Genomic DNA, 230,686 nt, shown 5'->3' with positions numbered 1-230,686 from the left:
GGCACCTTGGGCGCATCCACCGGCCACCACACGACGACCGGCGCGTCCGGCAGCAGCAGCGGCAGCACGACGGAGTCGGCGTGGTCGGACACCTCGCCGTAGGTCCGCAGGACGACCGTCTCGCCGGTTCCGGCGTCCGCGCCCACCCGGACCTCGGCGTCGAGGCGGGACTGGGTGCGGTCCCGGGGGGTGCGGGCGTGCCGCTTGATGACGACCAGGGTGCGCGAGGGGTGCTCGTGCGAGGCCTCCTCGGCCGCCTTGATCGCGTCGTAGGCGTTCTCCTCGTCCGTGACGATGACCATCGTCAGGACCATGCCCACAGCGGGCGTACCGATGGCGCGGCGGCCTTGCACCAGCGCCTTGTTGATCTTGCTTGCCGTGGTGTCGGTCAGGTCGATCTTCATGGCCTGCGCCAGCTCCGTCCGTCTCGTGCGAGCATCTCGTCGGCTTCCTCGGGGCCCCAGCTGCCCGACGTGTACTGCGCCGGCCTGCCGTGCGTCGCCCAGTACTCCTCGATCGGGTCGAGGATCCTCCAGGACTCTTCCACTTCCTGATGACGGGGGAACAAGTTGGCATCTCCCAGGAGGACATCCAGGATGAGCCGCTCGTACGCCTCGGGGCTGGACTCCGTGAACGACTCGCCGTAGGCGAAGTCCATCGTCACGTCCCGGATCTCCATCGACGTGCCCGGCACCTTCGAACCGAACCGGACCGTCATGCCCTCGTCCGGCTGAACCCGGATGACGATGGCGTTCTGGCCCAGCTCCTCGGTGGCCGTGGAGTCGAAGGGGGAGTGCGGGGCGCGCTGGAAGACGACCGCGATCTCCGTCACGCGGCGGCCGAGCCGCTTGCCGGTGCGCAGGTAGAACGGGACGCCCGCCCAGCGGCGGTTGTCGACGTTCAGCTTGATCGCGGCGTACGTGTCGGTCATGGAGGCCGGGTCGATACCGTCCTCCTCGAGGTAGCCGCGCACCTTCTCGCCGCCCTGCCAGGCGGCCGCGTACTGGGCGCGCACGGTGTGCTTGCCGAGGTCCCCCGGCAGCTTCACCGCCTTCAGCACCTTCAGCTTCTCCATGAGCAGCGAGGCGGCGTCGAAGGAGGCGGGCTCCTCCATCGCGGTGAGCGCCATCAGCTGAAGCAGGTGGTTCTGGATGACGTCACGGGCCGAGCCGATGCCGTCGTAGTAGCCGGCCCGGCCGCCGATGCCGATGTCCTCGGCCATCGTGATCTGCACATGGTCGACGTAACTGCGGTTCCAGATCGGCTCGAACATCTGGTTGGCGAAGCGGAGCGCCAGAATGTTCTGGACTGTCTCCTTGCCGAGGTAGTGGTCGATACGGAACACCTGGTCCGGCTCGAACACGTCGTGCACGATCCTGTTCAGCTCCTCGGCCGACCTCAGGTCGTGGCCGAACGGCTTCTCGATGACCGCGCGGCGCCAGGAGCCCTCGGGCGCGCCCGCCAGCCCGTGCTTCTTCAGCTGCTGAACGACCTTCGGGAAGAACTTCGGCGGCACGGAGAGGTAGAAGGCGTAGTTGCCACTGGTGCCCCGGGAGGCATCCAACTCCTCGATGGAGCTGCGCAGTTGCTTGAACGCGTCGTCGTCGTCGAAGTCGCCCGGGACGAACCGCATGCCCTCGGCCAGCTGCTGCCAGACCTCCTCACGGAACTCCGTACGGGCGTACTCGCGCACCGCGTCGTGCACCACCTGCGCGAAGTCCTGGTCCTCCCAGTCCCGGCGGGCGAACCCGACGAGCGAGAAGCCCGGCGGCAGGAGGCCGCGGTTCGCCAGGTCGTAGACGGCCGGCATCAGCTTCTTGCGGGACAGATCGCCGGTGACGCCGAAGATGACGAGGCCGGACGGGCCGGCGATCCGGGGGAGGCGGCGGTCCCGGGGGTCGCGGAGGGGGTTCGACCAGTCGGAGGAGGGGGCGATGATCCCCTGAGGGGACGCCTCGGGCTCCTGAGGCTCGGTCACCTCGGTCACCTCGTTCTCCGCAGCCGACGTTTCGGAAAGCTTCTCGGTCATTCCCCGTCAACCCCCTTGCCGGTCAGTGACTTCGTGACGGCGTCCAGCAGGTCCTGCCAGGCCACCTCGAACTTGGCGACGCCCTCGTCCTCCAGCTGCTGGACGACCTCGTCGTAGGAGATGCCGAGCCGCTCGACGGCGGCGAGGTCGGCGCGGGCCTGCGCGTAGCCGCCGGTCACCGTGTCGCCGTTGATGTTCCCGTGGTCGGCGGTGGCGTTCAGCGTGGCTTCCGGCATCGTGTTGACCGTGCCGGGGGCGACCAGGTCCTCGACGTACAGGGTGTCCTTGTACGCGGGGTCCTTCACGCCGGTCGAGGCCCACAGCGGGCGCTGCTTGTTGGCGCGGGAGCCGGTCAGGGCGAGCCAGCGCTCACCGGCGAACACCTCCTCGTACGCCTCGTAGGCCAGCCGCGCGTTGGCGAGCGCCGCCCGGCCCTTGAGCGCGAGGGCCTCGTCCGTGCCCAGCAGCGTCAGGCGCTTGTCGATCTCGCTGTCGACCCGGGAGACGAAGAAGGACGCCACGGAGTGGATGGCGGACAGGTCCAGGCCCGCCGCCTGCGCCTTCTCCAGGCCGGCCAGGTAGGCGTCCATGACCTCGCGGTACCGCTCCAGCGAGAAGATCAGCGTGACGTTGACGCTGATGCCGGCGCCGATGACCTCGGTGATCGCCGGGAGGCCCGCCTTGGTCGCCGGGATCTTGATCATGACGTTGGGCCGGTCGACCAGCCAGGCGAGCTGGCGGGCCTCGGCGATGGTGGCCGCCGTGTTGTGGGCGAGGCGCGGGTCGACCTCGATGGAGACCCGGCCGTCCCGGCCGCCGGTCGCGTCGTACACCGGGCGCAGGATGTCGGCGGCGGCGCGGACGTCGGCGGTGGTCATCATGCGGACGGCCTCGTCGACGGTGACGCCGCGCACGGCGAGGTCGGTGAGCTGTTCCTCGTAGCCCTCACCGGAGCCGATGGCGGCCTGGAAGATGGACGGGTTGGTGGTGACGCCCACGACGTGCTTGGTGTCGATGAGTTCGGCGAGGTTGCCGGACGTGATGCGCTTGCGCGACAGGTCGTCCAGCCAGATCGACACGCCCTCGTCGGAGAGGCGCTTGAGGGCTCCCGCGGTGGCGGATGCTTCGGGCACAGTGATCATCTTCTTTCTGGCGATCGGATCAACCACGCGCGGCAGCCAGCGATTCCCTGGCGGCTGCGGCGACGTTCTCGGCGGTGAAGCCGAACTCGGTGAACAGGGTCTTCGCGTCGGCGGAGGCGCCGAAGTGTTCGAGGGAGACGATGCGTCCTGCGTCACCCACGAAGCGGTACCACGTCAGACCCACCCCCGCCTCGACAGTGACACGCGCCTTCACGGACGGCGGAAGGACGCTCTCGCGGTACTCGCGGGGCTGCTCCTCGAACCACTCCACGGACGGCATCGACACCACCCGCGCGCCGATCCCCTCGGCCTCCAACTGCTCCCGCGCGGCAACGGCGAGCTGCACCTCGGAGCCGGTGGCGATCAGGATCACGTCCGGAGTCCCGGTCGAGGACTCGAAGAGCACGTAACCGCCGCGCGCCGCGTCCTCGTTCGGCTCGTACGTCGGTACGCCCTGCCGGGTGAGCGCGAGGCCGTGCGGAGCGGGGTGGGTGGCGTGCCGCTTGAGGATCTCGGCCCAGGCGATCGCCGTCTCGTTGGCGTCCGCCGGGCGCACGATGTTCAGGCCAGGCATGGCGCGCAGGGCGGCCAGGTGCTCGACGGGCTGGTGGGTGGGGCCGTCCTCGCCGAGGCCGATGGAGTCGTGCGTCCAGACGTACGTCACCGGAAGCTGCATCAGCGCGGACATGCGCACCGCGTTGCGCATGTAGTCGGAGAACACCAGGAACGTGCCGCCGTAGATACGGGTGTTGCCGTGCAGGGCGATGCCGTTCATCTCGGCGGCCATCGAGAACTCGCGGATGCCGAAGTGGATCGTACGGCCGTACGGGTCGGCCTCCGGCAGCGGATTGCCCTTCGGCAGGAAGGACGAGGTCTTGTCGATGGTGGTGTTGTTCGAGCCGGCCAGGTCGGCGGAGCCGCCCCACAGCTCGGGGATCACGGCGCCGAGCGCCTGGAGCACCTTGCCGGACGCGGCACGGGTGGCGACCGCCTTGCCCGCCTCGAAGACCGGGACCTTCTCCTCCCAGCCGGTGGGCAGCTCGCCCTTGCTGATCCGGTCGAACTCGGCGGCGCGCTCAGGGTTGGCGTCCCGCCACGTGGCGATCCGCTTGTCCCAGGCGGCGTGGGTGTCGGCGCCCCGGTCGAGCGCCTGACGCGTGTGGGCGAGGACCTCGTCGGTGACCTCGAAGGTCTTCGCCGGGTCGAAGCCCAGCACGCGCTTGGTGGCCGCGACCTCGTCCTCGCCGAGGGCGGAGCCGTGCGAGGCCTCGGTGTTCTGCGCGTTCGGCGCCGGCCAGGCGATGATCGTGCGCATCGCGATGATGGAGGGGCGCTCGGTCTCGGCCTGCGCCGTCCTGAGCGCCGCGTACAGCGCGGCCACGTCGATGTCGCCGCTCTCGGCGGGCTCCACGCGCTGCGTGTGCCAGCCGTAGGCCTCGTACCGCTTCAGCACGTCCTCGGAGAACGCGGTGGCGGTGTCGCCCTCGATCGAGATGTGGTTGTCGTCGTAGAGGAAGACGAGGTTGCCGAGCTTCTGGTGGCCGGCCAGGGAGGAGGCCTCGGCGGAGACACCCTCCTCCAGGTCGCCGTCGGAGACGATGGCCCAGATGGTGTGGTCGAACGGGGACTCGCCGGCCGGCGCGTCGGGGTCGAACAGGCCGCGCTCGTAGCGGGCGGCCATCGCCATGCCGACGGCGTTCGCGACGCCCTGGCCGAGCGGGCCGGTGGTCGTCTCCACGCCCGCGGTGTGACCGTACTCGGGGTGACCGGGGGTCTTCGATCCGTGCGTGCGGAACGCCTTCAGGTCGTCGAGCTCCAGCTCGTACCCGGCGAGGAAGAGCTGCGTGTAGAGGGTGAGCGAGGTGTGGCCGGGGGAGAGGACGAAGCGGTCACGGCCCGCCCACTCCGGGTCGGCGGGGTCGTGTCGCATCACCTTCTGAAAGATCGTGTACGCCGCCGGGGCGAGGCTCATCGCGGTGCCGGGATGGCCGTTCCCGACCTGCTGTACGGCATCCGCCGCCAGCAGACGGGCGGTGTCGACGGCACGCCGGTCGAGGTCGGTCCACTCGAAACTGTCGGGTGTCTGCGTGCTCATCTGTAGGCAGTCCTCTTCAAAAGGTTATCGGAACCAGCGTTTCAGCTGGTCGGACGCGTACGACTTTAAAAGTCTGACTTTTCCGCAGGAAGGTTCGGGTGTGCCAGCCTGTGGTGAAAGTGGGACACGGAGACCGGTACAGCGCGAGACCAAGGCGGCGCGAGCAGGACATGGCGGGCATAACCATCCAAGACGGAGACGACGGCGGGATCAGAACGTTCCCCTTCCCGGTGGAGCGGAGCGTCTCCGGTGTGGGCGTACAGGTCGGCCCGATGGGCGAGGGTCGTACCTGGCACGCCGAGGCGCCGCTGGAGCGCATCCACCGCATCGACTTCCACATCGTGATGATCTTCAGCGACGGACCCGTACGCCACATGATCGACTTCGCCGAGTACGAGGCGACGGCCGGCGACGTGCTGTGGATCCGCCCGGGACAGGTGCACCGCTTCACGGACATGAGCGAGTACCGCGGAATCGTCCTGGCCATGCAGCCCGGCTTCCTGCCGCGCGCCACCGTCGAGGCCACCGGCCTGTACCGCTACGACCTGCCGCCCCTGCTGCACCCCGACGAGGCCCAGCTCGCCGCCCTGCGCGCGGCCCTCGCCCAGCTGCAACGCGAGTACGAGGACACCGAGACCCTCCCGCTCAGCCTGCACACCGCCGTCCTGCGCCACACCCTGACCGCGTTCCTGCTGCGCCTCGCGCACCTCGCGGCCAGCTCCGCGGAGGCGGCCCGGCAGCAGGCGGACACCACCTTCATCCTCTTCCGCGACGCGGTCGAGCAGGGCTTCGCCACCAACCACAGTGTCAGCGCCTACGCCGACGCCCTCGGCTACTCCCGCCGCACCCTCGTCCGCGCGGTCCGCGCCGCCACCGGCGAGACACCGAAGGCCTTCATCGACAAGCGGGTGATCCTGGAGGCCAAGCGCCTCCTCGCCCACACCGACCTGCCCATCGGCCGTGTCGGCGCGGCGGTCGGCTTCCCCGACGCGGCGAACTTCTCCAAGTTCTTCCACCAGCACACCGATGTGACGCCGGCGGTGTTCCGGGCGGAGCTGCGGTGACGCTGAAAGGGGGCTCCACGCGCGCGTGGAGCCCCCTTTCATGGAGGGGCGGCTCAGTGCCCGAAGTTGAACCAGTTCACGTTCACGAAGTCCGCCGGCTGACCGCTGGTGAAGGTCAGATACACGTCGTGCGTGCCCGTGACGGAGCTGATGTTCGCCGGGACCGTACGCCATGACTGCCAGCCGCCGGTGTTGCCGACGGCGAAGCTCCCGACGGGCGCGCTGCTGCGGCTGTCCAGGCGCACCTCGACCAGACCGCTCACGCCGGAGCCCGCACCGCTCGCGACCCGGGCGTTGAACTGCGTGGCCGCCGAGGAGCCGAAGTTGACGCCTCGGTAGAGGGCCCAGTCGCCGTTGGCCAGCGCGCCGATGTTCTGGCCGCCGCCCGTGTCGGAGGTCCTCTCGGTCATCGTGCCGGACTGGCCGTCGTAGGACTCGGCCTGGATGGCGCTGTAGGCGTCCCGGTTGCCGGTCGGGGGCGGCGTGGTACCGCTCCCACCGGCCGACAGCACCTGGACGTAGTCGACGACCATCGAGTGGCCCGGCACCGTCGCGGCGTCCGGCCCGCCGCCGAAGGCGTCCACGAAGCCGCCGCCCATCGCCACGTTCAGGATGATGAAGAAGCCGTGCTCCGTGGCGTTCGCCCACGTCGTCGCGTCGACCTGGTTCTCGCGCACGGTGTGGTAGTTGGTGCCGTCGACGTAGAAGCGGATCTCCTCGACGCTCGTCGAGCGGTCCCACTCCATGCGATATGTGTGGAAGCCGGACTGGCAGCTGGCGCCGGGGCAGGTGGTGGAACCGCCGATGCCGGTGGTCTCGTTGCAGGGGCCGCCGGGTGAGGTGCCGCAGTGCATCGTCGCCCAGACGGTGTTGAGGCCCTGGACGTTCTCTATGATGTCCAGCTCGCCGACGCCCGGCCAGTTCCAGTAGTTGCCGCGGAAGGGTGCGCCCAGCATCCAGAAGGCGGGCCAGTAGCCGCGGGCGGCGGCGCCGGTGACGTTGGGCATCTGGATCCGGGCCTCGACCCGGAGTCTGCCGCCGGCCGGGGGCTGGAAGTCGGTGCGGTTGGTCTCGATACGGCCGGAGGTCCAGTTGCCGGCGGCGTCGCGGCGCGGTGTGATGCGGAGGTTGCCGCTGCCGTCGAGGGCGACGTTGTCGGTGCTAGAGGTCATCGTCTCGATCTCGCCGGTGCCCCAGTTGGCGGGGCCGCCCGGGTAGCCCTTCCCGGTCGCGTACTGCCAGTTGGCCGTGTTGACGCCGGTGCCCGCGGCGCCTTCGAAGTCGTCGACGAAGACCTGCGTCCAGCCCGACGGGGGCGGCGGTGCGGCAGCGGTCGCGGACGGCGTCACGGCCGTGGCGACCAGCGCCGCGAGGCCCAGCGTGCTCAGGCCGGCGACCAGGGCCCGTCGGAAGGTCCGGCGTCTGCCGGGTGTGCCGGAGGTTTCGCTCATGGGGTGCCTCTCGGTACGGGAGTGGGGGTGTGCGGGTGCCTGTCCGGGAGCGCCCGAGGGGAGTTCTGAGAGCGCTCTCAGACAATGGCTGCGCGGACAATGTCCTCTCGGGTACTCCAGTCGTCAAGAGGTGCAGCCGAGAAAGTCCTTGCGGGGCAAGGGAGTTCAAGTGCTGAAGGGGAGGCGTTCGGCACGTTCCCGGTCGGTTCGGATCCCGGCCCACGCAGGACAGGCCCCTATCGTGACCGGCATGACGTCCGAGGGCGCGGCAACGGACCGCGAGGCGCTGGCCGGCGGCATGGTGAACGCGGGCGCGGTCGTCCGCCGCGGTGCGGTGGTGGAACGCCCGGCACCGCGCACCGCAGGCGCCCTCCACGCCCACCTCCGAGCGCTGAAGGAGCACGGGTTCGACGCGGCTCCGACCCCCGTCCACCTCGGCACGGACGGCCGCGAGCAGCTGACCTTCATTCCCGGCGAGGTGGCCCTGCCGCCGTTTCCCGGCTGGTCGATGACATCGACCGCACTGAGATCGGTGGGAGTCCTGCTGCGGCGCCTGCACGAGGCCGCCGCGGCCGTCCCGTTCGACACCTCGGTCGAGTGGCCGCGGGACTTGGCGGACCCGCAGGGCGGAACGATGTTGTGCCACAACGACGTCTGTCCCGAGAACGTCGTCTTCCGCGACGGCCGTGCTGCTGCACTGATCGACTTCGACCTGGCTGCACCCGGCCGCCCCCTGTGGGACGTTGCCATGACAGCCCGCTACCGAGATTCATTCGCAGTGCTCCGGCTTTCAGGCCGGGGGCGAAGCGAATCTCGTGGTGGCGGCGCGGGGTGCCGCAGCGTCTGATCCGGCGGAGCCGGACCGAGCTCGCTGTGACCGTTTCTGCTGCTCGATGTGCTGCCTGGCCACGGACAGGGGGGTGCCGTCACAGGTGAGCGCGTGGCGCCGGATCGTGGTCACGGACGCGCCTGGAGCGTTGATCGCGAACGTGCAGGAGTGATCACTTCCGGTGATCTCCACATGGGTGCCGGGCCAGGTTCCTAGCGTGGCCGGCATGCAGCTTCGGTACGGCTTCCGCCTGTACCCGGAGCCTGGCCCACGCACGGCGCTGTCCCGGGCGTTCGGGTGCGCCCGCGTCGTCTACAACGACGCCGTGCGCGCCCGCGAGCACGCCCACGCCAACCACCTGCCCTACCCGGGCGTGGCCTGGCTGTCGAAGACGCTGATCACCGAGGCCAAGTGGCGCCCCGAGCGGGCCTGGCTGGCCGAGGTCTCGTCGGTGGTGCTCCAGCAGTCCCTGCGCGATGCTGAGACCGCTTACAAGAACTTCTTCGCCTCTCTGAAGGGCGACCGCAAGGGCCCGAAGATCGAGAAACCGCGGATGAAGTCCCGTAAGGACCACCGGCAGGCCATCCGGTTCACCGCCAACGCCCGCTGGTCCATCACAACGGACGGGAAGCTGAACCTCCCGAAGATCGGGGCGGTGCGGGTCGCCTGGTCCCGGCAGTTGCCCGCCGTACCTTCCAGCGTCACCGTGATCAAGGACAGTGCGGGCCGGTACTTCGCCTCCTTCGTCATCGACACCTGCCCGGCCGCGGATGCGGCCCGCATGCCCGAGACCGATCAGACCATCGGGATCGACCTGGGTCGTGCGCACTTCGCGGTCCTGTCCGACGGCACGAAGATCGCCTCCCCGCGGTTCCTGCGCCGGGCGGAGAAGAAACTGAAGAAGGCCCAGCGCGACCTGGACCGCAAGCAGAAGGGATCCGACAACCGGGAGAAGGCCCGCCTGAAGGTCGCCCGCGCCCACGCAGCCGTGGCCGACGCCCGCAAGGAGTTTCACCACCAGCTCTCCACCAGGCTGATCCGCGAGAACCAAGCGATCGCCGTGGAAGAGCTGAACGTGATGGCTCTGGGGCGCACCCGACTGGCCAAGTCCGTTCAGGACGCGGGCTGGTCGGCCTTCATCGGCATGCTGGAGTACAAGGCGGCCCGGTACGGGCGCATCCTGGTCAAGATCGGCCGGTTCGAGCCGACCAGCCAGGTCTGCTGCGCCTGCGGGTGGAAGGACGGGCCCAAGCCTCTGTACGTGCGGGGGGGTGCCCCTATCTGTTTCGTCAACCCCGGTGGGGTCGGCTTGTAGGGGTTGATCGTGGTTTTCGGGAACGTCCCGCGGATCGGGGTGTTCCCGGCGGATCGGGTGGCTGATGGGCAGCCCGGTGGCCGGCAGGGCCGGATTGGCCGTGCCGGTACGCGGGCGTGATGGGGCCTGGAGGGTAGGGCGGTGGAGTCGTCAGGCGGCGAGGTCGACGTCGCCCGGGGTGCGTGCTTCGTAGAGGGCCCCGGTGCGGATCATCGCGTGGATGACGTTCACGCGCTGGCGGGCCAGGCGGAGGATCGCCTGGGTGTGGGTCTTGCCGCGTGCGCGTTGCCGGTCGTAGTAGATCCGGGAGGACAGGTCGGCTTTGCAGCCGATCGCGGCGAACGCGGCCTGGAACAGGGCGCGTTTGAGGAGCCGGTTGCCGCGGTGGGGTGCGTGCTCGCCGCGGATGGAGGTGCCCGAGGACTTCGTGGCGGGCGCGAGTCCGGCATAGGAGGCGAGGTGCCCGGCGGTGGGGAAGCCGGTGCCGTCACCGATCGCGACGATCACGGCCGCCGTGGTCCTGACGCCCAGGCCGGGCAGGGACGTCAAGAGGTGGAAAAGAGGGAGGGCCTCCAGCAGGGCGGCGATCTCCTGCTCGGCCTGGCGGCGCTGGGTGTGGGCGGCGGCGAGCTGGGCGGCAAGTCCTGGCACGATCAGCGCGCTGGCCTCGGTGCCCGGAACGACCAGGGTCTGCTCGGCGAGCGCGTCGAAGATCTCTGCGGTCAGGTGGTGGGCCTTGCGCGAACCGTGCACCTTGAGCAGGGCCTCGCAGCGGGCCCGGCCCAGTTTCCTCAGTCTCGCCGGGGAGCCGTGGCGCTGAAGGAGGGCCTGGACATAGGGGTAGGCCAGGCGCGGGCCGAGCACACGCTCGAGAGAGGGGTGGATCTGGGAGAGCAGGCCGCGCAGCCGGTTGGTGGCGCGGTTGACCTCGCCGGCCAGGTCGTTGTCGTAGCCGGTGAGCATGGTCAGCTCGGCCAGCACCTCGTCGTCGCGGTCCACCGCGCGCAGTGTGTGCGGCATGGTGCGGGCGGTCTCGGCGATCACGAACGCGTCGCGGGCGTCGGTCTTGGCCTCGCCCGGGTGCAGATCGGCGGCCCGCCGCATCGACAGCCCGGGCAGGTAGGCCACCCGGCAGCCGGCCGCGCGGGCCACCGTCAACGGCAGCGCGCCGATGTTGGCGACCTGGTCCACGATCACCAGAACGGTGCCGAACTTCGCCACCAGCTTGGTGAACAGCTCCAGCAGTCTCGGCTCGGTGTTGGGCAGCCGCTTGTCGTGCACGGTTCTGCCGTCCGCGGTCCGGCCGTGGGCGTGGTGGAACTCCTTGCCCAGGTCCAGGCCGAGGAAGAGATCTATCGCGGTCGTGTCGACCATGTGCGCGTGCCCCTCGCCACTCGTCTCCTCAGCTCCCGGCCGTCCCTGCGGCACCACACGCCGGCAACCACGTTACGCAGACATGCCGCCCGTGAAGCGGCCCGGCATTGCGCCGGACCAGGCGGTCGTCAGGCCCCTCATCAGCGGTCAAGCGGTGCCCCGAAGCCCGGCGGCAACACCCCCCAGGTCATCCGTACGACAGGGGGCACACAGCCATACCGGACCCGGGGGCCAGGCGCCCCATTGCGGGGCCACGAAAAAGGTAACGGGGCCTGTAGCGGCTGCGGCACCGTCCACGACCGGGACGTGAACGCCGCCACCAACGTCAAGACGGCCGCCGGACTGGCGGTGACAGCCTGTGGAGCGCCGGTAAGACCACAACGACTCGTTGTGGCGCAGCGCGACGAAGCAGGAAGCCACGGAATCCCCACCGGGCACCGTGCCGCGTAGCGGCACAGCACCCGGCAGGGACGGCCAGAATCCCCGCCCTTCAGAGCGGGGAGCATGTCAATGGGTCCCCATGCTCGATCCCGCGTCTGCTGCCGCCCGCTACCCCGCCGGTTTGGACGCCCCCGCACGGCTGCGCATCCTCGCCGACGGCTACGGCCTCCCGCCCCGGGAACGCGCCGAGCTGCCCGCGGTCATCGAACAAGGCCACCGAGACCTGCCGCGCCTTCGTCGCCGACGGCGACCCGGTGTACGTAGATGCACTGGCCGAGCGCGGTGGCTGGGAACGCTGGGATCGCATACAGGCATGGCTGGTGGCTTACCGCGACACGTTCACGGTCGCGTTGACGTAGTACGACGGCACAGCGCGCTGCCCGCCTTCCACTCCTCCGACGACAGTTTCCACCCAATGAGGCCGTTGACCGGATCGACGGTCTGCTCGCTGGTCCGGCCGTCGAGGAAGATCTGGCTACAACGACCAGCTGGTCGACGCCTAGGGAGCGCGGGGCCGGGGCGCACCGACGCGCCCTGGCCCCCTCGGTGCCTCAGACCGGTTCCGTCACCCGGATCCGCTGCGGTGCCTCCTCCTGCAGTCCGAACCGGTCGTGCGCCTTGCGCAGGGGCTTCGGCGCCCACCATGCGTGCCGTCCAAGCAGCGCCATCGTCGCCGGGACGAGCAGCATCCGGACGACCGTCGCGTCGATCAGCACGGCGAGGGTGAGGCCCAGGCCGATCTGCAGGATGGGCGAGAAGCCGCCGGTCATGAAGGCGCCGAAGACCACCGCGAGGAGCAGCGCGGCGCAGGTCACCACGCGGCCGGAGCGGCGCAGCCCCGTCACTACGGCCTCCTGGTCGGCTTCGCCGAGCCGCCGGGCCTCGCGCATCCGGGCGAGGATGAACAGCTCGTAGTCCATGGCGAGTCCGAAGGCGATCGCGATGATCAGCGGTGGCGCGGTCAGGCTCAGCGCGCCCAGGCCCTCGGCGCCCAGCAGCCCGGCCATATGCCCGTCCTGGAACACCCACACCACCACGCCGAGCGCAGCGGCCAAGCTGAGCAGCGTGGTCGCGATGGTGCGCACCGGGATCAGCACCGAGCCGGTGAACGCGAACAGCAGCGCGAAGATGCCAACGAGGACGGTCGCCGCAGCCCAGGGCGCCCGGTCGGCGAGCATCTCGCGGAAGTCGACCAGCCGGGCCGCGACGCCGGTCACCTCGACGGGTTCGTCCCCGCGGACCTCCCGCACCTCGCGGACCAGCTCGGTCGCCGCGCCGCCGTCCACACTGCCCGACGGCGGCAGTTCGACGACGGTCGTGCCGCCGGGCAGTTCACGGGACTGGGCGCCCGGGGCCAGGGCGCGGATCCGCTCGGCGATCGCCGCGTCCGTCCCCGGCCTCAGGACCACGGTGACCGGATCGACCCCGGCGCCCGGCGGGAAGTGCGCCTCCACGGTGTCGTACAACTGCCGTGCCTCGGTGTCCGTCGGCAGTTGCCGGGCGTCTCCGATGCTGATCCGCATGCCGGTGACCGGCAACGCCAGGACCAGCAGGGCCGGGACGACCACGGCGAGGACGGCTACGCGGTTGCGTGCCGAGAAGCGGGCCAGGCGTGCGAAGACACGGCCCTCCTCGCCCTTCTGCCGGGTCTTCGCCGGGGCGATCTTCCCGCCGAACCGGGTGAGCAGCGCGGGCAGCAGGGTGAGCGCGGCCAGCATGTCGATCATCACCACCGCGGCCACGGCGAGGCCCATGCTGCGCAGGAACACGCTCGGGAAGACCAGTAGTCCGGTCAGGCTGACCGCCACGGTGAGCCCGGAGAAGAGCACCGTCCGCCCGGCCGCCGCGACCGTCCGGTGCACGGCCACGACGACGTCGTCGGTGTGCCGCCGCTCCTCGCGGAAGCGGACCAGCATCAGCAGGGCGTAGTCCACCGCGAGCCCGAGCCCGAGCATGGTGGTGACCTGGACCGCGTACACCGAGATGTCCGTGACCTGGCTGAACCCGAACAGCGCCAGGAACGCTCCTGCGATCCCGCCGACCGCGACGAGCAGCGGCAGCCCCGCCGCGCGCAGCCCACCGAAGATCACCACCAGCAGGACGAGGACGACCGGCAGGGAGATCAGCTCGGCGTTCGCCACGTCCTCCTGGGCGCGTTCGCCGAGTTGCTGTCCGAGCAGCGGGCCGCCGCTCACATGGACGTCCGGCGCGTCGATCTGGTGGATGCGGGCGGAGGCGTCGTCCACCGCCCGCTCCTCGGCGTCGTCGTCGAGTCCGCCCTCAAGGGTGACGGGGATGAGCAGGGCGCGCCCGTCCTCGGAGACCAGGCCCGGGGTGGTGAAGGGGTCGGGCACGGCGGCGACACCGGGCACATCGCGCACCTCGGCGACGGCCCGGTCGACCTCGTCGCGCAGCGCGGGGTCAAAGACCGCCGGGCCTTCGACGACGGCGGTGATCGACTCGCCGGTCGGGTCGGCACGGTCGATATACTGCGCGGCCCGCTCCGACTCGGTGCCCGGAACGTTCGGCACCTCGTCGGACAGCCGTGCGAAGAAGCCCGTCCCCAGCCCGAAGCCGAGCAGCAGGAAGAGCACCCACAGAAGGATGACGGTCAGCGGGCGGCGGGTCGCCGCCCGGGCGAGCGTGGAGAGCACGGTCCCTCCCGGCGAGTCGTAGGCTTCGAACGCCCTCAGACTCCTGCCGAGGGGGATGCCACCGGATCGCCGACGGGAGCGGTTTCGAGGTCTCCGCCGTACGGGGGAGACCTGGCCGAGGCTCCCTCGCTAGGGGGAGCCGGGGGTCACCAGTCCGGTCTCGTACGCGCAGATCACTGCCTGTACCCGGTCCCTGAGACCCAGCTTGCTCAGTACGTTGCTGACGTGGGTCTTGACGGTGTGTTCGCTGACGAACAGGGTCGTGGCGATCTCCGCGTTGGACAGTCCGCGGGCGAGCATCCGCAGGGTCTCCACCTCACGCGCCGTCAGCAGGTCCAGCTGTTGCGGCGTCATCTCGGCGGCGGCCTCCTCCCGGCGGCGCCGCACGATGTCCGCGACCAGCCGCCGGGTGACCGTCGGCGCGAGCAGCGAGTCGCCGGCCGCGACCACCCGCACCGCGTGCACGAGGTCGTCCCGGCGCACGTCTTTCAACAGGAACCCGCTGGCGCCGGCGTACAGCGCCTCGTACACGTACTCGTCCAGGTCGAAGGTGGTCAGCATGACGACCTTGCAGCCGGACTGCGCGCACACCTGCCGGGCCGCCTCCAGGCCGTCCATGACCGGCATACGGATGTCGAGGAGCAGCACGTCCGGCGTGTACCGCCGCACCGCGTCGACCGCCTCGACGCCGTCGCCGGCCTCGGCGACCACCTCGATGTCCGGCTGCGCCTCGAGGATCATGCTGAAGCCGCTGCGGACCAGCTCCTGGTCGTCGGCGACGACCACACGGATGCTCACCCCAGGGCCGCCTGTCGTTCGTCGTCCGGCAGTCGTACGACGACCCGGAATCCGCCGTGCGGACCGCGCCCGGCCTCGGCGCTGCCCCCGCAGGCGGCGGCCCGCTCCCGGATGCCGATCAGCCCGTGCCCGCCGCCCGGGGCCGTGGGCCCGTGTCCGTCGTCCGTGACCGCCAGTGTCAACGCGTCCTCCGTCCAGTCCAGTTCGACTGTCGCGGAGGAAGCGTACGCGTGCTTCACGGTGTTGGTGAGCGCCTCCTGGACCACGCGGTACGCGGCGACCTCGGTGTCCGGGGGCAGCGGGCGGGGTTCGCCGGAGGTCCGCAGCTCCACCCGAAGGCCGGTGGATTCCCCGACCTGGCGGACCAGCTCCACAAGCGCCGAGACGCCGGGCTGCGGCAGCCGCCGCGAAGCAATCCCGGCCTCCTCGTCCTTCAGGACACCCAGGATGCGGCGCAGTTGGGCCATGGCGTCCCGCCCGCTCGTGGCGATCGCGTCGAACGCGGCCTCGGCGCGGGCCGGATCACTGCGGACGACGACCGGACCGGCTTCGGCCTGCACCACCATCAGGCTGACCGCGTGGGCGAGAATGTCGTGCATGTCCCGGGCGATCCGGGCGCGCTCCTGCGTCCGGGCCCGCTCGGTGTCGGCGGCGCGTTCCCGTTCCAGCCGCCGGGCCCGGTCCTCCAACTCCGCGGTGTAGGCGCGCTGGACGCGGGCGACCAACCCGAGAGCGTAGGCGCAGACGACACTCATCAGGTGGAAGGCGTACTCGAAGGGCTCGGTCTTGTCCGTGTGGATCATGGTGAGCGTGACCCCGGCCAGCCAGCCCACCAGCATCACCCGCCGCTGCCAGGGCGGACACAGGGCTGCGACGGTGTACAGGACGACGAGGCCGCCGTAGGCGATATCCGGCGGCGGTGCGTGGTACACCGCCATCGCGGGTGTCGCGACCGACACAGCGCACGCCGTCCCGAACGGCGCCCGCCTGCGCCACACCAACGGCACCGCGGTTGCCGCCCCGAGCAGGTAGCCCTGCCAGGACAGCGGCTCGTCCTTCCCACTGGGGAAGATCCACTGCAGGGAGGTCGCGAACAGCACCAGGGCGGCGAGCGCCGCGTCGACGACGTACGGATGCGTCGTCCGCAGTCGGGCGACGGCAGGAGTGATCCAGGACCGAGCGGACATGGCGGCTCCTCGGGGCAAGGGCCGTTCCAGTATCCCGAGATGGCCGGGGGCGGGCCTCACCGGTGAGAGGGATATCGGCACGAGGTGATCTCATGGCCGGGCGTCCCCCGGATGGGCGAGGTCGTACGGGCGGGGATACGGCGTCGGGCGATAGGTCACGTACCGGGGCTCGGGCGTCGGCTCCTCCTGGCGCGCGCGGTTGTTGAGGGCGTCGGCGGAGGTGTCCCAGCGGCCCGTGGCCAGACGGTGCTCCAGGGTGTGCAGGGCGGCGAGGATCTCGCCCGGGGTGAAGGTGCAGTGGCCGGGGCCGTCGACGTAGGCCTGGGCGAGGAGTCGGCCGGTGCCGGCCGCGGCGGCGGCCCGCCGGTAGGCGCTCTCGGCCTGGACGGGGATCAGCGCGTCGCCGGTCGTGTGGATGTTGAGCTGGGGGTCGGTCAGCCGGCCCTTGAACACGCTGGTGTCGCGCATCCACCGTACGGCCGCCGGGTCGGCGGATATCCGGGGCGCCCGGTTCAGGGCCGTGAGGTCGGCCCGCAGTGACAGGCCCGCCTTCTTGTAGAGCTCGGTGACCTCCTTGTACACGGGCGAGCGGTGCAGCAGCGCCGTGTAGTCGACGCCGGTGTTCCACGACGGGTTCCCGCCGGCCCTCCGCTCGGCCTCCTGCCGCCAGCTGAAGGCGGGCAGCTGGAGCAGCCCGGTGACGGCCGCGTACTGGTTGGCCTGCTGGGCGTCCCAGTCGGTCGGCCCGGGTTTCGATTGCGCGGCGTCGTTGTACCCGGGGATGTTGTGCAGGGCGGCGGCGAGGGCGATGCGGGCCCGTCCCTCGTCGGTCTGCTGGGCGGCAGTGACCTTCGCGGTGAGCGCGCTCGCGGCGCTCTGCGCGGCCGCCTGGTCGGCGAACCCGGTGAGCGGGATGCTGTCCCCGGGAGCGAGCAGCGCCTTCAGCGCGAACACCGGATCGAGCGTGCTGTTCCAGTTGGCGACGCCGCCCTGCACCAGCCCGCACATGGCCAGCGAGCCGTCGAAGCGGTCCGTGTGCCGCTCGGCCAGGGTGGTCGTGACGAGCCCGCCGTAGGAGGTGCCCCAGGCGAGTGTTCGCCGGGCGGTGCCGAACCGCGTCGTGAACAGGTCCAGGGTGGCGAGCTGGTCGGGGACGGCGTCGGTGACGGCCCAGCCGTTCGTGGCGTACGAGGAGCCGATCAGCGCGTAGCCGTCGGCGAGGAGTTCGTCCCGGGTCTGTGAACTGGGCGCGTTCTGCGCGGGGTTGGGCCAGCCCGCGGCACGGTAGCCGTGGCTGTAGAGCAGGACGGTGCCGTTCCAGGCGGCGGGGACGTCCATCAAGTAGGTGGCGCCGGAGGGAAGTCGGCCCTCGATGTGCGAGTCGGTGGCGGCCTGCGCCGGCAGCGCGGTCACGGCGCACAGGGTCACGGCCGGCAGTGCGATACGGGCTCTCAACGGGGCGTCCCTTCCGGGGTGGGGGCGGCGGCTCGGGCCGCGGGGGATTCCAGGGCGTCGGTGTGCGTCTCGCGCACCCGCCACACTGTGAGCGCGGTGATCACCGCGCCGCCGCACAGCAGCAGGGAGACGGGGGCGCTGCCACCGCCGGACGAGGCGAGCAGACTGCTCGCGATCAGTGGGGAGAACCCGGCGCCCACCAGGGTCGCGGCCTGGTATCCGAGGGAGGCGCCGGTGTAGCGCACGCGAGTGCCGAACATCTCGGTGAGCAGGGCGCCCAGCGGGCCGTACATCGTGGACTGGGCGACACCGTGACCGAGCGCCAGGGCGAGGATCAGCAGACCGGGGGAGCCGGAGTTCACCAAGGCGAGCACCGGGAAGGCGAGCGCGGCCGAGGCGACGGCGCCGGCCAGCACGACCGGGCGGCGGCCGATCCGGTCGGACAACGCGGAGGCGGCGGGCAGCACCAGCAGAGCCACGCAGGAGGCGACGGTCACCGCGGTGAGCACCTGCGGTCGGCTGTAGCCCTGCTGGACGGCGTACGAGATCATGAACCCGGTCAGCAGCGACTGGGCCGTGAACGCGCCGATACCGACGCCCGCCGCGAGCAGCACCGGCTTCGGGTGGCGCAGTACCTCCACGACCGGCGGCTTGTCCACCGGTGCGCGCTTGGCCTCGGCGAACAGCGGACTCTCCGCGACCTTCAGCCGGACGAACAAGCCGACGGCCAGCAGCGCGATGCTGAGCAGGAACGGCACCCGCCAGCCCCAGGAGCGGAACTGCTCGTCGGGGAGTGCGGAGACCAGGGTGACCACTCCCGCGGAGAGCACGGAGCCGAGCGGGGCGCCGAGCATGGTGAAGCTGGACCACAAGCCGCGCCGGGACCCGTGGGCGCGCTCGGCGTGCTCGACGACCATCAGGGTCGCGCCGCCCCACTCGCCGCCGATCGCGATGCCCTGCACGATCCGCAGGGTGACCAGCAGGATGGGCGCCCACACGCCGATCGCGTCGTAGGTCGGCAGCACGCCGATGAGGAAGCTGCCGCAGCCCATCAGGACCATGGTCAGCAGCATCATCGACTTGCGGCCGACCCGGTCGCCGAAGTGGCCGAAGACGATGCCGCCCAGCGGGCGAGCCACATAGCCCGCGGCGAAGGTGCCGAAGGCCGCGATGGTGCCGACCGCGGGGTCGGCGTCGGGGAAGAACAGATCGCCGAAGACGAGCGCGGCGACGGTGCCGTACACGAGGAAGTCGTAGAACTCCACTGCCGTGCCGAGCAGTCCGGACAGTGCGACGCGGCGCAACTGCCGTGTCTCCGGGGACGATTGACGGGCGGATGAGCGGGATGGCTGCACGGTGAGCTCCCTGGGCCGATGCCGTGGAAGTGCACCGGCGGGGGACCGCGCCGATGCCCGGCTGAAGTTAGGCAGACATCGTGCGGCCGTCAATCATTTGCACAACATCACCTCCGGGAGTCGGGCTGCGCGATCCGCAGCAGCAGCGCGTGCAGGGTCTCCCGCTCGGCCGGGGCGAGCGGCTCCAGCAGGTCGTTCGTGACGTGCAGACCCGCCTCGTCGGTGTCGCGCAGAAACGCGCGGCCGGCCTCGGTGAGGACGACGATTCGGCTGCGGCGGTCCTCGGGCGCGGGCCGGCGCTCGGCGAAGCCCAGCTTCTCCAGGTCGTCGACGAGTCCGACGATCGCGCTCGGGTCGTAGCCCAGCCGGTCGCTCAGCTCGCGCTGGAGGGCGCCCTGAGAGGTGGCGAGGAAGCGCAGCACCGCGTAGTGGCGCAGGCGCAGGCCCGACTCCTGGAGGAACGCGTTGAACAACTGCCCGGAGCGCAGGCCCAGTCGGTACAGGAGATAGCCGGTGTCCGCGTGCAGCGCGCGCATCCACGGTTCGTGCGCGTCGATCGGGGCGGCGTTCGGGGTGTGCTGCTGGCGGGCGATGGCGGGCTCCCTGGTCGCGGCCCCCGGGTGGGGGCGGTTTTCTGCGGATCGGCCCCAGTCTCCCGCACCTGCCGGTCGGCAACAACTATTGACGACAACAATTATTGCTCCTAGCTTCGACTCGTCGCCGCATCACACGCATCACTTTGCGAAGGGACTCGCCCGTGCCCAGCATCGATCTCACCGGCCAGGCCGCCGTCGTCACCGGCAGTGGCCGGGGCCTCGGCCTCGCCTACGCCCACGCCCTCGCCGTCCATGGCGCGTCCGTGGTGGTCAACGACGTCGACGAGGCCGTGGCCGAGCAGGCCGTCAAGTCCATCACCGAGGCGGGCGGCACCGCCGTGGCCGAGGTGGTCGCGGTCGGCACCACCGAGGCCGCCGACCGGCTGGTGCGGCGCGCGGTCGAGGAGTTCGGCCGGCTCGACGTCCTGGTCACCAACGCGGGCATTCTGCGCGACAAGGTGCTGTGGAAGATGACCGACGACGACTTCGACGCGGTGATCACCACCCACCTCAAGGGCACCTTCACCTGCGCCCGCGCCGCCGCCGTCCGCATGCGCGAGCAGGGGCAGGGCGGCTCCCTGATCCTGGTCGGCTCCCCGGCCGGGCAGCGCGGCAACTTCGGGCAGACCAACTACGCCGCAGCCAAGGCCGGCATCGCAGCCATGGCCCGCACCTGGTCCATGGAGCTGGGCCGCGCGAACATCACCGTCAACGCGATCGTGCCGGTGGCCGCCACCGCGATGACCGAGACCATCCCCGCCTTCGCCCCGTACATCGAGGCCATGAAGAACGGCGAGCCGCTGCCCGACTTCCTGCGCAAGGGCGAGGGCTTCGGCACCCCCGAGGACTGCGCGGCCCTCGTCCCGTTCCTCGCCTCGGAGGCCGCGCGCGGCATCACCGGGCAGGCCATCGGCATCGGCGGCGACAAGGTGGCACTCTGGTCCCATCCGCAGGAGCTCAGGGCGGCGTACGCCGATGGCGGCTGGACCCCCGAGACCCTGGTCGACGCCTGGCCCACCTCGGTCGGCGCCGAACTCCAGTCGGTGGGCATCCCCGCGCCCAAGCTGCCGGAGGCGTGATGGACATCAGCGAACTCGTCGCCATCGACGTCCACACCCACGCGGAGGTCTCCTCCAAGGGCCACTCCTCCCTGGACGACGACCTGCACGACGCCTCCTCCGCCTATTTCAAGGTCGAGGGCAAGCGGAAGCCGACCCTGGAGGAGACGGCCGCGTACTACCGCGAGCGGAAGATGGCTGCCGTGATCTTCACGGTGGACGCCGAATCCGCGACCGGCACCGCGCCTGTCCCGAACGAGGAGGTCGCCGAGGCCGCCGCCGCCCACCCGGACGTGCTGATCCCGTTCGCCTCCGTCGACCCGTTCCGGGGCAGGGCGGGGGTCAGGCAGGCCCGCCGTCTGGTGGAGGAGTACGGGGTGAAGGGCTTCAAGTTCCACCCCAGCATCCAGGGCTTCTTCCCCAACGACCGGGCGGTGGCGTACGACCTGTACGAGGTGATCGAGGAGACCGGCACCATCGCGCTGTTCCACACGGGCCAGACCGGGATCGGCGCGGGTGTTCCGGGCGGCGGTGGCATCCGCCTCAAGTACTCCAACCCGCTGCACGTCGACGACGTGGCCGCCGACTTCCCGCATCTGAAGATCATCCTGGCCCACCCGTCCTTCCCCTGGCAGGACGAGGCCCTTGCGGTCGCCACCCACAAACCGGGTGTGCACATCGACCTGTCCGGCTGGTCGCCCAAGTACTTCCCGCCGCAGCTGGTGCAGTACGCCAACACGCTGCTGAAGGACAAGGTCCTGTTCGGCTCCGACTACCCCGTCCTCACCCCGGACCGCTGGCTCGCCGACTTCGAGAAGCTGACGATCAAGGACGAGGTAAAGCCGAAGATCCTCAAGGAGAACGCCGCCCGCCTGCTCGGGCTGACCACACCGTAAGGGGCGCAACGATGCGCAACGAGGGACTGGGGTCATGGCCCGCACGCCGGGCCCGCAAGACTCCGCACCGCACCGCCCTGATCCACGGCGAGAAGACGTTCACGTACGCGGACCTGTACGCGCGCACCACCCACCTCGCCCACGCCCTGCGCGCCCGGGGCGTGCGCCGCGGCGACCGGATCGCCTACCTCGGCCCCAACCACCCCTCCTACCTGGAGACCCTGTTCGCGGCGGGCACGCTCGGGGCGGTCTTCGTCCCGCTCAACACCCGCCTCGCCGGGCCGGAGATCGCCTACCAGCTCGCCGACTCGGGCGCCAAGGCCCTCGTCTACGGCCCCTCGCACGCCGGGCTCGTGGCCGGGCTGCCGGGCAGCACGGATGTGCGTACGTACGTCGAAGTCGGCGCCGAATACGAGGAAGCAGTGGCCGCCGCCGCGTACGAGCCCATCGACGAACCGGTCGGCGCCGACGACACCAGCATCATCATGTACACCTCGGGGACCACCGGCCGCCCCAAGGGCGCGATGCTCACGCACGGCAACCTGACCTGGAACGCGGTCAACGTCCTCGTCGACACCGACCTGATCGCCGACGAACGTGCCCTGGTGTCCGCCCCGTTGTTCCACACGGCCGGCCTGAACATGCTCACCCTGCCGGTGCTGCTCAAGGGCGGCACCTGTGTCCTGGTCGAGGCCTTCGACCCGGACGCCACCTTCGACCTGGTCGAACAGCACCGGATCACCTTCATGTTCGGGGTGCCGACGATGTTCGACCAGATCGCCCGGCATCCGCGCTGGCCGGACGCCGACCTGTCCTCGCTGCGGCTCCTGACCTGCGGCGGCTCGTCGGTGCCGACTCCACTGATCGGCGCCTATCAGGAGCGCGGGCTCACCTTCCTCCAGGGCTACGGCATGACGGAGGCCGCGCCGGGGACGCTGTTCCTGGACGCCGAGCACGCGGTCAGCAAGGCCGGTTCGGCAGGGGTGCCGCACTTCTTCAGCGACGCACGGGTGGTTCGGCCGGACCTCGCGCCGGTCGACGTCGGCGAGACCGGCGAGGTCGTGGTGCGCGGGCCGCATGTGATGCCCGGCTACTGGGGGCTGCCCGAGGAGACGGCCGCGTCCTTCGTGGACGGCTGGTTCCGTAGCGGGGATGCCGCCCGGGTCGACGAGGACGGCTATGTCTTCATCGTCGACCGCATCAAGGACATGATCATTTCGGGTGGGGAGAACATCTACCCCGCCGAGATCGAGGACCTCCTCCTCGCCCACCCCGACATCGTCGAGTGCGCGGTCATCGGCGTCCCGGACGACAAGTGGGGCGAGGTGCCGCGTGCGGTCGTGGTTCCGCGTCAGGGCGCCGACCTCGACCCGGACGAGGTGCTCGCCTCGCTGTCCGGCCGCCTCGCCAAGTACAAGATTCCGAAGTCGGTGGTGCTCGCGGACGAACTCCCGCGCACCGCCTCCGGGAAGCTCCTCAAGGCCCGGGTGCGCAAGTGCTTCGGCTCCAACTCCTGAGTAGGGAACGCGATATGAGTCTTACCGTGAACGGCCTCGACGAACTCAAGAAGCTCGCGGGCAGCGACCTGGGCACCAGCGAGTGGATCGAGATCACGCAGGAGCGGATCAACACGTTCGCCGACGCCACGGGCGACCACCAGTGGATCCACGTGGATCCGCACCGGGCCGCGGAGGGTCCGTTCGGTGCCCCGATCGCCCACGGCTATCTCACCCTGTCGCTCTTCATCCCCTTGTTCACCGAGCTGCTCGACGTCCAGGGCGTCACCACGAAGGTCAACTACGGCCTGAACAAGGTGCGTTTCCCCGCGCCGGTGAAGGTCGGGTCGAGGATCCGGCTGGTCGGGAACCTCGCGGAGGTCGAGGACGTGCCGGGCGGGGTGCAGATCACCGTCGACGGCACGATCGAGATCGAGGGTGGAGCCAAGCCCGCGGCCGTCCTGCAGAGCCTGTCGAGGTTCTACGCCTGACCGTCGCGTACGGGTACCAGGTTGAGAAGGCGTTCCGACGCGTCCAGCGCAAGCGGGCTGAACCGCTCGTGCACCCGCCGGAACGTCTTCTCGGCCTGCTCGGCCGGCCAGTCGTCGGGCAGGTGCCTGACCGGCAGGCGCGGATCGCGGCGGATGATCCGCAGCCACTCGGCCTGCAACAGCAGCCGCAGCCCGAGCGCATCGTCGGCGTCCGGCAGCTCCGTCTCCCACGGCTGCCAGCGGCGTACGAACGCCTGGTAGCGCGCCGCCAGCTCGGTCAGCTCCCAGGTCTCCTCGATCATCGCGCCGATGTCCATGCCGGCATCGGCGTGTGCGCGGAAGACCTTCACATGGGCGGCGAGTCCCAGCTCAGCCACCAGCTCCGACACATCGACCTCGCCGGGTGCGATCCACAGGCCGTTGAACAGCGGGCCGAAGCCGCTCCAGGTGAGCTTCGAGCGCAGGTCGTGCCGCTGCCGCTGCCAGGACTCGGGCAGTGAGAAGCCGAGCAGGGTCCAGGTGCCGTCCCACTGCCGGTTGACCGCGCCGGTCTGCCAGATGCGCCGCTCGCCGTCGCGCAGCACTGCGGCCGAGTGCTCGGTCAGGCCGAAGTACATCCGGCGGCCCTCGCGCTGGCGGCGCAGCAGGCCCCGGTGCACCATGCGGGTCAGTGTCGAGCGGGTAGCCGGCTCGCCGACGCCCACGCGGGCGAGGACGTCGATGATGCTGCCCGAGTACACGCAGACGTCCCGCCCGAGGACCTGGTCGCCCAGGAACGTCAGCATCAGGGACTGGGGCCGCAGCGACTCTTCCGTGGTCACGCGGCCCACCGTACGCCCAGGTCGATCAGGGCGTCAGCCCGTGACCTGCTGGTACGCGTAGACGCTCGTCGACAGTGCGCAGACGCCGGGCTGGATCACCAGGGCGGCCGGATCCGCGGGAACAGTGTGCCCGTGGCGTCGTTCGAGGCGCACATCAGACGGCCTGCCCGCCGCCCAGCGTGTCGGTGTGCGTCGCATCAGGCTCCTGCCACGTCGACGAAGATGGGGTTGGAATAGAACCACGTGTCCGCCCACGGGTCACCGTCTCCGGGCGCGTGCGGGATCGGCCCGTGCGGGTCGACCGAGGCGCCGAGGTAGCCCGTGCCGTGGCGGTTGCCGTCGCTGCCGCGCAGGCGGACGTAGAAGGACTCGCTTCCGGCGGTCAGCGGGATCCGCAAGGTGTACGTCCCCTTGCGGCCGGATACGTCCTTCGTCGTCACGACCCGGGTGTCGGGCGCCTGCCACGTGTCGCGGTCGGTAACCGGGCCGCGCACCGCGCCCCGGATGACGTCCACGTGCGCCAACTCCGGGACGATTCCCTGGGTGTTGGGCCGGGAGGCGGTCGTCACCGTCACGTACAGGGTGATCCGCTCGCCCTTGCGGACGCGCAGGCGGCCGCCCAGCGTGACGCCCCTGCCGTGGTCGCAGTCCCGCTTCAGGCGCACGTCGAGGCCGTCCAGCAGATGGCCGTGGTCCAGCCAGACCCGGCCCGCGCGCAGGCCCGCCATCACGGCGCGGTAGCCGTAGCGGGTCACGCCGACGTGGGTGCGGCTGAACTGGCCGGGCCAGAAGTCGCTGCCCGGCTGCGGGGTGTCGGTGTTCACCGGGTCGGGCAGCCTGCCGGTGTTGTCGAAGTTCTGGCCGGCCGGCCAGTCGCCGTTCTTCCAGGTGTCGAAGACGATGCGGTGGGCGTCGGAGTTCGTGGTGATCGAGAACAGGCGGCCCTCCGCCAGCATCGAGTCCCACAGGCCGCCGACCGTCGCGGTCGCCCAGTCGAAGCCGCCGTACGTCAGATACGCCTCCGCCGGGTAGCCCGGCCAGGACTGCGCCGACGGCTTGTTCTCGTACTCGCCGCGCATCGAGGTCGCACCGCGCCAGCCCGGGATGGCCGCGCCCTGGGCGCCGGGTGCGCCCTCCATGCCGATCATGATCTCGGGAGCCGCGTCCCGCCAGTTGCGCATCTCGTGCGGGGAGTCGATGCCGAGGCGCATCGGGTGGTTGGCGAGGACGAGGACGTCGTCGACGTAGCCCCGGCGGCGCTGCTCGGCCAGCCACTTGATGGCCTTGACCGCGTGGGCCTCGTTGTGGGCGGTGTCCGCCGCCCCTGCGGCGCCCTCGGTGTAACCGAGCAACTTTCCGTCGTAGGCCGTCTCGAACCCGGTGAGCAGGTCGACCTCGCGCGGGCCGGGCGCCGCGAAGACAGTGCAGTGCTCGGCGGCCGGGATGTACCACTCCAGGCCCTGGAAGATCAGCTGGCGGGGGTTCTCGGCGCGGGCCCTGAGGATCTCCTGGTGCTCCAGCGAGGCCCCGTACTGGGCGTGCCCGAAGTTGGAGTGCTCGGTGAACACCATCCAGTCCAGGCCGTACGTGGCGCCCGCCGCGGCCAGTTGGGAGAAGGTGTACTTCGCGTCGTGGCTGTAGACGGTGTGGATGTGGTGGTCGCCGACGAGGTAGGCGAGGCGGGGGTCGTCGCCACCAAGACGCCGGTCGGCGGCCACAGCTGTCGCGGGCACGGCCGCGCCGCCCAGCGCGAAGGCGGCGCCGAACAGGCCCGCGCGGCGCAGGAGTCCGCGTCGGGAGACGCCCTGGGGGTCGAGGTCGGCGGGGGAGACGGACGGGTCTGCCCAGGTGGGTAGCTGCTGCTCGGTCATGGTGATCCTCGGCATGGGTCAGTGAGTCATGAAGGAGGTGACGGGCAGCGCCCGTTCGACGACACGGACGTCGCCGAGGCGGCCGTACAGGATCTGGTCGATCCTGCCGCCGTACTCGTAGCCGCCGAGCAGCCACGGCAGCCCGAGCGAGGTGAGGCCGATCGCGGTGGCGTGCGGGTTGCGGGCCACCGGGCAGCCCTGGACGGACATCGTGGTGCGCCTGCCGTCGTTGACGACGGCGAGGTGCCACCACTTCTCCCGCGCGGTCTCGTCGCCCCAGTTGGTGGCGATGCCCTCCTGGTTGAGCGGCCGGACCGCCCACTGCGGGCCGGGCCCGTCGGAGAGGGAGAGCGTGGCGAGCGGTTCGTCGGGGTCGCCCTCCGACTTGCCGGCGGCGCCGCCGGTGCCGGTACGGCTGATCAGGCCGGCCCAGGCGTTGTGCGAGGCGTCCCAGTCCGCGGGGAGGCGGTAGAAGGCCTCGATGGTGTAACCGTTCCTGAATGTGGCCGAGTTGAGCGGGGCGCCGTCGACCGTGCGCAGGTACGCACCCCTCAGCGGGGACTTGTAGCCCTGGAACTCCAGGCTGCCGTGGCCGGGCTGGTCGGGGTGGTGGTCCGCCGACCAGCCGAGGGTGCCGCCGCCCACGGAGACCACGGTCAGGTCGTTGCCGCGGCCGGACAGGTCGCGGACGGTGCCGGAAACGGGCGAGTCGAAGCGCCAGTAGGCGGCCGTGCCCCGGATCAGCATCTGCGACGCGGGCCGCGCGGGGCGGGCGGGCACCGGGTCGAAGCCGGAGAAGCGGTCCGCGAAGTCGATGTCGACCGAGAACCGGTCGGCGTCGCCGCTGAGTTCGATCTCCTGCCGCTCCAGCTCGTTCAGACCCTTCGCGGCCCGGCCCAGGATCCACGGGGAGACCGTCTCGACGTCGATGACGTTCCGGTCGAGGTCGAAGTGGTAGAGGCGGATCATCGCCGCGCCGCCGAAGTAGCGGTTCTGGTAGTTCGTCAGGTGCAGGTGGACCTCGTTGCCCGCCGTGTTCTTGCGGGTGGCCCGGCCGGCGGGCCAGTAGTGCCCGTTGAGGGTCAGGAAGATCTGGTCGTGGTCCTTGATCAGCCCGTCCCACAGCTGCCGGCCGTACGACGACAACGTGTCGTCGTCGACGACCAGTTCGTGCGTGGTGAGGATGACCGGCGTCCTCGGGTGCCGGGCGAGGACGTCCTTCGCCCAGGCGTAGCCCTTCGCCGACAGCCGCCAGTCCAGCGCGAGCACCATCCACTCGCGGCCGGCCGCCGTGAACAGGTGGTAGGTGTTGTAGCCGTCCGAAGAGGCGCCTCCGAAGGTGGACTTGCCCTGGAAGCGCTGCGGTCCGAACGTGTCCAGGTACGGCGTCGAGCCGCGCTGGTCGTCCGTGGACGACTTCACGTCGTGGTTGCCGGCCAGGACGCTGTAGCCGACGCCTCGCCGGTCGAGCAGCTCGAACGCCTCGCCGATCGCGGCGCATTCGGCCTTCGCGCCGTTCTCGGTGAGGTCGCCGAGGTGGGACAGGAAGACGATGTTCTCCTCCCGGCCGTGCTCCAGGAGGTAGCGCAGGGACGCCTCGACGGGCGCGGGGTTGATGCTCGGCCCGTCGAAGAGGTACTGGGTGTCGGGCATCACGGCCAGCGTGAAGCGTCGGCTGTCGGCATCGGGACGCCAACCGGCCGCCGTGGCGGCTTCGGCCACGGTCGGCAGGGCCACCCCGACCCCCGCCGTGGCCGCGGCGCCGAGCAGCGCCGTGGCGCGCAGGAATCCGCGTCTTCCGGCACCGGCCTGCGCGGCCTCGCCCTGTTCCTGGTCATGCGAAGTACACACGTGTGCTCCGTAAGGAAGATCCGTGAGAAAAGGTGACGGTGAAGGGCGTGGGGGGTTCAGAGAACGCGCAGGGTCCAGCTCCAGCGATGGATGCCCGGTGCGACGAGATACGACGGTGAGGTGTCGGGCCCGCAGGAGGCGGTGCCCAGGCCGCGGTGCGCGGCGTCGATGTGCACCACGCAGCCGGGCCGCGCGACCAGCTCGTCGTGGTGGTCGGCGGAGGTGAGGTCCTCGGCCCGGTAGCGGGTCACCGAGACCTGGCGGGGCTCGTCCAACGTGACGGACAGCCCGGTGGCGTCCGGCGCCGACAGCGTGAACCGCCGTACACCGTGCCGGCCGCCGCTCTCCTGCGGCCGCAGATACGGGGTGAACAACTCGTCGACCGGTACGGCGTGATGGCCGACGGGCGCGCCCGCGCTGCGGTCGGGATACGACTCCCACGGACCCTGCCCGAACCACTCCAGCAGGTCGAGCCCCGTGACCGTCTCGAAGACCGTGCCGACCCGCGCCACGTCGTCGAACGCCTCCGGCAGCTCGGCCTCCTCGTCGACCCGCACGCCGCCCTCGACGGGCGTCAGCACCTGCCGGTGCCGTACGACACCGGTCGTGCCCGCGTATTCGGCCTCCACGGTCACACGTCCGGAGTCCTCGCGCACCGACACGACCTTGCGCACCAGCGCGTCGAGCCCCCAGCTCCGCCAGCGCTGTGCCATGCCGCCGAGCTCGTCGTTGTCGGTGGGCGCCCGCCACAGCGAGAGCGCCGGAGGGTCCGTCAGCAGCGGGTGGACGAGGAGACCCTCGCCGTCCACCTCGACCTGCCGGTCCACGGGAGAGACCTCGACCGGGGCCGGTCCGCGCAGCCGGATCTGGGGCGCGCACACCTCGGTGCCGCGCGGCGCCCACGGCTGGTCCTCGGCCACGGTCACCCGCAGCGTCAGCCAGGCCTCGCCGCCGTCCTGCGGTACCGCGAAGGGCAGCGGTACGGCGGCCGTCTCCCCGGGGCACAGGTTCGGCAGCCGCGCCGGGCCGGTCAGCGTCGTACCGTCGGCCAGGTCCAGCCGCCACTCGCCCGCCAGCCATTCCAGGCCGCGGAAGTGCTGGTGGTTGCCGAGCACGATGCCCTCGTGCTTGTAGCACTCGATCCGCACGGGCGCCGCGATCTCCCGGTGCTCGTACATCGCGGGCTTGGGCGTGCGGTCGGGGAAGACCATGCCGTCGGCGATGAAGGCGCCGTCGTGGATCGTCTCCCCGAAGTCGCCGCCGTACGCCCAGCGGTACCCGGGCGCGGCGACACCGTTGTCGTAGAGCCCGGCGCCCGCGCGCCCGGCAGGTCTGCCATCGCTCACGCGTTGCAGAATTCCGTGGTCCCAGAACTCCCAGATGAACCCGCCCTGAAGACCCGGGGTGGCCTCGATGGCAGCCCAGTGGTCGGCCAGCGTGCCGTTGCTGTTGCCCATGGCGTGCGAGTACTCGCACTGGATGAGGGGCCTCGTCTGCCGGCCCGACAGCGCGTGGGCGACGCAGTCCTCGATCGGCGCGTACATCGGGCAGGCGATGTCGGAGGCGTCGTCCGTCGCCGCCCAGTCGAGCTTGGCGGCGCCCTCGTACTGGATCGGCCGCGTCGGATCGTGCCGGCGCACCCAGCCAGCCGCCGCGTAGTGGTTGGCGCCGTAGTCGGACTCGTTGCCGAGTGACCAGATGATGACGGACGGATGGTTCTTGTCGCGCAGCACCATGCGCGAGACGCGGTCCACGAAGGCGTTCAGATAGCGCGGGTCGTCGGCGATCTCGTGCGCGTGGTCGTGGCTCTCGATGTCCGCCTCGTCGACCACGTAGAAGCCGAGCTCGTCGGCGAGGTCGTACAGCGCCGGGTCGCCCGGGTAGTGGGCGGTGCGGATCGCGTTGAAGCCGAAGCGCTTGAGCAGGGTCAGATCGGCGCGCATGTCGTCGTACGACACCGTTCGCCCGGTCAGTGGGTGGAAGTCGTGCCGGTTGACGCCCCGGATGAAGACCCGCTCCCCGTTGACGAGCAGGTCCCGGCCGACGATCTCGACGTCCCGGAAGCCGATCCGGTGCCTGGAGGCGTCGGCGACTGTGCCGTCGGCGCGGTGCAGGCGGACGGTCAGGCCGTACAGCTCGGGCGTCTCCGCGTTCCAGGTGCGTACGTCCTCGACCGTCGTCCGCATCCGCGCCTCGCCGAGGAAGTCGGAGACGCGTTCGTCCTCGACGTTGGCGCGGTCGAACTCGGTGTCCTGCGCGAGCGGTTGACCGTCCAGGTCGCCGGTGAGGTACCACCCGTCGGGCAGGGCACCGCCCGCGCTCCGTACCCGGCAGTCGACGCGCAGCTCGCCGCTGTACCGCGCCCGCACGGTCACGTCCGCGAGATGCAGCGGGTCCGTCGCGTACAGCAGCACCGAGCGGGTGATCCCGCCGTGCCACCACTGGTCCTGGTCCTCGAGGTGGGAGGCGTCGGACCACTTCACCACGGTCAGCCGTACGGTGGCCCGCCCACCGGGACGGGCAACTCCCGTCAGGTCGAACTCGGCGGCCAGGTGCGAGTCCTTGGAGATGCCGACGGGCCGCCCGTCCACCTGCACCAGCAGCACGCTCTCGGCGGCCCCGACCTGGAGCACGATCCGGCGTCCGGCCCACTCGGCGGGGACGTCCACCTCACGTTCGTACACGCCCGTCGGGTTGGCGGCGGGGGAGTGGGGCGGGAAGTCGGGGAACGGCATCCGCACGTTGGTGTACTGCGGCAGGTCGTCCGTGCCCTGCAGGGTCCAGACGCCGGGGACGTACGACGACGACCAGGCACCGCCGACCGGCGCGTCCGGAACCGGCAGCAACTGGAAACGCCAATCGCCGTCGAGGGGGAGTGCTCCGGAGCGCCGGTCGACGGCGTTCATGGGGAGCCGCCCCCAGGAGGTCACCTCGGGTGCCTCCCAGGGGCGGAGCACCAGCAGCGGGTTCATCCGCGGACGGCCCCCTTCGCGAGGTCGCCGATGATCTGCCGGGCGCCGATCGCGAAGACGATCAGCAGCGGGATGAGGGCGAGCAGGGCGCCGGTCATCACGATGCCGTAGTCGGTGGTGCCGTGGGTGCCGTTGAGCTGGGAGAGCGCGACCTGAAGGGTCACGTTGTCCGGGTTGGTGAGGGCGATCAGGGGCCAGGCGAAGTCGTTCCACTGGCCCATGAAGGTGAAGATACCGAGGAAGGCGAGGCCGGGGCGGACCACCGGCAGCGCCACGTGCCAGTACTGGCGCAGGAAGTTCGCGCCATCGAGCTTGGAGGCGTCGAGCAGTTCGTCGTGGATGGCCGTCTTCATGTACTGGCGCATCCAGAAGATGCCGAAGGCGTTGGCCGCGGCCGGCACGATCAGCGCGGTCATGGAGCCGATCCAGCCGATCTTCGCCATGAGGACGAACTGCGGGATGACCGACAGCTGTGCCGGCACCATGAAGATGACCATGAGCAGCCCGAACAGCAGCCCCTTGCCGGGGAACTCGAACTTGGCGAAGACGAAGGCGGCGAGGGAGTCGAAGAGCAGGACCAGGAAGGTCACCGACACCGCGACCAGCAGCGAGTTCCACATCGACCCGAAGAAGTCGACGGCGTCGAAGAGGTTGCGGACGTTCTCCAGGAAGTGCGTGCCCGGCAGCAGTTTCGGCGGGTACGAGAAGATCTCCGACGAGCTGTGCGTCGACATGATCACGGCCCAGTAGAACGGGAAGGCCGAGAGCAGCGTGCCGATGATCAGCGGGAGGTGCAACGCGATCCCTCTGCGGCGGGATCCCTTGATGGAAGCCATGGTGCGCCCTTCTTACTCGCCCCGGCGCTGCACGAGGCGCCAGTTGATGATCGAGAAGAGCACGACGACGAGGAAGATGCCCCAGGCCACCGCGGCTCCGTACCCGAAGTCGTTGTTGTCGAAGGTCTGCTGGAAGAAGTAGAGGACCATCGTCTGGCCCGAGTGGCCCGGACCGCCCGCGAACGTCGAGTCGTTGGACGAGGTCTGGAGCAGGACCTGCGGTTCGGCGAAGCTCTGCAGGCCGGTGACCGTGGAGACCACGAGCACGAACAGCAGCGTGGGCCGCAGCAGCGGGAGCGTGATCCGGAAGAAGGTCTGGATGGGCCCGGCGCCGTCCACGCGCGCCGCCTCGTACAGGTCGCTCGGGATGGTCTGGAGCCCGGCGAGAAAGATGATGGCGTTGTAGCCGGTCCACTGCCAGGTCATCAGGGCGGCGATGGTGACCTTGATGCCCCACGGCGTGTTCAGCCAGGCCACCTGGTCGAGCCCCACTCCCTCCAGGACGGCGTTCACCATGCCGTTGTTGGTGGCGAAGATGGAGCCGAAGACGATGGCGATCGCGACGACCGACGTGACGTTCGGCAGGAAGTACGCGACCCGGTACAGGCCCTTGAACCGGACCGCGGAGTTGAGCATCACGGCCGTGACCATCGCCAGGAAGATCATGGGGAAGGTGGCCAGCGCCCAGATGATGATCGTGTTGCCGATCGAGTTCCAGAAGTCGCTGTCGCTCAGCAGGTACTGGTACTGCGAGAGCCCGGCCCACTCCATCGAGCCGAGGCCGTCCCAGCGGTGGAAGGACAGGTAGAGCGAGAAGCCGACCGGGAACAGGCCGAAGCCGAGGAAGATCAAGTAGAAGGGGGAGATGGCGGCGTAGAGGTGCCAGTACTTGCGGAAGCCCTTCTTGGGCTGCGTCGGGGAGGGCTGTGCCACAGCGGGCGGGGTCTGCTCGAGGACGGCCATCAGTAGCTCACCCCCAGGTGCTTCGCGATGCGACGGCACTTGCTCATGGCGTCACTCCAGGCCTTCTTCGGGTCCTTGCCGAGGACGTCGACGTTCTTGATCTCATCCTTGATGGGCTGCCCGAGGGCGACGTCGTACGGGCTGTTGTAGGCCACCACGATCTTCTCCGCGGCGGGCCCGAAGACGTCGGTCGTGACCTGGCCGCCGAAGAAGGGGTCGGGTTCCCGCATCTGCTTCAGGCCGTAGGCGGCGGGCGTGGAGGGGAAGAGGCCCGCGTCGACGTAACCCTGCGCCTGGTTGGCCGCGTTGAGCATCCAGGTGATGATCTCGAAGGCCTGCTCGGGCTCCCGGCACGCCTTGGTGATCGACAGGAACGAGCCGCCGCTGTTGGAGGGCCGCACGGGCATCTGCGCCACACGCCACTTGCCCTTGGTCTTCGGCACGCCGTTCTTGATGTCGAAGCTGGCCCAGGAGGCGTTCAGCTGGCTCGGCAGCTTGCCGTTCTGGATGGCCGACAACTGGTCCGGGGTGCCGCTGACCAGGTTCGATACGATCTTCCGCTGCTTGGCCTCCACAGCCAGCGCCCAGGCTCGGCGCACATGCTCCTGGTCGCCGATGAAGTGGCGGTCCTTGTCGACGTACCGCTGCGCGCCCTGCTCCACGACGTTCCCGAAGACGGAGAGGATGTCGGTGAGCAGCTTGGCCCCCGGGACGCGCTTGCCGAGCTGCACGCCCGCGTCGAAGAACTTCTCCCATGTGTTCAGTTCGTTCGACACGTCGTCGGGTTCGTACGGCAGCCCCGCCCGGCGGAAGACCTCGTACTGGTAGTAGTGCGCGACCGGCCCGCAGTCGATCGGGAAGCCGACCATCGTGCCGTCGTCGGCGATGCCCTGGTCCCACTTCCAGGACAGGTACTGGCTCTTGTACTTCTCGGCTCCCAGCGTCCGCAGATCGATGAACTGGTCCGCGTTCGGCAGGTAGGCGGCCATGTCCTCGCCCTTGAGCCCCGCGATGTCGGGGATGTGGGCCCGGCCGGTGATGGTGGTGATGAGCTTCGAGCGGTACTGGCCACCGATCTGGATGGCGTCGAGGTCCACGGAGCGGTCGTAACGCGCCTTGGCGTTCTTGACGACCGCGTCGCTCAGGCCGCCGCTCCAGTACCACAGGACCATGTTCCGGCCGGTCGAACCGGTCGGGACGGCGCAGCCGGATGCGAGGCCGCCGAGCGCCGTGGCGGCCGTACCGGCCAGGCCCGCGCGCAGCAGGCCTCTTCGTGAGAGCCGCACAGCTCCCACCGCCTTTCGGTATGTGACGTGTGCGAAGGGGTCAGGAGGGACTGTCAGTTGGAGGTGCCGCTGTTCGGCGGGGTGACGGGGGCGTACCGGACGGGCGGGCCCGGGTCCGCCGGGATGCGGTCGTCGAGGAAGCCGTACGCGCCCCTGAGTTCGGGGTCGTTCAGCGCGCGCCACCATCGGTCGATGCCGTACCAGCCGGGTGCGGCCAGCGCCCCACCGTGGTGCCGGACGGACAGCCCGGCCGCCAGCACCGCGAACCGCAGCCGTTCCTCCAACGGCCAGCCGCCCAGCGAGGCGGCGACGAAGCTCGCGCCGAACACGTCCCCGGCGCCCGTCGCGTCCAGCACGTCGAGGTCGAGGGCGGGTACGTCCGCGTACTCGCCGGTGATCTGGTCGACGGCGACCGCGCCGTCGCCGCCGCGGGTGACCACGGCCACCGGCACCAGCTCACTGAGTGTGCCGAGCGCCGCGACCGCGCTGTCCGTGCGGGTGTACGCCATCGCCTCGACCTCGTTGGGCAGGAACGCGTGGCACAGGGAGAGCTGTTCGAGGAGGTCGGTGGACCACTGCTGGGTGGGGTCCCAGCCCACGTCGGCGTAGATCTGCGTGCCGTTCGCGGCCGCCTTGGCGAGCCACGCGTGGGGTTCGGCCTCGATGTGCACGAGGGCGGTGCGCGCCTCGGGCGGGTCACCCATGAGCGCGTCCTGCGAGTACGGGGGCTCCTGGCCGTGGGTGACGAGGGCCCGGTCAGAGCCGTGCGCGATCGAGACGGTGACCGGGGTGTGCCAACCGTCCGCCGTGCGGGAGAGGGACAGGTCGACGCCCTCCTGGCCGGCGAGGACGTCCCGGCAGTACGTGCCGTAGAAGTCGTCGCCGAAGACCGTCGCCAGGGACGTCTTCAGGCCGAACCGAGATGCGGCGACCGCGAGGTTGGCGATGCCGCCGGGACTGCTGCCCATGCCGGCCGTCCAGATCTCCTCGCCCGGCCTCGGGAGCCTGCCCAGACCCGTGAGGACGAGGTCGTAGAAGAGCAGCCCGGTCAGCAGCACATCGGGCCGGTCGTCGTCCACGCGGACATCCTCTCCGTCAAAGCTCTTCATTTCAGTGACCGGAATCGTGCGCCGCTCCGGGAGATTGGTCAATACCCGAGCAGAAGTGAGCATGGAAATGATTGAAGATGACGAGTAGTGTTCACGGCGTGCTGGCAGAACGACGACACCAACTCATCCTGCGGGCCCTGCGCTCGGGCGGCCCCGCGGCCGTGACCGATCTCTCCGAGCAGCTGGGGGTGAGCCCCGCCACGATCCGGCGTGACCTGGTCAAACTCGAGGAGGACGGGCTGCTCACCCGGGTGCACGGCGGCGCCGTCGTCGAGGAGGGCGACCAGCCCTTCGCCGAGGTCGCCGAGGTGCGCGTGCCCCAGAAGGACGCGATAGCCGCGCGGGCGGCGGCGATGATCGCGGACGGTCAGTCGGTGCTGCTCGACATCGGCACCACCGCCTACCGGCTGGCCCGGCAGCTGCACGGCCGCCGGCTCACCGTGATCACCAGCAACCTGGTGGTGTACGAGGAACTCGCCGACGACGAGGGCATCGAACTGGTGCTGCTCGGCGGCATGGTCCGCCGCGAGTACCGCTCCCTGGTCGGCTTCCTCACCGAGGACAACCTGCGCCAGCTGCACGCCGACTGGCTCTTCCTCGGCACCAGTGGAGTGCGGCCCGGCGGGCAGGTGATGGACACGACGGTCGTCGAGGTGCCGGTCAAACGGGCCATGATCAAGGCCAGTGGCCGGGTCGTGCTGCTCGCCGACTCGGCGAAGTTCCCGGGTACGGGTATGGCGAAGGTCTGCGGCCCCGAGGAGCTGGACGTGGTGGTGACGGACGCGCCGGTCGACACGGCGACGCGGGCCTCTTTGCAGGAGGCCCGCGTCGAGGTCATCGTGGCGGGAAGGGTGCAGGCTTGAACCCTCCCCCAGCTGAAGCGGGGGGATTCCTGGCTCAGGTCGCCTCACCGCTCAGCGAACAGCGAGGTCTTACACCCTCAACACCAGCCGGGTTGGAACCAGCCCGGGTTCTTGAAGCAAGTTCAAGGAGATGGCACGTGCTTGGCTCTCGCAACGCGCTGCGGGCAGTTTACCCGATCGGAGGTACCCGGTGAAGCTGACGATTCTGGGCGGCGGCGGATTCCGGGTGCCGCTCGTGTACGGGGCGCTCCTCGGGGACCACGCCGAGGGCCGGGTCACCCAGGTCGTGCTGCACGACCTGGACGCCCAGAGGCTCTCCGCGGTGACCCGGGTCCTCGCCGAGCAGGCGGCCGACGTGCCCGACGCGCCCGAGGTGACCGCCACGACGGACCTCGACGAGGCCCTGCGCGGTGCCGACTTCGTGTTCTCCGCGATCCGCGTCGGCGGGCTGGAGGGACGGGCGAACGACGAGCGGGTGGCGCTCGCGGAGGGCGTCCTCGGCCAGGAGACGGTCGGCGCGGGCGGCATCGCGTACGGCCTGCGGACCGTGCCCGTCGCCGTCGACGTCGCCCGACGCGTCGCCCGGCTCGCCCCCGACGCCTGGGTCATCAACTTCACCAACCCGGCCGGCCTCGTCACCGAGGCCATGTCCCGCCACCTCGGCGACCGCGTCATCGGCATCTGCGACTCGCCGGTCGGACTCGGCCGCCGTATCGCCCGCGTGCTCGGCGTGCAGAACCCGGCCGAGGCATGGATCGACTACGTCGGCCTGAACCACCTCGGCTGGGTGCGCGGCCTGCGCGTCGCGGGCCGCGACGAACTCCCGCGGCTGCTCGACGACCCCGGCCTGCTCGGCTCCTTCGAGGAGGGCAAGCTCTTCGGCGTCGACTGGCTCCGGTCGCTGGGGGCGATCCCCAACGAGTACCTGCACTACTACTACTTCAACCGGGAAGCCGTACGCGCCTACCAGGAGGCCGAGCAGACCCGCGGCGCCTTCCTGCGCGACCAACAGGCCCGTTTCTACGCCGAGATGAGGAACCCGGACGCCTCGGCGCTGAAGGCCTGGGACGCCACCCGCGCCGAGCGCGAGGCCACCTACATGGCCGAGAACCGCGAGACCGCCGGCGCCGGTGAGCGCGACGCCGACGACCTGTCCGGCGGCTACGAGAAGGTGGCGCTGGCGTTGATGCGGGCCATCGCCCGCGACGAACGCACGACCCTGATCCTCAACGTCCGCAACCGCAGCACGCTCTCGGTGCTGGACTCCGAGGCGGTGATCGAGGTCCCGTGCCTGGTCGACGCGAACGGCGCGCACCCGGTCGCCGTCGACCCGCTGCCCGACCACGCCACCGGCCTGGTCTGCGCGGTGAAGGCGGTCGAGCGCGAGGTGCTCGCCGCCGCCGACTCCGGCTCCCGTACGACGGCCGTGAAGGCCTTCGCCCTGCACCCGCTTGTCGACTCGGTCAACGTGGCCCGGCGGCTCGTCGACGGCTACACGGCCGTCCACCCCGGCCTCTCGTACCTCAAGTAGAGCCCTGAGGAGAGCTGTCCCATGCACGACGAACGCCGCCGGATCGAGGAGCGCGTCGAGCGCGTCCACAACCAGCGCATCAAGCCCGCGGTGTACGCGGCCACCGTCCCCCTTCAGGTGGCGGCCTGGCAGGCGCCGGGGGAGCCGGTCCCGTTCGCGGAGGCCGCCGCGGCCTCGTACGAGCCCTTCGCGATGGACACGCCGTGGGGCCCGCCCTGGGGCACCACCTGGTTCCGCATGCAAGGTCAGGTGCCCGCCGACTGGGCCGGCCGGCGCGTCGAGGCGGTCATCGACCTCGGCTTCGTCGGCGACTGGCCGGGCAACCAGGCCGAGGCCCTGGTCCACCTGCCCGACGGCACCCCGTTGAAGGCGGTCAACCCGCAGAACCAGTACGTGCCGATCGCCCGGTCGGCGCTGGGCGGAGAGGCGGTCGACTACCTGGTCGAGGCGGCCTCCAACCCCGACATCCTGGCAGGTGACTTCGCCGCCCCTACCCCGCTCGGCGACGTCCTGACCGCCGGCGACAAGCCCCTCTACACCTTCCGCCGCGCCGACCTCGCGATCCTCGACGAGGAGGTCTGGCACCTCTCGCTCGACGTCCAGGTGCTGCGCGAGCTGATGCTGGAGCTCGGCGAGCACGAGCCGCGCCGCCACGAGATCGCGCACGCCCTGGACCGCTCCCTCGACGCCCTCGACCTGGACGACATCTCGGGCACGGCGGCCGACGCCCGCGCCGTCCTCCAGCCGGTCCTCGCCAAGCCCGCGCACGCGAGCGCGCACACCCTCTCCGCCGTCGGCCACGCGCACATCGACTCCGCGTGGCTGTGGCCGATCCGCGAGACCAAGCGCAAGACCTCCCGCACCTTCTCCAACGTCACCGCACTCGCCGAGGAGTACGAGGAGTTCGTCTTCGCCTGCTCGCAGGCCCAGCAGTACGAGTGGGTGCGCGACAACTACCCGAAGGTGTGGGAGCGCATCAAGAAGGCGGTCGCCGACGGCAGTTGGGCGCCGGTCGGCGGCATGTGGGTGGAGGCCGACGGCAACCTGCCCGGCGGCGAGGCGATGGCCCGGCAGCTGATCCACGGCAAGCGCTTCTTCATGGAGCACTTCGGCATCGAGACCAAGGGCGTATGGCTGCCCGACTCCTTCGGGTACACCGCGGCCTACCCGCAGCTCGCCAAGCTCGCAGGCAACGACTGGTTCCTGACCCAGAAGATCTCCTGGAACCAGACCAACAAGTTCCCGCACCACACCTTCTGGTGGGAGGGCATCGACGGCACCCGCATCTTCACCCACTTCCCGCCCGTCGACACCTACAACGCCGAGTTCTCCGGCCAGGAGATGGCCCACGCCGTCCGCAACTACCAGGACAAGGGCCGCGGTACGACGTCCCTGGCGCCCTTCGGTCACGGCGACGGCGGCGGTGGCCCCACCCGCGAGATGCTGGAGCGGGCCCGGCGCCTCGCCGACCTGGAGGGCTCGGCCAAGGTCCGGATCGAGCACCCGGACGCCTTCTTCGCCGCCGCCCGCGAGGAGTACCCGGACGCGCCGGTGTGGGCGGGCGAGCTCTACCTGGAGCTGCACCGCGCCACCTACACCACCCAGGCCCGCACCAAGCAGGGCAACCGGCGCTCCGAACACCGCCTGCGCGAGGCGGAGTTGTGGGCGACGACGGCCGCGCTGCACGCGCCGGACTACTCCTACCCGTACGAGAAGCTCGACCGCCTGTGGAAGACGGTCCTGCTCCACCAGTTCCACGACATCCTGCCGGGGTCGTCGATCGCTTGGGTACATCGGGAGGCTGAGGCGGAGTATGCGCGGGTGGCGGAGGAGTTGGAGGCGCTGACGCGGGAGGCCGTCGCGGCGCTGGGCACGGGCGAGGCCCGGGCCTTCAACACCGGTCCGTTCGACCGGGCCGAGGTGGTGCGGACGGCCGAGGGCGAGTCCACGTACGTGAGGGTTCCGGCGAACGGCAGTGCGCCGCTGGGCAACACCCGCCCCGACCACAGCGTGGTGGTGACCGACCGCACCCTCGACAACGGCCTCGTCCGCGTCGAGCTGGCCGACGACGGAACCCTCGCCTCCGTCCACGACCTGCGGGCCGACCGCGAAGTCCTCGCCGACAAGGGCAACCTCCTCCGCCTGCACAGCGACCTGCCCAACTACTGGGACGCCTGGGACATCGACAAGCACTACAAGAACCGCTACACGGACCTCCTGGACGCCGAGTCGATCACGATCGTGGAGCAGGACCCCCTGCTCGGCGCGATCCGCGTGGAGCGATCGTTCGGCAAGGGCTCGAAGATCACCCAGACGATCACCCTCCGCGCCGACAGCCCCCGCATCGACATCGAGACCGAGATCGACTGGCACGAGGCCGAGAAGATCCTCAAGGCGGGCTTCCCGGTCGACATCCGCGCCCCGCACTCCTCCGCGGAGATCCAGTTCGGACACGTCCAGCGCCCCACCCACACCAACACCAGCTGGGAGGCGGCCCGCTTCGAGGTCTCCGGCCACCGCTGGGTGCACATCGGCGAACCCGGTTACGGCGTCGCGGTGATCAACGACTCGACGTACGGCCACGACGTCTCCCGTACGGTCCGCGAGGACGGAGGTACGACCACCACGGTCAGCCTCAGTCTGGTCCGCGCCCCGCGCGTACCGGACCCCGAGGCCGACCAGGGACGGCACCATTTCACGTACTCGCTGCTGCCCGGCGCGAGCATCGAGGACGCGATCGCCGAGGGCTACGCCCTCAACCTGCCGCTGCGCGTCGCCGACGCGGCGGGCACGCCGGAGCCGGTCGTGTCCGTGGACGGCGAGGGCGTGACCGTCGAGGCGGTGAAGCTCGCGGACGACCGGTCCGGCGACGTCGTGGTCCGCCTCTACGAGTCCCGTGGCGGCCGGGCCCAGGGCGTGTTGCGCACCGGCTTCCCGCTCGCCGGAGCCGAGGTGACCGACCTCCTGGAACGACCGCTCGAGGACGCGGACGTCACCGGCGACGGCGGGGTCTTTGTCGCTCTGCGGCCCTTCCAGGTGCTGACGCTACGGCTGAAGAGGAGCTGACGCGTGCCCGTACAACCCTGGTTCACCGACGCCAAGCTGGGGATCTTCGTCCACTGGGGCATCTACGCCGTCGACGGCGTCCAGGAATCCTGGTCGTTCTACGACGACATCGTGCCGCACGACCAGTACATGTCCCAGCTCGACCGTTTCACCGCGTCCCGGTACGACCCGCGGGAGTGGGCGAAGCTCTTCGCCCGCGCCGGCGCCCGGTACGCCGTGCTCACCAGCCGCCACCACGACGGCGTCGCCCTGTGGGACACCGCCCACGGTGACCTGAACGTGGGCCGCGACCTGATAGCCGGCTACGCCGACGCCCTGCGCGAGCAGGGCCTCAAGGTCGGCCTGTACTACTCGCACTCCGACTGGAACCACCCCGACTACGCCTCCACGCGCAAGCCGGGCCGCCCGCCGGAACTGGAGGACAACCGCTACTCCGAGGTCGCGGCCGAGGACGAGGACCTGGCGGCCTGGGAGCGGTTCATCGCCTACCGCGACGGTCAGATCCGCGAACTCACCAGCTGCTACAAGCCCGACCTGATGTGGTTCGACGGCGAGTGGGACCGCAGCGAGGAACAGTGGCGCATCCCGGAACTCGCCGCGCTCATCCGTTCCCAGGTGCCGGACGTCGTCTTCAACGCCCGCATGCTCAGCGAGGGCGACTACGCGACCCCCGAACAGGGCGCACCCGTCGTACCGCCCGAGGGCCCCTGGGAACTCTGCCTGACCATCAACGACTCCTGGGGCCACCAGCACCACGACCACAAGTCGGTCGACCAGCTGATCCGCTACTTCACCGAGACCATCGGAGGCGGCGGCAATCTGCTGCTCAGCGTCGGCCCACGGGAGGACGGCACCATCCCCGCCGAGCACGCCGAACGGCTCGAGGGCCTCGGCGCCTGGATCGCCCGACACGCGGAGGCCGTGTACGGGACCGTGCGCGGCCTGCCCGCCGGCCATCACTACGGCCCCAGCACCCTCTCGAAGGACCGCCGCACGCTCTATCTGACTCTCTTCGACGCCCCGCGCGCCGAGATCGGCGTACGCGGACTGCTCAGCTCCGTACGCCGGGTCACCGTGCTCGGCAGCGGGACCGAACTGGCCCACCGGGTCATCGGCGGTCTGCACGAAGCACCGGGCGTGCTCTGGATCCAGCCGCCGGCCGCGGCGGACCTCGACCCGCACGCCACGGTGCTCGCGGTCGAACTGGACGGCGAGCTGGAGCTGTACCGGGGCTCGGGCCGGTTCTGAGGGCGAGTCGCCGCTGTTCCCATGAAGAATTAAGAAAGTAGTAAATCACCTGGTCATGGCGGCTTCTACGGCCGCCGTGAACCGGACTCGTTGCCTCCTGGACATCTGAAGTTTGCCTGGCACCCCTGGGATGCCGGAGCAAGGAGTAGAGAAAGGTGGCACCGTGCGAGACCCGCGTATGTCCGCGATCGGGAAAGGGCTGAAGCGCCGCGGTCGGCTGATGGTCCAGGCGGTGAGCCCGCCGCGCCGCCGGCTGAACGCCATGCCGGCCCAGCGGGGGCCCCGTGAGTCGTCCTACGTCGCCCCGCGCGCCCCCCGGCTCGTGGACTCGCCGGTGTTCGTGCTCTCCTCGGTACGCTCCGGCTCGACCCTGCTGCGGGTGCTGCTGAACAGCCACAGCCGCATCCGGGCCCCGCACGAGATGCATCTGCGCACCGTCCACGTCCAGCTGACCCGCAGCTTCAGCGCGGAGGCCATGAAGGCGCTGGAACTCGACAAGACCGAGCTGGAGCATCTGCTGTGGGACCGGGTGCTGCACCTGGAGCTCACCCGCAGCGGCAAGGACGTCATAGTCGACAAGACGCCGCCGAACACCCTCATCTGGCCCCGGCTGCACCGATATTGGCCGAACGCCCGCTACATCCTCCTGTTGCGTCACCCGGGCGCGGTCATCGCGTCCCTCACCGAGCGCCGCCGGGATCCCGACCTTCAATCCATCCACGCCGAGGTCCTCGGGTACGCCGAGAAGCTGGAGGAGGCGCGCCGGAGCCTCGACACGCACGTGATCACGTACGAGGAGCTCACCGCCGAGCCGGAGCAGACGATGCGCGGCCTGTGCGAGTACCTCGGCGTCGAGTGGGAGAGCGGCATGCTCGACTACGGCAGCCGGGACCACGGCACGTTCCGCCCCCAGCTCGGCGACTGGAGCAGCACCATCAAGTCGGGCCGTATCCAGCCCGCCAGGCCGGCCGACCCTTCCACTGAACTCCCGCCTCGACTGGCGGAGTTGGCGAAGGCGTGGGGGTACCCGGTCTAAAGCGGCAGTGCCTGAACCGCACTACCGACGGAGTCACCCGGCGTGGGAGAGGGAACCGCCGGCAGCGTCTCCGGCGCCTCCCGCTGCTGCGGAACCGCCACCGGCCTGAGCGGCCGCGGAGCGGACACCACCGTGTAGTCCTGCCCGAGGAACGGCGGCACGATCTCCCCGGGATCATCCCCGAGAGCCAACCGCACAGCCGCCCAGGGCGCGTTGACCCCGCACAGCGACAGCTGGTGCAACCCACCCGCCGGACGCGCGTTGACATCCATCAGCACCGGCTGCTCGCCGAACATCCGGAACTGGACGTTGGACAGATAGTGCAGCCCGAAACCCTCCGCGAGCCGCCGCGCCGGCTCCAGCCACTGCTCGTGCAGCGTGAAACCCCGCCGGCGCCCGTTCTTCGTCCGTCCGACGATCAGCCGCACCTGGTTGTCCGTGCCGGTGAGGCAGTCCACGGACACCTCCGGCTGCTCCAGCCGCGGCATCACCAGCCAGTCGACGGGCTCGTCGGCCTGCCGCACCGCCTCGAGCACCAGGTCGAGCGGCATGTAGGGGCTCGGGAACCCGCTGAGGTGCAGAAGCGAGAAAGGGGCGCGTGTGATCACACGGAAGCCCACCCCGCCCGCCCCGGACGCCGGCTTGAAGCACGCCCTGTGCCCGGCTGCCTCCAACTCCTCGACGGCCGCGACCAGTTCGTCGGCGCTGCGCACCCGCCACCACGGCGGCACGGGCACGCCGATCGCCTGGACGGCCTCGTAGGCGATCACCTTGTCCTGGAAGACGGCCACGGCCTCCGGCGGCGGCGCCAGCAGCGCCGTACCCACCGCCTCGAACTCGGCGCGGTGCGCCACGATCGCCGCCTGGTGCAGCCGAGGCACGAACACGTCGATGCCGCGCCTGGCGCACTGGTCCAGGGCGAACTCGACGTACGCGGCCGGGGACAGGCCCTCCGGCTCCAGCTCGGCCGTGTCGGCGGCGGCCAGTACGGGCGAGTCGGGATCGCCGTGCGTGGCGTGGATCTCGACGGCCCGGTCGCTGGGATTTCTCCGCAGCTGATCCATGAAGAACACGTTCTCCGCGTACGTGCGGTTGAGCCAGACGCGTACGCGAGAGACCATGCAGGCCGCCTTTCACGGTTCGCGGGCACGGCGGAGCGAGGCCGGCCCGGCCTGGGGTGGTTGGAGGGACACCGAACCGCCCCTGGTGAAGGGAGTTTCGTGGCGGTGGTGTTGGGGCGATCATACGGCTTCGCGGACCCGCTGCGTGCAACGTGCGTGTTACGGATTTTCCGGTCGTGCCCACCCGCAGCGCGGGTTCCTGCTATCCCGCCCGTACGGTCGGGTCGCCTTGCCCGACGAGCCGCGCCTGTGTTCTCGTGGTCCCGTCCGTGTGATCGTAAGGGGGCGACAGGTGACATCGACGGCCGGTGGTGCCGGGCAGCTGCTGGCCATCAGCGACCTGCACATCGGGTATCCCGAGAACCGCGATCTGGTCAAGGAGATGCGGCCCGACTCCGACGACGACTGGCTGCTCGTGGCCGGTGACGTCGCCGAAACCGTGGCCGACATCCGCTGGGCGCTGGAAACCCTCGCGGGCCGCTTCCGCAAGGTGATCTGGGCGCCCGGCAACCACGAACTGTGGACCCACCCGTCGGACCCCGTCACCCTGCGCGGAGTCGCCCGCTACGAGCACCTGGTCGAAGTGTGCCGTGAGCTGGGCGTGACGACACCCGAGGACCCGTACCCGGTCTGGGACGGCCCCGGCGGCCCGGTGGCCGTGGCGCCGCTGTTCCTGCTGTACGACTACAGCTTCCTGCCCTCCGGCTGCACGACCAAGGACGAGGGCCTGGCGTACGCGCACTCGACCGGCATCGTCTGCAACGACGAGTACCTGCTGCACCCCGACCCCTATCCCACGCGTGAGGACTGGTGCCGGGCCCGGGTCGCGGAGAGCGAGCGCCGGCTCGCCGAGCTCCCCGAGGAGCTGCCGACCGTCCTGGTCAACCACTATCCGCTGGACCGGCACCCGACGGAGGTCCTCTGGTACCCCGAGTTCGCCATGTGGTGCGGCACCCGGCTGACCGCGGACTGGCATCGCCGGTTCCGGGTGGAGACCATGGTCTACGGGCACCTGCACATCCCGCGGACCACCTGGCACGAGGGCGTCCGCTTCGAAGAGGTGTCCGTGGGCTACCCGCGCGAATGGCGCAAGCGCCCGCAGCCACCCGGCCGGCTGCGCCGCATCCTGCCGAGAGAGGAAGCGACCCGGTGATCGAGGAGCTGCTGCCCGACTCCGTGGTGGCCGTCGAGGCGCACGGCGACGACGGGACCGAGCCGGCGCCGCTGTACCCGGAGGAGGCGGCGGTGGTCGCGCGGGCCGTCGCCAAGCGCCGGCGTGAGTTCGCCGTCGTACGCGGCTGCGCCCGCCGCGCCATGGAGAAGCTCGGCGTGCCGCCGCAGGCCGTCCTGCCCGGGGAACGCGGCGCCCCGCGCTGGCCGGACGGCCTGATCGGCAGCATGACCCACTGCGACGGCTACGGCGCCGCCGCCCTGGTCCGTGCCACCGACCTGGCCTCCCTCGGTATCGACGCCGAACCCCACGCACCGCTCCCGGAGGGCGTCCTGGAGTCCGTCGCCCTGCCGGGCGAGCAGGACCGGCTGCGCCGCCTGGCCGCGGAGCACCCCGCGGTCCCGTGGGACCGGCTCCTGTTCAGCGCCAAGGAGTCGGTCTACAAGGCGTGGTTCCCGCTCACCCGGAAGTGGCTGGACTTCTCGGAGGCCGACATCGACCTCGTCATGGACCCGCACGGGCGGATGCACGGCCGTTTCCGCGCCGCACTGCTCGTACCGGGCCCCGTCGTCGGCGGCGAACGCCTCGGCGGCTTCGAGGGGCGCTGGACCGTCCAACGGGGTCTGGTGGCGACGGCGGTGGCGGTGCCGCACATCTGACGGCGGTCGGAACCGTCAGGGCTTTGGGCACCAGCTCTGCAGCAGGCGGAAGAACTCCTCCTCGTTGCCGGTCAGGCCCGCGGCTGCCAGCGCCTGTTCCGCCTCGGCGAGGACGGCGGGCGGACGACGGGTGGCATACGGGCGTCCGGTGGGCCGGCCGCGGTGTCGAACGCCGCCCGTACCGTGTGCAGCAGTCGAAGGTAGGCCTGCACGGCCATGCGCTCGCGGTCGGTCAGTACGGCTGTGGGCATCGGTCGGCTCTCCCCGCCTCGTCGTGGCCTCACGCGCCCGGAGGGCACGTACGCCCCGCTCACCGGTGGCGCCCCTCCAGCTTGCCGTCCAGCACTGACAATCCGGCTCTGCCGCCCCTCGGTTCGCCCGCTCAGCGGAGGCGGAACCTTGTCCGAACCCCCTGTAGAACAGCTGCCCTACGCTGGAAAACGGGCGCGGTGGGGCGGGGTGTCGGCCTCAGCCCTGCGGGCCCAGATACCCCAGCGACGCCTCGATCCGCCCGGCGAGATGATCCCGCTGCACCGGACCGCGCAGCGCCGAACCGGCAAGCCACGTACGGCACTTGCTGGCGAGCAGCAGCCCGAAGCTCTCCGCCTCCTTCTCGTCGGCGAGGTCGAACCGGGTGCGCGCGGCGACCTTGAGGACCGTCGCCTGGAGATCGGCGTTGTCGTCGAGTAAACGGGCCGCGACCGCGGCGCCCTCGACGTGATGGCTGCAGTGCCCCCGCTTCATGTGCCACAACTCGTGCCCGAGGATCACCAACTGGTGGTCGGGCGCGGTGCGTTCCTCGATGACCACGAGGTCCTGGTCGGCCATGTCGAGCCACAGCCCGCTGGCCGTGCCGGGCGGGAAGGCGGCCGTACGGAAGTGGACGGGGCGGCCGCGGCGTCTGCTCATCGCGTCGCAGAGGGCGGCGTACAGGTCGGCGGGCCTGGCCGGCGCGGGCAGTGTGAGCTCCGCGACCAGCTCGCCGCACAGTCGGCGCATTTCCCTACCGATGCCCACAGGTAACCCCCGGATCACGACTCGGGCCGCTGCACGCTCTCCAGGAGCATGTCCAGCCACTCGGCGACCTTGTCACGGTGCTGGTCGGTGGGCAGTTGGGCGGCCCGCCAGGCGATGCCGCGGACGCCGTGGTCCTGCAGCAGCCGCTCCAGCGGGTCGTCGGCGGCAGCGGCCGCCTCCCGCTCCCGGTCGGCGAGCTTCTGCAGCAGTTCCTGCTCGGTGCGCTGGAGCGTGCCCGCGAGCGCCTCCGGGTCCTCGGCCGTGAGGAATCCGGCGTGCACCCGGAAGAAGCGCTGGATGGCGTCGCAGTGCTCCATGGTCGGCCGCCGGTCGCCGTTGATGAGGGCGCCGGCCTGCTGCCGCGACATGCCCGCGCCGTCGGCGATCTCCTGCTGGGTGTACCTGCGCCCGTTGGGTTTCAGCCGGGTGCGGCGCAGCAGGTCCAGGCGCTGCAGGAACCGGGCCTGCACATCGGGCTCGCCTGCCGGGCGCCCGCTCAGCAGGTCCTTGACGACGGGCTCGGGGACACCGGAGGCCACGGACAGCCGGGCCGTGTCGAAGACCTCCGCGTGCGGTACGCCGAGTCGGCCGGCGAGCGCGGTGACGCGGGCGATCACGGCCGGCAGCGTGGCCGTCGCCGTGGCGCCCGGAACCTCGTAGCCATCCGTCACCGACAGGTCTCCTACGTCTCTCACAGGCTTGTGGTCAGTGGTTGCCGTGAACTTCCCGGAGATTAGCGGGTGCTTCGAACTCACATCCAGGTCTCGCCACAACTGTGGCCAATTTCAGCCGTCAACGGGCATGAAATGCCACGATAGTTGACATCGCAAGCGTCGGGGCAGCAGGATCGGGACGCCGCGTGAAGGCGGCATAGGCAAGAGGGGTGACCTCCCGATGGCACATCAGGCAGGAGGGCAGCGGTCCGCGCTGCGGTCCGTCCCCGAGCGTTCCGAGGTACGGTCGTATCTCCAGGACTATGCCACGTTGCTCGAGGCCGTCCCGTTTCCGTCCGTCGTCGTCGACCACTGCTGGGACGTCGTCCTGGCCAACAGCGCGTTCCAGAGCCTCTTCCGCGAGATCGGTCCGCATCCGACGGCGATGCCGGGCGACAACTTCCTCAGGTTCGTACTGTTCCACCCCGAAGCGCCCGCCGTCCTCGGCGAGCACGAGTCCCGCTGGTTCCTGCCGATGCTGGCCCACTTCGCGGCCGCCGTGGAGCGGCACGGGCACGACCACGGACTGCAGGCGATCCGCCGGGAGATCGCACAGGATCCGATCATGGAGGCCGCCTACCGGCAGGGCCTGCCGCACTGGATCCGGTCCGTCGGTGAGGCCGCCGTCGAGCACGACGGGGCGGTCCGCCCGCTGCTGCACCCCGACCCGCGCTGGGGCGCCACCGAGTGCCGCATCGTCGGCGAGACCCCCAGGACCCTGCAGGACATGGGATACATCCGGCTGACCATGGTGCTGCGCGAAGTGCGCCGGCCGGCTCCCGCGCCGCGCCGCCGGCCGCGCGACCGCCGCACGGCGAGCCACCTCAGCGTGGTGCCCGCCCCCGAGGCCTGACCGGGCACCGTCGGCGTTCAGGTCGCCGGCGGCGCCACGGTCGGGATTTCCCTGCATCCGCCCTGCGCGCGGTGTTCCGCCGACCTGTGCTGTGTGACATATTACTGCTGTGGGCAACCAACTCACCTGCGACGTCGTGGTCGTCGGGGCCGGAATGGTGGGCGCCGCGTGCGCCCTGTACGCGGCCCGGGCGGGCCTCGACGTCGTCGTGGTCGACCGCGGTCCGGTGGCCGGCGGCACGACCGGCGCCGGCGAGGGCAATGTCCTCGTCTCCGACAAGGAGCCGGGCCCCGAGCTGGGCCTCGCGCTGTTGTCGAGCCGGTTGTGGGCCGACCTCGCGCAGGAGTTCGGGAAGCCCGTCGAGTACGAGGCCAAGGGCGGCGTCGTGGTGGCGTCGACCCCCGACGGGCTCACCGCACTGGAGCGCTTCGCCGCCGGGCAGCGCGCCGCAGGAGTCACCGCACAGCCGGTTGCGGCCGACACGCTGTACGACCTCGAACCCCACCTCGCGCCGGGCCTTCCGGGCGGCGTGCACTACCCCCAGGACTCCCAGGTCATGCCCGCCCTGGCCGCCGCCGAGCTGCTGCGGGCCTCCGGCGCCCGCCTCTTCACCGGCCGGAACGTGACGGACGTACTGCGCACCCCGGACGGCGCCGTCCGCGGAGTCCGTACCGACCGGGGCGATGTGCACGCCCCGGCGGTGGTCAACGCGGCCGGCACCTGGGGCGCCGAACTCGCCGCGCTCGCGGGCACGTTCCTGCCCGTCCTCCCGCGCCGCGGCTTCGTCCTCGTCACCGAACCGCTCCCGCGCCTGGTCCGTCACAAGGTGTACGCCGCCGACTACGTGGCCGACGTGGCCAGTGACTCGGCGCAGCTCCAGACCTCGCCGGTCGTGGAGGGCACCGCCGCCGGGCCGGTACTGATCGGCGCCAGCCGCGAACGCGTCGGCTTCGACCGGACCTTCTCCCTGCCCGTCGTCCGGGCCCTGGCGGCGGGCGCGACCCGGCTGTTCCCGTTCCTGGAACGGGTCCGCGCCCTGCGCGCCTACCTCGGCTTCCGCCCGTATCTGCCCGACCACTTGCCCGCCATCGGCCCCGACGCGCGGGTCCCCGGCCTGCTCCACGCCTGCGGCCACGAGGGCGCGGGCATCGGGCTCGCCACCGGCACCGGTCACCTGATCGCGCAGGTGCTCACCGCGCAGACCCCCGATCTCGACCTGACGCCGCTGCGCCCCGACCGCTTTCCCGCACCCGAGGAGGGCCCGTGAACCCGCTGGAGCTGGCGCGCGCGCAACCGGGACCGGCCTTCACGGTCACCCTGGACGGCCGCGCGATCGAGGCACTGCCCGGCCAGACGGTCGCCGCCGCGCTCTGGTCGGCAGGCGTCACCTCGTGGCGCGCCACCCGGGGCGCGGGCCGGCCACGCGGGATCTTCTGTGGGATCGGCGTCTGCTTCGACTGTCTGGTGACCGTCAACGACCGCCCGAACCAGCGGGCCTGTCTGGTGCCGGTGCGGCCGGGCGATGCGATCCGTACGCAGGAGGGGACGGGCCACGATGACTGAGCGCGCGACGACCGGGCGACCGCACCTTGCGGTGATCGGCGCGGGTCCGGCGGGGCTCGCCGCCACCGTCGCCGCGGCGGCGCGCGGGGTCCGGGTCACGCTGGTGGACGCGGCGACCGAGGCGGGCGGGCAGTTCTACCGGCAGCCCGCCGCCGGGCTCGGCGCCCGCCGCGCGCAGGCCCTGCACCATCACTGGCGGACCTGGCAGCGGCTTCGGAACGCTCTCGCCGGGCACGTCGAGGCGGGCCGCGTCACGCACCTGACGGACCATCATGTGTGGTTCGTGGAGCGCGGACCGTCCGGCGGGTGCACCGTGCACGCGCTGCTCGGCCCCGAGCAGGAGGAACCCGCCACCGTCCGGTCCGACGCCGTCCTCCTCGCCACCGGTGGATACGAGAGGGTCCTGCCCTTTCCCGGCTGGACCCTGCCCGGCGTCGTCACCGCCGGCGGGGCCCAGGCCATGCTCAAGGGCACCCTCGCCGTGCCCGGACGCACCGCCGTGGTCGCCGGAACCGGCCCGTTGCTGCTCCCGGTGGCGACCGGCCTCGCCGCGGCCGGGGTCGAGGTGGCCGCGCTCGTCGAGTCCGCCGGCCCCGCGGCGTTCCTGCGGCAGGCCCGGGCGCTGGCGGCACAGCCGGAGAAGGTCGCCGAAGGGGTCGGATTCGCGGCCCGGTTGCTCCGGCACCGGGTACGCACTCTCGTCCGGCACACCGTCGTCGAGGCCCACGGCACCGACCGGCTGGCGGCGGTCACCGTCGCCGCCCTGGACGCCGACGGCCGGATCCGGCCGGGCAGTGAACGCCGTATCCCCTGCGACACCCTCGCCGTCGGCCACGGCATGCTGCCGCACACCGACCTCGCCGAGACCCTCGGCTGCCGCCTCGACGGGGCCGGCGTGCACGTCGACGACGAACAGCGCACCGACGTCCCCGGCGTCTGGGCGGCCGGCGAGACCACCGGCATCGGCGGCTCGGCGCTCGCCCTCGCCGAGGGCCACATCGCCGGCTGCTCCGCCGCCGCCCGCCTGCACGGCACCGCACCCGACCCGCGCATCTGGGCCGCGGCGGCGAGGTCCCGTACCCGCCTGCGGGCGTTCTTCGCCGCCCTCGACACCGGGTACGCGCCGCCCGCGCACTGGGCCGAACAGGTCACCGACGACACCGTCGTGTGCCGGTGCGAGGAGGTCACCGCGCAGGCGGTCCGCGTGGCCGTGCGGGAGCTGGGCGCCGGTGACCTGCGGACCGTGAAGCTGCTGACACGGGCCGGGATGGGCTGGTGCCAGGGCCGGATGTGCGGGCCCGCGGTCGCCGGGCTCGCCGGGTGCCCTCAGACGGCGGGGCGCAGGCCGTTCGCCCGTCCGGTGCCGCTGGGCGTGCTGGCACACGCGGGCGAACCGGACGACGACTGATCGGGCCCCATGGCCGCCGACAGTGAAATGTCACACCGTATGGAGAGGGACCACACCGCAGATGACCGTCACCGAGAACCGACCCTGGCGCGGCGTCCTCGTCGCCACCGCACTCCCGCTGACCGACGACCTCTCCGTCGACCACGACGCATACGCCGAGCACTGCGCCTGGCTGATCGAGAACGGCTGCGACGGCGTCGTCCCCAACGGCTCGCTCGGCGAGTACCAGGTGCTCACGCCCGAGGAACGCGCCAAGGTCGTGGAGACGGCCGTGGCCGCGATCGGCGGCGCCCGGGTGATGCCCGGGGTCGCCGCGTACGGCTCGGCGGAGGCCCGGCGCTGGGCCGAGCAGGCGCGCGAGGCGGGCTGTGCCGCTGTGATGTTGCTGCCGCCCAACGCCTACCGCGCCGACGAGCGGTCCGTCGTGGCGCACTACGCCGAGGTGGCGAAGGCCGGCCTGCCGGTCGTGGCGTACAACAACCCGATCGACACCAAGGTCGACCTCGTACCCGAACTCCTCGCACGGCTGCACGGCGAGGGGCACATCCACGCCGTCAAGGAGTTCTCCGGCGATGTGCGCCGCGCCTACCGGATCGCCGAACTCGCCCCGGATCTGGACCTGTTGATCGGCGCCGACGACGTCCTGCTGGAGCTCGCGATCGCAGGCGCGAAGGGCTGGGTGGCCGGCTACCCGAACGCGCTGCCGAGGTCGACCGTCGAGCTGTACCGCGCCGCCGTGAGCGGGGACCTCGCGACGGCCAAGTCGCTCTACGCGCAGCTGCACCCGCTGCTGCGTTGGGACTCCAGGGTCGAGTTCGTGCAGGCGATCAAGCTGTCCATGGATGTGGTGGGCCGCCACGGCGGCCGCTGCCGTCCGCCCCGTGTCCCGCTGCTGCCCGAGCAGGAAGCCGTCGTCCGCGCCGCCACGGAGAAGGCCGTGGCGGCCGGGCTCGCCTGAAGGAGCCCGTCCCATGCGCAGCACACTCGTCCTGCACGCCGTCGACTCGCACACCGAGGGCATGCCCACCCGGGTGATCACCGGCGGGATCGGCGCGATCCCCGGCGCCACGATGAACGAGCGTCGGCTGTACTTCCGCGAACACCGCGACGACATCAAGCAGTTGCTGATGAACGAGCCGCGCGGCCACTCCGCGATGAGCGGTGCGATCCTCCAGCCGCCGACCCGCCCGGACTGCGACTGGGGCGTGGTCTACATCGAGGTCTCCGGCTATCTGCCGATGTGCGGGCACGGCACGATCGGCGTGGCCACCGTCCTCGTCGAGACCGGCATGGTCGAGGTCGTCGAGCCCGTCACCACCATCCGCCTGGACACCCCCGCGGGGCTCGTCGTCGCCGAGGTCGCGGTCAAGGACGGCGCCGCGCAGGCGGTGACCCTCACCAACGTCCCGTCCTTCAGCGTCGGCCTCGACCGCAAGGCCACGCTCGCCGACGGGCGGACGGTGACGTACGACCTCGCCTACGGCGGCAACTTCTACGCCATCCTCCCGCTGGAGCAGTTCGGCCTGCCCTTCGACCGCTCCCGCAAGGACGACATCCTCAAAGCGGGCCTCGCCCTCATGGCGGCCGTCAACGCCGAGGCGGAACCGGTACACCCCGAGGACCCGTCCATCCACGGCTGCCACCACGTCCACCTGTACGCCCCCGGTGCCACCGCCAGCCACTCACGGCACGCGATGGTGATCCACCCCGGCTGGTTCGACCGTTCGCCCTGCGGTACGGGCACCAGCGCGCGCATGGCACAGTTGCACGCGCGCGGGGAACTGCCCCTGCACACCGAGTTCGTGAACGAGTCCTTCATCGGAACGCGATTCACCGGACGGCTGCTCGGCACGACCGAGGTGGCCGGTGTCCCCGCCGTCCTGCCGAGCTTCACCGGCCGCGCCTGGATCACCGGCACCGCGCAGTACCTGCTCGACCCCGCCGACCCCTTCCCGGCCGGCTTCGTCCTCTAGACCGTCCGGGCCCGTCCACCCGACACACCTGCCCACACAAGGAGACGCCCCCATGCCCGCCCGGCGCACCAGCACCCCCTCCGCCGCTGCCCCCGCCCTGCCGGCACTCGGCGGCAGGAAGAGCAGCTACCGGGAGCGGGTCGCCGACGCGCTCCGGGCCGCGCTGATCGCCGGGGAACTGCGCCCCGGCGAGGTGTACTCCGCCCCGGCACTGGCCGCCCGCTTCGGCGTCTCCGCGACCCCCGTGCGCGAGGCGCTGCTGGACCTGGCCAAGGAGGGCCTCGTCGACACCGTCCCCAACAAGGGCTTCCGGGTCACCGCGGTCTCCGAGAAACAGCTCGACGAGTACACCCACATCCGCCGGCTCATCGAGATCCCCACGGTCGTGGACCTGGCCAGGACCGCGGACCCGGTCTCGCTCGAGGCGCTGCGCCCGGCCGCACAGGAGATCGTCACCGCCGCCGCGGCCGGGGACCTCATCGCCTACGTCGAGGCCGACACCCGGTTCCATCTGGGCCTGCTCGCCCTCGCGGGCAACGCCCACCTCGTCGAGGTCGTCGGCGACCTGCGGGGGCGCTCCCGGCTGTACGGCCTCACCGCCCTCGTGGCGGCGGGACGCCTGCTCGCCTCCGCCGAGGAGCACCTCGAACTCCTCGACGCCCTGCTGGCGCGCGACGAGCCGGCCGTCCGCGAGGTGATGACCCGGCACCTCGGTCATGTGCGGGGTCAGTGGGCGGCGCCGGGGAGCTGACCGGCCGCACCGGAACGGTACGCAAGCCGCTTGCGGTTCTTGCGCTATTCTTGCGCACATGACGCGACGACTTGCGGAAGTGGCGAAGAAGGTCGGGGTCAGCGAGGCCACGGTCAGCCGGGTGCTCAACGGAAAGCCCGGAGTCTCCGAAGCCACCCGGCAGGCGGTGCTGTCCGCCCTGGACGTCCTCGGCTACGAACGGCCCACCCAGCTGCGCGGTGAGCGCGCCCGGCTCGTCGGCCTGGTCCTGCCCGAGCTGCAGAACCCGATCTTCCCGGCGTTCGCCGAGGTGATCGGCGGGGCGCTCGCCCAGCTGGGCCTGACGCCCGTGCTGTGCACCCAGACCAAGGGCGGCGTCTCCGAGGCCGACTATGTCGCGCTGCTGCTGCAACAGCAGGTCTCCGGGGTCGTCTTCGCCGGCGGCCTGTACGCCCAGGCCGACGCCCCGCACGACCACTACCGGTTGCTCGCCGACCGCAACATCCCGGTCGTCCTCGTCAACGCGGCCATCGCGCACCTCGGCTTCCCGGGCGTCTCCTGCGACGACGCGGTCGCCGTCGAACAGGCCTGGCGGCATCTGGCCTCCCTCGGCCACGAGCGGATCGGGCTGGTCCTCGGACCCGGGGACCATGTGCCGTCGGCGCGCAAGCTGGCCGCCGCGCGCGCCGTCGCCGGGGATCTGCCGGACGAGCGCGTGGCACGGGCCATCTTCTCCATCGAGGGTGGTCACGCGGCGGCCTCCCGGCTGATCGACCGCGGGGTCACCGGGTTCATCTGCGCCAGCGACCCGCTCGCGCTCGGTGTCGTACGGGCCGCCCGGCGCAGGGGACTTGACGTCCCGTCACAGATCTCGGTCGTCGGCTACGACGACTCCGCGCTGATGAACTGCACGGAACCACCGCTGACCACCGTCCGCCAGCCCATCGAGTCGATGGGCAGGGCGGTCGTCGAACTGCTCAACGCACAGATCGGCGGCAGCTCCGTGGCGGCCGAAGAGCTGCTGTTCGAACCGGAACTGGTGGTGCGGGGTTCCACGGCACAAGCCCCTCGCGACTGAGATCCGCGGACATTCCACGGGCTGTTCAATAATTTCAGATTCTGCGCGACATCTTGCGTGACGATGTCGGCGGTGCTTGAGTGTGCGACGCCCACCGCTCCTGCCCAAAGGGGTCCACCGATGAGTAGCACCGGGTTCCGCCGTACCCTCCTCGCGCTCATAGCCTGTTCCTCCCTGGCCCTGACCGCCTGCGGGGCCGGCGACGAGGACGACTCGGCAAGCGGGAAGACCCGCATCACGGTCAACTGCATGCCGCCCAAGAGCGCCAAGGTCGACCGGCGGTTCTTCGAGGAGGACATCGCCTCCTTCGAGAAGCAGAACCCGGACATCGACGTCGTCCCGCACGACGCGTTCCCCTGCCAGGACCCCAAGACGTTCGACGCCAAGCTCGCCGGCGGCCAGATGGAGGACGTCTTCTACACGTACTTCACCGATGCCAGGCATGTCGTCGACATCAACCAGGCGGCCGACCTCACCCCGTACGTCAAGGAGCTGAAGAGCTACGAGACCATCCAGCAGCAGCTGCGCGACATCTACACCGTCGACGGAAAGATCTACGGCATCCCGCGCACCGGCTACTCGATGGGCCTGATCTACAACCGCGCACTCTTCGAGAAGGCCGGCCTCGACCCCGACCAGCCCCCTGCGACCTGGGACGAGGTGCGGGAAGCCGCCAGGAAGATCGCCGTCCTCGGCGACGGCACCGTCGGCTACGCCGACTACAGCGCCCAGAACCAGGGCGGCTGGCACTTCACCGCCGAGCTGTACTCCCAGGGCGGCGACGTCGTCAGCGCCGACGGCAAGAAGGCCACCGTCGACACCCCCGAGGGCCGGGCGGTCCTGCAGACCCTGCACGACATGCGCTGGACGGACGAGTCGATGGGCAGCAAGCAGCTGCTCGTCATCAACGACGTCCAGCAGATGATGGGGTCCGGCAAGCTCGGCATGTACCTCGCCGCCCCCGACAACGTCCCGATCCTGGTCAAGGAGAAGGGCGCCGACTACGAGGACATCGCCATCGCCCCGATGCCGGGCGGCGAGGCCACCCTCGTCGGCGGCGACGGCTACATGTTCAACAAGAAGGCCACGCCCGAGCAGATCCGGGCCGGCCTCAAGTGGCTCGACCACATGTTCCTCACTCCCGGCGACGGATTCCTCGGCGACTACGCCCGCGCGAAGAAGAACGACGCACCCGTGGGCCTGCCCGAGCCGCGGCTGTTCACCGGCGCCGCCGACGAGAAGGACCAGCAGGTCAAGCAGGCCAACGCCAATGTGCCCGTGGAGAACTACCAGGCCTTCCTCGCCGGCAACCAGGACCTCGAGATGAAGATCGAGCCGCCGAACGCCCAGCAGATCTACTCCGTCCTCGACGGTGTCGTCTCCGCTGTCCTGACCAAGGAGGACGCCGACATCGACCAGCTCCTCGAGGACGCCTCCGGCAAGATCGACGGCATCCTGGCCCGGGGCTGACGGACGATGACCAGGACGGCTCAGCGGCGGACCGTCGAGAAGGTCGCGGTCCGCCCGGTCCAGGCGCCGCTCCCGGCAGGGGACCGGGGGCGGCGCCGCCTGGCCGATCAGACCCGCGCGTACGCCTTCCTGCTCGGCGGCCTCCTCTGCTTCGCCCTGTTCTCCTGGTACCCGGCGATCCGCGCAGCGGTGATCGCCTTCCAGAAGTACACGCCGGGCGCACCGGCCGAATGGGTCGGCACCGACAACTTCACCCGCGTCTTCGACGACCCGGAGTTCGCGGCCGCCTGGCGCAACACCTTCACCTTCACCCTGCTCGCCCTGCTGATCGGCTTCGCGATCCCCTTCGTACTGGCCCTCGTCCTCAACGAACTCCGGCACGCCAAGGCGTTCTTCAGGGTCGTGGTCTATCTGCCGGTGATGATCCCACCGGTGGTCAGCGCCCTGCTGTGGAAGTGGTTCTACGACCCCGGGACGGGCCTCGCCAACGAGGTGCTGCGCTTCCTCGACCTGCCCACCTCGAACTGGTCCAACGGCGCCGACACCGCCCTCGTCTCCCTCGTCCTCGTCGCCACCTGGGCCAACATGGGCGGCACCGTTCTGATCTACCTGGCCGCCCTCCAGTCCATCCCCGGCGAGCTGTACGAGGCGGCCGAACTGGACGGCGCGAACCTGCTGCAGCGCATCCGGCACGTGACGATCCCGCAGACCAGGTTCGTCATCCTGATGCTGATGCTCCTTCAGATCATCGCCACGATGCAGGTCTTCACCGAACCGTTCGTCATCACCGGCGGCGGCCCGGAGAACGCGACGGTCACCGTCCTGTACCTGATCTACAAGTACGCCTTCCTCTACAACGACTTCGGCGGCGCCTGCGCGCTCAGCGTCCTGCTCCTGCTGTTCCTGGGCGCCTTCTCCGCCGTGTACCTGCGGCTCACCCGCTCCGAAGGGGAGGACGCATGAGCAGTGCCCGCACCCTCGTCTCCCCGGCCTCCCTGGCTCGCCCGCGCGGCAGGGCGGTCTACTGGACCGTCTTCACCGGCGTCGTCGTCCTCTTCGTACTCGCCTTCCTCTTCCCGGTCTACTGGATGGTGACCGGCGCGCTGAAGTCACCGGACGAGGTGGCGCGCACCCCGCCCACCCTGGTGCCCGAGCAGTGGGACCTCAGCGGCTACACCGACGCCTGGGACCTGATGCAGCTGCCGACCCACCTGTGGAACACGGTCGTCCAGGCGGCCGGCGCCTGGCTGTTCCAACTGGTGTTCTGCACGGCCGCCGCATACGCCCTGTCGAAACTCAGACCCCTCTTCGGCAAGATGATCCTCGGGGGCATCCTCGCCACGCTCATGGTCCCGGCCCAGGCTCTGGTCGTACCGAAGTACCTCACGATCGCCGACCTGGGCCTGCTCAACGACCCCCTGGCCATCTGGCTGCCGGCTGTCGCCAACGCCTTCAACCTCTATCTGCTCAAGCGGTTCTTCGACCAGATCCCACGTGATGTGCTGGAGGCCGCCGAGATCGACGGCGCCGGAAAGCTGCGCATCCTGTGGTCGATCGTGCTGCCCATGTCACGGCCGGTGCTCGGCGTCGTGTCGATCTTCGCGCTGGTCGCCGTCTGGCAGGACTTCCTGTGGCCGCTGATGGTCTTCTCCGACACCGACAAGCAGCCGATCAGCGTGGCGCTGGTGCAGCTGTCGCAGAACATCCAGCTGACCGTGCTCATCGCCGCGATGGTCATCGCCAGCATCCCGATGGTCGCCATGTTCCTGATCTTCCAGCGGCACATCATCGCCGGAATCAGCGCGGGCAGCACCAAGGGCTGACACCGCACCCCTCACACAGAAAGGCAGGCACAGTGGGACAGCCCACGCATGCCCTCACGCAGGCCGACTGGTGGCGCTCCGCCGTCATCTACCAGGTGTACGTCCGCAGCTTCGCGGACGGCGACGGCGACGGCACCGGCGACCTCGCGGGCGTCCGCGCCCGACTGCCGTACCTGGCCGAACTCGGTGTGAACGCCCTGTGGTTCAACCCCTGGTATCCCTCGCCGATGAAGGACGGCGGCTACGACGTCGCCGACTACCGTGCCATCGACCCGGCCTTCGGCACCCTCGCTGAGGCCGAGAAGCTCATCGCCGAGGCCCGCGAGCTGGGCATCCGCACGATCGTCGACATCGTGCCGAACCATGTCTCGGACCAGCACCCGTGGTTCCGGGCGGCGCTCGAGGGCGGCCCGGAACGGGACCTGTTCCACTTTCGCGCCGGGCGCGGTGAACTGCCGCCGAACGACTGGCGGTCCCAGTTCGGTGGACCCGCCTGGACCCGGCTCCCCGACGGCGACTGGTACCTCCACCTGTTCGCCCCCGAGCAGCCCGACCTCAACTGGGCGCACCCGGCGGTCCGCCAGGAACACGAGGACATCCTGCGCTTCTGGCTCGAGCGCGGGGTCGCCGGCGTCCGTATCGACTCGGCCGCCCTCCTCGTCAAGGACCCTCGTTTGCCGGACTTCGTCGAGGGCCGCGACCCGCACCCCTACGTGGACCGCGACGAACTCCACGACATCTACCGTTCCTGGCGTCGGATCGCCGACGAGCACGGCGGCGTCTTCGTCGGCGAGGTCTGGCTCCCCGACACCGAACGCTTCGCCCGCTATCTGCGCCCCGACGAACTCCACACCGCCTTCAACTTCTCCTTCCTGTCATGCCCGTGGGACCCCGACCGCCTCCGTACGTCGATCGACGAGACACTCGCCGAGCACGCTCCGGTCGGTGCGCCCGCCACCTGGGTGCTGTGCAACCACGACGTGACCCGTACCGTCACCCGCTACGGCCGCGAGGACACCGCCTTCGCCTTCGCCACCAAGGCCTTCGGCACCCCCACCGACCTCGAACTCGGCACCCGCCGCGCCCGCGCCGCCGCCCTGCTCTCCCTGGCACTGCCCGGCGCTGTCTACCTCTACCAGGGCGAAGAGCTCGGCCTGCCCGAGGCGGACATCCCCCGGGACCGCATCGAGGACCCGATGCACTTCCGCTCCGGCGGCACCGACCCGGGCCGCGACGGCTGCCGCGTGCCGCTGCCGTGGGTTGCCGAGGCTCCTCATGCGGGGTTCGGCGGCGAGCCCTGGCTGCCGCAGCCCGCCGACTGGCCCGCGTACGCCGCCGACCGTCAGGCGCAGGACCCGGGCTCGATGCTCAGCCTCTACCGCCGGGCGATCCGCATCCGCCCGGTCTTCGGCGACGGCCCCCTCACCTGGCTGTCCGTCCCCGAGGGGGTCCTCGCCTTCACCCGCGCGGAGGGCGTGACCTGCGTGGTGAACCTCGCCGACCGGGCCACCGACCTACCTGCGCACACAGAACTCCTGCTCGGCAGCGGCCCGTTGGACGACCGGGGCCGACTGCCGAAGGACACCGCGGTGTGGCTGCGTTCCTGACACCGCGACGCGCTATCCCGAACACCCCCACCACGAAGGGATCAGCACATGCACAGGCACAGCCTCAGATCGCCGGCCATCGGTGTCACGGTCGCCCTGGCCGCCGGCATGCTCGTCACCCTGAGCGCACCCACCGCCCAGGCCGCCGCGGGCGCCATCCTGCCCTTCACCTCCGTCGAGGCCGAGTCGGCGACCACCACCGGCTCGAAGATCGGCCCCGACTACACCCAGGGCACCCTCGCCTCCGAGGCCTCGGGCCGGCAGGCCGTCCGTCTCGCCGCGGGGCAGCGTGTCGAGTTCACCGTGCCCCGCGCGGCCAACGCCGTGAACGTCGCCTACAGCGTCCCCGACGGCCAGTCCGGCACGCTCGACGTGTACGTCAACGGAACCAAGCTCGCGAAGACGCTCGCCGTCACCTCCAAGTACTCGTACGTCGACACCGGCTGGATCCCCGGCGCGAAGACCCACCACTTCTACGACAACGCCCGGCTGTTGCTCGGTCAGAACGTGCAGCCGGGCGACAAGGTCGCCTTCCAGGCGACGAACACCCAGGTCACCGTCGACGTGGCCGACTTCGAGCAGGCCGCCCCGCCCGCCACACAGCCCGCCGGCTCGGTGTCCGTCACCTCCAAGGGCGCCGACCCCAGCGGCCAGGACGACTCCACGCAGGCGTTCCGGGACGCCATCGCCGCGGCGCAGGGCGGGGTGGTGTGGATCCCGCCGGGCGAGTACCGCCTGACGTCGTCCCTGAGCGGCGTACAGAACGTCACCCTCCAGGGCGCCGGTCACTGGCACTCCGTCGTGCGCACCTCCCGCTTCATCGACCAGTCCAGCTCGTCCGGCAACGTCCACGTCAAGGACTTCGCGGTCATCGGCGAGGTCACCGAGCGGGTCGACTCCAACCCCGACAACTTCGTCAACGGGTCCCTCGGCCCGGGGAGCTCCGTCTCCGGCATGTGGCTCCAGCACCTCAAGGTCGGCCTGTGGCTGATGGGCACCAATGACAACCTCGTCGTCGAGAACAACCGCTTCCTCGACATGACGGCCGACGGCCTCAACCTCAACGGCAACGCCCGCGGCGTCAAGGTCCGGGGCAACTTCCTGCGCAACCAGGGCGACGACGCGCTCGCCATGTGGTCGCTGTACGCACCGAACCAGGGCAGCAGCTTCGAGAACAACACGATCACCCAGCCGAACCTCGCCAACGGCATCGCGATCTACGGCGGCACCGACATCACCGTCAAGGACAACCTGGTCTCCGACACCAACGCCCTCGGCAGCGGCATCGCGATCTCCAACCAGAAGTTCCTCGACCCGTTCCACCCGCTGGCCGGCACGATCACGGTCGACGGCAACACCCTCGTCCGTACGGGCGCGATGAACCCCAACTGGAACCACCCGATGGGCGCGCTGCGCGTCGACTCCTACGACAGCGCCATCGAGGCCCAGGTGCGGATCACCAACACGACGATTTCCGACAGCCCGTACAGCGCCTTCGAGCTCGTCTCCGGCAGCGGGCGCGGGTACGCGGCGAAGAACGTCACCGTCGACGGTGCGACCGTCCGCAACACGGGCACGGTCGTCGTCCAGGCCGAGACCCAGGGCGCCGCCACCTTCCGCAACGTCACCGCCACCGGCGTCGGCGCCGCCGGCGTCTACAACTGCCCCTACCCGACCGGCTCGGGCACCTTCACGCTCACCGACGGCGGCGGCAACTCCGGCTGGAGCAGCACCTGGTCGGACTGCTCGACCTGGCCGCAGCCGGACCAGGGCAACCCCGACCCCGACCCCACCCGCAACCTCGCCAAGGGCCGCCCGGCCACCGCAACCGGCTCCCAGGACATCTACACGCCCGGCAAGGCGGTCGACGGCGACGCGAACAGCTACTGGGAGTCCACCAATCACGCCTTCCCGCAGTCCCTGACGGTGGACCTCGGCTCGACCGAGGCCGTCCGCCGGCTGGTGCTCAAGCTGCCGCCGTCCTCGGCGTGGCAGGCCCGCACCCAGACGTTCTCCGTGCAGGGCAGCACCGACGGCTCGACGTACTCCACGGTGGTCGCCTCGCAGGGCCACCGCTTCGACCCGGCGACCGGCAACACGGTCACCGTCTCCCTGCCGAGCGGTACGAACCTGCGCTACCTGAGGCTGCACGTCACCGCCAACACCGGCTGGCCCGCCGGCCAGTTCAGCGAGGTGGAGGCGTATCTGACTTCATGACCGGACTCCCGCGCTTCGCCGCCTGGATCTGCTCGTACACATGGGTCCGCAGCTCGGCGAAGCGCGGGGCCACCCGGGTGTGCAACTGGTCGCGTTCCGCGGGCAGATCGACCTTCAGCTGCTCCTGTACGACGGTGGGGGAGGCCGACAGCACGACCACCCGTTCCCCGAGGTACACGGCCTCGTCGATGTCGTGGGTGACGAACAGGACCGTGATCCCGCGCTCCCGCCACAGCCGCCGTACGAGATCCTCCAGGTCGGCCCGCGTCTGCGCGTCCACTGCCGCGAACGGTTCGTCCATCAGCAGCACCTCCGGCTCGTACGCCAGCGCGCGGGCGATGGCCACCCGCTGCTGCATACCGCCGGACAGCTGCCAGGGATACGCCCCGGCAACGTCCGCGAGCCCGACCGAGGCGAGGGCGTCCGTGACCAGTTCCCGGCGTCGCGTCTTGCTCAGGTCCTTCTGTTTCAAGGGAAGTTCGACGTTCTCGCCGACCCGCATCCAGGGGAACAGGCTCCGCCCGTACTCCTGGAACACGAACGCCATCCCGGGCGGCGGCCCGTTCACCGGCCGCCCGGCCAGCCGTACCTCGCCCGCCGTCGGAGCGAGGAGCCCTCCTACGCACTTCAGCAGGGTCGTCTTGCCGCAGCCGGACGGGCCGACGAGACAGACCAGTTCCCCCGCATCGACGGTGAACGTCAGGTCGCGCAGCGCCTCGCCCCGCCGCCCCGAACCCTCGTACACCTTCTTCAGGCCGCGTACGTCCAGCATGGACCGCCCTTTCCCGAGGTTCACGGCGATCGCCTCGTGGCGGCGCGCAGCCCGTGGTACCAGCCGAGCGCCCGCCGCTCGACCAGCTGGAAGACGACCGACAGCACAAAGCCGAGCAGACCCAGCAGCAGGGTCCCGGTCCACATGTCGGGAATCGCGAAACCGCGCTGGAACTGGACGATGGTGAACCCCAGTCCGTTGCTCGCGGCGAACATCTCGCTGATGACCATGAGGATGATGCCGATGGACAGCGCCTGGCGCAGCCCCGCGAAGATCTGCGGGCTCGCCGACCGCAGGACGACACTGCGCAGGCGGGCCACGCCCGTGATGCCGTAGGAACGGGCCGTCTCCGCCATCACCGGGTCCACCGCCCTGACACCCTCGACGGTGTTGAGGAGGATCGGCCACACGCAGCCGCTCGCGATCACGGTCACCTTCATCGTGTCGCCGATGCCGGCGAACAGCATGATGACCGGGACGAGCACGGGTGGCGGCACGGCCCGCAGAAACTCCAGGACCGGCTCGCACACCGCCCGCACCCGGCGGTAGGAGCCGATGACCGTGCCGAGCGCCACGCCCACCACGGCGGCCGCCGCACAGCCGCCCGCCAGCCGCAGCACACTGGGCAGTACGTCCGTCCGCAGCCGCTCGCCGGTCCACACCTCGGGGAACGTCTCCAGGATCGTGCGCAGGGGCGGCCAGTACACGTTCGTACTGCCGTCGGACGCCACCCACCACACCACGACCAGCACCGTGGGCAGGGCGAGCACCGACACGAGCCGCAACAGTACGTGTCTCACACCGCCACCTCCCCGCGCACCGACTGGTGCCAGGCCAGCGTCCGCCGCTCCACTGTCCGCGCGCCCACGTTGATCAACAGCCCCAGCACTCCGGTGACCACGATCAGCGCGTACATCTCGGGCACCGCCTGCGAGGTCTGCGCGACCGCGATACGGGCGCCCAGCCCAGGCGCGCCGATGACGAGTTCGGCGGTCACGGCGAGGATCAGCGCGACGGCCGCCGCCAGCCGCACGCCGGTCATGACGTACGGCAGCGCGGTCGGCCACAGCACATGGCGGATCCGCGCCCAGGTGCCCAGGCCGTACGACCGTGCCGTCTCGTCGGCGACCGGGTCCACGTCCTGGACGCCGTACAGAACCTGGATCAGCACCTGCCAGAACGCCGCGTACACGACCAGCAGGAGCACCGAACGAAGTTCCGTTCCGTACAGCAGCACGGCCAGGGGGATCAGCGCGACGGACGGGATGGGGCGCAGGAACTCGATCGTCGACGCCGTCGCCTCGCGCAGGTACGGCACGACCGACACGACCAGCCCGACCGCGACTCCCGCGCCGACCGCGATCGCCAGGCCCAGCGCCCAGCCGGTGAGGGTGTCGCCGAGCGCCGTCCAGAAGGCGCCGTCCGTGACCTCCCGGCCGAGGGCGTCGGCGATACGGGTGGTGGGCGGGAAGTGGTCGTCCTTGACCAGGCCGAGACGCGGCACCGCCTCGCCCAGGGCGAGGAAGGCCGCGAGCCCGGCCGCACCGAGTGCGAGGTTCACGCCCCTCACGGCAGCAGCTGGTCCAGATCCGGCGGCGAGTCGAACAGGCCGTCCTCTTCCTCGAGCTTCTGCAACGCCTCGATGGAGGAGCGGTTCGCCTCGGCCGGCCACTTCGGCAGGGTCACCTGCTCCAGCACCGGTGCGGGGATCTTCGTGTACGTGGTGATGATCTCGCGGACCTCGTCCGGGTGGGAGTCGGCGTAGGCGAGGGACTCCGCCATGGCCTCCTGGAACTTCTTCACCACGTCCGGGTTCTGCTGCGCGTACTGCGTGGAGGTGAAGTACATGGCGACGGTGAGGTCCGGGGCGACATCGACCATGGGCGAGGCGATCTCCCGGCCGCCCTGGCTCTTGACGGTGGCGAGCGCGGGCTCGACCACCATGGCGGCGTCGATCCGCCCGCCGTCGAGAGCGGCGGGCATCTGGTCGAAGGCGAGCTCGACGAACTCCACCTCGTCGGGGTCGCCGCCCGCCTTGCGCACCGACGCGCGCACCGCGGTCTCGTTGATGTTCTTCAGCGTGTTGATGGCGACCTTCTTGCCCTGAAGGTCTTTCGGGGACTTGATCGGGCTGTCCTCCTTGACCGTGATCGCCCAGGCGTCCTTGCCCGGCTCGCCGGTTGACGCGTTGCCGTTGGCGACGGCCTTGACGGGCACGTTGGTGGACTGGGCGATCAGTAGCGAGGTCACGTTGGAGAAGCCGAACTGGAACTGTCCGCTGACCACACCCGGCACGATCGCCGCGCCGCCCTGCGCGGTGGTCATCTCCAGTTTCAGGCCGTGCTTGTCGAAGACGCCCTTCTCCTGACCGAGGTAGAGAGGGGCGACGTCGACGATGGGGATGAGCCCCACCTTGACGGTGGTCGTGCCGCCGGACGACGTGCCCTTGCCCGACTCACCGGAGCCGTCGGACGAGCCACAGGCCGCCGTGACGAGCAACAGAGCACCGATGGCCAGACCGGCGAGTGGACGACGCATGGCTCCTCCTGTACAGACAACGGTGTTCCGACAGGTGTGCGCACAGCGCACAGTGGTGCTCATTTCGTGCTCAGCGGGAAAGTAGAACTGCCCGACCGCCGGGTCAACACTCTTGACCGGCAGGGTTGTTGACGGCCGTTGACTGGAGGCGAAGATGCCCGCCGATGTTCGCGCCCCGCACTTCGTGAGGTCCTTCGAGCGTGGCCTCGCGGTCATCCGTTCCTTCGACGCCGAGCACCCCGCGCGCACCCTCAGCGAGGTGGCCCGTGCCTGCGGACTCACCCGTGCCGCCGCCCGCCGGCTGCTGCTCACCCTCGTCGACCTCGGCTACGTCCGCTTCGACGGCCGACTGTTCTGCCTCACCCCGCGTGTGCTGGAACTCGGCTACGCCTACCTCGCCGGTTTCACGCTGCCGCAGATCGCCACGCCTCACCTGGAGCAACTCGTCGCGGAACTGCGGGAGTCGTCCTCGCTGTGCGTGCTCGACGGCGACGACGTGGTGTATGTGGCGCGGGTGCCGGCCCGCCGGATCATGTCCGAGACGATCACCGTCGGGACCCGCTTCCCGGCGCTCGTCACCTCGGTGGGCCGGGCGATCGTCGCGCACCTGCCGGACGAGCAGATCGACGCCCGGCTCACCCGCGCCGAACTGCGCCCCCTGACCGGTCGCACGATCACCTCACCCGACGCCCTGCGCGTCGAACTCGGCCGGGTACGGCGGCAGGGCTACGCGCTCGTCGACCAGGAACTGGAAGAGGGGCTCCGCTCGGTCGCGGCGCCGGTGCGCGACCGGCACGGCGCGGTCGTAGCCGCCGTCAACCTCGCCGTCCACGCAGGCCGTGCCTCCGTCGCCTCTGTCCGCCGCGAACTGCTCCCGCACCTGCTCGCGACCGTGGCGCGGATCGAGGCGGACCTGCGCGGCACCGAGGCGGCACGAGCCGTTTCGTCCGGTACCGCGCCGAGTGGCTGAGGAGCACCCCGTGTACGCGCGACTTTCACAGCAGCGCCACCGGACCCTTCCCTGACGTTCGGTGCTCTTGGAACACTCCTTCCGCGCGCATTCCGTCACACCCCGGCCGGTCGAACTCCGTCAGGACGAGAGGTCCCTCACCCATGCCCGAAGTCAACCGGCGCAGATTCCTCCAGATAGCGGGAGCCACCACGGCCTTCACCGCCCTGGCCAGCAGCATCGAGCGTGCCGCCGCGCTCCCGGCCAACCACCGTTCGGGGACGATCGAGGATGTCGAGCACATCGTCGTCCTGATGCAGGAGAACCGTTCTTTCGACCACTACTTCGGCAAGCTGAGGGGTGTCCGCGGCTTCGGCGACCCGCACCCGGTGACGCTGGACAACGGCAGGTCGGTGTGGCACCAGGCCCAGGACGGCAGGGAAGTGCTGCCCTTCCACCCGACCGCCGACGACCTCGGAATGCAGTTCCTCGAGGGCCTGCCGCACGGCTGGACGGACGGCCAGCAGGCCTACAACGCAGGCAAGTACGACCAGTGGCTGCCCGCGAAGGGCACCACGACCATGGCCTACCTGACCCGCGAGGACATCCCCTTCCACTACGCCCTTGCCGACACCTTCACGGTGTGCGACGCCTACCACTGCTCGTTCATCGGCTCCACCGACCCGAACCGCTACTACATGTGGTCGGGTCACACGGGCAACGACGGCCGGGGCGGTGGCCCGGTCCTGGGCAACGACGAACTCGGCTACGACTGGACGACGTATCCCGAACGCCTGGAGCAGGCCGGGATCTCCTGGAAGATCTACCAGGACATCGGCGACGGCCTCGACGCGGCCGGCTCCTGGGGCTGGATCGAGGACGCCTACCGAGGCAACTACGGCGACAACTCGCTGCTGTACTTCAACAAGTACCAGAACGCCCAGCCCGGTTCGCCCTGGTACGACAAGGCCCGCACCGGCACCGACGTCAAGAACGGCGACGGCTACTTCGACCGGCTGCGCGCCGACGTCCAGGCCGGCAAGCTGCCGCAGATCTCCTGGATCGCCGCCCCCGAGGCCTTCTCCGAGCACTCCAACTGGCCCTCGAACTACGGCGCCTGGTACATCGCCCAGGTCCTGGACGCGCTCACCTCCAACCCGGCGGTCTGGGCGAAGACGGCCCTGTTCATCACCTACGATGAGAACGACGGCTTCTTCGACCACCTGGTGCCGCCGCTCCCGCCGAAGTCCGCCGCGCAGGGCAAGTCCACGGTCGACGTCTCCCTCGACCTCTACCCGGGCGACAGCAAGCGCCCGGCCGGCCCGTACGGCCTCGGCCCGCGCGTGCCGATGCTGGTCGTCTCCCCGTGGAGCAAGGGCGGCTACGTCTGCTCCGAGACCCTCGACCACACCTCGATCGTCCGGTTCATGGAGCGCCGCTTCGGGGTCGAGGAGCCGAACATCTCGCCGTGGCGGCGCGCGATCTGCGGCGACCTGACGTCGGCGTTCGACTTCTCCCGCAAGGACACCAGGCCGGCCGCGCTGCCCGACACCGACGGCTACGAGCCGCCGGACCGCGAGCGGCACCCCGACTACCGGCCGACACCGCCGGCCGACCCGGACATGCCCCGGCAGGAGCGGGGCCTGCGGCCGGCCCGCCCCCTGAAGTACGCCCCGCTGGTGGACGGTTCCGCGGACGTGGCCGCCGGGACGTTCACGCTCACCTTCGCCTCCGGCGCGAAGGCCGGCGCCGCCTTCCTCGTCACCTCCGGCAACCGCACCGACGGGCCGTGGACGTACACCACCGAGGCCGGCAAGAGCATCTCCGACACCTGGAACTCGGCGTACTCCGGCGGCTCGTACGACCTGACCGTGCACGGCCCCAACGGCTTCCTGCGCGTCTTCAAGGGCCCGAACAAGGTGGCCGGCCCGGAGGTCACCGCCCGGCACAGGGGCGACGACATCGAGCTGACCTTCACCAACAGGGGGTCCGGCACGGTGCAGCTGAAGGTGGCCGACGGCTACCGCGGGCGGACCCGGACCGTGCGTGTGCGCGGCGGCGCGACGGTACGGCAGACCGTCGACCTGGCGGTGAGCCGGCGGTGGTACGACCTCACCGTCACCTCCGATGCCGACCCGGCCTTCGTGCGGCGCTTCGCCGGGCATGTCGAGAACGGGCGGCCCGGTGTGAGCGATCCGGCGATCGTCACGGAGTAGGTGCTCGGCTCAGAGTGGGGTGAGGTGCCCCGGGCCGGTGTGCGGGTTCCGGGGTGCCAGCGCGGCGCCGAGGCCGGGCGCAAGGAGAGCGGTCAGCAGGGGGTCCGGGAGGTCCGGCTGGTGCGCGGCTTCCTGGGCGGCGACCGGCGTCGTCGCTGGGGGGTGGGTCGCGCTGCCCGGCGCCGGCGGGGTGCCTCCCCCAGAGGGGGGACCCCCAGCGCCCACCCGTGCCGCCCTGGGGGTCTCTCCAGGCCGTTCAGGCACTGGGGGAGGCACGACTGCCCGCGGCTTGACGGGTCCGCCGTGCCCCTGCGCGACTACCCGGCCCCCCGCGTCTCCGGCCCGGTGCGCCGCCCTCGTCAGCAGCATCACGCCCCGCGCTGCCAGGGCCGCGCCCGTCGCCGCGGTGAGGATGCCCGCTGGGCCGCCCCGTAGTCGTTCACCCAGCAGGGAGAGGCCGATGAGTGCGGCGGCCACCGGGTTGGACAGGGTCACCACGGCGAGCGGGGCGCCCAGGCCCGCCCGGTAGGCGATCTGTGACAGGAGCAGGCCGCCCACCGCGAAGGCGGCGACCAGTACGGCCACCCCGATGACCTGCGCGCTGAGCAGGGGGCCGGAGTCGTCGGTCGCGGCCACCGTGACGGTCTGGGTGAGCGCCGAGCCGACGCCGGAGGCGACGCCGGACGCGGTCGCGTGCCGCAGGCCGCTCCGGCCGCCCGGCCGGGCCAGCGCGCCGACCAGCACCGCCGCCGTACCGGCCACCGCGAGCGCCTCGGGCACACTGAGCGTGTCGTCGGGCGTCGGCCCGGACGCCGTGACGAGCAGCGCGGCCAGCCCGACGAGGGTGAACGCGGTGCCCCGCCACTCGACCGGGCTGACCTTCCGTCCCGCCAGCCGGGCGCCCATCGGCACCGCCGCGACCAGGGTGAGCGCGCCCAGCGGCTGCACCACGGTCAGCGGACCGTAGGTGAGGGCGACGATGTGCAGCAGTGCGCCGGAGGAGTTCAGCCCCACCGACAGCCACCACGCCCCGCTGCCGAGCAGCCGCAGCAGACCCGAGCCGGAGCTCCGGGCGGCCAGCCGTTCCTGGGCGACGGCGGCGGCCGCGTAGGCGACGGCGGAGAAAAGGGAAAGGACGACGGCGACCACGGTGGCGCTCATCGGCCCGCCGCCACGAGCACCGGCTCTTTGGTGGGTACGCGGTCGTTCGCGGCAGGCCGGACCGTGACGGTCGTCCGGAGCGGCGGACGGATCACCGCGAGCGCACCGCCCAGCAGCACGGCCGCCGCGATCGCGTCGAGCCAGTAGTGGTTCGCCGTCCCGACGATCACCAGCAGGGTCAGCAGCGGGTGCAGCAGCCACAGCCACCGCCATCGCGACCAGGTGGCGACGATCAGGCCGATCGCCAGCATCAGCGCCCAGCCGAAGTGCAGCGAGGGCATCGCCGCGAACTGGTTCGACAACTGGTCGGTCTCCGGGGAGCCGTACACCGACGGCCCGTACACCTGCCCCGTGTCCACGAGCCCCGCCTCCGCGAGCATCCGCGGCGGCGCGAGCGGGAACGTCAGATGCAGCACCAGCGCGGCGGCGGTGACCGCGGCGAGCGCTCGGCGCGCCCAGACGTAGTGCCTCGGGCGCCGCACGTACAGCCAGACCAGGAAGGCCGCGGTGGCCGGGAAGTGGACCGTCGCGTAGTAGGTGTTCGCGAGGTGCACCAGGGTGTCACCGTGCAGCAGCGCGGACTGCACCGCGCCCTCCCCGGGCAGCCGGACGGCTCGTTCCAGGTCCCAGACGTGGTCCGCGTTGCGGAAGGCCTCGCCGGTGTGGCCCGTCGCCAGCAGCCGGCCCGACTTGTAGATGGCGAAGAGCCCTGCGACGAGCAGCAGCTCACGGACGATCGGCGGTCGCGCTATCGCGTCGGTCTCCGCTTCGGCAGGCTCGGTGCGGGCATTCATCCCCCGGCCCTTTCACTGACGGTGGTGCATGTGTGGTTCGGGTGGTACGACGAAGCCATCGATACGATGCCGTACCGATACGCCAGTGTACCGATACGACTGAGTACCGGTACACTGGCGTATCGATAACGTGCGACACACTGGAGAGCGGGCCCCGTTGGGCCGCCGGACGCGAGCGAGGAGACCAACCGATGACGTCGCAGGCCGCGGACCGACCGGAGACGGTCGGCGCCTCGCGCCGCTCCAAGCTGACGCGGGAGCGTGAGCAGGAGTTCTTCCACGCCGTGCTCGAGCAGATCCGCGAGTGCGGCTACGACGCCGTCACCATGGACGGCGTCGCCGCCAGCACCCGGTGCAGCAAGTCCACGCTGTACCGGCAGTGGAAGACCAAACCCCAGTTCGTAGCGGCGGCCCTGCGCTCGAACGCCTGCCCGTGCTTCGCCGGTATCGACACCGGCTCGCTGGCCGAGGACCTGCGCCAGGCCGCGCGGGCCGCGGGCGAGAGGTCGGGCAAGGACAGCCGGCTGATGCAGGCACTCGGTCACGCCGTGGTGGAGGACCGGGAACTCCAGCAGGCGCTGCGTGAGGCGCTGGTCGAGCCGGAGATCGCCGCGATCAGGGAGATGCTGCAGCGTGGGGTGGAGCGCGGGGAAGTTCCCGCCGACCATCCGGCGCTGGAGTACGTACCGGCGCAGATGTTCGGCGTCCTGCGCGTCCGGCCGGTCCTGGACGGCGAGGACGCCGACGGGGACTATCTGCTCCGGTTCCTGGAGGCCGCCGTGCTGCCCGCACTCGGCCTCACCTGAGACCCGGGCCGCCGTCCACGGGATGACTGGACGACCGGCCTGCCTGCGCCGCACCGTGGGGACGGGGGCGGCGCGCACCCCCCGGCCGGGTGGGGTTCCTCTTGAGCGGAGAGGCGCCCCACCCGGCCGATCGGTGTCGTGCCCCGGTGGGCGGGCGCGTCAGACGTTCTGCCCGTTGCCGCCGCCCGCCGACTCCTCGATGCCCTCGGTGATCTCGTCGATGACGGACACCTTCTGGTCGGCGTCCACCCCGAACCGGACCACGACCAGCTGACCGGAGTCGGCGGGTGAGGGGAAGGCGAGCGACTCGACGTAGCCGTCGGCGCCCTTGCTGGTGATGGCCTTCCAGCGGACCAGGTAGCCCTTCTGCCCGGCCACGGTCACCGCCTTGGACGCCAGCACCTCGTGCGAGGTGATCTCGCCGTACGTGGTGCCGCCGTAGGACTCCTCGGCGTTCGCGGCGATGTCCGCCTTCGCGACCTCCTCCGGCGTGCTGCCCTCGGTGCCCAGCACCTCGGCGGGCGCCGAGTACGCACCGCCCTTCGTGCAGGACTTGGACGTGTCGCCCGGGCACTCGTAGGTGTCGTCGGAGGTCAGCTGCGCGCCCACGCTGAAGGCCTGGCCGGTCCAGCCCTCCGGCACCGGGAGGCTGATCCCGTTGACCGCGTCGGACACCGTGCCGCCCCCCTCGACCTCCGGCGCCCGGGACTCATCCGGCCCGGGCGACTGACCGTCGCCGAAGGGCCCGCCGCTCGGGCCGTCGGACGGACCGGAACCGCCCGGCCCCTGCTGCGAGTCGGCGCGGTTCGCGCCGCCGCCGTCGTCCTTCGTCAGCGCGTACACGCCGACGCCTATGCTCGCCAGGACCACGGCGGCGACCGTGACCGCTATGCCCGTGCGCAGACCGCGCCGCGGGGCGGCGGGCGGCTGGGCGGGATACCCCGGGTACCCGGGATATCCCGGATATCCGGGTTGCGTCGGGTACGCACCGGCGGTGGGCGGCCCCGCCGGGGGACCCCAGGCGGCGGCGGACCCCGCGGGACGGGTCCGGTCCGTCCATGCCCTGCCGTCCCACCAGCGCTCGGTGGCGGGACCGTCACTTGTCTGCCCGGGGTCGGGATACCACCCGGGGGGAGTCTCCTGCGTCATGCCCCCACCGTATGAGGCGTCGGTGAAAGGCGGATGAGAGGGATCGCCTCCCCATGTCACACGGGCTGCCCCCGGATCATTCCAGCGCCAGCCGCACCGGCCCCTTCCCGGCCGCCGCCGGCGGCAGCCGTAGCCCGTCCCGTCCCGGCGTCACCGACCCCAGCACGCTCGGATGCCGGGCACCCGTGCTCGCCGGCACCGTGCCGGGCAGACCGTGCGCCGTCAGGAACCCCAGCACCGCGAACGCGTACGCCTCCTTGGCGTCCGAGGGCAGCCCGAGTTCGTCGGAGGCGCGCACCGGCACGCCCGGCAGCTGATCGCCGAGCATGCCCATCAGCACCGGGTTCCGGGTTCCGCCGCCGGACGCGATCACCTCCGTGGCCTCCACCGCGCGCACGGCGTCGGCGACCGTTCGGGCGGTGAGCTCGGTGAGCGTCGCGATCACGTCCTCGGCGGGCAGCGTTCCGACGCCGGCCAGGGCCGTGTGCAGATAGCCGACGTGGAACAGCTCCTTGCCGGTCGTCTTGGGCGCGGGCAGCGCGTAGTACGGCTCGGCCAGCAGCCGGTCGAGCAGCACCGGACGGACCCGGCCGCGGGCGGCCAGGGCACCGTCCACGTCGTACGCCAGCCGCCCGCCGCTGAACCCTCCCCCAGACTCCGTCCGGGGGGACCCCCATCTCGCTTCGCTCGCCGCCGCGTCGATCAGCGCACACCCCGGCCCCGTGTCGAAGGCGGTGCCGTCGGGCGCGGTGAGGTTGGCGATCCCGCCGAGGTTCAGGGCGACCGGCGTGCCCGGCCGGCCGCGCAGCCACAGCAGGTCGACCAGGCTGACCAGCGGTGCCCCTTGGCCGCCGGCGGCGATGTCCCGGGGCCGGAAGTCGGCGACCACGGGCAGGCCGGTGGCCTCGGCGATCCACGCGGGCTGCCCGAGCTGCAACGTGCCGTGCACCCGGCCCTCGTCCACCCAGTGGAAGACGGTCTGCCCGTGCGAGGCGACCAACTCGGCCCGCCCGTCGCACAGTTCACGGTCGGCCCGGACGGCCGCCGCCGCGAAGGCCTGCCCGATCCGTGTGTCGAGTCGGCACACCTCGGCCATCGAGACGGACCCCGGCGGCAGCGCCGCCGCGAGCGCCGCCCGCAGCTCGTCGTCGTACGCCTCGCTCACCATGCCGAGCGGCTTCAGTACCAGGCTGTCACCGACGAGGCTCAGCTCGGCCGCCGCCGCGTCGATGGCGTCGTACGACGTGCCGGACATCAGCCCGATCACCCGCATCCGGTCAACTCGCTTTCCCAGTAACGCCCTTCACCGGAACCGTGGCGAGGGCCAGCACGCTCACCGCGCAGGTGGCCGCCGCGTAGTACGCGGGGATGTCCACGTTTCCGGTCCGTTCGATCGTCTCCGTGATGATGAGTCCGGCACAGCCCGAGAACACGGCATTGGACAGGGCGTAGGCGAGTCCCAGGCCGGTGTAGCGCACGGTCGTCGGGAACATCTCCGACAGCATCGCCGGCCCGGGACCCGCCATCAGTCCCACGACCGCACCCGCACCGAACACGGCCGCGCCCTTCACCGCGTTCGACCCACCGGGGTCCTGAAGAAGGTTCAGCAGCGGAACCGCGAGGAACACCACGAGCAGCGCACCCGTCAGCATCACGGCCCGCCGCCCCACCCGGTCGCTGAGCAGCCCCGCCGGGACGATCGTCACCGCGAAGCCGAGATTGGCCAGCACCGTGGCGATCAGCGCCTGCTGGAAACTCGCGTCGAGCGTGCTCTGCAGGTAGGCCGGCAGCACGACCAGGAACGTGTACCCGGCCGCCGCCCAGCCCATGATCCGCCCCGCACCGAGCGCGATCGCCCGCACGACCTCACGCACGGGCGGACTCTCCGGCGCCACCTCGCGCTCGTGGCGGAAGGCCGGCGTCTCGTCCAGCCGGAGCCTGAGCCACAGCGCGCCCAGCCCCAGCGGCAGCGTCAGCAGAAACGGCAGCCGCCAGCCCCAGTCGCCCAGCTGATCCTCCGTCAGCACGGTGGCCAGCAGCGCCGCCGCCCCCGCACCACCCAGCAGCCCCAGTGCCACCGTGAACGACTGCCAGGACCCGTACAGCCCTCGCCGCCCCGGCGGAGCGAACTCCGTCATCACCGCCACCGCCCCACCGAACTCCCCGCCCGCGGAGAGCCCCTGAAGCACCCTCAGGAAGGTGAGCAGCCAGGGCGCCAGAGCGCCGACCGTCTCATACGTCGGCAGCACGCCGATCAGTGTCGTCGCGCCCGTCATCAGCCCGATCACCAGGATCAGCACCGGGCGGCGGCCGATCCGGTCACCCAACCGCCCGAACAGCGCCGCGCCGACGGGCCGGAAGAAGAACGCCAGCGCGAACGATGCGTACGTCTTCACCAGCGCCTCGACCTCGCTGCCGCCCTCGGGGGTGAAGAAGCGCGCCGCGATGATCGTGGCGAAGTAGCCGTAGACGCCGAACTCGTACCACTCGATGAAGTTGCCCACCGATCCCGCGACCAGGGCCCGTCGGGACCGAACCGTGCCCTGATCCTGGAAAGTCGCCTTCATTCCCAAGAGTATTGACGGTCGGTGACGCACAGGGGAGCCGGACACGGAACCTTCGCGTCGACCGTCCGGGCCGGCGGCACTCGGTGTCACCCGACACGGAAACAGGTCGCCGGACAGGCCACCGCTCGGGCAACGGGGCGGCTACGCTCGGGCCCGTACGTCGTTCGGGCGACTTGGGGAGGTAGCGGGATGACGGAGGTAGGGCCGACGGCGGCCGCCTCGGGATCCCTGTGGGAGCGCGACGACGAAGTCGCCGCCGTCGCCCGGGCGGTCGACACGCTGTGCGCCGACCGCTCGTCCTCGGGCGGCCTGCTGATGTTCCGGGGCGAGGCCGGACTCGGCAAGACCGCGCTGCTCGCCGAGACCCGCCGCATCGCCGAGGAACGCGGCTGCACGGTGTGGTCGGCCCGCGGCGGCGAGACCCTCCGGTCCGTCCCCTTCAACGTCGTCCGCCAACTGCTCCAGCCCGCCCTTGTGTCGCTGCTGCCCGAGGAGGCCCGCGAGTACCTCGGCGACTGGTACGACATCGCCGGCCCCGCCCTCGGCATAGCGGACCCCGGCGGGCGGCAGGCCGACCCGCAGGGCGTGTGCGACGGACTGGTCGCCGCCGTGCGCCGGCTGGCCAAGCGGGAGTGGCCGCTGGTGCTGCTGATCGACGACGCCCACTGGGCCGACCAGGAGACCCTGCAGTGGCTGGCCGCGTTCGCCGAGCGGCTGCACGACCTGTCCGTGCTGGTCGTGGTGGCCCGCCGGCCGGGCGAGGTGAGCGGTGAGAGCGCCCGCCACCTGGACGCGGTGGCCGCCGCCGCGGGCCGTCCCGAGACCACGCTGAGCGCCCTGACCCCGGACGCCACCGCCGGACTCACCCGCGCCACCGTCGGCGAGCACGCCGACGCCCCGTTCTGCCGCGAGGTCTGGGCCGTCACCGGCGGCAACCCCTACGAGACCGTCGAACTCCTCGCCAAGGTGCAGGACAGCGAGCTGGAGCCGACCGAGCCCTCGGCCGGCGAACTGCGCGCCCTGAACCGCTCGGCCCGCGGCGGCGGCTTGGTCGCCCGCCTGGAGGGGCTCGGCATCGACGCCACCCGGTTCGCCTGGGCGGCCGCCATCCTCGGCACCGGCATCTCCGTCGACCTGGTCGCCCAACTCGCCACCATGGGCCACGACGACGCGGTGCGCTGCGCCGAACTGCTGCGCAGCGCCCGTATCCTCACCGCCCCCGACCCGGCCAACACCCGGCCCGGCGGCGACCTGGAATTCGTCCATCCACTGATCGCCACCGCCGTCTACAACTCCATCCCGGACGCCCTGCGCACCGCCATGCACGGCATCGCCGCCCAGATCGTCACCGACTCCGGACTCGGCGCCGCGGCCGCCTCCCGCCACCTCCTCCAGGTCCACCCGGACGACGACGCCGAACTCGTCGAGCAACTGCGCGAGGCCGCCCGCGAGCACCTCGCCGTCGGCGCCCCCGACGCGGCCCGCCGCTGCCTCGAACGCGCCCTCAAGGAGCCGCCCCGGCCCGAGGTCCACGCGCGCGTGCTCTACGAACTGGGCTGCGCCGGCCTGCTGACCGCGCCCGCCACCACCATCGGCCACCTCCGGACCGCGCTCGCCATGCCCGGCCTCGACGGTCCCGCCCGCGTCGACGCCGTCTTCCGCCTCTCCCAGGCCCTTCTCCACAACGACCAGCTGGAACAGGCCGTGCGCACCGTCGAGGCCGAGGCCGCCCGGCACGAGGAGGGACCCGCCCGGATGCGGCTGCGGGCCGTGCAGTACATGTGGGAGGGCATCTACGCGGGCGAGGCCGCCACCCCCGGCCGCTCCCAGCGCCTCGCCGACCTGGCCCGCACCTGCACCGGCCGGGACAACTCCGAACGCGCCCTGCTCATCCTGCGCGGTTTCGACGCCATGACCCACGGCGAGAACGCCGAGGAGGTCGTCGAGCTGTGCGACCGGGCCCTCATCAACGGCCGCCTCGCACCCGGCCTCGGCTGGACCGACACCCAGTGGGGCGTCGAACTGCTGATGATGCTGGGCAGTTCCTACGCCTACGCCGACCGGCTCGACCGCGCCGAGAACCTCTTCGCCGAGGCCCTGCGCACCTACACCACGGCCGGCTGGAGCGGCGGCCACCTCGCCCTGGCCAACGCCTTCCTCGGCCTCGCCTTCCGCCGCCAGGGCCGCCTGAAGGACGCCGAGGCCGTGCTGCGCGAGTCGCTGCGGCTGGCCGAACGGGTCGGGCGCGGACTGCCCCTGTACTGGTCGGCGACCTGCGGACTCGTCGACACCCTGCTGGCCCGCGGCCATGTCGAGGAGGCCTGGACGACGGCCGAGACGTACGGCTTCGCCCCGCCCTACCCGTCGACCATCGTGCTGCCCGACACCCGCTCCGTGCGCGGCCGGCTGCTGCTCGCCGTGGGCCGCACCGAGGACGGCGTCAACGAACTGGAGGCGGCCGAGAAGGCGGCGGCCTCCCGCGGCGGCCACAACCCGGTGCTGGCCCCCTGGACCGTCGACCTCGCCCTCGCCACCGAGGACCCGGCCCGCGCCGGGCGACTCGCCGCCGACGCCCGCCGCCAGGCCGAGCGGTTCGGCACCGACACCGCCATCGGCGAGGCCCTGCGCTGCGCCGCCGCCCTGGAGACCGGCCAGCGCAAGGTACGGCTCGCCGCACAGGCCGTCACCTACCTGGAGGCCTCGCCCTGCCAGTACGAACACGCCGCCGCCCGCATCGAGTACGGCCTCGCCGCCCGCTCCACGTCCGAGCTCAACCGGGGTCTGACGCTGGCCCGCTCGTGCGGGGCGGACGGCCTGGCGATGCAGGCGCGGCAGGGGCTGGCGGCGCTGGAGGGGTAGTAACTGCTCGACGGGCAGTGTGCACGAGGCCGAGATAACTCGATCGTGTGATGGTCCGCTCGCGCGCTTGCGGCGCACTGGTACGACTGGGTTAACGTGATCGTGCGATCTGGGACGCCGGGTACGGCGCCAGCGTGCGGAGCCCCCGCTCCACCAGCGTGATGGTTCGGGGCCTCTCCGTCGCCTCTGGCCGTAGCCAACTGGCCAGGTCGCACAGGGAACTGGCCTCCCGGGCCCGGACCACGCACAGGATGCGTGTCGCCGCCCCGGGGTCGAGTACGCCGGGGACCAGTGCGCCCAAGACCGTTCGGGGCGTGCGGCTGAGCGGGCTCACTCCTGCTCAGTCTTCAGGAACGGTAGCGACGGCGCTGGAAGGGTGACGACGGCGCGCTCGTCACATCAGCCTGGTGTGCCGTCCTCCTCAAAAGGGGTCTGCCGTGCCTGCGCCCGGTCGACGTGGGCGTCGCCGAGCACCTCCCGGCGGACCTCCATGCCGCGCCGGGCGGCACCGTCGAAGTGCGCCCGCAGGGCGGTCAGAACCGCCTCGGGGCATTGCGCGGGCGCCAGATGCGAGGCCCCCGGGATCTCCACGAGTGCGGCTCCCGGCACGGCGTCCGCGATCTCCCGCAGATGCGCGGGCGGCGTCGCCGGATCGTCCCGCCCGGCGATCAGCAGCGTGGGCGCGGAGATCTGCGCGAGCCGGTCCCGCAGGTCGAATGCGGCGAGCGCGTCACAGCAGGCCGAGTACGCCGCCGGGTCGGCGTCCCGGTGGTCCTGGACCAGCCGGGGCACGGTGAACCCCGGTGTGAACCAGCGGGCGTCCGCGTTCTCGGCGAGCGAGGCCAGTCCCTCGCGGCGCACCAGCGCGGCCCGCTCCTCCCACGGCTGCGCACCGTTGAAGTGGGCCGACGAGCAGATCACGGCCAGGGACGACACCCGCTCCGGGTGATGCACCGCCAGCTGCAGGCCCACCGCACCGCCCAGCGACACACCGGCGTACGCGAACCGTTCGACACCGAGCGAGTCGGCGAGCGCGAGCACCAGGTCGGCGAGGTCACCGACGGTGGCGCCGGGCCCGATCAGTTCCGCCGCCGAACCTCCGTGTCCCGGCAGGTCCCAGCGGACCACCCGGTGGGTGACGGACAGCTCGGGCGCGACCCTGTCCCACAGGGCGTGGGAGGTGCCCAGCGACGGCCCGAGCAGCAGTGGGGGAGCCGAAGCGGGGCCCTCGACCCGGTGGTTGAGGAGTTTCCCGGTCAACGTCGCTCCAGAGAAAGGTCGGTGAGGGCGCCGGCAGAGCCGGTGTAGTGGGTGGGGTCGGTGAGCTCGCGCAGGTCGACGTCCTTCAGTTCCGGCTCTTCTGCGAGGAGTTCGGCGAGCGAGCGTCCTTCGGGGTAGGTGCGTCCGGCGAGCCGCGTGAGCAGCTCCTTCGCTCGGGCCCGCCCCAGCAGCGGAGCCAGTTCGGCGGACAGCCGCTCCGAAACGATCAGTCCGTGCGTGAGGTCCAGATGCTCCCGCATGACGTCCGGGTGGACCCGCAGCCCCTCGGCCAGTTCGGCGGCGTCGCGTGCGGCCCCGCCGGTCAGTCGCAGCAGATCCCGCAGCGCCTCCCACTCCGCGTGCCAGGCCCCGGCCGGTCGCTCGTCCTCGGCGGCCAGCGCCCCGTAGAGCGTGGCTGCGAGCTGCGGTGCGCGCCGCGCTGCGGCGGCGATCAGGGTGGACCGTACGGGATTGGCCTTGTGCGGCATCGCCGACGAACCCCCGCCACTGCTCTCCGTGACCTCGGCGATCTCGGTGCGGGACAGGGTGAGCACATCCACGGCGATCTTGCCGAGCGCCCCGGCCGCGAAGGCCAGACATCCGGCGAGGTCGGCGATCGGCGTGCGCAGCGTGTGCCAGGGCAGGACCGGTGGCCGCAGGCCGAGTTCACGGGCGAACGCCGCAGGCAGGGCGGTCGGCTCGCTCACCCCGTACGCGCCGAACGCCGCCAACGTCCCGGCCGCCCCGCCGAGTTGAGCGGGCAGCCCGTCCCGTACGGCCGCCACCCGGTCCCGTGCGTCCAGTACCAGCGACCGCCAGCCGGCCGCCTTCAGCCCGAACGTCGTCGGGACGGCGTGCTGGGTGAGGGTGCGGCCGGGCATCGCGGTGTCGCGGTGCCCGGCGGCCAGCCGGGCCAGCGCCCGCTCCACGCGGGCGAGATCGGCCAGGACGAGGCCCAGGGCGCGCGTCGCGACCAGCATCGTCGCCGTGTCCATGATGTCCTGGCTGGTCGCACCCCGATGGACATACGGCCCGTACTCCGCACCGACCGCCTTCGTCAGGTCGGCGACCAGCGGGATGACCGGGTTGCCACCTCCGCGGGCGCGCTCCGCCAGCGACCGTACGTCGAAACGGTCGGCGTGGGCCGCCTCGGTCACGGCCGTGGCGGCCTCGGCCGGGGCCAGTCCCCGCGAGGCCTGTGCGCGGGTCAGGGCGGCCTCCGCGTCGAGCAGCGCCTGGAGGTAGGCGGTGTCGCTCGTCGCGGACGCGGCAGGGGAGCCTGCCCACCCGGGGGCGAGCAGGCCGGGTTCGGGAACGGCAGCTGTCACCGGAACTCCAGGAAGACCGTCTCGCCTTCGCCCTGAAGGCGGATGTCGAAACGGTAGGCGCCGTCGCCGTCCGCGCGGGCGATCAGCGTGTCGCGGCGCGCCTCGGCCAGCTGGGACAGCAGCGGGTCCCCGGCGAGCGCGGCCTCGTCGCCCGGCAGGTAGATCCGGGTGAACAGGTGAACGAGCAGCCCGCGCGCGAAGACACACACGCTGAGGTACGGCGCGCTCTGCCCGCGTGCCCCGGGCCGGAGCGTGCGCGCGGTCCAGTGGCCGTTGACGTCGGTCTGGATGCGGCCCCAGCCCGTGAACTCCACCCCGTTGCGGCCCAGGAAGCCGCCGCCGGCCGGGTCGCGCCGCATCGATCCGTCGACCTGCGGCAGGTTGCCGTCCGGGTCGGGACCCCACAGCTCCACGAACGCGTCCGGCAGCGGCTTGCCCTCGCCGTCGAGCACGTAACCCTGCAGGGCGATGGTGTCCGGGTGGCCGACCGGGGCGATGTCGCCGCCGCCGGGGAAGGGCAGGGCGTGGCCGTAGAAGGGGCCCACCGTGTGCGACGGAGTGGGGAGCACGGTCTCCGGGCGGCTCGTGTCGATCTTCGTCATGGCAGGTCAGCGCCCTTCTTCGAGCCAGGTGGCGTTCGGCCCGTCGAGCACGATGTCCCAGTGGTAGCCCATCGAGAACTCCGGGACCGACAGGCTGTGGTCGTACGTCGCGACCAGCCGCTGCCGGGCCGCGTCGTCCGTCACCGACTGGATGATCGGGTCGTAAGGGAACAGCGGGTCGTTCGGGAAATACATCTGCGTCACGAGCCGCTGGGTGAACGCCGTACCGAACAGCGAGAAGTGGATGTGGGCCGGCCGCCAGGCGTTGAGGTGCTGGCGCCACGGGTAAGGGCCAGGCTGGACGGTGGTGAACTTGTAGAAGCCGCTGTCGTCGGTCAGCGTGCGGCCGACACCCGTGAAGTTCGGGTCCAGCGGGGCGTCGTGCTGCTCGCGTTGGTGGGCGTACCGGCCTGCGGAGTTGGCCTGCCAGATCTCGATCAGCTGGCCCCGGATCGGGCGACCGTCCCGGTCCAGCAGCCGGCCGGAGACGGTGATGCGCTCGCCGATCGGCTCGCCGGTGTGCTGCCGTGTCAGGTCGTTGTCGATCTCGGTGATGTCCCGCTCGCCGAAGGCGGGGGAGGCCAGCTCCACCAGCTCCGGATCCCTGGCCACGTCGATCGCGACCAGCGGCTGCTTGGGATGCCGCAGCAGCGAGGAGCGGTACGGGGCGTAGTCGCGGCGCGGATGGTGCTCGACGGGACCGCCGTCGGCGACCCGCTTCTCGTACGCGGCGTGCTCGGCCGCGATCTCCTGGTCGATGTCGTGCTGGGTGAGAGCCATGAGGTTCCTACTGTTCGAGCTTCGCAGCGGTCCTGACGGTGATCGACAAGCCCCATCTCTTCCGATCCCAATTACTCAGGACACTGAGCAATTCAGTGAACTTTCCTTCACGTTGTCACTCGTGTACGCCGACGTCAAGACCTCAGGCGACGCTCCGTTCGATGGCCGGCCTGCCAAAGACACGCGCACACGGTGCGATACCGTCAGTGCACTGACCGAATCGACCACTGGGAGCGGACATGGCTGCGGTGGACCTCGCCCACCACCCCGGGCACCTGGCCCGGCGGCTGCAGCAGGCGCACCACCTGCTGTGGAACACGATGGTCTCCGAGGAGATCACCTCGCCGCAGTTCGCCGTCCTCAACGCCCTCGTCGACGAGCCGGGCCTGGACCAGCGCACGGTGGGGGAGCGGGTGGGGCTCGACCGGTCCACCATCGCCGAGGTGATCAGCCGGCTCGGCCGCCGGGGGCTGCTGGACAAGGTCCGCGACCCGCAGGACGGCCGCCGCTTCCTGCTGCGCCTGACCGACGACGGCCTGCGCACCCATCGCAAGCTGTCGGTGCGCACGGCCCGGATGAACCAGGTCTTCCTGGCTCCGCTCTCCGCCGCCGAGCAGACCCAGTTCCTCGATCTCCTCCGCCGGGTCTCGGACGCGGCCGAGGGGCTCCGCAACCCCGTGGAACCCCTCGTCGCCCAGCCCTGATCAGGCCTTCGCCAGCACCATCCACACCTGGCCCGTGGCGAAGTTCACCGGCGCGCCCCGCTCGGTCGTGAACCGGGTGTCGTCGTCGGCTGACGCGCGCTTCCAGTGCACGTCGTACGCCCTCCCGTCGCGCAGCACCGTCGCTTTCCCCGAGCCGACGGTCTCGGTGTACGGAGTGTTGTTGCCCCGGGAGTCGAAGTACTCGGACGGGCGCAGCCGCACGTACTGCACGACGACCGTCGCGGGAGCCACCCGCGCGCCGTCGGTCGTCACCATGGCCGTCCCGTCCATCGCGACCAGATAGCGGTCGTGGTTCTCGGACCAGGTGAAGGTGAAGCGGGCCGCCGGGTAGCGCACCGTCCGGGTCGTCTCCGCCGTGCCGCCGGCCGGCGGGGCGCCGTAGGTGAAGCCGGGGGTGAGAGCGTCCGGACCCGGAGCCGAGGGCAGCAGTCGCAGCGGGCGCAGATACAGGTTGTGCGGGGCGGGCCTTTCCTTGGCGCGGTAGTAGGCGCCGGGCGTGCGGTCGGGCGGCTCGGCGCGCAGCGGCGCCCGGTCGATCAGCGGCAGCAGCTTGCGCTGTGCGCCGGAGAAGGCGAGCGTGGGCCGGTCGAACTGGCGCAGCAGTTCCAGATCGCTCTCGCGGGCGCTGCGCACCGGCCCGACGGTTTCCGGCAGCCTGGTCGCGTACACCGCCAGCAGCCGGCTCAGCCCGCCCTCGACCTGCTCGACGTACACGATGTCCGCTTCGCCCAGGCCGGTGTGCGGCCGCGCCCTGCGCGCGTTGTCGATCTTCACAGCGAGCACCGAACCGACATCGCCGATGCCACTGTCCTCCGGGCTCGGCGTCGGCTTCGGCACGGGCGGCGGCCGGTCGTCGGGCGGTGGTCCGCCGCCGTTCGTGCAGCCTGCTGTCAGGACGGCCGTCATCGCCGCGGCCAGCAGCACCGCCGTCGTGGCGGCACGCCGCACCCGCGCCCTGCGTTCCATGCCCACCGTCGCCACCCACCCACTCCCGCGTCCCTGATTGTGCGCTTATCGGCTCATCGCTCGCCATACCTGAGCAGATCCGGTCACTCGGTGGCGCGAGATGCGCCAACGGCTCGCGGTGAGTACACCGATCGGCCCAGGCGGGGCCGCGCGGTTCGACACGGGAGGCCCGGGTACCCGGGCGGCACCCAGGGCGGGCAACCGTGGAGGCGACGGAGGGAGCGCGGGGCGATGAGGGCTGTGACATGGCAGGGCAAGCGGGACGTCCGGGTGGAGAACGTGCCCGATCCGCGGATCGAGGAGCCGACCGACGCCGTCATCCGCGTCACCTCGACCGGGCTGTGCGGCTCCGACCTGCATCTGTACGAGGTGCTCACACCGTTCATGACGCCGGGTGACATCCTCGGCCACGAGCCCATGGGCATCGTCGAGGAGGTCGGGCCCGGCGTACCGGACCTGGCGGCGGGCGACCGGGTCGTCGTGCCGTTCCAGATCGCCTGCGGCAGTTGCTGGATGTGCCTCAACTCGCTGCCCACCCAGTGCGAGACCACCCAGGTGTCCGGCGAGGGCATGGGCGCCGCTCTGTTCGGCTACACCCGTCTGTACGGTGCGGTACCGGGCGGCCAGGCCGAGTACCTGCGGGTCCCGCAGGCCCAGTACGGTCCGATCAAGGTGCCGGAAGGCCCGCCCGACGACCGGTTCGTGTACCTCTCCGACGTCCTGCCCACCGCCTGGCAGGCGGTCTCCTACGCGGACCTGTCCCAGGGCGGCAGCATTGCCGTGCTCGGGCTCGGCCCGATCGGGGACATGGCCTGCCGGGTCGCCCAGGTCCGTGGCGCCGGGCGGGTGTTCGGGGTGGACCTGGTCAGCGACCGGCTGCGGCGGGCGCGGGCGCACGGCGTGGAGACGTACGACCTCAGGGTCTTCGACAGCGAGAAGGAACTCGTCGCCGCGATCCGCGACGAGACCGACGGCCGCGGCCCCGACGCCGTGATCGACGCGGTCGGCACCGAGGCGCACGGCAGCCTCGCCGCCCGGCTCGCCCAGCAGGCCTCCACGATGCTGCCCCGGAAACTGAGCGGTCCGCTCGCCGAACGCTTCAGCGTCGACCGGCTCGCCGCCCTGCACACCGCCATCGAGCTGGTGCGCCGCGGCGGCACCCTGTCCCTCGTCGGCGTGTACGGCGGCACCGCCGACCCGCTGCCGATGCTCACCATGTTCGACAAGCAGCTCCAGATCCGGATGGGCCAGGCCAACGTACGCCGCTGGAGCGACGAGATCTTTCCCTATCTGACCGACGAGGACCCGCTCGGTGTCGACGACTTCGCCACCCACCGGCTGCCGCTCGACGAGGCGCCGCGGGCGTACGAGATGTTCCAGCACAAGCGGGACGGTGCCGTGAAGGTGCTGATGAGGCCCTGACTCAGGCCTGGGGCGGCTCAGGCCTGGGGGGCGAAGATCTCCGCGAGGTCGTAGCGCACCGGCTCCTCCAGCTGGGCGTAGGTGCAGCTCTCCGGCGTCCGGTCCGGGCGCCAGCGGCGGAAGCGGGCCGTGTGCCGGAAACGCACCCCGTTCTCCAAGTGGTCGTACGCCACCTCGCACACCCGCTCCGGCCTGAGCGGCGCCCAGGACAGGTCCTTCTTGCCCGACCAGCGGCTCGGCGCGCCCGGCAGCCGCGCCGACTCGTGCGCCGCCTCCTCCGCCCAGGCCGCCCACGGATGACCCGAGACGTCGTCCATGCGCAGCGGCTCCAGCTCCTCCACCAGTTCGGCGCGCCGCTCCATGGAGAACGCGGCGGACACACCCACGTGCTGGAGCGTGTCCCGGTCGTCGTACAGACCGAGCAGCAGGGAGCCGACGACCGGGCCGCTCTTGTGCAGGCGGTACCCGGCGACGACGACGTCCGCCGTCCGCTCGTGCTTGACCTTGTACATGGCCCGCTCGTCCTGGAGATAGCGCAGCGTGAGCGGCTTGGCGACCACTCCGTCCAGGCCCGCCCCCTCGTACTGCTGGAACCAGTGCCGCGCCATCTCGATGTCGGTGGTCGCCGGCGCCACGTGCACCGGGGCCCTCACCCCGGACAGCGCCATGACCAGCAGCGCACGCCGGTCACCCAGGGGCACCTCGAGGAGCGACTCGTCGGCCAGTGCCAGCAGGTCGAAGGCGACGAAAGAGGCCGGTGTATTCTCCGCCAGCATCCGCACCCGGGAGTCGGCCGGGTGGATGCGCTCGGTGAGCGCGTCGAAGTCGAGCCGCCCCTCCCGCGCGATCACGATCTCCCCGTCCAGCACACAGCGTTCCGGCAACCGCTCCTTCAACGCGGCCACCAGCTCCGGGAAATACCTGGTCAACGGCTTGGTGGTACGGCTGCCGAGCTCCACCTCGTCCCCGTCGCGGAACACGATCGTCCGGAACCCGTCCCACTTGGCCTCATAGTGCATGCCCGGAGGGATCTTCGCCACGGACTTGGCGAGCATCGGCTTGACGGGCGGCATCACCGGCAGATCCATGGTTAGATTTTGCGCCACGCGGGCGTCGTGCGCCCGGTGTGCGCGGGACCCGGGCTGGGCCTACCGTGGCTCGCATGGGCGAAGCGGTGGAACTCCGGGCGGGCGGCCGGACCGTACGGCTGTCCAGTCCCGACAAGGTCTTCTTCCCGGAGCGCGGCTTCACCAAGCTGGACCTCGCCCGCTACTACCAGGCCGTCGCCCCCGGCATCCTGCGCGCCCTGCGCAACCGCCCCACCACCCTGGAGCGCTACCCGGACGGCGTCACCGGCGAGTCCTTCTTCCAGAAGCGGGCGCCCAAGAACATGCCCGACTGGATTCCCACCGCCCACATCACGTTCCCCAGCGGCCGCAGCGCCGACGAGATGTGCCCCACCGAGGAGGCCGCCGTCCTGTGGGCCGCCCAGTTCGGCACCCTCACCTTTCATCCGTGGCCGGTGCGCCGCGACGACGTCGACAGCCCCGACGAACTCCGCATCGACCTCGACCCGCAGCCCGGCACCGACTACGACGACGCCGTCCGCGCCGCCCATGAACTGCACGCCGTTCTCGCCGAGTTCGGCGGTCTGCAGGGCTTCCCCAAGACCTCCGGCGGCCGCGGCCTGCATGTGTTCGTCCCCATTGAGCCGCGCTGGACCTTCACCCAGGTCCGCCGGGCCGCCATCGCGGTCGGCCGGGAGATGGAACGCCGCATGCCGGAGTACGTCACGGTCAAGTGGTGGAAGGAGGAGCGGGGCGAGAAGATCTTCATCGACTACAACCAGACCGCGCGGGACCGCACGATCGCCTCCGCCTACTCCGTACGCCCCCGCCCGCACGCCCCCGTCTCGGCGCCCCTGCGCTGGGAGGAGGTCGGCGACGCCCACCCCCGGGACTTCGACCTCGCGACCATGCCCGCGCGCTTCGCCGAACTCGGCGATGTGCACGCGGACATGGACGACCACCGTTTCTCGCTGGAGGCGCTGTTGGAGCTCGCCAACAGGGACGAGCGCGATCACGGGCTCGGCGATCTGCCGTACCCGCCCGATTACCCCAAGATGCCGGGGGAGCCCAAGCGGGTACAGCCGAGCAGAGCCCGCAGAGCGGGACCTACAACTCCTTGATCCGGATGTCCCGGTACGAGATCACATCCGTCGTGCCGTGCACCTGGAGCCCGATGTAGCCGGAGGCGAACCGCCGCCCGTCCGTGCCGGGGTCGTCGGCGCGGGGCGGGACGAAGTCCTGGCCGCCGATGTTGTCGAACTCGTTGATCAGCACGCCGTTGCGGTAGACCGAGTAGTGCTGGTCGACCACCCGGATCTCGTAGTCGTTCCAGGTGCCCTTCTGCGTCACGCCCGCGCCGGCCAGGCCCACGCGGTCGAAGCCGTAGACGGACCCCGTCTTGTACATGTCGCCGTCGGGCCGGTCGAGCACCTGCACCTCGTGCCCGTACTTGATGGCGACCCACTCCGGCCGTGACTCCTCCGGGTGGTCATGGACGTACGGGAAGCGCACGAACACACCGGAGTTGGCGTTGCCCGTGCCGGGAGCGTCGTCCCGCCACTGGAGCCGGAGCGAGAAGTCGCCGTACTTGCGCTGCGGGAACCACAGCATGCCGAGGCCCGCCTTCGTGGTGCCGCTGGTGATCGACCCGTCGGCGTTCGGCGCGAAGGAACCGCCGCCCACGTGCTGCCACTTGGCGAAGGAGTCCGCGGTGCCGTCGAGGATCGTGCGGTAGCCCTCGGTCTGGCCGGGCCTGCCGATGCCGGACTGCCGGGCCGCCTTGGTGATGGCGTTGTACTCGCGCTGGTCGACGACGCCTTCCTTGAGGAGCTTGTCCAGGACCGTCTTCACATGCTTGAGGAACAGCGCGTGGGACGTCCACTCCTTCTCGTCCTCGATCAGCTCGTTGATCCGGCACCGGTTGTTCGTGACCCGGTTGGGCACACCCGAGTCGACCGTGCCGACGATGACGGTCAGCCGTTCGTCGTACTCGGGGCAGGGCGGCGCGGGCACCCCGCCCGCCACGACCGTGAAGCTGACGGTCCGGGCGTCGGAGGTGTTGCCCGCCTTGTCGCTCGCCCGGTACGCCACGGTGTGCGGGCCCACGCGGTCGACGACCAGGGGCGCCGTGTACGCGAGATAGGGCCCGCCGTCGAGCGAGTACTCGACGCTCGCGACACCCGAACCCGCCCCGTCCGTCGCACTGATGGTGACCTTGGCGTTCGCCACGTACGCCCCGTCGGAGTTCCGGGTGCCCTCCACGGTCGCGCCCGTCACCGGCGGGGTGGTGTCCTCCTCGGGCGCGGCGACCACCGTGAACTCCACGCTCTTCTCGGCCGCCGCGTTGCCCGCCTTGTCGGTGGCGCGGTAGCGGACGGTGTGCGCACCGGTCTGATGCACCATCACCGGGCCGGTGTACGGCTGCCAGGCGCCGGACGTGCCGATCGCGTACTCGATGGTGTTGACCCCGGAGCCGGTGTCGGAGGCGGTGACGGTGACCGTGGCCATGTCGACGTACGTGCCGTCGGGGTTCTGCTCGCCGCTCACCGTCGCCGAGGTCTCAGGCGGTGTCGTGTCGTCCGTCTGCGGGGCGACGACCGTGAACTCGACGCTCTTCTCGGCGGACACGTTGCCCGCCTTGTCGAACGCCCGGTACCGGACCTTGTGGCTGCCCACCTGGTCGACGACGACCGGGGCGGTGTACGGCTGCCAGGCGCCGGTCTCGCCGGTCGCGTACTCGATCCGGTCGACGCCGGATCCGCCGGTGTTGTCGGTCGCCTCGACCGTCACACTCGCCGAACCGACGTACTCACCCTGCGCGTTCTGTACCCCACTGACCTGGGCCGACGCCTCTGGCGCCGTGGTGTCCTCGCCGCTGCCCTCGGTCACCACGAGGATGCCCTGCATCTGGCCGTGGCCGGGGATCGTGCAGTGGTAGAAGTAGCGGCCCGGGGTGAGCGTGACCTCGGCGGTGTGGCGGCCGCCCTGGTCGTCGTTGGGGTTGGCCAGGATGTTCAGCTGGACGTCGCTGTTGAACTCGGGGTCGGAGGTGACGAACGTCAGCGTGTGCGGCATTCCGGTGGTGTTGCCGGTGGCCACGCTGTTCTCGAAGACGATCGTCGCCGGGCCGGCCACCGCCGTCGCGGGCGCCGACGTGTATTTGTCGATGTCGTTGCCCGCGGTCCAGGTGAGAACTTGCGCGGCGGCCTGTTCGGGCTGTTGGGCCGCCGTCGTGGACTGCAGCCCCAGCATCATCAGTACGGCGGCCAGCAAGGCCGTCCAGATTCTTCGTTGGCGTCTCACTGCGTCCCCCTCGCCAGCTGGTCGGCGGCCGGCGTGGGCCCGCCGCCCTGGTACGTCACGCGCCACAGCGCCGACTTGGCGTCCGAGGTGAAGAAGCCGCGCCCGTAGTCGAGGACGTAGAGCGCTCCGTCCGGACCGAACTTCCAGTCCATGAGGTTCTTGATGCCGTCGTTGCCGACCGGCACGATCTTCTTCAGCGACTCGGAGTGCACCGGCAGCCCGCCGTCGCCCTGCGTCCTCGGATCCATCAGCACCGCGTTGCGCGGCTGGTCGGCGTCGTAGAAGTCGCCGACGAACCACTTGCCGTCCCAGTAGGCCGGCCACTTGACGTCACTGGTGGCCGAGACGTCGGCGGACCGGTAGACGGGCCCGTTCATCGCGGCCTGCCCGCCGCCCTTGAGCCACGGCAGCCGGTACGTCGACTCCTCCTGCTTGTACGAGGGGACCCCGTTCGCGTCACGCGGGAAGTCCGGGCCGCCGCCCTGGGGCGAGTACCAGATGTTGTTGCCGGTGACCGGCGGAAGGTTGACGAGGCCGTCGTTGTTCGGGGACTCGTTCTTCGGACGGTCGCAGTCGTACCAGCCGAGCGGCTGCGACGGATCGGGCAGGTTGCGGTCGCGGTACGGCTGCTTGTTGCCCATGCAGTACGGCCAGCCCCGGTTGCTCGCCTTGGTGATGACGGCGAACGTGTCGTACTTGGCGGGGCCCCACACCGGCGACGGCGCAGAGGCGTCCGGGCCGACCCAGCCCGCGTACAGGATGTCCGTCGACTTGTCGACGAAGATGCGCGCCGGGTTGCGGACGCCCATCACATAGATCTCCCCGCGGGTCTTGCCGCCGCCCTCGTCGGTCTCCCGGCCGGTGAAGAGGTTGCCCTCGGGGAGCGTGTACGTCCCGTCGGGTTCCGGGTGGATGCGCAGGATCTTGCCGTTGAGGTTGTTGGTGTTGCCGGCGGTGCGGCGTGCGTCGGCGAAGGACACGCCCTTGAAGTTCGGCTCCGGGTTGTTGCCGGAGTAACCGTCGCTGAAGCGGCTGGAGTTGTTGTCGCCGGTCGCGATGTAGAGGTTGCCCTTGGAGTCCCAGGCCATCCCGCCGCCCGCATGACAGCAACTGTGGATCTGCACCGGCCACTTGAGCAGCACCTTCTCGCTGCTCAGGTCGAGCTTGTTGGTGGCGAGGTCGAGCGTGAAGCGGGAGACGCGCCGCTCGGCCATCCGCGTGTCGCGGTTGATCCGCGCGTGCGGGGTGTAGTGCAGATACACCCAGCCGTTCTGCTCGAAGCGCGGGTCCAGCTCGATACCGAGCAGGCCCTCCTCGACCTTGACCAGCTCGTCGCCGCCACCCTTGTTGCCGAAGACCGTCAACGCGCCCGCCAGGGTGACCTGCCCGGTCTTCGGGTCGTAGACATGGATCTCGCCCTTGCCCTTGCCGATGTCGGGGTTGTTCCAGTCGGTGATCACGGGCTGCGAGCTGTCGGCGCCGCCGCGCCCGATGTACAGGACGCGGCCGTCGGGGGCGGTGACCAGTCCGTGCGGCTCGCCGACCTGGTCGTTCTGGCCGGGCTGGTTGGGCTTGGTCAGCCGCTCCGCCTTGTAGTTGCCGTTGATCGTCGCCTTGCAGTCGGCCTGCACGAGGCGGGTGGTCCACAGCAGTGCACCGCGCAGGTGGTTGCGGAAGTCGGTCTCGTCGTACGACGACACCGTGCCGCCCATGCCGGTGTAGAAGGAGCGTCCGCCGTCGTAGTCGCGGCACCAGCTGATCGGGTGGTCCCACCCGTTGGCGCTCGCGCCGGGCTGGTACGTCGACTCGCGCACGCGTGCCACCGTGTGCACCTCGCCCGAGGGGTTCTTCACCCAGTTCGGCCACTGGTCGGGGCGCTTCCAGGTCACCGGGAGATCCTTGGTGGCCGGGTGCTGCCGGTCGCCGACCTCAACTGTCGCCCGTTGTGCCGAGGTTGGGCTGGAGGAGGCCGGGCGGGCGCCGACCAGACCGGTGAACCAGTCGGAGTACGGTTCCGCGCGGGCCGCGTCATGGATGCCGACGAACCCGCCGCCCGCCTCCATGTAGGTCTCCAGGCCGGCCTCCTGCTCCGCGTCCAGGACGTCTCCGCCGCCGGTGAGGAACACGATCGCGTTGTAACGGCCCAGCCTGGTCCCGTTGGTGAAGACCGAGGCGTCGTCCGTGGCCTCCACCTTGAAGCGCTGGCCGGCGGGACCGGACAGACCGATCCGCTCGATCGCCTCGATACCGGCGTTCACGACCGGAGACTCGTCGCCGGGGGCCGCGGACCCGTAGAAGATCAGCACACGCACGTTCGCGCCGCCGGGCGGCGACTTGACGGACATCGTTGTCAGGGACGGATCCGGCGCCGGGAGCGCCCCCGCGGAAGAGCCGGACAGCAGGCCCGCGGTGACGAATCCGGCCGTCAGGGCGGCCGTCCAGGCGCGCCTTCCGGCCCTTTTTCTGCTCAGCTCTCTTAAATCCATGGGTCTGTGGTGCGATGTGGACCGCATGTGGTCACCCACCCCTCGTCGGTCACAGCAACAGCGCCTAGGAAGCTAGACCTCTTTGCGCGGCTCGCCAATAGGTATGACCGGAACGGAACGAACTTTGTCCTGGGTGTGGATAAACGCCGTGAGTCCCGCTACCGTCTCGAACTCCGTACCGGAATTGGGGAGTTCGGCATGGACAGACGTAGCTTCAACCGGCGGGTCCTCCTGGGTGGCGCGGCCGTCGCGACATCGTTGTCCGTGGCCTCGGAGGCGACTCCGGCCACCGAACCGGCCCGGAAGGCGCCGGCGGGCGGCGAGGTGAGGCATCTCAAGGTCTACGCGGAGAAGCTCGCCGACGGACAGCTGGGTTACGGCTTCGAGAAGGGCAAGGCAACCATCCCGGGGCCGCTGATCGAGCTCAACGAGGGCGACACGGTGCACATCGAGTTCGAGAACACGACGGATGTGACGGCGAGCCTGCACGTACACGGCCTGGACTACGAGATATCCAGCGACGGCACGAAACTGAGCAGGAGTCATGTCGAGCCGGGCGGCACCCGCACCTACACCTGGCGCACCCATGCTCCCGGCCGCCGGCCGGACGGCACCTGGCGGGCGGGCAGCGCGGGCTACTGGCACTACCACGACCACGTGGTGGGCACGGAGCACGGGACGGGCGGCATCCGGAAGGGGCTGTACGGACCGGTGATCGTCCGCAGGAAGGGCGACATCCTTCCGGACCGCACCTACACGATCGTCTTCAACGACATGACGATCAACAACCTGCCCACCGGCCCCGACTTCGAGGCCACGGTGGGCGACCGCATCGAGTTCGTGATGATCACGCACGGCGAGTACTACCACACCTTCCACATGCACGGTCACCGCTGGGCCGACAACCGCACCGGCATGCTGACCGGCCCCGACGACCCGAGTCAGGTGATCGACAACAAGATCGTGGGCCCTGCGGACTCCTTCGGCTTCCAGGTGGTCGCGGGGGAGGGGGTGGGCGCCGGCGCGTGGATGTACCACTGCCACGTGCAGAGCCACTCCGACATGGGAATGGTCGGCCTCTTCCTGGTGAAGAAGCCGGACGGCACGATCCCGGGCCATACGGCACACGCACCGGACCACTCCTCGCACGGGCACTGACGGTTGCCGAGAGCGCTCTCACCTCCCCGTCGGCCTGCGGTTATCCTGATCCGCAGTCGCCGGTGAGGAGTCCCGAAGTGACCGAGGCAGTGACGCGCCCCACGCTGGAGGCAGTGGCCGCACGCGCCGGGGTGTCCCGGGCCACCGTCTCGCGGGTGGTCAACGGCGGGGACGGGGTCCGCGAACCCCTCGTCGAACGCGTCCGGCGGGCGGTCGAGGAACTCGGCTACGTCCCCAACCAGGCGGCCCGCAGCCTCGTGACCAGACGCCATGACGCCGTCGCCGTCGTCATCGCGGAACCGGAGACGCGCGTCTTCGCCGACCCCTTCTTCGCGCTGCAACTCCGGGGAATCAGCAAGGAGCTGACGGCCCACGACAACCAGCTCGTGCTGCTGCTCACGGAGGGCCGCGACGACCATGCCCGCGTCGGCCGCTATCTCGCCGGCGGGCACGTCGACGGGGCGCTGGTGTTCTCCCTGCACCTCGACGACGCGCTGCCCGGTCTGATCCGGGGCGCCGGGGTCCCGACCGTGTTCGGCGGGCGGTCCGGCTGGAGCGACGGCACGCCCCGGGCCGTGTACGTCGACAGCGACAACCGGGGCGGTGCCCGCGCGGCCGTACGCCATCTCGTCGGCCTGGGCCGTACGCGCATCGCGCACATCACCGGCGCCCTCGACCAGACGTCCGCGGTGGACCGGCTCGACGGGTTCCGGGACGTCATGGCCGAGGCCGACCCGCGGCTCGTCGTCGAGGGCGACTTCACCCCGGCCGGGGGCGAGCGGGCGATGCGCGAACTCCTCGACCGCTGCCCCGACCTGGACGCCGTGTTCGCCGCCAACGATCTCACCGCCGCGGGCGCCCTGCGGGTGCTGCGCGAGCGCGGCCGACGCGTGCCGGACGACGTCGCCGTGATCGGCTTCGACGACATGCTGCCCGTCGCCGAGCAGACCGACCCGCCGCTCACCACGATCCGTCAGGACATCGAGGAGACGGGCCGCCTGATGGCCCGCCTCCTGCTGCGCCGTCTGGACCCCCGCAACGCCGACGACACCGACGCGGCCCCCTCGCCCGGCGTGGTCCTGCCGACCACTCTGGTACGCCGGGCCTCCGCGTAGCCGGCTTGCCCGGGGTGGTCAGCTCTGCTGTGGGGCGGCGCTCCTGATCACCGCGAAGCGGGCGCCGTACGGGTCGGTGAGCTTGGCGATGCGGCCGACGTCGGGCACGTCCGTCGCGGGCATCCGGACACTGCCGCCCAGCTCCTGGGCCCTGGCGACCGTGGCGTCCGTGTCGGTGACCTCCAGGTACGGCAGCCAGTAGGGGTCCGACCCCGCCTCCGTGGGATCGTCGGCCAGTGCGACGAGGCCGCCGAACATGGCATCCTCCCCCTCGCGGGCGGGGTTCACGCACGTGTACGAGCCGCCGGGGAAGCTGACGGACGAGGTCTCCCAGCCGAGCACCGCGTTGTAGAACCCGGCGGCGGCCGGGAGGTCCGGCGTGTAGAGCTCCAGCCAGCACAGCGAGCCGGGTTCGTTGAGTACGTCCACGCCCTTGAGCTGCCCCGGCTGCCAGATGCCGAACGGCACCCCTTTCGAGTCCGCGAGGATCGCCATGTGGCCCTGGCCCATCACGTCCATGGGCTCCACGAGCACGCTGCCGTGCGCCTGCTCGGCGGCCTTGGCCGTGGCCGCGGCGTCCGCGCTCTGGAAGTACACGGTCCAGGACGGCGGGCTCTCCTCCGCGGGGTTCTGCATCCCGCCGGCGACCGTCCTGCCGTCCAGCTGGAAGAAGCCGTAGCCGCCGGCCTCGGGGCCCGCCGACTGGAACTGCCAGCCGAAGAGACCGCCGTAGAAGGAAGTGGCGCCCTCGATGTCGGTCGTGCCGAGGTCGATCCAGTTGGGAGCGCCGTTGACATAACGGGTGGTGAGCATCCTCGCCCTCCTCATGAAAGGGGACCCGTTGCGTGCAGTGCCGAGTCTTGCACCGCCCACTGACAATCGCCGCGGGAACCACGCCGTGCCGTCACCACGGCGACGCAGGGCGGCCGCCTCGTTTCCGCACCCTCCGCGCGCCGCCGTGCGCCGGCTTGTCCGCACGGCCACCATCGAGGCGGCCGGAGGCCCTCGGACGCGGCGTTGATCGCGCGTTGATCGAACGTTTTTCGCCGCACGGAATGCTCGGGACCATGCACTTCCAGACGATCACCCCGGCCGACACCGCCTGGCAGGCCCAGGCCCTGTGCGCACAGACCGGGGCCGAGTTCTTCTTTCCCGAGCCGGGCAGCTCGGTGCGTGAGGCGAAGCGCATCTGCGGCATGTGCGAGATGCGCTCCGCCTGTCTCGAGTACGCCCTCGCGAACGACGAGCGCTTCGGCGTGTGGGGCGGACTGTCCGAGAAGGAACGGCTCCAGCTCCGGCGTACCCCGCACTGAGCAGCGGGTGATCCGGCCGGGCTCCGCCGGGTGTGCGGGGATCAGCCCCCGGCCCGGACCGCCATCCGTGCCTTGCGTGCCGCCAGCTTCTCGTCGAACTTCAGGGCTTCCGCGTCCAGGCCGTTCATGAACAGGCCGAGCTCCTCCTGGGCCTTCAGGCCCTCGGGGCCGAGGCCGTCGATCTCCAGGACCTTCAGGAAGCGCAGCACTGGCTGGAGAACGTCGTCGTGGTGGATGCGCAGGTTGTAGACCTCGCCGATGGCCATCTGCGCGGCGGCCCGCTCGAAACCGGGGATGCCGTGGCCGGGCATGCGGAAGTTCACGACGACGTCCCGCACCGCCTGCATGGTCAGGTCGGGGGCGAGTTCGAAGGCCGCCTTGAGCAGGTTGCGGTAGAAGACCATGTGCAGGTTCTCGTCGGTCGCGATGCGCGCCAGCATGCGGTCGCAGACCGGGTCGCCGGACTGGTGGCCGGTGTTGCGGTGCGAGATACGGGTCGCGAGCTCCTGGAAGGCGACGTAGGCGATCGAGTGGAGCATCGAGTGCCGGTTGTCCGACTCGAAGCCCTCGCTCATGTGGGACATGCGGAACTGCTCCAGCTTGTCCGGGTCCACCGCGCGCGAGGTGAGCAGGTAGTCGCGCATCACGATGCCGTGCCGGCCCTCCTCGGCGGTCCAGCGGTGCACCCAGGTGCCCCAGGCCCCGTCACGGCCGAAGAGCGTGGCGATCTCGTGGTGGTAGCTGGGCAGGTTGTCCTCGGTCAGCAGGTTCACCACGAGGGCGATACGGCCGATCTCGGTGACCTTGGACTGCTCCTTGTCCCAGGCCTCGCCGTCCTCGAAGAAGCCGGGGAAGTTGCGGCCGTCGGTCCACGGCACGTACTCGTGCGGCATCCAGTCCTTGGCGACCTTCAGATGCCGGTTGAGCTCCTTCTCGACCACTTCCTCCAGGGCGTGCAGCAGTCGGGCATCGGTCCAGACGGAGGGGCTGCCGAGGTGGGAAGAGGTGATCGTCACGGGTACTCCAGGGGGACGTGGAACCAAAACCGGTGGAACCGGCGAGCGACGCCGGGAACCTACGCGATCGTAGGCTACGAATCCGTAGGTTACGAAGCCGTAGGTTAAGTGTGCCGTAAAGACCGCTGTTCAGAGGGGCTTCCCCAGGGCTCCTGAGCAGCAGAAAGTCCCGGGACCCGCTGGTCCCGGGACTGCACCGTCCGGGCGTCACACGGTCAGGCGTACAGCTCCCGCAGCCGCACCGAGAGGCATGTCACACAGCCCTCGAGCTTCTCGAACTCGCTGATGTCCACGACGACCGGCGTGTACCCGAGGTCCTTGAACAGCTCGGCCGTCTTCGGGGCGCTGGCCGCCATGAGCAGCTTGTCGCCGCCGAGCAGCACCACATGGGAGCCGGACGCCTCCGGCACGTGCAGGAAGCGCCCGAACAGCGACGGCGTGTCCATCAGCGGGATGTGCCCGATGACCGTGCCGTCGGGGAGCGCGGTGACCGCCGACTTCAGATGCAGCACCTTGCTCACGGGCACGGCGACCACCCGTGCCCCCAGCGGTTCGAAGGCGGCACGCAGCTGCTGGACGCCGACGGCGTTGGTACGGCCGCCGCGGCCCACGTAGACCGTGTCGCCGATCTTCAGCACGTCGCCGCCCTCAAGGGTGCCCGGCTCCCAGACCCAGTTCACCGAGCAGCCCAGGCGCGCCACGACCTCCTCGACGCCCGCGGTCTCGTCCCGGCGGGACTCGGCGCCGGGGCGCGCGATCAGGGCGACGTTCTTGTACATCACGGCCGTGTCCTCGACGAACACGGAGTCGGGGCAGTCGTCGGCCGGGTCCACCTCGATGATCTCCCAGCCGTGCGTGCGCAACGCCTCCACGTACGCCTCCCACTGCTGCCTCGCCCGGTCGACGTCCACGTCCATGCGTTCGACGTGGGTGACGAGTCCTTCGGCCAGGCGGGGGCTGGGGCGGCGGACGAGGGCCTTCTTGCTGGGCACGAGGAGGTCTCCGTATCGGGTGGAACGTTGTGGACTTGCGTGGCCGAACCCCGTCGGGTGTCGGCGCCCATGATGCAGGGCCCATTCTGGGCGACGACAGCCCTCCGGCGAGGGGGCGGGGGCGTACTGAGCGCCGTGAGGGGCGCGGGGCTGTATCGATGTGCGGCTCCGCCGTGGGCGCGACCAGCCCCCACCGGCCCGCAGCTTCATCACCGCACTTCCAGCGGAGCGCTCAGGCGGGCAACCCGACAGCTTCTGGCGTGGTTTCCGTGAGTTCTCCGTCGAGCAGCAGCCACCGCGTGATGCCGATCGACTCCAGGAACGGCAGGTCGTGACTGGCCACGATCAGCGCCCCCTCGTACGACTCCAGGGCCGTGGTGAGCTGTCGTACGCTCGCCATGTCCAGGTTGTTCGTCGGCTCGTCCAGCATCAGCAGCTGCGGTGCCGGTTCCGCCAGCATCAGCGCGGCCAACGTCGCCCGAAAGCGCTCGCCGCCGGACAGTGTCGCCGCCTGCTGGTCGGCACGGGCACCCCGGAACAGGAAGCGGGCCAGCCGCGCCCGGATCCGGTTGTTGGTGGCGCCCGGCGCGAACCGGGCCACGTTCTCGGCGACGGTCAGCCCGCCGTCGAGGATGTCGAGGCGCTGCGGCAGGAACCGCAGCGGCACGTGCGCCGTCGCCTCACCGGAAACCGGCTCCAGCTCCCCGGCGATGGTGCGCAGCAGCGTCGTCTTGCCCGCGCCGTTGCGCCCGATCAGCGCGATCCGCTCGGGGCCGTGCAGGTCGAAGCCGCTCCCGACGCGGGCGCCGTGGACGAGCTCCAGGTCCCGCACGGTGAGCACGGTCCGGCCCGCCGGCACCGCCGTGTACGGCAGGTCGACGCGGATCTCGTCGTCCTCCCGTATGGCCTCCACCGCCTCGTCGAGCCGTTCTCTGGCCTCGGCGAGCTTCTCCTCGTGCATGATGCGGTACTTGCCGGCCGACTCCTGGGCCGTGCGTTTGCGCATTCTCATGACCGCCCGAGGCTCGCGCGTGTTGTCGAACATCTTCTGCCCGTACCGCTTGCGGCGTGCCAGTACGACCTGGGCGTCGGCCAGTTCACGTTTCTGCTTCCTGAAGTCGGCCTCGGCGACCCGCACCATGCGCTCGGCCGCCTCCTGCTCGGTGGCGAGTGCCTGCTCGTACGCCGAGAAGTTGCCGCCGTACCAGGTGATCTCCCCGGAGCGCAGATCGGCGATCTGGTCGACCAGTTCGAGGAGTTCACGATCGTGGCTGACCACGACCATCACCCCCGGCCAGGCCGCGACGGCCGCGTACAGCCGTTTGCGCGCGTACAGATCAAGGTTGTTGGTGGGCTCGTCCAGCAGCAGTACGTCCGGTCGGCGCAGCAGCAGCGCGGCCAGCCGCAGCAGGACGGACTCGCCGCCGGAGACCTCTCCGATGGTGCGGTCCAACGCGATGTGCCCGAGGCCGAGTTCGCCGAGGGTGGCGAGGGTGCGCTCCTCGATGTCCCAGTCATCGCCGACCGTCTCGAAGTGCTCCTCGGCCACATCACCCGCCTCGATGGCGTGCAGCGCGGCCCGCACGTCGGCGATGCCGAGCGCCTCGTCGACCCGCAGCGCGGTGTCGAACGTGACGTTCTGCGGGAGGTAGCCGACCTCGCCGGCGACGAGTACGGCGCCGTCGGCCGGGGTGAGCTCTCCGGCGATCAGCTTCAACAGGGTTGATTTTCCTGATCCGTTGACACCGACGAGCCCGGTCCGGCCGGGGCCGAAGGAGACGTCGAGGCCCTCGAAGACGGAGGTGCCGTCGGACCAGGCGAAGGAGAGGGAGGTGCAGGTGATGGAAGTATGCATACGGGCCTCGCGGTTGCTTGATGTGGTCAGGGCAACGCGTATCGAGACACCGGAAGGCGGCGACCATCGCGGGGGCCGTGGAGAGCCCAAGGGAAGGGGGGCATGAGAAAGGCCCTGCTCCGCAAGGACGGCTCGAACGCCGAGGTCGCACGCAGCGCACACACCTGTGGTGTGTGACGTGGTGTCTCAGGACCTCAGACGAGCAACGTCCTTCTCCAATCGACGGCAACAGAACCGCTGTAGACCGTACGAGGAGGGCTCGCGGCTGTCAACGGAATAACGCGTGGGCCAAGGTGCCCCGGCTTGATGTCGGATTCCTGCCAGCCCAGATCCCGGTCCACTGGTTGAGTGGGCCGCATGACCAACGAGAACCCGCTCCGCGACCGCGCCCTGACCTTCCGCTCCCTGCACGTCCCGGGCCGTCCGCTCGTCCTGCCGAACGCCTGGGACACCGCCAGCGCCCGCATCGTCGAGGACGCCGGCGCCGCCGCGGTGGCCACCACGAGCGCCGGGCTCGCCTGGGCCCTCGGCGCGCCGGACGGCGACCGGCTGGAGCGCGACCGGGCGCTCGCCGCCGTCGCCGGGATCGCCGCGGCGGTCGGCGTGCCGGTGACCGCGGACATCGAGAGCGGCTACGCGCCGGATGCCGAGGGCGTCGCCGACACCGTCCGGGCGGTGCTCGCGGCCGGAGCGGTCGGGATCAACATCGAGGATGCGCTGTACGAGGCGGAGGCAGGGCCGCTGCGGCCGGTGGCCGAGCAGGCTGAGCGGATCGGCGCCGCGCGCGAGGCCGCGGACGGGGCGGGCGTGCCGTTGTTCGTGAACGCCCGGGTCGACACGTTCCTCAGGGGGGCCGGGGGAGTGGAACACACCCTGGAGCGGGCCGCCGCCTACCTCGCCGCGGGCGCGGACGGCATCTTCGTCCCCGGGGCCGTCGATCCGGGGACCGTGAAGCTGCTCGCGGACGGTGTCGACGGTCCGCTGAACGTGATGGCCGGTCCCGGCGCACCGCCGGTGACCGAACTGGCCGCGCTCGGGGTCGCGCGCGTGAGCGTGGGGGCCGGCCTGGCCCAGGCCGCGCACGCCGTCGTCCGCCGCGCCGCGCGGGAGCTGCTGGACGCGGGGACGTACGAGTCGCTGGCCGGTGGGCTGGACTACGGCGAGCTCAACTCGCTGCTCGGCCGCAGCCGTTAGCCGGACTGTTCAGCAGGCGTCCCGCATCAGCTCCGCGAGGTCGTGGTCCAGGTCCAGGTACGCGTGCTCCAGGCCCTCGGGCACCAGAACGCGCGTCGCCTGCAGGAACCGGCGCAGCTCGCCCGAGCGGACGTGGACGACGGCGATGCCCTCGGCGGCGTGGAACTCCAGCACGGTGCGGTCGTAGCCGTACGGCCGCACGCGTACGTCGCCCTGGCCCTCGGGGTCGTGGAGGCCGGCCGAGAGCAGCTCGCGGGAGAAGGTCCAGCAGACCTCCTCGCCCTCCAGCGTGGCCTGGGCCGGGAAGGTCATACGGATGGCGAACGGATCGCTCGTGTCGTAGCACAGTGTCGCGGGGATGCTCGGCATCCGCGGCGCGGCGGCGACGAGGCGGGCCTCGACGGCCTGCTCGATGACGGTGGACAACGCCTTGCTCCCTTGTGACGGCGGAACGGACTTCCGGGGATGAGGCCGGGCACTGGGTGAGACGACGGAATCGGCGCCTCCGTGCACACCGGTACGGAGTGACGTCCGTCACCGTGCCCCATCGCGTGCGGGGCGACGGGGCCGGTTCCCGGCCCTCTGGACGGCGCCGGGGCAGTGGACTAGCTTCGCCCGCCATGAGGCGCTTGGGGAGCACGCGGCGAACGGCACGGGGGACACGGGCGGGACGTACGGGCCGGGCGGTGGTCGCGGGCCTGGCGTGCGGGGCGGCGCTGGCCGCCCTGACGGCCGTACCGGCACAGGCGCACGAGCCGGAACACCGGGCGCCACACTGGGAACTCAAGGACAGCGGAACCCCGGACGTGCGTTTCCGGGGCCTGGCGGCCGTCAGCCGGAAGGTCGCCTGGGTGTCCGGAACCGGCGGGACCGTCCTGCGCACGACGGACGGCGGGGCGAGCTGGCGGAACGTCTCGCCGGACGGCGCCGGCGATCTGCAGTTCCGGGACATCGAGGCGTTCGACGCGCGGCGGGCCGTGGTGCTGGCCATCGGTGAGGGCGAGGCCTCCCGCGTGTACCGCACCGACGACGGAGGGCTGACCTGGACGGAGTCCTTCCGCAACACCGACGCGCGGGCCTTCTACGACTGCATGACCTTCTTCGACAGCCGCCACGGCCTCGCGATGAGCGACCCCGTGGACGGCAGGTTCCGGATCCTGTCCACGAGTGACGGCGGACGCTCCTGGACGGTGCTGCCCGATGCAGGGATGCCGCCCGCCCTGACGGGTGAGGCGGGGTTCGCCGCGAGCGGGCAGTGTCTGGTCTCCGCAGGGTCGCGGGACGTCTGGCTGGCCACCGGAGGGGGTGCACGCGCGCGCGTGCTGCACTCCGTCGACCGCGGGCTGACCTGGACGGCCACCGACATGCCGCTCCCGGCGGGCGACCCGGCCCGCGGGGTCTTCGCGCTCGCCTTCCGGGACCGTACGCACGGCCTGGCGGTGGGCGGCGACTACCGTCCCGACCAGACGTCTCCGCAGGCCGCGGCACACTCCTCCGACGGCGGCCGCACCTGGCGCTCCGCCGCTGCACCCCCGCCCGCCTACCGCTCCGGCGTCGCGTGGCTCCCGTACAGCCGCACGGCCGCCCTCGCGGTCGGCCCGACGGGGACGGACCTGACCACGGACGGCGGCCGCACCTGGCGCACGGTCGACCCGGGCTCGTACGACACCGTGGACTGCACGGCCGACCTGGGCTGCTGGGCCGCCGGGGAGCGGGGCCGCGTCGCCCGTCTGGAGAGCTGACCGCGCCGCGGATGCCGCATGCGCCCGGGATGGGGGTACTCGTTTCGCACGACGCGAGGGGAGTGAGCGGACATGCCACGCGGTTCGAGCTCCAAGCGGGAACGCCAGTACGAGCACATCAAGGAGAGCGCGCAGGACCGGGGAGAGAGCACGGAACGCGCCAAGGAGATCGCGGCGCGGACGGTGAGCAAGGAACGTGCCCGGTCCGGCGAGTCGAAGACCGCGAGCCGCACCTCGACCCAGGACATGTCGTCCGGCAAGCGGGGCGGTCAGCGGTCCGGCAAGGGGTCTGAGGGCCCCACCTACGACCAGCTGTACGAGGAGGCCAAGCAGCGCAACATCCATGGCCGTTCGGACATGAACAAGCAGCAGCTGAAGCGCGCCCTCGGCAGGTGACCGGCCCGGTATCCGGTCGTCGGCAGCCTGCCCCGTACTCTCGTCCCCACCATGACGACCGTACGCATTCCGGCGGGCTGGCCCGCGACCGAGGAACAGGCCCGCGCGGTCCAGGACGAGTTGCGCGAGCGGGTGGTGCTGGACGAGCCGGGGCCGCCGCCGGGAACGGGTCATGTGACCGGCGTCGACGTCGCCTACGACGACGAGCGGGACGCGGTGGCGGCCGCGGCCGTCGTCCTGGACGCGGCCACCCTCGCGGTCGTCGCCGAGGGCACGGCCGTCGGGCGGATCTCCTTCCCGTACGTGCCCGGCCTGCTCGCCTTCCGTGAGATCCCCACCGTCCTGGCGGCCCTCGAGGCCCTGCCCTGCCCGCCCGGCCTGGTGGTCTGCGACGGCTACGGACGGGCCCACCCGCGCCGCTTCGGCCTGGCCAGCCACCTCGGCGTCCTGACCGGCCTGCCCACGATCGGCGTCGCCAAGAACCCGTTCACCTTCACCTACGACGACCCGGAGCCCCGGCGTGGGTCGTCGTCCCCGCTGCTGGCGGGCAGGGAGGAGGTCGGCCGCGCCCTGCGCACCCGGGACGGCGTCAAGCCGGTCTTCGTGTCCGTCGGCCACCGCGTCGACTTGGACACGGCCTGCGCACATGTGCTGCGGCTGACCCCGCGTTACCGGCTGCCGGAGTCGACCCGTCGCGCGGACTCCCTGTGCCGGCGGGCACTGCGGGAGGCCGTCGCCGACTGAACGGCCACCTACTCACTCCCGCCTGAGTACGAGTACGGATATCCGGTGCGCCGGCATGATCGGCAGGCTGTGCCGTATGACGACGCACCGTGCCCCCAAGCCTCTCGCCCACCCCAGCCGGCCCGTCGAGCGGGCCGTGACGCTCGCGCTGCTGCTGGCCGTCCTCGCCGGGCTCGCCTGGATCGGCGGGATGATCTACACGCTGGCCGAGTGGTCGTTCTAGAACTGGCCCGGCAGGACGGGGTCACCGGCTGGCGGCCACCCGGAACATGATCCCCGCCGCGCGCAGCCGCTCGGTCAGCGCATCGCCCATCGCCACCGCCGTGGTGACCTGACCGGCTGTCGGCGGCAGGTCGTCGAAAGCCAGGGACAGCGCCGACTCGGCGAACATCTTCGCCGTCTCCCCGTACCCGGGATCACCGCCCGCGACCTCGGTGAACACCCGCCGGCCGCCGCCCTCGCCGACGAAGCGCACGGAGAACCAGCTCCTCGCCCGCTTCTCGGCACTCGGCCCCTCACCGGGCTTCAGCCGGTCGGACAACCAGCGCCGCGCGGACGGCAGTTGGGCGGCCGCGACGAGCGCACCGACGGCCGCCACGCCGCCGACGGCGACGGGCAGATGCCGTACGGCCGCGTAGTGCCGGTAGCGGAAGTCGGGGCCGTACCGGTCCAGCGACCGCGCCGAACGGCGCACGATCTGCGGGTCGATGGTCGGCAGCGGCAGCGCCCAGGCGCCCACCTCCGGGGCGAACCGCGGAGCACCCGTCGGCGTGGCTGCCCGCCGCCCCATCAGCCGCGGCTCGTGGCGCCGGCGGTCCCGTGCGGCGGCCGTCATCTGCCGGGCCCGTGAGAACTGGTTCAGCGCGGAGGCGAACGTGCCGCCCGAGAAGGCCGCGTCGGCGGTCACGAACCCGTCCACCGTCAGCGGCACGCCCTGCGGCAGCTGCCGGACCGTGAAGTACACGCCCAGGTCGTGCGGCACCGAGTCGAAACCGCAGGCGTGCACCAGCCGGGCACCCGTCTCACGCGCGCGTGCGTCATGGCGGACGTACGTCAGATCGACGAACTCGGGCTCGCCCGACAGGTCGAGATAGTCGGCGCCGGTGTCCGCGCAGGCCGCGACGAGTTCCTCGCCGTACGTCACATAGGGACCCACCGTGGTGGCCACCACGCGCGCGTGCTCGGCGAGCCGGCGCAGCGAGGCAGGTTCGGACACATCGGCCCGCAGCACCCCGATCTCCGCGCCGCCCGGTGCCTGTTCCCGCAGCCGCTCCCGCAGCCGGGCCAGCTTCAGTTCGCTGCGGCCGGCGAGCGCCCAGCGCAGGTCCTTCGGCGCATGGGTGGCGAGATACTCCGCTGTGAGCGTCCCGACGAAGCCCGTGGCTCCGAAGAGCACGATGTCGTACGGACGTTCCGTCCTGTTCAACCTGCTCATGACACCTCTCGCTCCTCAGCCCGCGCCGCTGTCGGTGGCTGAGGCTAGCGTGAGGGGTGCGCAGCCCGACGACGAGCCCGGAGGTGGATGGTGGCCGTACCCGCGAACGCCCTGAAGAAGTGGGAGAAAGTGCGCGAGTTCGCGCTCGGGCTGCCCGGTGCGGGGGAGGAGTTCCCCTGGGGTGAGAGTGTCGCCAAGGTCAACAAGAAGGTGTTCGTCTTCCTCGGCGTGGACGACGGCAGCCACCCCCTGGGCCTCACGGTCAAGCTGAAGGACGAGACGAGCCACGCCCACGCCCTCACGTCGCCCGGCGCCGAGCCCGCGGGGTACGGCCTGGGCAGGTCCGGCTGGGTGCGCATCCCCCTGGAGCCGAAGGGCACCCCCGGCGCGGAACTGCTCTGCGACTGGGTGGAGGAGAGCTACCGCGCCATCGCACCCAAGCGCCTGATAGCGGAGCTGGACGGACACTGACGGCGCCGGCGCTCACCAGCTCCACAGCGCGTGGCTAAGCGCTTGCTCGCCCCAGGCCTTGTGTCCACTGAAACGTGTTCTTACCATCACCGGTGTTACATCAGTTGTGTCACAGCACAGGGGGCTGGATGACCACGGCAAAGACGCCACCGCACGGCCCACTCACCGGCGTACGCGTGGTCGAGCTGGCCGGTATCGGCCCCGGCCCCTTCGCCGCCATGCTTCTCGCGGACCTCGGCGCCGACGTCGTCCGCGTGGACCGGCCCGGCGGCACGGGGCTCGCCATCGACACCGAGTACGACGTCACCAACCGCAACAAGCGCTCGGTGATCATCGACCTGAAGTCTCCCGACGGCCCCGCCCGCGTCCTGGACCTGGCAGCCCGCGCCGACCTCCTGATCGAGGGCTACCGCCCCGGCGTCGCCGAGCGCCTCGGCGTCGGCCCCGAGGCCTGCCACGCCCGCAACCCGGCGCTCGTCTACGGCCGCATGACCGGCTGGGGCCAGGACGGCCCCCTCGCCCCCCGCGCCGGCCACGACATCGCCTACATCGCGCTCACCGGCACCCTCGGCATGATCGGCCGCCCCGACGAACCCCCGGCCGTGCCCGCCAACCTGGTCGGCGACTACGCGGGCGGCTCCCTCTACCTCGTCGTCGGCGTCCTCGCCGCCCTCCACCATGCCCGCGCCACCGGAACCGGCCAGGTCGTCGACGCCGCCATCGTGGACGGTGCCTCGCATCTCGCCGCGATGATCCACGGCATGCTCGCCGCCGGCGGCTGGCAGGACCGGCGCGGCGCCAACCTCCTCGACGGCGGCTGCCCCTACTACGGCACCTATGAGACGGCCGACGGGAAGTACATGGCGGTCGGCGCGCTGGAACCCCAGTTCTACGACGAGTTCCTGGACCTGCTCGACATCAAGGAGTACGCAACCGCCCGCAAGGACTGGTCCCGGTGGGGCGAGCTGCGCGAGGCGGTCACGGCCCGCTTCAAGTCCCGTACGAGGGACGAGTGGACGGCCGTCTTCGAGGGCTCCGACGCGTGCGTGGCCCCCGTCCTGTCGCTGCGTGAGGCACCGCACCATCTGCACCTCGCCGCCCGCGGCACCTTCACCGACCACGACGGCATCACCCAGCCCGCCCCCGCGCCCCGGTTCTCCGCCACCCCGACCGCCGTCCGCAGCGGACCCGCACAGCCGGGCGCCGACACCGCGGAGGTGGCCCGCGACTGGGACGTACCCGGACTGACGGAGCCCGGCACCTGACCCGGCGTCCGCTGCCCGCAGCCCCCGCAGCCCCCGCAGCCCCCGCAGACCCCGCAGACCCCGCAGACCCCGCCACCTCGACAAACCCTCATCGAAAGGCCTTCCCAGTGACCACCGAAGCGTATGTGTACGACGCGATCCGCACCCCGCGCGGACGCGGCAAGGCGAACGGCGCCCTGCACGGCACCAAGCCCATCGACCTGGTCGTCGGGCTCATCCACGAGCTCCGCGACCGCTTCCCGGGCCTCGACCCCGCCGCCATCGACGACATCGTGCTCGGCGTCGTCGGCCCGGTCGGCGACCAGGGCTCCGACATCGCCCGGATCGCCGCCGTCGCCGCGGGACTGCCGGACACGGTGGCGGGCGTGCAGGAGAACCGCTTCTGTGCGTCCGGCCTGGAGGCCGTCAACACGGCCGCCGCCAAGGTGCGCTCCGGCTGGGAGGACCTCGTCCTCGCGGGCGGCGTCGAGTCGATGTCCCGGGTGCCGATGGCCTCGGACGGGGGCGCCTGGTTCAACGACCCGATGACCAACCTCGCCGTCAACTTCGTACCGCAGGGCATCAGCGCCGACCTGATCGCCACCGTCGAGGGCTTCTCCCGCCGGGACGTCGACGAGTACGCGGCCCTCTCGCAGGAGCGGGCGGCCACCGCGTGGAAGGACGGCCGCTTCGAGCGCTCGCTCGTGCCCGTGAAGGACCGCAACGGCCTGGTCGTCCTCGACCACGACGAGCATGTGCGCCCCGGCACCACTGCCGACTCGCTGGCCAAGCTGAAGCCGTCGTTCGCCGACATCGGCGACCTGGGCGGCTTCGATGCCGTGGCCCTGCAGAAGTACCACTGGGTGGAGAAGATCGACCACGTCCACCACGCGGGCAACTCCTCCGGCATCGTGGACGGCGCCGCCCTTGTCGCGATCGGCTCCAAGGAGGTCGGCGAGCGCTACGGCCTCACCCCGCGCGCGCGGATCGTCTCCGCCGCGGTCTCCGGCTCCGAGCCCACCATCATGCTCACCGGCCCCGCGCCCGCCACCCGCAAGGCGCTCGCCAAGGCCGGGCTGACCATCGACGACATCGACCTCGTCGAGATCAACGAGGCCTTCGCCGCCGTCGTCCTGCGCTTCGTCCAGGAGATGGGCCTGTCGCTGGACAAGGTCAACGTCAACGGCGGCGCCATCGCCCTCGGCCACCCGCTCGGCGCCACCGGCGCGATGATCCTCGGCACCCTCGTCGACGAACTGGAGCGCCAGGACAAGCGGTACGGCCTCGCCACCCTGTGCGTCGGCGGCGGCATGGGCATCGCCACGATCGTCGAACGCATCTGACCCCCAGCGGCAACGAGAGACTTCTACGGAGACCCGTCATGACCGAGAGCACCACCATCCGCTGGGAACAGGACGACACCGGTGTCGTCACCCTCGTCCTCGACGACCCCGCCCAGTCCGCGAACACCATGAACCAGGCGTTCCGGGACTCGCTCGCAGCGATCACCGACCGTCTTGAGGCCGAGCAGGACTCCGTCCGCGGCATCATCTTCACCTCCGCCAAGAAGACCTTCTTCGCCGGCGGCGACCTGCGCGACCTGATCCGGGTCACGCCCGAGACCGCGCAGGAACTGTTCGAAGGCGGCCTCGCGATCAAGCGCGACCTGCGCCGCATCGAGACGCTCGGCAAGCCGGTCGTCGCCGCGATCAACGGCGCGGCCCTGGGCGGCGGTTACGAGCTCGCCCTGGCCTGCCACCACCGTGTCGCCCTCGACGCGCCCGGCTCCAAGATCGGCTGCCCCGAGGTCACCCTCGGCCTGCTGCCCGGAGGCGGCGGCGTGGTCCGCACGGTGCGCCTGCTGGGCATCGCGGACGCCCTCCTCAAGGTCCTCCTCCAGGGCACCCAGTACAGCCCGCGGCGTGCCCTGGAGAACGGCCTGATCCACGAAGTGGCCGACACACCGGAGGAACTGCTCGCCAAGGCCCGCGCCTTCATCGACGCCAACCCGGAGTCCCGGCAGCCGTGGGACAGGCCCGGCTACCGCATCCCCGGCGGCACCCCCGCCAACCCCAAGTTCGCGGCGAACCTGCCCGCCTTCCCGGCCAACCTGCGCAAGCAGACGGGCGGCGCGCCCTACCCGGCGGCGCGGGGCATCCTCGCCGCCGCCGTCGAGGGGTCCCAGGTCGACTTCGAGACCGCCCAGGTCATCGAGGCCCGCTACTTCGTGGAGCTGGCGGCCGGTCAGACGTCGAAGAACATGATCCAGGCCTTCTTCTTCGACCTCCAGGCCGTCAACTCCGGCGCCAACCGCCCGAAGGGCATCGAGCCCCGCCAGGTCCGCAAGGTGGCCGTCCTGGGCGCCGGGATGATGGGCGCCGGCATCGCCTACTCGTGCGCCCGCGCGGGCATCGACGTCGTCCTGAAGGACGTCTCCCCGGAGGCGGCCCTCAAGGGCAAGGCCTACTCCGAGAAGCTCTGCGCCAAGGCCGTCTCCCGGGGCCGTACGACCCAGGAGAAGGCGGACGCGCTGCTGGCCCGCATCACGCCCACCGCCGAGGTCCAGGACCTCGCGGGCTGCGACGCGGTCATCGAGGCCGTCTTCGAGGACACGGCGCTCAAGCACAAGGTGTTCCAGGAGATCGAGCAGGTCGTCGCGCCGGACGCGCTGCTGTGCTCCAACACCTCGACGCTCCCGATCACCGCGCTCGCCGAGGGCGTGCAGCGCCAGTCCGACTTCATCGGACTGCACTTCTTCTCGCCGGTCGACAAGATGCCCCTCGTCGAGATCATCAAGGGCGAGCGGACCGGCGACGAGGCCCTGGCCCGCGCCTTCGACCTGGTCCGGCAGATCAAGAAGACGCCGATCGTCGTCAACGACTCGCGCGGCTTCTTCACGTCCCGGGTGATCGGCCACTTCATCAACGAGGGCGTGGCGATGGTCGGCGAGGGCATCGAGCCCGCGTCCGTCGAGCAGGCGGCGGCGCAGGCCGGTTACCCGGCCAAGGTGCTGTCCCTGATGGACGAGCTGACGCTCACCCTCCCGCGCAAGATCCGCAACGAGACCAGGCGGGCGGTGGAGGAGGCGGGCGGCACCTGGACCGCGCACCCGGCGGAGGCCGTCATCGACCGGATGGTCGACGAGTTCGGCCGCACCGGGCGCAGCGGCGGCGCCGGCTTCTACGAGTACGGGGAGGACGGCAAGCGCACGGGCCTGTGGCCGGGCCTGCGGGAGCACTTCACACGTGCGGGCGCCGAGATCCCGTTCGAGGACATGCAGGAGCGCATGCTCTTCTCGGAGGCGCTGGACACCGTCCGGCTCCTGGAGGAGGGGGTGCTGACCTCCGTCGCCGACGCCAACATCGGCTCGATCCTCGGCATCGGGTTCCCCGGCTGGACCGGCGGCGTCCTGCAGTACATCAACGGCTACGAAGGAGGCCTGCCCGGCTTCGTGGCACGCGCGCGTGAGCTCGCCGACCGCTACGGAGAGCGGTTCACCCCGCCGGCGCTGCTGGTGGAGATGGCGGAGAAGGGGGAGACGTTCACGGACGCGCGCTGACGCGCCCCGGGCGCGGGACCGGCCTGTCGCTCAGCGACCCGCCGGTCCCGCGCCCCCAACCCGTCTCAGGCGGATCCGCCCGCCTCTGACATCCCGTCGGCCGGCCTGTCGTCGAGCCACTCCCGCAGCTCCTCCCGCAACGACCGCTGAAAGGTCGTCAGCAGCGCCTGCACCACGATCGGCTGCATGTGCGCCGACAGTGACCTCACCGCGCCGGCGTCACGCTCCGCCACCTCGCCGCGCAGCAGCTGCGACAGCTCGTGGGCGGCGGCGCGCGAGTGCTCGATGAGTGCGGTGCGCGCCGCGAGGATCGCCTCCTGGGACAGCGGCACGTCGAGCAGCTGCACGCCGAGCCGCAGCAGACCGGAGTCGATGCGGTACACGTCGTCGGCCGCCGCCACCACGCCCATCGCCGCCAGCCGCTCCACGTCCTCGTCGCCCAGCGCCCGCCCCGCCCGCCGCTCCAGCTCCGCACGCGTCACCGTCTCCACCACGTCCGGCGCCCAGGAGGCCACCACGGCCCGGTGAATTGCCAGGTCATGAGCGGTGAGGTCCGGCGGCAGCTGCTGGAGGTAGCGTTCGATGGCCGCCAGCGTCATGCCCTGGTGTTGCAACTCCTCGATCAACGCGAGACGCGCCAGGTGCTCCCGGCCGTAGTGCCCCACCCGGCGCGGACCGATCACCGGCGGGGGCAGCAGGCCCTTGGTGCCGTAGAAGCGGACCGTGCGCACCGTGACGCCGGCCCGGGCGGCCAGCTCGTCGATGGTGAGGCTCGGCTCCTCGGTGTCGGTCGTCATGTGCAGCAGTATCGCTGTCTCACCAGTGCTGTCACCTTCTGGGCCGTGAACGACCGAGCTTGTCCCCTGGTCGTTCGCACCTCGTCGCGCTCCCGACTGCCCCCTACGACAGGACGGTCACGGGTCGCATCTCCCCACCCCGGACCTGTTCAGGCCGGGGCGGGGACGGGCATGGTGACGAATGCCCACGCCGAGCGTGCACGGTCGCGCACGTTGACCCCGGCGACGACATCGGCGGGCCCAGCGAGGCCGCACCGACGACAGGAAAAATGGTCCCGATCGGGCCGGTTGGCCTTCTCGGTATGGCCGCAGCGCGGGCAGCGCTGCGAGGTGTAGGCCGCATCCCCCTCCAAGAACGCCACCCCAGCCTGTCTCGCTTTGTAGGCCAGGTGCTGTCCGAGCTGGTGGAAGGGCCGGGAGGAGAGGGTGTCCCGCTGGTCGCGTCGAAGCCGTACCCGCTCCCGGATGCCGTCGAGTACCTCGACGGCTACTCCGCGACCGGTGCGTTGCGCAACGGACACGATCTCCTTGCTGATGCGGTGATTTACGTGGGTGGCATGGTGCTGTTCCTTCTTGGCGCGGCGGGCCAGGCGGCGGGTGGCCGAGCGGGTCTGCTTCTTCTGCAACTCCGCGCGTTTACGGGCACACCAGTTGCGGTAGCGGGCCAGACCCCGCCCCTGGTAGTTCGTGCCGTCGGAGGTGGTGGCGAGGTTGACGATGCCGCGGTCCACTCCGATCCAGTCGACCGGCTCGGACACCTCCGGTTCGGGGATTTCGCAGGTGGCGATCAGGAACCACTTCCCGCCCCGCTGCACCAGGTCGGATTCGCCCTTGCGGTACTCGGCCAGCACTTTCAACTGGTCGGCGGCGCCGGTGTAGCGGATGCCGCGCATCCGGCCGTCCACCGTCCAGATCGACACCGTGCGGGCATCGGTCTGCCAGGACAGGCATCGGTCGTCGAACGGCTGCGCCGACTCCGGCCGGAAGGAGACCGGACTGCCTATCGCCTTGCGGTAGCGCTTCGAGGTGGCCTTGCCCAGCAGCCCGGCCTTTGCCTGCGCGGCCAGCGCGCTGTAGGCATCCACGACCTTCTTGACCACCCGCACTGCGGGCTGCGCCGACAGCCCGAACGCGGCCTTGATGTCCGTGTACAGGAGTTTCTGCAGCCCGTTGCGGTCCTTCACGCCCCGCTCGAAGGCGACCGTCGACACGTAGGTGGCGGCCCGGTTGCAGGCGCGCAGGGTCGACTCCAGCGCCGCCGCCTGCGCGGGCGACGGCAGCAGCTTGATCTGCACCACCAGCTTCACAACACCGACCGTAGGCATCCCCGCTCACACGCGTGCACGGTTCTCGCGCACCCGTACGCGAACCAGTGACAGTCTGAACGGGTGTTCGCCTTGACCCGGCTTCGCCGGGCCGGCAGTGGCGGTACGCTCCACGCCCCGGCTGGTGCGGGATGCGGCGACGCTCCACGTCGCCAGGAAGGGAGGCGATTCCTCCCCGGCGTGAACGCCGGGGCCTCCTCGCAAGAAACAGGTGAAACCTCGTACGCTGCTGACCTGCGCGGTGTGCGTGCTCGGCGTCGGCCTGAACTACCTCATGCCGAGCCAGGCCTTCGAGATCGTGCTGAACGTCGCCTCTCTCGGCATCATCAGCACCTGGGTGATCATCATGGTCTGCCGCCTGATCTTCGTCCGCCGCGCCAGGGAGGGCCTGGTCACCCGGCCGAGCTTCCGCCTCCCCGGCAGCCCGGTCACCGAGATCGTCACGATCGCCTTCCTGCTGTCCGTCCTCGGCCTGATGTGGAACGACCCCGAGGTCGGCCGCAAGACCCTGCTGCTCATCCCCGCCATCGCGGCCATGCTGGTCGGCGGCTGGTTCGCAATCCGCCGCAAGGCCGCGCGGGCCGCGGACGAGGAGCTGTCGCAGCTCACGAAGTAGGCAGCGGCCTACGAAGCGGCAGGGCCACTGTCAGTGGCATCGCCTACGGTGGCGTCATGTCGGAGATCTTGTCGGGGATCAGATACGTCCGGGGTGACGCCACCGTTCCGTCGGTGAAGGGCGTCAAGGTGATCGCCCATGTCTGCAACGACATCGGGGGATGGGGGAAGGGCTTCGTCCTGGCCATATCGCGCCGCTGGCCGGAACCGGAGAAGTCCTACCGCGCGTGGCACCGCGACCGCGCGGCCAACGACTTCGGGCTCGGCGCTGTTCAGTTAGTGCAGGTCGAGCCATACGTGTGGGTGGCCAACATGGTCGGGCAGCGCGGTATACGGACGGGCAGCAAGGGCGTACCCGTGCGCTACGAGGCGATCGACACGGCCCTCGCCCGCCTGGCCGAGAAGGCCGCCGAGCTGAACGCCTCCGTGCACATGCCCCGGATAGGCTGCGGGCTGGCCGGCGGCACATGGTCCCGCGTCGAACCGCTCATCGCGGAGCGACTGGTGCGCAGGGGCATTGCCGTGACGGTCTACGACCATGGGGAGGGCCGGGGTTGAGTCAGGACACCGATGTGCTCGTGCTCGGCGGTGCGGGCGTCGACACGATCGTGTACGTACCGGAGCTGCCCCTGCCGTACGCCGACAGTTACATGATCGACTCGGGGATCCGTACCCGGGCCGGACAGACCGGCGACTTCGTCGCCGTCGGACTGAGCGCTCTGGGCCTGCGCACCCACCACCTCGACACGCTCGGCGACGACCCCGAGGGCGAGCTGGTCCGCGCGCTGCACCGGGACAAGGGCATCCCGCTCACCGCCGTACCGCAGCCTGCCGGCACCAAACGCGCGGTCAACCTTGTCGGCCCCGACGGACGGCGGCTCTCCCTGTACGACACCAGCCGCTCGCACCCCGACGACCGGCTGCCCGAGCCGACCGTGCGGGCCCTGGCGGAGGCAAGCCGCCACGTCCACGTCTCCCTCACGCACCCGTGCGCCCACGCCCTGCCCGTCCTGCGCGAGACCGGCGTGCCCCTCTCGACCGACCTGCACGACTGGGACGGCGAGAACCCGTACCACGAGCCGTTCGCCCTCGCCGCGGACGTCGTCTTCCTCTCCGCCACCGCCCTCACCGACCCCGAGCGGACCATGCGCCGTATCGCCGAGCGGGGCCGGGCCGAGGTGGTCGTCGCCACGGCGGGCGCCGAGGGAGCCCACCTCCTGACCGACGGCGAGCTCACCCGGATACCGGCGGTGCCGCCGCCCACGCCGGTGGTGGACTCCAACGGCGCGGGCGACGCCTTCGCGGCCGCGTTCCTCTTCGGCCGGCTCAGCGGCGAACCGCCCCGACGGTGCGCTCTGTACGGAGCGGTGGCCGGCGCCCACGCCTGCACGGTGCCGTCGACGCAGACCGACGTGATAGGGCGGGAGGAACTGCTCAAACGCGTGGCCGAGGCGGAGAACTGATCAGCCGCCCGCGTGGCTACTCCGCGTGCTCGTGTTCATGCACGTCGTTCGTGGCCGCGATCTTCTTCCACGACCTGGGCTGCTCGGGCGTGACCGGCGTTTTCGCGATGGAGGCGTCCCGCGCCGCCGGCGCACCCGGCTTCGACGGCTCGAACAGCCACGTGTCGAAGAGCGCCGCGAGCGGCTTCCCGGACACCTGCTCCGCGTACCGCCGGAAGTCGGCGACCGACGCGTTGCCGTGCGCGTACTTCGCCGGCCAGCCCTTCAGGACGGTGAAGAAGGCGTCGTCGCCGATCTCGTTCCGCAACGCCTGGAGCGCCAGCGCGCCCCGGTCGTACACCGCGAGATGGAACTGGTTCTCGGGCCCCGGGTCACCGGGCCGCACCGTCCAGAACGGGTCGTCGGCCGGACGGGAGGCGTACACGTAGTCCGCGATCTCCTGCGCCGTGCCCTCGCCCTCGTGTTCGGACCACAGCCACTGCGCATAGCGCGCGAAGCCCTCGTTGATCCAGATGTCCTTCCAGCCGGCCACGGACACGAGGTCCCCGTACCACTGGTGGGCCAGTTCGTGCACGACCACGGACGTGTTCGACCCGTTGGCGAACTGCCGCGGGCTGTAGAAGGGCCGGGTCTGCGTCTCCAGTGCGTACCCGGTGTCGGTGTTGGGCACGTAGCCGCCGAGGGCGTTGTACGGGTACGGCCCGAAGTACTCGGTGAGCCAGTCGGCGATCTCCCCGGTCCGCTCCACGCTGGCCCGCGCCGCGCCGTAGCGGTCGCCCAGGTCCTTGCTGTACGCGTTGAGGACCGGGATGCCGCTCTCCGTGGTGCCGGTGGTCACGTCGAACTTCCCGACCGCGAGCGTGGCCAGATAAGTGGCCTGCGGTTTGTTGGACCGCCAGCTGTAGCGGGTCCACCCGGCCCGGGAACTGCTCGACTGCAGCGTGCCGTTGGAGATGGCCTGGGTGCCGTCCGGCACCTGGACGGACACGTCGTAGGTGGCCTTGTCGAGCGGGTGGTCGTTGCTGGGGAACCACCACCAGGCCGCCTCGGGCTGACCGGCCGCGACACCGCCGTCCGGCGTACGGAGCCAGCTGGTGAACCCGTACGCCTGCTTCGCCGAAGGCACCCCGCTGTAGCGCACCACGACCGTCACGGGCGTGTCCTTGGCCAGCGGGGACTTGGGAATGATCGACAGCTCGTGCTCCCCGGAGGCCGTGAAGGCCGCCTGGGCGCCGTTGACCCGCACCTCGCTCACGTTCAGCAGAAAGTCCAGATTGAAGCGGGTCAGATCCTGTGTGGTGCGCGCCAGCAGGGTTGCCGTGCCCTCCAACCGGTCCGTGGCGGGCTGGTACTTCAGCCGGAGGTCGTAGTGGGAGACGTCGTAGCCGCCGTTGCCGTACGCCGGGTAGTAGGGGTCGCCGATGCCCGGGGCGCCGGGGGAGTGGCTCGCGGCCGATGCCGGGATCGCCAGCAACAGTAAGGCAGCCGCGAGTGCGCCCGATGCCGTGATTCTGCGGTGCACGAAAGCTCCAAGTCGTAGGGGTGGAAAGTCTGTTCGGAGCCTATTCATTCCCTGTGTCCCTGGTGTGTCCACAGCAACCGCTGTCACACGATCGCCATTCGGCCGTCATACGTCTGGCCGCACCGGGGGTTCTTTTCGGCCACCGCAACGTACTCCACTCGCTGATTGCCCCCTTCTGCACGGGAGTTGACGCAGGTACCGTCCCGCGCATGCCGAAACGCACGCGCTTCACGATCTGGAGACCGCTCGCGACGGCGGCCACCGCCGCCCTGATGGCCACATTCCTCGCCCCCACGGCAGCGCACAGCGCCCCGCGCGAGAGCAGGCCCGTTCACTCGTACGACAACGCGGTCCGCGAGGCCGTCTGGGTGGACACCGGACTCGACGGCGACGGAGACGGAAGGACCGACCGGGTCGCCGTCGACATCGTCCGCCCGCGCGAACCCGCCCAGCAGGGCCACAAGGTGCCCGTCATCATGGACGCCAGCCCGTACTACTCCTGCTGCGGCCGCGGCAACGAGAGCCAGAAGAAGACGTACGACGCCGACGGCGACGTCGTCCAGATGCCGCTCTTCTACGACAACTACTTCGTGCCGCGCGGGTACGCCTTCGTCGGCGTCGACCTCGCCGGTACCAACCGCTCCGACGGCTGCGTCGATGTCGGCGGCCGCTCCGACATCCAGTCCGCGAAGGCCGTCGTCGACTGGCTGAACGGCCGGGCCAAGGCGTACACCACGCGTACCGGCACGGTGAGCGCCAAAGCGACCTGGACCAACGGCAGGACAGGCATGATCGGCAAGAGCTGGGACGGCACCATCGCGGGCGGTGTCGCCGCCACCGGCGTCGAGGGCCTCGAAACCATCGTGCCGATCAGCGCGATCTCCTCCTGGTACGACTACTACTTCACCAAGGGCGCCCCGCTGTACAACTCCGGCCCCGACTGGCTGTCGAACTACGTCAACAGCCCCGACGCCCGCGCCAAGTGCTCCGCCGTCCAGCAGAAACTCGTCGACGGCGCCCCGCGCACCGGTGACTGGACACCGCTGTGGACCGAGCGCGACTACGTCAGGGCCACCAGCAAGGTCCGGGCGAGCGTCTTCCTCATCCACGGCATGCAGGACCTCAACGTGCGGATGCAGCACGTCGGCCCGTGGTGGGACGCCCTCGCGAAGAACGGCGTCGAGCGCAAGATCTGGCTCTCCCAGACCGGCCACGTCGACCCCTTCGACTTCCGCCGCGCGGAGTGGGTCGACACCCTGCACCGCTGGTTCGACCACGAGCTCCTCGGCTACGACAACGGCATCGACCGCGAGCCCATGGCCGACATCGAACGCCACCCCGACCAGTGGGTCACCGCCAAGGTCTGGCCGCCGCGCGGCACCGACACCGTCCGCCTGAAACCCGCCAAGGGCAGCCGGCCGGGCGTCGGCACCCTCGGCCTGCGCACCGGCAAGGGCACCGAGACGTTCACCGACGACCCCCAGCACAGCGAGACCGACTGGGCCGCCGCCGTCGACAGCCCCACACCCGACAAGGCCGGCTTCACGACCGGGCCGCTCACCCGCGACCTGCGCCTGTCCGGCTCCTCAGAGGTGACCGTCACCGCGACGCCCACCACGTCCACGGCACACCTGTCCGCCGTCCTCGTGGACCTCGGTCCCGACACCATCCGCGACTACGCCGACGCCGCCGAGGGCATCACCACGCTTCCCGACCGCACCTGCTGGGGCGCGAGCACCTCGGGCGACAGCGCCTGCTTCAAGGAGACCCGGGCGAAGACGGCCGACGTCGACTACACGATCGTCAGCCGCGGCTGGGCCGACCTCGGCAACCACGCCTCCGACCTGAAGGGGATCCCGCTCACCCCGGGCAAGCCGTACACCATCACCCTCGACCTGGCGGCGACCGACCACGTCGTCCCGGCCGGACACCGGCTGGCGCTGATCGTCGCGGGCACCGACCGGGACCTCATCGACCCGCCGGCCGACACGCCGACCCTGACGCTGGACCTGTCCCGCACCTCCGCCCGCGTCCCGCTGGTCGGCGGCACTGCCGCGTTCGCCCATGCCACCTCGGGCACCGCGACCGGCACGCCCGCCTCCGAGCCGCTCGACGGTGTCGAGGCACCGAGCGCCGTCCAGCGCGTACCGGGCCCCCGCACCGCCGGCTGACTCACCCGGAGGCGGCCGGACACGCCAGCCCGGCCGCCTCCTGCGCGCATCCCCACGCCACGGTCACACCCGCACCCCCGTGGCCGTAGTTGTGCACCAGCACCCGTCCGTCCGGGAGCAGTTCGCGATCCAGCCGCACCGCGTCCCGCACCGGCCGCAGCCCCACCCGGTGCTCCAGGATCCGTGCCCCGGCGATCTCCGGCCGCAGGGCCGCGCACCGCCGTACGATCGCCTCGGCCACCGCCGGATCCGGCCGCAGTGACCACACGTCCTGCTCCGCCGTGCCGCCCAGCACCAGCCGCCCCGGCTGCGGGAACAAGTACGCCATCTCCCCGGACGCGTCCTTGGAGACGAGCCAGGTGCTGATGCCCGGGTTCTCCACGACGACCAACTGCCCGCGCAGCGGCCGTACGGACTCGTCCGGCACCAGCTCACGCGCCCCCAGGCCGGTGCAGTTGACCACGACCGGCGCCTCGGCCTCCGCGAACGCCGACACCGTGCGCTCCTCGACCGAGCCGCCCGCCTTCACCAACCGCTCCCGCAGCCACGGCAGATGAGTCGACATGTCGATCAGTGGCAGCCGCGCCCACAGTCCCGTCCCGGCGTACTCCGCGGCCGTCGCCGCCCGGAGCCCGGGCAGCCGCGCCGCCGCCCAGCTGTCCGTCTCGTCCAGGTCTGTCTCGCCCAGTACCCCTTCGACCATGCGTACGCCGGTGATCTCGGGATGCTCCGCCAACTCCTCGTAGACGTCCAGCGAGTGCAGGGCCCACCTGCGCGCCGACGCCTCCGGCTCGATGCGGTAGGGCCACCACAGGGCGCCCGCAACCGCCGAGGTGGTCCGCTCGACGGGCTCCCGCGTCCACACCCGCACCCGCCGGCCGCGCTCGGCGAGCAGCACCGCCGTCGTCAGCCCGATGACACCCCCGCCGACGACGATCACATCGCCCTTCACGTCACTGTCCACGCGGGGACGGTAGCGGAATGTGTCATGCCGCGCTCAGAGCGGCCTCACTCTGGGGATACTCACAGCATGTCTGCCGCGTACGCGACCTTCGGCCTGGCACCGGCGATGCGTGCCGGTGAAGTTCTCGCAGACGGTGGCTACCAGGTCCACCGGGACTTCGTGGACTTCATCGTCGACGGACGCCCCCTGCTGTTCCAGCTGTCCGACCTGGACGCCGTCTCCCCACTCGCCTCCGACGTCCCGCCCGCGATCTTCACCGCCCAGGTGCGCAGCCTGCTGCTCGAGGCGGAGGCGCCCTTGCCCGGTGGGCGGTATGTCATCTACGGCTGCCCCGAATGCGCCGACCTCGCGTGCGGGGCGGTCACCGCGGTCATCGACAGAGCCGACGACGACTACGTGTGGCGGGACTTCGCCTGGCAGACGGAGGAGCAGGTCGACCTGGAACTCAACGGCTACCACGGCATCGGCCCGTTCCGCTTCCACGGCGAGGAGTACCGGGCGGCGCTGAACTCCCTGCTGAACGGCGACGCCAACGGCAGCCGCCGCCGCGTCCTGCTGATCGGCGCCCGCGTCGCCCTGCTCGCCAAGCTCGCCGCCGCCCTGCGCACCATCGGCATCGGCGCCGACATCACCCGCGACGCCGACGACGTCCCCGCCGACGAACTGCGCGGCTACGGCGCCGTCGTCTTCGGCCGCGGGGTCGGTGAGGAAGAGCGCGCCGCCGTGCGCCGGGCCTTCGAACGCGCCGGAGTCGACGTGGCCTACGTCGACGGACTCGCCCCCATCGTCCCGCTCCTCGTCGCCCAGATCGAACACGCCCTCGACCGCAGCCCGGTGGAGCAGCGCCGCCTCACCCGTCTGGTCGCCGCCGACGGCGAGGCGGGCGTCGAGATCACCTCCGCCTGCCGGGTCCGCCTGACGGCGTACCGCCTCGACCGGCTCGCCCGCGCCCACACCCATGAGCTCTTCGACGGCCTCCTCGAAGCCGGCCGGCACCGCATCGCCCTGGACGCGAAGGCCGTGAAGGGGGAGTCCTTCGTCGTGGCGAGGACGGCGGGAAGCGTGCTGGTGGAGGCGATGGCCCGCTGAAAACCGGGGCGACCGGGACGCCGGGCGGCCGTTAGGATCGACGGTCTGATGACTGCCACCCTCGTCGCCAAGAACCTCGCCGCCGGTCACGGCGACCGCGCGCTCTTCACGGGCCTCGACCTCGTCGTCGCGCCCGGCGATGTGATCGGGCTCGTCGGTGCCAACGGCGCGGGCAAGTCCACGCTGCTGCGCCTGCTCGCCGGGCTCGACACGCCCGAACAGGGCGAGCTGCGGCTCTCCCCGCCGACCGCGACGGTCGGGCATCTGCCGCAGGAGCCGGAGCGCCGGGCGGGCGAGTCGGTGCGCGAGTTCCTCGCCCGCCGCACCGGTGTCGCCGAGGCCCAGCGGGCCATGGACGAGGCCACCCAGGCGCTGGTCGACGGGGCTCCCGGCGCCGACGACGCGTACGCCACCAGCCTGGAGCGCTGGCTCGGCCTCGGCGGCGCCGACCTGGACGAGCGGGCCGAGGAGGTCGCCGACTCGCTCGGCCTCGCGGTGGGCCTCGATCAGCCGATGACCTCCCTGTCCGGTGGCCAGGCCGCCCGCGCGGGACTCGCCTCCCTGCTGCTCTCCCGCTACGACGTCTTCCTGCTCGACGAGCCGACCAACGACCTCGACCTGGACGGCCTGGAGCGCCTCGAACGCTTTGTGAGCGGCCTGCGCGCCGGCACGGTCGTCGTCAGCCACGACCGGGAGTTCCTCACCCGCACGGTCACCAAGGTCCTCGAACTCGACCTCGCCCAGCGGCAGATCAACCTCTACGGCGGCGGCTACGCGGCCTACCTCGAGGAACGCGAGGTGGCCCGCCGGCACGCCCGCGAGGAGTACGAGGAGTACGCCGACAAGAAGGCCGCCCTCCAGGACCGCGCGCAGATGCAGCGCGCCTGGATGGACAAGGGCGTGAAGAACGCCCGGCGCAAGGCGGGCAACGACAACGACAAGATCGGCCGCAAGTTCCGCAGCGAGGCCAGCGAGAAGCAGGCCGCCAAGGCCCGGCAGACCCAGCGCATGATCGAACGGCTCGAGGCCGTCGACGAGCCGCGCAAGGAATGGGAGCTGCGGATGGAGATCGCCGCCGCGCCACGATCCGGCGCGGTCGTGGCGACCCTGCGCGACGCCGAGGTGCGGCGCGGCGACTTCGTCCTCGGCCCGGTCTCCGTGCAGATCGACTGGGCGGACCGGATCGCGGTCACCGGTGCCAACGGCGCCGGCAAGTCCACCCTCCTCGGTGCCCTGCTCGGCCGCGTCCCCCTGGACGCCGGGCATGCCGCCCTCGGCTCCGGCGTCCTGGTCGGTGAGGTCGACCAGGCCCGCAAGCTGTTCCACGGCCCCGAGGCGCTGCTGGACGCGTTCCGCGCGGCGGTCCCGGACACCGAGCCGGTCGAAGTACGCACACTGCTGGCCAAGTTCGGGCTGAAGTCGGACCACGTCCTGCGCCCCGCCGCGACGCTCTCCCCGGGCGAACGCACCCGCGCCGCCCTCGCCCTCCTCCAGGGCAGAGGCGTCAACCTCCTCGTCCTCGACGAGCCGACCAACCACCTCGACCTGCCCGCCATCGAGCAGCTGGAGTCCGCCCTGGACGCCTACACCGGCACCCTGCTCCTGGTCACCCACGACCGTCGCATGCTGGATGCGGTCCATGTGACGCGCCGTCTGGAGGTCGCCGACGGCAAGGTGACCGAGCGCTAACGGGGCGTCAGCCGCGTCGCCAGCCCGCGGTAGTCGACCACACAGCCGTCCGCGTCGAACTCGATCTCACTGCGGAAGCCGTCCGAGGCGAACCCCACCCGCCCGCCGCCGTCGGTGCGCGCGAGGTGCGTGTAGGTCTGCCGCGACGGCTGCACGGTCAGGTCCGGCACCGACACCAAGGCCATCAGGAACTCCCGTTCCCCGGCTGTCCGATGCAGGTCGTGCCGCAGCACCGGCATCGTGTTGGTCAGCGGACACAATCCCAGATCGCAGTCGAGCGCCCCACCGACCTCCGGCACCGGCTCCCCGTCGGCCGTCCACCCGCCCCGCCCGTCGTGCCGCAGATCAAGGGCATGCGTGTGCTCCGCGGTCTCGGCGATCACCCGCAGCCGCCGCGTCACATAGCGGTCACCGGTTTCGAGCTCGTACGAGATCCAGTACGCCTCCGGAGCCGTCCCCACCGCCCGGCCACGGGCCCGCAGGGTCCCGCCTTCGAACTCGACCCAGGCGGTCTCGTAACCGCGGCTCGCGGTGACGTCCCAGGTGATTGCACGCGAAGTGGTCATACCGCCACGGTACGGGCAGCAGAGCCCCGAAGTCGGTAGGGCGCGGGCCCGGACCCATACGGCGTGGGCGGCCCCGGCTCCGTACGGCGCGGGGCGCGGGTTCGACGTGTATGGCGCGGGGCGCGGGTTCGACGTGTATGGCGCGGGGCGCGGCCTGGACCCGTACGGCGCGGGGCGCGGGCCTGGCCCCTGCAGCACGAGGGGCCGGAACGGGCCCGACCCCGTGCGGTACAGGGGCCGGGCCCGCGCGTTTCAGCCCCGGCCCTTCTTCGGGTCGAGCAGCCCCGCCCGGCGTAGGGCGTCGGCCATCGCGCTGTTCGCCGGGGCCGGCGCCTGGCGGCCGCCGCCGGCCCCGCCTCCACGGCCGCCCTGTCGCTGCTGCGGCGGGCGCCCGCCGCCCCGCTGCTGTCGGCGCTCACCGGACGGCTGACCCTGCGGGGCCGCCTCGTCGTCCAGCCGCAGCGTCAGCGAGATCCGCTTGCGCGGAATGTCGACGTCGAGCACCTTCACCTTGACGATGTCACCCGGCTTGACGACATCCCGCGGGTCCTTGACGAACGTCTTCGACATCGCGGAGACATGCACCAGACCGTCCTGGTGCACGCCGACGTCGACGAACGCGCCGAACGCGGCCACGTTGGTCACGACACCCTCCAGGACCATGCCCGCCTGCAGGTCGGAGATCTTCTCGACGCCCTCCTTGAAGGTGGCCGTCTTGAACGCGGGCCGCGGGTCGCGCCCCGGCTTCTCCAGCTCCTTGAGAATGTCGCTCACGGTCGGCAGACCGAACGTGTCGTCCACGAAGTCCTGCGGCCTCAGCGAGCGCAGCACGCCCCTGTTGCCGATCAGCGAAGCCACCTCCTGGCCGGAGGTCTTCACCATGCGCCGGACGACCGGGTACGACTCCGGGTGCACGCTGGACGCGTCCAGCGGGTCGTCCCCGCCGCGGATGCGCAGGAAGCCCGCGCACTGCTCGTACGCCTTCGGACCCAGCCGGGCCACGCTCTTCAGCTCCGAACGGGACTTGAACGGGCCGTTGGCGTCGCGGTGCGCCACGATGTTCTCGGCGAGTCCGGAGGAGATGCCGGAGACGCGCGCGAGCAGCGGCGCGGACGCGGTGTTCACGTCGACGCCGACGCCGTTCACACAGTCCTCCACCACCGCGTCCAGCGAACGCGACAGCTTCACCTCGGACAGGTCGTGCTGGTACTGGCCCACACCGATCGACTTCGGGTCGATCTTCACCAGCTCGGCGAGCGGGTCCTGGAGGCGGCGCGCGATCGACACCGCACCACGCAGCGACACGTCCAGCTCGGGCAGCTCCTGCGAGGCGAACGCCGACGCCGAGTACACCGAGGCGCCCGCCTCGGACACCATCACCTTGGTGAGCTTCAACTCCGGGTGCTTGCTGATCAGTTCACCGGCGAGCTTGTCCGTCTCGCGCGACGCCGTGCCGTTGCCGATCGCGACCAGTTCGACCGCGTGCTCCTTGGCGAGCCGGGCCAGCTTGGCAATGGCCTCGTCCCACTTGTTGGCCGGGACGTGCGGATAGATCACGTCCGTGGCGACGACCTTGCCCGTTGCGTCCACCACGGCCACCTTCACACCCGTACGGAATCCGGGGTCCAGGCCCAGCGTCGCGCGCGTACCCGCCGGGGCGGCAAGGAGCAGGTCCCGCAGGTTCGCCGCGAACACGCCCACCGCCTCGTCCTCGGCCGCGGTACGCAGCCGCAGCCTCAGGTCGATGCCGAGGTGGACGAGGATGCGGGTCCGCCAGGCCCAGCGGACCGTGTCCAGCAGCCACTTGTCGGCGGGGCGCCCGCGGTCGGCGATGCCGAACCGGTGCGCGACGATGCCCTCGTACGAAGAAGGCCCCTCGGTGGGCTCCTCCGGCTCCAGGACGAGGTCCAGGACCTCCTCCTTCTCGCCGCGCAGCATGGCCAGGATCCGGTGCGAGGGCAGGTCGGTGAACGGCTCGGCGAAGTCGAAGTAGTCCGCGAACTTCGCGCCCGCCTCCTCCTTGCCCTCCCGCACCTTGGCCGCCAGCCGCCCGCGCACCCACATCCGCTCGCGCAGCTCGCCGATCAGGTCGGCGTCCTCCGAGAACCGCTCGGTGAGGATGGCGCGGGCGCCGTCGAGCGCGGCCTGCGAATCGGCCACGCCCTTGTCGGCGTCCACGAACGCGGCGGCCGCGGCGAGGGGATCGACGGCCGGATCGCCGAGCAGCCCCTCTGCCAGCGGCTCAAGGCCGGCCTCGCGCGCGATCTGCGCCTTCGTACGCCGCTTCGGCTTGTACGGCAGATAGATGTCCTCCAGGCGCGCCTTCGTCTCGGCGCCCCGGATCTGCGCCTCGAGCTCCTCGGTGAGCTTGCCCTGCTCGCGCACCGACTCCAGGATCGCCGTCCGCCGCTCCTCCAGCTCCCGCAGATAGCGCAGCCGCTCCTCGATCGTGCGCAGCTGCGCGTCGTCGAGCATCTCGGTCGCTTCCTTGCGGTAGCGGGCGATGAAGGGCACCGTCGAACCGCCGTCGAGCAGCTCCACGGCAGCCTTGACCTGCCGCTCCCGTACGCCGAGCTCCTCGGCGATCCTGCCTTCGATGGACCCTACGAGGGGTGTCGTCACGATCCCGTACCGCCTTCTCCACTTCGGGTTGCGCGGCAATTGTGGCAGGTGGCACCGACAGCGGGGGACCAGGGCGCGATTGCGGCGGGGCGGCGGCCGTCAGACGTGCCGCGCGCCGCGCCGGCCGGACCCCGAGACTCCGCCGAGCAGGCGGGCCACCGCCCGGAACGGCAGCGTCACGACGGTGGCAACGGCGCCGCCGATCTGCCGCAGGACATCAGCGAGAGCGCGGAACACTGGAATCTCCTTTCGTCTCCGCAACGTTCACCAGGACCAGGCAACGCTCACCAGGACCAGGTGACGTCCGGGTACCGCACCCGTCGTCGACCATGCACCCGGCACGCACGGGTGCCAGGCCGGGCCGTTTCATCCTGACGTGGACACGCTCCACGTGAAGCGCGGCCGCCGGCGCTCCAGGAACGCGGTGACGCCCTCAGCGGTGTCGGTGTTGCCGCGCGCCCGGTCCGCCCAGTGGGCGTCCCGGTCGGTACGTCCGTCGGCGAACTCCTTCGCCGCGGCCTGCGTCAGCTGCGAGCGGGACACCAGTATTCGGGCGAACTCGGCCACGCGCTTGTCGAGTTCGCCCTCGGGCAGCACCCCGTCGATCAGCCCCGTGCGCAACGCCCGCTCGGTGCCGATCAACTCGCCCGAGAACAGCAGGTACTTGGCGGTGGCCGGACCGGCCAGCGCCACCAAGCGCCGGGTGGCGGAGGCCGGATACACGATCCCCAGCTTCGCCGGTGTCACCCCGAACAGCGTGCCCTGCTCCGCGAACCGCAGATCGCAGGCCGCCGCGAGCTGTGCCCCGCCGCCCACGCAGTGCCCGCGGATCGCCGCCAGCGTCGGCTTCGGAAACGCAGCGAGCGCCTCCTCGGCCTGCACGGCCAGCGCCTGCGCCGTCTCCGGCGAGCCCCGGAGCGTGGAGATGTCGGCCCCCGCGCAGAACGTGCCGCCCGCACCCGTCAGCACCAGGGCGCGTACGTCCGGATCGGCGGCCAGGGCGTCGAGCAGCGGCGGCAGCGCCCGCCACATCGCGGCCGTCATGGCGTTGCGCTTGGTGGGATGATCGATCACGACGGTGGCCACCGAGTCGGCGACCCGGTGCGACAGCTGGGGCTCCATGCGCGGGATGCTAGCCGCAGGTACCTCAGCTGCTGTGTTCCGGGCACTGCAAACCCGTACAACCCGAAGAGTTCGCAAAGCCTGCATGAGTGGGACAGGAGCAGTCCCACAACTGACCGTGTCATACGCCAACGATCAGAAGTGTTCGATAACAGCTGACTTGTGTTCAGGTCTCCGGCGTGGAGCGGCTCGTTACCAACACTCGACGTGTGGTGACAATCGAGCACAAGGGTGGCGACCGGACGATGGAGAACCACGGGCGCGGGCCCGCCCCACGCCCAGAAGGCGGCGCGGATGCACCGGTCGAACCGAGGACGCGCGAGCCGCTGCCGTTCGAGGGCGTGTGGCGGTTCACCGCCCCCGCCGTCGACGCCTCGGTCCCGCAGGCCCGGCACGCGGTACGGGACCTGCTGATCCGCCAGCGGGTCCCGGTCTCGGACGAGCTGGTCCAGGGCCTGCTGCTGATCGTCTCGGAGCTGGTCACGAACGCCGTCCGGCACGCGGCGCTGCTGTCGCCGATGCTCGCCGTGGAGGTCGCCGTCGGCGCCGAGTGGGTGCGGGTGTCCGTGGAGGACAACCACCCCTACCGCCCGACCGCCCTCGAGGCCGACCACGGCCGGACGGGCGGCCGGGGCCTGCTCCTGGTACGGGAGGTCACCCGGGAGGCGGGTGGGGTGTGCGACGTCGAGCACACGGCGAGCGGCGGCAAGGTGATCTGGGCCGCCCTGCCGCTCGACCACGCCCGGCTGCTGTGAGGGTCACCAACCCGCGGACGGGCCGGTCAGCTCCCTGACCGCGGGGCGGGCCGCGTCCAGCACCGTCATGAACCAGGACGAGAAGGTGTCCTTGGCGTGCCGCTCCGCCAGCTCGTCGGGGGTGACGAAGGCCGTCGAGTGCACCTCCTCCGGATCCGGCCGGAGCGGCGCCTGCACCAGGCCGACGAAGAGGTGGTTGTACTCCTGCTCCACCAGGCCCGAGTGCGGGTCCGGGTGGTTGTAGCGGACGGTGCCCGCCTCGGCGAGCAGCGCCGGCGAGACCCCGAGCTCCTCGTACGTCCGCCGGGCCGCCGCAGCGAACGGCGCCTCGCCCGGGTACGGGTGGCCGCAGCAGGTGTTGGACCACACGCCGGGGGAGTGGTACTTGCCCAGCGCCCGCTGCTGGAGCAGCAGCCGGCTGTAGTCGTCGAACAGGAACACCGAGAACGCCCGGTGCAGCTGTCCCGGGGGCTGATGGGCGGCGAGCTTCTCCGCGGTGCCGATCGTCACGCCGTCCTCGTCGACCAGTTCCAGCAGGATCGCTTCCGCGGTGCCGTTCGACGAGCTGTGCGTCGCGGTGGCAGGTGTGATCGGCATACCCATCCTTCGCCTCGTTCCTCGCGCCCCAGTCTGCCGTACGAATCCGGTGCTTCCGGCACTTCCCGGCGCGTCGGCACCGGAAGAGGGGCCCGGTAGGTGATCGTGCCCGGCGCGGATCGGGGAGAACCGCCCGCGACGGGGGCGTACGACTACCAGGACGCGATCGCGCGCCGGACCGATGCGCTCCACCCCGACGGATCACCGGATCACCGGCGGCCGGGCGTCAGTAGCACAGCCGGGCCTCGTGTTCCGCGTGCCCGCTCGGCTCCAGCTGGAAGGTGCAGTGCTCCACGTCGAAGTGGTCGCCCAGGCAGCCCTGGAGCTCGTGGAGCATCTTCTCGTGCCCTATCGCGTTCAGGACGTCGGAGCGGACCACCACATGCGCGGACAGCACCGGCAGGCCCGACGTGATCGTCCAGGCGTGCAGGTCATGGACGTCCTCCACGCCGTCCAGCGCCAGCATGTGGGCCCGGACCTCCGCCATGTCGACGCCCTTGGGGGCCGACTCCAGCAGTACGTCGAGGGTCTCGCGCAGCAGCTTCAGCGTCCGCGGCACGATCATCAGGCCGATGACGAGCGAGGCGACCGGGTCGGCGGCCTGCCAGCCGGTGGTGAGGATCACCACCGCCGAGATCAGCACCGCGACCGAGCCCAGCGCGTCGGCCGCGACCTCCAGGAAGGCGCCGCGCACGTTCAGGCTCTCCCGCTGACCGCGCACGAGCAGCGTGAGCGAGATCATGTTCGCGACCAGACCGACCAGACCGAACACAACCGTCAGCCCGCCCTCGGTGCCGGCCGGGGTGATGAACCGCTGGATCGCCTCGTACAGGACGTACCCGCCGACCCCGAGCAGCAGCAGACAGTTGGCGAGCGCGGCGAGGATCTCGGCACGGGCGTATCCGAAGGTGCGGTTCGCGCTCGCCGGGAGGTTGGCGAAGTGGATCGCGAGCAGGGCCATGCCCAGGCCGACCGCGTCGGTCGCCATGTGCGCGGCGTCCGCGATCAGCGCGAGGGAGTCCGCGAGCACGCCGCCGACGATCTCGACCACCATGACGGTGAGCGTGATGCACAGCGCGATCCGCAGCCGGCCGCGGTACGCCGCGGCCGCCGTGCCGCTGACCGGCGCGGCGTGCGCATGCCCGTGATCGTGCCCAGCCCCCATGAAAAAGCCGCCCTCCTGCGATCGGTCCGAGAACACAGTGAACTACGGGCGGGGGACATCGGGCAACGCGGCACTGAACACCGTTGTCATATGCCCTGACCTGCGCAAACGAACAGCAGGTCAGGTCAGAGTGCTTCGATGATCATCCGCCGTGGTGCAGCAGCCATCCCCGCCAAGCCGAGCCGACCATCTCGCGCACCCCGCGCCGGGCCGTCCAGCCCAGCTCCCTCGCCGCCAGCTCGGCCGAGGCGACCGCACGCGGGGCGTCCCCGGGGCGACGCGCCTCGACGACTGCCGGACGCGTGTCCCCGGTCACCTCACCGATCAGCGTGACCAGCTCGCGCACCGAGACGCCCTCGCCCCGGCCGATGTTCACCGTGAGGTCGCCCGCGGTGTCCGGTGCGGACAGCCGCCGGGCCGCCGCGAGGTGGGCGTCGGCGAGGTCGGCGACATGGATGTAGTCGCGGATGCAGGTGCCGTCCGGCGTCGGGTAGTCGTCGCCGAAGATCCGCGGTGCCCGGTCGCGGGTGAGCCGGTCGAAGACCATGGGGACCACGTTGAAGACACCGGTGTCGGCCAGCTCCGGCGTGGCAGCGCCCGCCACGTTGAAATAGCGCAGGCACACCGTCGCGATCCCGTGCGCCCGGCCTGCCGCCCGCACCAGCCGTTCACCGGCCAGCTTGGTCTCGCCGTACGGACTCATCGGGGCGCACGGTGTGTCCTCCGTGATGAGTTCCACATCCGGATTGCCGTAGACGGCCGCCGACGAGGAGAACAGGAACCGTTCGATTCCGGCTTCGGCGACCGCGTCGAGCAGTGTCGCGAGTCCGCCCACGTTCTCCCGGTAGTACCGCGTCGGCTGCGCCACGGACTCGGCGACCTGCTTGCGCGCGGCGAGATGCACCACACCCGTCACCGCGTGCTCGGCGAGGATCCGCTTCAGCAGCGCCCCGTCCAGCGACGACCCGCGAACCAGTGGGACGTCCGCCGGGAGCCGCGCCGGAACCCCGGCCGACAGGTCGTCCAGCGCGACCACGCGCTCCCCGGCCCCGGCCATGGCCCATGCCACGTGTGCCCCGATGTATCCGGCACCGCCGGTGATCAGCCATGTCATGGCAGCCCACCCTAAGCCCGGCCGAAAGGGCCGTCGGCCCCCGCCGGGGTGCCGGATGCCGTGAATGCCCGTTCTGGGACCGCGATTTTGTGCGGCGGGCCCGGCATCCCTGATGATGATCGACGCGGAGGTCCCAGCAGACCGTGTCGACCGGGCCATGAACGGCCGGTGAACACAGGCTTGTCATCATCCGATAGCCTCTGCCGACATGTCGCCCGCCTGGCGCAGCCGATCACGCGGCCCGGGGGCGCCTCCACCATGCACACGGCCGACGTGGATGCGTCGGCACCCAGGGAGTGAGTTCGGTTGTCGACCGCCATCCTCACCGGCCAGCCGGTCCCCGGATCGTCGATCGAGGACGATCTGCGGTCCCTCGGCTTCGAGGTGCGTACCGCCGCCGACCCGGCCGCCGCCGAGACCCTCCTCGCCCAGGTGCCGGCCGACGAACGGGTTGCCGTGGTCGACGCGGGTTTCGTCGGCCACCTGCACGCCCTGCGCCTCGGCCTCACCGACCCCCGCTTCCCGCTCGCCGCGATCCCGGGCGCCGTGACGGCCCAGCCGGCCGGCCGCCGGGCACTGACCCGCGCGCTGGCCCGCGAGAACTCGGCCGGCGCCGGGACGACCCTCGTCGGCGGCCTCGCCGACCGTATCGTCACCGCCCTCGACGCCGACGTGCACCGTCCCGAGCTCGGCAGTCTGGTCGCCGCGGTCCCCGCGGACCCGCAGGCCCGCAACGAGGCACGGCAGGCCGTCGCCGCCGTCGACGACGAGGCCGTACGCCTGAAGTCGGCCGTGAAGGCCCGCGACGGCTTCTTCACCACCTTCTTCATCAGCCCTTACTCCCGCTACATCGCCCGCTGGTGCGCCCGCCGCGGCCTCACCCCCAACCAGGTCACCACCGCCTCCCTCGTCACCGCCCTGATCGCGGCGGGCTGCGCCGCCACCGGCACCCGGGGCGGCTTCATCGCGGCCGGCGTCCTGCTGATCGCCTCCTTCGTGCTGGACTGCACCGACGGCCAGCTCGCCCGCTACTCGCTCCAGTACTCCACCCTCGGCGCCTGGCTGGACGCGACCTTCGACCGGGCCAAGGAGTACGCCTACTACGCGGGCCTCGCGCTCGGCGCGGCCCGTGGCGGCGACGACGTGTGGGCCCTCGCACTCGGCGCGATGGTCCTGCAGACCTGCCGGCACGTCGTCGACTTCTCCTTCAACGAGGCCAACCACGACGCCACGGCCAACACCAGCCCCACCGCCGCCCTCTCCGACAAGCTGGACAGCGTCGGCTGGACGGTGTGGCTGCGCCGGATGATCGTCCTGCCGATCGGCGAGCGCTGGGCCCTGATCGCCGTGCTGACGGCGGCCACCACCCCCCGCATCACTTTCTACGTGCTGCTGATCGGCTGTGCCTTCGCGGCCACGTACACCACGGCGGGCCGCGTCCTGCGGTCGCTGACCCGCAAGGCCCGGCGCACCGACCGCGCGGCGCAGGCGCTGGCCGACCTCGCGGACAGCGGTCCGCTCGTGGAACTGCTGAAGCGCACCGCCCCACGTTTCCCGGCGCCTCTCAGCGCTGCCGTCGGCGGTCTCCTCGTAGTGATCTCCGCCGCAGTTTGGGGCGCCGCATGGCAGACCCTGCTGTGCGCGATCGCGTACGCCGCCCTGTCCGCCGTCGCCGTCGCACGCCCCCTCAAGGGCGCCCTGGACTGGCTGGTTCCGCCCTTCTTCCGGGCCGCCGAGTACGGCACCGTCCTCATCCTGGCGGCTGAATCCGAGGTGAACGGAGCGCTTCCCGCTGCTTTCGGGCTGGTTGCGGCCGTTGCCTACCATCACTACGACACGGTCTACCGCATCCGCGGCAACGCGGGTGCGCCCCCGCACTGGCTGGTGCGGGCGATCGGGGGGCATGAGGGCCGGACGCTGGTGGTCACCGTGCTTGCCGTGTTGCTGACCGCCGCGCAGTTCAAGGTCGCGCTCACGGTCCTCGCCGTGGCCGTAGCCCTGGTGGTGCTCGTCGAGAGCACCCGCTTCTGGGTGTCCGCAGGGGCTCCCGCCGTACACGACGAAGGAGAACCCGCATGATCGGCCTCGTGCTGGCAGCCGGCGCCGGCCGGCGTCTGCGCCCCTACACCGACACCCTGCCCAAGGCACTGGTGCCGGTGGGGCCCGCGGGCACCGAGGACGGGACCGACGGAATCACAGTTCTCGACCTGACCCTCGGCAACTTCGCCGAGATCGGCCTGACCGAGGCCGCGATCATCGTCGGCTACCGCAAGGAGGCCGTCTACGAGCGCAAGGCGGCCCTGGAGCAGAAGTACGGTCTGCGGCTCACCCTCATCGACAACGACAAGGCCGAGGAGTGGAACAACGCCTACTCCCTGTGGTGCGGCCGTGACGCCCTCAAGGACGGCGTGATCCTCGCCAACGGCGACACCGTCCACCCGGTCTCCGTCGAGAAGACGCTGCTCGCCGCCCGCGGCGACGGCAAGAAGATCATCCTCGCCCTCGACACCGTGAAGTCGCTGGCCGACGAGGAGATGAAGGTCGTCGTCGACCCCGCCAAGGGCGTCCAGAAGATCACCAAGCTGATGGACCCGGCCGAGGCCACCGGCGAGTACATCGGCGTCACCCTCATCGAGGGCGATGCCGCGCCCGAACTGGCCGACGCCCTGCGCACGGTGTGGGAGAACGACCCGCAGCAGTTCTACGAGCACGGCTACCAGGAGCTCGTGAGCCGCGGCTTCCGGATCGACGTGGCCCCGATCGGCGACGTGCCGTGGGTCGAGATCGACAACCACGACGATCTCGCCCGGGGACGGGAGATCGCGTGCCAGTACTGACCCGGCTCATACCCTCGCCGGTCGTCGTGGACATCCGCCCGGGTGCCCTCGACGACCTGGCCGGTGTACTCGCCGACGAACGCATCTCGCACTCGGGCAAGCTCGCCGTCGCCGTCAGCGGTGGCTCCGGCGCCCGGCTGCGCGCCCGGGTCGCCCCGCAGCTGCCCGGCGCCACCTGGTACGAGGTCGGCGGCGGCACCCTCGACGACGCCGTCCGGCTGGCCGCCGACATCAAGGCCGGCCACTTCGACGCGGTCGTCGGGCTCGGCGGCGGCAAGATCATCGACTGTGCCAAGTTCGCGGCGGCACGCGTCGGCCTTCCGCTGGTCGCCGTCGCCACCAACCTTGCGCACGACGGCCTGTGTTCGCCGGTCGCCACCCTCGACAACGACGCGGGCCGCGGCTCGTACGGTGTGCCGAACCCGATCGCGGTCGTCATCGACCTGGACGTGATCCGCGAGGCCCCGGCCCGTTTCGTTCGGGCCGGTATCGGCGACGCGATCTCCAACATCAACGCGGTCGCCGACTGGGAGCTGTCCAACCGCGTCAACGGCGAGAAGATCGACGGTCTCGCCGCGGCCATGGCCCGCCAGGCCGGCGAGGCGGTCCTCAGGCACCCCGGCGGTATCGGCGACAACGACTTCCTCCAGGTGCTCGCCGAGGCGCTGGTCCTCAGCGGCATCTCGATGTCGATCTCCGGTGACTCCCGCCCCGCCTCCGGCTCCTGCCACGAGATCCACCACGCCTTCGACCTGCTGTTCCCGAGGCGCGCCGCCTCCCATGGTGAGCAGTGCGGTCTTGGCGCGGCCTTCGCGATGTACCTGCGCGGAGCCCACGAGGAGTCGGCCTACATGGCCGAGGTGCTGCGTCGGCACGGACTTCCGGTGCTGCCGGAGGAGATCGGCTTCACGGACGACGAGTTCGTCCGCGTCGTGGAGTTCGCTCCGCAGACCCGGCCCGGCCGCTACACGATCCTCGAACACCTCGACCTGACAACCGACCAGATCAAGGACATCTACGCCGACTATGTCAAGGCCATCGGTAGCTGAACTCCGCCCCGTCGTTCACCCCGCGGGGGTGAAGGACCGGCGCAGCGGTGAGCACTGGATGGGACGCCTCTACATGCGCGAGGTGTCCCTGCGGGTCGACCGCTACCTGGTGAACACCAGGGTCACGCCCAACCAGCTCACGTACCTGATGACCGTCTGCGGTGTCCTCGCGGCCCCGGCACTCCTGGTGCCGGGGATCCCGGGGGCGGTGCTCGGCGTGGTCATGGTCCAGCTCTACCTGTTGCTGGACTGCGTCGACGGCGAGATCGCGCGCTGGAAGAAGCAGTACTCGCTGGGCGGTGTCTATCTGGACCGCGTCGGCGCCTACCTCACCGATGCCGCGGTCCTCGTCGGCTTCGGCCTGCGCGCCGCCGACCTGTGGGGCAGCGGCCGTATCGACTGGCTGTGGGCCTTCCTCGGCACCCTCGCCGCCCTCGGCGCCATCCTGATCAAGGCCGAGACCGACCTCGTCGGTGTCGCCCGCCACCAGGGCGGCCTGCCGCCGGTCAAGGAGGCCGCCGCCGAGATGCGCTCCTCCGGTATGGCGCTGGCCCGCAAGGCCGCCGCCGCGCTCAAGTTCCACCGACTGATCCTCGGCATCGAGGCGTCCCTGCTGATCCTGGTCCTGGCGATTGTCGACCAGGTCCGCGGCGACCTGTTCTTCTCCCGGCTCGGCGTCGCGGTGCTGGCCGGCATCGCGCTGCTGCAGACCGTGTTGCACCTCGTGTCCATCCTCGCCTCGAGCAGGCTGAAGTGAGCGGCATGAAGGTCGGGGCGGTCATCATCACCATGGGCAACCGCCCCGAGGAACTGCGCGCCCTGCTCGACTCGGTCGCCAAGCAGGACGGCGACCCGATACCCGTGGTCGTCGTCGGCAACGGCTCACCCGTGCCCGAGGTCCCCGACGGTGTCCGCACGATCGAGCTGCCCGAGAACCTCGGCATCCCCGGCGGCCGCAACATCGGTATCGAGGCCTTCGGCCCCAGCGGCCGTGACGTCGACATACTGCTGTTCCTCGACGACGACGGCCTGCTCGCCCGCACCGACACCGCCGAGCTGTGCCGCCAGGCCTTCGCGGCCGACCCCAAACTCGGGATCGTCAGCTTCCGCATCGCCGACCCGGACACCGGCGTCACCCAGCGCCGCCACGTCCCCCGGCTGCGCGCCTCCGACCCGATGCGCTCCTCCCGGGTCACCACCTTCCTCGGCGGCGCCAACGCCGTCCGTACCCAGGTCTTCGCCGAAGTCGGCGGCCTCCCGGACGCATTCTTCTACGCACACGAGGAAACCGACCTGGCATGGCGGGCCCTCGACGCGGGCTGGATGATCGACTACCGGTCCGACATGGTGTTGTACCACCCGACGACCGCGCCCTCGCGGCACGCGGTCTACCACCGCATGGTCGCCCGCAACCGCGTCTGGCTCGCCCGCCGCAACCTGCCCGCCCCCCTGGTGCCGGTCTACCTGGGCATCTGGCTGCTGCTCACCCTGCTGCGCCGCCCCTCGCGGCCGGCCCTGCGAGCGTGGTTCGGCGGGTTCCGGGAGGGCTGGCGCAGCCCGTGCGGCCCCCGCAGGCCCATGAAGTGGCGTACGGTGTGGCGGCTGACCCGGCTGGGCCGACCTCCTGTCATCTGACAAGCTCGTCCCTGAGAACATTCGGGGCGTAACGCTCGGCTCCCGGCCCGTGGCCGGCCAGCACCGGCCGCGCATCTCGAAGACGAAAGTTTCCACCAGTGAGTGAGACAACCCACGACCGCTCAGTCGCGGTGACCGCGCCTACGTCACCCGACGAGGGACTGACCGCGGCGGAGCTCGCGGCGAAGTACGGCCTGTCCGTGAGCGGCGCCCGGCCCTCCCTCGTCGAGTACGTCCGCCAGCTCTGGGACCGGCGTCACTTCATCCTCGCCTTCTCGCGGGCGAAGCTGACCGCCCAGTACAGCCAGGCCAAGCTCGGCCAGCTGTGGCAGGTGGTCACGCCGCTGCTGAACGCGGCCGTGTACTTCTTCATCTTCGGGGTGATCCTGGAGGCCGACCGCGGGATGGAACGCGAGGTCTACATTCCGTTCCTGGTCACCGGCGTGTTCGTGTTCACCTTCACGCAGAGCTCGGTGATGGCGGGTGTCCGCGCGATCTCCGGCAACCTGGGGCTGGTCCGCGCCCTGCACTTCCCGCGGGCCTCGCTGCCGGTGTCCTTCGCGCTCCAGCAGCTCCAGCAGCTGCTCTTCTCGATGATCGTGCTGTTCGCGGTGACCGTCGCCTTCGGCAGCTACCCGGACCTGTCCTGGGTGCTGATCGTTCCGGCGCTGGCCCTGCAGTTCTGCTTCAACACCGGCCTCGCGCTGATCATGGCCCGGGCCGGCGCCAAGACGCCCGACCTGGCGCAGCTGATGCCGTTCGTGATGCGTACCTGGATGTACGCGTCCGGTGTCATGTACTCCATCCCGATCATGCTCGCCGACAAGCCGCAGTGGATCGCCGACACCCTGCAGTGGAACCCGGCGGCCATCTACATGGACCTGGTCCGCTTCGCCCTGATCGACGGCTACGGCTCCGAGTGGCTCCCCGAGCACGTGTGGGCGGTCGCGGGCGGCTGGGCCCTCCTCTTCGCCGTCGGCGGCTTCGTGTACTTCTGGAAGGCGGAGGAGAGGTACGGACGTGGCTGAGCGCACCCCCGAGGACCGCATCCCCACCGTCATCGCGGACGACCTGCACATCGTCTACCGCGTCAACGGCGCCAAGACCGGCAAGGGCAGTGCCACCGCAGCGCTCAGCCGCATTCTGAAGCGCGGCGAGGAGCGCGGCGTGCGCAAGGTGCACGCCGTGCGGGGTGTCTCCTTCGTCGCCTACCGCGGCGAGGCCATCGGTCTGATCGGCTCCAACGGCTCCGGCAAGTCGACCCTGCTGCGCGCCATCGCCGGTCTGCTGCCCGCCGAGAGCGGCAAGGTCTACACCGACGGCCAGCCCTCGCTGCTCGGTGTGAACGCGGCCCTGATGAACGACCTGACGGGCGAGCGGAACGTGATACTGGGCGGGCTCGCCATGGGCATGTCCCGGGAACAGATCAAGGAGCGCTACCAGGAGATCGTCGACTTCTCCGGCATCAACGAGAAGGGCGACTTCATCACCCTCCCGATGCGCACCTACTCCTCCGGCATGGCCGCCCGCCTGCGCTTCTCCATCGCCGCGGCCAAGGACCACGACGTCCTCATGATCGACGAGGCCCTCGCCACCGGCGACCGCAAGTTCCAGAAGCGCTCCGAGGAACGCATCCGGGAGCTGCGCAAGCAGGCCGGCACGGTGTTTCTGGTCAGTCACAACAACAAGTCGATCCGCGACACCTGCAACCGTGTCCTGTGGCTGGAACGCGGTGAGCTGCGCATGGACGGCCCGACCGACGAGGTCATCAAGGAGTACGAGAAGTTCACCGGCAAGTAGCCCGGTCGTCCGGGGCCTCACCGGAACTGTTCCGGCGGGGCCCTGCGTCGTGTGCAAAGGGGCCTTGAGCCACCGGCAAAGGAAACGTCAACTCCGGCTTGCCGTAGGAATCTTGAGGTCAATCGGTGTGTTGTTGTGATGCGCCGGACACCCCCACGCTCCACGGCGCGTTGTACAACGTAAGCTGTACCGGTGCCGAATCACGGCAAGTAGGGCGATAATGCGCGACACCTACCACCGGGCGGCCGCGCGAAACCCGGGCGGCGTGTCCGAAATAGTGCGTATTGGGTCGGCGGTGTAGAACGGGAGATGTGACGGCAATGGCTACGGAAACTCCCCAGCTCCGCGCAGCATGTGCCGTCCCCGCCCCGGGCAGCAAACGGTGACGGGAACCGACACGGCGCGCACGGCCGATCCGGAGCGCGCGACGCTGGACAAGGCCACGGCCGAGAACTTCCCCGTGGCCCCTTTCTTCCTGCCCAGAGCCTGGCGCACCGACCTGATGGCCGTGTACGGCTTCGCCCGCCTCGTCGACGACATCGGCGACGGCGACCTGGCCCCCGGCGGCGCCGACGCCCGGCTGCTCGGCGTGTCGGCCGACGAGGCCGGGGACCGGTTGGCGCTCCTCGACGCCTTCGAGGCCGACCTGCGCCGTGTCTTCGACTCCACGCCGCGCCACCCCCTGCTGCGCCGTCTCCAGCCGACCGTCCGCCGGTGCTCCCTCACGCCCGAGCCGTTCCTCGGTCTGATCGCCGCCAACCGCCAGGACCAACTGGTCAAGCGGTACGAGACCTACGACGACCTGCTCGCCTACTGCGAGCTGTCCGCCAACCCCGTGGGCCGGCTCGTCCTCGCCGTGACCGGCACCTCCACCCCCGAGCGGATCCGCCGCTCCGACGCGATCTGCACGGCCCTGCAGATCGTCGAGCACCTTCAGGACGTGGCCGAGGACCTCGGCCGTGACCGCATCTATCTGCCCGCCGAGGACATGAAGCGCTTTCACGTCCAGGAGGCGGATCTCGCCACGCCCACGGCGGGCGCGTCGGTGCGCGCACTGGTTGCGTACGAAGCGCAACGCGCCCGCGTTCTCCTGGATGGAGGCGCCCCCCTCGTGGGTAGCGTGCACGGCAGGTTGAGGCTGCTGCTTGCGGGGTTCGTGGCGGGGGGAAGGGCGGCAATCCGTGCGATCGCCGCCGCCGAATACGACGTACTTCCCGGCCCGCCCAAGCCCGGCAAGCTCCAGTTGCTGCGTGAGGTGGGCGTGACTCTGCGAGGAGAGGGGTGATCCGGACCGTGGAGTCGGAACCACACGTGTCCGCACCGGTACTCGCCGCCTACAGCTACTGCGAGGCCGTCACCGGACAGCAGGCCCGTAACTTCGCCTACGGCATCAGACTGCTGCCGACGCCCAAGCGCCGGGCCATGTCGGCGCTGTACGCGTTCTCCCGCCGCGTCGACGACATCGGCGACGGCGCGCTCACCGACGACGTGAAGATCGCCAGACTCGAGGACACCCGGGCACTGCTCACCCGGATCCACGAGGAGGCGGTCGACGAGGACGACACCGACCCGGTCGGCGTCGCCCTCGCTCATGCCGCCCAGCAGTTCCCGATCCCGCTCGGCGGCCTGGACGAGCTCATCGACGGCGTTCTGATGGACGTACGTGGCGAGACCTACGAGACCTGGGACGACCTGAAGGTCTACTGCCGCTGCGTGGCCGGTGCCATCGGGCGGCTCTCGCTCGGCGTGTTCGGCACGGAACCGGGGGCGCGCGGCGCCGAGCGCGCCTCCGAGTACGCCGACACGCTCGGGCTCGCACTGCAGCTCACCAACATCCTGCGGGACATCCGCGAGGACGCCGAGGGCGGACGCACCTACCTGCCCGCCGACGACCTGGCCAAGTTCGGCTGCTCGGCCGGGTTCAGCGGGCCGAAACCGCCGGAGGGCTCCGACTTCGCGGGCCTCGTGCACTTCGAAGTGCGACGGGCCCGCGCTCTTTTCGCCGAGGGCTACCAGCTCCTCCCCATGCTCGACCGGCGCAGCGGTGCCTGTGTCGCCGCGATGGCCGGCATCTACCGCCGCCTGCTCGACCGCATCGAGCGCGAACCGGAGGCCGTGCTGCGCGGCCGGGTCTCGCTGCCCGGACGCGAGAAGGCGTACGTCGCCGTGCGCGGTCTGTCCGGCCTGGACACCCGGCATGTGACCCGGCGGACCGTCAGGAGGCGGGCCTGATGGACAACCTGGGACAGGGTGACGCCACCGGCGAAATGCGGCACGCAACCCTCCGCTGCCGGGCCGCGTCCCAGACTGCAACGACCTGCCGTGGCCGGTTCTCGCGCCGCAGCCGGTACGTGGGGGAGGGTGCACGATGACCGACGGCACGTGGTCGGGGTCCGTCAGGGACGCTGTCGTGGTCGGCGGAGGGCTCGCCGGTATCACCGCCGCGCTCGCGCTCGCCGACGCCGGAGTGCGCGTCACCCTGCTCGAAGGACGGCCCCGGCTCGGCGGGCTGGCCTTCTCCTTCCAGCGCGGCGAGCTGACCGTCGACAACGGACAGCACGTCTACCTGCGCTGCTGCACCGCCTACCGCTGGTTCCTCGACCGTATCGACGGCGCGGCACTGGCTCCGCTGCAGGATCGTCTCGACGTGCCCGTCCTCGACGTCACCAAGCCCGAGGGCCGGCGGCTCGGCAGGCTGCGGCGCGACGCCCTGCCCGTGCCCCTGCATCTGGGGCGCAGCCTGGCGACGTATCCGCACCTCTCACTCGCCGAGCGTGCCAAGGTCGGCCGGGCCGCGCTCGCGCTCAAGGGCCTCGACCTCGCCGATCCGACCCTGGACGCACAGGACTTCGGCAGCTGGCTGACCGCGCACGGTCAGTCGGCGCGTGCCGTCGAGGCCCTGTGGGACCTGGTCGGGGTCGCCACCCTCAACGCGGTCGCGGGCGACGCCTCCCTGGGGCTCGCCGGGATGGTGTTCAAGACCGGTCTGCTGTCCGACCCGGGCGCGGCCGACATCGGCTGGGCGCGCGTCCCGCTGGGCGAACTGCACGACCGGCTGGCCCGCAAGGCGCTCGACTCCGCGGGCGTCCGTACCGAACTGCGCTCACGCGTCACCTCCATCTCCCGGAACTCCCAGTCCGAGAACGGGCGTTGGATCGTTCAGGTTCCCGGCGAGACCATCGAGACGGACGCGGTCGTGCTCGCCGTACCCCAGCGCGAGACGTACGACCTGCTGCCCGACGGCGCCCTGGACGCCCCCGACCAGCTGCTGCGGATCGGCACCGCGCCGATCCTCAACATCCATGTCGTCTACGACCGCAAGGTGCTCGTCACGCCCTTCCTGACCGCGCTCGGCACCCCGGTGCAGTGGGTCTTCGACCGCACCGAGGCGTCCGGGCTCGAGGAGGGGCAGTACCTCGCGCTGTCGCAGTCCGCGGCCCAGGACGAGATCGACGCCCCGGTCGCCGCGCTGCGCGAGCGGTACCTGCCCGAACTCGAACGGCTGCTGCCCCGTACCCGCGGTGCCGAGGTGCGGGACTTCTTCGTGACCAGGGAGCGCACCGCGACGTTCGCTCCCGCCCCCGGCGTCGGACGGCTGCGGCCCGGCGCCCGTACCAAGGCACACGGCCTGTACCTGGCCGGAGCGTGGACCGCCACCGGGTGGCCCGCGACCATGGAGAGTGCGGTCCGCAGCGGCATCGGTGCGGCGGACGCCGCGCTGAGCGCCCTGGGCCGGCCCCGCCCCCGCCACCTCTTCGACGTCGAGGAGGCGGCCTGATGCCAGTACCGCAACAAGCACTGGATCAGCGCGCGGCAGGCCCCCGCACCCCCGGTACCGCAACAAGAGGAGAGACTGTGCCCACTGTGCCCCCGGCCTCGAAGGCCGCTCGAGAGACCGCGGTGGACGTGACCGCGCTCCTGGAGCGCGGCCGGACCCTGGCCACACCGGTACTGCGGGCGGCCGTCGACCGCCTGGCACCTCCCATGGACACGGTCGCCGCCTATCACTTCGGCTGGATCGACGCCGCGGGCAACCCCGCCGACGGCGACGGCGGCAAGGCCGTGCGCCCCGCCCTCGCGGTGCTGTCCGCCGAGGTCACCGGGGCCGCACCGGAGGTCGGCATTCCCGGAGCGGTCGCCGTCGAACTGGTCCACAACTTCTCGCTGCTGCACGACGACCTGATGGACGGCGACGAACAGCGCCGGCACCGCGACACCGTCTGGAAGGTGCACGGCCCCGCCCAGGCCATCCTGGTCGGCGACGCCCTGTTCGCCCTGGCCAACGAGATCCTCCTGGAACTCGGCACCGTCGAGGCCGGCCGCGCCACCCGTCGGCTGACCACGGCGAGCCGCGCCCTGATCGACGGTCAGGCCCAGGACATCTCCTACGAGCACCGCGACCGCGTCAGCGTCGAGGAGTGCCTGGAGATGGAGGGCAACAAGACCGGTGCCCTGCTGGCCTGCGCCAGCTCCATCGGCGCGGTGCTCGGCGGTGCGGACGAGCGCACCGCCGACTCCCTGGAGAAGTACGGCTACCACCTCGGCCTGGCCTTCCAGGCCGTCGACGACCTGCTCGGCATCTGGGGCGACCCGGAGGCCACTGGCAAGCAGACCTGGAGCGATCTGCGCCAGCGCAAGAAGTCCCTGCCGGTCGTGGCCGCGCTCGCGGCGAGCGGCGCCGCCTCGGAGCGGCTCGGCGAGATCCTCGCCGCCGACGCCAAGAGCAGTGACTTCGCGAACTTCTCCGAGGAGGAGTTCGCGGCCCGCGCCGCCCTCATCGAGGAGGCGGGCGGCCGCGAGTGGACCACCGAGGAAGCGCGCCGTCAGCACACCATCGCCATCGAAGCCCTCGACGCCGTCGACATGCCCGACCGGGTGCGGCAGCAGTTCACGGCGCTCGCCGACTTCGTCGTCGTACGAAAGAGATGATCACTATCGGCCGAATAGCTCTCGCGTAGTCGCCGGCCGGTGCCGCGGATTCGTGTGCACCGGCCGACGGCGGACCCACAGCAGACGCACCACCGGAAGTGACTGCACGAAGGGGAAGCCATGACAGCGACGACCGACGGAAGCACCGGGGCCCAGCCGCCCCGCGCTGCCGCGGCCAGCGAAACCGACAGCACCACCCCCGAGGCGGCCGGGGGCCGAGAAGCCGCCGTCCACGCCGTCCGGCGCGCCACCGACTTCCTGCTGTCCCGGCAGGACGCCGAGGGATGGTGGAAGGGCGACCTCGAGACGAACGTCACCATGGACGCCGAGGACCTGCTGCTGCGTCAGTTCCTGGGCATCCGCGACGAGTCCACCACCCGCGCCGCCGCCCTGTTCATCCGCGGCGAGCAGCGCGAGGACGGCACCTGGGCCACCTTTCACGGCGGACCGGGCGAACTCTCCACCACCATCGAGGCGTACGTCGCCCTGCGCCTGGCCGGCGACGCGCCCGACGCGCCGCACATGGCGAAGGCGTCGGAGTGGATCCGGGCCCAGGGCGGCGTCGCCGCCTCCCGTGTCTTCACCCGGATCTGGCTCGCCCTGTTCGGCTGGTGGAAGTGGGAGGACCTGCCCGAACTCCCGCCGGAACTCATCTACTTCCCGACGTGGGTGCCGCTCAACATCTACGACTTCGGCTGCTGGGCCCGGCAGACCATCGTCCCGCTGACCATCGTCTCCGCGAAGCGGCCGGTCAGGCCCGCGCCTTTCCCGCTGGACGAGCTGCACACCGATCCGGGTAACCCGAATCCGGTGAAACCACTTGCCCCCGCAGCGAGTTGGGACGGGGCCTTCCAGCGGCTCGACAAGGGCCTGCACGCCCTGCGCAAGGTGGTGCCGAGGAAGCTGCGCAGAGCCGCCATGAACACCGCGGCGTGCTGGATCATCGAGCGGCAGGAGAACGACGGTTGCTGGGGCGGCATCCAGCCGCCGGCCGTGTACTCGCTCATCGCCCTGCATTTGCTCGGCTACGACCTCCAGCACCCCGTGATGCGGGCCGGTTTGGAGTCCCTGGACCGGTACGCCGTCTGGCGCGAGGACGGCGCCCGGATGATCGAGGCCTGCCAGTCGCCGGTGTGGGACACCTGCCTGGCGACCATCGCGCTCGTCGACGCCGGTGTGCCCGCCGATCACCCGCAGCTCGTCAAGGCCGCGGACTGGATGCTGGGCGAGCAGATCGTCCGGCCCGGCGACTGGTCGGTGCGCCGGCCCGGGCTGCCGCCGGGCGGCTGGGCGTTCGAGTTCCACAACGACAACTACCCCGACATCGACGACACCGCCGAGGTCGTCCTCGCACTGCGCCGGGTCAGGCACCACGACCCGGAGCGGGTGGAGAAGGCGATCGGGCGCGGGGTGCGCTGGAACCTCGGCATGCAGTCGAAGAACGGCGCGTGGGGCGCCTTCGACGTCGACAACACCAGCCCGTTCCCCAACCGGCTGCCGTTCTGCGACTTCGGCGAGGTCATCGACCCGCCGTCCGCGGACGTCACCGCGCACGTCGTGGAGATGCTCGCGGCCGAGGGCCTGGCGCACGACCCGCGCACCCGGCGCGGCGTCCGGTGGCTGCTGGCCCAACAGGAGCCGGACGGCTCCTGGTTCGGTCGCTGGGGCGTCAACTACGTCTACGGCACCGGGTCGGTGGTGCCCGCACTCGTCGCGGCGGGCATCCCCGGTTTGCACCCGGCGATCCGCGGGGCGGTGGCCTGGCTGGAGAGCGTGCAGAACGACGACGGCGGCTGGGGCGAGGACCTGCGCTCCTACCAGGACGTCGAGCGATGGAGCGGCCGCGGCGCCTCCACCGCCTCGCAGACGGCCTGGGCGCTGATGGCCCTGCTGGCGGCCGGCGAGCAGGACTCCAAGGCCGTCGAACGCGGTGTCGCCTGGCTCGCCGCGACCCAGCGGGAGGACGGCTCCTGGGACGAGCCGTACTTCACCGGCACCGGCTTCCCCTGGGACTTCTCCATCAACTACCACCTCTACCGGCAGGTCTTCCCGCTCACCGCCCTCGGCCGGTTCGTGAACGGAGAGCCCTTCGCATCGGCCAAGGGGAGCTGATGAGCACGCCGCCCGCCTCGGCACCGCTGCTGATCGCCTGTGCGCTCGGCATCGAGCGCCTGGCCCTGCGCCTGGGTGACCACGGCGGTGCCGACGGGCCGGTCACCGTGCTGCGCACCGGCATGGGGCCCCGGTCGGCCGAGCGCTCCGTCACCCGGGCGCTGGCCGACCCGGCCCTCGCCGAGGCCTCCGTGCTCGCCACCGGCTTCTGCGCGGGGCTGGCCCCCGGTATGCATCCCGGCGACCTGGTCGTCGCCGAGGAGACCCGGCACCCGCACGGCAGCACGCCGTGCGTGGGCACCGAACTGCTTGTCAAGGAACTCATCCGTGCCGTGCCCGGCCGCACCGTCCACACCGGGCCGGTCACCGGCTCCGACCACGTCGTCCGTGGTCAGGAACGTGCCGACCTGCTCGCCACCGGCGCAATCGCGGTCGACATGGAGTCGGCGGCAACGCTTCTGAGCGCGGGGCGCGTGGGTGCGCGTCCGGTTGCGGCCGTCCGGGTGGTCGTGGACGCTCCAGAACATGAGCTCGTCCGGATCGGCACGGTGCGCGGTGGAATATCTGCTTTCCGCGTCCTTCGTTCCATTCTTCCCGCATTCTTTGAATGGCACCGTAATGTGTTGCTCCCCAGGAGGTGAGCCCGATGGCCATGCCGCTGCGTCAGTCCATCAAGGTCGCTACTTACTTGGCTGAACAGAAGCTCCGCAGGCGCGACAAGTTCCCGCTCATCGTCGAGCTCGAACCGCTCTTCGCCTGCAACCTCAAGTGCGAGGGCTGCGGCAAGATCCAGCACCCCGCCGGGGTGCTCAAGCAGCGCATGCCGGTCGCGCAGGCCGTGGGAGCGGTGCTGGAGTCCGGGGCGCCGATGGTGTCGATCGCCGGCGGTGAGCCGCTGATGCACCCCCAGATCGACGAGATCGTGCGCCAGCTGGTGGCCAGGCGGAAGTACGTCTTCCTGTGCACCAACGCCATGCTGCTGCGCAAGAAGATGGACAAGTTCAGGCCCTCGCCGTACTTCGCCTTCGCCGTGCACATCGACGGCCTGCGTGAGCGGCACGACGAGTCGGTCGCGAAGGAGGGTGTGTTCGACGAGGCCGTGGCGGCCATCAAGGAGGCCAAGCGGCGCGGCTTCCGGGTCACCACCAACTCGACCTTCTTCAACACCGACACCTCGCAGACCGTCGTCGAGGTGCTCAACTTCCTCAACGACGACCTCGAGGTCGACGAGATGATGATCTCGCCCGCCTACGCCTACGAGAAGGCCCCCGACCAGGAGCACTTCCTGGGTGTGGAGCAGACCCGAGAGCTGTTCAAGAAGGCCTTCGCGGGCGGCAACCGGCGCCGCTGGCGGCTCAACCACTCCCCGCTGTTCCTCGACTTTCTCGAGGGCAAGGTCGACTTCCCCTGCACCGCATGGGCGATCCCGAACTACTCGCTGTTCGGCTGGCAGCGCCCCTGCTACCTGATGAGCGACGGCTACGTGCCGACGTACCGCGAACTGATCGAGGAGACCGACTGGGACAAGTACGGCCGCGGCAAGGACCCGCGCTGCGCCAACTGCATGGCGCACTGCGGCTACGAGCCCACCGCCATCCTCGCCACCATGGGTTCCCTGAAGGAGTCCCTGCGCGCCATGCGCGAGACGGTCTCCGGAAACCGGGAGTGACGCCATGACCGCCATCCCCCTGGGCGTCCCCGAGGTACCGGTCCGGCCGATCGCCGAGCGCCGGAAGAGCCGGCAGATCCAGGTCGGATCCGTGGCGGTGGGCGGAGACGCGCCGGTGTCGGTGCAGTCGATGACCACGACCCGTACGTCGGACGTCGGCGCGACCCTCCAGCAGATCGCCGAGCTGACGGCGTCCGGCTGCCAGATCGTCCGCGTCGCCTGTCCCACCCAGGACGACGCCGACGCGCTCGCGACCATCGCCCGCAAGTCGCAGATCCCGGTGATCGCCGACATCCACTTCCAGCCGAAGTACGTGTTCGCCGCGATCGAGGCCGGCTGCGCCGCGGTCCGGGTCAACCCCGGCAACATCAAGCAGTTCGACGACAAGGTCAAGGAGATCGCGCGGGCCGCGAAGGACCACGGCACGCCGATCCGTATCGGTGTGAACGCGGGCTCGCTCGACAGGCGGCTGCTGCAGAAGTACGGCAAGGCGACGCCGGAGGCGCTGGTGGAGTCGGCGCTGTGGGAGGCCTCGCTGTTCGAGGAGCACGACTTCCGGGACATCAAGATCTCGGTGAAGCACAACGACCCGGTGGTGATGATCGAGGCGTACCGGCAGCTCGCCGCCCAGTGCGACTACCCGCTCCACCTCGGCGTCACGGAGGCGGGCCCCGCCTTCCAGGGCACGATCAAGTCGGCGGTCGCCTTCGGCGCACTGCTGTCGCAGGGCATCGGCGACACGATCCGGGTGTCCCTGTCCGCCCCGCCCGCCGAGGAGGTCAAGGTCGGCATCCAGATCCTGGAGTCGCTGAACCTCAGGGAGCGCGGTCTGGAGATCGTCTCCTGTCCGTCCTGCGGGCGCGCCCAGGTCGACGTGTACAAGCTGGCGGAGGAGGTCACCGCCGGCCTCACGGGCATGGAAGTGCCCTTGCGCGTCGCGGTCATGGGGTGTGTGGTGAACGGCCCCGGCGAGGCCCGCGAGGCCGACCTCGGCGTGGCCTCCGGCAACGGCAAGGGGCAGATCTTCGTCAAGGGCGAGGTCATCAAGACCGTCCCCGAGTCCAAGATCGTCGAGACGCTCATCGAGGAGGCCATGAAGCTGGCCGAGCAGATGGAGCAGGACGGGGCCGCAGCGGGTGCCCCCACCGGCACGGGGAAACCGGCAGTGACGGTGAGTTGAGGGAAGGCACGGACCGAGAGGGGGCCGAGCGTGACGATTCTGGAGAACGTCCGGGGACCACGCGACCTGAAGGCGCTGTCCGAGGCGCAACTGCGCGAACTGTCCGACGAAATCAGGGAGTTCCTGGTGCAGGCGGTCGCCAGGACCGGCGGCCACCTCGGGCCCAATCTGGGGGTGGTGGAACTCTCCGTCGCGCTCCACCGGGTCTTCGAGTCACCGGTCGACCGCATCCTGTGGGACACCGGACACCAGAGCTACGTACACAAGCTGCTGACAGGGCGTCAGGACTTCTCCAAGCTGCGCGGCAAAGGCGGCCTGTCGGGCTATCCGTCGCGCGAGGAGTCCGAGCACGACATCATCGAGAACAGCCACGCCTCCACCGCGCTCGGCTGGGCCGACGGACTCGCCAAGGCCCGCCAGGTGCAGGGCGAGAAGGGGCATGTCGTCGCGGTGATCGGCGACGGCGCGCTCACCGGCGGCATGGCCTGGGAGGCGCTGAACAACATCGCGGCCGCCAAGGACCGGCCGCTGATCATCGTCGTCAACGACAACGAGCGCTCGTACGCGCCGACCATCGGGGGGCTGGCCAACCATCTCGCGACGCTGCGCACCACTGACTCGTACGAGAAGGTCCTCGCCTGGGGCAAGGACGTACTCCTGCGCACCCCGGTCGTGGGAGGCACGGTCTACGAGGCGCTGCACGGCGCGAAGAAGGGCTTCAAGGACGCCTTCGCGCCGCAGGGGATGTTCGAGGACCTCGGCCTGAAGTACGTCGGCCCCATCGACGGACACGACATCAAGGCCGTCGAGTCGGCGCTGCGGCGCGCCAAACGCTTCCACGGGCCGGTGCTGGTGCACTGCCTCACCGTGAAGGGCCGCGGCTATGAACCCGCCCTCGCACACGAGGAGGACCACTTCCACACCGTCGGTGTGATGGACCCGCTCACCTGCGAGCCGCTGGCGCCCTCCAACGGGCCGTCCTGGACCTCGGTGTTCGGCGACGAGATCGTCAGGATCGGCGAGGAGCGGGAGGACGTCGTGGCGATCACGGCGGCCATGCTGCACCCGGTGGGCCTCGCCGAGTTCGCCCAGCGGTTCCCGGACCGGGTGTGGGACGTCGGCATCGCCGAACAGCACGCGGCCGTTTCCGCGGCCGGCCTCGCGACCGGCGGACTGCACCCCGTCGTCGCCGTCTACGCCACCTTCCTCAACCGCGCCTTCGACCAGCTCCTGATGGACGTGGCGCTGCACCGCTGCGGGGTGACCTTCGTCCTGGACCGGGCGGGCGTGACCGGCGTCGACGGGCCCTCCCACAACGGCATGTGGGACATGTCGATCCTCCAGGTCGTGCCCGGGCTGCGGATCGCCGCGCCACGCGACGCCGACCAGCTGCGGGCCCAGCTGCGCGAGGCGGTCGCCGTCGACGACGCGCCGACGCTCGTGCGCTTCCCCAAGGAGTCGGTGGGACCGTGCGTCCCGGCCATCGATCGGGTGGGCGGCATCGACGTACTGCACTCTTCGGATCCTTCGGATGTCCTGCTGGTCGCCGTCGGCGTGATGGCGCCGGTCTGCCTGCAGGCCGCCGAGCTGCTCGAAGCACGCGGCATCGGCTGCACCGTCGTCGACCCCCGCTGGGTCAAGCCCGTCGACCCGGCGCTGCCCGGCCTCGCCGCCACGCACCGGCTGGTCGCGGTCGTCGAGGACAACAGCCGCGCCTCCGGGGTCGGCGCGGCGGTGGCGCTCGCGCTGAGCGACGCCGAAGTGGACGTGCCCGTACGGCGGTTCGGCATCCCGGAGCAGTTCCTCGCGCACGCCAAGCGCGGTGAGGTGCTGGCCGACATCGGCCTCACGCCGATCGAGATCGCCGGGCGGATCAGCGCGAGCCTGGCCGTCAAGGAGGAACTGTCCAAAGAGACCGACCTCCACGCGAAGCTGTCCGGGGAGACGGCTGTGACGGAAGAGCTGTCCAAGGAGACTCAGCCATGACAACCGCGGAATCCGCGTCCCAGCCGCCGGAGTCGGGGCCCGACGAGGACTTCGACCTCGGCGCGCTGCTGGCCGAGCGCGGAGCCGAGCGCTATGAGCTGCACGCCCGGTACCTCAACCACCAGCTCCCGCGCATGCTGCACACGATCGGCTTCGACAAGGTCTACGAGCGGGCCGAGGGCGCCTACTTCTGGGACGCGGACGGCAACGACTACCTGGACATGCTCGCCGGCTTCGGGGTGATGGGCCTGGGCCGCCACCACCCCGTGGTCCGCAAGGCGCTGCACGACGTCCTCGACGCCCAGCTCGCCGACCTCACCCGCTTCGACTGCCAGCCGCTGCCCGGCCTGCTGGCCGAGCGGCTGCTGGCGCACAGCCCGCACCTGGACCGGGTGTTCTTCGGCAACAGCGGCACCGAGGCCGTCGAGACGGCGCTGAAGTTCGCCCGGTACGTCACCGGCCGGCCGCGGATCCTGTACTGCACGCACGCCTTCCACGGACTGACCACCGGCTCGCTGTCCGTGAACGGCGAGTCGGGCTTCCGCGACGGCTTCGCCCCGCTGCTGCCCGACACGGCCGTGCCGCTCGGCGACCTCGACGCCCTGGCCCGGGAACTGAAGCGGGGCGACGTCGCCGCCCTGATCGTCGAGCCCATCCAGGGCAAGGGCGTGCACGAGGCCCCGCCCGGCTATCTGCGCGCCGCCCAGGAGTTGCTCCACCGGCACAAGGCGCTGCTCATCGCGGACGAGGTGCAGACCGGGCTGGGCCGGACCGGCGACTTCTACGCCTACCAGCACGAGGAGGGCGTCGAGCCGGACCTGGTGTGCGTGGCCAAGGCCCTCTCGGGCGGCTATGTGCCGGTGGGCGCCACCCTGGGCAGGGACTGGATCTTCAAGAAGGTCTACTCGTCGATGGACCGGGTGCTGGTCCACTCGGCCAGCTTCGGGTCCAACGCCCAGGCCATGGCGGCGGGCCTGGCGGTGCTGTCGGTGATGGAGAACCAGCAGATCGTCGCGGGCGTGCGCACCACCGGCGAGCTGCTCAGGTCCCGGCTGGCGGCGCTGACCGACACGTACGAGATGCTCGCGGACGTCCGCGGCCGGGGACTGATGATCGGCATCGAGTTCGGTCGGCCCCGGTCGCTGAAGCTGCGCAGCCGCTGGGCCATGCTGCAGGCCGCCCGCAAGGGGCTGTTCGCGCAGATGGTGGTCGTACCGCTGCTTCAGCGACACCGGATCCTCACCCAGGTCTCCGGCGACCATCTGGAGGTCATCAAGCTGATCCCGCCGCTGATCATCGGCGAGCGGGAGGTGGACCGGTTCGTCGACGCGTTCACGGCCGTGATGGACGACGCGCACAACGGCGGCGGGCTGGTGTGGGACTTCGGGAAGACGCTGGTGAAGCAGGCGGTCACCAACCGATAAGGGTTTTGCCTTGTAGGCAATAAATTTGCCCACTTGGCAAGTCTCCGGCTGAATGGAGGCATGAGCTCCTCCGCATCCGAACCCGGGGCCGAGCCGGCCGACGGTCTGCCGGTGGTCGCCCCGCAGCTCCGCGCCCTGCGCCGACGGGCCGGCCTCACCCTGGAGGCCGCCGCCCGCGTCGCCGGACTCTCGCCGCCTCGGCCTGACGGCATGGAGCCCTGTTGTATCGCTCCGTAATGCGTCTGATACGCTCGGTGCGTCGTTGGGGGCGACGACGATCAAGTCCCCAACAACCCGAGTGAGTCCCGCACTTGCTCCGGCGGCCGGAAGGGTCGTCGTCGGACAGGCGTGACCTGTCAAACTCCCCGGAGCGATCCAGGGGAGAATCTCCCAGGTCCGCCCGGGAGAGAACTTCAAGGTACGACCGTCTCGGAGCCGATGAGACAGTTGCCGACGGGGACGCGGCACGCAGGCACTGCCTCCGCGTCCCGTCCGGCAGCCGGGGACACCGCGCACCTGCTCGCGCCGGGGGACAGCGCTCACTTCGACTCGCTGACCCCGCACCGCATCGCCGCCCAGGACCCCGACGGGGTCGAGCTCCTCTTCGTCCACACCCTGCTGCAGAGCCCCACGGCCGCGCTGTGCCTCGGCCCTATTACGGGAGAAACGCCATGAGCGACATCGAGCAGAAGTTCCCGCGGGCCATCTGGGTCCGGCTGTTCATCTACATCGTGGCGGGACATGTCTTCGCCGCCTTCCTCTACCTGCTCTTCGAGGTGGGGGCGAAGTAGGGCCGCACTGGGCCTGTCCGGCGGATCAGGTCGCAGGAAACCGGCGGTGACTCATCGGCGCAGATGGGCGTGCCAGACCCCGCGTCTGCGGCATGATCCGCCGGACAGGCCCTAAGGTCCGGCTCAGTCGAGCAGTCGCGCGCGCAGCCGGTCCCGGGTCTCCGGGGCGAGCTCCAGTCCCTGTTCCAGGTAGGTGTCGACGCCGCCCCACGTCTCGTCGATGGTCTCGATGGCCGCCGTCAGATACTCGGCGCGCGCGTCGAAGAGGGGGCTGAGAAGCTCCATGACCTCGGGGGAGTAGGCGGAGGCGGAGGTGCTGCTGCGGTGCACCTTGTAGCGGCGGTGCTTGGCGTTCGACTCCAGGTAGTCGGCGAGGACGGCCTCGCGCTCCACACCGAGGGCGAGCAGCGTGACGGCGATGGACAGGCCGGCGCGGTCCTTGCCCGCCGCGCAGTGCATCAGGGCCGGGACGCTGTCCTCCGCGAGCGCGTGCAGCACCTGGGAGTGCTCGGTCGTGCGCTCCTTGATGATCGTGCGGTACGAGGTGATCATCCGGTTCGCCGCCTTGCCGTCCGCGAGGATCGTGCGCAGCTGGTCCAGGTCGCCGTCCCGGACCATCTTCCAGAACTCGGCGCCGTCCGCGGGGTCCGTCAGCGGCAGGTTCACATTGCGCACGCCCGGCAGCTCGACGTCGGGGCCCTCGAGCTTCTGGTCCGCCGCGTTGCGGAAGTCGAAGATCGTGTGCAGCCCGAGGGAGCCGAGGAACTCGGCGTCCTCGTCGGTGGCGTGCGCGAGGTGACCGCTGCGGAACAACACCCCGTACCGCACCCGTCGGCCGTCCACCGTCGGCAGGCCGCCGACGTCACGGAAGTTGCGCACTCCGGCCAGTTCGGGCTCGGTCGACGGCACCTGCTGCGTCACGGGGGCTCCCTCCCATCGGCCCCGTCGGCGCGGCTCGTCGACGGGCACGCAGTCGACGATACGACATGGATTCCTGGGGCAATGAGTTGTCCACAGGAGGTCACAGGCCGTTGGACGAGTTGTCCACAGGCGTTGCCCCGGACGCCCGTTGCCCTTGATGATGTTGGTGCTTGAGTGGAGCTGTCGGAATCTGTGGGGGCTTGATGTTGGAGATCGCCGAGAACGGGCGTACGTGGCTGCTGTCGGGGCCCACGAGCAGCTATGCCGTCCACCTCACCGACGACGACGAGCTGCTGCATCTGCACTGGGGCCCGCGGATCGCGCTCGCCGACGCCGAGGCCCTCGCCGTGCGCCCACTGCCGGACTACTGGCCCTTCGAGTCGCCGCTCGACGGGCGCGAGGAGTATCCCGTCGAGGGCGGTCCTCGCTTCGTGCGGCCCGCCCTGTCCGTGCGCACCGACGAGCGGCGCGGCACCGAGTGGCGTTTCGAGGCCCACGAGACCGTGGACCAGGAGCTGCGGCTGCGCTTTCGCGACGCCGGACTGGCGATCACCCTGCACTACCGGATGCGTGACGACGTCGTGGAGCGTTGGGTGACCCTGCACAACGACGGGCCCGAGGCCGAGCTGCTGCGTGCCGACTCCGCGACCTGGACCCTGCCGGACCGCGACGCATGGCGGCTGTCCCAGCTGCACGGCCGCTGGGCCGCGGAGTCCCGGCTCGTGCGCTTCCCCCTCACCTACGGTGAGAAGGTGATCGGCAGCCGCCGCGGACACACCGGCCACCAGCATCTGCCGTGGGTGGCGCTGGACACCGACGCGACCGAGGAGCGCGGCGAGGTCTACGGCTGCGCCCTCGCCTGGTCGGGCTCGTGGCGGATCGCCGTCGCACAACTGCCGGACGCGCGCGTGCAGATCACCGGCGGAGCCGGCTACGACGACTCCGGCCTGCTGCGGCTGGCGGCGGGGGAGTCCTTCACCACCCCTGTCTTCGCCGGCCTCTGGAGCGACGGCGGCTTCGGCGGTGCCAGCCGCGCCTGGCACGCCTACCAGCGGGCGTACGTCATTCCGGACGCCGAGCGGGACCGGCCGGTGCTGTTCAACTCCTGGGAGGCCACCGAGTTCGACATCAGCGAGGAGCAGCAGCGGGCGCTCGCCCGGCGGGCCGCGGCGATCGGCGTCGAGCTGTTCGTGGTCGACGACGGCTGGTTCGGGACCCGCACCAGCGACCGCGCCGGGCTCGGCGACTGGACACCCAACCCCGACCGCTTCCCGACCGGACTCAAGCCGCTCGCCGACGACGTGCACGCCCTCGGGATGCAGTTCGGGATCTGGGTCGAGCCCGAGATGGTCAATCCCGACAGCGAGCTGTACCGCGCCCACCCGGACTGGGTGCAGTTCCAACCCGGGAGAAAGCGGACAGAACTTCGCAATCAGCTCGTATTGAACCTCGCGCGGGAGAATGTGCAGGACTACCTCTGGGAGCAGCTGCACGGGCTCCTGTCCAGCGCCCCGATCGACTACGTCAAGTGGGACTTCAACCGTTGCTTCACCGATGCCGGCTGGCCCGGTGAGCCATATCCGCAGCGACTGTGGGTCGACCATGTGCGCGCCGTGTACGCCCTGTTGGACCGGCTGCGGGCGGCCCACCCCGGTGTCGCCTTCGAGTCCTGCTCGGGTGGCGGCGGTCGCATCGACCTCGGTGTGATGAGCCGTACCGACCAGGTGTGGGCCTCCGACAACACCGATCCGCTCGATCGGCTCGCCATCCAGGACGGCTTCAGTCAGATCCACCCCGCGCGCATGATGGCCGCCTGGGTCACCGACAGTCCCAACACCCAGCTCAACGGCCGGATCAGCTCGCTGCGCTTCCGCTTCGTCAGTGCCATGGCCGGGGTGCTCGGCGTCGGGGGCGACCTCACCCGGTGGGCCGACGAGGAACTCGCGGAGGCCCGGGACTGGGTGGCGCTCTACAAGGAGATCCGGCCACTCGTGCAGCGCGGGGACCTCCACCGGCTGCGGCCGCCACGGGGTGGGCTGAGCGCCGTCCAGTACGTACGTGGCGACGAGGCCGTCGTACTCGCATGGCTTCAGGCGCAGAGCTACGGGGAACCCGTCCCGGCGCTGCGGCTGCGCGGTCTCGACCCCACCGCGTCGTACGAATGCCGCGAAACGGGCGAAGTGCACCGGGGTGCCGTGCTGCTGCACCACGGACTGCGCACCGGACTGCGGGGTGACCTCGATGCGACGGTTCTCCGACTGCGCCGCATCTGACTCTTCTGTCCGAATTGACCTCTTCATTCCAACTCGGTCGGGAATAAAGGAACCTGGAGCGACGTCACGTGAGCAGCGTCATATCCGTGACCGTGAGTCGCCCGTCATGTCCACGTAATTCAAGCGCTTTTCAAGGGCATTTGCGGAATGTGACGTTTCCGGAATTCACGGAGGGTGACCGTGAATTCGGTGAACTGATCAAGAAGTAGGCGTTCGCGCGGAACCTCTTGCTTGTCCCGTTGCGTCTCGGTCGCTTACGTTCCACACCGATCCGGGCGGACGCCTAATCCTGCCGCCGCCCGGTGCCCGCGCAAACTCACCCGTGTACGGCAGGAGCGGGGGACCCACAGGTACAAATGCCTGTTCCGGTCTCCGGAACGGCTAGGGGTACAGCCGCGTTTCGGCGCGGCCGGGCATCTCCAGCCCGCACCCGACAGCTCACCTCGCAGGCGCCGGAGAGGAATTCGCCATGCCCGCGAAGGGTAAGCACCGCCGTCCGAAGATCCAGCGTTTCACCCGTTCCATCGCCATTGCCGGAACCGGTGGCGCCGCACTCGCCCTCCCGCTGATGGGGGCCACCGGCGCCCATGCCGCCACTGCGCAGTCCGCTCCGGAAAGCGCCGTTCAGTCGGTCGCCGCAGAGAAGGCCGCCACTCAGAAGAAGGCCGCCGAAAAGAAGTCCGCCGCGAAGAACGCCGGTGTGAAGACCTATTCGGTGAAGGTCGGCGACTACCTTGCGAAGATCGCCGAGGAGCAGAACGTCAGCGGTGGCTGGCAGAAGCTCTACCAGGACAACCGTGAGGTCGTCGGCGACAACCCGTCGCTGATCCACCCCGGCCTGAAGCTCACGATCGGCAAGAAGGCCGCGGCGAGCACGGACAAGCCGTCGTCCCCTTCGTCTCCTTCCTCCTCTTCGTCGGAGTCGTCTGAGTCCTCCGAGGCGTCGAAGTCGTCGAAGTCGTCGGAGTCGTCGAACTCGACGGAGTCCTCGGCGAAGTCGTCCGACCAGTCGTCGTCCGCCGAGTCCTCCTCGTCGAACGCGTCGACGGCCGCCCAGACCGCCGCCGGCACCTCCACCGGCTTCTCCGCCCCCGTGGACAGCGCCGCCGTCAGCACCGCCTACAAGGTGGCGGGCAGCATGTGGTCCAGCGGCTACCACACCGGCGTCGACTTCGTCACCCCGACGGGCACCCCGCTCAAGGCCGTGGGCGCCGGCACGGTCGTCTCCGCGGGCTGGGCCGGTGCGTACGGCAACCAGGTCGTCATCAAGCTGGCCGACGGCTACTACGCCCAGTACGCCCACTTGTCCTCGTTGTCCGTCTCCAGCGGCCAGACCGTGACCGCGGGCCAGCAGATCGGCTTCTCGGGTTCGACCGGCAACTCGACCGGCCCGCACCTGCACTTCGAGATTCGCACCACTCCGGACTACGGCTCGGACGTGGACCCGGTCGCGTACCTCCGCTCGCACGGAGTCTCCGTCGGCTGACGCACGCGCCTCGCACACACCGAAGGCCGGACCCCGATCCCCGGGTCCGGCCTTCGGTGTGTGCGGACGCAGGGGTTATTCCGCAATTGACCAATCCTTTGGCAGTGGCTTATCTCACCGACCGTCAACCCCTTCCTACGGTCGCGTAGGTCACATTCGACGCGGAATCATGTCCCGACGTGGCAGACGATTCGAAGAATGACAGCAGATCAGTGATCGGGTCGTACGTGGCGGTGGGGGACAGCTTCACCGAGGGCGTAGGCGACCCCGGCCCCGGCGGGGCGTTCGTCGGCTGGGCCGACCGCTTCGCCGTACTGCTCGCGGACCGCCGAGCCGAGGGTGACTTCCAGTACACGAACCTCGCCGTGCGCGGAAAACTGCTCGACCAGATCGTGGCGGACCAGCTTCCGCGGGCCGTCGAACTCGCGCCGGACCTGGTCTCGTTCTGCGCCGGAGGCAACGACATCCTCCGGCCCGGCACCGACCCGGACGACGTCGCCGAGCGCTTCGAGCGGGCGATCGCCGCGCTGACGGCCGTCGCGGGCACGGTGATGGTGACGACCGGCTTCGACACCCGGGGCGTACCCCTGCTGAAGCACCTGCGCGGCAAGATCGCCACCTACAACGGGCATGTGCGGGCCATCGCCGACCGGTACGGCTGTCCGGTGCTCGACCTGTGGTCCCTCAAGTCCATTCAGGACCGCAGGGCCTGGGACGACGACCGGCTGCACCTCTCGCCCGAGGGGCACACGCGCGTGGCGCTGCGGGCCGGTCAGGTCCTCGGCCTCGCCGTCCCCGCCGATCCGGAACAGCCCTGGCCGCCGCTTCCGCCGCGCGGCACGCTCGACGTCCGGCGGGACGACGTCCACTGGGCGCGCGAGTACCTGGTGCCCTGGATCGGCCGCCGATTGCGCGGCGAGTCGTCGGGCGACCACGTGACGGCGAAGGGGACGCTGTCGCCGGACGACATCAAGATGCGGATCGCGTCGGTGGCTTGAGGTGCATCCGTGGCGGACGCCGGGGGAGCGGGTCGTTTCGATCGCCTACGTCGGATCGGCCCGCGTCCGGCGCGGATGGGCGTACGCCATGAACCGCAACCTGGTCCTCGCGGACGGCTCACGCGTGCCCGGACGACGGCACCTCGGCCAGTCCGAGCTCGCGGGCGAGCGCCTCGTCGACCCACTCCTGGGCCCGGCCGCGGGACACCGCGCCCGGGTACGACGTCAGCTGGACGGCGAGGCCGTCGAGCAGGGCCGTCAGCCGCAGCGCCGCGCCCATGGGGTCCGGGCAGCGGAACTCGCCGGCGGCCACGCCCTCGGCGATGACCTCGGCGATCGCCGCCTTCCAGCGCCTGTCGAGGTCCCGGGTGGCCTCCTGCAGGGCCGGCTCGCGCAGGGCAGCGGCCCAGCCCTCTATCCACAGCCGCCAGCCCTTGGCCTGACCGGTCGGGGCGTACCAGCGCACGGCCGACCGGAGCCGGCGCAGCGCCGTCGTGCGCCGACCGAGCAGCTTGCTCAGCTGGGCCAGGTCGTCCTCGGCGGCGTATGCGAACGCGGCGGCGACGAGCTTTTCCTTCGTCGAGAAGTGATAGAGCACCAGCGCGTTGCTCACGCCGAGCGTGGAGGCCACGTCGGCGATCCGGACCGCCGCGACACCCCGCGCCTCGATCTGCTCCACGGCGGCGCGCAACAACTCCTCGCGCCGTTCCTGCACGCTCAACCGCACTCTCGCCACGCGTTCACCCTAGGCCCTGTCGCACATCGGTGCGCACGCGCGCGCGTGCGGCCGTCACCGGTACCAGCCGTAGCGTTCCGCGAGCACCGGGAGCCGGGCCGCCGCGACGGCGTGCGCGGCGGTCCGTGGTGTCGTGCCGCCGGTCTCCGCGCGGGACAGGACGAGGTCGACGAGAGCGCGCATCGAGCGGCGCGTGTACGTGAACGCCTCGTCCGCGTCGGCGCCGATGTCGCCGAAGAGGGTCCACCACCACCAGGCGTTCGTCCCGGAGTTGACCACCACGTCCGGCAGGACCGTGACTCCGCGCGCGGTCAGCAGCTCCTCCGCCTCCGGCAGTACGGGCATGTTGGCCGCCTCGACGATCCAGCGGGCGGTGATCCGGTCCTGGTTCGTGGTGTCGATCGCGTAGGAGACCGCAGCCGGCACCAGCACCTCCGCGTCGGCGGACAGCCAGGCGTCACCGGCCAGTTCACGGTCCCCGGGCCGCAGTACGCCGCGGTCCACCACGCCGTACGCGTCCCGCGCGGCGAGCAGCGCGTCGACGTCGAGCCCGTCGGGGTTGGCGATGGTGCCCTTGAGGTCGGCGACTGCCACGATCGTCAGACCCGCGCGCGCGAGGAACCGTGCGGTGGCTCCACCCATGGTGCCCAGCCCCTGTACGGCGACCCGCGTCCCGGCATACGGCACTCCGGCCCGGTCGAGGGCCGTGAGCAGCGACTCGGCGACCCCGCAGCCGCCGACCAGCTCGTCGAGCCCGATGCCGTCCACCTCGACCGCGAACGCGTCGGCGAGCCTCTGCCTGGCGGTGGCCTCGTCGTCGAGCAGCGGATACACGGCCTGGATCGACGAGACGAGCCCCGCCTCGGTGACGGCCCGGTCCACGAGGTCCTGGGTGAGACCGAGGTCCTCGCCCGTGGTCCAGCAGCTCTCGACGTACGGCCGCATGGCCCGCAGGTACCGCACCAGGATTCCGTACGCCTCCGGGTCCCGCGGGTCGCAGTCGATACCGCCCTTGGCGCCGCCGAGCGGGGCGTAGCGGCCCTCAGGGTTGTAGTGCAGCGCCTCCTTCATGGTCATGCCGCGCGCGAGCCCGGTGACCTCGTCCAACGTACAGCCCGCGCGCATCCGCAGCCCGCCGCTGGCGACGCCGCGCACCAGCCGGTCGATGACCAGAAAGCCCTGGCGGCCGGTGACGTGGTCGGTCCAGGTGAGCGACAGCAGGGGGGCGGTCATATGCGGACTCCTTGGGGCGGATCGGCCAGTGATTACTGACTCCTGATTCAGTATGGGGCCTGGTCGGTGCGGGAGTGTCGGAGGGGCGGACCATAATGGGAGGCCTTACCGACTCCACCTGGAGGTACCGTGGCCGGTTCCCGTTCCCTGAGCTCCGGGCTCCGCGCACTGCAGCCCGAGGCCTTCGGCGCGGATCCGAGCGGTGAGCGCATGGCGCGCATCCGCAGATCTCCCTACTTCAAGGACGGGGTCTTCCAGAATCCCGGCGGCCCCTCCCGGACCCGGCCGTCGGGGTCGCCACTGGACTTCGCGAAGAAGTACTTCGACAAGGAAGATCGCACGCGCCGCTCCCCGAAGGGTGCGGTGCCGGTGCACGCCACCACGCTCGCCGACCTCGCCAAGCCGCCGGCCACCGGGCTGCGGCTGACCTGGATGGGCCACTCCAGCGTCCTCGCGGAGATCGACGGACAGCGGGTGCTCTTCGACCTCGTCTGGGGCGAGCGCTGCTCACCGTTCGCCTTCGCCGGGCCCAAGCGCCTGCACCCGGTGCCGGTCCCGCTGGCGGCGCTCGGGCCGGTCGACGTCGTCGTCATCTCGCACGACCACTACGACCACCTGGACATGCCCACGATCAAGGCGCTGGCCGGCACGGACACCCTGTTCGCCGTCCCGCTCGGCGTCGGCGCACACCTCGAGCACTGGGGCGTGTCCGCCGAGCGGCTGCGCGAACTGGAGTGGCACGAGACGACGCGGGTCGGCGGGCTCACCCTGACCGCCACCCCCGCCCGACACTTCTGCGGCCGTGGCCTGCGCAGCACGCAGCACACGCTGTGGGCCTCCTGGGTCGTGGCGGGGGACGAGCACCGGATATTCCACAGCGGTGACACCGGGTACTTCGAGGGCTTCCGGGACATCGGCGCCGACTACGGCCCGTTCGACGCGACGATGATCCAGCTCGGCGCGTACAGCGATTTCTGGCCCAAGAACCACACGGACTGTACGCCGCTGCCTGGAGCCTGGCCAGACATTCACATGTCGCCGGCCCAGGGGGTGCAGGCCCATCTTGACCTGCAGGGAGGCGGTCCGGGTGGGGTGCTGTTGCCGATCCACTGGGGGACCTTCAACCTGGCGCTGCACGCGTGGGCGGAGCCGGGTGAGTGGACGAAGGACGCGGCCGAGGAGGTCGGTCAGGCGGTGGCGTTCCCGCGGCCGGGTGAGCCGTTCGAGCCGGCGGGGAGGCTGCCGGTGGAGGCGTGGTGGCGGGCGGTGTCCGGTCCGATCGCCAGTCCGTGGCGCCGTCCCCGACGCGCTGAGGGTGCGGCCGAGACGAGCAGGGGTGATCTCGACCTCGCGGGTGAGCGGTGACGTCGGTCGGGGACGAGCTTGGCGAGATGGTCCGGATGCTGGAGCTTCTTCCGGCTGGTGAGCTGGATCGTTTGCTGCTGGAAACTGGCCGCGGTCGGGTCGGTGATCTACGCGGGGTCATCGGTGCGCAGCGCGTGCTGGAGCGCCGGGCCCTGGATCACCCGGGAGTCCAGGCCGCCGCACTCCACTACCCCGGCCCCGACCCTGCCGACGACGAGGCGGCGCACCCGCCGGTCACGGACCGCGGTGAGCAGGGTGACGACCGCCCCCATCGAGTAGCCGACCAGGTCGACCTCTTCCTCGCCGAGGTGATCGAGAAGGGCCGACACGTCCCGCGACATCCGGGCCTCACCGTAGGCGGCCGGGTCGTGGGGCTTGCCTGACGCGCCGTGCCCGCGGGCGCCGAGGGCGGCGACGCACCGCCCCGCACCGGTCAGCGCCGCGACGGTGCCCGGCGCCTCCCAGTTCGTCTCCCTCGACGCGCTGAAACCGTGGTGCAGCAGGACCAGGGGCGACTCCGAGTCCCGCTCCCAGACCTCGTACGCGATCTCCGTGCCGTCGCTCGCGTGGAACACCGCCATGGAACCTGCCCCTTCTCGCCCGGAACCCCCGACCGCGGGGGACCGTGCCATCGGCGTGCCCCGCGCAGCACCGGGGGCCCTCAACCCGCCTGCGCCGCAGCCCACTCGGGCCCGGGGCGCAGCGTCGGCGGTCCGTACGGACATGCCCGGAGGGCAGTGTCGGCGGATCGCACGGACACGCCGGAAGGGCAGCGTCGGGCGGCCGGGGACCGGACGGCGCCGGCGGTCCGCCGGGAGGCCGTAGGCTGCCCGGCGGCTCCCTGGGGTCCGGAGCCTCGGTGATGTGGGGAGCGCGCAGGTGAGCAAGGTCGATCCGTCGGACAGGGCCCGGTCACTGGCCCGCCGCGCGCTGCTCGCGGCGGTGCTGGCGATGCTCGTCTCCCTGCTGTCGCTCGACGGCAGTTCGCTGGTCCTCCTGCTCGGCGCGGGGCTGGCGGTGTGCGCGGTGGGCGCCTGGTGGTTCCTCGCCCACCGCGGGGCGCTGCGGGTGCTGGGCGCGGCGGTGCTCGCCGTGGCGGCGCCGGTCGCCGTGTTCGTGCTCTTCCTGATCGGCGGCATGTGGTTCACGGCGCTGGCCGCGATCCTGCTGTGGGCCGTGGCCCTGGGCTGCGCCCTGCGCGCGGAGCGACGGCCGGAGGCGACGCGGGGCCGTCCTGCCGGGCCGTCCGCCCCGGCGGGCGGTCCTCCTCATGAACCCGGCCTCGGGCGGCGGGAAGGTGGGCCGGTTCGGACTCGTCGAGCGTGCCGAGGCCCTCGGCGCCCGGGTGCTCCTCCTGGAGCCGGGCACCCACACCGATGTCGCGGAACTCGCCCGGAACGCCGTCGCCGACGGCGCCGACCTGCTCGGCGTCGCGGGCGGGGACGGCACCCAGGCGCTGGTCGCCGCCGTCGCCGCCGAGCACGACCTGCCCTTCCTGGTGATCTCCGCCGGCACCCGCAACCACCTCGCCATGGACCTCGGCCTGGACCGCGCCGACCCGTCCCGGTGCCTGGACGCACTCACCGTTGGGGTGGAGTTCAGGGTGGACCTGGGCGAGGTGGCGGGCCGGGCGTTCGTCAACACGGTGTCCTTCGGGGTGTACGCCGAGATCGTGCGGCGCCCCGAGTACCGCGACGCCAAGGCGGGTACGGCGCTCGACGTGCTGCCCGACCTGCTGGCGGGCGGCGCCGGTGAGCGCCTCGACGCCCTCGCCGACGACCGGCCGGTCACCGGGCAGCAGGCCCTGCTCGTCAGCAACAACCCCTACACCTCCACCGATCCGCTCGACGTGGGGCGCAGGCCCCGGCTGGACCGGGGCGAACTGGGCGTGCTCGGCGTCCGCGTGGACGGTGCCACGCAGGCGGCCGACCTCGCCGTGAGGGGCTCGCTCTCTCCGGCGCTGACCCTCCTGACGTCGCGCAGGGTCGAGGTCACCGCGCCGCGACCATCCCGGTGGCCGTCGACGGCGAGGCCCTGATGCTGCCCACACCCGTGGTCTGCACCGTCCGGCCGCGTGCCCTGCGCGTCCTGGTGCCCCGGGACAGGCCGGGCGCCGCGCCGCCGGAACCGCCGCTGGACTGGCGGCGGATCGTGACCCTCGCCCTCGGCCGTCCCGGACGCGTCGAAGGCTGACCGAGGTCCCCTGCGGCCGACCCGCCGCCGACGGCTTCAGGGCCCCGGCGGCCGCGCGATCATCGGCTCCGGAGCGGTCGCGCCCCGACCAGTGCCGTGAGGAACCCCTCGGACAGACGCACGGCCGGATTCCCGGCGGCCGGTGCGTGCGGCCCGGCCTGTTCACAGGCACGGACCACCGCTCGTACGTGGGAACCGGGGAAGGTGTCCGCGTAGGCCCCGCGGTCGTCGGCGGCGTAGGCGAGCGCCAGCGCGTCGCTCAGGGCCAGCGCGTGCGCCTCGGCGAAGGCGCGCGCGTTGGCGGTGCAGCTCAGCTCGGCGTACTCGTGACCGTAGGCGTCGGCCTCGGCCGGGGACCGGCCCTGGGACAGCGCGTAGTCGCGGGCCCCCGCGTGGCCCTCGGCGTAGGCGGTCGTCCGGTCGTACGCGGCGGCGTGGAGGTGGAGCAGGACCGGATGCAGCGCGGTCCGCCAGGCGTCCGGGGCGGCCGGCCGCCCCGCGGCCGCCCCGGTATGCAGACGGGCGAGTGAGGAGAACGGCACCGCCTCCGCGCCGGGCACCGTCTCGGCGACGAGGGGCAGGACCGTGTGGCGGTGCCAGTCGTGGACCACCGACAGGCCGGAGCCCACCAACAGATCGGTGACCGTGTCCTCCCCGTACCGCTCCTGGAGCAGCGCGTACAGACGAAGGGCCCAGCCGTCGCGGACGTCGGCCGGCAACTCGTCGTGGAGGGCGGTCGCAACAGGCCACAGCCCCACGGGAGATGCCGGGCCGGACACGGACCCGGACCTGGGCTCGGCGTCCGGTGACCTCAGCGCGGTCAGGAACCCCGCCGCCCCGTCGGTCGTGGAAGTCATGCGGTACCGCCCTCCTGTCCCCAGGGGATCGATGATGTGCGCGGAATGGATCAGCGGTGCAGGGGCGTGCCCTCGACGGCGACCCGGCAGCCGAGCCGCGTGAGGGGGAAGTAGTCCCACACGGCGTGGTGCTGCACGCTGCGGTTGTCCCAGACCACCAGGGTGCGCGGCTGCCACCGCACGCGGCACTGCAGCAGCGGGGTGCGGGCTACGTGCGCGTACAGCATGCCCAGCAGGGTGTCGCTCTCCGTGCGGGAGAGCTGGGTGATGTGCGAGGTATAGGGGGCGTTCACGAAGAGCAGCTCGCGGCCGGTCTCCGGGTGCCGGACGACGACGGGGTGCTCGGTGCGCGGCACGTCGTACTCGGCCGGAGGGGTCTGCCCGGCGGCGGTCCACGGCAGGGCGCCGTCGTGCAGGGCGGTCAGTCCGCCGAGGAACTCCTTCATCGCGGGGGAGAGCAGCTCGTAGGCGAGGTGCATGTTGGCGAACAGGGTGTCGCCGCCGCTGCCCCCCTCGGGAACGGTCGTGAGGTACAGCAAAGACCCGAGGGAGGGCGCCGGGTCCGCCGTACCGTCGGAGTGCCAGCCGTTGCCGGCCACGGCCCGGGAGTCCTTGTCCGCGCTGATCTCCAGGATGTACGGGTCGGAACCCTCCACGGGGAGGGTGACCGGGTGCAGTTCACCGAAGACGCCCGCGAACCGCTTGTGCTGCTCGGGGGTGAGGTCCTGGTCGCGGAAGACCAGGACGTGGTGGGACTGGAAGGCGTGCTTGACCTCCTTCTCCTGCTGGGGCGTCAGCTCCTGCGACAGGTCGAGGCCCGAGACCTCCGCGCCCAGCAGCGGGGTGAGGGGGCTGACCGAGAGGGTCTCGTACGGCTCGGCGGGCCGGGTGGTCAGGCGTTCGACGGCCTGAAGGGCGTACTGCTCCATGGGGACCTCCGGGATGGGACGGGGTGGGGGAGAGGACTGGAACGGATGGGGGCGGGGGCGGATCACAGTCCCCGGTCGAGGAGTTCGGCGACCACGAGGCGGCCGAAGGCGAGGTTGCCGTGGATCGTGTCGTCCGGCAGGCAGAAGGCGGGGCGTTGCTCTCCCGAGCGGTCGGTCACCCGGGCGCGCAGGTCGACGATCTCGACGCCGCGCGCGGCGACCTCGTCACGGACGACGTCCTGCGCGGCGTGGAACACCCGTGCGTCCGACATGTCGGGGACGCGCTGCGGCGGCATGACCGCCACCACCCGCAGACCGAGCGCGGCCGTGTGGTCGTAGAAGGCGAGCGCGCCGCGGATCATGGCCTGCACCAGGGCCGAGAAGAACGCGCTGCGCAGGAAGGACTCCGGGAAGTCGCCGCGGCGGTCGCGGTGGACGTCCCAGTTCTGCCGGGTGGCCACCGTGTGGGCGCTGAACCCGAAGGTGCACACCAGCGGCACCGGCAGCCCGGCGAGCCCCCCGGCGCCCAGGGCGTCGAGGAACTCCCGGTAGAGCCGCTGCCCTTCGGGCGCGCGGAAGCGGATCTCGGTGCCGTCGGTGCCATCGGTGTCGAAGAAGGGGCCCAGGAAATCCCGGCCCGAACCGACCGGCCCGCCCGCGAAGGGCAGTCCGGCGGCCCGCGCGGCCTGACCGACGCAGGCCGCGTGGGAGTCACCGAGCAGGAGGAACCGGGCGGGGGCCGTAGTAGTCGAGCAGGGCGTCGTCACAGGAGTGGTCCTCTCCGCCGGCGGCGGGCGGCGGCTGCGGGGGAGTGTGCGGTGTGCGGGCCGGTTCGCCCCGCAGGGCCCGGAAGAAGTGCCCCATCACGAAGGCCACGCCCTCGGGACGGACGGTACGCAGGTTGGCCTCGAAGAAGCCCCGCCGGCCCCCGGAAGCCGACGCACCCGGCGCACCCGAGGTACCCGAGGTACCCGAGGTACCCGAGGTACCCGAGGTACCCGAGGTACCCGAGGTACCCGACGGGTCCCGGTCACCCGAAGGGGCCGGGAGAACCGGGAGCCCCGGCAGTCCCGTGACGATCTCGTACGACGGGAAGTAGTCGACGCGGTCGTCCTCGTCCGCGAGCTGCCCGGCCGCCGCCCGCAGCACCGACTTCGAGAAGGTGGTCGCGACCAAGGCATGCCGTCCGGTGGCGGTGGCCGTCAGCGGCACAGGAGAGACCGTGAGGACCGTCCGCAGACCGGGGTTGACGCCCCGGGCCATGGCCAGTGCCTCCGTGAGGTCCTCGTGCACCTGCGAGACCGTGTGGTTGCGCAGGACGTACCGGCCGGCGTCGAAGGAACCGCGGACGGTCCCGGGGCACATCGGCAGCACGGTGTCCCGCTCCGTGTCGTGCCACGCCTCGGTCAGGCCGAGGGTGAAGACGAAGACCTCCGCCTCGGCCAGCGCGGTGCGCAGCGCGGCGAGGGTGACCTCGCGGGAGCGTAGCAGCTCACCGGGCGAGGCGAACCCCTCCGGCTCCACCGTGGGCCGGTACGGGTCGTAGAAGCGCCCGTCCTCCTCCCAGACCTCCCCGGGGGGTATGCGGGAGCCGAGTGCCCAGGCGATCCACTGGCGCAGCGCGGCGGCGGTGTAGATGTTCCCCGTGCGGAAGGAGAACCGGCGGTAGCCGCGGGCCGACCGCTGCTCGGCGGTCAGTCCCGGGGGCGGCGGCTCCGCGTCGTACCAGTGCATGCCCTCCTCCAGCAGGGCGCGTCCGATGTGGCCGGCGAAGCAGGACCCCGCGGTGATGACGGGCGCGTCCTGCCCGATGGGCCACTTCGGCGTCCACAGGTCAGCGATGTCCAGCGGGTCCCGTTCGGCGACCGCGCTGCGCCAGAAGGAGCGCTCCGGCAGGCTCGTATAAGGGTGTGATGCCATGGGGGAGTGCCTCCTCAGGGCTGCCGGGTGGAGGGACGCGGGCCGGCGGCGAGTACGGCGGCGACGTCCCGCGCGTGCGGCGCGGCGACGAGGCCGTAGTGGTCGGCGTCGACCCGGCGCACCCGTGAGGTCCGGGGCAGGTGCGCGTCCCAGGCGCCCGGCGGTGTCGGCCGCGGGGCGAGCACGGGGGTGTCCACCGGGCGTTCGGCGAGCCACACCGTGGTGGGTGTCGTGGTGATCCGCGGCAGCCGGTGCTCGGCCATGGCGGCCAGGTTGGCCCGGCAGCAGCGGGCGAGGCGCTCGGCGTACGCGCGGCCCGGATCGGTCAGGCCGTCGGCGCGGCTGCCGCCCAGCTCACGGGCGAAGACCTCGTCCACCTGCGCCTTGTCGTACGCGGCGAACTCCGTTCCGGCGCCGGGCGGCGGAGGGTCGAGAAGATACAGGCCCGCCGCGGGCCGCCCGTCCCGTTCGGCGAGGGCCGCCATCGACAGGGCGGTCCACGCCCCGAACGACCAGCCCGCCAGCCGCAGCCGGGGACCCGCGTCGGGGAAGGCGGCCCGCACGGCCCGCAGATAGTCGGCGGCGCGGTCGGCGATCGACCGGGCGGGCAGCCGCGGGTCGCGCAGCGCCGGGTCGGGGATCAGACAGACCGTCAGTTCGCCGGGCAGGGCCGAGACCAGCGGCCGGTACGCCTGGATGTCGCCGCCGACCGGATGGACCAGGCACAGGACGTCCTCGCCGGTGCCGCGCTGCCAGACCTCGACCTCCGCCTCGGCGCCCGACTGGGCGGGTTGACGGGCGCCGCCGCCCAGCTTCCCCAGGATTTCCGTGAGGGTCACGTGGTGGCCGAGGGCGGCGAGGTCGATGTCGGTGCCGTGACGGCGTTTCACCTCCGCCAGCAGTTCCAGGAGGGTCAGCGAGTCGGCCCCCAGGTCGTACAGGGGGGCGTCGGGGTCGACGGTGTCGACGCCGAGCAGTTCGCACAGGACCTCGGTGAGGCCGGCCGCCGGTTCGCCCGACAGGGCTCCCTCGGCCGCGACCTCCCTCGCGTTCTCCGTCGCGTCTTCCCCCGACCGGGTCCGGTGGGCGGCGGGCGTTGCCTCGTAGAAGAACTGGGCCTGCGGCAGAGGTGTCGTGCTGACCATCAGGTGCGGCAGTCGCAGGCTCAGGGCGTGCGCGAAGACCGCCGCGCCGTCCTCGGGGGTGAGCGCGACCTTCAGGTGCTCCTGGTGGCGGGTGTCGCCAGCCAGCGCCTGCCGCGCCATGCCGACCTCGCCCCAGATGTCCCAGCCGATGCTCAACCGGACGGTCGCCCCGCCGCCCGCCGGGGGCGTGTGGTGGGCGAAGGCGTCCAGGCAGGCGTTGGCCGCCGCGTAGTCGAACTGGCCGACCCCGCCGTGGTGGGCCGCCATCGACGAGCAGTAGGCCACGTACGCCGGGGTGTGGCGGACCGCGAGCCGTTCGACGAGCAGGGCGCCGCGCAGCTTGGCCGCGGTGGCGCGGCGGGCCGTGGCGGCCACCCGCCCGGCGAGGAGCCCGCCCGCGGCCGTGCCCGCCGCGTGCACGACACCGGCGAGGCCGTCGAGGTGCGGGGCGAGCCGGTCGGCGATCGCGTCCAGGTCCTCCGCGGCGAGGTCGGCGCCGACCAGGGTCACACGGTCCCCGTACGGCCGTAGCCTCGCCGGCACCTCGGTGCCGCGGGCGACCAGGACCACGCGGTTGGCGGGGTCCGCCAGCAGACGGGCGGCCAGGGTGACACCGATGCCGCCGGTCCCGCCGAGGATCAGATGCGTACCCGGCTCCGCCACCCGGTCGGCGGTGGACGGGAATGCGGGCGCGGGGACCGGCTGGACCGGGCGATGCCACCAGTAGCCGTCGCGCAGGGCGACCACGCGCGGGGCGAGCGTGTCGTCACGCAGCAGTTCCGGCAGGTACGGTGCCCAGTCCGCCGGGTCGGGGCCGGGCAGGTCGATCCAGCGGGGGACCACCCCCAGTTCCTGGCGGGGTGTCTCGATGCCCGCCGCGAGGAGGCCGGCCAGGGGTGTGGCGACGGCGCCGGTGACGGGCTGTGCCCGGTGCGACAGCAGCCACACGCGGGGCCTTGAAGCGTCCGGCAGGTCGGCGAGGGCCTTGCTCAGCGCGGCCACCGCGTCGAGGCAGACCCGCTGGGCGTGCTCCAGCGCGCGCTCGTCGACCCGGCCGTCCAGGGCCAGGGGCAGCGCGTGCAGCCAGTCGATGCCGTCGGCTCCGCCGTCCGTCCGGGCAGCATCGTCGCCGACGAGGGTGAGCAGGGCCACGAGCTGGGCCGCGTCGCCGGGGGCGACCTCGTAACGGTCGTCGGCGAGTCGGCCGAGAGCCGCCGCGGGGCGCACCCGCACCACCCGGGCGTAGTGGTCTTCGAGGAACCGCCAGGTGTCCGCACCGATGTCGCCGCCGATGTCACCGCCGGTGCCACCGCCGATGTCCGCGGTGACGACGAGGGCGGTACGCCGTGCGGTACGGGACTCCGCGGGGCCGTCCGTCGGCGTCCCCGGGACGTTCACGGCGCCGGGAGCCGCGCCGATGGCCGTGCCCGGTCCCGAGGGAACACCGGTACGGGCCCGGCGCAGCCGGGTCCACTGCGGCTGGTGCAGCCACTGATCGGCGGGCAGCCGCCGAGACGGCGGGCCGGCGTCCTCCGGAACCGGCGGGGACGCGGACGCGGGCGCGGCCCGGCCGGGGACGCGCGGGAAGTCGTACTCGGACAGGTCGAGAGCGGGCGGCGGGAAGTCCCAGGGAGCGCAGGCCGGTCCCTCGGGCCAGGCGACGGTGCGACCGGCCGTCCACGCCTCCGCGAGCTGATGCGGGTCGCCGCTCCGCACCGGCACCTCCTCCCGGGCGGCCTGGACGGCGACCGGAGCGGCGACCGGCGCGGGCGCGCGCAGCCAGGCCGAGGCCGACGCGGCGTCCGGGCACGCCGCCGCCGCACGGTGACCGAGCGCGGGGCGCCCGGCCTGAAGGTGCCGCAGCACCTGCGGGTAGGCGGCGGGGTGCGCGTCCAGGTAGTCGGCGATGCGGCGGCCGTCGGCACGCAGGGCGGCCTCGCTGCTCGCGGAGAGCACCACGCACGGCACAGCGGCGGGCGCCGTGGCGGGCGTGGCAGCGGGTGTGGCGGTGCCGGGCGCCGGTCCGGACGGCCGGTCGGCGGGGTGTTCCAGGAGCAGGTGGGCGTTGGTCCCGCCGATCCCGAAACTGCTGACGGCGGCCACCCGGGGCACGTCCCGGGGCCAGGGTTCGGCCGTCACCGGCACCCGGAACGGCCCCGCGTCGATCTCCGGGTTGAGGCGGTCGAAGTCCGCGGTGGGCGGGACCACCCCGTGGTGGACGGCGAGCACGGCACGGACCATGCCGACGACGCCCGCGGCGGCGCCCAGGTGCCCGATCTGGCTCTTGACGGAGGACAGCGCCACGCCCGCGTCGTCCGCCAGGCCGTACGCGTCGCGCAGCGCGGCGGCCTCCACCGGGTCGCCCAGGGCGGTGCCGGTGCCGTGCGCCTCCACATAGCCGAGGTCGGTTCCCGTACGGCCGCTGCGGCGCAGGGCGGCACGGATCGCGGCCCGTTGGCCGGAGCGGGCGGGCGCGCTGTAACTGAGCTTGTCCGAGCCGTCGTTGTTGATGCCGGAACCCGTGACGACCGCGTACACCGTGTCGCCGTCGCGGCGGGCGGCGGCGAGGGGTTTCAGGACGACCACACCGGTGCCGCTGGCCCCCACGGTGCCCGCGGCGTCCGCGCTGAACGGCCGGCAGTGCCCGTCGGGGGAGAAGATGTGCTGCGGCCGATAGGTGTAGCCGCCGGTCAGTTCGGTGTCGACGAGGACACCGCCGACGAGCATGACCTCGGCGTCGCCCTGGCGCAGCAGCCCTGCCGCGAGGTGCACGCCGACGAGCGAACTGGAGCACGCCGACTGCACGGTGAAGGCGGGGCCGGTCAGCCCCAGGTGGTAGGCCGCCTTGGTGGCGAGGAAGTCCTTCTCGTGGTGCAGGGCCAGCCGGAAGGCGTCGGGCAGCGCGTCCGGATCGCCCTCGCGCAGCATGTTCTGGAAGTAGGTGTTCTCCCCGCACGCCGCGATCAGCCCCACCCTCCGGCCGGCCGGGTCGCCGATGCCGGCGTGGGCGAGCGCCTCGACGCAGCTCATCAGCAGGTGGCGCTGTTGCGGGTCCATGAGCCGGGCCTCGCCCGGGCTGAGGGTGAAGCGTCCCGCGTCGAAGGCGAGGAGCCCCTCCATCTGGCTGCGGGCACCGACGCGGCCGTCCGCCGCGGGGAAGTGCTCGATGCCACGGCGGCCGGAGGTCACCAGGTCCCAGAAGGCGGCCAGGTCGGGCGCGCCCGGCAGCCGCACGGCCATGCCGATGACGGCGACGGGTTCGTCGGCGGCCTCCGGGGCCGGTCGGACCATGCCTGTGTCCGGGGCCGGTCGTACCACGTCGGCGTCCCGGCCGGGTCGGATCGCGCCGCTGTCCCGGTCCGGCAGGGCCCCGCCCGCCTTCCCGTCCGGTCGTACCGCCACGTGAGCCGCCGCGTCCTCCCCTCCGCGTCGCCCCTCCAGGAAACCGGCGAGGGCGCGGAGCGTGACGTGTTCGAAGAGGTCCGGTACGGAGAAGGAGAGCCCGTCCTCGCCCGCGCAGGCGAGCTGGAACCGCATGAGGTCCAGGCTGGTGGCGCCGGCGTCGAAGTACCGCTGCCGCACGCCGACCGGTGTGCCGGTGACGTCCTCGAACAGCGCCGTCAGACGCTCCTCCAGCGGTGACAGGTCGGCGGCGGCCGGTTCTCCCTGGCGCAGATCGTGACCGGGGGCGGTGAGCGTCGCGCGCCGGTCCAGCTTGCCGCTCGGGGTGCGCGGCAGCGCGGTCACGCGACGGAAGCGGGCGACGCGTACATGGGCGGGCAGCAGCGCCGACAGGTGTTCCGCGAGCCCGGCCGGATCGGGGTCCTCGCCCCGGCACTCCAGCGCGGCGACCAGGCGGCCGTCCGCCACGGCCGCGACCGCGTTGACCACGCCCGGGTACTGAAGGAGCGCGGCCTCGACCTGCCCCAGCTCCAGCCGGTGACCGGCGAGTTTGATCTGGGCGTCGTCCCGCCCCGCGTAGTGGAGCAGGCCCCGCGCGTCGAAGCGGGCGAGGTCGCCCGTCCGGTACAGCACGCCCAGCTCGGGGTCGTCGGTGAAGCGCTCGCGGTGCGCGGCCTGGTCACCGAGGTAGCAGCGGCCCGCCATGGGCCCGCCGATCAGCAGCGCGCCGGTGGCCCCCGGCGCGACGGGGAGACCGCTGCCGTCCACCACCCGAAGGACCGCGCCCGCCACGGGCCGCCCGATGGCGGGGCGCAGCGGCCAGCCGGCCGGGTCGCCCTCCAGGCACAGGGCGCTGACGACATGGGTCTCGGTGGGACCGTAGTGGTTGAACAGACGCGCACCCGGCAGTCCGGCGAACCAGCGGCGGATCGCGTCGGTGCACACCAACTGCTCGCCCGCGGTGACGACTTCGCGCAGCCGCGACGGGTACCGCCCGGTGCGGACACCGTGTTCGGCGAGCAACTGGAGCGCCACGTACGGCAGGAAGACACGTTCCACCGCCGCCGACTCCAACTGTTCGAGCAGGGCCGGCGCGTCGTGCCGCCAGCCAGGATCGACCAGGTGCAGCAGGCCCCCGGAGCACAGCGTGGTGAAGATCTCCTGGAAGGAGACGTCGAAGGAGAGCATCGAGAACTGCTGGGTACGGGCCGGCCGGTCCAGTCCGCCCGCGACGCGCTGCCAGGTCAGCAGGTTGCACAGGGTCCGGTCGGGGACCTGGACGCCCTTGGGGACGCCGGTGGAGCCCGACGTGAAGAGCGTGTACAGCGGGCGCAGCCCCTCGTGCGCGTACGGCACGGGCACTGCGGCGGGTGTGCCGGCGGACATGTCGGCGGGTGTGTCGGTGAGGGTGACGACGTGGCGGGGGAGCGACGGCGGCGCGAGGGTCTCCAGGACACCGAGGTCCCGCCGGGTCACCAGCACGCACAGGGGGTCCGCCTGGTCGAGTACGTGCCGCAGCAGAGCCGACGGATAGGCCGGGTCGAGGGGGACGACGGTCACGCCCAGCCGGGCGGCGGCCAGCAGCGCCACGATGTGCTCGACGGACGGCTGGAGGTAGAGCGCGACGGACGCCGGAGCGGCGGGGTCGGCCGGCAGCGGATGGCGGGCACGCAGATCGGTCGCCAACGCGTGGGCCCGCGCGTCGAGTTCGGCGTACGTGAGGGTCGTCCCGCCGTCCGTGAGGGCCGGGGCGTGCGGGGTGGCGGCCACCTGCCGGGCGAAGCCGTCGGCGACGGTCGGGAAGTCGGGGACGAGCGCCTCGCCCCGGCCGGTGTCGGGCAGACCGCGGCGGTGGTCGGCGATCAGTTCGCTCAAGGTGACGTCGTCGCCGCCGGTCAAGTGGTCCAGGCACCGGCGGAACAGCCGCGCCGCCGCCTCCGCGCGCTCGGCGCCGAGGTCGTCGCGGTACTCCCACAGGCAGTCGAAGCCGGACTCGTGCTCGACGACGGACAGGGTGAGCGCGCACTTGGCGCCGAGCGGCTCGGGCCACACGGGCCGCACCTCGCAGCCGTCCAGCCGCAGCGCGGAGAAGTCGGTGTTCTCCAGGACGAACAGATAGTCGAAGAGGGGGGTGCGCTCGCGGAGCACCGGATCGGACAACAGGTCGGCCAGGGCCACCTCCTGGTCCTCCAGGACGTCCCGGACGGTGTCGGCGTGCGACGCGAGCTGGGCGGCCAGACCGTCGCGGGGGCGCAGCTCCAGCTCCAGCAGCACGGTGTTGGCGAACATGCCGACGGCGTCGGCGAACTCGGGCCGCGACCGGCCGGAGACCGGCGACGCGACGAGGGGACGCTCCTGGCCGGTCACGCCGTACACGCTCGCGGCGAACGCGGACACCAGCAACTGGAAGCGGGTCAGCCCGCGTTCGGCGGCGAGCCGGTCCAGGGCGGCCCGGCGGACCAAGTCGAGGGAGGTCCGCAGCAGCCTCGCCCGGGGCCGGACGGCCACCGCCTCCGAGGCGGGCAGGACGGGCGACAGCTCGCCGTCACGGCCGTAGCGCTCGCCGAGCCGGGCCCGTCGCCGTCCGTACGCGGCGCTCGCCTGCCACTCCCGCTGCCACCGCGCGAAGTCCAGCGGCGTGAACGCGGACGCGGTGCCGGGCCCGCCCGACTCGCCCCGCAGCGCGGCGGAGTAGGCGTCGCCGAGGTCGCGGAAGAGGAGGTTGAGCGACCAGCCGTCCACGGCGACGTGGTGCAGGTGCAGCAGGAGCACCCCCGCGTCCGGACCGCCCACCCACGCGGCGCGCAGCATACGGGTGTCCGTGAGGTCGAAGCGGTGGTCGAAGAACCGGTCGGCGAGGTCCCGCCACCCCTCGCCCGCGCCGCCGTCTAGGTCCCGGGAATTCAGGCCCTCGCCGCCGTCGAGGTCCCGCGAATCCAGGGCCTCGCCGCCGTCGAGCGGCTCCCAGGGGTCGTACGGGTCGCCCGCCCGCTGGCGCAGCCCGTGCGGGGTGGGGACCAGTCGCGTCCGCAGGGCCGTGTGCCGTTCCACCAGCCCGCGCACCGCCCGGCGCAGGGCCGCCCGGTCGACACCGCCGCGGAGGCGGAAGACGAGCGGTACGTCGTAGGCGCGGTCCTCGGGGTCCCGCTGGTGCAGGAACCAGAGGCGTTCCTGCTCCCTGGTGGCCGGCGCGGTCGGTTCGCCGGAGGCGGCGGGCACGGGTGGGTGCTCGCCGGTCGCGGCGTCCTGGGCGTGCACGGCCTCGGCGAGGGCGGCGAAGTCGGCGGTGAGCACCAGGCTCTGCGGCAGGTCGACGTGGAAACGCCGCATGACCTCGAAGCGGAAGCGCAGCGCCTTCAGGGAGTCACCGCCGTGCGGTATCCACCGGTCGTCTGGGCGCAGGCCGGCCACCCCGAGGATGCCCTCGGCGAGCTCGAGCACGGGCCGCTGCTCGTCGCTGACGCGCGCCTCGCCCTCGTACGAGCGCCGCCATGGTGCCGGGGCGTCGCGCAGCAGCGCGTCCCGGTCGACCTTGCCGTTGGGGGTGAGCGGCAGTTCCGGTACGAGATGGGTGTGGTGGGGCCGCATGTACGGGGGCAGCCCGGTCGTGAGGTGCCGGTCGTAGGCGTCGAAGGAGAGGTCGCCGGGATCGCCGCCCGGGACGACGAAGGCGAGCAGTTCGTTGCGGCCGGCCTCGTCGCGGCGGGTGCACACGTACGCCTGGCGCACGGCCGGGTGGGCGAGGACGCGTCGCTCCACCTCCCCGGGCTCGATGCGGAAGCCGCGCACCTTCACCTGGCGGTCCGCCCGGCCGACGTAGGTCACCCGGCCCTCGGTGTCCCGGCGCACGAGGTCGCCCGTGCGGTACCAGCGCTCCTCGCCGCCCGCCTCGCTTTCCGGGTTCGGCAGCATGACGAAACTCTGCTCGGTCTGCATGGGCAGGTTGCGGTAACCCCGGGCCAACGCGGGGCCCGCGAGGAGCAGTTCGGCGATCTCGTCCGGCTCCGCGGTGCGTCCGTCCTCGGTGCGCAGCAACGTGCGCGTGCCGGGCAGCGGGGTGCCGAGGGGGACGGTGGCGCCCGCGAAGTCCCGGGGGATCGGATGGCAGAGGGCGAACGTGGTCGCCTCCGTCGGCCCGTACGCGTTGTGCAGGACGGTGCGCGAGGCGGTGTTGGCCTCGTACCACCGGCGGATCAGCCGCGCGTCGAGCTGCTCGCCGCCGACGAGGACCTGGGAGACGGTGCCGAAGCAGTCGGGCACCCTCTCGACGACGGTGTTGAACAACGCGACCGTGATGAACAGTGTGTCGATGCGCCGGTCCGTCAGCGCCCCGGCGAGCCGGTGCGGGCTGTGCACCTGCTCGTCGTCGAGGATCACGCAGACACCGCCGGTCAGCAGCGGTACCCAGACCTCGAAGCTGAGGGCGTCGAAGGCCGGGTTGGACAGGCAGGCGTACCGGGCACCGGACCGCAGGCCGATGTAACCGGGCTCGGCGAGCCGCAGCACGCCCGCGTCGGTGACCTCGACGCCCTTGGGGCGGCCCGTACTGCCGGAGGTGTAGAAGACGAAACCCGTCCCGGTGTCCCCGGTGTCCGCCGACGCTTTCGCGGGCGGGTCGGTCCGGGCGTCCCGCACCGCGTCCGGTTCCTCGTCGCGCAGGAGCAGGTCGGCGTCGAGGGCGAGGAACTGTCCGTCGACGTCCGGGAGTTCGCTGTGGACGACGGCGACGGCGCCCGAGTCTTCGAGGATGTGCCGCTGCCGGTCGGACGGGCTGAGCCGGTCCAGGGGGACGACGGTGGCACCGGCGCGACGGATGCCGAGCATCACGCACACCAGCCGCCAGGAGCGCGGCAGGCAGACGGCGACGGCCTGCCCCGGGCCCACCCCGAGGTCGCGCAGCCGCGCGGCCACCCGGCCGCTGAGGCGGTCGAGGCCGGCGTGGTCGAGCAGGTGCGTGTCGTCCTCGACGGCGACGGCGGACGGGGTGCGCCGGGCCTGGGCGAGCACCGCGTCGGCGAGAGCGGAGGCCGATCGGCTCGGGGAGGCGCCGTTGGAAGGGGAGGTGACGTCGGTGCTCATCGGGCTCCCGCCACGGGGAGGGCGGCGGCGGACGCCGGCGCGGACCGGTGGCCGTGGTGGGCCAGTTCCGCCGTCAGCAGGGCCCCGACACGGACCGCTTCGGCGCCTTCGAGGATCTCCCAGTGGTCACAGGCGAGGGTCTCGACCTGGAAGTCGCCCTCGGCCCGCCGCCGCCAGAAGGCACGGACCTCGGCGTGGAACGGCGTGTCGTCACCGTCCGGCACGGCCTGGGCGAGGACCAGGCGGGTGGGGGAGGCGGCGGGCAGGTACTCCCGGGCCGTCGACCGGTTGTGGTTGTACAGCCGGAAGTAGCGCTCGATCTGCGCGTCGTCCATGCCGGGATACATCCCGTTGAACCTCACAAGCTTGTCGCGGAACTCCGCCTCGTCGACGGCGGTGATCGCCGCACGGGCCGCGGCGTCGTCGGTGGCCTGGGTGTCGAGGAGGACGACACTGACGTCACGGCGCCCGGCCCGGCCGAGGATCTCCCCCATCCGGTGGGCGACCAGCCCCCCGTAGGACAGGCCGGTCAGCACGACGGGGCCGTCGTCCATCGGGCCGAGGAGGCGCAGATACTCCTCCGCCATGGCCTCCACCGTGGGCAGGACGTCCTCGCCGGGGTTCACGCCCGGCGACTGGATACCGTAGAGCCCCGCCTCGGCGGGCAGATGCTCGGCCAGCGGCAGGTAGCAGAACGCGGTGCCCCCGGCCGGGTGGACGCAGACCACCCGCGGTCCTGCACCACGCCGGAACTCGATGAGACTGCCCGGGGCGGAGTCGGCGCCGTCCTCGCGCAGCAGCGCGGCGAGCGCCTCGATCGTGGGCCGCGTCATGACCTCGGCCACCGGCAGATGCCGGCCGAACGCCTCCGTGACGGCGTGGGCCATCTTGATGGCCGACAGGGAAGTGCCGCCCACCTCGAAGAAGTCGTCGCCGACGCCTATGTCCGGGTGGAGCAGCACGCTCCGCCATATCCGGTACAGGGCGTGCTCGACGTGGTCGCGCGGGCTGGCGGTGTTGACCTGCGTGGAGGTCCGCTCGTGGGCCAGCGCCAGCAGGGCGGCACGGTCGACCTTGCCGCTGCGGTTGAGCGGCAGGGCGTCGAGGTCGACCACGACGGCGGGGATCATGTAGTCGGGCAGACGGCGGGAGAGTGCGGCGCGCCAGTCGCCGGCGGCACGCGCCGGTGCCGTACCCCGACCGACCCCGGCGACCAGCCGGACCTGCCCCGCGGCGTCGCGGTCGGCGAGGACCACGGCCTCCCGGACACCGGGCAGTGCCATGAACGCCGCCTCGATCTCCGCCGGTTCGATCCGGAACCCGCGCAGCTTGACCTGGTCGTCCGCGCGCCCCGCGTAGACCGCCTCGCCGTCCGGCTGCCGCCTGGCCAGGTCGCCGGTGCGGTAGATCCGCTCGCCGGGCACGAACGGGTCGGGCAGGAAGCGCTCCTCGGTGAGGTCGGGGCGGTTGAGGTAGCCGCGGGCGAGGGAGGACCCGCCGAGGTACACCTCTCCCACCACGCCCGGCGGCACGGGCCGCATACGGTCGTCGAGCAGGTAGAGACGGGTGCCGGGGAGCGGGCGGCCGATGGGGCAGGGGCGCTCCAGCGGACGCGGCGCGTAGTAGGCGGTGCTGTACAGCGTCGCCTCGGTGGGCCCGTAGCCGAAGCAGATCCGCAGGCCGGGCAGGTGCAGGGTCATGCGGTGCAGGGCGGCCTCGGTGAGCGACTCCACTCCGGTGAGCAGCTTGCGCAGCGCCAGCCCGCGCAGCCGTACGGCGGGGTCCTCGTCGATCCACTTGACGTAGGCCGGCGGCAGGAACGCCTGGGTCACCCGACGCTCGCGCAGCCACGCCAGCAGGGCCTCCGGGTCGCCGCGCAGCGGCTCGGGGACGAGGTGCAGCACACCGCCGGTGGTCAGGGGGAGCAGCAGTTCGTGGATGGAGGCGTCGAAGCCGATGCTGGACCAGGCCGAACCGGCCTCGCCGGGGGCCGTGCCCATGCGGTCGTGCCAGGTGGCGAAGAGGTTGAGGACACTGCGGTGCTCCACCGCGACGCCCTTGGGCCGGCCCGTGGACCCGGAGGTGAAGATCACGTACGCCGTGCGGTCCGGCGCGCGGTCGGTGCCGGACGGCGGCCGCTCGCTCTCCGCCCCCTCGGCCTCGACGGCGGCGAGCGCGAGCCAACCCTCGGGCCGGTCCGTGTCATCGCCCTGGTCGCTCAGTACGACGGGGCAGGCGGCGTCCTCGACCATGCCGGCGAGCCGCTCGCGGGGCTGCCCGGGGTCGAGCGGAAGGTAGGCGGCGCCCGCCTTGAGGATGCCCAGGACGCCGACCACGAGGTCGCACGACCGTCCGGCGTGCAGGCCCACCACGTCACCGGGGCGCACGGACCTGGCGACGAGAGCGTGCGCCAGCCGGTTGGCGCGGCGGTCCACGGTCGCGTAGTCGAGCGACCGCTCACCGTCGACCACCGCGGTCAGTTCGCCGCGCGCCCGCGCCTGGGCCTCGAAGAGCGCCGCGATCCCGGACGCCGACCGCAGGGCGAGGGCGACCGGATCGGCTTCCGCATCGGCCACCGCGTCGGCGGCCTCCGGATCGTTCTCCGGCCCCCCGTCGCCCGACGGCGTGGCGTCGCCCTCGCGCACCAGCCGCCGCGACTCCTCCGGGTCCATCAGTTCCAGATCCCGGATGTCACGGTCGGGACGGTGGGCCATGTCGGTCAGCAGCCGCCGCAGATACTCCGCCCAGCGCCGCACCGTGGCGTTGTCGAACAGGGCGGTCGCGTAGTCGAGATGGCCGAGCAGACGCCCCTCGGACTCGGTCACCGACAGCGCGAGATCGAACTTGGCCGAGGCGTCGGCGATCGGCAGCGGCCGGGTCTCGACGCCGGGCAGGTCCAGCAGGTTCCGGCGGTCCGGGACCCAGGCCAGCATGGTCTGGAACAGCGGGGTGTGAGCGGCGCTGCGAGGCGGATTGACCAGCTCGACGATGCGTTCGAAGGGCAGGTCCTGGTGGGCCAGTGCTTCGCGGACGACAGCCCGAGTACGGGCGAGCGCCTCGGCGGCGGTCGGCGCACCGGACAGATCGACGCGCAGCGGAAGCGAGTTGACCAGGAAGCCGATGAGGCCGGCCGCGCCGGGCCCGCGCCGGTTCGCCACCGGACTGCCGACAACGATGTCGTCCTGGCCGGACAGGCGGGAGAGCAGGCTGCTCCAGCCGGTCAGCACGGCCACGAACGGGGTGGCATTGTGCGCCCGGGCCAGCGCACGCAGCGCCGAGACCACGTCCGCGTCCAGTTCGAACTCGACCCGGCCCCCCTCGTACCGCTGCTCCACCGGACGCGGCCGGTCGGTCGGCAGATCGAGAACGGGCGGCGCGTCCGACAGAGCCTGCTCCCAGTAGCGTTCCTGGTCCGCGAGGGCACCGGCCAGTACCGCCTCGCGCTGGGCTCGCGCGTGGTCGGCGTACTGTGTGGCGAGCGGTGCCAGGGGAACCGGGTCGTCCGCACGCAAGGCCGCGTAGAGCAGGCCGATTTCCCGCATCATGACGTTCATCGACGCGCCGTCGTACACGCTGTGATGGAACGTCAGGAGCAGCACGTGGCGCTCGGGGGCCAGCGTCAGCAGGCGGCCGCGCCCGAGGGGACCGGCCTCCAGGTCGAACTCCTGCTCCGCTTCCCGGCGTTGCAGGGCAGTGACCTGGGCGTCGGGGTCGGCGAGGCCGCTGAGGTCCTGCGAGGTCAGCGCGAAGCCGGTGCCGGGCGGATCGATGAGTTGCTGGACACTCCCGGCCTCGGCCACCAGCCGGGTGCGCAGCGTCTCGTGGCGATCACTGAGGGCGTCCAGGGCCCTGGCCAGCGCCCGGTGGTCGAGCGGGCCGGTGAGCGAGAGGGCCACGGTCTCGTTGTACGCGGCATTCGCACCGGGCAACTGCGCGAGGAACCACAGGCGTTGCTGGGCGAAGGAGGCCGGCCGGACGTGTGGGGTGGCCTCGGCGCGGTTCTCGGGGTCCGCGCACGAGCGGGGCGCGGGGACGGAGGTGGGAGTGTGCTGCACCGGCTTACCTGGTCTTACCGTCAGAGGGGACTGGGGGAGGGGAGGGACACGGCGGTCCGGGATCACCGGACGGCCGGGGGCCGAGAAGGGCGCGCGCCCGGTGTCGGGGGAGTGAGGGTGCGCGGGAGTGGGTGGGGGAGGGGAGGGTGCGTCGGCTCGTCGTTGAGCGGTCGTAAGGGGATACGACGGAAGAAATACTGGCCGGTGATCCGCTCTCAAAAGAAAAGATGGTGGGATTGCGGCTCGCCGGAAAACTTCGTGATGCATTGGTGATGATCAGTCATGACTCAGGCATATGTCAACACTTGACTTTCCGCAGTGCCCTCACGTAGATACGGGGCTGCCCTTTCTGCCGCCTCTCGCCGGGCGCACGCGCAGATCAGCCCAGCTCATGAGGGGTGACGGCCCTCCAGGCGCATCACGTCGGCCGGCGAACGACGACCGTCGGCCGAGGCACCCTCTTCGGACGGACCGGGGGTTGTGGCGGACAGGCCAGTTGTGACGGACAGGCCGGCCAAAGGGCACTCGCACGCGGGGAATTGCCAGAGTGAGGAATTACCAAGGGCCAGAACGCCGCGCTCGGTATCGGATTCGCATCCGCAGACGCCTGCGCCCATTCCCGTACGGCCATGTCACCGCCTTCGGCGCGCTCGACGCGGCGGAAGTGAAGGCAGCCGACCCGGCCCGCGAACACCCCCGCTACCCGCAATCCGACGTCACCCCGACGAGCGGAAGTCAGGAACCCTTGGACGTGTTCTTCGCCCCGGCGGTCTCCTGATAAGGGGCGATCGTCTCACCGTGGTCCCTCGCCCAGGCGGTGAGCATTCTGATGGGATCCTCCAGGGTGCGCCCGATCTCGGTCAGGCTGTACTCCACGCGCGGTGGCGCCTCGGCGTACCGCGCCGCTCGACGAGCCCGTTGTCCTGGAGCCGACGCAGCGTCTGGTGGGGGGCGCTCGGGATCGCCGCGGCTGTCGGCCTGACGCTCTACTTCGCCGGCGCGGTCGCCGCCCACCTGCGGGTCGGTGACTACAAGGGCACACCCCCGGCGGCCGTTCTCACCCTGATCGCCATCGCCCTGATCGTATGCGCGCCGCCACACGCTGAGCGTCCAGGTTGCCGCGGTGCTGCAGCTCGCGCAGTCTCAGCGGACAGCGGTGATTGGCTCGTATGAGCCGACACGCTGGCCCAGGCGGTGGATGCGGCGCTGCTCGCCCCTGCCCTGAGACACGCCGCGGCTGTCCGAGCCACTACTTTTGAGCGCCATAGAGTTGCTGTGGGTTGAAAGAATCAAGAACGGCTTGTGGCCCAAGAACCACACGGATTCTACGCCGCTGCCGGGCGCGTGGCCGGACATTCACATGAACCCCTCGCAAGGGGTCCAGAGCCACCTTGACCTGCAGCAAGGCCAGCCGAGCGGTGTCATGCTGCCGATCCACTGGGGAACATTCAACCTTTCGTTGCATCCCTGGGCCGAGCCGGGGGAGTGGACGCTGGCCGCAGCCGGCGCGGTCGGACAGGCGGTCGCCCTCCCCGTTCCAGGCCAGCCCTTCGAGCCTGCCGGGATCTCCCCGCGCACCCTTGGTGGCGGGATGTGTCCCTGCCGCTGAACCGCAAGTGGCCCGTCCCGGAGATCACTCCGGTGGCGTCTCGTGACGACCTCGACCTTGTGGGCGAGGGCTGAGTGCGGACGAGCTGAAGTACCCCGGGGGTATTTACCTCACCGGTGACCACGCGCGCCTCCCCCGTCGCCGGTTCGGCGAGCTCTTGACTCGCATGGCCGTCCCGACGGGAGCGCTGTCAGGAGGTTCCATCAGCACTGCGGATGCCCGCTGAATCGCGGCCACACCGGGCTCTTCGAAGCGCTGAGGGTTCCCCGATCCGGCGGCCTTCAGCCGCGCCTTCCGCGCCGCGTACGGTCTGAGCCCGCGTGAGCACCGGCTGCGCGACCGGCTCTGCAACGCCGGTCCGCTCCGTGCGCTCTGCCCTGGCGCGCCGCACCGCCGCCGCATGCCCGGTGGCCGGGTCAGCGGAATTCGTTCATGACTCCGGGCGTGGCCAGCTTGGCGACGTAGTGATGGGGGGCGTGGTCCTCCATGGAGTACACGAAGGGCAGACCCAGGTAGGGACCGACCACAGGGATCCGCTCGGTGGCACCGAGGATCCGGCCGTCGAAGGTGCCCGCGACGCGGTTCCAGCCCGAGATGAGAGTTCGTCCGATCGGCGTCCTGCGGGCCGTGTAGTCCAAGAAGAACGGAAGGAGGGGGAACTCGATGACGTTCGCCTGTCCCGTGCGGCGGGTACCGGGTGTCCATTCCTGACTCGGGCTCCGGTCCCCGGTCCCTCTTCCGCTCGGGCGGTACACCCATTCCTGACCGAAGTGCCGGAAGCGACCCGTCTCCCCGGGAGGCACGTGGGGCACGACGTCGCGGCGGTGGACGTACCGGATGAGGTTACGGTCGAAGAATCCGTCCATCTGCAGGCACTGCGCGGCGAACTTCGGGGAGCCGAACATGGGCTGACCGTATGTGTAGACGGCCCTCAGCGTCGACGCGATCTCCCTCACCTCGGGATCCGGATCCTGTTTCAGCAGGACCGCCGTCAGCACCCCGACGGCTCCGCCGAGGCTGTGCCCGGTGATGTAGAGGGCCTTCATCCTCCCCAGCCGGTCGCGTCTGTCGTCGTCCTCTTGCTCCTCCTCCACCACTGATTGCCCGCGCCAGGCGCGCTTGAGCACCCTCACCACGTCGTCGTACGCGGCCCGCGCGCCGCGGAAGAAACCGCTGTGGACATCGGCGCACTCTTCCGTCCCGCGGAAACGGAAGGTGTAGATCTCCGGCTCGACGTCGAAGTCGCTCAGCCAGTCGACGAGATCGAACACCTCACTACCCCGGTAGCAGAGGATCACCACCTCGCGGTCGCGGCTCTGGACCAGGAACACCGTGCTGTCGATGTACATCGAGTCGATGGACAGTTCGATGGCATGACAGCGGTTCTCCGGGAGCCCCATCCGCGCCATCATCGTCGCGACCGTTCTGGTGTCGGCGACCCCGTTGACGTGGGCGTAGGCGTACCCCGAGCAGGTGGCGAGCGCGTACGCGATCTCGGGATCAGGGTGATCCTTCGTCCCGACCAGGCAGTCGGCCAGCTTCGGGTAGTGGGCGGGAAGATCTCTCGGGCCGATGGACATGGCTTCTCCATCCGTTGGCCGGACCCTAGACGGGGCCCCAGGTGAGGACGGGACGGGCATAGACGTCCCACAACTTGCCGAACACCATCGCGCCCAACCGGGCCAGCCCGGCGGCCCTGGCCCCCGGCAGCGAGCCCGAGACACGGACGGTGGTGAGCTGCCGGAGCAGGTCGGCAGGCCCGAGTCGCAGCACCGCCGTGGCCACGGCACCGTCCGGCTCCCGGCCGTTCCACTCATCGGCCGGTACGCGGTGCCCCCGGACGACACGTGCGTGGAGGACAGTGGCCTCGTTCCAGATCCGCAGCGGATCACCGCTCGCCAGCCGCCTGCTTCCGATCAGGGTCAGCGGCGCCTGGTGCTCATCGGTGAAGTACAGCCAGTACTGGATCTTCTTGCGGGCCGGGTCGCTGTCGTCGTCCACCAGCAGCTGGAGACTTCCGCCGGTGAGCGGACGGTCGCCGCCGAACGCGGTGGAGCTCAGCCGGCCGCTCACCGAAGCGCTGTGCTCCGGGTCGGTCAGGAACTGGTCGAGGTCGTCGGCGGAGATGTCCAGGCTGACGGAGAGCGGCACCTCCCGGCCGGAGAGTGGCCCCCCGTTGTCGTCAGCGGACGAGGAGACCCTGCTGCCGACGGACAGGGGTGCCACGGTTCCCCTCAGCCGCTCGGCGAACCGCAGTGACACAGGGGCCTCGGGAGCGGGCGGCGGAGCCGGTTCGGCCAGCGGGATCTTGCGTTCCGCACACCAGGCGCGGGCTGCCAGAACCCCGCGGTTGACCGCCTCGTGCAGCCGGTCGGCGCCGAAGCCGACCAGATAGTGCAACGGCACCTCGGCCGCCAGGACGTTCACCTCGATACGGCGGCCGAACTCCCCCGTACCCCCGGTGGCGATGGCCTCGTTGTTCCGCTCGATGCGGTCCAGGATCCGGCGGAACGCACCGTTCGCCGCGGCCTCGATGATCTGGAAGTACGCGGCGGTGAACCCCCGGTGCCATTCGCCCCGCTCGCTCACCGTCCAGATCACCCAGATCTCGTCGGCTCCCCGGTCGATCGCCTCCTCCAGGTTGGCGTCGGTGACGTACACCGGGTCGATGTAGGTCTCCCCGTCGATCCGCACCGGTGGGAACCACATGGGAAGGGAGACACAGGCAGCCAGGAAGTCCTCCGACATCCGCTGCGGCGTGAGCACCTGGAGCCGCTGGCGGGTGACGTTGTAGACGTTGAACGTCGCGTCCAGGGCGGAGGACCGGACGCGGTCGAAGTCCAGGCCCCAGCGCGGGAAGACATTGCGCCGGTAGGCGTCCAGGGTGAACAGCGACTCCAGGTAGCCGGGCCGGGCGAACTGCCGCCAGTTCGGGGACACCCCGGACGCGGGAGAGGTCCGGCGCCAGGCGTCTGCGATCTCGGTGCCGGACATGCCCTGGCAGAGCATCGCCAGATTGAAGCTGCCGCCGCTGGCCCCGTCGGCGTGGTCGAAGCGCAGTCCTGCCTCGTCCAGCCACACCTGCAGCACTCCTGCCTGGAACGCCACCTTGATGCCGCCACCGGCCAGGATCAGCGACCGCTTCCGGGGCCGGGCAGACACCTCGACCTCCTCGGCTTCCTCCGCGCGCCCGGTCACCGGCCTCCTCCCCGGCCGGCCGATGGCAGCGACAGCGGCGCGGGCAGCCTGGGCCGCACGAAGACGTCCCAGATCGATCCGGCGAAGAACAGCCCGAAGCGCGCCAGTGCCCCGGCCTGCCACAGCGGGTTCGCCGTCGCGGTGATCCGTACGGTCGTCAGCTGCCGGGCGAAGTCGAAGGCATCCAGCCGGAGATCACCGCTGAGGACCACCGGTCCGTCCGGCGTGCTGCCGCGGCGGACGCGGGTGTGCAGCGTCGTGGTGGAGCCCCAGATGTCGAACCGGCCGTGGTCTCGGACGTCCTTCACCCCGTCCAGCACGTACGGCAGGCCGTCCTGCCCGAAGAACGGCAGCGTGTAGATCATCTTCCGCGAGTCCCGGTCGTCGCCCGAGACCAGCAGGTTCACCGCACCACCTGCCACCTGCGCGCCGTCCCGACCGGTGATCCCCGGCACGTGGACCGTGCCGTGGGCGGCCATCGGGTGCGTCGCGTCGGCGAGGAAATCCGCCAGGACCGGAGCGGTCACCGTCACACGGAAGGACGCCTCGGATCCCGCCCGCGGATCGGAGTCCTCGGGGCGGCCCAGCGTGCCGTGCATGGTCTCCGTGAACCGCAACCCGGTCCCGGGCGCGGCCGGGGCCGGGGTACCGCCGGCCGGGATGTGCAGGGCGTCCAGCGGATCGGCCACCGGGACGGCGTGCTCCCGCTCCGGGGCGGTCCACCGTGGCTGCATGGTGATCCGGCGGATCAGCGCCTCGACGTTCCGTTCGGCCACCGCGGCGATGGTGTGCGCCGGGTTGACCCCGGTCGAGGCGGGCAGGCATCCGCCGTCCAGCACGAACAGGTTCGGGTGGCCGAACACCTCACCATGGGCGTCCACCACGCCCTGTGACGGGTCGTCGGCCATGACACAGCCGCCCAGGTTGTGCACCGAGACCGGCAGGCGCAGCGCCCGCCACAGCGGATTGGCCGCCGGCCTGCCGCCCAGTGCCTCGGCCATGTCCTTGCAGAAGCGCTCCTCGGTCTCGTACAGACCGAGGTTCTTGTTCAGGTTCCAGGTGACCCGCAGGTCATGGGTGGCCGGCACCAGCGAGATCCGCCCGTCGGCCGTGTCCCGGCCCATGGCCAGGAAGCACGCCGAACGCTCGCCGTCCTTCTCGTCGGCGCCGATCCGCTCGCGGGCCGCCTTCCTGATCCCCTCCAGCACGTCGTCCTGCGCCCTGTGCAGGCCGACGAGGCGCTCGTCGCCCTCGTCGAGCAGCTGCAACAGTCCCGCGATCTCGCGCGGGAAACCGCCCTCCTGGAAGAGGAACCAGCGCCGGGCGGCACCGGTGCCGCGGTCGTGGACGATGGCGGAGGTGATGGTGGGGCCGGACCACGGCTCCATTGGCTGGTCGGTGCCGAACGCGAAGCCGAGGTAGTCGCCGTTGCCCGAGTAGCGGCGGCCCAGCATGAAGGACAGCCGCGGCAGTGTGCGGTACTGGTCCCGGCAACGCAGCAGCAGCTCTGTGGTGTTGACCGCACCCGCGGCGAGGACGACGGCCGGGGCGGTGGTCCGCCGCTCCTCACCGCCCGCCTCGTGGTCGGTGAACAGGACCTCGTACCCGCCGTCCTGCGTCGGGGTGACGCGGGTGACCTCACAGCGGGTGCCGACCTCCGCCCCGTGCCGTTCCGCCACCGTCAGGTAGTTCAGGTCGAGGGTGTTCTTCGCCTGGTAGTTGCAGCCGATGTCGCACTCGCCGACATGCCGGCAGCCGTACTGCTGGGCGCCGAACTTGTTGGTGTGCAGCGTGTAGGGATCGCCGAAGTCCACCGCCAGTGGGGTCAGCGTGAACTGACCCCCGCGCCCCATCCGCTCGGCCGCCTCGCGGGACCGGACGGTCTTGGGCGGTACCCCGAACGGCTGGTCGGCGCCGACGGTGTTCAGGTCCAGCATCCAGGCGACCAGGTCGTAGTACGGGTCGAGCGACGCCCGGTCGTATCCGCGCGGCCACCCGTGTGCGAAGCCGTCCGGAGGCATCCGCAGATGCACATTGGCGTAGATGTGCGAACCGCCGCCGTAGGCCGCGCCCTGCACGATCGTCATCTCATTGATGGGGCGCACATCGAACAGCCCCTGGTCGTGCTCGTACAGCCAGCCGTTCAGCGGATTGCTCCAGTCACGTGGGAACGTGCCCAGCGTGTATCTGCGTCCCCGTTCCAGAATGCCGACGTGCCGGCCCGCCTGAGTCAGTCGGCACGCGGCGACCGCCCCACCGAATCCGCTTCCGATCACAAGGGCGTCGTACCGGTCGCGCATGGGTTTCCCACCTTCGCGAGTGTCTGCCAGAACTCGGCGGGAGGCCCTCCAACTACGGTTCCTCACCCACCGGTTGACGTCCGTCATGCCGGACATGTCTGAGGTGGCCGCGGCGCCACGCAGCGCTCCTCGCAGCAAGGTCCTTTTCCGACCATAAGCCACATTTGCGGACATGTCGCTCTGGCGGTGTAAGTCGAGGTGGCGGGCGGGGTGCCGTCCTCGGGGGCGTCTCAGCTCGTCACCGGCAGTCTTGTGTCCGCTGCCGAGCGCTGGTCGACGGCCAGCTGGTTGTTGCGGGTGATGACGTTGTTGACGTGGCGTCGGCCAGCGGCTTCGGGGTGGGTGTGGAGCACGAGTGATGTGGTGACAGGGGCGTAACGGGCAAGTGCAGGCTGCCGGGGCACACCTGCACCCGGCCCACCCGCTGGGGGTGAAGGACTTCGCCTATCGGAGGACGTGTTCGACACCTGGGTGATCCACGGCAAAGCGCGAGTAGCGTATTGAGCATCGGGCCTCTTCCCCGGCATCGGCGTTCGGCTCCTGAACCAGCTCGGCGCGGAGGTCGCCTCGCAGGTGCTGTGGAGCGCGTCGAGGCTGATCTGAGCGCCCTCGGCTGGAGGCGGGAGCAGGAGGCCATGAGGTGGCCGACGTGTCGACTGTGCACTCTTTGATCAAGGATCCCAGAACGGTATTTGGCCCGACATCCACATGACTCCGGACGAGGGCATGCGCGCCCATCTCGACCTTCAGGGCGGGGAGCCGGGCGGTGTGCTGCTGCCGATCCACTGGGGGACCTTCAACCTCGCCCCGCATGCCTGGGCCGAGCCCGGCGAGTGGACGATGGATGCCGCCGAGCTGGCGGGGCAGGCGGTGGCGTTCCCCCGTCCCGGTGAGCCCTTCGAGCCGGCCGAGAAGCTTCCGGTCGACCCGTGGTGGCGAGCGGTGTCCGCGCCTCTCCCGCACGCGTGGCGCCGTCCGACGGGAGCGGTGACGGCACCGCACGGCCGGGGTGACCTCGGCCTGGCGGGCGAGGGGTGACGGTCGAGGTCCGGTCGCGGCTCACCTGCTGACCGGCGGCAGCAGCCGCTGATCAGCACGGTGACGACCGGTGATGTTCCACGGGGCCGGGTGGGGGCGGCACAGGCGCTCGGCAAGCATCTCTGATCAGCTGAGCGATCCTGTGTGATCCGCGAGCCGCGGGATCGGGTGGATCGTTTCCCACCGTGGTGGGGAGGCGTGGGTGTGGAGGTGGAATCCCGCGCCCCGTGCTGCCCCTCGTGGCCGGTGTCGGCGGGTGGTGGGTGTGCTGGTCGTCGTCACGCCCTGGTGCCGGTCGGCTGCGCGGGGCAGCCGCTTCCGGCCCGGTGGTGCGTGCCCCTCCGGACGCTGGCCCGCCGGGCCCTGGGGCCTGGTGGGGGAGGGTGCCCTGCGTCGCCTGGGCGCGGGATGTGTGGTCTTGCAGTGCCGGGTGGGTCCGGTCTTCGACCGGTCCTTCCGGCTGGTTTGCGGCGCGGTCGGGGTGATGACCGCCCGGGTTTCGAGTGTGTCCACCACCGAGCGGACGACCATGGTGCCGCTGGTACGGTCGATGACGGTCTTGGCCTGGTGGGTGAGGCCGCGGGCGGCGATGCGGCGCCAGGCGCCCTGGTCGCGGTCGCCCTGCCAGCCGCATTGGGGGTTGGGGCAGATGGCCCACTTCCAGCCCGCGACGGTCGGTCCGTCGGGGGCTTTGCGGTGCCGAACCGGGGTCGGGCACTGCGGACAGTGCTTCGAGGTGTTCTTCGCCGGGACCGTCACCACGGCGACGCCGGCCTCGGCGGCCAGGTGCCGCATGCGCTCGGCGATCTGGCCGCGCACCTGTTGGGACAGACGCGTGTTGAGGGTACGGCCCATGCCTTTGGCTTCCAGCGACCGCAGGTCTTCAAGGTAGATGACCGTGGCCCCGGCGGCGATGGCCTGGTCGACGGCCCAGCGTGCGGCGGCCCGGGCGAGGGCGTCGTTGAGGTGCGAGCGGCGCTCGGACACGTGCCCGATCTCGTCTTGGACAACCGCGCGCTTGCCCGCCAGGGCGTGCTGCTCGTCGTCTGCGATGAGCCGCTCGATGTGGTCGGCCTTGGCATGCAGGTACTCGGACAAGCGGCGCAGGCGGTGCTGCTTGGCCAGAACACCCGAGGCCCGGAACTGGGCGCCCGCCCCGAGTGTGGTGATCCGCCCGTCGCTGTGCAGCCGGGCGGCGCCCGCGGACAGGAGCGTGTTCAGTCCCCAGTCCACGCCGAGCGCCACGGTGCGGCCGGTGCGCCGGGCCTTCGGCACGGCATGGGTGTAGGCCACATCGGCCCGCACTGTGCCGCCCATGATGCGCAGGGTGGGCAGGTGCAGCGCCGCGTTCGCGGGAACGGTGGGCGGCAGGGTGATCGGGCAGGACACCCAGGTCCAGTCCGCGTATGCCTGCGGGTCGGGGCGGGTGGGCAGCTTCAGCCGCAGCAGGGCCTTGTGCGGGTCGCTTGCACAGCGTTCGATGGTGGCCTGCTGCCCGTCGCACGCGGCGAGCAGCAGCATCCGCGCCACCCGCGGCGGGTCTTCCAGCTCGAACACATCCACTGGCAGGCGCCCTTTGGCCTGCGCGAACGTAGCGGCCTGGCGGGTGCGGGCCCTGATGACGGAAGACGGCAGATGCTCCCCGCCGGGGATCGCCTCCCCAACGGCGTCCCACTCCATCCCCGTGCGCCTGCGCGGATCGACCGGCCAGGCGGCCAGCACTCCGGCGGTCAGCTCGGCCCGCCAGTGCGCGGCGCGCAGCGTGCGTCCGGCCTGTTCCTGGGCCATGCGCACGATCCGGTCGTTGACCTTCACGCCTTCGACAGGCGTCGCGGCCCAGCCCAGGCGCCGCAGCGCCATCCACGCCTTCGACGGCAGCGTCCGCCCGCCAGCGTCCTTGCCGGAGGCGAGCACACCGACGTCGCAGGCGTTCCAGTGCTCGGCCAGCAGCGAGCCGACCAAGCCGGACACCAGATCCGCGCACCAGCCGACACGTTCCGCCAGCATCACAGCGGGCAGGACCTCGCCGGTCTTCTCGTCCACCCCGCCACGCACACCCGCACGGGCACAGGCGGTGCGGGAGGACTCGCCCTCGGCAAGCGGCAGCTTCCGGCTCACCGCGCACCGACGGCCCAGGCCCCCAGCACCGCACAGGATCACCAAACAAACCGAGGAACCTCGCGGCCGTCCCCGGCGAGCGAGGAAACGGACAGGCGGAGGGGGGCGGGGAGCTTTGAACTCCCCGACCCCCTCCGTCTCTTCGTGACCGCTTCTGACCAGGTCCGATCATTCGGTGTGCCATTCGATACGGGGCGTCCGGCGGGCTTATCGGTCTGTCGTACGAGGTCTCATACCAGAGCGGGACGCTTGCCGTAGGACTTTGTCAACTGCCCACCGCACATGATGCGTTGGCGACTACTGTGAGTGTCCGTCGGGCGACGCAGGGCCGGTTTCGTCGGCTCTCTCGACCGGCGCCGCGATGCCGCATGCCCGAGTCACGCAGACCGGGCCCACTCAAGGCCCCGACCGACGGACCAGTACGAGGACACCGATGTCACACCTCCGCGCACCGGCCGCACGCGCAGACCGCCGCGAGGGCGGACGGCACGGACGGCCGGTCGCCCGTACCGTCCCCTCGCTGCCCGAGGCCCACATACGGCCCCAACTGCTGCGCCTGGCCGTACTGCCCCCCGTCGCGGTTGCCCTCAGCGCCTGCGCCGCCGTCCTGTTCACCGTCCGCTCCACCGGCGCCCGCAGCAGCATCACCCTGTGGGGCGTACTCGCCGGAGCGGTCTGTGTGACGCTCGCCGGCATCGTGATCGCCGCCGTGGCCGCCGGCCGGACCGCCCGGTCCGTGCACGAACGCGTCGGTGCCCTGCGCCGCAGCAGCGCCCGCCGCGAGGCCGATCTACGGGCGCTCGTCGAGGCGTTGCGCCGCGGCGAGGTCCCGCCCCAACGCAAGCCGCGCGGCGGACCCCCCGAGGACGCCGACGACTTCGAACTGCTCGCCGCCGACCTGGCCCGCGCGCACGACGGCGCCGTCACCGCCGTCGTGCAGGCCGCCCAGCTCTCCAGCCAGGCCGGCAGCGAACAGAAGCTGGAGGTCTTCGTCAACCTCGCGCGGCGGCTGCAGTCGCTGGTGCAACGTGAGATCGCGATCCTCGACGAGTTGGAGAACGAGATCGAGGACCCCGACCTGCTCAAGGGCCTCTTCCACGTCGACCACCTCGCCACCCGCATCCGCCGCCACGCCGAGAACCTCGCCGTGCTCGGGGGCGCCGTCTCCCGTCGGCAGTGGAGCAACCCGGTCTCCATGACCGAGGTGCTGCGCTCGGCGATCGCCGAGGTCGAGCAGTACTCACGTGTGAAACTCGTGCCGCCGATCGACGGCACCCTGCGCGGCCACGCGGTCGCCGACGTGATCCACCTGCTGGCCGAACTCGTGGAGAACGCCACCGTGTTCTCCGCCCCGCACACCCAGGTGCTGCTGCGCGCCAACCTCGTCACCTCGGGACTGGCCGTCGAGGTCGAGGACCGCGGCCTCGGTATGCCGGTCGCCGAGCAGAACAAGATGAACGCCCTGCTCACCGACCCCGACCAGGTCAACGTCGCGCGACTGCTCGCGGACGGCCGTATCGGGCTGTTCGTCGTCTCGCAGCTCGCCCGACGGCACGGCATCACCGTCCGGCTGCAGAGCAACATCTACGGCGGGGTACAGGCCGTACTCGTCGTGCCGCAGGCCCTGCTGGGCACCCCGCCGGGCGCCCTCGGCGCCGTACCCCCCGTGCAGGACGGCGCGGTCGAGGGGCGGCAGCCGCGGGAGGCCACGAGCGCGCGCCGAGCAGCCCCCGTACCGCCGTCCCACCCGCAGCCTCCGCACGGTGGAACCGACACGGCCGCCCCCACCGGGCACTCGCGGCCGCCGGACACCGCGCCGGCCACCGGCAGCCGACCGACGCCCCTGCCGGTGCGCGGAGCGGAGGAGCGGCCCAACCCGGCGGAAGCGGTGCCCGGTATCAGGCCCGACGAGCGTGCGGTCGTCGCCGAGCACACGGCGACGCCGCCCACGCCCCGAGGCGGCGCGGTCCGCGGCACCATGGGCAAGCCCCAACTGCCCCGTCGCCGCGCCCAGGAACACCTCGCACCCCAACTGCGCGGCGGACCGGCCCCACGGCAGGACGCCGAGCCCGTCGTCGGCCACGACCCCGGCCTGATGGCGGCCTTCCAACGCGGTATCGGCCTGGCCGAGACCCAGCAGAACCCGGAGTCCGCCCCCACGGCCGCCGCCCACCCCGAGCCCCCGCCGACACGGCCCGCACACCGGCAGTCGGCCGTGGTGCCGGAGTCCCGCCACACAGACCTGACCACCACGACCACGCCCCTCTCCATGGACGTACGCCCCACAGACGTACGGCACATAGAGGGACCGCATACGGACGTACCACCGCACATGGAGCCGGCTCATATAGCCGAACCGCGGCCCGTACCTGCCCCGCGCAACAGCGCGACCGCGCCCGGCCCCGACCGCCCCGACGGGAGCGCACCAGCCGGATGACCACCGCTGCCACTCCTGTCACCACCCCCACCGCAACCACCCCCGGCGCACCTTCGGGCGCGCCCGCAGACCTTCGTATCCCAAGGAGTCGATCCACCATGGCGACCGATGCCCCCACCGGCCATGTATCCGATCTCGACTGGCTGATGAGCGGCCTCGTCCAGCGCGTACCGCACACCAGCAGCGCCGTGCTCCTCTCCTGCGACGGGCTCGTGAAGTCGGTGCACGGCCTCGACCCCGACAGTGCCGACCACATGGCCGCCCTGGCCTCCGGTCTCTACTCACTCGGCCGCAGCGCCGGTGTCCGCTTCGGCGACGGCGGTGACGTCCGGCAGGTCGTCGTCGAACTCGACTCCACCCTGCTGTTCGTCACCACCGCCGGCTCCGGCACCTGCCTCGCCGTGCTCGCCGGCCGCGAGGCCGATGCCGCGGTACTCGGTTACGAGATGGCGATGCTGGTCAAGAGCGTCCGCCCCTACCTGGTGACCGCGCCCCGGCAGCACGCCGTCGAACCCACGGCGATGAGGCCTTGAGCGTGGCCACGGCCGGCGACGGGCCCTGGCTCGACGACGCGGCCGGACGGCTGGTGCGCCCGTTCACGGTCAGCAACGGCCGCACCCGCCCCAGCGTCGCCCTCGACCTCATCTCCCAGGTGATGGCCACCGGAGCCACCCCGCTCGGCTACCTCGGTCCCGAACACGCACAGGCCCTCGACCTGTGCCGCGCCCCCGTCTCGGTCGCCGAGGTCGCCGCCCACCTCAAGCTGCCGGCGGCAGTCACCAAGGTGCTGCTGTCCGACCTCGTCGACTGCGGCGCCCTCACCACAAAGCCCCCCGAGTTCCACCACAACCCCACGGACCGGGCCCTTCTGGAGGCAGTGCTCGATGGACTACGACGACAGCTCTGACTACGACTACGACTACGACGAAGGCGCCGATCCCTTCCCCACCGCGCTCAAGATCCTGGTGGCGGGTGGGTTCGGGGTGGGCAAGACGACCTTCGTCGGAGCCGTCAGCGAGATCGCGCCGCTCAGCACGGAGGAGCTGCTCACCACGGTCAGTGCCGCCACCGACAACCTCGACGGCATCGAGAACAAGGTCGAGACGACGGTGGCCATGGACTTCGGCCGCATCACCCTCGACCCGCAACATGTGCTGTACCTGTTCGGTACGCCGGGCCAGGAGCGGTTCTGGTTCATGTGGGACGAGCTGTGCGAGGGCGCGCTCGGTGCGGTGATCCTCGCCGACACCCGGCGCCTGGAGGAATGCTTCGCGGCCGTCGACTTCTTCGAGGAGCGCGGCCTGGGCTTCATCGTCGCCATCAACGAGTTCGACGGGGCCCACCGCTACGACCCCGAGGAGGTGCGCGCCGCCATCGACCTCGACCCGGACATCCCGGTCGTCCGCTGCGACGCCCGGATCTCCGCCTCCGGCGTGCAGACCCTGCTCACCCTCGTGCGCCACCTCATCGCCCACGCACCCGCCACCCCGGCGCCGAGCCACGGCGCCCACATGTGACACCCCACCCCTTCCCACCGGAGCCGCATATGACGTACGCGCACAGCGACGGAACCCGGCCATGAGCTACGACCCGCCGCGCCCGGCCGGTCGTCTGCTGCTCACCCCCGAGGACAAGGAGGCCCCCGCCCGGACCCGGCGACTGCGCCGACTGGGCCTGGGAGAGCGCCCCGAGCCCGCCCTCGACGCCTACGCGGGCCATCTGGCGGCGCTCACCGGCTCGCCCTACGCCATGGTCAACTTCCTCGACGAGAACGGCCAGTACTTTGCCGGCCTGCACGCGCCCGCCGTAGGACTCGTCGTGAAGGAGGACGGGACCCGGCCCGAGGTCGGCCGCTCCATGCCCCGTGACCATGGTTTCTGTCCCCATGTGGTGGTCCGGCGCAGGGCCCTGGCACTTGAGGACGTCCGCGACTATCCGCGGTTCGCGGGCAACCCCGTGGTCGACGAGTACGGCATCCACTCCTACCTCGGAGCGCCGCTCATCGACACCACGGGCATGGTGCTCGGCACCGTGTGCGTCGCCGACGTCGCGCCGCGGCCCTGGGGGACGAGCGGCCTGGAGGCCATCAAGGCGTCGGCGGCCGAGCTCGTGGCGAGACTCGAGGCCGACGGGCTCCCGCTGCTGTGACGGAGGACCGAGCCCGGCACACTAGCCGACCGGTCTAGTACCGCCGTATGCTTGACGCATGGGACGCACCAGTGACGCCAAGCAGAAGATTCTCGCGGCTGCGCGCTCGTTGATCGAGGGGCGCGGTTACTCGGCGCTGGGCGTGGCCGAGATCTGCAAGGCGGCCGGGGTGCCGAAGGGCAGCTTCTACTACTTCTTCGAGTCCAAGGAGTCCCTCGCGCTCGCCGTCGTCGACGAGCACTGGGCGGCCCAGAAACGCGACTGGGCGCGCGTCCTGGGCGCAAGCGCCGAGCCCCTGGAGCGGCTGCGGCAGCTGTTCGAGGAGACGGAGGCCGGCCAGCGCACCGTCCAACAGGGCTGCGGCACCGTGTCGGGCTGCCTGTTCGGGAACCTCACCCTGGAGTTGAGCAACCAGACCGAGACCGTCCGAGGGCGGCTGCAGGAGATCTTCGACGCCCAGGTCGACATGGTCGAATCGGTCGTCGCCGAGGCGCGCGAGCGCGGTGATGTCACCGTCGCCGACACGCGGGAGGCGGCGCGGGCGGTGGTGGCCCAGCTGGAGGGCCAGGTGATGTTCGCCAAGCTGTACAACAACACCCAGCGGCTGAGCCCCCTCTGGCAGAACTGCCGGGCCCTGCTCGGCGCCACCGGCTCCTAGTTGCCAACAGGCAACGTTGCCTGCCGGGGCACTAGTAGGGCTTTGTTAGGTCCTGTGGTGGGGTTCGGGTGCTGGTGCGGGTTGGCCGCATATCGAGCAGGCGCCGGTCCAGGTGGCCAGGAGGGCCTGGAGTTCGCGGAGGACCGCGTAGAGGGTCAGGCCGGCGCAGGGGCTTTTGGGTCGAGCCTGAGCATGGTGCAGAAGGCCTGGGCGAGGGACGCGAGGGTGACGTGGCGGTGCCAGCCGAGGTAGTTGCGGCCCTCGAAGTGGTCCAGGCCCAGACCGTCCTTGAGCTCGCGGTAGTCGTGCTCAACTCGCCATCGGATCTTGGCGATTCGTACCAGTTCGCGCAGTGGGGTGTCGGCGGGAAGCGTCGAGAGCCAGTAGTCGGTTGGCTCGGCGGAGTCGGGTGGCCACTCGACGAGCAGCCAGCAGTCGGGCAGGGAGCCGTCGGCGGCGCGGCGGATGGTGCGGTTGGCCGGTCGGACCCGCAGGGCCAGGAACTGCGAGCGCATCTCGGCGTTCGGGTTGCGTCTGGTGGCCTTGCTGCCCTGGCGCCAGGTGACGGTGCGGGTGGCCGCTCGGCCGACGGCCAGGGCCAGGGCGCGCAGGGTGGTGTGCGGTTGGGGGTAGGCGGACACGGGAGGGCGGCCCTGCCCGGAGTACGGCGGGCGTTGGGGTGTGGCATTGCCGGGGTGCGCGGTCGTGGTGGCTTTGACCGCGACCGCGTAGGTCAGGCCGCGCTCGGTCAGGCCCTCGCGAAAGCCGGTGGCGTCGCCGTATCCGGCGTCGGCGGCGACCGGAAGGTCGGGCAACTCCCAGTTGTCGCGCACCTCGTCGAGCATGTCCAGCGCCAGGCGCCACTTCTCCCGGTGCCGCTCGGTGTCCGGGATTCCCGCCTTGGCGCGGCGGCGCCGGATCGCCTCGGCCATCAGCGCGTCCTCGCCGTACTTGGTGTCGTCCCAGCTCTCGGGCAGGAACAGGCGCCAGTCGACAGCCGATGACGCACGGTCACTGACCAGGTTCACACTGACGCCGACCTGGCAGTTGCCGCGCTTACCCAGGGCGCCGCAGTACATCCGCGCCACCCCCGGTGAGTCGTAGCCGTCCTTGGGGAAGCCGACATCATCGATCGCGTACGCCTCGGGAGAAATGTGCGCGGCAGCCCAACGGGCCAGCCGCTCACGGACCTTGGAGTAGTCCCAGGTGGACGATGAGACGAACTGCTGCAGCTGCTGGTGGTCCACGCCCAGGCGCTCGGCCATCGGCTGCATGGACTTGCGCTTGCCGTCCAGCATCAGCCCGCGCAGATACAGCTCGCCCTTGGCCCGCTGGTCCCGACGCGCCAGCGAACCGAGCATCTCCGCCGCGAACGCCTCCAGGCGCGGGCGGACCGTCTCCATCTCCTCAGGTGTCACACCTGACAGAACATCACAATCTACCTGACGATGATCAATCGGGGTACCTAACAAAGCCCTACTAGTAGCCGCGCCAGACGTTGTCGAACGCGGCGTCCTCGATCGCCTTCCGCTGTCGTACGGCCTCCAGCTCCATCACCGCGTCTCCGACGGCGGCCAACACCGTCGTGGCCGCGTCACCGGCGACGGCCTCCGCGTCCTCGGCCGGTTCGTCGCGGAGCCCGGCGGCGGCGGCCAGGGCGGCCAGGACGGGTTCGCCCGCCGACCAGCGGTCCTCGGCCTGGCGCCGGGCCGCCGAGTCGACCAGTACCGTCCGCCCGGTCCGTAGCGGAAGCCGGTGGCCCCGAGGCCGGGTCGTCAGCCCCGCCCGCTCGAAGTCGTCGACGTAGGCCGAGGAGAGCCCCCGGCCCCGGCGCCACAGCCAGTCCTCGACCGACTCGTACGGCTCCTGTCGTACGAGTGCCGCGGCAGCCTCGTCCAACAGGCGGTCCCCTGTGGGCGCCTGGGCGCCCGGCAGGATGCGGTCGCCGTCCAGGACGAGGGCCTTGGCCTGGATGAGGTCGAACACCTCGGCCCCCGCCAGGGCGAGCGACAGGTCGCCCTGCTCCACTGGGCGGTCGGGCGCCACGTCCAGGGCGACGATCGCGAGGTCCCGTGCGGTGGTCATGAGCGCCTCCACGTCAGTTCGCCGAGTGCGGGGAGAGAGCGTCGGGTCCGGTGCCCTCGGTCGATTCTCGCCGCGTTTCGGGGGCTGTGTGTCGTACTACGACCATGTGGTGCGGGAAGCCGATCCGCAGCACGGCGGCGGCCGCGGCCGCGGCGAGCACCACGAGGGCGGCCAGGAGGAGGGCCGGGCGGTAGCCGTGGTGGAGCAGCGGGGCGACGAGCAGCGGGCCGAGGATCTGGCCGACGGAGTATCCGGCGGTGAGCAGAGCGACCGAGCGGGGAAAGCGCAGATGGGCTCCCGCGGCCAGGGCGAGGGTGCTGACGCCCAGGAACGTGGCACCGAACAGCACCGCGGAGACGAGGGCCGCCGCCGTACCGCCGATCAGCGCGGGCAGGGCGATGCCGACCGCCTGGACCACGAGCGCGGCCGGCAGCAGACCGGGGCGGGACCAGCGGTGCCCCAGCCGGGCCCACAGCGCCGAGGACGGTACGGCGGCCAGCCCCACGAGCACCCAGGCGCCGCTGCCGGCCCAGCCGGGAGAACCCTGACCGATCGCCGCGACCAGGAAGGTTCCGGCGACGATGTAGCCGACGCCTTCCAGGGTGTAGCTGACGAACAGCGCACCGAACCAGCGGTGGGTACGGGGCTTCGGGTCGCTCCTGGCTGCCGGGGCGACGGGCGGATCCTCCGGCCGCAGGTTCCAGGAGGCGCCGACCAGCACCGCCGCGAGCGCGGCCGCCGCCCACCAGGCGGTCCGCCAGTCGGCGACGGACCGCAGGACCAGGACCAGCAGACCGGACAGTGCGATGCCGGCGCCCACGCCGCCGAACGCCCAGCCGGGCAGGTGCGGCGGGTGTTCCCGCAGGTGGTGGAGGAGGGAGTCGGCCGCGACGACGAAGACCAGGGCACTCGCCACCCCGGCCAGCAGCCGCAGCGAAGCCCACGCGACGGTGCTGTGGGTGGCGGGCATCGCGGCGAGCGTGCCGGTCAGCAGGAGCAGCGAGCCGCGCAGGACGGCACGCGAACGGACCAGGGCGGGGGCCAGGATGCCCGCGAGTGCCCCGACGAGATAGCCGACGTAGTTCGCGGTGGCCAGGTTCGCTCCGGCGGCGGCCGACAGACCGGCCTGGGTGTGCATCAGCGGCAGGATCGGGGTGTAGACGAAGCGGCCGACGCCCATGCCCGCCGCGAGCGCCGCGGCGGACCGGGCGACATGGCACCAGGGGGACGTGGTGCTCACTTCGTTCTGCCGGCGTTGCCCGGGTCGTTGGGGTGGGACTCGAGCGGGGTGATGGTGATGGTCATCCACGGGCGCAGGGGCAAGGTGCCGAGCACCTTCTCGTGGAGCTCCGCCTCGTCGGCGGCCCGCCACACGCCGATGCTGCGCAGCTCGCCCACCGGACGCCACAGTCGGGCCAGGTTGCCGGTGGCGGCCAGCTCCTTCGCGCGGACCGCCTCGGCGGCCCGTCGCCGGTCGACCTCGTCCTGGCCGGTGCCCTCGGGGACGGTGGTGGTGATCTCGACCAGGAACTCTCGCATGATCTGCCTCCGGTCGTGCTCGTCGGGCGTACCCCCATGGTGGGCCCGTCACCAGCAGCGATGCCACGACCGGCTTCCTCGCTGCTGATAGGCGCAACCTCCCAGCGCACGTAGCATGGCGCGCGTGGAACTGCGTCAGCTGCGGTACTTCGTCGCGGTCGCCGAGGAACTGAACTTCGGCCGGGCCGCCGAGCGGCTGCTCATCGCAGGACCCTCGCTCTCCCAGCAGATCAAGGCGCTCGAACGGGACCTGGGCGTCCGGCTGTTCGACCGGGACCGCCGCTCTGTCTCCCTCACCCCGGCCGGCGCCGCCCTGCTCCCGCACACCCGCGCCCTGCTGGAACGGGCCGACGACCTCAAGCGCCGGGCCGGTCGGCTGTCGGGCTCGCAGTCGGTACGGCTCGGCTACGTCAACTGGCTTCCTCCGGACCTGACGTCACGTACGGCCGCAGTGGCCCAGGTGCACATCGACGCCTGGGTCGCACCCTCCCACACCCAGGCTGCCCGGGTCGCCGACGGCAGCCTGGACCTCGCCGTCTGCTGGGTGCGGAGCGAGGACCTCGATCGGCTCGGGCTGCGGGGCCGGCTGATCGGCGCCGACCGGCTCTACGCCGTCGCGAAGGGCTCCGACACGAGCGATGTGCCGGCCCGGGACGCCGACGTCCTCATCGACGACGACATCACCGCCTGGGCCTCCTGGAACGTGTACGCCGAAGAGCTCACGCAGGTCATCGGGGCCCGCACGGTGCGCATCTCCGACGGCGCCATCACCGGCCCCGCCTACTTCGACCACGTCCGCCGCTGCACCCGCCCCGTCCTCAACTCACCCAAGGGACAGACCACTCCACTCCCGCCCGACCTGGTCCGACGCGAGATCGTCGAGCCGAAGATCTACTGGACCTGGTCCCTGGTCTGGCGCGAGAACGAGGACCGCCCCGGGGTGCTCGACACCGTGGACGCCCTGTGCGACGGCGTCGGCGACCTCGGGATCCACGCCCCGGACGCCTGGCTGCCCGCCGACGACCCGTACGTACTCCCGCGCTGATCTGCACTGCGAGCCTGAGCCTCCCAAGCGGGAGGAAACGAGTCTCATCCGGCCTTTGACGTCGTCTGTCCGCCGACCTACTTTCTAATTAGTCGACCGGTCGGCTAGTGATCGGTCACCCACTTCGGAGAAGGTCACCATGAGCACTCAGAACCAGAAGGTCGCGGTCATCTCCGGTGCGTCGCAGGGCATGGGCGCCGCCCTCGTCGAGGGCTACCGCAAGCTCGGTTACGCCGTCGTCGCCACCTCGCGCACCATCGCCCCCATCGACGACGCCGACGTCCTGACCGTGCGGGGCGACATCGCCGACCCGGCGACCGCCGAGCGGGTCGTCGCGGCCGCCGTCGAGCGGTTCGGCCGTATCGACACCGTGGTCAACAACGCGGGCATCTTCATCGCGAAGCCCTTCACCGGCTACACGGCCGAGGACTACGCCGCCGTGACAGGCATCAACGTCGCCGGCTTCTTCCACCTCACCCAGCAGGCCCTGCCGCATCTGCTCGCCCAGGGCGGCGGACACATCGTCAACGTCACCACGAGTCTGGTCGACAGCGCGGACTCCAGGGTCCCCTCCGTCCTGGCCTCGCTGACCAAGGGCGGCCTGCAGTCCGCGACCAAGTCCCTCGCCATCGAGTACGCCACCCGCGGCATCCGCGTCAACGCCGTGTCGCCCGGCACCATCCAGACTCCCATGCACCCGGCGGAGACCCACGAGTTCCTCGCCGCCCTGCACCCGGTCGGCCGTATGGGCGAAGTGAGCGACATCGTCGGCGCGGTGCTCTACCTGGAGACGGCACCGTTCGTCACCGGCGAGATCCTGCACGTCGACGGCGGTATGAGCGCCGGACATTGACAGCTCGTCAGATACACCTCGTCAGGTCGCTGACCAAGGAGCGGACATGACCACCATGACGGACGACAAGGCGATCCTGAGCGGAGTCCTCGACCAGTGGAAGGCCGCCGTCGACGCACACCGACCCGAGCGCGTCGCCGCCCACTTCACCGAGGACGCCATCTTCCAGGGGCTGCACCCCTACAGCGTCGGACGGCAAGGCGTCGCGGAGTACTACGACTCCCAGCCCCTCGGCCTGACGGCCGAGTACCGCATCCTCGAAACGAGGCGGCCCGCCGATGACCTCGTCCTCGGCTACCTGGACGTCGAGTTCTCGTTCACCGACCGGCCCGCGCTGGACGTCAAGCTCTCGGTCCTCGTGACCCGCGTAGGGGACGATTGGTGCATCAGCCATTACCAGGTCTCCCGCCTCGACTAGGCCTGTCCTCCCGAGCGGCCCCGGGCGCACTCCCGGCCGCCCGTTCCGCGGCCGGGCAGAGGGCGTGAAGCAGAGCTGAGGCGCCGCTTAAGAAATCCTCGATGGACCGGGGACGGCGTCGTACGGCAGATTGCTACGCGATTCCACCCCTCTCCCCGGCCGCGGGCTCCTTCGGCATGCCCGTGGCCCGGGGTCTCACCCACAGGAGCCGTAGCGTTGAAGGCGCTGGTCAAGGAGAAGGCGGAGCCCGGGCTGTGGCTCGCGGACGTCCCGGAACCCGCCGTCGGACCCGGCGACGTACTGATCAAGGTGCTGCGCACCGGCATCTGCGGCACCGACCTGCACATCCGGTCCTGGGACGGCTGGGCGCAGCAGGCGATCCGTACGCCGCTCGTGGTCGGGCACGAGTTCGTCGGCGAGGTCGTGGAGACCGGCCGGGACGTCGCGGACATCGCCGTCGGCGACCGGGTCAGCGGCGAGGGCCATCTGGTGTGCGGCAAGTGCCGCAACTGCCTGGCCGGGCGGCGGCACCTGTGCCGGGCCACGGTCGGGCTCGGCGTCGGCCGGAACGGGGCCTTCGCCGAGTACGTCGCCCTGCCCGCCGCCAATGTGTGGGTGCACCGGGTTCCGGTGGACCTCGATGTCGCGGCGATCTTCGACCCGTTCGGGAACGCCGTGCACACCGCACTGTCCTTCCCCTTGGTCGGGGAGGATGTGCTGATCACCGGTGCCGGGCCGATCGGCCTGATGGCTGCGGCTGTGGCACGGCACGCGGGTGCCCGGAACGTCGTGATCACCGACGTCAGCGAGGAGCGGCTGGACCTGGCGCGGAAGATCGGTGTGAGCCTGGCGCTCAATGTCTCCCGCTCCTCGATTGCCGATGGACAACGGGAGTTGGGCCTGCGCGAGGGCTTCGACATCGGTCTGGAGATGTCCGGCCGCCCCGAGGCCCTGCGCGACATGATCGCCAACATGACGCACGGCGGGCGGATCGCCATGCTCGGCCTGCCGGCCCAGGAGTTTCCCGTCGACTGGGCCCGGATCGTCACCTCGATGATCACCATCAAGGGCATCTACGGCCGGGAGATGTTCGAGACCTGGTACGCGATGTCCGTGCTCCTGGAGGGCGGCCTCGACCTCGCCCCCGTGATCACCGGCCGCTACGGCCACCGCGACTTCGAGGCCGCGTTCGCCGACGCGGCGAGCGGCCGCGGCGGCAAGGTCATCCTCGACTGGACTGCGTAAGTCACCCGTATTTCAAGGAGTTCCCTGATGTTCGACTCCGTGCGCGACGACCTGCGCGCCACCCTCGACGAGATCCGCGCCGCCGGACTGCACAAGCCCGAACGCGTCATCGACACCCCGCAGTCGGCCACCGTGCACGTCTCCGCCGGCGGCCGCCCCGGCGAGGTCCTCAACTTCTGCGCGAACAACTACCTCGGCCTCGCCGACCACCCCGAGGTGATCGCCGCCGCCCACGAGGCGCTCGACCGCTGGGGCTACGGCATGGCCTCCGTGCGCTTCATCTGCGGTACGCAGGAGGTGCACAAGGAGCTGGAGGCGCGGCTGTCGGCCTTCCTCGGCCAGGAGGACACGATCCTCTACTCCTCCTGCTTCGACGCCAACGGCGGTGTCTTCGAGACGCTGCTCGGCCCGGAGGACGCGGTGATCTCCGACGCGCTCAACCACGCGTCGATCATCGACGGCATCCGGCTGTCGAAGGCCCGCCGCTTCCGGTACGCCAACCGTGACCTGGCGGATCTGGAACGGCAGTTGAAGGACGCGTCCGACGCCCGGCGGCGGCTGATCGTCACCGACGGTGTCTTCTCGATGGACGGCTACGTCGCCCCGCTCCGCGACATCTGCGACCTCGCCGACCGCTACGACGCCATGGTCATGGTCGACGACTCGCACGCCGTCGGCTTCGTCGGCCCCGGCGGCCGGGGCACCCCCGAACTGCACGGCGTGATGGACCGCGTCGACATCATCACCGGCACCCTCGGCAAGGCCCTCGGCGGCGCCTCCGGCGGCTACGTCGCCGCCCGCGCCGAGATCGTCGCCCTGCTGCGCCAGCGCTCCCGGCCGTACCTGTTTTCCAACACGCTCGCGCCGGTGATCGCCGCCGCCTCCCTGAAGGTGCTCGACCTGCTGGAGGCGGCGGGAGACCTGCGCGAGCGGCTCGCCGAGAACACCGCTCTGTTCCGCCGCCGGATGACCGAGGAGGGCTTCGACGTCCTCCCCGGCGACCACGCCATCGCACCCGTGATGATCGGCGACGCGGCCGAGGCGGGCCGGATGGCGGAGCTGCTGCTGGAGCGGGGTGTGTACGTGATCGGCTTCTCGTACCCGGTCGTACCGCAGGGCCAGGCGCGTATCCGCGTCCAGCTGTCCGCCGCGCACTCCACCGACGACGTCAACCGCGCGGTCGACGCGTTCGTCGCGGCGCGGGCGGAGCTGGACGCCTGAGCGGGACGAAAGGGTTATTCGGCGCCATAGCGCGTCTGAGAGAATCGATTCCATGATCGAAGCGCGGCGGCTGCACATCCTCCGAGCGGTGGCCGACCACCGCACGGTGACGGCGGCTGCCGCCGCGCTGTATCTGACGCCCTCCGCCGTGTCCCAGCAGCTGACGGCACTGGAGCAGGAGACGGGCCACCGGCTCGTCGAGCGGAGCGCGAAGGGCGTACGACTGACCCCGGCCGGCGAGATTTTGCTCAGCCACACCAACGCCGTCCTCGCCCAACTGGAGCGCGCGGAGGCGGAGCTGGCCGCCTACAGCTCGGGCGCGGCCGGCACGGTCACGGTGGCCTCCTTCGCCACCGGCATCGCCCTGGTGGTGGCGCCCGCCGTTGCTCACCTCGCGCGGACCGCCCCCGGCATCCGTATCCGGGTCCGGGACGCCGAGGGGGACGCCAGCCTGCCGATGGTGCTGGACCGGCAGGTGGACGTCGCGGTCGCTGTCGAGTACCGCGGGGCCCCGCCCGCCGACGACCCCCGCCTGGCCCACGTCCCGCTGTACGCGGAGCCCTTCGATGCGGTCGTACCGGTCAGCCACCGGCTGGCCGACGCTGCGGAGGTGCCGCTCGCGGAGCTCGCCAAGGACCCGTGGATCGGCCCGTACCCCGGCAATCCCTGCCACGACGTGGTGGTCCTGGCCTGCGAGAGTGCCGGCTTCCAGCCCCGTCTGGAGCACTCCTCGGACGACTTCCGGGCGGTGGTGGCGCTCGCCTCCGCCGACGCGGGCGTCGCCCTCGTGCCGCGTTCGGCGCTGCGGGGCATGGACCTCACCGGTGTCGTCGTCCGCCCCGTGGACGGCGACGCACCAACCCGCCGGGTCTTCGCGGCGGTACGACGCGGCGCGGAGGAGCATCCGCTGATCCGACCGGTGCTGGAGGCGCTGGAGGCGGCGGCAGAGGATTAGGCGATCTTTACGCCGCGTGTTTCATATCTGGGATAGAGTCCCGGATGTGAAACGAACGACTGCTGTCGAGGCCGAAGTCGGGGACGGTTACCGCAGCCCGGACGACGTCGATGTCCGGCTCGGCTCCCGGCTTGCCGAGCTGAGGGCCGAACGCGGCTGGTCCCTGGGGGAGTTGGCCGAGCGCAGCGGCGTGAGTCGGTCGACCCTGTCCCGCGCCGAGCGGGCGGAGATCAGCCCCACCGCCGCGGTGCTGAACCGACTCTGCGCCGTGTACGGGCGGACCATGTCCCAGCTGCTCAGCGAGGTCGAGTCGGAGCCCGCCCTGCTGGTGCGGGCGGCCGACCAGCAGGTGTGGCAGGACCGGGCTTCCGGATTCGTACGACGCTCCGTGTCGCCGCCGCACGCCGGGCTACGTGGCGAACTCGTCGAGGGACGGCTCGCCGCGGGCGCCGACATCGCGTACGACCGGCCGCCCGTGCCCGGCCTCGAGCAGCACATCTGGGTGCTGGAGGGAGCTCTCGCCATGACAGTGCAGGACGTCGAGCACCGCCTGGAGGCCGGTGACTGCCTGCGGCTTCGCGTATGGGGGCCGACGCGGTTCCGGTGCGCCGGCGGGGAGGACGTGCGGTATCTGCTGGCGGTGGTGCGGCCGTGATCGTGGCTCGCCTGGATGACCACCAAGTTCTCGCGTCTGCCGGGGAATTGGCGGACCTCCTGACCGACACCGTGGCCGGCGGTGCGTCGGTCGGCTTCCTTGCGCCGATGGACGCCGCCGATGCCACCGCCTGGTGGAAGGAACGCGCGGCCGCCGTGGCCACGGGGCAGCTCGCGGTGTGGGTGGCGCGCGACGGGGACCGGGTGGTCGGCACGGTCAGCCTGTCCTTTCCCGACAAGCCGAACAGCCGCCACCGTGCCGAGCTCGTGAAGCTGATGGTGCACCGCGACGCCCGCGGTCAGGGTCTGGGCCGTCGGCTCCTGACCATCGCCGAGGAGGCCGCCGCCGCGGCCGGTGTCACCCTGCTGCACCTGGACACCGAGACCGACAGCCCCGCCGAGAACCTGTACCGCGGCGCGGGCTGGACCCGGGTCGGCGTCATCCCCGACTACGCGGCGAGCCCCGCCGGAGAGCTGCGGCCGACGAGCCTCTACTACAAGCACGTGGGAGCCGACGCTCTCCCCGCGTGACTGTCAGTGGGAGCCGCTACGGTGCGTTCCATGCCGGATGCCGAAGACGTACGCCGTATCGCCCTGTCCCTGCCGGACACGACGGAGAAGATCGCCTGGAGCATGCCCACGTTCCGGGTCGCGGGGAAGATGTTCGCCACGCTGCCGGAGGACGAGACCTCCATCGCCGTGCGCTGCCCCAAGGAGGAGCGCGACGAACTGGTCCTGGCCGAGCCGGAGAAGTTCTGGATCGCCGACCATGAGGCGCAGTTCGCCTGGGTGCGGGCGCGGCTGGCGGCGCTGGAGGACGAGGGCGAGCTGCGGGACATCCTCGCCGACTCCTGGCGCCAGGCGGCACCGACCCGACTGCTCGACGTCTACCCCGAGTTGGGGCTGCCCGCCGCCGACTGAAAAATCCTCCGGCGTTGTCAGTGCCCCATGGCATGATCCGGAGGGCATGGGAGCCGGGGCGGAGGGGGCCTCGGCCACCACAGGCACGGGAGGGGTTCATGCCGGGTCGGCCGGGGAGGGGAGCGCGGGGGATGACCGGGGCGTCGTCACAGCCATCGCACGAAGGGGGCGGGGCAGGGCTGGGGGAGGGTGCGCCGTCGGGGACGCCGGGCGGGCTGGGGGCCGGTGGCCGGTGTGCTCCGGGGGAGGGTGCGCCGTCGGGAGCGACGGGCGGCAGCCGGTTCGGCGACGGACGGGGGTGACAACGTTGCCGGGCCGCCGCATGAGGGGAGCGGCGGGGGAGCGCGGCCGGTCTGGTCGCGGGACTTCGCGCTGTTCTTCGTCGCCCGGGCCGTCGCCCGGCTCGGCGACAGCATGCTCCCGGTCGCCCTCGCCGCAGGCCTACTCCAGCACGGGTACGGCGCGGGCGCGGTCGGCCTCGCCATGGCGGCGACGGCCGCGGCCTTCGCCGGCCTCGTCGTCTTCGGTGGGGTCATCGCCGACCGGTTCAGCACGCGCAAGCTGATGATCGGCGCCGATCTGGTGCGGCTCGGCACCCAGTCCTTCGCGGCCGTGCTGTTCCTCGTGGATCACGTGGTTCTCTGGGAGATCTGCGCGATCGGCGTCGTGAACGGCGTCGCGGGCGCCGTGTTCCAGCCCGGTGTGGCCAGCATGGTGCCCCGGCTCGCCTCCGACATCCAGGGCGCCAACGGCGCCATACGCATCGCCGAGTCCGCCGCCCAACTCGCCGGTCCCGCCGTCGCCGGTCTCCTGGTCGGCTTCGCCTCACCGGGCGGCGTGTTCGCGGCCCATGCCGCCACCTACGCGGTCAGCGCCCTCTGCCTTCTGCTGCTCCGTGTGCCCCCGCTTCCGCAGGGCAGCCGCTCTCCGGGGCGTGGCGCGAGCGCCTTCAAGGCCGATCTCGTCGAGGGCTGGCGGGAGTTCCGGGCGCGCACGTGGCTGTGAGGCGTGATCGCCGTCTGGTGCGTCTACATGATCGCCGTCTACGGTCCGACCGTGCCGCTGGTCGCCACGGAGGTCGTCCAGGAGCACGGCCCGCGCGCCTACGGGCTGGTCAACTCCGCGCTGGGCGCCGGCACCGTCGTCGGCGGACTCCTCGCCCTCAGGCTGCGCCCCCGCCGGATGCTACGGGCCGGGGCGATCGCCCTCTTCGGCTTCGCCGGGTTCCCCGCGACCGTCGGCCTCGGCCTCGACGTCCCGGCGATGGCGGCCGGTGCCGCCGTGGCCGGGGCCGGGATGTCGTTCTGGGGCGTCATGTGGGCGACCAGCGTCCAGACTCAGGTGCAGCCCGACGTCCTGAACCGTATCCACGCCTACGACGTCGCCGGCTCCCTCGCGATGATGCCCGTCGGTCAGGCCCTCGCGGGCCCGGCCGCAGCCGCCCTCGGCGCGGACCACGTCCTCCTCGTCTCCGGCGCGATGAGCTTCGTCGTCGTGATCGCCCTGCTCTCGGTCCCGGCGATACGCGGCCTGGTGCGCGTCGACCTGCCGACGGCCCGCTCCGGGAGGAAGGGGATACCGGGGGAGGTGTGTGCGGAGAAGGGGTGACTCACCTGGCTCCCGCCATGAACCCCGCGATCCGCTCCCGCAGTGACCGGGCATCGAGGCCGTGCGCGGCGACGTGCTCCTCGACGGTGCCGTAGCGGCGCAGCTCCCGGCGGCCCACTCCCAGGCCCAGGACACGGTGCGGCACGTCGGAGAGGGCGTCGTTGACGGTGGCCGTCGAGGTGCCCGCCAGGTAGGGCTCGACGAGGACGACGTCCGTCCCCGCCGACTCCGTGGCCCGGCGCAGGGCGGCCGTGTCAAGAGGCCGGACGGTCGTCGCGTAGAGCACGGTGACATCGATGCCCTCCGTGGCGTCGAGCACGGCGTCGAGCGTCGGCCCGACGGCGAGGACCACCCCCGCACGCCCCTCGCGGACCGTGCGGAGACGCGCGCCGTCGACCGGGAGGCCGTGCGCGTTCGACTGCACCGACAGCCGGACGTAGACCTTGTCGTCGTCGGCGGCGACCGCGTGGCGCAGGAGCGTCTCGGCCTCGTCCGGGTGGCCGGGCACGTGCACGGTCCAGCCGTCGACGGTGTCGAGCAGTGCCACATCGCCGGGAGCCATGTGCGTGTACCCGCCCGCCGGCCAGTCGAAGGACGCCGCGGCACTCACCAGCACCGCCCCCACCCCTTGGTGGCCGAGGTCCAGCTTGACCTGCTCAAACGGCCGCTCGACCAGAAAGCTGGCGAAGGTGTGCACGACCGGTCGCAGCCCGGTCAGCGCCAGCCCCGCGCCCGTCCCGATGAGCAGCTGCTCGCGGATACCGACGTTGATCACCCGATCGGGATGCCGGCTCCGGGCGGCGGCGAAGCCGTCCACACCGATCTCGGCCAGGACGACCGCGACCCGGGGATCCTCGTCGAGCAACCGGGAGATCACGGGGGCGAAGCGGTCACGCATGGTGTCCATGGAAGTCGGCTCCTTCTCTGAGGCAGGCCGTGGGCGAGTGAACTGGTTCTGCAGGCCGGGACCGATCGCCGCGTCACGCGGACTTCGGCTCCACCCGGGCCACGACCACGTGCGGGCGGCCCGGGTGCGGCGCGGTGAAGGCGGCGTACAGTGCCGCATGACCGCGGCCGTCGACGGTCACCGTGGACCAGCCCGCCGCCTTGAAGCGAGCGGCGATACCGCCGGGCCGGGCGTGGCTGGCGGAGGCGTTGTCCACGACGACGGTGTGCAGCCGGTCCAGTCCGGCGGGCCCGGCGAAGGCGATCGCCTCGTGGTTGCTGCCCTCGTCCAGCTCGGCGTCCCCGATCAGCACCCACACCCGCGGTTCGACCAGGCCCTGGGCGCGCAGCCCCAGCGCCGTGCCGACGGCGATCGGCAGCCCGTGCCCCAGCGAGCCGCTGCCGATCTCGGCGCCCGGCACCAGCATCCGGTCGGGGTGGTGCCCGAGCGGGGAGTCGTAGGAGCCGAAGCCCGGCAACCAGTCCACCGGGACGAAACCCTTGGCGGCCAGGACCGCGTAGTACGCCATCGGCCCGTGCCCCTTGGACAGCAGGAACCGGTCCCGCCCGCGGTCCTCCAGCCGCCCCGGCTCGATCCGCAGCACCCGGTCGTAGAGCACCCACAGCACGTCGAGCGTGGACGTCGCCGCAGGTCCGTGCTTCTCGTCGCCGGTCATGAGGGCCATCAGGCGGGGCAGGTCGGTGTAGCCGTATGTACGGGTGCCTTCGTCGATGATCGTCATGTGGACGATCGCGCAACCTCAACCAAACTTCAGGTCAAGCGTCACTCGTCGGCGAGCTGCCCCGTTCGCAGGCCGCGCATAATCGGGTGCGCGACCACCGACCCGAGTGCGGTATTGTTTCCATGCACGTTCGGCCGTGGGAAAGCCCAGGTCAGACGGCACCGGGACGTGGCGCAGCTTGGTAGCGCACTTGACTGGGGGTCAAGGGGTCGCAGGTTCAAATCCTGTCGTCCCGACGGTGTTCACCAGCGGGTTTGCCGGAAACGGCAGGCCCGCTGGATGCGTTCGTGTGACACGTGATGGCACACCTGGCCGGTGAGGACAAGGTCCCTACTGGACTCGTCGTCATCCGCCACCATCGAGGTCGGCACGCCGGCGGAGGATCCGTAGCTCAGGGCCGAGGAGCTGCATCTCGTACAGCTTCCCCCGCGCGTTGTCGAAGGGGCGGTGCAGGACCATCATCAGTCGGCCGTCGAAGCTGTGGAACAGCATGCCGTGACCGCTGTCGTCCCGGACCAGCGGCCGGTGCTGCTGCCAGGGACCTGTGAGATCGCCGGACTTCGAGACGGCGTAGGTCTGCACGTAGCCGCCGGTGATGGTGCCGTCCTGGCCGGGCGTGTTCTTCTCGTACGTCGACCACAGCATGAGCAGGGAGCCGTCAGGGGTGCGGTACAGCTGCGGGCCGTCGGTGACATAGGGCGGGAGCTGATGCGGTACGCCGCTGGGGATCTGCTCGCCGAGCCAGAAGGCGTCCGATGCCTTGAAGAGGAAGACCGGATCTCCGACGGTTCCCGACAGGTCCGGGGCGAGTCGGATCGCCTCCATCGTTCCGTCGATGGTCTGCAGCCACTCGTGTGCGTACACCATCCAGGGCTGCCCGGACGGGTCGACGTAGAGCGTGCCGTCGAGGGTCATGAGGTGTTCGGGCGGGGTGGGGCGTGACGGGTCGATGACGGTGAAGGGCCCCAGCAGCGAGTCGGAAACGGCGATGATCGTGCCGCGCATGTGGTTCGCGAGCTGGAAGGGGGTGCCCCATTGGCCGGGTGGTGGTACCGGAAGCGGCTTGCTCCGGCTGTGCAGGGTGGTGAACAGGTAGTACCTGCCGTCCCATTCGTGCACTTCCGGCGCCCAACCGCCGTCGGTCGCCCAGATTCCCTTCTGTTGGGCGGTCAGGAACACCGCCACGGGGCGCGTCCAGTCGCGCAGGTTGTGGCTGCGGTAGACCATCGTGCCGGTGCCGTCCACGCCCGATACCGAGGGGTCGTTGGATGTGTAGAGGTGGTAGGTGCGGGTCTTCTCGTCGGCGACGATGAACGGATCGTGCAGCGGCATGTCGGGAAGCCGCATCAGCTCGGTGTCAGCCACCGTCGAAGAATACGTCGGCCTTCCTGGCGAGGCAGCGGGGCAAGCGGTACGCGCTCGTGATCGGCCGTCAGCAGCCCTACTCGTTGCCGACGCGCACCACCGCCAGCGTGATGTTGTCGGGGCCGCCCGCCGCGATGGCGGCCTTCCACAGCTCGAAGGCCGCACGTCCGTCGTCGTGTTCCCGCATCACCTCGTCGAGCACGTCCGTCGTCAGCGGGTCGGTCAGACCGTCCGTGCAGATGAGGTAGCGATCGCCGGGTGACAGGGACTCGGTCGTCACGTGGGGGACGATCGCGCGGTGGACGGGGCTGCCGCCCAGGCACTGGGTGACCACGGACGTGGTGCGCTGCCCGGGTTCGAGCGGTGGGCTGTCGTCGACGCTCACCTGGCGCAGCCTGCCTTGCGAGGCCGCGTAGACCCGGCTGTCACCGACATTGAACACCAGCAGCGAGTCGCGTTGTACGACGACTCCGGCCACCGTCGTCCCCATGGTCGCCAGCTCGCTTTCCTCGTCGCCGCCGGCCGCCTCGAACACGGCGCGGTTGCAGGCGTTCAGGGCGCTGCGGACGGCGTCCTCGCTGCTCAGGGCGGGACCGATCGACGCGATCCGGCGGGCCACCAGCGCGCTGGCCACCTCGCCGCCGGGATGCCCGCCGAGGCCGTCGGCGACGGCGACGACGAGGGGCGTCCCGAGCGGGAAGACCAGGGTCTGCGGACTCTCGGTCACGGTGGCGCACAGGGTCCACGGGCCGATGACGAGGCTGTCCTCGTTCCGGTCACGCAGCAGCCCGGGATGGCTCAGCGCGCTCACGGCGATGTACGGCATGCGGCGCCACCCCGCTCACCGCTCTTGTTCCACGTACTCCTTGAAGTGCTCCAGATCGCTGCGGACGAGTCGCTCGATCGCGTTCGCCTGGGCGAATCCCTTCGGCCCGCCGAAGGTCTCCCTGATCGTGCCGGGGTCGTACTCGAGCCGTGCCTGAACCCGGGTGTGGTTCCGGTCGATGGGTTGCAGCGAGAAGGAGCCCGCCAGCTCGGGGGCGCCCGAGGTGTGCCACTCCATCACGCGTTCGTCGCCGTGGTCGGAGACCTCGGCGTCGAACTCCCGGGCCCGTCCGCCGGCCTCGACGTCCAGATGCGCTCGGCCTCCCGCCTCCGTGCGGGCGGCGCGCACTCCCTCCACGAAGCGCGGATAGTTCTCCACCCGGTGCAGGCTCTCCCAGGCCTTGTCGACCGGGACTCCGACGTCGACATGTTCTTCGAGGGTGCTCACGGCCCACCTCCATGTGCGGATCATGACGGATGGCCTTCCGCTTCCAGTGTGCGCCCGGCACCGGCCGGTCGGCGGGTGATTGTCAGTGCCGGGTGTCACGCTGAGGTCACACAGGATCTGCGAAAGGGAATCGCCGTGATCACCACTGACTTCGTCCCCGGCTCCCCCTGTTGGCTCGACCTCGGTGCCCCCGACGTGCGGGCCACCGCGGCCTTCTACGGCGCGGTGCTCGGCTGGGAGTACGAGTCCATGGGGGAGGGGGAGGACATGGAAGGCGGGATGTTCCGGAAGGACGGCAAGATCGTCGCCGGGCTCGGCAAGCTGACCGAGGAGGGTGCCCGCTCGGCCTGGATGATCTACTACTGCGTCACCGACGCGGACGCCACGACCCAGGCTGTGGAGCGTGCGGGCGGCACGGTGCGGGTGGCGCCGATGGACCTCGACGAGTGGGGCCGGATGGCGCAGTACAGCGATCCGCTGGGGGGCCAGTTCGCCGTCTGGCAGCCGGGGACGAACAAGGGCGTCGAGCTGGTGGACCAGCCGGGCTCGCTGTCGTGGACCGAGCTGTACACGACCGACGCCGCGGCTGCGAAGGAGTTCTACGGCGGTGTCTTCGGCTGGCAGTTCAGTGACATGCAGCTGCCGGGCGGCGGGGGCACCTATTCCCTCATCACTCCCGCCGGGCTCCCCGAGGAGCGTATGCACGGCGGTGTCATGGAGCTCCCGAAGGAGAACCTTGCGCTGGCGAACGGGAGGCCGTACTGGCACCCGGTCTTCGCCGTCGCCGACTGCGACGCCGCGGTCGCCGCGGTCACCGAGAACGGCGGCAGCGTGCAGATGGGGCCGGAGGACGCGGAGGGCGTCGGCCGACTGGCCGTCTGCCTCGACCCGTCGAGCGCCGACTTCGTGATACTCACTCCGAGCACGAGTTGAACCCCGGGAGACCGGACGTCCGGGCCGGCCCGTGCGGACCGGCCCGGACGTCGTGCTCGGAATGATCGGAAGGATCAGACGAGGTCGAACCGGTCCAGGTCCATGACCTTGCTCCACGCCGCGACGAAGTCGTTCACGAACTTCTCCTTCGCGTCATCGCTCGCGTAGACCTCCGCCAGGGCGCGCAGCTCGGAGTTCGAGCCGAAGACCAGGTCGGCGCGGGTGCCGGCCCACTTGACCTCGCCTGTGGCCGCGTCGAGGCCCTCGAACGTGGTCTGGTCCTCGGACGTCGCCTTCCACGTCGTACCCAGGTCGAGCAGGTTGACGAAGAAGTCGTTGGTCAGAGCGCCGGGCGTGTCGGTGAGGACGCCGAGCGGCGACTGCTGGTGGTTCGCGCCCAGGACGCGCAGGCCACCGACGAGGGCCGTCATCTCGGGGGCGCTCAGCGTCAGCAGGTTCGCCCGGTCGAGGAGCAGGTACTCGGCGGGCAGCCGGTTGCCCTTGCCGAGGTAGTTGCGGAACCCGTCGGCGGTCGGCTCGAGCGCGGCGAACGACTCCACGTCCGTCTGCTCCTGCGAGGCGTCCACGCGGCCCGGCGTGAAGGGGACCTCGATGTCGAAGCCGCCGTCCTTGGCGGCCTTCTCGATCGCGGCGCCGCCGGCGAGCACGATCAGGTCGGCCAGGGACACCTTCTTGGCGCCGGAGTTGAAGTCCCGCTGGATGCCCTCCAGGGTGCGCAGCACCGTCGCCAGCTGGTCGGGCTCGTTGACCTCCCAGCCGCGCTGCGGCTCGAGGCGGATGCGTGCGCCGTTGGCGCCGCCGCGCTTGTCGCTGCCGCGGAAGGTGGAGGCCGACGCCCAAGCGGTGGACACCAGCTCGGAGACCGAGAGGTCCGAGTCGAGGATCTTGGCCTTGAGCACCGCGATGTCCTCGGCGTCGATGACCTCGCCCTCCGCCTCGGGCAGCGGGTCCTGCCACAGCAGGGTCTCCTCCGGGACCTCCGGGCCGAGGTACAGCGACTTCGGCCCCATGTCGCGGTGGGTCAGCTTGTACCAGGCGCGGGCGAAGGCGTCCGCGAATTCCTCCGGGTTCTCGTAGAACCGGCGGGAGATCGGCTCGTAGATCGGGTCGAAGCGCAGCGACAGATCGGTGGTCAGCATCTTCGGGCGGTGCTTCTTCGACGGGTCGTGCGCGTCCGGGACGATCTCCGGGGCGTCCTTGGCCACCCACTGGTGGGCGCCGGCCGGGCTCTGCTCGAGCTCGTACTCGTACTCGAAGAGGTTCTTGAAGAACCCGTTGCTCCACTGGGTCGGCGTGGTGGTCCAGGTGACCTCCAGGCCGGACGTGATGGCGTCCCCGCCCTTGCCGGTGCCGTAGGTGCTCTTCCAGCCCAGGCCCTGCTCCTCCATGGAGGCGGCCTCGGGGTCGTTGCCGACGTGGTCCGCCGGGCCGGCGCCGTGGGTCTTGCCGAAGGTGTGGCCACCGGCGATCAGGGCGACGGTCTCCTCGTCGTTCATCGCCATCCGGCCGAACGTCTCACGGATGTCGCGGGCCGCGGCGATCGGGTCCGGGTTGCCGTTCGGGCCCTCCGGGTTGACGTAGATCAGGCCCATCTGGACCGCGCCGAGCGGGTTCTCCAGCTCCCGGTCGCCGGTGTAGCGCTGGTCGTCGAGCCAGGTGGTCTCGGGACCCCAGTAGACGTCCTCCTCCGGCTCCCAGACGTCCTCGCGGCCACCGCCGAAGCCGAAGGTCTTGAAGCCCATCTGCTCCAGGGCGACGTTGCCGGTGAGGATCATCAGGTCGGCCCAGGAGATGCTCTGGCCGTACTTCTTCTTGACCGGCCACAGCAGACGGCGCGCCTTGTCGAGGTTGCCGTTGTCCGGCCAGCTGTTGAGCGGGGCGAAGCGCTGCTGTCCGGCGCCGGCGCCACCGCGGCCGTCGCTGGTCCGGTAGGTGCCCGCGCTGTGCCAGGCCATACGGATCATCAGCGGGCCGTAGTTGCCGAAGTCGGCGGGCCACCAGTCCTGCGAGGTGGTCAGCACCTCGGCGATGTCCCGTTTCACGGCCGCGAGGTCAAGGGCCTTGAACGCCTCGGCGTAGTCGAACTCCTCGCCGAGCGGGTTGGCCACGGCGGGGTTCTTGGCGAGGATCTTCAGGTTGAGGCGCTCCGGCCACCACTGGCGGTTGCCGCCGCCCTGGGTCGGGTGCGGGGCGCGCCCGTGCGCGACCGGGCAGCCACCTGCGGTCTCCGCCTTGGGGTCGGTGACGATTGCATCGGGGTTCTCAGCCATGGGAATCCTTCCGGACTTGGGGGATCACGGTGCTCAAGTACTGCGGTGGGTGGAACAGCCGGGGCACACGCCCCAGTAGATGACCTCGGCCTCGTCGATGGAGAAGCCGTGGTCGTCGGACGCGGTCAGACAGGGGGCCTCGCCGCGCGCGCAGTCGACGTCGGCGACGGCACCGCACGACCGGCAGATGACGTGGTGGTGGTTGTCCCCGACGCGCCCCTCGAACCGGGCCGGACTTCCGGCCGGTTCGATGCGGCGTACGAGTCCCGCCGCGGTGAGCGCGTGCAGGGCCTCGTACACGGCTTGGAGGGAGACATGGCCGACGCGATCGCGCACGCCGGAGGCGATCGCCTCGACGCCGAGGTGGTCACCGGCCCGGACGGTCTCGAGCAGCGCGACACGGGCGGCCGTCACCCGCAGGCCGGCACCGCGCAACTCCTCGGCGGTGGTCGGGGGCCGGGATGAGGTCACGCCGCCGAACCTACCCTCAAGAACACGAACGGTTCAAGAAAACGAATGGTTCTAATTTTGTGGCGTGTTGTGCGCGCTCCTCCGTCGCTCCGGCCGCCGTTCGGATCAGTCGACCGCGAGCGAGACCTCCGTCGCCTTGATCAACGCGACGACGGGGGAGCCCGGTTCCAGGCCGAGGTCGGCGACCGCTTCCCTGGTGATCGCGGAGGTCAGCTCACCGCCTTCCGTCGCGATCCGTACGGAGGCCATGGCGCCGCCCGTCGTGATCTCCCGCACGGTGCCGCGCAGCCTGTTGCGGATGGACAGGCCGTCCACACTGCCGGTGGCCAGGGCGACCTCCGTGGACTTGACGAGGGCGCGCACGGTGGACCCCTCGGCCAGACCGAGGTCGCGCACCGCCTCCCGCGTGATTGCCGCGGTGACGTCCTGACCTCCGTCGAGGCGGACGGTCACGGTCGCCATGGCCTCGCCGGTGGTGACGGCGGTGACGGTGCCGGGTAGTTGATTGCGGATGCTCAGGCTCACGATGGAACACCTCGAAAGGGATGTATTTCTCGGATCATGGCATAGTGCAGCCTTACGGTAGCCCCGTCAGCGCTGTCCGAACGGGTACGACGACCCAGTTGGGGCTGAGGGCGTGCCCTCTCCCTCTCCCGCCCTTTCGAGTCACCACCGCACGCTCAGCCGGCGGCAGCGCCGAACCACTTGGGCAGCCTGCCGAGCAGATCCTGCTGGTCTTCACCGACCCATGCCACATGGCCGTCCGGCCGCAGCAGCACCGCGGGCACGTCCAGTTCCTCGCTGACGTCGACGACGTGGTCGACCCGGTCTGCCCAGCCCGCCACCGAGAGCCGGCCGGTCTGGTCGAGCAACAGCCCGCGGCCGCCGTGCATCAGCTCGTAGAGGCGCCCCCGCTTCAGTTTCACGTCCCGCATCCGCCGGCCGAGCAGTTCATGGCCCTCGCCGAAGTCGTAGCGGACCCCCATCGCGGTGATCTTCTCGATCAGGTACCGGTTCACCTCCTCGAAGTCCATGAGCTCCGACACCAGTCGGCGCACCGCCTGGGGGCCCGGCTCGGTGGACATCAGCTCCATCTGCGCGCGGGTGTTGTCCAGCACGTCGGCGGCCACCGGGTGCCGTTCGGTGTGGTAGCTGTCCAGCAGCCCGTCCGGTGCCCAGCCGTTCACCTCGGCGGCCAGTTTCCAGCCGAGGTTGAACGCGTCCTGGACGCCGAGGTTGAGGCCCTGCCCGCCGGTCGGCGGGTGGATGTGCGCCGCGTCGCCGGCCAGCAGCACCCGGCCGACCCGGTAGCGCTCGGCCCGCCGGGTGGCGTTGCCGAAGCGGGACAGCCAGCGCGGTGAGTGCACGCCGAAATCGGTGCCGGCGACCGCCCGCAGCTGTTGCTTGAACTCGTCGAGGGTCGGCGGGATCGTACGGTCCTCGGCCAGCCCCTCGGCGGGTACGACGACGCGGTGCACCCCGTCCTCCCCGAAGGGCGTGGCGCCGAACCGCTTCTGGGTCTTGTTGACCTCGGCCACCACGGCGGCCAGTTCCTCCGCCGGTACGGCCACCTCCATCTCGCCCAGCAGTGTCTCGACCGTGGAGGGCTCGCCGGGGAAACCGACGCCGAGCAGCTTGCGCACCGTGCTGCGGCCGCCGTCGCAGCCGACGAGGTAGCGCGAGCGCAGCCGCGTGCCTCCCCCGCCGGCTACGCCCCCACTGGCGGGGGTACCCCCATTGGCCAGCTCGACGGTGACCCCGTGGTCGTCCTGGCTCAGCCCGACCACTTCGCATCCGCGCCGGATCTCGGCGCCGAGCTCGGTGGCGCGCTCGGCCAGCAGGCGGTCGGTGGTGGGCTGCGGGATGCCGAGAACGTAGCCGTGCGCGGTGTCCAGCCGGTCGGGTGCGGGCTTGGCGATGGCGGCGAAGAAACCGCCGAGCGGGTACTGCTTGCCGTGCGCGAGGAACCGCTCCAGCAGACCGCGCTGGTCCATCACCTCGATGCTGCGCACGTGCAGGCCGAGCGCGCGGACATACCTGGTCGGCTCCGCCTCCTTCTCCAGTACGACCGCGTGCACGCCGTGCAGCCGCAACTCACCGGCCAGCATCAAGCCGGTCGGTCCGCCGCCGGCAACGATCACGTCAATCATGAAATCCCCCCATTCAACAAGGTTGTCGGTCAGCTGCTGCGCGCAGTCCGGACGGGCAAAGCACACGCACTTTGCGAATCCCTGATTTCCGCAGGTTCTGACCTCGGCCGGAGATTTTGCAGCACGCCCCGGGCCTTGCCGCAAGGCCCCCCGTGCGCTATACGTTGAGAGTGGCAAGGAGTGGGTAACCTCCTTGCCTTTCCCGTGTGTTGTCTGCTCATGTGTTGTCTGCTGTGGACGGACAAGCTCCTCCCGTGCGATTCCCCCCGAAGTGATGACGCTCCCCGACGGCGGCAGCGGGGCCGCGTCCGGCATGTGCGTGTGGCTCGTATCACATGGCTCGGATTGAGTCGCGGACCCCGCCGATTTCCGTACCAACCGGTGACACCGGGACGCCGGATGCAAGGATGAGGCCGTCATGACTGCTGGGTGGTGTTCTCGCACGGTTCGGGCCGCGGTGTTCGCGGCCGTCTGTGTGCTGCTCGCCGCCCTGGGTCACGTACTGATGTCCGGCAGCCATGTGCCCTGGTGGGCGCTGGCCGGCGGCGCCGCCGTGACCGCCGCCGGGGGTTGGTGTCTGGGGGGCCGGGAACGCGGGCTGCCGCTGATCGTGGCCGTCGTGGTCACCGCCCAGACGGCGCTGCACTCGGCGTTCTCCCTCGCGCAGTCGGCGACCGGGGGACAGCACACCGTGCCCTCGGACGCGGGTGCCGTGGGCCACGACATGTCCGCCGCGCACATGTCCTCGATGCATATGGGCTCGATGCCCATGCACTCGATGGACGCCATTGACCTGGGCCACACCGCGGGTCACGCCATGGGCGGCTCGTCCTCGTTAGGGATGATCGCCGCCCACCTGCTGGCCGCACTGCTGTCCGGCCTGTGGCTCGCCCATGGCGAGCGTGCCGCCTTCCGCATTCTGCGCGCCGTGGCCGGATGGCTGGCGGCGCCGCTGCGGCTGCCGCTCGCCGTGCCCGCCCCGCCGCACGCCCCCCGCCCGCGGCCGTGGCGGCGCAGTTCGGCACGGTCACCGCGCCGACTCCTCCTCGTCCACGCGATCACCTCGCGGGGTCCGCCCCTGGGGACTGCTGTCGTCTGACGACAGCCGGCCTCCCGAGGCAGCCCCGAGGCGCCTCGGGCCACGGTCGTACGCCCGCGCGGGCATCCGGACGCCCGCAGGGTCCCGTACGGCCTGAATCCCCACTCGCCGGATCCTGCCCGCAGCGTGCCTGTGCGCGCCGCCGGTCGGGCTCCCGGATGACCGAGAAGGACACCAGGTGATCACTCCTGCCCTGCCCGCCTCGTACGAGAAGCGACGCGAGACGTTCCGCGCGCGAACCGAGGACCACGGGACCGAGACCGCCGACGAGTCGATTACCGCCTGGGTGCTCGCCGCCCGCGGCGGCGACCCGGACGCCGTCGACCACTTCGTCCGTGCCCTGCACCGCGACGTCCTGCGCTACGTCGCCCATCTGTGTGCCGACCCCCAGGCCGTCGACGACCTGGCGCAGGACACGTTCCTGCGGGCGCTCGGCAGTCTGCACCGCTTCGAGGGCCGCTCCTCCGCGCGCGCCTGGCTGCTGTCCATCGCCCGTCGTGCGGTGATCGACAGCTACCGGTACGCCTCCGCCCGGCCGCGCCTGAGCGACGTACCGGACTGGCGGCTGGCAGTGGAGCTGGCCCAGCCGCGCGATCTGCCGGGCTTCGACGACGGCATCGCCCTGCTCGACCTGCTCGAAGCGCTGCCGGAGGAGCGCCGGAAGGCGTTCGTCCTCACCCAGCTGCTCGGGCTGTCGTACGCGGAGGTCGCCGAGCTGACCGACTGCCCGGCCGGGACGGTCCGGTCCCGGGTCAACCGGGCCCGCACCGCGCTCATCGACCTGCTCGCCGCGGCGGACGAGCCCGCCCCGCTGGCCGCCTGAGCGACGACCAAGGGTGCCGACGCCCGCCGTGCAGGCGGCCGTCGGCACCCTTGTGTGCGTGCGGTGCGGCCGGTCAGGCGAAGGCCGCCGGCGCCGGGCCGTGCCGGAAGTCGGGGTCGACCTGGGCGGTGAGGTCGTGGCCGGTGGCGTCGTTGGCCCAGGCGGTGGCGTTGCGCAGGTGGAACTCGACGGCGTGCCGCTGGAAGGTCGCCCAGTCCTTGGGGCGGGCGTCCACCGCGGCGCGCAGCCGGTCCAGCGCACGGGCGTTGTGCGGCTCCAGCTCGCCGTGCCCGCGGCCCTGCTCCTGGGCCCGGACCCAGGCGGACTGCTCGCAGTGGGCGACCAGGTCGTCGCCGACGTGCAGCCGGAGGAAGTCGAGGTCGTCCTCGCCGGTGACCTTGTTGCCGACCACGCCGATCGGAATGCCGAACTCGGCGGCGTGGTCGCGGTACTGGCGGTAGACGGAGACGCTCTTGCGGGTCGGCTCCACCACCAGGAACGTCATGTCGAAGCGGGTGAACAGACCGGAGGCGAAGGCGTCGGCGCCGGCCGTCATGTCGACGACGACGTACTCGCCGGGGCCGTCCACCAGGTGGTTGAGGTAGAGCTCGACCGCGCCGAGCTTGGAGTGGTAGCAGGCGACGCCGAGATCGCTCTCGTCGAAGGCACCGGTCACCATCACCGGGACCTCGCCCACCCGCTGCACGTGCCGGGCGTGGATCTCGTCGTCGCCCAGCAGCCGCAGCAGCCGTGAGCCGCGTCCCGCCGGGGTCGTCTTGACCATGGCGTCGCGGGAGACGATCCGCGGGTTGGTGCCGCGCAGGTAGTCCTTGATCTCGCCGGTGTGGGCGCTGAGCGGCGGGGCGGCGAACATCTCCTCCTCGTCGAGGCCGAGGGCGTACGCCAAGTGCTGGTTGATGTCGCCGTCGACGGCGACCACGGGTGCCCCCGAACGTGCCAGCCGGCGGGAGAAGAGGGCGGACAGAGTGGTCTTGCCACTGCCGCCCTTGCCGACGAACGCCACACGCATCGCTAACCGCTCCTATTGGAAATGGATGTCGTCTCCATAGGGTGGAGAGGTCAGGGTGGGGTGTCAAATCGGCGGGCACCCAACTGGCCTGCGACACACGTGAGTTGGGCGCTGTGCGGCCGCTGGTTCAGGGGAGTCGGAGCAGGTTGATCCGGTACTCCTCCACCTGCGGCAGCCGCTGGGCCTTGAGGCCGCTGAGCATCTCCTGATACGCCGCCGGCAGTTCGTCGTACATCGTGGTGGGGAGGCTGGTGAGTGTGTGGGAGGCAAGCAGTCGGGTCCCCGGTCGCCAGTCGGTGAGTTCGGTCAGGGAGTCGGCCACCCACCGATCGAACAGGCTGGTGCGCAGGACCGTACCGATGAGGCTCGGTCCGTTGTCGAAGCGGGCGAAGTCGTAGTCGATCGAGGCCACGATCTCCTCGGCCCGGGCGTCGCGCAGTGCGGCGTCCTTCTTGCGGCTTTCCACCGCGCGTCCGTACAGCGGGATGAGCAGGGTCTCCTGAACCGTGCCCAGACGTACACCGTGCTCTGTCATGGCAGTCTCCCGTTTCGGTGTCCGTACCGGGTCGGGCGGTGCCGTGGCTGCGTCCACCGCCCGACCCGGGGTCTCAGGTCCCCGCCATGGCGGCGGAGTGTTCGTGGTCGCAGGCGTCGTCGATGCCGTAGGTGTCCCAGGCGGGGAACGGGTCGTCGGACGGCGGTTCCTCGCCGTCGTGCATCAGGCACTCGGCCAGTGCGATGTGCAGGGCATCGGCCTTCAGCTCCGTACCGATGAAGACCAGTTCCTGAGCGTACGGGGCCTCCTCGTCGCGTGCGGCGGACGGCTCGAAGCGGGCGACGGAACCGGCCTGCGACCACAGGCCCGTCACCTGCGGGCGGCTCGCCAGGGTGAAGAAGCCCTTGGAACGCAGAATCCGCCCGTGGTCGCCGCCGTCCAGCTCCTGGGTCACGAAGGTCCACAAACGCCCGGGATGGAAAGGCAGTTCGGAGCGGAACACGGTCGAGGAGATGCCGTACTCCTCCGTCTCCGGAACATGGTCCCCGTTGAGCTCCCGGACCCAGCCCGGCGCCTGCTGGGCGCGCTCCAGGTCGAACAGGCCGGTGTCCAGGACCTGTTGGAGGTCGACCCGGCCGTGGGTGGCGGGGACGACGCGGGCGGCCGGGTTGAGGCGCGCCAGGGTCGCCCGCAGCCGGTCGGCGGTGGCGGCGTCCACCAGGTCGAGCTTGTTCAGCACGATGACGTCGGCGAACTCGACCTGGTCCATCAGCAGGTCGCTGACGGTGCGCTCGTCGTCCTCGTACTGGTCGAGGCCCCGCTCGACGAGTTCGTCGCCACTCGCCAGCGCTGCCAGGAAGTTGGCCGCGTCGACGACGGTGACCATGGTGTCCAGACGGGCCAGATCGCCGAGGGTGGCGCCGTCGTCGCGGGCGAACGCGAAGGTGGCGGCCACCGGCATCGGCTCGGAGATGCCGGACGACTCGATCAGAAGATGGTCGAAGCGGCCCTCGCGGGCCAGCCGGTCGACCTCCTCCAAGAGGTCGTCGCGCAGGGTGCAGCAGATGCACCCGTTGGTCATCTCGACCAGCCGCTCCTCGGTGCGCGACAGCGCGGCCTCGCCGCCGCGCACCAGCGCGGCGTCGATGTTGATCTCGCTCATGTCGTTGACGATCACGGCGACGCGCAGTCCCTCGCGATTGGCGAGGACGTGGTTGAGCAGCGTGGTCTTGCCCGCCCCGAGGAAACCGGACAGGACGGTGACGGGCAGTCGGCCGTACGGCATTCTCGCTCAGCCCTCGGGGCGCAGCAGCCCGCGCTCGTACGCCTTGACCAGGTTCTGCGGCACGAGGTGGCTGACGCCCTCGATCGTGACCGGCACGAGCTGCGGCGTCCTCGCCTTCCACTGGGCGCGGCGGTGGCGGGTGTTGCTGCGGGACATCTTCCGCTTGGGGACGGCCATCGGGATCCTTCCTGGGTGCGTTCGTCACTCCCCCCGGGGGGAGTGACGCAGACGCTATATGAAAATGGATCCCATTACCAATTGGGTTGGCCTCCTGTCGGCGGGGTTGGCCGGTCGAGTAGGTCGGCTAACAGGGTCCGCTGTCCGGTAGGTGTCTCTCCGCCCAGTCCCCGAGTTCCTTGAGGGCGGGTTCCAGGGCGGCCCCGGATTCGGTCAGCCGGTACGAGACCCGTAGCGGCGGGCCCTCGTCCACCTCGCGCACGACGAGCCCTGCGGCGCCGAGTTCGGTGAGTCGGTCGGAGAGCATGCGCTCGCTGATCCCGGGGATCGCCCGGCGCAGGTCGGTGAAGTGGGCCGACTGTTCGACGAGCACGGACACGATCGGGCCGGTCCAGCGCTTTCCGAGCAACTGGAAGACGCGGGTGATGCCCTTGTCCACCCGCTTGCACGTCCCGGCGTCATGGCTCTGCTCGACTGTCATGCCTTCAGGGTACTGTGTCGCCGTGCGGGGATGAAAAAAAGTAAGTCCCTGTGTTATTGATAGTTGCACACGAAGATTTAGCACGGCGGGCGCCTTGCCACCCCGCGGGCGCCGGCCGATTCACCGCTCTTTGGAGACCCTTGATGGCCACGTTGCTGCACATCGACTCGTCCGTGTTCCCCGCCTCCGCCTCCGCCTCCCGGGCCGTCGCGGAGACCTTCCGCAAGGCCTGGCAGGAGCAGCACCCGGAGGGCACCGTGATCTACCGCGACCTCTCCGCCCACCCCGTCCCGCACATCACCGCCCACGCCCACACCGCCGGCTTCGCCGCTCCGGACGCGCACACGCCCGAGCAGGCCGCCGCCTTCGCTCAACGCCTCGAGCTGATCGAGGAGCTGGAGCGGGCGGACGCGGTGCTGATCGGCGCCCCGATGTACAACTACTCGATCCCGTCCACCCTCAAGGCCTGGCTGGACAACGTGATCCTCCACGGCCGCACCGCGGGCGAGAACCCCTCCGCCAACGGCACCCCGGTCACCGTCGTGGCCAGCCGCGGCGGCTCCTACGCGCCCGGCACCCCGAAGGAGGGCTACGAGTACGTGCAGAACTACCTGACGGCGATCCTCGCCGACATGCTCGCCCTCGACGTGGACTTCATCGTCCCGGAGCTCACCGCGGCCCCGCACAACCCGGCCATGGCCGAGCTGGTGCCGCTCTTCGAAACCTCCCGCGAGCGCGCCCTCCAGGACGCGGCCACCAAGGCGAAGACGCTCGCCGAACGCCTCGCCGCGTAAGGGGCCCGGTCCAGTAACGGCGCCCGGCGCCCGCGCGGTGTCGCTGCGGGGGTCCCGGGCGTCGTTCAGAACGCGAGACCGACGTGGGCGAGTGCCTGCTTGAGGAGTACGCCGTGACCGCCCGGCATCTCGCTCTGCACCGCCGGGGAGGCCGCCTCCTGCGGGCTGAACCACACCAGGTCCAGGGCATCCTGACGTGGACGGCAGTCGCCGGTCACCGGGACCACGTAGGCGAGGGACACGGCATGCTGACGCGGGTCGTGGTACGGCGTGATGCCCTGGGTCGGGAAGTACTCGGCGACCGTGAACGGCTGCAGGGAGGCCGGGACCCGGGGGAGTGCCACGGGGCCGAGGTCCTTCTCCAGGTGGCGCAGCAGGGCGTCGCGGACACGTTCGTGGTGCAGCACCCGGCCGGAGACCAGGGTGCGGCTGACCGTTCCGTCCGGTCCGATGCGCAGCAGCAGGCCGATGCTGGTGACTTCACCGCTGTCGTCGACGCGCACGGGCACCGCCTCGACGTACAGGATCGGCATGCGGGCGCGCGCCATCTCGAGCTCGTCGGTCGTCAGCCAACCGGGCGTGGTTTCGGTCATGTCAGACATTGCTTGATCATACTTTCAGGTGTCGTCGGAAAACCGGTAGACCCGGAGGGCGTTCTCCCGCCCCGCCCACTGTGCGATCCGCAGTGCGTCGGGCAGGCTCAGCTCGTCGGCGTCCACCCGCTCCCGCAGCAGTCCGGCGAGGCCCTGCCGGAAGGCCAGCGCCCCCAGCGGGAAGAACTCGGCCACACCGTAGGCGTCGGAGCTGTACAGCAGTTTGCGGAACGGGGTGATCTCCATCGCCTCGGCCAGGACCGCCCGGGCCCGGCCGGGACCGACGTAGTGCAGGGTGAGGCCGACGTCGAAGTACACCTGCTCGAACACGGCTGAAAGGTAGGCAGCCTGGCGCTGGTACGGCCAGCAGTGCAGGAGCAGGACCGGGACCGTGCCGGCGGTCAGGTGGAGCCAGTCGGTCAGGTGGGTGGGGTCCGCGCGGTGCAGCCGGATGTCGTTGTCCCCGAAACCGGTGTGCAGCTGGAGGGGGAGGCCGAGTTCGACGGCCGTCCACAGCAGGTGCCGTACGAGGACGGGGTCGTCCAGTCGCCCACCCCCTGTCGCCGACCAGCGTCGGGCCGCCGCGGTGACCTCCTCGGCCGTGGGCCGCGCCGGGTCCAGGTCGAAGCCCGTGCGGTACGCGGCCACCGACTTCACCGCCACCACACCCGGCCGCCCCACCGCCTCCCACGCGGCCGCCCGGAACGTCTCGGCGTACTCGTCCGGCTCGACGCCCGCCACCCCGACCGCCTCGGCGACGCTCTCCAGCCGTACGACCTCATGCGCGACGGCGCCGCCACCGGCGGCCCCGGCCAGCTCCCCCGGTGTGGTGAGGCCGTCCGGGGCGTACCCGGTGTCGACGCAGAACACCTCCGTCCCCGCCGCGGACAGAAACCGTCGGTTCACCTCCGCCGCGCCGAGCTCGGCCCGGCGGGCCAGGTAGTCCTCGGCGGGGGCGTGCCGCGGCAGGTCGAGCAGGGGTGCGCAGTAGCGGCGGACGGCGACGCCGACGGGACTGTCGAAGGGGGACATGCCCGGCCACACCTCGCCCTCGGTGATCAGCGACTCGAAGCGCCGAGTGGTCACATCCCCGGTGACCACGCCGTGGCAGTGGTGGTCCACCAGGGGCAGCGCGGCGAGCTCCTCCTCGATGGGGCCGGTGCCGCTCATGTCAGTACGTCCAGCGGTACGCCGCCGCCACCTGGGCGTCGTCCAGTCCGGCGACGGAGGCGATCTCCCCGCGCCGTACGGCGGTCACCGCATCGGCCAGGACCGGTCCCAGCGCGGCCCGCAGCCGCTCGTCCCCGGTGAACTCCGCGACGGCCTCGTCCAGCGACACCGGCAGCCGGCGCACACCCCGGGCCGCTGCCTCCTCGGCGTCGAGCCGTGCCGGATCCCCGCTGGTCTCCTCGGGCAGCGCCGCGGACGTGGACAGGCCGTCCAGCCCGGCGGCGATGACGCAGCCGAGCGCCAGATAGGGGTTGGCGGCCAGGTCGACGGGCTTCACCTCCAGGTTGGCCGCCTGGTCGCGCAGCCCCGCCGTGCCCATGATGACCCGCACCGCGGTCTCCCGGGTCTCCCGGCCCCAGGCGGTGAACACCCCGGCCCACTGGGACGGTCTGAGCCGCAGATAGCTCGCCGGGCTGGGCGCTGTCACCGCCGTGAGGCCCGGCAGGTGGGCCAGGATCCCGGCCGCGAAGGACTCGGCGTCGGCCGTCATGCCGTACCGGCGGTCACCGCCGGAGTGCAGGTTGACGCCGTCGCGCCAGGCGGAGAGATGGAGGTGGCCGCCGTTGCCGACGCCTTCGGCGGACACGGCGGGGGCGAAGGAGACCCGCAGCCCGTGCCGCCGGGCCACCGCGCGGATGGTCTGCCGTACCAGCACGCTGCGGTCGGCCGCCGCCACAGGGTCCAGCGCGCCCACTGAGATCTCGAACTGCCCGGCCGCGTACTCGGGATGGACCTGGTCGACGTCCACGCCCTGCGCCGCACAGGCCACCAGCAGATCGGCGGTGCAGTCGCTCAACTCGATCTGCCGGGTGGCACCGTACGCGGGCCCCGACACCGCCGGGACGAACTCTCCGTCGGGTGCCGAACCCAGCCCCACCGCCCACTCGATCTCGACGGCCGCCCGGAAGGCGATGCCGTGCTGCCGCGCCGCCTCGGCGACGACCCGGCGCAGAAACGTGCGGCTGCACGCCAGGTGCGGCTCGCCGTCCTGCGTGATCCGGTCCACCGGGGCCCACGCCCAGCCGGGCTGCCCGGCGAGCACGGTGAGCCGGTCCAGGTCGGGGTAGAGACGCAGATCGCCGTCGGGGGAGCCGAGCACGTCCGTGGAGACGATGGAGTCGTTCGCCAGGAAGGTGTCGAACACCGGCGACATGCCGACGCCCCAGGCCGCGGCCGCGGCGAGCCTGGCGGTCGGGATCGTCTTCACACGGGTGATGCCCGCGGTGTCGACGTAAGCCAGCACGATCCCGTGCACGCCCCGCCCGGACAGTTCGCCGCTCAGCGCGGTGGCCTGCTCGACGTCACCGGGACGCCCGCCCGGGACGGGGTCGGCAGGGGTGGTCATACGTCCTCCAGGGCTGCCTCGGTGGGTGCGGGCCCGGGTCAGGGTTTCACGGCCACCGCGCCGAACTGCGGTACCACGACGGGGGCGTGGAGATCGGATCGCCACTGCGAACACGACACGAGCCCCGGTTCGATCAGCTCAAGACCGTCGAAGAAGGAGGCGATCTCGGCGCGGCTGCGGGCGGTGATCGGCGGGGTGGCGTTCTCGTTCCAGAACTTCATGGCCGGGATCTGGCCCTCGCCGCCCAGTTCGGCCTCGTGGGTGGGGTGCGTCAGGACCAGGAAGCTGCCGGAGGGGACCGCGGCGATGACGCGGCGCGCGATGTCCCGCGCCTTGTCGGTGTCCAGGACGAAGTTGAGGATGCCCAGCATCATGACCGCGACGGGACGCGTGAAGTCCAGGGTGCCCGCGGCCCGTTCGAGGATGGTGTCCGGGTCGTGCACGTCCGCGTCGATGTAGTCGGTGACGCCCTGAGGCACACCGGTCAGCAGCGTGCGGGCGTGGATCAGCACGATGGGGTCGTTGTCGACGTACACGATCCGCGACTCGGGGGCGATCCGCTGGGCGATCTCGTGGGTGTTGTCCGCCGTGGGCAGCCCGGTGCCGATGTCCAGGAACTGCCGGACCCCGCGCTCCTCGGCCAGGAACCGCACCGCCCGGCCCAGGAACTCGCGGTCCGCTCGGGCGATGTCCCGGATCAGCGGGAACATCGACGCGACCTGGTCACCGACCCGGTGGTCGACCTCGTAGTTGTCCTTGCCGCCGATCCAGTAGTTCCAGACCCGCGCGTTGTGCGCCACAGAGGTGTTCAGCCGTGCCGTACCCTCCGCCGGGGTGGGGGCCTCGCTCACGTCTCGTCCTCTCCTCGACCGAACCGCCGCCGTCGTCGTCGCCATTGTGCCGCGCTCATGATCAGCTTGTCCCGGGAATCGGGGCAGCTGGACCTCGTGGGGGCCACGGAACGCTCCCGGTTAGGGTTGACGGCCGTACCAGGAACGACAACAGGCGCGGCCGCGCGCCCAGGAACAGGACATGCCCTACTCCCACTCGCCCCTGCCCACCGCGTCCGACTCCCTGGCCGCCGCCCCCGCCGACATCAGGCTCGTCGTCACCGACATGGACGGCACTCTGCTGGACGACGACAAGCGGACCCCGGCCGGACTGTGGGAGGTCCTGGACCGGCTGCGCGAGCGCGGAGTGCTGTTCAGCCCCGCGAGCGGCCGCCAGTACGCCACGCTGGCACGGGAGTTCGCCCCGGCGGCGCAGGGGATGGTGTTCATAGCGGAGAACGGCACCTACGTCGTGCGCGACGGCATGGAGCTGAGCTCCGACCCGCTGGAGAGCGCCGTCGTCACCGAGGTCGTCGAGGCGGTACGGCGGCTCGCGGCCGGCGGTGTCGACGTGGGGGCCGTCGTCTGCGGCAAGCGGTCCGCGTACGTCGAGCGGACCGACGCGGCCTTCCTCGCCGAGGTGCGCAGGTACTACGTCGAACACCGGACCGTCGAGGACGTCACCGCCGTCGACGACGACATCCTCAAGGTCGCCCTCTACGACTTCGGCCCCGTCGAACGCACCACGGCACCGGCCCTGCACCGCTTCACCGCCACCCACCAGGTCGTCGTCTCCGGTGAACACTGGGTCGACATCATGAACCCCACCGCCAACAAGGGCGCCGCCGTCCGCCGGCTCCAGCGCGAACTCGGCATCACCCCCGCGCAGACGCTGGTCTTCGGCGACTACCTCAACGACCTGGAGATGCTCGACGCCGCCGAGTGGTCCTTCGCCATGGCCAACGCCCATCCGGACGTCATACGGCGCGCCCGCCACCTGGCGCCGTCCAACAACGACAACGGCGTGCTGCGCACCGTCTCGCGTCTGCTGGGACTGCCCGCAGCGGAGGGCTGAATCGCCCCGACGGGGTCGGCGCTCCGGACCGCACCGGCGGTATCGTCGCAGGTGCGGCCCCCGTCTCCGGCCTGCGGCGAAGGCGGCGGACGCCGAGACGGGAGCGATACGTACGCGCGCGTGACCTGGCGGTGGAGTACGAGACGGTCGGCCTCGACAGCGACGCCCTGGACGCCGCACGGCTGATGGCCGAGCACCGGTTGCCGGCGATGCTGGTGCTGGACGAGCGGGGCGCACCGAAGGCGATTCTGCCCGCCTCCCAGATGATCAAGATCCTGGTCCCCGGCTATGTCGTGGAGGACCCCACACTCGCCGCCGTCGTCGACGAGCGGCACGCCGACCGGCTGTGCGAGGCGCTGAAGGGCCGCACGGTGCGCGACTGCCTGTCCACCACGGCGCCGCCCCCGGCCGTCGCCGCGCCCGACGACACCACGCTGGAGGTCGCCGCCCAGATGGCCCAGGTCCGCAGCCCGCTGGTGGCCGTCGTCGACAAGGACGCGCCGGGCGGCCGGCTGCTCGGCGTGATCACCGCCTCCCACCTGCTGGAACGCCTGCTCGCCGCGGCGACGTGAGCCGCGGTGCCGCCGGGCTCCGGCAGCGTTCCGGCAGGTGGCCGCGCAACGCATGGTGTTAAGAAGGCAGTGTCAAGGACCGATGGGGTTCCCGCCGGTGTGCCGGGAAGTCGAGTCGGCGGGATCACCCTGTCTTTTGAACCCTCCCCCAGCTGAAGGCAGGGGGATTCCTGGCTCACGGCGCTCGGTCCCTCAGCGAAGGTCCGAGTCTTACCCGATCAGCACCAGCCGGGTTGGAACCAGCCCGGTTGCCCCGAAAGACAAGAAGTTGCACGTGCTTGGCTCTCGCGACGCGCACAGCTCATGTTACCCGATCGTCTGGGCGGTCTTTCGCCTTGGAGGCGAAAGACCGTTCTGCCCTGCCTTCGGCATGAGTCCTGGCGATCTGGGCGGTGAAGCGGGCGAGGGCCCGTCCCTACCGGGTGATGGCCATGCTCGTCGTGATCACGGCGGTGGCCTCCGCGTTGCTGGACAACGTGACCACCGTCC

At 71.2% G+C, this 230,686-nt stretch carries 192 protein-coding genes, 1 tRNA gene, 10 pseudogenes and 1 riboswitch (2 of these 204 only partly in view); of the genes and pseudogenes, 106 read left to right on the top strand and 97 right to left on the bottom strand.

Annotation, left to right across the window (positions count from 1 at the left end):
• The 4 genes in view from opcA to tkt are tightly spaced (at most 19 nt apart) and all read right to left on the bottom strand, a layout consistent with a single transcriptional unit that may run on beyond the window.
• Positions 1–404, bottom strand: the 5' portion of a protein-coding gene (opcA, locus tag ACKTSN_RS07225; protein WP_409468320.1) for a glucose-6-phosphate dehydrogenase assembly protein OpcA. The gene continues 535 nt to the left of window position 1, outside the view; only the first 404 of its 939 coding nucleotides appear in the window; its start codon is at positions 402–404; the stop codon falls past the left edge of the window.
• Entirely contained in the window at positions 401–2,029 is a 1,629-nt protein-coding gene (zwf, locus tag ACKTSN_RS07220; protein WP_409468319.1) for a glucose-6-phosphate dehydrogenase, read from the bottom strand. The genes opcA and zwf overlap by 4 nt, the downstream gene beginning before the upstream one ends.
• On the bottom strand, positions 2,026–3,171 hold the full coding sequence (gene tal / locus ACKTSN_RS07215; RefSeq protein ID WP_409468318.1) for a transaldolase: 1,146 nt from the start codon (positions 3,169–3,171) through the stop codon (positions 2,026–2,028). The genes zwf and tal overlap by 4 nt, the downstream gene beginning before the upstream one ends.
• Positions 3,172–3,190: 19 nt before the next feature.
• The gene (tkt, locus tag ACKTSN_RS07210; protein WP_409468317.1) at positions 3,191–5,266 is read right to left on the bottom strand and encodes a transketolase; all 2,076 of its coding nucleotides are present in this window, start codon (positions 5,264–5,266) and stop codon (positions 3,191–3,193) included.
• Between the two features lie 170 nt (positions 5,267–5,436).
• Here tkt and ACKTSN_RS07205 point away from each other — a divergent pair, with 170 nt between their 5' ends.
• Entirely contained in the window at positions 5,437–6,330 is an 894-nt protein-coding gene (locus ACKTSN_RS07205; RefSeq protein WP_409468316.1) for a helix-turn-helix domain-containing protein, read from the top strand.
• Between the two features lie 53 nt (positions 6,331–6,383).
• Here the strand turns inward: ACKTSN_RS07205 and ACKTSN_RS07200 are convergent, their stop codons facing one another.
• A complete protein-coding gene (locus ACKTSN_RS07200) occupies positions 6,384–7,781 on the bottom strand; it encodes a glycoside hydrolase family 16 protein (RefSeq protein WP_409468315.1) in 1,398 nt (465 codons plus the stop codon).
• Between the two features lie 250 nt (positions 7,782–8,031).
• On the opposite strand from ACKTSN_RS07200, the pseudogene ACKTSN_RS07195 reads away from it, so the two are divergent.
• Positions 8,032–8,544 (top strand): annotated as a pseudogene (locus tag ACKTSN_RS07195) (phosphotransferase family protein); the annotation flags it as partial.
• A 292-nt stretch (positions 8,545–8,836) separates the two neighbouring features.
• Positions 8,837–9,925 carry an RNA-guided endonuclease InsQ/TnpB family protein gene (locus tag ACKTSN_RS07190; RefSeq protein WP_409468314.1) on the top strand — a complete coding sequence of 363 codons (1,089 nt, stop codon included), beginning with the start codon at positions 8,837–8,839 and terminating at the stop codon, positions 9,923–9,925.
• 150 nt (positions 9,926–10,075) lie between these two features.
• Here the strand turns inward: ACKTSN_RS07190 and ACKTSN_RS07185 are convergent, their stop codons facing one another.
• Positions 10,076–11,299 (bottom strand): IS110 family transposase, encoded by a 1,224-nt coding sequence (locus ACKTSN_RS07185; RefSeq protein ID WP_409467819.1) that lies wholly within the window; start codon positions 11,297–11,299, stop codon positions 10,076–10,078.
• Between the two features lie 511 nt (positions 11,300–11,810).
• Here ACKTSN_RS07185 and ACKTSN_RS07180 point away from each other — a divergent pair.
• A pseudogene (locus ACKTSN_RS07180) lies at positions 11,811–12,099 on the top strand (aminoglycoside phosphotransferase family protein); the annotation flags it as partial.
• A 192-nt stretch (positions 12,100–12,291) separates the two neighbouring features.
• Here the strand turns inward: ACKTSN_RS07180 and ACKTSN_RS07175 are convergent.
• From ACKTSN_RS07175 to ACKTSN_RS07150, 6 genes are all read right to left on the bottom strand, one after another.
• Complete coding sequence (locus tag ACKTSN_RS07175; RefSeq protein ID WP_409468313.1) at positions 12,292–14,394, bottom strand: MMPL family transporter; 2,103 nt, start codon at positions 14,392–14,394, stop codon at positions 12,292–12,294.
• Positions 14,395–14,523: 129 nt separating this feature from the next.
• The gene (locus tag ACKTSN_RS07170; RefSeq protein WP_409468312.1) at positions 14,524–15,192 is read right to left on the bottom strand and encodes a response regulator; all 669 of its coding nucleotides are present in this window, start codon (positions 15,190–15,192) and stop codon (positions 14,524–14,526) included.
• On the bottom strand, positions 15,189–16,379 hold the full coding sequence (locus tag ACKTSN_RS07165) for a sensor histidine kinase (RefSeq protein ID WP_409468311.1): 1,191 nt from the start codon (positions 16,377–16,379) through the stop codon (positions 15,189–15,191). The genes ACKTSN_RS07170 and ACKTSN_RS07165 overlap by 4 nt, the downstream gene beginning before the upstream one ends.
• A gap of 90 nt (positions 16,380–16,469) precedes the next feature.
• Entirely contained in the window at positions 16,470–17,834 is a 1,365-nt protein-coding gene (locus tag ACKTSN_RS07160; RefSeq protein ID WP_409468310.1) for an alpha/beta hydrolase family protein, read from the bottom strand.
• Positions 17,831–19,138, bottom strand: coding sequence for an MFS transporter (locus tag ACKTSN_RS07155; protein WP_409468309.1), 1,308 nt, complete (start codon positions 19,136–19,138; stop codon positions 17,831–17,833). The genes ACKTSN_RS07160 and ACKTSN_RS07155 overlap by 4 nt, the downstream gene beginning before the upstream one ends.
• 158 nt (positions 19,139–19,296) lie before the next feature.
• Entirely contained in the window at positions 19,297–19,725 is a 429-nt protein-coding gene (locus ACKTSN_RS07150) for a MarR family winged helix-turn-helix transcriptional regulator (protein WP_409468308.1), read from the bottom strand.
• Positions 19,726–19,946: 221 nt separating this feature from the next.
• Between ACKTSN_RS07150 and ACKTSN_RS07145 the strand changes: the two genes are divergently transcribed.
• From ACKTSN_RS07145 to ACKTSN_RS07130, 4 genes are read left to right on the top strand one after another with little or no spacing between them, the layout of a single operon-like run.
• Positions 19,947–20,864 carry an SDR family NAD(P)-dependent oxidoreductase gene (locus tag ACKTSN_RS07145; RefSeq protein ID WP_409468307.1) on the top strand — a complete coding sequence of 306 codons (918 nt, stop codon included), beginning with the start codon at positions 19,947–19,949 and terminating at the stop codon, positions 20,862–20,864.
• Entirely contained in the window at positions 20,864–21,739 is an 876-nt protein-coding gene (locus tag ACKTSN_RS07140; RefSeq protein WP_409468306.1) for an amidohydrolase family protein, read from the top strand. The genes ACKTSN_RS07145 and ACKTSN_RS07140 overlap by 1 nt, the downstream gene beginning before the upstream one ends.
• 11 nt (positions 21,740–21,750) lie before the next feature.
• Positions 21,751–23,256, top strand: coding sequence for an acyl-CoA synthetase (locus tag ACKTSN_RS07135; RefSeq protein WP_409468305.1), 1,506 nt, complete (start codon positions 21,751–21,753; stop codon positions 23,254–23,256).
• A gap of 14 nt (positions 23,257–23,270) precedes the next feature.
• Complete coding sequence (locus tag ACKTSN_RS07130; protein WP_409468304.1) at positions 23,271–23,726, top strand: MaoC family dehydratase; 456 nt, start codon at positions 23,271–23,273, stop codon at positions 23,724–23,726.
• Here ACKTSN_RS07130 and ACKTSN_RS07125 read toward each other — a convergent pair.
• Genes ACKTSN_RS07125 through ACKTSN_RS07085 form a run of 9 tightly spaced genes read right to left on the bottom strand, consistent with a single transcriptional unit; the run spans position 23,717 to position 35,405 of the window.
• Positions 23,717–24,547 (bottom strand): PaaX family transcriptional regulator, encoded by an 831-nt coding sequence (locus ACKTSN_RS07125; RefSeq protein WP_409468303.1) that lies wholly within the window; start codon positions 24,545–24,547, stop codon positions 23,717–23,719. The genes ACKTSN_RS07130 and ACKTSN_RS07125 overlap by 10 nt on opposite strands.
• Before the next feature lie 33 nt (positions 24,548–24,580).
• Positions 24,581–24,745 (bottom strand): hypothetical protein, encoded by a 165-nt coding sequence (locus ACKTSN_RS07120; protein WP_409468302.1) that lies wholly within the window; start codon positions 24,743–24,745, stop codon positions 24,581–24,583.
• Positions 24,745–26,418, bottom strand: a complete 1,674-nt coding sequence (locus tag ACKTSN_RS07115; RefSeq protein ID WP_409468301.1) for a PHP domain-containing protein — start codon at positions 26,416–26,418, stop codon at positions 24,745–24,747. Before ACKTSN_RS07115 ends, ACKTSN_RS07120 begins: the two co-directional genes overlap by 1 nt.
• Positions 26,419–26,436: 18 nt before the next feature.
• The gene (locus ACKTSN_RS07110) at positions 26,437–28,269 is read right to left on the bottom strand and encodes a LamG-like jellyroll fold domain-containing protein (RefSeq protein WP_409468300.1); all 1,833 of its coding nucleotides are present in this window, start codon (positions 28,267–28,269) and stop codon (positions 26,437–26,439) included.
• A gap of 56 nt (positions 28,270–28,325) precedes the next feature.
• Positions 28,326–31,241 carry a glycoside hydrolase family 2 TIM barrel-domain containing protein gene (locus ACKTSN_RS07105; protein WP_409468299.1) on the bottom strand — a complete coding sequence of 972 codons (2,916 nt, stop codon included), beginning with the start codon at positions 31,239–31,241 and terminating at the stop codon, positions 28,326–28,328.
• Positions 31,238–32,077: a carbohydrate ABC transporter permease gene (locus ACKTSN_RS07100; RefSeq protein WP_224733643.1), complete on the bottom strand. Its 840-nt coding sequence runs from the start codon at positions 32,075–32,077 to the stop codon at positions 31,238–31,240. The genes ACKTSN_RS07105 and ACKTSN_RS07100 overlap by 4 nt, the downstream gene beginning before the upstream one ends.
• Positions 32,078–32,089: 12 nt before the next feature.
• Positions 32,090–33,040 carry a carbohydrate ABC transporter permease gene (locus tag ACKTSN_RS07095; protein ID WP_224733644.1) on the bottom strand — a complete coding sequence of 317 codons (951 nt, stop codon included), beginning with the start codon at positions 33,038–33,040 and terminating at the stop codon, positions 32,090–32,092.
• Positions 33,040–34,326, bottom strand: a complete 1,287-nt coding sequence (locus ACKTSN_RS07090; RefSeq protein WP_409468298.1) for an extracellular solute-binding protein — start codon at positions 34,324–34,326, stop codon at positions 33,040–33,042. Before ACKTSN_RS07090 ends, ACKTSN_RS07095 begins: the two co-directional genes overlap by 1 nt.
• Positions 34,327–34,379: 53 nt before the next feature.
• Complete coding sequence (locus tag ACKTSN_RS07085; protein WP_409468297.1) at positions 34,380–35,405, bottom strand: carbohydrate kinase family protein; 1,026 nt, start codon at positions 35,403–35,405, stop codon at positions 34,380–34,382.
• Positions 35,406–35,533: 128 nt separating this feature from the next.
• On the opposite strand from ACKTSN_RS07085, the gene ACKTSN_RS07080 reads away from it, so the two are divergent.
• From ACKTSN_RS07080 to ACKTSN_RS07060, 5 genes are all read left to right on the top strand, one after another.
• Complete coding sequence (locus ACKTSN_RS07080; protein ID WP_409474762.1) at positions 35,534–36,298, top strand: DeoR/GlpR family DNA-binding transcription regulator; 765 nt, start codon at positions 35,534–35,536, stop codon at positions 36,296–36,298.
• 190 nt (positions 36,299–36,488) lie between these two features.
• Positions 36,489–37,829, top strand: coding sequence for a 6-phospho-beta-glucosidase (locus tag ACKTSN_RS07075; RefSeq protein WP_409468296.1), 1,341 nt, complete (start codon positions 36,489–36,491; stop codon positions 37,827–37,829).
• Between the two features lie 21 nt (positions 37,830–37,850).
• Entirely contained in the window at positions 37,851–40,895 is a 3,045-nt protein-coding gene (locus tag ACKTSN_RS07070; protein ID WP_409468295.1) for an alpha-mannosidase, read from the top strand.
• 3 nt (positions 40,896–40,898) lie between these two features.
• A complete protein-coding gene (locus ACKTSN_RS07065; RefSeq protein WP_409468294.1) occupies positions 40,899–42,143 on the top strand; it encodes an alpha-L-fucosidase in 1,245 nt (414 codons plus the stop codon).
• 163 nt (positions 42,144–42,306) lie between these two features.
• Positions 42,307–43,179 carry a sulfotransferase family protein gene (locus ACKTSN_RS07060; RefSeq protein WP_409468293.1) on the top strand — a complete coding sequence of 291 codons (873 nt, stop codon included), beginning with the start codon at positions 42,307–42,309 and terminating at the stop codon, positions 43,177–43,179.
• On the opposite strand, the gene ACKTSN_RS07055 is transcribed toward ACKTSN_RS07060, so the two are convergent.
• Entirely contained in the window at positions 43,176–44,300 is a 1,125-nt protein-coding gene (locus ACKTSN_RS07055; RefSeq protein WP_409468292.1) for an ATP-grasp domain-containing protein, read from the bottom strand. The genes ACKTSN_RS07060 and ACKTSN_RS07055 overlap by 4 nt on opposite strands.
• Positions 44,301–44,592: 292 nt before the next feature.
• On the opposite strand from ACKTSN_RS07055, the gene ACKTSN_RS07050 reads away from it, so the two are divergent.
• Both ACKTSN_RS07050 and ACKTSN_RS07045 read left to right on the top strand, forming a co-directional pair.
• Positions 44,593–45,453: a metallophosphoesterase family protein gene (locus ACKTSN_RS07050; protein WP_409468291.1), complete on the top strand. Its 861-nt coding sequence runs from the start codon at positions 44,593–44,595 to the stop codon at positions 45,451–45,453.
• Positions 45,450–46,130, top strand: coding sequence for a 4'-phosphopantetheinyl transferase family protein (locus tag ACKTSN_RS07045; protein WP_409468290.1), 681 nt, complete (start codon positions 45,450–45,452; stop codon positions 46,128–46,130). Before ACKTSN_RS07050 ends, ACKTSN_RS07045 begins: the two co-directional genes overlap by 4 nt.
• Before the next feature lie 15 nt (positions 46,131–46,145).
• Here the strand turns inward: ACKTSN_RS07045 and ACKTSN_RS07040 are convergent.
• The 3 genes and pseudogenes from ACKTSN_RS07040 to ACKTSN_RS07030 all read right to left on the bottom strand — a co-directional run bounded on the left by ACKTSN_RS07040 (position 46,146) and on the right by ACKTSN_RS07030 (position 47,818).
• Positions 46,146–46,381: pseudogene (locus ACKTSN_RS07040) on the bottom strand (hypothetical protein).
• 217 nt (positions 46,382–46,598) lie between these two features.
• The gene (locus tag ACKTSN_RS07035; RefSeq protein ID WP_224738133.1) at positions 46,599–47,129 is read right to left on the bottom strand and encodes a toxin-antitoxin system, toxin component; all 531 of its coding nucleotides are present in this window, start codon (positions 47,127–47,129) and stop codon (positions 46,599–46,601) included.
• 32 nt (positions 47,130–47,161) lie between these two features.
• Positions 47,162–47,818, bottom strand: a complete 657-nt coding sequence (locus ACKTSN_RS07030) for a helix-turn-helix domain-containing protein (protein WP_224738132.1) — start codon at positions 47,816–47,818, stop codon at positions 47,162–47,164.
• 223 nt (positions 47,819–48,041) lie between these two features.
• On the opposite strand from ACKTSN_RS07030, the gene ACKTSN_RS07025 reads away from it, so the two are divergent.
• The 13 genes from ACKTSN_RS07025 (at position 48,042) to ACKTSN_RS06965 (ending at position 62,582) form a co-directional block, all read left to right on the top strand.
• Positions 48,042–48,713: a hypothetical protein gene (locus ACKTSN_RS07025; protein ID WP_409468289.1), complete on the top strand. Its 672-nt coding sequence runs from the start codon at positions 48,042–48,044 to the stop codon at positions 48,711–48,713.
• 109 nt (positions 48,714–48,822) lie between these two features.
• Positions 48,823–49,980 (top strand): NAD(P)/FAD-dependent oxidoreductase, encoded by a 1,158-nt coding sequence (locus ACKTSN_RS07020; protein WP_409468288.1) that lies wholly within the window; start codon positions 48,823–48,825, stop codon positions 49,978–49,980.
• Entirely contained in the window at positions 49,977–50,276 is a 300-nt protein-coding gene (locus ACKTSN_RS07015; RefSeq protein WP_224738129.1) for a (2Fe-2S)-binding protein, read from the top strand. Before ACKTSN_RS07020 ends, ACKTSN_RS07015 begins: the two co-directional genes overlap by 4 nt.
• A complete protein-coding gene (locus tag ACKTSN_RS07010) occupies positions 50,269–51,684 on the top strand; it encodes an NAD(P)/FAD-dependent oxidoreductase (protein WP_409468287.1) in 1,416 nt (471 codons plus the stop codon). The genes ACKTSN_RS07015 and ACKTSN_RS07010 overlap by 8 nt, the downstream gene beginning before the upstream one ends.
• Before the next feature lie 61 nt (positions 51,685–51,745).
• A complete protein-coding gene (locus tag ACKTSN_RS07005; RefSeq protein WP_409468286.1) occupies positions 51,746–52,642 on the top strand; it encodes a dihydrodipicolinate synthase family protein in 897 nt (298 codons plus the stop codon).
• 13 nt (positions 52,643–52,655) lie between these two features.
• Positions 52,656–53,657 carry a proline racemase family protein gene (locus tag ACKTSN_RS07000; protein ID WP_409468285.1) on the top strand — a complete coding sequence of 334 codons (1,002 nt, stop codon included), beginning with the start codon at positions 52,656–52,658 and terminating at the stop codon, positions 53,655–53,657.
• 52 nt (positions 53,658–53,709) lie between these two features.
• Positions 53,710–54,408 carry a GntR family transcriptional regulator gene (locus ACKTSN_RS06995; protein ID WP_385510001.1) on the top strand — a complete coding sequence of 233 codons (699 nt, stop codon included), beginning with the start codon at positions 53,710–53,712 and terminating at the stop codon, positions 54,406–54,408.
• 58 nt (positions 54,409–54,466) lie between these two features.
• Positions 54,467–55,465 carry a LacI family DNA-binding transcriptional regulator gene (locus ACKTSN_RS06990; protein ID WP_409468284.1) on the top strand — a complete coding sequence of 333 codons (999 nt, stop codon included), beginning with the start codon at positions 54,467–54,469 and terminating at the stop codon, positions 55,463–55,465.
• Positions 55,466–55,585: 120 nt separating this feature from the next.
• On the top strand, positions 55,586–56,935 hold the full coding sequence (locus ACKTSN_RS06985; RefSeq protein WP_409468283.1) for an ABC transporter substrate-binding protein: 1,350 nt from the start codon (positions 55,586–55,588) through the stop codon (positions 56,933–56,935).
• 6 nt (positions 56,936–56,941) lie between these two features.
• Entirely contained in the window at positions 56,942–57,898 is a 957-nt protein-coding gene (locus tag ACKTSN_RS06980) for a carbohydrate ABC transporter permease (protein WP_409468282.1), read from the top strand.
• Positions 57,895–58,758, top strand: a complete 864-nt coding sequence (locus tag ACKTSN_RS06975) for a carbohydrate ABC transporter permease (RefSeq protein WP_409468281.1) — start codon at positions 57,895–57,897, stop codon at positions 58,756–58,758. Before ACKTSN_RS06980 ends, ACKTSN_RS06975 begins: the two co-directional genes overlap by 4 nt.
• Positions 58,759–58,790: 32 nt before the next feature.
• Complete coding sequence (locus ACKTSN_RS06970) at positions 58,791–60,365, top strand: glycoside hydrolase family 13 protein (protein WP_409468280.1); 1,575 nt, start codon at positions 58,791–58,793, stop codon at positions 60,363–60,365.
• 48 nt (positions 60,366–60,413) lie between these two features.
• Positions 60,414–62,582: a discoidin domain-containing protein gene (locus tag ACKTSN_RS06965; protein WP_409468279.1), complete on the top strand. Its 2,169-nt coding sequence runs from the start codon at positions 60,414–60,416 to the stop codon at positions 62,580–62,582.
• Here ACKTSN_RS06965 and ACKTSN_RS06960 read toward each other — a convergent pair.
• From ACKTSN_RS06960 to ACKTSN_RS06945, 4 genes are read right to left on the bottom strand one after another with little or no spacing between them, the layout of a single operon-like run.
• Positions 62,551–63,354 carry an ABC transporter ATP-binding protein gene (locus ACKTSN_RS06960; RefSeq protein ID WP_409468278.1) on the bottom strand — a complete coding sequence of 268 codons (804 nt, stop codon included), beginning with the start codon at positions 63,352–63,354 and terminating at the stop codon, positions 62,551–62,553. The two genes, ACKTSN_RS06965 and ACKTSN_RS06960, sit on opposite strands and share 32 nt — an antisense overlap.
• 20 nt (positions 63,355–63,374) lie before the next feature.
• Positions 63,375–64,154 (bottom strand): ABC transporter permease, encoded by a 780-nt coding sequence (locus ACKTSN_RS06955; protein WP_409468277.1) that lies wholly within the window; start codon positions 64,152–64,154, stop codon positions 63,375–63,377.
• Entirely contained in the window at positions 64,151–64,924 is a 774-nt protein-coding gene (locus ACKTSN_RS06950; protein WP_409468276.1) for an ABC transporter permease, read from the bottom strand. The genes ACKTSN_RS06955 and ACKTSN_RS06950 overlap by 4 nt, the downstream gene beginning before the upstream one ends.
• The gene (locus ACKTSN_RS06945; RefSeq protein WP_409468275.1) at positions 64,921–65,892 is read right to left on the bottom strand and encodes an ABC transporter substrate-binding protein; all 972 of its coding nucleotides are present in this window, start codon (positions 65,890–65,892) and stop codon (positions 64,921–64,923) included. The genes ACKTSN_RS06950 and ACKTSN_RS06945 overlap by 4 nt, the downstream gene beginning before the upstream one ends.
• Positions 65,893–66,046: 154 nt before the next feature.
• Between ACKTSN_RS06945 and ACKTSN_RS06940 the strand changes: the two genes are divergently transcribed.
• Together ACKTSN_RS06940 and ACKTSN_RS06935 are read left to right on the top strand one after the other, a co-directional pair.
• The gene (locus tag ACKTSN_RS06940) at positions 66,047–66,862 is read left to right on the top strand and encodes an IclR family transcriptional regulator domain-containing protein (RefSeq protein ID WP_409468274.1); all 816 of its coding nucleotides are present in this window, start codon (positions 66,047–66,049) and stop codon (positions 66,860–66,862) included.
• Between the two features lie 143 nt (positions 66,863–67,005).
• Complete coding sequence (locus ACKTSN_RS06935) at positions 67,006–69,057, top strand: phosphocholine-specific phospholipase C (protein ID WP_409468273.1); 2,052 nt, start codon at positions 67,006–67,008, stop codon at positions 69,055–69,057.
• A gap of 9 nt (positions 69,058–69,066) precedes the next feature.
• Here ACKTSN_RS06935 and ACKTSN_RS06930 read toward each other — a convergent pair whose 3' ends face one another.
• Together ACKTSN_RS06930 and ACKTSN_RS06925 are read right to left on the bottom strand one after the other, a co-directional pair.
• On the bottom strand, positions 69,067–70,218 hold the full coding sequence (locus ACKTSN_RS06930) for a hypothetical protein (protein ID WP_409468272.1): 1,152 nt from the start codon (positions 70,216–70,218) through the stop codon (positions 69,067–69,069).
• On the bottom strand, positions 70,215–71,012 hold the full coding sequence (locus tag ACKTSN_RS06925; protein ID WP_409468271.1) for a phosphatase PAP2 family protein: 798 nt from the start codon (positions 71,010–71,012) through the stop codon (positions 70,215–70,217). The genes ACKTSN_RS06930 and ACKTSN_RS06925 overlap by 4 nt, the downstream gene beginning before the upstream one ends.
• A 191-nt stretch (positions 71,013–71,203) precedes the next feature.
• Between ACKTSN_RS06925 and ACKTSN_RS06920 the strand changes: the two genes are divergently transcribed.
• Positions 71,204–71,818, top strand: a complete 615-nt coding sequence (locus tag ACKTSN_RS06920) for a TetR/AcrR family transcriptional regulator (RefSeq protein ID WP_409468270.1) — start codon at positions 71,204–71,206, stop codon at positions 71,816–71,818.
• A 159-nt stretch (positions 71,819–71,977) separates the two neighbouring features.
• Here the strand turns inward: ACKTSN_RS06920 and ACKTSN_RS06915 are convergent, their stop codons facing one another.
• The 3 genes from ACKTSN_RS06915 to ACKTSN_RS06905 form a co-directional block, all read right to left on the bottom strand.
• A complete protein-coding gene (locus tag ACKTSN_RS06915) occupies positions 71,978–72,967 on the bottom strand; it encodes a DUF2510 domain-containing protein (RefSeq protein ID WP_409468269.1) in 990 nt (329 codons plus the stop codon).
• A gap of 76 nt (positions 72,968–73,043) precedes the next feature.
• Positions 73,044–74,240, bottom strand: a complete 1,197-nt coding sequence (locus ACKTSN_RS06910; protein ID WP_409468268.1) for an anhydro-N-acetylmuramic acid kinase — start codon at positions 74,238–74,240, stop codon at positions 73,044–73,046.
• 4 nt (positions 74,241–74,244) lie between these two features.
• Positions 74,245–75,534, bottom strand: coding sequence for an MFS transporter (locus tag ACKTSN_RS06905; protein WP_409468267.1), 1,290 nt, complete (start codon positions 75,532–75,534; stop codon positions 74,245–74,247).
• Between the two features lie 189 nt (positions 75,535–75,723).
• On the opposite strand from ACKTSN_RS06905, the gene ACKTSN_RS06900 reads away from it, so the two are divergent.
• The gene (locus tag ACKTSN_RS06900) at positions 75,724–78,393 is read left to right on the top strand and encodes an ATP-binding protein (protein WP_409468266.1); all 2,670 of its coding nucleotides are present in this window, start codon (positions 75,724–75,726) and stop codon (positions 78,391–78,393) included.
• Between the two features lie 423 nt (positions 78,394–78,816).
• Here the strand turns inward: ACKTSN_RS06900 and pcaD are convergent.
• From pcaD to pcaH, 4 genes and pseudogenes are all read right to left on the bottom strand, one after another.
• A pseudogene (pcaD, locus tag ACKTSN_RS06895) lies at positions 78,817–79,653 on the bottom strand (3-oxoadipate enol-lactonase); the annotation flags it as partial.
• Positions 79,650–80,981 (bottom strand): 3-carboxy-cis,cis-muconate cycloisomerase, encoded by a 1,332-nt coding sequence (gene pcaB / locus ACKTSN_RS06890; protein WP_409468265.1) that lies wholly within the window; start codon positions 80,979–80,981, stop codon positions 79,650–79,652. The pseudogene pcaD and the gene pcaB, both read right to left, overlap by 4 nt.
• Positions 80,978–81,583 carry a protocatechuate 3,4-dioxygenase subunit alpha gene (gene pcaG / locus ACKTSN_RS06885; RefSeq protein ID WP_409468264.1) on the bottom strand — a complete coding sequence of 202 codons (606 nt, stop codon included), beginning with the start codon at positions 81,581–81,583 and terminating at the stop codon, positions 80,978–80,980. Before pcaG ends, pcaB begins: the two co-directional genes overlap by 4 nt.
• Positions 81,584–81,589: 6 nt before the next feature.
• Positions 81,590–82,363, bottom strand: coding sequence for a protocatechuate 3,4-dioxygenase subunit beta (pcaH, locus tag ACKTSN_RS06880; RefSeq protein WP_409468263.1), 774 nt, complete (start codon positions 82,361–82,363; stop codon positions 81,590–81,592).
• A 239-nt stretch (positions 82,364–82,602) separates the two neighbouring features.
• On the opposite strand from pcaH, the gene ACKTSN_RS06875 reads away from it, so the two are divergent.
• On the top strand, positions 82,603–83,067 hold the full coding sequence (locus tag ACKTSN_RS06875) for a MarR family winged helix-turn-helix transcriptional regulator (protein WP_409468262.1): 465 nt from the start codon (positions 82,603–82,605) through the stop codon (positions 83,065–83,067).
• On the opposite strand, the gene ACKTSN_RS06870 is transcribed toward ACKTSN_RS06875, so the two are convergent.
• Positions 83,068–84,054, bottom strand: coding sequence for a DUF3048 domain-containing protein (locus tag ACKTSN_RS06870; protein WP_409474761.1), 987 nt, complete (start codon positions 84,052–84,054; stop codon positions 83,068–83,070).
• 231 nt (positions 84,055–84,285) lie between these two features.
• On the opposite strand from ACKTSN_RS06870, the gene ACKTSN_RS06865 reads away from it, so the two are divergent.
• Positions 84,286–85,476: a zinc-dependent alcohol dehydrogenase gene (locus tag ACKTSN_RS06865; RefSeq protein WP_409468261.1), complete on the top strand. Its 1,191-nt coding sequence runs from the start codon at positions 84,286–84,288 to the stop codon at positions 85,474–85,476.
• A 17-nt stretch (positions 85,477–85,493) separates the two neighbouring features.
• Here ACKTSN_RS06865 and ACKTSN_RS06860 read toward each other — a convergent pair whose 3' ends face one another.
• Positions 85,494–86,564 (bottom strand): ATP-dependent DNA ligase, encoded by a 1,071-nt coding sequence (locus ACKTSN_RS06860; protein ID WP_409468260.1) that lies wholly within the window; start codon positions 86,562–86,564, stop codon positions 85,494–85,496.
• 74 nt (positions 86,565–86,638) lie between these two features.
• On the opposite strand from ACKTSN_RS06860, the gene ligD reads away from it, so the two are divergent.
• Positions 86,639–87,664 carry a non-homologous end-joining DNA ligase gene (ligD, locus tag ACKTSN_RS06855; RefSeq protein ID WP_409468259.1) on the top strand — a complete coding sequence of 342 codons (1,026 nt, stop codon included), beginning with the start codon at positions 86,639–86,641 and terminating at the stop codon, positions 87,662–87,664.
• Here the strand turns inward: ligD and ACKTSN_RS06850 are convergent.
• Both ACKTSN_RS06850 and ACKTSN_RS06845 read right to left on the bottom strand, forming a co-directional pair.
• Complete coding sequence (locus ACKTSN_RS06850) at positions 87,651–89,798, bottom strand: OmpL47-type beta-barrel domain-containing protein (protein ID WP_409474760.1); 2,148 nt, start codon at positions 89,796–89,798, stop codon at positions 87,651–87,653. The two genes, ligD and ACKTSN_RS06850, sit on opposite strands and share 14 nt — an antisense overlap.
• A 44-nt stretch (positions 89,799–89,842) precedes the next feature.
• Positions 89,843–92,332 carry a ThuA domain-containing protein gene (locus ACKTSN_RS06845; RefSeq protein WP_409468258.1) on the bottom strand — a complete coding sequence of 830 codons (2,490 nt, stop codon included), beginning with the start codon at positions 92,330–92,332 and terminating at the stop codon, positions 89,843–89,845.
• A 198-nt stretch (positions 92,333–92,530) separates the two neighbouring features.
• Between ACKTSN_RS06845 and ACKTSN_RS06840 the strand changes: the two genes are divergently transcribed.
• Complete coding sequence (locus ACKTSN_RS06840; RefSeq protein ID WP_409468257.1) at positions 92,531–93,490, top strand: multicopper oxidase domain-containing protein; 960 nt, start codon at positions 92,531–92,533, stop codon at positions 93,488–93,490.
• A gap of 77 nt (positions 93,491–93,567) precedes the next feature.
• Positions 93,568–94,605 (top strand): LacI family DNA-binding transcriptional regulator, encoded by a 1,038-nt coding sequence (locus tag ACKTSN_RS06835; protein ID WP_409468256.1) that lies wholly within the window; start codon positions 93,568–93,570, stop codon positions 94,603–94,605.
• 18 nt (positions 94,606–94,623) lie between these two features.
• Here ACKTSN_RS06835 and ACKTSN_RS06830 read toward each other — a convergent pair whose 3' ends face one another.
• Entirely contained in the window at positions 94,624–95,418 is a 795-nt protein-coding gene (locus ACKTSN_RS06830) for a VOC family protein (RefSeq protein WP_409468255.1), read from the bottom strand.
• A 254-nt stretch (positions 95,419–95,672) separates the two neighbouring features.
• Between ACKTSN_RS06830 and ACKTSN_RS06825 the strand changes: the two genes are divergently transcribed.
• Positions 95,673–95,918, top strand: coding sequence for a WhiB family transcriptional regulator (locus ACKTSN_RS06825; RefSeq protein WP_206307043.1), 246 nt, complete (start codon positions 95,673–95,675; stop codon positions 95,916–95,918).
• 41 nt (positions 95,919–95,959) lie between these two features.
• Here the strand turns inward: ACKTSN_RS06825 and ACKTSN_RS06820 are convergent, their stop codons facing one another.
• The 3 genes from ACKTSN_RS06820 to ACKTSN_RS06810 all read right to left on the bottom strand — a co-directional run bounded on the left by ACKTSN_RS06820 (position 95,960) and on the right by ACKTSN_RS06810 (position 99,781).
• Entirely contained in the window at positions 95,960–96,934 is a 975-nt protein-coding gene (locus ACKTSN_RS06820) for an acyl-ACP desaturase (protein ID WP_409468254.1), read from the bottom strand.
• A 215-nt stretch (positions 96,935–97,149) separates the two neighbouring features.
• Positions 97,150–97,926 carry a dimethylargininase gene (gene ddaH / locus ACKTSN_RS06815; protein ID WP_409468253.1) on the bottom strand — a complete coding sequence of 259 codons (777 nt, stop codon included), beginning with the start codon at positions 97,924–97,926 and terminating at the stop codon, positions 97,150–97,152.
• A 232-nt stretch (positions 97,927–98,158) separates the two neighbouring features.
• On the bottom strand, positions 98,159–99,781 hold the full coding sequence (locus tag ACKTSN_RS06810; protein WP_409468252.1) for an ABC-F family ATP-binding cassette domain-containing protein: 1,623 nt from the start codon (positions 99,779–99,781) through the stop codon (positions 98,159–98,161).
• A gap of 357 nt (positions 99,782–100,138) precedes the next feature.
• On the opposite strand from ACKTSN_RS06810, the gene ACKTSN_RS06805 reads away from it, so the two are divergent.
• Positions 100,139–100,975: an isocitrate lyase/PEP mutase family protein gene (locus tag ACKTSN_RS06805; protein WP_409468251.1), complete on the top strand. Its 837-nt coding sequence runs from the start codon at positions 100,139–100,141 to the stop codon at positions 100,973–100,975.
• Positions 100,976–100,984: 9 nt separating this feature from the next.
• Here ACKTSN_RS06805 and ACKTSN_RS06800 read toward each other — a convergent pair whose 3' ends face one another.
• Positions 100,985–101,401 (bottom strand): SsgA family sporulation/cell division regulator, encoded by a 417-nt coding sequence (locus ACKTSN_RS06800; protein ID WP_409468250.1) that lies wholly within the window; start codon positions 101,399–101,401, stop codon positions 100,985–100,987.
• A gap of 260 nt (positions 101,402–101,661) precedes the next feature.
• Between ACKTSN_RS06800 and ACKTSN_RS06795 the strand changes: the two genes are divergently transcribed.
• The 4 genes from ACKTSN_RS06795 (at position 101,662) to mmpA (ending at position 104,080) form a co-directional block, all read left to right on the top strand.
• Positions 101,662–102,717 carry a WD40/YVTN/BNR-like repeat-containing protein gene (locus ACKTSN_RS06795; RefSeq protein WP_409468249.1) on the top strand — a complete coding sequence of 352 codons (1,056 nt, stop codon included), beginning with the start codon at positions 101,662–101,664 and terminating at the stop codon, positions 102,715–102,717.
• Between the two features lie 72 nt (positions 102,718–102,789).
• Positions 102,790–103,113 (top strand): plasmid stabilization protein, encoded by a 324-nt coding sequence (locus ACKTSN_RS06790; protein ID WP_409468248.1) that lies wholly within the window; start codon positions 102,790–102,792, stop codon positions 103,111–103,113.
• A gap of 51 nt (positions 103,114–103,164) precedes the next feature.
• Entirely contained in the window at positions 103,165–103,857 is a 693-nt protein-coding gene (locus ACKTSN_RS06785; RefSeq protein ID WP_409468247.1) for an endonuclease V, read from the top strand.
• A gap of 76 nt (positions 103,858–103,933) precedes the next feature.
• The gene (mmpA, locus tag ACKTSN_RS06780; RefSeq protein ID WP_224738197.1) at positions 103,934–104,080 is read left to right on the top strand and encodes a morphogenic membrane protein MmpA; all 147 of its coding nucleotides are present in this window, start codon (positions 103,934–103,936) and stop codon (positions 104,078–104,080) included.
• A 21-nt stretch (positions 104,081–104,101) separates the two neighbouring features.
• Here mmpA and ACKTSN_RS06775 read toward each other — a convergent pair whose 3' ends face one another.
• Positions 104,102–105,292 (bottom strand): saccharopine dehydrogenase family protein, encoded by a 1,191-nt coding sequence (locus ACKTSN_RS06775; protein ID WP_409468246.1) that lies wholly within the window; start codon positions 105,290–105,292, stop codon positions 104,102–104,104.
• Positions 105,293–105,379: 87 nt separating this feature from the next.
• Here ACKTSN_RS06775 and ACKTSN_RS06770 point away from each other — a divergent pair, with 87 nt between their 5' ends.
• The 4 genes from ACKTSN_RS06770 (at position 105,380) to ACKTSN_RS06755 (ending at position 110,566) form a co-directional block, all read left to right on the top strand.
• Entirely contained in the window at positions 105,380–105,763 is a 384-nt protein-coding gene (locus tag ACKTSN_RS06770; protein ID WP_409468245.1) for an MmcQ/YjbR family DNA-binding protein, read from the top strand.
• Between the two features lie 128 nt (positions 105,764–105,891).
• Positions 105,892–107,028, top strand: a complete 1,137-nt coding sequence (locus tag ACKTSN_RS06765; RefSeq protein ID WP_409468244.1) for a CaiB/BaiF CoA transferase family protein — start codon at positions 105,892–105,894, stop codon at positions 107,026–107,028.
• A gap of 107 nt (positions 107,029–107,135) precedes the next feature.
• A complete protein-coding gene (locus ACKTSN_RS06760; protein ID WP_409468243.1) occupies positions 107,136–108,350 on the top strand; it encodes an acetyl-CoA C-acetyltransferase in 1,215 nt (404 codons plus the stop codon).
• 38 nt (positions 108,351–108,388) lie between these two features.
• Entirely contained in the window at positions 108,389–110,566 is a 2,178-nt protein-coding gene (locus ACKTSN_RS06755; RefSeq protein ID WP_409468242.1) for a 3-hydroxyacyl-CoA dehydrogenase NAD-binding domain-containing protein, read from the top strand.
• A gap of 65 nt (positions 110,567–110,631) precedes the next feature.
• Here ACKTSN_RS06755 and ACKTSN_RS06750 read toward each other — a convergent pair whose 3' ends face one another.
• Entirely contained in the window at positions 110,632–111,363 is a 732-nt protein-coding gene (locus ACKTSN_RS06750) for a MerR family transcriptional regulator (RefSeq protein WP_409468241.1), read from the bottom strand.
• 149 nt (positions 111,364–111,512) lie between these two features.
• Positions 111,513–112,670 (bottom strand): RNA-guided endonuclease InsQ/TnpB family protein, encoded by a 1,158-nt coding sequence (locus ACKTSN_RS06745; protein ID WP_409468240.1) that lies wholly within the window; start codon positions 112,668–112,670, stop codon positions 111,513–111,515.
• A gap of 244 nt (positions 112,671–112,914) precedes the next feature.
• On the opposite strand from ACKTSN_RS06745, the pseudogene ACKTSN_RS06740 reads away from it, so the two are divergent.
• The 3 genes and pseudogenes from ACKTSN_RS06740 to ACKTSN_RS06730 form a co-directional block, all read left to right on the top strand.
• A pseudogene (locus ACKTSN_RS06740) lies at positions 112,915–113,304 on the top strand (amino acid permease); the annotation flags it as partial.
• A gap of 68 nt (positions 113,305–113,372) precedes the next feature.
• Positions 113,373–113,861, top strand: a complete 489-nt coding sequence (locus ACKTSN_RS06735; RefSeq protein WP_409474759.1) for a macro domain-containing protein — start codon at positions 113,373–113,375, stop codon at positions 113,859–113,861.
• A complete protein-coding gene (locus ACKTSN_RS06730) occupies positions 113,858–114,766 on the top strand; it encodes a PfkB family carbohydrate kinase (RefSeq protein WP_409468239.1) in 909 nt (302 codons plus the stop codon). Before ACKTSN_RS06735 ends, ACKTSN_RS06730 begins: the two co-directional genes overlap by 4 nt.
• Before the next feature lie 16 nt (positions 114,767–114,782).
• Here ACKTSN_RS06730 and ACKTSN_RS06725 read toward each other — a convergent pair whose 3' ends face one another.
• Positions 114,783–116,288 (bottom strand): M1 family metallopeptidase, encoded by a 1,506-nt coding sequence (locus ACKTSN_RS06725; protein ID WP_409468238.1) that lies wholly within the window; start codon positions 116,286–116,288, stop codon positions 114,783–114,785.
• A 209-nt stretch (positions 116,289–116,497) separates the two neighbouring features.
• Here ACKTSN_RS06725 and ACKTSN_RS06720 point away from each other — a divergent pair, with 209 nt between their 5' ends.
• The gene (locus ACKTSN_RS06720; RefSeq protein WP_409468237.1) at positions 116,498–118,459 is read left to right on the top strand and encodes a Xaa-Pro dipeptidyl-peptidase; all 1,962 of its coding nucleotides are present in this window, start codon (positions 116,498–116,500) and stop codon (positions 118,457–118,459) included.
• A 1-nt stretch (position 118,460) separates the two neighbouring features.
• On the opposite strand, the gene ACKTSN_RS06715 is transcribed toward ACKTSN_RS06720, so the two are convergent.
• Positions 118,461–119,423, bottom strand: a complete 963-nt coding sequence (locus ACKTSN_RS06715) for an FAD-dependent oxidoreductase (protein WP_409468236.1) — start codon at positions 119,421–119,423, stop codon at positions 118,461–118,463.
• A 66-nt stretch (positions 119,424–119,489) separates the two neighbouring features.
• On the opposite strand from ACKTSN_RS06715, the gene ACKTSN_RS06710 reads away from it, so the two are divergent.
• Both ACKTSN_RS06710 and ACKTSN_RS06705 read left to right on the top strand, forming a co-directional pair.
• A complete protein-coding gene (locus ACKTSN_RS06710) occupies positions 119,490–120,512 on the top strand; it encodes an oxidoreductase (protein WP_409468235.1) in 1,023 nt (340 codons plus the stop codon).
• Between the two features lie 48 nt (positions 120,513–120,560).
• Positions 120,561–122,201 (top strand): ABC-F family ATP-binding cassette domain-containing protein, encoded by a 1,641-nt coding sequence (locus ACKTSN_RS06705; protein ID WP_409468234.1) that lies wholly within the window; start codon positions 120,561–120,563, stop codon positions 122,199–122,201.
• On the opposite strand, the gene ACKTSN_RS06700 is transcribed toward ACKTSN_RS06705, so the two are convergent.
• The 4 genes from ACKTSN_RS06700 to ACKTSN_RS06685 all read right to left on the bottom strand — a co-directional run bounded on the left by ACKTSN_RS06700 (position 122,198) and on the right by ACKTSN_RS06685 (position 126,511).
• Positions 122,198–122,767, bottom strand: coding sequence for a putative glycolipid-binding domain-containing protein (locus ACKTSN_RS06700; protein ID WP_409468233.1), 570 nt, complete (start codon positions 122,765–122,767; stop codon positions 122,198–122,200). The two genes, ACKTSN_RS06705 and ACKTSN_RS06700, sit on opposite strands and share 4 nt — an antisense overlap.
• Before the next feature lie 252 nt (positions 122,768–123,019).
• A complete protein-coding gene (locus ACKTSN_RS06695) occupies positions 123,020–125,389 on the bottom strand; it encodes a Tex family protein (RefSeq protein WP_409468232.1) in 2,370 nt (789 codons plus the stop codon).
• A gap of 99 nt (positions 125,390–125,488) precedes the next feature.
• Entirely contained in the window at positions 125,489–125,626 is a 138-nt protein-coding gene (locus tag ACKTSN_RS06690; RefSeq protein WP_409468231.1) for an LPFR motif small protein, read from the bottom strand.
• A gap of 129 nt (positions 125,627–125,755) precedes the next feature.
• Positions 125,756–126,511 (bottom strand): enoyl-CoA hydratase/isomerase family protein, encoded by a 756-nt coding sequence (locus ACKTSN_RS06685; protein ID WP_409468230.1) that lies wholly within the window; start codon positions 126,509–126,511, stop codon positions 125,756–125,758.
• A 245-nt stretch (positions 126,512–126,756) separates the two neighbouring features.
• Here ACKTSN_RS06685 and ACKTSN_RS06680 point away from each other — a divergent pair, with 245 nt between their 5' ends.
• Positions 126,757–127,266, top strand: a complete 510-nt coding sequence (locus ACKTSN_RS06680) for an ATP-binding protein (protein WP_409474758.1) — start codon at positions 126,757–126,759, stop codon at positions 127,264–127,266.
• Positions 127,267–127,269: 3 nt separating this feature from the next.
• On the opposite strand, the gene idi is transcribed toward ACKTSN_RS06680, so the two are convergent.
• The 3 genes from idi to galE all read right to left on the bottom strand — a co-directional run bounded on the left by idi (position 127,270) and on the right by galE (position 130,142).
• Positions 127,270–127,863, bottom strand: a complete 594-nt coding sequence (gene idi / locus ACKTSN_RS06675) for an isopentenyl-diphosphate Delta-isomerase (protein ID WP_409468229.1) — start codon at positions 127,861–127,863, stop codon at positions 127,270–127,272.
• A gap of 226 nt (positions 127,864–128,089) precedes the next feature.
• Positions 128,090–129,028 (bottom strand): cation diffusion facilitator family transporter, encoded by a 939-nt coding sequence (locus ACKTSN_RS06670; RefSeq protein WP_409468228.1) that lies wholly within the window; start codon positions 129,026–129,028, stop codon positions 128,090–128,092.
• A gap of 142 nt (positions 129,029–129,170) precedes the next feature.
• Complete coding sequence (galE, locus tag ACKTSN_RS06665) at positions 129,171–130,142, bottom strand: UDP-glucose 4-epimerase GalE (protein WP_409468227.1); 972 nt, start codon at positions 130,140–130,142, stop codon at positions 129,171–129,173.
• Between the two features lie 306 nt (positions 130,143–130,448).
• Here galE and ACKTSN_RS06660 point away from each other — a divergent pair, with 306 nt between their 5' ends.
• From ACKTSN_RS06660 to ACKTSN_RS06565, 20 genes and pseudogenes are all read left to right on the top strand, one after another.
• Complete coding sequence (locus ACKTSN_RS06660; RefSeq protein ID WP_409468226.1) at positions 130,449–132,221, top strand: DUF5941 domain-containing protein; 1,773 nt, start codon at positions 130,449–130,451, stop codon at positions 132,219–132,221.
• Positions 132,218–132,979: a sugar phosphate nucleotidyltransferase gene (locus ACKTSN_RS06655; RefSeq protein WP_409468225.1), complete on the top strand. Its 762-nt coding sequence runs from the start codon at positions 132,218–132,220 to the stop codon at positions 132,977–132,979. Before ACKTSN_RS06660 ends, ACKTSN_RS06655 begins: the two co-directional genes overlap by 4 nt.
• Positions 132,967–134,028 carry an iron-containing alcohol dehydrogenase family protein gene (locus tag ACKTSN_RS06650; protein WP_409468224.1) on the top strand — a complete coding sequence of 354 codons (1,062 nt, stop codon included), beginning with the start codon at positions 132,967–132,969 and terminating at the stop codon, positions 134,026–134,028. The genes ACKTSN_RS06655 and ACKTSN_RS06650 overlap by 13 nt, the downstream gene beginning before the upstream one ends.
• Positions 134,006–134,785 carry a CDP-alcohol phosphatidyltransferase family protein gene (locus tag ACKTSN_RS06645; protein WP_409468223.1) on the top strand — a complete coding sequence of 260 codons (780 nt, stop codon included), beginning with the start codon at positions 134,006–134,008 and terminating at the stop codon, positions 134,783–134,785. Before ACKTSN_RS06650 ends, ACKTSN_RS06645 begins: the two co-directional genes overlap by 23 nt.
• A gap of 5 nt (positions 134,786–134,790) precedes the next feature.
• Positions 134,791–135,663 (top strand): glycosyltransferase family 2 protein, encoded by an 873-nt coding sequence (locus ACKTSN_RS06640; protein WP_409474757.1) that lies wholly within the window; start codon positions 134,791–134,793, stop codon positions 135,661–135,663.
• Positions 135,664–135,761: 98 nt separating this feature from the next.
• Positions 135,762–136,691, top strand: coding sequence for an ABC transporter permease (locus tag ACKTSN_RS06635; RefSeq protein WP_409468222.1), 930 nt, complete (start codon positions 135,762–135,764; stop codon positions 136,689–136,691).
• On the top strand, positions 136,684–137,463 hold the full coding sequence (locus tag ACKTSN_RS06630) for an ABC transporter ATP-binding protein (protein ID WP_224733929.1): 780 nt from the start codon (positions 136,684–136,686) through the stop codon (positions 137,461–137,463). The genes ACKTSN_RS06635 and ACKTSN_RS06630 overlap by 8 nt, the downstream gene beginning before the upstream one ends.
• Before the next feature lie 352 nt (positions 137,464–137,815).
• The gene (gene hpnC, locus ACKTSN_RS06625) at positions 137,816–138,748 is read left to right on the top strand and encodes a squalene synthase HpnC (protein ID WP_409468221.1); all 933 of its coding nucleotides are present in this window, start codon (positions 137,816–137,818) and stop codon (positions 138,746–138,748) included.
• Positions 138,745–139,695, top strand: a complete 951-nt coding sequence (gene hpnD, locus ACKTSN_RS06620) for a presqualene diphosphate synthase HpnD (protein ID WP_224733931.1) — start codon at positions 138,745–138,747, stop codon at positions 139,693–139,695. The genes hpnC and hpnD overlap by 4 nt, the downstream gene beginning before the upstream one ends.
• On the top strand, positions 139,695–139,835 hold the full coding sequence (locus ACKTSN_RS06615; protein ID WP_409468220.1) for a DUF6380 family protein: 141 nt from the start codon (positions 139,695–139,697) through the stop codon (positions 139,833–139,835). Before hpnD ends, ACKTSN_RS06615 begins: the two co-directional genes overlap by 1 nt.
• Complete coding sequence (gene hpnE / locus ACKTSN_RS06610; RefSeq protein ID WP_409468219.1) at positions 139,832–141,241, top strand: hydroxysqualene dehydroxylase HpnE; 1,410 nt, start codon at positions 139,832–139,834, stop codon at positions 141,239–141,241. Before ACKTSN_RS06615 ends, hpnE begins: the two co-directional genes overlap by 4 nt.
• 86 nt (positions 141,242–141,327) lie before the next feature.
• Complete coding sequence (locus ACKTSN_RS06605; protein ID WP_409474756.1) at positions 141,328–142,392, top strand: polyprenyl synthetase family protein; 1,065 nt, start codon at positions 141,328–141,330, stop codon at positions 142,390–142,392.
• A 120-nt stretch (positions 142,393–142,512) separates the two neighbouring features.
• Entirely contained in the window at positions 142,513–144,504 is a 1,992-nt protein-coding gene (shc, locus tag ACKTSN_RS06600; protein WP_409468218.1) for a squalene--hopene cyclase, read from the top strand.
• A complete protein-coding gene (locus ACKTSN_RS06595; RefSeq protein ID WP_409468217.1) occupies positions 144,504–145,145 on the top strand; it encodes a 1-hydroxy-2-methyl-2-butenyl 4-diphosphate reductase in 642 nt (213 codons plus the stop codon). Before shc ends, ACKTSN_RS06595 begins: the two co-directional genes overlap by 1 nt.
• A gap of 5 nt (positions 145,146–145,150) precedes the next feature.
• On the top strand, positions 145,151–146,173 hold the full coding sequence (gene hpnH, locus ACKTSN_RS06590) for an adenosyl-hopene transferase HpnH (protein WP_409468216.1): 1,023 nt from the start codon (positions 145,151–145,153) through the stop codon (positions 146,171–146,173).
• Positions 146,174–146,177: 4 nt separating this feature from the next.
• The gene (gene ispG, locus ACKTSN_RS06585; protein ID WP_409468215.1) at positions 146,178–147,353 is read left to right on the top strand and encodes a flavodoxin-dependent (E)-4-hydroxy-3-methylbut-2-enyl-diphosphate synthase; all 1,176 of its coding nucleotides are present in this window, start codon (positions 146,178–146,180) and stop codon (positions 147,351–147,353) included.
• 30 nt (positions 147,354–147,383) lie between these two features.
• Positions 147,384–149,339, top strand: coding sequence for a 1-deoxy-D-xylulose-5-phosphate synthase (dxs, locus tag ACKTSN_RS06580; RefSeq protein WP_409468214.1), 1,956 nt, complete (start codon positions 147,384–147,386; stop codon positions 149,337–149,339).
• On the top strand, positions 149,336–150,763 hold the full coding sequence (locus ACKTSN_RS06575; RefSeq protein ID WP_409468213.1) for an aspartate aminotransferase family protein: 1,428 nt from the start codon (positions 149,336–149,338) through the stop codon (positions 150,761–150,763). The genes dxs and ACKTSN_RS06575 overlap by 4 nt, the downstream gene beginning before the upstream one ends.
• Positions 150,764–150,823: 60 nt before the next feature.
• Positions 150,824–151,438 (top strand): annotated as a pseudogene (locus ACKTSN_RS06570) (XRE family transcriptional regulator).
• Complete coding sequence (locus ACKTSN_RS06565; protein WP_224734064.1) at positions 151,435–151,554, top strand: DUF6126 family protein; 120 nt, start codon at positions 151,435–151,437, stop codon at positions 151,552–151,554. Before ACKTSN_RS06570 ends, ACKTSN_RS06565 begins: the two are co-directional and overlap by 4 nt.
• A 123-nt stretch (positions 151,555–151,677) precedes the next feature.
• Here the strand turns inward: ACKTSN_RS06565 and ACKTSN_RS06560 are convergent, their stop codons facing one another.
• Complete coding sequence (locus ACKTSN_RS06560) at positions 151,678–152,475, bottom strand: tyrosine-protein phosphatase (RefSeq protein ID WP_409468212.1); 798 nt, start codon at positions 152,473–152,475, stop codon at positions 151,678–151,680.
• A 203-nt stretch (positions 152,476–152,678) separates the two neighbouring features.
• Here ACKTSN_RS06560 and ACKTSN_RS06555 point away from each other — a divergent pair, with 203 nt between their 5' ends.
• The 3 genes from ACKTSN_RS06555 to ACKTSN_RS06545 all read left to right on the top strand — a co-directional run bounded on the left by ACKTSN_RS06555 (position 152,679) and on the right by ACKTSN_RS06545 (position 157,232).
• The gene (locus tag ACKTSN_RS06555) at positions 152,679–154,748 is read left to right on the top strand and encodes an alpha-galactosidase (protein WP_409468211.1); all 2,070 of its coding nucleotides are present in this window, start codon (positions 152,679–152,681) and stop codon (positions 154,746–154,748) included.
• A gap of 307 nt (positions 154,749–155,055) precedes the next feature.
• A riboswitch (cyclic di-AMP (ydaO/yuaA leader) is annotated at positions 155,056–155,215 on the top strand.
• A gap of 2 nt (positions 155,216–155,217) precedes the next feature.
• Positions 155,218–156,234 (top strand): M23 family metallopeptidase, encoded by a 1,017-nt coding sequence (locus ACKTSN_RS06550; protein WP_409468210.1) that lies wholly within the window; start codon positions 155,218–155,220, stop codon positions 156,232–156,234.
• A 212-nt stretch (positions 156,235–156,446) separates the two neighbouring features.
• Entirely contained in the window at positions 156,447–157,232 is a 786-nt protein-coding gene (locus tag ACKTSN_RS06545; protein WP_409474755.1) for an SGNH/GDSL hydrolase family protein, read from the top strand.
• Between the two features lie 118 nt (positions 157,233–157,350).
• On the opposite strand, the gene ACKTSN_RS06540 is transcribed toward ACKTSN_RS06545, so the two are convergent.
• Both ACKTSN_RS06540 and ACKTSN_RS06535 read right to left on the bottom strand, forming a co-directional pair.
• The gene (locus tag ACKTSN_RS06540) at positions 157,351–157,968 is read right to left on the bottom strand and encodes a TetR family transcriptional regulator C-terminal domain-containing protein (RefSeq protein WP_409468209.1); all 618 of its coding nucleotides are present in this window, start codon (positions 157,966–157,968) and stop codon (positions 157,351–157,353) included.
• A gap of 54 nt (positions 157,969–158,022) precedes the next feature.
• Positions 158,023–159,201: a glutamate dehydrogenase gene (locus ACKTSN_RS06535; RefSeq protein ID WP_409468208.1), complete on the bottom strand. Its 1,179-nt coding sequence runs from the start codon at positions 159,199–159,201 to the stop codon at positions 158,023–158,025.
• A gap of 129 nt (positions 159,202–159,330) precedes the next feature.
• Here ACKTSN_RS06535 and ACKTSN_RS06530 point away from each other — a divergent pair, with 129 nt between their 5' ends.
• Entirely contained in the window at positions 159,331–160,566 is a 1,236-nt protein-coding gene (locus ACKTSN_RS06530; RefSeq protein WP_409468207.1) for an MBL fold metallo-hydrolase, read from the top strand.
• Between the two features lie 107 nt (positions 160,567–160,673).
• On the opposite strand, the gene ACKTSN_RS06525 is transcribed toward ACKTSN_RS06530, so the two are convergent.
• Positions 160,674–161,147, bottom strand: coding sequence for an alpha/beta fold hydrolase (locus ACKTSN_RS06525; RefSeq protein ID WP_409468206.1), 474 nt, complete (start codon positions 161,145–161,147; stop codon positions 160,674–160,676).
• Between the two features lie 370 nt (positions 161,148–161,517).
• Between ACKTSN_RS06525 and ACKTSN_RS06520 the strand changes: the two are divergent.
• Positions 161,518–162,759 (top strand): annotated as a pseudogene (locus ACKTSN_RS06520) (diacylglycerol/lipid kinase family protein).
• A 59-nt stretch (positions 162,760–162,818) separates the two neighbouring features.
• Here the strand turns inward: ACKTSN_RS06520 and ACKTSN_RS06515 are convergent.
• From ACKTSN_RS06515 to ACKTSN_RS06485, 7 genes are all read right to left on the bottom strand, one after another.
• Positions 162,819–163,616: a hypothetical protein gene (locus ACKTSN_RS06515; protein ID WP_224734071.1), complete on the bottom strand. Its 798-nt coding sequence runs from the start codon at positions 163,614–163,616 to the stop codon at positions 162,819–162,821.
• A 50-nt stretch (positions 163,617–163,666) separates the two neighbouring features.
• Positions 163,667–164,545, bottom strand: a complete 879-nt coding sequence (locus tag ACKTSN_RS06510; protein WP_409468205.1) for a TauD/TfdA dioxygenase family protein — start codon at positions 164,543–164,545, stop codon at positions 163,667–163,669.
• Positions 164,546–164,607: 62 nt separating this feature from the next.
• Positions 164,608–165,312 carry a hypothetical protein gene (locus tag ACKTSN_RS06505; RefSeq protein ID WP_388761890.1) on the bottom strand — a complete coding sequence of 235 codons (705 nt, stop codon included), beginning with the start codon at positions 165,310–165,312 and terminating at the stop codon, positions 164,608–164,610.
• Positions 165,257–166,465 carry a GSCFA domain-containing protein gene (locus ACKTSN_RS06500; protein ID WP_409468204.1) on the bottom strand — a complete coding sequence of 403 codons (1,209 nt, stop codon included), beginning with the start codon at positions 166,463–166,465 and terminating at the stop codon, positions 165,257–165,259. Before ACKTSN_RS06500 ends, ACKTSN_RS06505 begins: the two co-directional genes overlap by 56 nt.
• A 14-nt stretch (positions 166,466–166,479) precedes the next feature.
• Entirely contained in the window at positions 166,480–176,091 is a 9,612-nt protein-coding gene (locus ACKTSN_RS06495; protein WP_409468203.1) for an amino acid adenylation domain-containing protein, read from the bottom strand.
• Entirely contained in the window at positions 176,088–180,146 is a 4,059-nt protein-coding gene (locus tag ACKTSN_RS06490; protein ID WP_409468202.1) for a non-ribosomal peptide synthetase, read from the bottom strand. Before ACKTSN_RS06490 ends, ACKTSN_RS06495 begins: the two co-directional genes overlap by 4 nt.
• Positions 180,147–180,881: 735 nt before the next feature.
• The gene (locus tag ACKTSN_RS06485) at positions 180,882–181,022 is read right to left on the bottom strand and encodes a hypothetical protein (RefSeq protein ID WP_409468201.1); all 141 of its coding nucleotides are present in this window, start codon (positions 181,020–181,022) and stop codon (positions 180,882–180,884) included.
• A 42-nt stretch (positions 181,023–181,064) separates the two neighbouring features.
• Between ACKTSN_RS06485 and ACKTSN_RS06480 the strand changes: the two genes are divergently transcribed.
• Positions 181,065–181,319, top strand: coding sequence for a DoxX family protein (locus ACKTSN_RS06480; RefSeq protein WP_409468200.1), 255 nt, complete (start codon positions 181,065–181,067; stop codon positions 181,317–181,319).
• Between the two features lie 130 nt (positions 181,320–181,449).
• Positions 181,450–181,829 (top strand): annotated as a pseudogene (locus ACKTSN_RS06475) (MBL fold metallo-hydrolase); the annotation flags it as partial.
• Positions 181,830–182,171: 342 nt separating this feature from the next.
• On the opposite strand, the gene ACKTSN_RS06470 reads toward ACKTSN_RS06475, so the two are convergent.
• The 4 genes from ACKTSN_RS06470 to ACKTSN_RS06455 all read right to left on the bottom strand — a co-directional run bounded on the left by ACKTSN_RS06470 (position 182,172) and on the right by ACKTSN_RS06455 (position 187,606).
• Positions 182,172–183,335, bottom strand: a complete 1,164-nt coding sequence (locus ACKTSN_RS06470; protein ID WP_409468199.1) for a lipase family protein — start codon at positions 183,333–183,335, stop codon at positions 182,172–182,174.
• Positions 183,336–183,360: 25 nt separating this feature from the next.
• Complete coding sequence (locus ACKTSN_RS06465; protein ID WP_409468198.1) at positions 183,361–184,953, bottom strand: patatin-like phospholipase family protein; 1,593 nt, start codon at positions 184,951–184,953, stop codon at positions 183,361–183,363.
• Positions 184,950–187,253, bottom strand: coding sequence for a GMC oxidoreductase (locus ACKTSN_RS06460; protein ID WP_409468197.1), 2,304 nt, complete (start codon positions 187,251–187,253; stop codon positions 184,950–184,952). The genes ACKTSN_RS06465 and ACKTSN_RS06460 overlap by 4 nt, the downstream gene beginning before the upstream one ends.
• A gap of 230 nt (positions 187,254–187,483) precedes the next feature.
• Entirely contained in the window at positions 187,484–187,606 is a 123-nt protein-coding gene (locus ACKTSN_RS06455; protein ID WP_409468196.1) for a hypothetical protein, read from the bottom strand.
• A gap of 337 nt (positions 187,607–187,943) precedes the next feature.
• Between ACKTSN_RS06455 and ACKTSN_RS06450 the strand changes: the two are divergent.
• A pseudogene (locus tag ACKTSN_RS06450) lies at positions 187,944–188,291 on the top strand (MBL fold metallo-hydrolase); the annotation flags it as partial.
• A gap of 126 nt (positions 188,292–188,417) precedes the next feature.
• Here ACKTSN_RS06450 and ACKTSN_RS06445 read toward each other — a convergent pair.
• Positions 188,418–190,409 carry a zinc ribbon domain-containing protein gene (locus ACKTSN_RS06445; RefSeq protein ID WP_409468195.1) on the bottom strand — a complete coding sequence of 664 codons (1,992 nt, stop codon included), beginning with the start codon at positions 190,407–190,409 and terminating at the stop codon, positions 188,418–188,420.
• Between the two features lie 433 nt (positions 190,410–190,842).
• Between ACKTSN_RS06445 and ACKTSN_RS06440 the strand changes: the two genes are divergently transcribed.
• The 6 genes from ACKTSN_RS06440 (at position 190,843) to ACKTSN_RS06415 (ending at position 195,652) form a co-directional block, all read left to right on the top strand.
• Positions 190,843–192,846 (top strand): sensor histidine kinase, encoded by a 2,004-nt coding sequence (locus ACKTSN_RS06440; protein ID WP_409468194.1) that lies wholly within the window; start codon positions 190,843–190,845, stop codon positions 192,844–192,846.
• Between the two features lie 98 nt (positions 192,847–192,944).
• On the top strand, positions 192,945–193,379 hold the full coding sequence (locus tag ACKTSN_RS06435) for a roadblock/LC7 domain-containing protein (RefSeq protein WP_129803880.1): 435 nt from the start codon (positions 192,945–192,947) through the stop codon (positions 193,377–193,379).
• A 2-nt stretch (positions 193,380–193,381) separates the two neighbouring features.
• Positions 193,382–193,753, top strand: a complete 372-nt coding sequence (locus ACKTSN_RS06430) for a DUF742 domain-containing protein (RefSeq protein ID WP_224733793.1) — start codon at positions 193,382–193,384, stop codon at positions 193,751–193,753.
• Positions 193,731–194,363: a GTP-binding protein gene (locus tag ACKTSN_RS06425; protein ID WP_409468193.1), complete on the top strand. Its 633-nt coding sequence runs from the start codon at positions 193,731–193,733 to the stop codon at positions 194,361–194,363. The genes ACKTSN_RS06430 and ACKTSN_RS06425 overlap by 23 nt, the downstream gene beginning before the upstream one ends.
• A gap of 61 nt (positions 194,364–194,424) precedes the next feature.
• Positions 194,425–194,994, top strand: coding sequence for a GAF domain-containing protein (locus ACKTSN_RS06420; protein WP_409468192.1), 570 nt, complete (start codon positions 194,425–194,427; stop codon positions 194,992–194,994).
• A 58-nt stretch (positions 194,995–195,052) separates the two neighbouring features.
• Complete coding sequence (locus ACKTSN_RS06415; protein ID WP_409468191.1) at positions 195,053–195,652, top strand: TetR/AcrR family transcriptional regulator; 600 nt, start codon at positions 195,053–195,055, stop codon at positions 195,650–195,652.
• Between the two features lie 155 nt (positions 195,653–195,807).
• Here the strand turns inward: ACKTSN_RS06415 and ACKTSN_RS06410 are convergent, their stop codons facing one another.
• The 4 genes from ACKTSN_RS06410 to ACKTSN_RS06395 form a co-directional block, all read right to left on the bottom strand.
• Positions 195,808–197,070, bottom strand: coding sequence for an IS701 family transposase (locus ACKTSN_RS06410; RefSeq protein WP_409467247.1), 1,263 nt, complete (start codon positions 197,068–197,070; stop codon positions 195,808–195,810).
• A gap of 61 nt (positions 197,071–197,131) precedes the next feature.
• Positions 197,132–197,737 (bottom strand): GOLPH3/VPS74 family protein, encoded by a 606-nt coding sequence (locus ACKTSN_RS06405; RefSeq protein ID WP_409468190.1) that lies wholly within the window; start codon positions 197,735–197,737, stop codon positions 197,132–197,134.
• A 13-nt stretch (positions 197,738–197,750) separates the two neighbouring features.
• Positions 197,751–198,917, bottom strand: a complete 1,167-nt coding sequence (locus ACKTSN_RS06400; protein WP_409474754.1) for a YbfB/YjiJ family MFS transporter — start codon at positions 198,915–198,917, stop codon at positions 197,751–197,753.
• Positions 198,918–198,973: 56 nt separating this feature from the next.
• Positions 198,974–199,276 carry a muconolactone Delta-isomerase family protein gene (locus ACKTSN_RS06395; RefSeq protein WP_409468189.1) on the bottom strand — a complete coding sequence of 101 codons (303 nt, stop codon included), beginning with the start codon at positions 199,274–199,276 and terminating at the stop codon, positions 198,974–198,976.
• Positions 199,277–199,391: 115 nt separating this feature from the next.
• Here ACKTSN_RS06395 and ACKTSN_RS06390 point away from each other — a divergent pair, with 115 nt between their 5' ends.
• The 10 genes and pseudogenes from ACKTSN_RS06390 to ACKTSN_RS06345 all read left to right on the top strand — a co-directional run bounded on the left by ACKTSN_RS06390 (position 199,392) and on the right by ACKTSN_RS06345 (position 208,196).
• Positions 199,392–200,321, top strand: a complete 930-nt coding sequence (locus tag ACKTSN_RS06390) for a LysR family transcriptional regulator (RefSeq protein ID WP_409468188.1) — start codon at positions 199,392–199,394, stop codon at positions 200,319–200,321.
• 139 nt (positions 200,322–200,460) lie between these two features.
• Positions 200,461–201,174, top strand: a complete 714-nt coding sequence (locus tag ACKTSN_RS06385) for an SDR family NAD(P)-dependent oxidoreductase (RefSeq protein WP_409468187.1) — start codon at positions 200,461–200,463, stop codon at positions 201,172–201,174.
• 46 nt (positions 201,175–201,220) lie between these two features.
• Positions 201,221–201,592 carry a YybH family protein gene (locus ACKTSN_RS06380; RefSeq protein WP_409468186.1) on the top strand — a complete coding sequence of 124 codons (372 nt, stop codon included), beginning with the start codon at positions 201,221–201,223 and terminating at the stop codon, positions 201,590–201,592.
• Positions 201,593–201,808: 216 nt separating this feature from the next.
• Entirely contained in the window at positions 201,809–202,837 is a 1,029-nt protein-coding gene (gene tdh, locus ACKTSN_RS06375; RefSeq protein ID WP_409468185.1) for an L-threonine 3-dehydrogenase, read from the top strand.
• Between the two features lie 27 nt (positions 202,838–202,864).
• On the top strand, positions 202,865–204,058 hold the full coding sequence (locus ACKTSN_RS06370; protein ID WP_409468184.1) for a glycine C-acetyltransferase: 1,194 nt from the start codon (positions 202,865–202,867) through the stop codon (positions 204,056–204,058).
• 52 nt (positions 204,059–204,110) lie between these two features.
• The gene (locus ACKTSN_RS06365) at positions 204,111–205,013 is read left to right on the top strand and encodes a LysR family transcriptional regulator (protein ID WP_224733803.1); all 903 of its coding nucleotides are present in this window, start codon (positions 204,111–204,113) and stop codon (positions 205,011–205,013) included.
• Between the two features lie 46 nt (positions 205,014–205,059).
• Positions 205,060–205,668, top strand: coding sequence for a helix-turn-helix domain-containing protein (locus ACKTSN_RS06360; RefSeq protein WP_409468183.1), 609 nt, complete (start codon positions 205,060–205,062; stop codon positions 205,666–205,668).
• The gene (locus ACKTSN_RS06355) at positions 205,665–206,198 is read left to right on the top strand and encodes a GNAT family N-acetyltransferase (protein ID WP_409468182.1); all 534 of its coding nucleotides are present in this window, start codon (positions 205,665–205,667) and stop codon (positions 206,196–206,198) included. The genes ACKTSN_RS06360 and ACKTSN_RS06355 overlap by 4 nt, the downstream gene beginning before the upstream one ends.
• 30 nt (positions 206,199–206,228) lie before the next feature.
• Positions 206,229–206,588, top strand: a complete 360-nt coding sequence (locus ACKTSN_RS06350) for an MmcQ/YjbR family DNA-binding protein (protein WP_409468181.1) — start codon at positions 206,229–206,231, stop codon at positions 206,586–206,588.
• 249 nt (positions 206,589–206,837) lie between these two features.
• Positions 206,838–208,196, top strand: a pseudogene (locus tag ACKTSN_RS06345) (MFS transporter).
• A 1-nt stretch (position 208,197) separates the two neighbouring features.
• Here the strand turns inward: ACKTSN_RS06345 and ACKTSN_RS06340 are convergent.
• Positions 208,198–209,103: a transketolase family protein gene (locus tag ACKTSN_RS06340; protein WP_409468180.1), complete on the bottom strand. Its 906-nt coding sequence runs from the start codon at positions 209,101–209,103 to the stop codon at positions 208,198–208,200.
• Positions 209,104–209,176: 73 nt separating this feature from the next.
• Positions 209,177–209,884, bottom strand: coding sequence for a transketolase (locus ACKTSN_RS06335; RefSeq protein ID WP_409468179.1), 708 nt, complete (start codon positions 209,882–209,884; stop codon positions 209,177–209,179).
• Positions 209,885–210,046: 162 nt separating this feature from the next.
• On the opposite strand from ACKTSN_RS06335, the gene ACKTSN_RS06330 reads away from it, so the two are divergent.
• Positions 210,047–210,120 (top strand) — tRNA-Pro (locus ACKTSN_RS06330).
• Positions 210,121–210,229: 109 nt separating this feature from the next.
• On the opposite strand, the gene ACKTSN_RS06325 is transcribed toward ACKTSN_RS06330, so the two are convergent.
• From ACKTSN_RS06325 to ACKTSN_RS06315, 3 genes are all read right to left on the bottom strand, one after another.
• Positions 210,230–211,231, bottom strand: a complete 1,002-nt coding sequence (locus ACKTSN_RS06325; protein ID WP_409474753.1) for a glycoside hydrolase family 43 protein — start codon at positions 211,229–211,231, stop codon at positions 210,230–210,232.
• Positions 211,232–211,325: 94 nt separating this feature from the next.
• The gene (locus ACKTSN_RS06320; RefSeq protein WP_409468178.1) at positions 211,326–212,075 is read right to left on the bottom strand and encodes a PP2C family protein-serine/threonine phosphatase; all 750 of its coding nucleotides are present in this window, start codon (positions 212,073–212,075) and stop codon (positions 211,326–211,328) included.
• A gap of 15 nt (positions 212,076–212,090) precedes the next feature.
• A complete protein-coding gene (locus ACKTSN_RS06315; protein WP_409468177.1) occupies positions 212,091–212,522 on the bottom strand; it encodes an SRPBCC family protein in 432 nt (143 codons plus the stop codon).
• 135 nt (positions 212,523–212,657) lie between these two features.
• Here ACKTSN_RS06315 and ACKTSN_RS06310 point away from each other — a divergent pair, with 135 nt between their 5' ends.
• Complete coding sequence (locus ACKTSN_RS06310) at positions 212,658–213,455, top strand: VOC family protein (protein ID WP_409468176.1); 798 nt, start codon at positions 212,658–212,660, stop codon at positions 213,453–213,455.
• A 74-nt stretch (positions 213,456–213,529) separates the two neighbouring features.
• On the opposite strand, the gene katG is transcribed toward ACKTSN_RS06310, so the two are convergent.
• From katG to rox, 4 genes are all read right to left on the bottom strand, one after another.
• A complete protein-coding gene (gene katG, locus ACKTSN_RS06305; RefSeq protein ID WP_409468175.1) occupies positions 213,530–215,746 on the bottom strand; it encodes a catalase/peroxidase HPI in 2,217 nt (738 codons plus the stop codon).
• A gap of 33 nt (positions 215,747–215,779) precedes the next feature.
• Positions 215,780–216,217, bottom strand: a complete 438-nt coding sequence (locus tag ACKTSN_RS06300; protein ID WP_409468174.1) for a Fur family transcriptional regulator — start codon at positions 216,215–216,217, stop codon at positions 215,780–215,782.
• Between the two features lie 105 nt (positions 216,218–216,322).
• Positions 216,323–216,742, bottom strand: coding sequence for a TOBE domain-containing protein (locus tag ACKTSN_RS06295; protein WP_409468173.1), 420 nt, complete (start codon positions 216,740–216,742; stop codon positions 216,323–216,325).
• A 155-nt stretch (positions 216,743–216,897) separates the two neighbouring features.
• Entirely contained in the window at positions 216,898–218,367 is a 1,470-nt protein-coding gene (rox, locus tag ACKTSN_RS06290; RefSeq protein ID WP_409468172.1) for a rifampin monooxygenase, read from the bottom strand.
• A 418-nt stretch (positions 218,368–218,785) separates the two neighbouring features.
• On the opposite strand from rox, the gene ACKTSN_RS06285 reads away from it, so the two are divergent.
• Positions 218,786–219,466, top strand: a complete 681-nt coding sequence (locus tag ACKTSN_RS06285) for a hypothetical protein (protein WP_409468171.1) — start codon at positions 218,786–218,788, stop codon at positions 219,464–219,466.
• Positions 219,467–219,644: 178 nt separating this feature from the next.
• Positions 219,645–220,289, top strand: a complete 645-nt coding sequence (locus tag ACKTSN_RS06280; RefSeq protein ID WP_409468170.1) for a sigma-70 family RNA polymerase sigma factor — start codon at positions 219,645–219,647, stop codon at positions 220,287–220,289.
• A gap of 73 nt (positions 220,290–220,362) precedes the next feature.
• Here ACKTSN_RS06280 and ACKTSN_RS06275 read toward each other — a convergent pair whose 3' ends face one another.
• The 5 genes from ACKTSN_RS06275 to ACKTSN_RS06255 all read right to left on the bottom strand — a co-directional run bounded on the left by ACKTSN_RS06275 (position 220,363) and on the right by ACKTSN_RS06255 (position 223,758).
• Positions 220,363–221,319, bottom strand: a complete 957-nt coding sequence (locus ACKTSN_RS06275; protein WP_409468169.1) for an ATP-binding protein — start codon at positions 221,317–221,319, stop codon at positions 220,363–220,365.
• Between the two features lie 127 nt (positions 221,320–221,446).
• Complete coding sequence (locus tag ACKTSN_RS06270) at positions 221,447–221,854, bottom strand: hypothetical protein (protein ID WP_409468168.1); 408 nt, start codon at positions 221,852–221,854, stop codon at positions 221,447–221,449.
• A 73-nt stretch (positions 221,855–221,927) separates the two neighbouring features.
• Positions 221,928–223,100 carry a GTP-binding protein gene (locus ACKTSN_RS06265; RefSeq protein WP_409468167.1) on the bottom strand — a complete coding sequence of 391 codons (1,173 nt, stop codon included), beginning with the start codon at positions 223,098–223,100 and terminating at the stop codon, positions 221,928–221,930.
• Positions 223,101–223,106: 6 nt separating this feature from the next.
• A complete protein-coding gene (gene rpmF / locus ACKTSN_RS06260; protein WP_409468166.1) occupies positions 223,107–223,277 on the bottom strand; it encodes a 50S ribosomal protein L32 in 171 nt (56 codons plus the stop codon).
• Positions 223,278–223,404: 127 nt separating this feature from the next.
• Positions 223,405–223,758: a winged helix-turn-helix transcriptional regulator gene (locus ACKTSN_RS06255; RefSeq protein WP_409468165.1), complete on the bottom strand. Its 354-nt coding sequence runs from the start codon at positions 223,756–223,758 to the stop codon at positions 223,405–223,407.
• A gap of 143 nt (positions 223,759–223,901) precedes the next feature.
• Here ACKTSN_RS06255 and ACKTSN_RS06250 point away from each other — a divergent pair, with 143 nt between their 5' ends.
• The gene (locus tag ACKTSN_RS06250) at positions 223,902–224,552 is read left to right on the top strand and encodes an FMN-dependent NADH-azoreductase (RefSeq protein ID WP_409468164.1); all 651 of its coding nucleotides are present in this window, start codon (positions 223,902–223,904) and stop codon (positions 224,550–224,552) included.
• A 65-nt stretch (positions 224,553–224,617) separates the two neighbouring features.
• On the opposite strand, the gene ACKTSN_RS06245 is transcribed toward ACKTSN_RS06250, so the two are convergent.
• From ACKTSN_RS06245 to ACKTSN_RS06230, 4 genes are read right to left on the bottom strand one after another with little or no spacing between them, the layout of a single operon-like run.
• Positions 224,618–225,145, bottom strand: a complete 528-nt coding sequence (locus ACKTSN_RS06245; RefSeq protein WP_385272239.1) for an NUDIX hydrolase family protein — start codon at positions 225,143–225,145, stop codon at positions 224,618–224,620.
• Between the two features lie 24 nt (positions 225,146–225,169).
• Positions 225,170–226,315 carry an amidohydrolase family protein gene (locus tag ACKTSN_RS06240; protein WP_409468163.1) on the bottom strand — a complete coding sequence of 382 codons (1,146 nt, stop codon included), beginning with the start codon at positions 226,313–226,315 and terminating at the stop codon, positions 225,170–225,172.
• A gap of 1 nt (position 226,316) precedes the next feature.
• Positions 226,317–227,720 carry a glutamine synthetase family protein gene (locus ACKTSN_RS06235; RefSeq protein ID WP_409468162.1) on the bottom strand — a complete coding sequence of 468 codons (1,404 nt, stop codon included), beginning with the start codon at positions 227,718–227,720 and terminating at the stop codon, positions 226,317–226,319.
• Between the two features lie 38 nt (positions 227,721–227,758).
• Positions 227,759–228,571, bottom strand: coding sequence for an SAM-dependent methyltransferase (locus ACKTSN_RS06230; RefSeq protein ID WP_409468161.1), 813 nt, complete (start codon positions 228,569–228,571; stop codon positions 227,759–227,761).
• Positions 228,572–228,752: 181 nt separating this feature from the next.
• Between ACKTSN_RS06230 and ACKTSN_RS06225 the strand changes: the two genes are divergently transcribed.
• The 3 genes from ACKTSN_RS06225 to ACKTSN_RS06215 form a co-directional block, all read left to right on the top strand.
• The gene (locus ACKTSN_RS06225; RefSeq protein ID WP_409468160.1) at positions 228,753–229,625 is read left to right on the top strand and encodes a Cof-type HAD-IIB family hydrolase; all 873 of its coding nucleotides are present in this window, start codon (positions 228,753–228,755) and stop codon (positions 229,623–229,625) included.
• 131 nt (positions 229,626–229,756) lie between these two features.
• Positions 229,757–230,197, top strand: coding sequence for a CBS domain-containing protein (locus ACKTSN_RS06220; RefSeq protein ID WP_409468159.1), 441 nt, complete (start codon positions 229,757–229,759; stop codon positions 230,195–230,197).
• A gap of 377 nt (positions 230,198–230,574) precedes the next feature.
• Positions 230,575–230,686: the start of an ArsB/NhaD family transporter gene (locus tag ACKTSN_RS06215; RefSeq protein WP_409474752.1), read on the top strand. It continues 938 nt past the right edge of the window; the window shows 112 of its 1,050 coding nt (coding positions 1–112); the start codon lies at positions 230,575–230,577; the stop codon falls past the right edge of the window.

Source organism: Streptomyces flavusporus (genome assembly GCF_046267975.1).
In the GTDB taxonomy this organism is placed as follows: domain Bacteria; phylum Actinomycetota; class Actinomycetes; order Streptomycetales; family Streptomycetaceae; genus Streptomyces; species Streptomyces flavusporus.
This window is presented reverse-complemented; position numbering and strand designations above follow the sequence as displayed.

Bases quoted from the DNA above. Each gene is read 5' to 3' on its own strand.
- rox (WP_409468172.1), bottom strand. From the start codon at position 218,367: ATGATTGACGTGATCGTTGCCGGCGGCGGACCGACCGGCTTGATGCTG.
- ACKTSN_RS06565 (WP_224734064.1), top strand. From the start codon at position 151,435: ATGAGCGACATCGAGCAGAAGTTCCCGCGGGCCATCTGGGTCCGGCTG.
- ACKTSN_RS06925 (WP_409468271.1), bottom strand. From the start codon at position 71,012: ATGAATGCCCGCACCGAGCCTGCCGAAGCGGAGACCGACGCGATAGCG.
- ACKTSN_RS06595 (WP_409468217.1), top strand. From the start codon at position 144,504: ATGAGCACGCCGCCCGCCTCGGCACCGCTGCTGATCGCCTGTGCGCTC.
- ACKTSN_RS07100 (WP_224733643.1), bottom strand. From the start codon at position 32,077: ATGGCTTCCATCAAGGGATCCCGCCGCAGAGGGATCGCGTTGCACCTC.
- mmpA (WP_224738197.1), top strand. From the start codon at position 103,934: ATGACGACGCACCGTGCCCCCAAGCCTCTCGCCCACCCCAGCCGGCCC.
- ACKTSN_RS06775 (WP_409468246.1), bottom strand. From the start codon at position 105,292: ATGAGCAGGTTGAACAGGACGGAACGTCCGTACGACATCGTGCTCTTC.
- ACKTSN_RS06965 (WP_409468279.1), top strand. From the start codon at position 60,414: ATGCACAGGCACAGCCTCAGATCGCCGGCCATCGGTGTCACGGTCGCC.
- ACKTSN_RS06655 (WP_409468225.1), top strand. From the start codon at position 132,218: ATGATCGGCCTCGTGCTGGCAGCCGGCGCCGGCCGGCGTCTGCGCCCC.
- ACKTSN_RS06975 (WP_409468281.1), top strand. From the start codon at position 57,895: ATGAGCAGTGCCCGCACCCTCGTCTCCCCGGCCTCCCTGGCTCGCCCG.
- ACKTSN_RS06240 (WP_409468163.1), bottom strand. From the start codon at position 226,315: ATGAGCGGCACCGGCCCCATCGAGGAGGAGCTCGCCGCGCTGCCCCTG.
- ACKTSN_RS06555 (WP_409468211.1), top strand. From the start codon at position 152,679: ATGTTGGAGATCGCCGAGAACGGGCGTACGTGGCTGCTGTCGGGGCCC.
- ACKTSN_RS07005 (WP_409468286.1), top strand. From the start codon at position 51,746: ATGACCGTCACCGAGAACCGACCCTGGCGCGGCGTCCTCGTCGCCACC.
- ACKTSN_RS06805 (WP_409468251.1), top strand. From the start codon at position 100,139: ATGACCAACGAGAACCCGCTCCGCGACCGCGCCCTGACCTTCCGCTCC.
- hpnE (WP_409468219.1), top strand. From the start codon at position 139,832: ATGACCGACGGCACGTGGTCGGGGTCCGTCAGGGACGCTGTCGTGGTC.
- ACKTSN_RS06840 (WP_409468257.1), top strand. From the start codon at position 92,531: ATGGACAGACGTAGCTTCAACCGGCGGGTCCTCCTGGGTGGCGCGGCC.
- ACKTSN_RS06765 (WP_409468244.1), top strand. From the start codon at position 105,892: ATGACCACGGCAAAGACGCCACCGCACGGCCCACTCACCGGCGTACGC.
- ACKTSN_RS06415 (WP_409468191.1), top strand. From the start codon at position 195,053: ATGGGACGCACCAGTGACGCCAAGCAGAAGATTCTCGCGGCTGCGCGC.
- ACKTSN_RS06515 (WP_224734071.1), bottom strand. From the start codon at position 163,616: ATGACTTCCACGACCGACGGGGCGGCGGGGTTCCTGACCGCGCTGAGG.
- ACKTSN_RS06985 (WP_409468283.1), top strand. From the start codon at position 55,586: ATGAGTAGCACCGGGTTCCGCCGTACCCTCCTCGCGCTCATAGCCTGT.
- ACKTSN_RS06640 (WP_409474757.1), top strand. From the start codon at position 134,791: ATGAAGGTCGGGGCGGTCATCATCACCATGGGCAACCGCCCCGAGGAA.
- ACKTSN_RS06285 (WP_409468171.1), top strand. From the start codon at position 218,786: ATGACTGCTGGGTGGTGTTCTCGCACGGTTCGGGCCGCGGTGTTCGCG.
- ACKTSN_RS07200 (WP_409468315.1), bottom strand. From the start codon at position 7,781: ATGAGCGAAACCTCCGGCACACCCGGCAGACGCCGGACCTTCCGACGG.
- ACKTSN_RS06440 (WP_409468194.1), top strand. From the start codon at position 190,843: ATGTCACACCTCCGCGCACCGGCCGCACGCGCAGACCGCCGCGAGGGC.
- ACKTSN_RS06340 (WP_409468180.1), bottom strand. From the start codon at position 209,103: ATGGACACCATGCGTGACCGCTTCGCCCCCGTGATCTCCCGGTTGCTC.
- ACKTSN_RS06245 (WP_385272239.1), bottom strand. From the start codon at position 225,145: ATGACCGAAACCACGCCCGGTTGGCTGACGACCGACGAGCTCGAGATG.
- ACKTSN_RS07095 (WP_224733644.1), bottom strand. From the start codon at position 33,040: ATGGCCGTCCTCGAGCAGACCCCGCCCGCTGTGGCACAGCCCTCCCCG.
- ACKTSN_RS06395 (WP_409468189.1), bottom strand. From the start codon at position 199,276: ATGCGAGAGTTCCTGGTCGAGATCACCACCACCGTCCCCGAGGGCACC.
- ACKTSN_RS06255 (WP_409468165.1), bottom strand. From the start codon at position 223,758: ATGACAGTCGAGCAGAGCCATGACGCCGGGACGTGCAAGCGGGTGGAC.
- ACKTSN_RS06865 (WP_409468261.1), top strand. From the start codon at position 84,286: ATGAGGGCTGTGACATGGCAGGGCAAGCGGGACGTCCGGGTGGAGAAC.
- ACKTSN_RS06615 (WP_409468220.1), top strand. From the start codon at position 139,695: ATGGACAACCTGGGACAGGGTGACGCCACCGGCGAAATGCGGCACGCA.
- ACKTSN_RS06850 (WP_409474760.1), bottom strand. From the start codon at position 89,798: ATGATGCTGGGGCTGCAGTCCACGACGGCGGCCCAACAGCCCGAACAG.
- pcaH (WP_409468263.1), bottom strand. From the start codon at position 82,363: ATGGCTCTCACCCAGCACGACATCGACCAGGAGATCGCGGCCGAGCAC.
- ACKTSN_RS06905 (WP_409468267.1), bottom strand. From the start codon at position 75,534: ATGAAGGCGACTTTCCAGGATCAGGGCACGGTTCGGTCCCGACGGGCC.
- ACKTSN_RS06320 (WP_409468178.1), bottom strand. From the start codon at position 212,075: ATGCCGTACATCGCCGTGAGCGCGCTGAGCCATCCCGGGCTGCTGCGT.
- ACKTSN_RS06810 (WP_409468252.1), bottom strand. From the start codon at position 99,781: ATGCATACTTCCATCACCTGCACCTCCCTCTCCTTCGCCTGGTCCGAC.
- ACKTSN_RS06930 (WP_409468272.1), bottom strand. From the start codon at position 70,218: ATGAGCGCCACCGTGGTCGCCGTCGTCCTTTCCCTTTTCTCCGCCGTC.
- ACKTSN_RS06435 (WP_129803880.1), top strand. From the start codon at position 192,945: ATGGCGACCGATGCCCCCACCGGCCATGTATCCGATCTCGACTGGCTG.
- ACKTSN_RS06750 (WP_409468241.1), bottom strand. From the start codon at position 111,363: ATGACGACCGACACCGAGGAGCCGAGCCTCACCATCGACGAGCTGGCC.
- ACKTSN_RS06935 (WP_409468273.1), top strand. From the start codon at position 67,006: ATGCCCGAAGTCAACCGGCGCAGATTCCTCCAGATAGCGGGAGCCACC.
- idi (WP_409468229.1), bottom strand. From the start codon at position 127,863: ATGCCGATCACACCTGCCACCGCGACGCACAGCTCGTCGAACGGCACC.
- ligD (WP_409468259.1), top strand. From the start codon at position 86,639: ATGGGCGAAGCGGTGGAACTCCGGGCGGGCGGCCGGACCGTACGGCTG.
- ACKTSN_RS07010 (WP_409468287.1), top strand. From the start codon at position 50,269: ATGACTGAGCGCGCGACGACCGGGCGACCGCACCTTGCGGTGATCGGC.
- ACKTSN_RS06400 (WP_409474754.1), bottom strand. From the start codon at position 198,917: ATGGGCGTCGGCCGCTTCGTCTACACCCCGATCCTGCCGCTGATGCAC.
- ACKTSN_RS06325 (WP_409474753.1), bottom strand. From the start codon at position 211,231: ATGCGGCTTCCCGACATGCCGCTGCACGATCCGTTCATCGTCGCCGAC.
- ACKTSN_RS06350 (WP_409468181.1), top strand. From the start codon at position 206,229: ATGCCGGATGCCGAAGACGTACGCCGTATCGCCCTGTCCCTGCCGGAC.
- pcaG (WP_409468264.1), bottom strand. From the start codon at position 81,583: ATGACGAAGATCGACACGAGCCGCCCGGAGACCGTGCTCCCCACTCCG.
- ACKTSN_RS06275 (WP_409468169.1), bottom strand. From the start codon at position 221,319: ATGCGTGTGGCGTTCGTCGGCAAGGGCGGCAGTGGCAAGACCACTCTG.
- ACKTSN_RS07000 (WP_409468285.1), top strand. From the start codon at position 52,656: ATGCGCAGCACACTCGTCCTGCACGCCGTCGACTCGCACACCGAGGGC.
- ACKTSN_RS07105 (WP_409468299.1), bottom strand. From the start codon at position 31,241: ATGAACCCGCTGCTGGTGCTCCGCCCCTGGGAGGCACCCGAGGTGACC.
- ACKTSN_RS06910 (WP_409468268.1), bottom strand. From the start codon at position 74,240: ATGCGGGTGATCGGGCTGATGTCCGGCACGTCGTACGACGCCATCGAC.
- ACKTSN_RS06705 (WP_409468234.1), top strand. From the start codon at position 120,561: ATGACTGCCACCCTCGTCGCCAAGAACCTCGCCGCCGGTCACGGCGAC.
- ACKTSN_RS06385 (WP_409468187.1), top strand. From the start codon at position 200,461: ATGAGCACTCAGAACCAGAAGGTCGCGGTCATCTCCGGTGCGTCGCAG.
- ACKTSN_RS07120 (WP_409468302.1), bottom strand. From the start codon at position 24,745: ATGCGACGCACACCGACACGCTGGGCGGCGGGCAGGCCGTCTGATGTG.
- ACKTSN_RS07205 (WP_409468316.1), top strand. From the start codon at position 5,437: ATGGCGGGCATAACCATCCAAGACGGAGACGACGGCGGGATCAGAACG.
- ACKTSN_RS06425 (WP_409468193.1), top strand. From the start codon at position 193,731: ATGGACTACGACGACAGCTCTGACTACGACTACGACTACGACGAAGGC.
- ACKTSN_RS06670 (WP_409468228.1), bottom strand. From the start codon at position 129,028: ATGGGGGCTGGGCACGATCACGGGCATGCGCACGCCGCGCCGGTCAGC.
- ACKTSN_RS06900 (WP_409468266.1), top strand. From the start codon at position 75,724: ATGACGGAGGTAGGGCCGACGGCGGCCGCCTCGGGATCCCTGTGGGAG.
- ACKTSN_RS06265 (WP_409468167.1), bottom strand. From the start codon at position 223,100: ATGCCGTACGGCCGACTGCCCGTCACCGTCCTGTCCGGTTTCCTCGGG.
- ACKTSN_RS06225 (WP_409468160.1), top strand. From the start codon at position 228,753: ATGCCCTACTCCCACTCGCCCCTGCCCACCGCGTCCGACTCCCTGGCC.
- ACKTSN_RS06500 (WP_409468204.1), bottom strand. From the start codon at position 166,465: ATGGCATCACACCCTTATACGAGCCTGCCGGAGCGCTCCTTCTGGCGC.
- ACKTSN_RS07165 (WP_409468311.1), bottom strand. From the start codon at position 16,379: ATGTCCGCTCGGTCCTGGATCACTCCTGCCGTCGCCCGACTGCGGACG.
- ACKTSN_RS06380 (WP_409468186.1), top strand. From the start codon at position 201,221: ATGACCACCATGACGGACGACAAGGCGATCCTGAGCGGAGTCCTCGAC.
- ACKTSN_RS06945 (WP_409468275.1), bottom strand. From the start codon at position 65,892: ATGCGTCGTCCACTCGCCGGTCTGGCCATCGGTGCTCTGTTGCTCGTC.
- hpnH (WP_409468216.1), top strand. From the start codon at position 145,151: ATGGCCATGCCGCTGCGTCAGTCCATCAAGGTCGCTACTTACTTGGCT.
- ACKTSN_RS06405 (WP_409468190.1), bottom strand. From the start codon at position 197,737: ATGACCACCGCACGGGACCTCGCGATCGTCGCCCTGGACGTGGCGCCC.
- rpmF (WP_409468166.1), bottom strand. From the start codon at position 223,277: ATGGCCGTCCCCAAGCGGAAGATGTCCCGCAGCAACACCCGCCACCGC.
- galE (WP_409468227.1), bottom strand. From the start codon at position 130,142: ATGACATGGCTGATCACCGGCGGTGCCGGATACATCGGGGCACACGTG.
- ACKTSN_RS06460 (WP_409468197.1), bottom strand. From the start codon at position 187,253: ATGCGCGACCGGTACGACGCCCTTGTGATCGGAAGCGGATTCGGTGGG.
- ACKTSN_RS06420 (WP_409468192.1), top strand. From the start codon at position 194,425: ATGAGCTACGACCCGCCGCGCCCGGCCGGTCGTCTGCTGCTCACCCCC.
- ACKTSN_RS06960 (WP_409468278.1), bottom strand. From the start codon at position 63,354: ATGCTGGACGTACGCGGCCTGAAGAAGGTGTACGAGGGTTCGGGGCGG.
- ACKTSN_RS06980 (WP_409468282.1), top strand. From the start codon at position 56,942: ATGACCAGGACGGCTCAGCGGCGGACCGTCGAGAAGGTCGCGGTCCGC.
- ACKTSN_RS06875 (WP_409468262.1), top strand. From the start codon at position 82,603: ATGGCTGCGGTGGACCTCGCCCACCACCCCGGGCACCTGGCCCGGCGG.
- ACKTSN_RS07140 (WP_409468306.1), top strand. From the start codon at position 20,864: ATGGACATCAGCGAACTCGTCGCCATCGACGTCCACACCCACGCGGAG.
- ACKTSN_RS06365 (WP_224733803.1), top strand. From the start codon at position 204,111: ATGATCGAAGCGCGGCGGCTGCACATCCTCCGAGCGGTGGCCGACCAC.
- ACKTSN_RS06870 (WP_409474761.1), bottom strand. From the start codon at position 84,054: ATGGAACGCAGGGCGCGGGTGCGGCGTGCCGCCACGACGGCGGTGCTG.
- ACKTSN_RS06645 (WP_409468223.1), top strand. From the start codon at position 134,006: ATGTCAAGGCCATCGGTAGCTGAACTCCGCCCCGTCGTTCACCCCGCG.
- ACKTSN_RS06790 (WP_409468248.1), top strand. From the start codon at position 102,790: ATGCCACGCGGTTCGAGCTCCAAGCGGGAACGCCAGTACGAGCACATC.
- ACKTSN_RS06990 (WP_409468284.1), top strand. From the start codon at position 54,467: ATGACGCGACGACTTGCGGAAGTGGCGAAGAAGGTCGGGGTCAGCGAG.
- ACKTSN_RS06860 (WP_409468260.1), bottom strand. From the start codon at position 86,564: ATGGATCTGCCGGTGATGCCGCCCGTCAAGCCGATGCTCGCCAAGTCC.
- ACKTSN_RS07035 (WP_224738133.1), bottom strand. From the start codon at position 47,129: ATGCGCCGACTGTGCGGCGAGCTGGTCGCGGAGCTCACACTGCCCGCG.
- ACKTSN_RS06830 (WP_409468255.1), bottom strand. From the start codon at position 95,418: ATGCTCACCACCCGTTATGTCAACGGCGCTCCCAACTGGATCGACCTC.
- ACKTSN_RS06495 (WP_409468203.1), bottom strand. From the start codon at position 176,091: ATGAGCACCGACGTCACCTCCCCTTCCAACGGCGCCTCCCCGAGCCGA.
- ACKTSN_RS06335 (WP_409468179.1), bottom strand. From the start codon at position 209,884: ATGACGATCATCGACGAAGGCACCCGTACATACGGCTACACCGACCTG.
- ACKTSN_RS06940 (WP_409468274.1), top strand. From the start codon at position 66,047: ATGCCCGCCGATGTTCGCGCCCCGCACTTCGTGAGGTCCTTCGAGCGT.
- ACKTSN_RS06250 (WP_409468164.1), top strand. From the start codon at position 223,902: ATGGCCACGTTGCTGCACATCGACTCGTCCGTGTTCCCCGCCTCCGCC.
- ACKTSN_RS06685 (WP_409468230.1), bottom strand. From the start codon at position 126,511: ATGGAGCCCCAGCTGTCGCACCGGGTCGCCGACTCGGTGGCCACCGTC.
- ACKTSN_RS06510 (WP_409468205.1), bottom strand. From the start codon at position 164,545: ATGGAGCAGTACGCCCTTCAGGCCGTCGAACGCCTGACCACCCGGCCC.
- zwf (WP_409468319.1), bottom strand. From the start codon at position 2,029: ATGACCGAGAAGCTTTCCGAAACGTCGGCTGCGGAGAACGAGGTGACC.
- hpnC (WP_409468221.1), top strand. From the start codon at position 137,816: ATGTGCCGTCCCCGCCCCGGGCAGCAAACGGTGACGGGAACCGACACG.
- ACKTSN_RS06720 (WP_409468237.1), top strand. From the start codon at position 116,498: ATGCCGAAACGCACGCGCTTCACGATCTGGAGACCGCTCGCGACGGCG.
- ACKTSN_RS06995 (WP_385510001.1), top strand. From the start codon at position 53,710: ATGCCCGCCCGGCGCACCAGCACCCCCTCCGCCGCTGCCCCCGCCCTG.
- katG (WP_409468175.1), bottom strand. From the start codon at position 215,746: ATGGCTGAGAACCCCGATGCAATCGTCACCGACCCCAAGGCGGAGACC.
- ACKTSN_RS06235 (WP_409468162.1), bottom strand. From the start codon at position 227,720: ATGACCACCCCTGCCGACCCCGTCCCGGGCGGGCGTCCCGGTGACGTC.
- ACKTSN_RS06825 (WP_206307043.1), top strand. From the start codon at position 95,673: ATGCACTTCCAGACGATCACCCCGGCCGACACCGCCTGGCAGGCCCAG.
- ACKTSN_RS06470 (WP_409468199.1), bottom strand. From the start codon at position 183,335: ATGTCCATCGGCCCGAGAGATCTTCCCGCCCACTACCCGAAGCTGGCC.
- ispG (WP_409468215.1), top strand. From the start codon at position 146,178: ATGACCGCCATCCCCCTGGGCGTCCCCGAGGTACCGGTCCGGCCGATC.
- ACKTSN_RS06755 (WP_409468242.1), top strand. From the start codon at position 108,389: ATGACCGAGAGCACCACCATCCGCTGGGAACAGGACGACACCGGTGTC.
- ACKTSN_RS06785 (WP_409468247.1), top strand. From the start codon at position 103,165: ATGACGACCGTACGCATTCCGGCGGGCTGGCCCGCGACCGAGGAACAG.
- ACKTSN_RS06370 (WP_409468184.1), top strand. From the start codon at position 202,865: ATGTTCGACTCCGTGCGCGACGACCTGCGCGCCACCCTCGACGAGATC.
- ACKTSN_RS07070 (WP_409468295.1), top strand. From the start codon at position 37,851: ATGCACGACGAACGCCGCCGGATCGAGGAGCGCGTCGAGCGCGTCCAC.
- ACKTSN_RS06575 (WP_409468213.1), top strand. From the start codon at position 149,336: ATGACAACCGCGGAATCCGCGTCCCAGCCGCCGGAGTCGGGGCCCGAC.
- ACKTSN_RS06680 (WP_409474758.1), top strand. From the start codon at position 126,757: ATGGAGAACCACGGGCGCGGGCCCGCCCCACGCCCAGAAGGCGGCGCG.
- ACKTSN_RS07115 (WP_409468301.1), bottom strand. From the start codon at position 26,418: ATGACCGAGCAGCAGCTACCCACCTGGGCAGACCCGTCCGTCTCCCCC.
- ACKTSN_RS06550 (WP_409468210.1), top strand. From the start codon at position 155,218: ATGCCCGCGAAGGGTAAGCACCGCCGTCCGAAGATCCAGCGTTTCACC.
- ACKTSN_RS06920 (WP_409468270.1), top strand. From the start codon at position 71,204: ATGACGTCGCAGGCCGCGGACCGACCGGAGACGGTCGGCGCCTCGCGC.
- ACKTSN_RS06710 (WP_409468235.1), top strand. From the start codon at position 119,490: ATGTCTGCCGCGTACGCGACCTTCGGCCTGGCACCGGCGATGCGTGCC.
- ACKTSN_RS07055 (WP_409468292.1), bottom strand. From the start codon at position 44,300: ATGGTCTCTCGCGTACGCGTCTGGCTCAACCGCACGTACGCGGAGAAC.
- ACKTSN_RS07150 (WP_409468308.1), bottom strand. From the start codon at position 19,725: ATGCGCGCGCTGCACGCGGACACCGGCTATCTCCTGTACCGACTGGGC.
- tkt (WP_409468317.1), bottom strand. From the start codon at position 5,266: ATGAGCACGCAGACACCCGACAGTTTCGAGTGGACCGACCTCGACCGG.
- ACKTSN_RS07130 (WP_409468304.1), top strand. From the start codon at position 23,271: ATGAGTCTTACCGTGAACGGCCTCGACGAACTCAAGAAGCTCGCGGGC.
- ACKTSN_RS06390 (WP_409468188.1), top strand. From the start codon at position 199,392: ATGGCGCGCGTGGAACTGCGTCAGCTGCGGTACTTCGTCGCGGTCGCC.
- ACKTSN_RS06915 (WP_409468269.1), bottom strand. From the start codon at position 72,967: ATGACGCAGGAGACTCCCCCCGGGTGGTATCCCGACCCCGGGCAGACA.
- ACKTSN_RS07185 (WP_409467819.1), bottom strand. From the start codon at position 11,299: ATGGTCGACACGACCGCGATAGATCTCTTCCTCGGCCTGGACCTGGGC.
- ACKTSN_RS07025 (WP_409468289.1), top strand. From the start codon at position 48,042: ATGGCACATCAGGCAGGAGGGCAGCGGTCCGCGCTGCGGTCCGTCCCC.
- ACKTSN_RS07190 (WP_409468314.1), top strand. From the start codon at position 8,837: ATGCAGCTTCGGTACGGCTTCCGCCTGTACCCGGAGCCTGGCCCACGC.
- ACKTSN_RS06270 (WP_409468168.1), bottom strand. From the start codon at position 221,854: ATGACAGAGCACGGTGTACGTCTGGGCACGGTTCAGGAGACCCTGCTC.
- ACKTSN_RS06845 (WP_409468258.1), bottom strand. From the start codon at position 92,332: ATGGATTTAAGAGAGCTGAGCAGAAAAAGGGCCGGAAGGCGCGCCTGG.
- ACKTSN_RS06700 (WP_409468233.1), bottom strand. From the start codon at position 122,767: ATGACCACTTCGCGTGCAATCACCTGGGACGTCACCGCGAGCCGCGGT.
- ACKTSN_RS07135 (WP_409468305.1), top strand. From the start codon at position 21,751: ATGCGCAACGAGGGACTGGGGTCATGGCCCGCACGCCGGGCCCGCAAG.
- ACKTSN_RS06525 (WP_409468206.1), bottom strand. From the start codon at position 161,147: ATGGCGGTGTTCCACGCGAGCGACGGCACGGAGATCGCGTACGAGGTC.
- shc (WP_409468218.1), top strand. From the start codon at position 142,513: ATGACAGCGACGACCGACGGAAGCACCGGGGCCCAGCCGCCCCGCGCT.
- ACKTSN_RS06535 (WP_409468208.1), bottom strand. From the start codon at position 159,201: ATGACCGCCCCCCTGCTGTCGCTCACCTGGACCGACCACGTCACCGGC.
- tal (WP_409468318.1), bottom strand. From the start codon at position 3,171: ATGATCACTGTGCCCGAAGCATCCGCCACCGCGGGAGCCCTCAAGCGC.
- ACKTSN_RS06770 (WP_409468245.1), top strand. From the start codon at position 105,380: ATGGTGGCCGTACCCGCGAACGCCCTGAAGAAGTGGGAGAAAGTGCGC.